This is a genomic window from Pseudomonas sp. WS 5412 (assembly GCF_012985615.1).
In the GTDB taxonomy this organism is placed as follows: domain Bacteria; phylum Pseudomonadota; class Gammaproteobacteria; order Pseudomonadales; family Pseudomonadaceae; genus Aquipseudomonas; species Aquipseudomonas shahriarae.
This window is the reverse complement of the sequence record NZ_JAARMB010000008.1, coordinates 57,440-236,933: the sequence shown is the minus strand read 5'-3', so window position 1 is coordinate 236,933 and position 179,494 is coordinate 57,440. Positions and strand designations below refer to the sequence as shown.

147 protein-coding genes and 2 riboswitches (1 of these 149 only partly in view) are annotated in these 179,494 nt (G+C 61.0%); of the genes, 55 read left to right on the top strand and 92 right to left on the bottom strand.

From position 1 onward, the window contains the following. Positions 1 to 366 precede the first annotated feature (366 nt). From cobM to HBR94_RS13520, 4 genes are all read right to left on the bottom strand, one after another. The gene (cobM, locus tag HBR94_RS13535; protein WP_128593043.1) at positions 367 to 1,113 is read right to left on the bottom strand and encodes a precorrin-4 C(11)-methyltransferase; all 747 of its coding nucleotides are present in this window, start codon (positions 1,111 to 1,113) and stop codon (positions 367 to 369) included. 80 nt (positions 1,114 to 1,193) lie between these two features. Next, on the bottom strand, positions 1,194 to 1,607 hold the full coding sequence (locus HBR94_RS13530) for a cobalamin biosynthesis protein (RefSeq protein ID WP_170044966.1): 414 nt from the start codon (positions 1,605 to 1,607) through the stop codon (positions 1,194 to 1,196). Then, positions 1,604 to 2,305 carry a CbtA family protein gene (locus HBR94_RS13525; RefSeq protein ID WP_170044965.1) on the bottom strand — a complete coding sequence of 234 codons (702 nt, stop codon included), beginning with the start codon at positions 2,303 to 2,305 and terminating at the stop codon, positions 1,604 to 1,606. The genes HBR94_RS13530 and HBR94_RS13525 overlap by 4 nt, the downstream gene beginning before the upstream one ends. Before the next feature lie 11 nt (positions 2,306 to 2,316). Further along, the gene (locus HBR94_RS13520; protein ID WP_057436758.1) at positions 2,317 to 2,505 is read right to left on the bottom strand and encodes a CbtB domain-containing protein; all 189 of its coding nucleotides are present in this window, start codon (positions 2,503 to 2,505) and stop codon (positions 2,317 to 2,319) included. A gap of 95 nt (positions 2,506 to 2,600) precedes the next feature. After that, a riboswitch (cobalamin riboswitch) is annotated at positions 2,601 to 2,808 on the bottom strand. Between the two features lie 88 nt (positions 2,809 to 2,896). Next, positions 2,897 to 3,097, top strand: a riboswitch (cobalamin riboswitch). A 92-nt stretch (positions 3,098 to 3,189) separates the two neighbouring features. On the opposite strand from HBR94_RS13520, the gene cobW reads away from it, so the two are divergent. The 4 genes from cobW to HBR94_RS13500 are packed head-to-tail and all read left to right on the top strand — an operon-like array spanning position 3,190 to position 9,669. Beyond that, positions 3,190 to 4,251, top strand: a complete 1,062-nt coding sequence (cobW, locus tag HBR94_RS13515; protein ID WP_057436756.1) for a cobalamin biosynthesis protein CobW — start codon at positions 3,190 to 3,192, stop codon at positions 4,249 to 4,251. Between the two features lie 2 nt (positions 4,252 to 4,253). Next, complete coding sequence (gene cobN, locus HBR94_RS13510) at positions 4,254 to 8,015, top strand: cobaltochelatase subunit CobN (RefSeq protein ID WP_170044964.1); 3,762 nt, start codon at positions 4,254 to 4,256, stop codon at positions 8,013 to 8,015. Beyond that, positions 8,015 to 9,013 (top strand): AAA family ATPase, encoded by a 999-nt coding sequence (locus HBR94_RS13505; RefSeq protein ID WP_115128301.1) that lies wholly within the window; start codon positions 8,015 to 8,017, stop codon positions 9,011 to 9,013. The genes cobN and HBR94_RS13505 overlap by 1 nt, the downstream gene beginning before the upstream one ends. Positions 9,014 to 9,066: 53 nt before the next feature. Continuing rightward, a complete protein-coding gene (locus HBR94_RS13500; RefSeq protein ID WP_057959416.1) occupies positions 9,067 to 9,669 on the top strand; it encodes a VWA domain-containing protein in 603 nt (200 codons plus the stop codon). A 125-nt stretch (positions 9,670 to 9,794) separates the two neighbouring features. Here the strand turns inward: HBR94_RS13500 and HBR94_RS13495 are convergent, their stop codons facing one another. Continuing rightward, positions 9,795 to 10,742 carry a DUF1853 family protein gene (locus HBR94_RS13495; protein WP_170044963.1) on the bottom strand — a complete coding sequence of 316 codons (948 nt, stop codon included), beginning with the start codon at positions 10,740 to 10,742 and terminating at the stop codon, positions 9,795 to 9,797. Between the two features lie 154 nt (positions 10,743 to 10,896). Here HBR94_RS13495 and HBR94_RS13490 point away from each other — a divergent pair, with 154 nt between their 5' ends. The 8 genes from HBR94_RS13490 (at position 10,897) to HBR94_RS13455 (ending at position 19,157) form a co-directional block, all read left to right on the top strand. Beyond that, entirely contained in the window at positions 10,897 to 11,787 is an 891-nt protein-coding gene (locus HBR94_RS13490) for an NAD(+) kinase (RefSeq protein WP_010210870.1), read from the top strand. Beyond that, complete coding sequence (locus tag HBR94_RS13485) at positions 11,784 to 12,761, top strand: metallophosphoesterase (RefSeq protein ID WP_164844814.1); 978 nt, start codon at positions 11,784 to 11,786, stop codon at positions 12,759 to 12,761. The genes HBR94_RS13490 and HBR94_RS13485 overlap by 4 nt, the downstream gene beginning before the upstream one ends. Continuing rightward, positions 12,754 to 13,623 carry a rhomboid family intramembrane serine protease gene (locus tag HBR94_RS13480; RefSeq protein ID WP_170044962.1) on the top strand — a complete coding sequence of 290 codons (870 nt, stop codon included), beginning with the start codon at positions 12,754 to 12,756 and terminating at the stop codon, positions 13,621 to 13,623. Before HBR94_RS13485 ends, HBR94_RS13480 begins: the two co-directional genes overlap by 8 nt. A 30-nt stretch (positions 13,624 to 13,653) precedes the next feature. After that, positions 13,654 to 13,914, top strand: a complete 261-nt coding sequence (locus HBR94_RS13475; protein WP_170044961.1) for a DUF1315 family protein — start codon at positions 13,654 to 13,656, stop codon at positions 13,912 to 13,914. Continuing rightward, entirely contained in the window at positions 13,911 to 14,741 is an 831-nt protein-coding gene (locus HBR94_RS13470; protein ID WP_057436738.1) for a DUF2797 domain-containing protein, read from the top strand. Before HBR94_RS13475 ends, HBR94_RS13470 begins: the two co-directional genes overlap by 4 nt. A gap of 13 nt (positions 14,742 to 14,754) precedes the next feature. After that, positions 14,755 to 17,412 carry an aminopeptidase N gene (gene pepN / locus HBR94_RS13465; RefSeq protein WP_170044960.1) on the top strand — a complete coding sequence of 886 codons (2,658 nt, stop codon included), beginning with the start codon at positions 14,755 to 14,757 and terminating at the stop codon, positions 17,410 to 17,412. Next, the gene (zapE, locus tag HBR94_RS13460; RefSeq protein ID WP_057959421.1) at positions 17,409 to 18,515 is read left to right on the top strand and encodes a cell division protein ZapE; all 1,107 of its coding nucleotides are present in this window, start codon (positions 17,409 to 17,411) and stop codon (positions 18,513 to 18,515) included. Before pepN ends, zapE begins: the two co-directional genes overlap by 4 nt. A 150-nt stretch (positions 18,516 to 18,665) precedes the next feature. Further along, a complete protein-coding gene (locus HBR94_RS13455; protein WP_057436733.1) occupies positions 18,666 to 19,157 on the top strand; it encodes a GNAT family N-acetyltransferase in 492 nt (163 codons plus the stop codon). A 123-nt stretch (positions 19,158 to 19,280) separates the two neighbouring features. On the opposite strand, the gene HBR94_RS13450 is transcribed toward HBR94_RS13455, so the two are convergent. The 3 genes from HBR94_RS13450 to HBR94_RS13440 all read right to left on the bottom strand — a co-directional run bounded on the left by HBR94_RS13450 (position 19,281) and on the right by HBR94_RS13440 (position 21,656). After that, positions 19,281 to 19,502, bottom strand: a complete 222-nt coding sequence (locus tag HBR94_RS13450; protein WP_057436731.1) for a hypothetical protein — start codon at positions 19,500 to 19,502, stop codon at positions 19,281 to 19,283. A gap of 150 nt (positions 19,503 to 19,652) precedes the next feature. Continuing rightward, on the bottom strand, positions 19,653 to 21,386 hold the full coding sequence (locus HBR94_RS13445; RefSeq protein ID WP_057959423.1) for a phosphoethanolamine transferase CptA: 1,734 nt from the start codon (positions 21,384 to 21,386) through the stop codon (positions 19,653 to 19,655). Positions 21,387 to 21,491: 105 nt separating this feature from the next. Then, positions 21,492 to 21,656 carry a DUF6026 family protein gene (locus tag HBR94_RS13440; protein ID WP_157717204.1) on the bottom strand — a complete coding sequence of 55 codons (165 nt, stop codon included), beginning with the start codon at positions 21,654 to 21,656 and terminating at the stop codon, positions 21,492 to 21,494. Between the two features lie 263 nt (positions 21,657 to 21,919). On the opposite strand from HBR94_RS13440, the gene gnd reads away from it, so the two are divergent. The 3 genes from gnd to HBR94_RS13425 are packed head-to-tail and all read left to right on the top strand — an operon-like array spanning position 21,920 to position 25,241. Next, positions 21,920 to 22,900, top strand: coding sequence for a phosphogluconate dehydrogenase (NAD(+)-dependent, decarboxylating) (gene gnd / locus HBR94_RS13435; RefSeq protein ID WP_057959424.1), 981 nt, complete (start codon positions 21,920 to 21,922; stop codon positions 22,898 to 22,900). Then, the gene (zwf, locus tag HBR94_RS13430; RefSeq protein WP_115128294.1) at positions 22,897 to 24,420 is read left to right on the top strand and encodes a glucose-6-phosphate dehydrogenase; all 1,524 of its coding nucleotides are present in this window, start codon (positions 22,897 to 22,899) and stop codon (positions 24,418 to 24,420) included. Before gnd ends, zwf begins: the two co-directional genes overlap by 4 nt. Next, positions 24,417 to 25,241, top strand: coding sequence for an HAD family hydrolase (locus HBR94_RS13425; protein WP_057436724.1), 825 nt, complete (start codon positions 24,417 to 24,419; stop codon positions 25,239 to 25,241). The genes zwf and HBR94_RS13425 overlap by 4 nt, the downstream gene beginning before the upstream one ends. Here HBR94_RS13425 and nhaB read toward each other — a convergent pair. Together nhaB and HBR94_RS13415 are read right to left on the bottom strand one after the other, a co-directional pair. Further along, positions 25,229 to 26,731 (bottom strand): sodium/proton antiporter NhaB, encoded by a 1,503-nt coding sequence (gene nhaB / locus HBR94_RS13420; protein WP_169960352.1) that lies wholly within the window; start codon positions 26,729 to 26,731, stop codon positions 25,229 to 25,231. The two genes, HBR94_RS13425 and nhaB, sit on opposite strands and share 13 nt — an antisense overlap. A gap of 214 nt (positions 26,732 to 26,945) precedes the next feature. Then, the gene (locus HBR94_RS13415) at positions 26,946 to 27,212 is read right to left on the bottom strand and encodes a hypothetical protein (protein ID WP_032861167.1); all 267 of its coding nucleotides are present in this window, start codon (positions 27,210 to 27,212) and stop codon (positions 26,946 to 26,948) included. Positions 27,213 to 27,552: 340 nt separating this feature from the next. On the opposite strand from HBR94_RS13415, the gene HBR94_RS13410 reads away from it, so the two are divergent. Beyond that, positions 27,553 to 28,878 carry a sigma-54 dependent transcriptional regulator gene (locus HBR94_RS13410; RefSeq protein WP_057436720.1) on the top strand — a complete coding sequence of 442 codons (1,326 nt, stop codon included), beginning with the start codon at positions 27,553 to 27,555 and terminating at the stop codon, positions 28,876 to 28,878. Positions 28,879 to 28,961: 83 nt separating this feature from the next. Here HBR94_RS13410 and HBR94_RS13405 read toward each other — a convergent pair whose 3' ends face one another. From HBR94_RS13405 to HBR94_RS13375, 7 genes are all read right to left on the bottom strand, one after another. Further along, a complete protein-coding gene (locus HBR94_RS13405; RefSeq protein WP_169960351.1) occupies positions 28,962 to 30,248 on the bottom strand; it encodes a hypothetical protein in 1,287 nt (428 codons plus the stop codon). Between the two features lie 49 nt (positions 30,249 to 30,297). Beyond that, on the bottom strand, positions 30,298 to 31,044 hold the full coding sequence (locus HBR94_RS13400) for a hypothetical protein (protein WP_170044959.1): 747 nt from the start codon (positions 31,042 to 31,044) through the stop codon (positions 30,298 to 30,300). Positions 31,045 to 31,081: 37 nt separating this feature from the next. Next, positions 31,082 to 31,762 (bottom strand): C39 family peptidase, encoded by a 681-nt coding sequence (locus HBR94_RS13395; RefSeq protein WP_057436715.1) that lies wholly within the window; start codon positions 31,760 to 31,762, stop codon positions 31,082 to 31,084. 65 nt (positions 31,763 to 31,827) lie between these two features. Continuing rightward, entirely contained in the window at positions 31,828 to 32,583 is a 756-nt protein-coding gene (locus tag HBR94_RS13390; RefSeq protein WP_057436713.1) for a hypothetical protein, read from the bottom strand. A gap of 68 nt (positions 32,584 to 32,651) precedes the next feature. Then, a complete protein-coding gene (locus tag HBR94_RS13385; RefSeq protein ID WP_057436711.1) occupies positions 32,652 to 33,206 on the bottom strand; it encodes a hypothetical protein in 555 nt (184 codons plus the stop codon). Next, entirely contained in the window at positions 33,203 to 33,664 is a 462-nt protein-coding gene (locus HBR94_RS13380) for a hypothetical protein (protein WP_057959431.1), read from the bottom strand. Before HBR94_RS13380 ends, HBR94_RS13385 begins: the two co-directional genes overlap by 4 nt. 344 nt (positions 33,665 to 34,008) lie before the next feature. Further along, positions 34,009 to 35,007 (bottom strand): FecR family protein, encoded by a 999-nt coding sequence (locus HBR94_RS13375; RefSeq protein ID WP_057436707.1) that lies wholly within the window; start codon positions 35,005 to 35,007, stop codon positions 34,009 to 34,011. A 151-nt stretch (positions 35,008 to 35,158) separates the two neighbouring features. Between HBR94_RS13375 and HBR94_RS13370 the strand changes: the two genes are divergently transcribed. Both HBR94_RS13370 and HBR94_RS13365 read left to right on the top strand, forming a co-directional pair. Then, positions 35,159 to 35,428: a PepSY domain-containing protein gene (locus HBR94_RS13370; protein WP_057436705.1), complete on the top strand. Its 270-nt coding sequence runs from the start codon at positions 35,159 to 35,161 to the stop codon at positions 35,426 to 35,428. Between the two features lie 340 nt (positions 35,429 to 35,768). Next, positions 35,769 to 36,800, top strand: coding sequence for an Ldh family oxidoreductase (locus HBR94_RS13365; RefSeq protein ID WP_170044958.1), 1,032 nt, complete (start codon positions 35,769 to 35,771; stop codon positions 36,798 to 36,800). A gap of 39 nt (positions 36,801 to 36,839) precedes the next feature. On the opposite strand, the gene HBR94_RS13360 is transcribed toward HBR94_RS13365, so the two are convergent. Further along, positions 36,840 to 37,160, bottom strand: coding sequence for a DUF883 family protein (locus tag HBR94_RS13360; RefSeq protein ID WP_057436701.1), 321 nt, complete (start codon positions 37,158 to 37,160; stop codon positions 36,840 to 36,842). Positions 37,161 to 37,324: 164 nt separating this feature from the next. Between HBR94_RS13360 and HBR94_RS13355 the strand changes: the two genes are divergently transcribed. Then, positions 37,325 to 37,576, top strand: a complete 252-nt coding sequence (locus HBR94_RS13355) for a hypothetical protein (RefSeq protein ID WP_038441493.1) — start codon at positions 37,325 to 37,327, stop codon at positions 37,574 to 37,576. Between the two features lie 18 nt (positions 37,577 to 37,594). Here HBR94_RS13355 and HBR94_RS13350 read toward each other — a convergent pair whose 3' ends face one another. Genes HBR94_RS13350 through HBR94_RS13340 form a run of 3 tightly spaced genes read right to left on the bottom strand, consistent with a single transcriptional unit; the run spans position 37,595 to position 40,052 of the window. After that, positions 37,595 to 38,143, bottom strand: a complete 549-nt coding sequence (locus HBR94_RS13350; protein WP_115128289.1) for a GNAT family N-acetyltransferase — start codon at positions 38,141 to 38,143, stop codon at positions 37,595 to 37,597. 5 nt (positions 38,144 to 38,148) lie between these two features. Next, positions 38,149 to 38,616 carry an LEA type 2 family protein gene (locus HBR94_RS13345; RefSeq protein WP_115128288.1) on the bottom strand — a complete coding sequence of 156 codons (468 nt, stop codon included), beginning with the start codon at positions 38,614 to 38,616 and terminating at the stop codon, positions 38,149 to 38,151. A gap of 8 nt (positions 38,617 to 38,624) precedes the next feature. Further along, positions 38,625 to 40,052, bottom strand: a complete 1,428-nt coding sequence (locus HBR94_RS13340) for a nucleobase:cation symporter-2 family protein (protein WP_057444103.1) — start codon at positions 40,050 to 40,052, stop codon at positions 38,625 to 38,627. Positions 40,053 to 40,287: 235 nt separating this feature from the next. Here HBR94_RS13340 and HBR94_RS13335 point away from each other — a divergent pair, with 235 nt between their 5' ends. Then, entirely contained in the window at positions 40,288 to 41,913 is a 1,626-nt protein-coding gene (locus tag HBR94_RS13335; RefSeq protein WP_120733202.1) for a methyl-accepting chemotaxis protein, read from the top strand. Positions 41,914 to 42,370: 457 nt separating this feature from the next. On the opposite strand, the gene HBR94_RS13330 is transcribed toward HBR94_RS13335, so the two are convergent. The 5 genes from HBR94_RS13330 to HBR94_RS13310 form a co-directional block, all read right to left on the bottom strand. Next, positions 42,371 to 43,348, bottom strand: a complete 978-nt coding sequence (locus HBR94_RS13330; protein ID WP_170044957.1) for a D-glycerate dehydrogenase — start codon at positions 43,346 to 43,348, stop codon at positions 42,371 to 42,373. Further along, complete coding sequence (locus tag HBR94_RS13325; RefSeq protein ID WP_057959438.1) at positions 43,348 to 44,646, bottom strand: MFS transporter; 1,299 nt, start codon at positions 44,644 to 44,646, stop codon at positions 43,348 to 43,350. The genes HBR94_RS13330 and HBR94_RS13325 overlap by 1 nt, the downstream gene beginning before the upstream one ends. A gap of 57 nt (positions 44,647 to 44,703) precedes the next feature. Then, positions 44,704 to 45,648 (bottom strand): sugar kinase, encoded by a 945-nt coding sequence (locus tag HBR94_RS13320; protein ID WP_170044956.1) that lies wholly within the window; start codon positions 45,646 to 45,648, stop codon positions 44,704 to 44,706. Continuing rightward, positions 45,641 to 46,423, bottom strand: coding sequence for a TIM barrel protein (locus HBR94_RS13315; protein WP_115128283.1), 783 nt, complete (start codon positions 46,421 to 46,423; stop codon positions 45,641 to 45,643). The genes HBR94_RS13320 and HBR94_RS13315 overlap by 8 nt, the downstream gene beginning before the upstream one ends. Before the next feature lie 64 nt (positions 46,424 to 46,487). After that, positions 46,488 to 47,507, bottom strand: coding sequence for a LacI family DNA-binding transcriptional regulator (locus tag HBR94_RS13310; RefSeq protein ID WP_057959440.1), 1,020 nt, complete (start codon positions 47,505 to 47,507; stop codon positions 46,488 to 46,490). A 257-nt stretch (positions 47,508 to 47,764) separates the two neighbouring features. On the opposite strand from HBR94_RS13310, the gene HBR94_RS13305 reads away from it, so the two are divergent. From HBR94_RS13305 to HBR94_RS13295, 3 genes are all read left to right on the top strand, one after another. Beyond that, entirely contained in the window at positions 47,765 to 49,012 is a 1,248-nt protein-coding gene (locus HBR94_RS13305; RefSeq protein ID WP_057959441.1) for a hypothetical protein, read from the top strand. 225 nt (positions 49,013 to 49,237) lie between these two features. Then, positions 49,238 to 51,229: a hypothetical protein gene (locus HBR94_RS13300; protein WP_170044955.1), complete on the top strand. Its 1,992-nt coding sequence runs from the start codon at positions 49,238 to 49,240 to the stop codon at positions 51,227 to 51,229. 288 nt (positions 51,230 to 51,517) lie between these two features. Continuing rightward, entirely contained in the window at positions 51,518 to 53,782 is a 2,265-nt protein-coding gene (locus tag HBR94_RS13295; RefSeq protein WP_170044954.1) for an autotransporter outer membrane beta-barrel domain-containing protein, read from the top strand. 65 nt (positions 53,783 to 53,847) lie between these two features. Here the strand turns inward: HBR94_RS13295 and HBR94_RS13290 are convergent, their stop codons facing one another. From HBR94_RS13290 to HBR94_RS13275, 4 genes are all read right to left on the bottom strand, one after another. Further along, the gene (locus HBR94_RS13290; protein WP_115128278.1) at positions 53,848 to 54,309 is read right to left on the bottom strand and encodes a hypothetical protein; all 462 of its coding nucleotides are present in this window, start codon (positions 54,307 to 54,309) and stop codon (positions 53,848 to 53,850) included. Positions 54,310 to 54,569: 260 nt separating this feature from the next. Next, a complete protein-coding gene (locus HBR94_RS13285) occupies positions 54,570 to 55,211 on the bottom strand; it encodes a DUF1345 domain-containing protein (protein WP_115129403.1) in 642 nt (213 codons plus the stop codon). An 80-nt stretch (positions 55,212 to 55,291) separates the two neighbouring features. After that, positions 55,292 to 58,384, bottom strand: coding sequence for an efflux RND transporter permease subunit (locus HBR94_RS13280; protein ID WP_170044953.1), 3,093 nt, complete (start codon positions 58,382 to 58,384; stop codon positions 55,292 to 55,294). Between the two features lie 18 nt (positions 58,385 to 58,402). Then, positions 58,403 to 59,560, bottom strand: a complete 1,158-nt coding sequence (locus tag HBR94_RS13275) for an efflux RND transporter periplasmic adaptor subunit (protein WP_057959446.1) — start codon at positions 59,558 to 59,560, stop codon at positions 58,403 to 58,405. Positions 59,561 to 59,758: 198 nt separating this feature from the next. Here HBR94_RS13275 and HBR94_RS13270 point away from each other — a divergent pair, with 198 nt between their 5' ends. The 4 genes from HBR94_RS13270 (at position 59,759) to nudC (ending at position 63,551) form a co-directional block, all read left to right on the top strand. Beyond that, positions 59,759 to 60,460 carry a response regulator transcription factor gene (locus HBR94_RS13270; protein WP_057436665.1) on the top strand — a complete coding sequence of 234 codons (702 nt, stop codon included), beginning with the start codon at positions 59,759 to 59,761 and terminating at the stop codon, positions 60,458 to 60,460. 4 nt (positions 60,461 to 60,464) lie between these two features. Continuing rightward, on the top strand, positions 60,465 to 61,760 hold the full coding sequence (locus HBR94_RS13265; protein ID WP_169960346.1) for an ATP-binding protein: 1,296 nt from the start codon (positions 60,465 to 60,467) through the stop codon (positions 61,758 to 61,760). Between the two features lie 138 nt (positions 61,761 to 61,898). Next, positions 61,899 to 62,711 (top strand): crotonase/enoyl-CoA hydratase family protein, encoded by an 813-nt coding sequence (locus HBR94_RS13260; RefSeq protein WP_170044952.1) that lies wholly within the window; start codon positions 61,899 to 61,901, stop codon positions 62,709 to 62,711. Positions 62,712 to 62,717: 6 nt separating this feature from the next. Continuing rightward, entirely contained in the window at positions 62,718 to 63,551 is an 834-nt protein-coding gene (gene nudC, locus HBR94_RS13255; RefSeq protein WP_057959448.1) for an NAD(+) diphosphatase, read from the top strand. On the opposite strand, the gene HBR94_RS13250 is transcribed toward nudC, so the two are convergent. Continuing rightward, on the bottom strand, positions 63,519 to 64,298 hold the full coding sequence (locus HBR94_RS13250; RefSeq protein ID WP_057436653.1) for a TSUP family transporter: 780 nt from the start codon (positions 64,296 to 64,298) through the stop codon (positions 63,519 to 63,521). The genes nudC and HBR94_RS13250 overlap by 33 nt on opposite strands. Positions 64,299 to 64,565: 267 nt before the next feature. Here HBR94_RS13250 and sfnG point away from each other — a divergent pair, with 267 nt between their 5' ends. Next, the gene (gene sfnG, locus HBR94_RS13245; RefSeq protein ID WP_057436652.1) at positions 64,566 to 65,672 is read left to right on the top strand and encodes a dimethylsulfone monooxygenase SfnG; all 1,107 of its coding nucleotides are present in this window, start codon (positions 64,566 to 64,568) and stop codon (positions 65,670 to 65,672) included. Here sfnG and HBR94_RS13240 read toward each other — a convergent pair. After that, a complete protein-coding gene (locus HBR94_RS13240; protein ID WP_170044951.1) occupies positions 65,661 to 66,752 on the bottom strand; it encodes a GNAT family N-acetyltransferase/peptidase C39 family protein in 1,092 nt (363 codons plus the stop codon). The genes sfnG and HBR94_RS13240 overlap by 12 nt on opposite strands. A 92-nt stretch (positions 66,753 to 66,844) precedes the next feature. Between HBR94_RS13240 and HBR94_RS13235 the strand changes: the two genes are divergently transcribed. Together HBR94_RS13235 and HBR94_RS13230 are read left to right on the top strand one after the other, a co-directional pair. Then, positions 66,845 to 68,431 carry a RimK family protein gene (locus tag HBR94_RS13235; protein WP_178112847.1) on the top strand — a complete coding sequence of 529 codons (1,587 nt, stop codon included), beginning with the start codon at positions 66,845 to 66,847 and terminating at the stop codon, positions 68,429 to 68,431. Further along, the gene (locus HBR94_RS13230; protein WP_057959452.1) at positions 68,425 to 69,366 is read left to right on the top strand and encodes a magnesium transporter CorA family protein; all 942 of its coding nucleotides are present in this window, start codon (positions 68,425 to 68,427) and stop codon (positions 69,364 to 69,366) included. The genes HBR94_RS13235 and HBR94_RS13230 overlap by 7 nt, the downstream gene beginning before the upstream one ends. Before the next feature lie 33 nt (positions 69,367 to 69,399). Here HBR94_RS13230 and map read toward each other — a convergent pair whose 3' ends face one another. Next, entirely contained in the window at positions 69,400 to 70,155 is a 756-nt protein-coding gene (gene map / locus HBR94_RS13225) for a type I methionyl aminopeptidase (protein WP_057436952.1), read from the bottom strand. Further along, positions 70,155 to 70,355, bottom strand: a complete 201-nt coding sequence (locus HBR94_RS13220) for a ParD-like family protein (RefSeq protein ID WP_057436650.1) — start codon at positions 70,353 to 70,355, stop codon at positions 70,155 to 70,157. The genes map and HBR94_RS13220 overlap by 1 nt, the downstream gene beginning before the upstream one ends. A 251-nt stretch (positions 70,356 to 70,606) precedes the next feature. On the opposite strand from HBR94_RS13220, the gene ilvA reads away from it, so the two are divergent. Next, positions 70,607 to 71,605: a threonine ammonia-lyase, biosynthetic gene (ilvA, locus tag HBR94_RS13215; protein WP_170044950.1), complete on the top strand. Its 999-nt coding sequence runs from the start codon at positions 70,607 to 70,609 to the stop codon at positions 71,603 to 71,605. A 274-nt stretch (positions 71,606 to 71,879) separates the two neighbouring features. On the opposite strand, the gene eco is transcribed toward ilvA, so the two are convergent. Next, on the bottom strand, positions 71,880 to 72,362 hold the full coding sequence (gene eco, locus HBR94_RS13210) for a serine protease inhibitor ecotin (RefSeq protein WP_115128271.1): 483 nt from the start codon (positions 72,360 to 72,362) through the stop codon (positions 71,880 to 71,882). A 267-nt stretch (positions 72,363 to 72,629) separates the two neighbouring features. Here eco and HBR94_RS13205 point away from each other — a divergent pair, with 267 nt between their 5' ends. After that, complete coding sequence (locus HBR94_RS13205) at positions 72,630 to 72,887, top strand: DUF1652 domain-containing protein (RefSeq protein ID WP_057436646.1); 258 nt, start codon at positions 72,630 to 72,632, stop codon at positions 72,885 to 72,887. Here the strand turns inward: HBR94_RS13205 and HBR94_RS13200 are convergent, their stop codons facing one another. After that, the gene (locus tag HBR94_RS13200) at positions 72,888 to 73,268 is read right to left on the bottom strand and encodes a hypothetical protein (RefSeq protein WP_115128270.1); all 381 of its coding nucleotides are present in this window, start codon (positions 73,266 to 73,268) and stop codon (positions 72,888 to 72,890) included. Positions 73,269 to 73,402: 134 nt separating this feature from the next. Between HBR94_RS13200 and aqpZ the strand changes: the two genes are divergently transcribed. After that, a complete protein-coding gene (gene aqpZ / locus HBR94_RS13195; protein WP_170044949.1) occupies positions 73,403 to 74,089 on the top strand; it encodes an aquaporin Z in 687 nt (228 codons plus the stop codon). 6 nt (positions 74,090 to 74,095) lie between these two features. Here the strand turns inward: aqpZ and HBR94_RS13190 are convergent, their stop codons facing one another. The 10 genes from HBR94_RS13190 to HBR94_RS13140 all read right to left on the bottom strand — a co-directional run bounded on the left by HBR94_RS13190 (position 74,096) and on the right by HBR94_RS13140 (position 89,122). Further along, positions 74,096 to 75,037 carry a carbohydrate kinase gene (locus tag HBR94_RS13190; protein WP_057436644.1) on the bottom strand — a complete coding sequence of 314 codons (942 nt, stop codon included), beginning with the start codon at positions 75,035 to 75,037 and terminating at the stop codon, positions 74,096 to 74,098. 12 nt (positions 75,038 to 75,049) lie between these two features. Then, entirely contained in the window at positions 75,050 to 76,531 is a 1,482-nt protein-coding gene (xylB, locus tag HBR94_RS13185; protein WP_170044948.1) for a xylulokinase, read from the bottom strand. 51 nt (positions 76,532 to 76,582) lie between these two features. Continuing rightward, positions 76,583 to 78,055 (bottom strand): mannitol dehydrogenase family protein, encoded by a 1,473-nt coding sequence (locus HBR94_RS13180; RefSeq protein WP_170044947.1) that lies wholly within the window; start codon positions 78,053 to 78,055, stop codon positions 76,583 to 76,585. Positions 78,056 to 78,072: 17 nt separating this feature from the next. After that, on the bottom strand, positions 78,073 to 79,176 hold the full coding sequence (gene ugpC / locus HBR94_RS13175; RefSeq protein WP_057436638.1) for a sn-glycerol-3-phosphate ABC transporter ATP-binding protein UgpC: 1,104 nt from the start codon (positions 79,174 to 79,176) through the stop codon (positions 78,073 to 78,075). A gap of 27 nt (positions 79,177 to 79,203) precedes the next feature. After that, positions 79,204 to 80,034, bottom strand: coding sequence for a carbohydrate ABC transporter permease (locus HBR94_RS13170; protein WP_057436636.1), 831 nt, complete (start codon positions 80,032 to 80,034; stop codon positions 79,204 to 79,206). A gap of 10 nt (positions 80,035 to 80,044) precedes the next feature. Continuing rightward, positions 80,045 to 80,932, bottom strand: a complete 888-nt coding sequence (locus HBR94_RS13165) for a sugar ABC transporter permease (protein WP_057436634.1) — start codon at positions 80,930 to 80,932, stop codon at positions 80,045 to 80,047. A gap of 100 nt (positions 80,933 to 81,032) precedes the next feature. Further along, positions 81,033 to 82,343, bottom strand: coding sequence for a sugar ABC transporter substrate-binding protein (locus HBR94_RS13160; RefSeq protein WP_170044946.1), 1,311 nt, complete (start codon positions 82,341 to 82,343; stop codon positions 81,033 to 81,035). 631 nt (positions 82,344 to 82,974) lie between these two features. Further along, positions 82,975 to 86,730, bottom strand: coding sequence for a hypothetical protein (locus HBR94_RS13150; protein WP_170044945.1), 3,756 nt, complete (start codon positions 86,728 to 86,730; stop codon positions 82,975 to 82,977). A 121-nt stretch (positions 86,731 to 86,851) separates the two neighbouring features. Continuing rightward, positions 86,852 to 87,757 carry an AraC family transcriptional regulator gene (locus tag HBR94_RS13145; RefSeq protein WP_057436628.1) on the bottom strand — a complete coding sequence of 302 codons (906 nt, stop codon included), beginning with the start codon at positions 87,755 to 87,757 and terminating at the stop codon, positions 86,852 to 86,854. Positions 87,758 to 87,829: 72 nt separating this feature from the next. Continuing rightward, positions 87,830 to 89,122 carry a glycosyltransferase gene (locus HBR94_RS13140; protein ID WP_170044944.1) on the bottom strand — a complete coding sequence of 431 codons (1,293 nt, stop codon included), beginning with the start codon at positions 89,120 to 89,122 and terminating at the stop codon, positions 87,830 to 87,832. Between the two features lie 167 nt (positions 89,123 to 89,289). On the opposite strand from HBR94_RS13140, the gene tpx reads away from it, so the two are divergent. The 7 genes from tpx to HBR94_RS13105 all read left to right on the top strand — a co-directional run bounded on the left by tpx (position 89,290) and on the right by HBR94_RS13105 (position 102,130). Next, positions 89,290 to 89,790, top strand: a complete 501-nt coding sequence (tpx, locus tag HBR94_RS13135) for a thiol peroxidase (protein ID WP_057436626.1) — start codon at positions 89,290 to 89,292, stop codon at positions 89,788 to 89,790. A gap of 233 nt (positions 89,791 to 90,023) precedes the next feature. Beyond that, positions 90,024 to 91,328 (top strand): MdtA/MuxA family multidrug efflux RND transporter periplasmic adaptor subunit, encoded by a 1,305-nt coding sequence (locus HBR94_RS13130; protein ID WP_170044943.1) that lies wholly within the window; start codon positions 90,024 to 90,026, stop codon positions 91,326 to 91,328. Further along, positions 91,325 to 94,423: an MdtB/MuxB family multidrug efflux RND transporter permease subunit gene (locus HBR94_RS13125; protein WP_057436624.1), complete on the top strand. Its 3,099-nt coding sequence runs from the start codon at positions 91,325 to 91,327 to the stop codon at positions 94,421 to 94,423. Before HBR94_RS13130 ends, HBR94_RS13125 begins: the two co-directional genes overlap by 4 nt. Continuing rightward, the gene (locus HBR94_RS13120) at positions 94,420 to 97,527 is read left to right on the top strand and encodes an efflux RND transporter permease subunit (RefSeq protein WP_057959463.1); all 3,108 of its coding nucleotides are present in this window, start codon (positions 94,420 to 94,422) and stop codon (positions 97,525 to 97,527) included. Before HBR94_RS13125 ends, HBR94_RS13120 begins: the two co-directional genes overlap by 4 nt. Continuing rightward, on the top strand, positions 97,524 to 98,975 hold the full coding sequence (locus HBR94_RS13115) for an efflux transporter outer membrane subunit (RefSeq protein ID WP_170044942.1): 1,452 nt from the start codon (positions 97,524 to 97,526) through the stop codon (positions 98,973 to 98,975). Before HBR94_RS13120 ends, HBR94_RS13115 begins: the two co-directional genes overlap by 4 nt. 239 nt (positions 98,976 to 99,214) lie before the next feature. Further along, the gene (locus HBR94_RS13110) at positions 99,215 to 101,296 is read left to right on the top strand and encodes an EAL domain-containing protein (RefSeq protein WP_170044941.1); all 2,082 of its coding nucleotides are present in this window, start codon (positions 99,215 to 99,217) and stop codon (positions 101,294 to 101,296) included. A gap of 87 nt (positions 101,297 to 101,383) precedes the next feature. Further along, positions 101,384 to 102,130 (top strand): SDR family oxidoreductase, encoded by a 747-nt coding sequence (locus tag HBR94_RS13105; protein WP_169960338.1) that lies wholly within the window; start codon positions 101,384 to 101,386, stop codon positions 102,128 to 102,130. An 18-nt stretch (positions 102,131 to 102,148) separates the two neighbouring features. Here HBR94_RS13105 and HBR94_RS13100 read toward each other — a convergent pair whose 3' ends face one another. From HBR94_RS13100 to HBR94_RS13085, 4 genes are all read right to left on the bottom strand, one after another. Further along, positions 102,149 to 102,508 (bottom strand): hypothetical protein, encoded by a 360-nt coding sequence (locus HBR94_RS13100; RefSeq protein ID WP_232544754.1) that lies wholly within the window; start codon positions 102,506 to 102,508, stop codon positions 102,149 to 102,151. A gap of 198 nt (positions 102,509 to 102,706) precedes the next feature. Next, entirely contained in the window at positions 102,707 to 104,116 is a 1,410-nt protein-coding gene (gene mapR, locus HBR94_RS13095; RefSeq protein ID WP_057436622.1) for a GntR family transcriptional regulator MpaR, read from the bottom strand. A gap of 73 nt (positions 104,117 to 104,189) precedes the next feature. Then, the gene (ccoG, locus tag HBR94_RS13090; RefSeq protein WP_057436620.1) at positions 104,190 to 105,605 is read right to left on the bottom strand and encodes a cytochrome c oxidase accessory protein CcoG; all 1,416 of its coding nucleotides are present in this window, start codon (positions 105,603 to 105,605) and stop codon (positions 104,190 to 104,192) included. Positions 105,606 to 105,800: 195 nt separating this feature from the next. Then, positions 105,801 to 106,040, bottom strand: a complete 240-nt coding sequence (locus HBR94_RS13085) for a DUF3203 family protein (protein WP_057436618.1) — start codon at positions 106,038 to 106,040, stop codon at positions 105,801 to 105,803. Positions 106,041 to 106,159: 119 nt separating this feature from the next. Between HBR94_RS13085 and HBR94_RS13080 the strand changes: the two genes are divergently transcribed. Beyond that, positions 106,160 to 106,654, top strand: coding sequence for an MgtC/SapB family protein (locus HBR94_RS13080; protein ID WP_057444089.1), 495 nt, complete (start codon positions 106,160 to 106,162; stop codon positions 106,652 to 106,654). A 10-nt stretch (positions 106,655 to 106,664) separates the two neighbouring features. Here the strand turns inward: HBR94_RS13080 and HBR94_RS13075 are convergent, their stop codons facing one another. Together HBR94_RS13075 and HBR94_RS13070 are read right to left on the bottom strand one after the other, a co-directional pair. Further along, positions 106,665 to 106,823 (bottom strand): hypothetical protein, encoded by a 159-nt coding sequence (locus HBR94_RS13075; protein ID WP_162947732.1) that lies wholly within the window; start codon positions 106,821 to 106,823, stop codon positions 106,665 to 106,667. Between the two features lie 321 nt (positions 106,824 to 107,144). Beyond that, entirely contained in the window at positions 107,145 to 108,281 is a 1,137-nt protein-coding gene (locus tag HBR94_RS13070; RefSeq protein WP_170044940.1) for a M10 family metallopeptidase C-terminal domain-containing protein, read from the bottom strand. Positions 108,282 to 108,782: 501 nt separating this feature from the next. On the opposite strand from HBR94_RS13070, the gene HBR94_RS13065 reads away from it, so the two are divergent. The 4 genes from HBR94_RS13065 (at position 108,783) to HBR94_RS13050 (ending at position 120,945) form a co-directional block, all read left to right on the top strand. Further along, the gene (locus tag HBR94_RS13065) at positions 108,783 to 110,756 is read left to right on the top strand and encodes an alpha-1,4-glucan--maltose-1-phosphate maltosyltransferase (RefSeq protein WP_170044939.1); all 1,974 of its coding nucleotides are present in this window, start codon (positions 108,783 to 108,785) and stop codon (positions 110,754 to 110,756) included. Between the two features lie 153 nt (positions 110,757 to 110,909). Beyond that, positions 110,910 to 114,224 (top strand): maltose alpha-D-glucosyltransferase, encoded by a 3,315-nt coding sequence (treS, locus tag HBR94_RS13060; protein WP_170044938.1) that lies wholly within the window; start codon positions 110,910 to 110,912, stop codon positions 114,222 to 114,224. A gap of 146 nt (positions 114,225 to 114,370) precedes the next feature. Next, positions 114,371 to 116,599 (top strand): 1,4-alpha-glucan branching protein GlgB, encoded by a 2,229-nt coding sequence (gene glgB, locus HBR94_RS13055; RefSeq protein ID WP_169960335.1) that lies wholly within the window; start codon positions 114,371 to 114,373, stop codon positions 116,597 to 116,599. A gap of 608 nt (positions 116,600 to 117,207) precedes the next feature. Beyond that, positions 117,208 to 120,945: a hypothetical protein gene (locus tag HBR94_RS13050; RefSeq protein ID WP_170044937.1), complete on the top strand. Its 3,738-nt coding sequence runs from the start codon at positions 117,208 to 117,210 to the stop codon at positions 120,943 to 120,945. 9 nt (positions 120,946 to 120,954) lie between these two features. Here HBR94_RS13050 and HBR94_RS13045 read toward each other — a convergent pair whose 3' ends face one another. The 16 genes from HBR94_RS13045 to HBR94_RS12970 all read right to left on the bottom strand — a co-directional run bounded on the left by HBR94_RS13045 (position 120,955) and on the right by HBR94_RS12970 (position 141,445). After that, positions 120,955 to 123,531, bottom strand: a complete 2,577-nt coding sequence (locus HBR94_RS13045) for an autotransporter outer membrane beta-barrel domain-containing protein (RefSeq protein WP_170044936.1) — start codon at positions 123,529 to 123,531, stop codon at positions 120,955 to 120,957. 247 nt (positions 123,532 to 123,778) lie between these two features. After that, the gene (locus HBR94_RS13040; protein ID WP_057959509.1) at positions 123,779 to 124,540 is read right to left on the bottom strand and encodes a PIG-L family deacetylase; all 762 of its coding nucleotides are present in this window, start codon (positions 124,538 to 124,540) and stop codon (positions 123,779 to 123,781) included. 183 nt (positions 124,541 to 124,723) lie between these two features. Continuing rightward, positions 124,724 to 125,383: a glycosyltransferase family A protein gene (locus HBR94_RS13035; protein ID WP_057436603.1), complete on the bottom strand. Its 660-nt coding sequence runs from the start codon at positions 125,381 to 125,383 to the stop codon at positions 124,724 to 124,726. After that, positions 125,380 to 125,979 carry an SAM-dependent methyltransferase gene (locus tag HBR94_RS13030; protein ID WP_170044935.1) on the bottom strand — a complete coding sequence of 200 codons (600 nt, stop codon included), beginning with the start codon at positions 125,977 to 125,979 and terminating at the stop codon, positions 125,380 to 125,382. The genes HBR94_RS13035 and HBR94_RS13030 overlap by 4 nt, the downstream gene beginning before the upstream one ends. Then, positions 125,976 to 126,734, bottom strand: coding sequence for a PIG-L family deacetylase (locus tag HBR94_RS13025; protein WP_170044934.1), 759 nt, complete (start codon positions 126,732 to 126,734; stop codon positions 125,976 to 125,978). Before HBR94_RS13025 ends, HBR94_RS13030 begins: the two co-directional genes overlap by 4 nt. Next, positions 126,731 to 127,732: an acyl-CoA dehydrogenase family protein gene (locus tag HBR94_RS13020; RefSeq protein ID WP_170044933.1), complete on the bottom strand. Its 1,002-nt coding sequence runs from the start codon at positions 127,730 to 127,732 to the stop codon at positions 126,731 to 126,733. The genes HBR94_RS13025 and HBR94_RS13020 overlap by 4 nt, the downstream gene beginning before the upstream one ends. A gap of 1 nt (position 127,733) precedes the next feature. Further along, positions 127,734 to 129,875, bottom strand: a complete 2,142-nt coding sequence (gene glgX, locus HBR94_RS13015) for a glycogen debranching protein GlgX (protein ID WP_057436597.1) — start codon at positions 129,873 to 129,875, stop codon at positions 127,734 to 127,736. Between the two features lie 112 nt (positions 129,876 to 129,987). Continuing rightward, positions 129,988 to 130,218 (bottom strand): DUF2934 domain-containing protein, encoded by a 231-nt coding sequence (locus HBR94_RS13010; RefSeq protein WP_057444084.1) that lies wholly within the window; start codon positions 130,216 to 130,218, stop codon positions 129,988 to 129,990. Between the two features lie 23 nt (positions 130,219 to 130,241). After that, positions 130,242 to 132,995, bottom strand: coding sequence for a malto-oligosyltrehalose synthase (locus HBR94_RS13005; protein ID WP_170044932.1), 2,754 nt, complete (start codon positions 132,993 to 132,995; stop codon positions 130,242 to 130,244). After that, positions 132,992 to 135,076, bottom strand: coding sequence for a 4-alpha-glucanotransferase (malQ, locus tag HBR94_RS13000; RefSeq protein WP_169960329.1), 2,085 nt, complete (start codon positions 135,074 to 135,076; stop codon positions 132,992 to 132,994). The genes HBR94_RS13005 and malQ overlap by 4 nt, the downstream gene beginning before the upstream one ends. Further along, positions 135,073 to 136,830, bottom strand: coding sequence for a malto-oligosyltrehalose trehalohydrolase (treZ, locus tag HBR94_RS12995; RefSeq protein WP_170044931.1), 1,758 nt, complete (start codon positions 136,828 to 136,830; stop codon positions 135,073 to 135,075). Before treZ ends, malQ begins: the two co-directional genes overlap by 4 nt. 14 nt (positions 136,831 to 136,844) lie before the next feature. Further along, positions 136,845 to 138,404, bottom strand: coding sequence for a glycogen synthase GlgA (gene glgA / locus HBR94_RS12990; protein WP_057436591.1), 1,560 nt, complete (start codon positions 138,402 to 138,404; stop codon positions 136,845 to 136,847). A gap of 558 nt (positions 138,405 to 138,962) precedes the next feature. Next, the gene (locus HBR94_RS12985) at positions 138,963 to 139,916 is read right to left on the bottom strand and encodes a D-2-hydroxyacid dehydrogenase family protein (RefSeq protein WP_170044930.1); all 954 of its coding nucleotides are present in this window, start codon (positions 139,914 to 139,916) and stop codon (positions 138,963 to 138,965) included. A gap of 34 nt (positions 139,917 to 139,950) precedes the next feature. After that, on the bottom strand, positions 139,951 to 140,379 hold the full coding sequence (locus HBR94_RS12980; protein WP_057436587.1) for a YqaA family protein: 429 nt from the start codon (positions 140,377 to 140,379) through the stop codon (positions 139,951 to 139,953). A 3-nt stretch (positions 140,380 to 140,382) separates the two neighbouring features. Further along, positions 140,383 to 140,829, bottom strand: a complete 447-nt coding sequence (locus tag HBR94_RS12975; RefSeq protein WP_057959482.1) for a DUF411 domain-containing protein — start codon at positions 140,827 to 140,829, stop codon at positions 140,383 to 140,385. A gap of 166 nt (positions 140,830 to 140,995) precedes the next feature. Further along, positions 140,996 to 141,445, bottom strand: coding sequence for an SRPBCC family protein (locus tag HBR94_RS12970; protein WP_057436584.1), 450 nt, complete (start codon positions 141,443 to 141,445; stop codon positions 140,996 to 140,998). A gap of 263 nt (positions 141,446 to 141,708) precedes the next feature. Here HBR94_RS12970 and HBR94_RS12965 point away from each other — a divergent pair, with 263 nt between their 5' ends. Continuing rightward, on the top strand, positions 141,709 to 142,134 hold the full coding sequence (locus HBR94_RS12965; RefSeq protein ID WP_170044929.1) for a hypothetical protein: 426 nt from the start codon (positions 141,709 to 141,711) through the stop codon (positions 142,132 to 142,134). A 51-nt stretch (positions 142,135 to 142,185) separates the two neighbouring features. On the opposite strand, the gene HBR94_RS12960 is transcribed toward HBR94_RS12965, so the two are convergent. The 12 genes from HBR94_RS12960 to arnC form a co-directional block, all read right to left on the bottom strand. Next, a complete protein-coding gene (locus HBR94_RS12960; protein ID WP_057436580.1) occupies positions 142,186 to 143,337 on the bottom strand; it encodes an acyl-CoA dehydrogenase family protein in 1,152 nt (383 codons plus the stop codon). 3 nt (positions 143,338 to 143,340) lie between these two features. Next, positions 143,341 to 144,447, bottom strand: coding sequence for an enoyl-CoA hydratase/isomerase family protein (locus HBR94_RS12955; protein ID WP_057959485.1), 1,107 nt, complete (start codon positions 144,445 to 144,447; stop codon positions 143,341 to 143,343). Positions 144,448 to 144,605: 158 nt separating this feature from the next. After that, the gene (locus HBR94_RS12950; RefSeq protein WP_120733143.1) at positions 144,606 to 145,310 is read right to left on the bottom strand and encodes an HPP family protein; all 705 of its coding nucleotides are present in this window, start codon (positions 145,308 to 145,310) and stop codon (positions 144,606 to 144,608) included. A gap of 188 nt (positions 145,311 to 145,498) precedes the next feature. Then, entirely contained in the window at positions 145,499 to 145,717 is a 219-nt protein-coding gene (locus HBR94_RS12945) for a type VI secretion system contractile sheath small subunit (protein WP_057959487.1), read from the bottom strand. Between the two features lie 190 nt (positions 145,718 to 145,907). Further along, positions 145,908 to 147,515 carry a phospholipid carrier-dependent glycosyltransferase gene (locus tag HBR94_RS12940; protein ID WP_170044928.1) on the bottom strand — a complete coding sequence of 536 codons (1,608 nt, stop codon included), beginning with the start codon at positions 147,513 to 147,515 and terminating at the stop codon, positions 145,908 to 145,910. A 3-nt stretch (positions 147,516 to 147,518) separates the two neighbouring features. Next, positions 147,519 to 148,892 carry a UDP-glucose/GDP-mannose dehydrogenase family protein gene (locus HBR94_RS12935; protein WP_057436571.1) on the bottom strand — a complete coding sequence of 458 codons (1,374 nt, stop codon included), beginning with the start codon at positions 148,890 to 148,892 and terminating at the stop codon, positions 147,519 to 147,521. Next, positions 148,889 to 149,293, bottom strand: a complete 405-nt coding sequence (gene arnF / locus HBR94_RS12930) for a 4-amino-4-deoxy-L-arabinose-phosphoundecaprenol flippase subunit ArnF (protein ID WP_057959489.1) — start codon at positions 149,291 to 149,293, stop codon at positions 148,889 to 148,891. Before arnF ends, HBR94_RS12935 begins: the two co-directional genes overlap by 4 nt. Beyond that, on the bottom strand, positions 149,290 to 149,637 hold the full coding sequence (gene arnE, locus HBR94_RS12925) for a 4-amino-4-deoxy-L-arabinose-phosphoundecaprenol flippase subunit ArnE (protein ID WP_057959490.1): 348 nt from the start codon (positions 149,635 to 149,637) through the stop codon (positions 149,290 to 149,292). Before arnE ends, arnF begins: the two co-directional genes overlap by 4 nt. Continuing rightward, on the bottom strand, positions 149,634 to 151,289 hold the full coding sequence (arnT, locus tag HBR94_RS12920) for a lipid IV(A) 4-amino-4-deoxy-L-arabinosyltransferase (protein WP_170044927.1): 1,656 nt from the start codon (positions 151,287 to 151,289) through the stop codon (positions 149,634 to 149,636). The genes arnE and arnT overlap by 4 nt, the downstream gene beginning before the upstream one ends. After that, the gene (gene arnD / locus HBR94_RS12915) at positions 151,286 to 152,173 is read right to left on the bottom strand and encodes a 4-deoxy-4-formamido-L-arabinose-phosphoundecaprenol deformylase (RefSeq protein WP_170044971.1); all 888 of its coding nucleotides are present in this window, start codon (positions 152,171 to 152,173) and stop codon (positions 151,286 to 151,288) included. The genes arnT and arnD overlap by 4 nt, the downstream gene beginning before the upstream one ends. Continuing rightward, positions 152,170 to 154,173 (bottom strand): bifunctional UDP-4-amino-4-deoxy-L-arabinose formyltransferase/UDP-glucuronic acid oxidase ArnA, encoded by a 2,004-nt coding sequence (gene arnA / locus HBR94_RS12910; protein ID WP_170044926.1) that lies wholly within the window; start codon positions 154,171 to 154,173, stop codon positions 152,170 to 152,172. Before arnA ends, arnD begins: the two co-directional genes overlap by 4 nt. Beyond that, positions 154,170 to 155,204 (bottom strand): undecaprenyl-phosphate 4-deoxy-4-formamido-L-arabinose transferase, encoded by a 1,035-nt coding sequence (arnC, locus tag HBR94_RS12905; RefSeq protein ID WP_057436554.1) that lies wholly within the window; start codon positions 155,202 to 155,204, stop codon positions 154,170 to 154,172. Before arnC ends, arnA begins: the two co-directional genes overlap by 4 nt. A gap of 453 nt (positions 155,205 to 155,657) precedes the next feature. Between arnC and HBR94_RS12900 the strand changes: the two genes are divergently transcribed. Next, the gene (locus tag HBR94_RS12900) at positions 155,658 to 156,443 is read left to right on the top strand and encodes a hypothetical protein (RefSeq protein WP_169960322.1); all 786 of its coding nucleotides are present in this window, start codon (positions 155,658 to 155,660) and stop codon (positions 156,441 to 156,443) included. Positions 156,444 to 156,551: 108 nt separating this feature from the next. Beyond that, complete coding sequence (locus HBR94_RS12895; RefSeq protein WP_057436550.1) at positions 156,552 to 157,466, top strand: tyrosine-type recombinase/integrase; 915 nt, start codon at positions 156,552 to 156,554, stop codon at positions 157,464 to 157,466. Here HBR94_RS12895 and HBR94_RS12890 read toward each other — a convergent pair whose 3' ends face one another. The 9 genes from HBR94_RS12890 to HBR94_RS12850 form a co-directional block, all read right to left on the bottom strand. Further along, positions 157,467 to 159,932, bottom strand: a complete 2,466-nt coding sequence (locus HBR94_RS12890; RefSeq protein WP_262383391.1) for a fimbria/pilus outer membrane usher protein — start codon at positions 159,930 to 159,932, stop codon at positions 157,467 to 157,469. Positions 159,933 to 160,128: 196 nt separating this feature from the next. Then, positions 160,129 to 160,875 carry a molecular chaperone gene (locus tag HBR94_RS12885; RefSeq protein WP_170044924.1) on the bottom strand — a complete coding sequence of 249 codons (747 nt, stop codon included), beginning with the start codon at positions 160,873 to 160,875 and terminating at the stop codon, positions 160,129 to 160,131. A gap of 73 nt (positions 160,876 to 160,948) precedes the next feature. Next, complete coding sequence (locus tag HBR94_RS12880) at positions 160,949 to 161,551, bottom strand: fimbrial protein (RefSeq protein WP_170044923.1); 603 nt, start codon at positions 161,549 to 161,551, stop codon at positions 160,949 to 160,951. Between the two features lie 148 nt (positions 161,552 to 161,699). After that, positions 161,700 to 162,347 (bottom strand): response regulator, encoded by a 648-nt coding sequence (locus HBR94_RS12875; RefSeq protein WP_170044922.1) that lies wholly within the window; start codon positions 162,345 to 162,347, stop codon positions 161,700 to 161,702. A 73-nt stretch (positions 162,348 to 162,420) separates the two neighbouring features. Beyond that, positions 162,421 to 165,609, bottom strand: a complete 3,189-nt coding sequence (locus HBR94_RS12870; RefSeq protein ID WP_170044921.1) for a hybrid sensor histidine kinase/response regulator — start codon at positions 165,607 to 165,609, stop codon at positions 162,421 to 162,423. 82 nt (positions 165,610 to 165,691) lie between these two features. After that, a complete protein-coding gene (locus HBR94_RS12865; RefSeq protein WP_057959499.1) occupies positions 165,692 to 166,885 on the bottom strand; it encodes an EAL domain-containing protein in 1,194 nt (397 codons plus the stop codon). After that, the gene (locus HBR94_RS12860; protein WP_170044920.1) at positions 166,872 to 169,682 is read right to left on the bottom strand and encodes an ATP-binding protein; all 2,811 of its coding nucleotides are present in this window, start codon (positions 169,680 to 169,682) and stop codon (positions 166,872 to 166,874) included. Before HBR94_RS12860 ends, HBR94_RS12865 begins: the two co-directional genes overlap by 14 nt. A gap of 64 nt (positions 169,683 to 169,746) precedes the next feature. After that, on the bottom strand, positions 169,747 to 170,733 hold the full coding sequence (locus tag HBR94_RS12855; RefSeq protein ID WP_057959501.1) for a hypothetical protein: 987 nt from the start codon (positions 170,731 to 170,733) through the stop codon (positions 169,747 to 169,749). Positions 170,734 to 170,756: 23 nt separating this feature from the next. Then, positions 170,757 to 171,482, bottom strand: a complete 726-nt coding sequence (locus HBR94_RS12850; RefSeq protein WP_120733122.1) for a molecular chaperone — start codon at positions 171,480 to 171,482, stop codon at positions 170,757 to 170,759. A gap of 521 nt (positions 171,483 to 172,003) precedes the next feature. Between HBR94_RS12850 and HBR94_RS12845 the strand changes: the two genes are divergently transcribed. After that, positions 172,004 to 172,408 (top strand): DUF2251 domain-containing protein, encoded by a 405-nt coding sequence (locus tag HBR94_RS12845; RefSeq protein WP_170044919.1) that lies wholly within the window; start codon positions 172,004 to 172,006, stop codon positions 172,406 to 172,408. 522 nt (positions 172,409 to 172,930) lie between these two features. Here the strand turns inward: HBR94_RS12845 and HBR94_RS12840 are convergent. Further along, the gene (locus HBR94_RS12840; protein WP_057436468.1) at positions 172,931 to 173,455 is read right to left on the bottom strand and encodes a DUF3833 domain-containing protein; all 525 of its coding nucleotides are present in this window, start codon (positions 173,453 to 173,455) and stop codon (positions 172,931 to 172,933) included. A gap of 357 nt (positions 173,456 to 173,812) precedes the next feature. On the opposite strand from HBR94_RS12840, the gene folE reads away from it, so the two are divergent. The 3 genes from folE (at position 173,813) to HBR94_RS12825 (ending at position 176,251) form a co-directional block, all read left to right on the top strand. Beyond that, positions 173,813 to 174,373: a GTP cyclohydrolase I FolE gene (gene folE, locus HBR94_RS12835; protein ID WP_057436461.1), complete on the top strand. Its 561-nt coding sequence runs from the start codon at positions 173,813 to 173,815 to the stop codon at positions 174,371 to 174,373. Positions 174,374 to 174,575: 202 nt separating this feature from the next. Continuing rightward, positions 174,576 to 176,114 (top strand): cryptochrome/photolyase family protein, encoded by a 1,539-nt coding sequence (locus HBR94_RS12830; protein WP_170044918.1) that lies wholly within the window; start codon positions 174,576 to 174,578, stop codon positions 176,112 to 176,114. Beyond that, positions 176,111 to 176,251 (top strand): DUF2256 domain-containing protein, encoded by a 141-nt coding sequence (locus HBR94_RS12825; RefSeq protein WP_120733116.1) that lies wholly within the window; start codon positions 176,111 to 176,113, stop codon positions 176,249 to 176,251. Before HBR94_RS12830 ends, HBR94_RS12825 begins: the two co-directional genes overlap by 4 nt. A 147-nt stretch (positions 176,252 to 176,398) precedes the next feature. Here the strand turns inward: HBR94_RS12825 and HBR94_RS12820 are convergent, their stop codons facing one another. Further along, positions 176,399 to 177,178: an EAL domain-containing protein gene (locus tag HBR94_RS12820; protein ID WP_170044917.1), complete on the bottom strand. Its 780-nt coding sequence runs from the start codon at positions 177,176 to 177,178 to the stop codon at positions 176,399 to 176,401. Between the two features lie 319 nt (positions 177,179 to 177,497). After that, positions 177,498 to 178,058 (bottom strand): chalcone isomerase family protein, encoded by a 561-nt coding sequence (locus HBR94_RS12815; RefSeq protein ID WP_262383390.1) that lies wholly within the window; start codon positions 178,056 to 178,058, stop codon positions 177,498 to 177,500. Between the two features lie 168 nt (positions 178,059 to 178,226). Between HBR94_RS12815 and HBR94_RS12810 the strand changes: the two genes are divergently transcribed. The 3 genes in view from HBR94_RS12810 to HBR94_RS12800 are tightly spaced (at most 14 nt apart) and all read left to right on the top strand, a layout consistent with a single transcriptional unit that may run on beyond the window. Then, complete coding sequence (locus tag HBR94_RS12810) at positions 178,227 to 178,691, top strand: DUF393 domain-containing protein (protein WP_170044916.1); 465 nt, start codon at positions 178,227 to 178,229, stop codon at positions 178,689 to 178,691. Between the two features lie 10 nt (positions 178,692 to 178,701). Continuing rightward, positions 178,702 to 179,412, top strand: a complete 711-nt coding sequence (locus HBR94_RS12805) for an SDR family NAD(P)-dependent oxidoreductase (protein WP_170044915.1) — start codon at positions 178,702 to 178,704, stop codon at positions 179,410 to 179,412. Between the two features lie 14 nt (positions 179,413 to 179,426). Next, positions 179,427 to 179,494 carry the 5' portion of a DUF6482 family protein gene (locus HBR94_RS12800; protein WP_115128216.1) on the top strand. The gene runs 238 nt beyond the window's last position, so the window shows 68 of its 306 coding nt (coding positions 1-68); it begins with the start codon at positions 179,427 to 179,429; its stop codon lies off the right edge, out of view.

Below are 179,494 nucleotides of genomic sequence, written 5' to 3'. Positions count from 1 at the left end.
AGGCGCCCCGTTAAACCACGCTGGCCGCAGGCAGGTATTGCGCAGTGGGCACCCCGGCATGGATGCCGGGGTAGCCGCGACACGGCCATGGATGGCCGATCGCGGCGGGCCCACGGAGCAATGCCTGACTGCGGGCATGCCGAGCCTAGGCGAGGCACCGAGTGGTGGGGCAAGAGCCCTTTTGGTTACTTTTGGGGCTCTTTTCCAAAAGTGACCCGCCGTAAGGGCGGAACCAATAGCCGCCGTAACCCCAGCAACGGATATGTACACACCCCCAGAAGAGAATTATGCCGCGATAGCGGAGGGTCAGGCGACTTCTCTACAGCCGGTTAAACCGCAATCGCAGGCAATCCAGCCCCCACACTGTCAGGGTCGGTAGAGGTGGGCGTGACCCGCGCGATACAGCGAGGATTCGCTGAAGCTGTCACTGGCCAGTACCCGCCCCACCACAATCAGCGCGGTGCGCCTGAACCCCTTGGCTGCCACTTTGCTGACAATATCCGCCAAGGTGCCAATCGCCCAATCCTGATCCGGCCAGGTCGCCCGGTGTACCACGGCAATCGGGCAATCTGCACCGTAATGCGGCAGCAGCTCGGCGACGATTTTCTCCAGGTGATTGACCCCCAGATGCACGGCCATGGTAGTGCCGTGGCTGGCCAGGCTGTCGAAGGACTCCCCCGCAGGCATCGTGGTTTTATCGGCATAGCGGGTCAGGATCACGCTTTGGGCGATATCCGGTAAGGTCAGCTCCGCCTCCAGCAACGCGGCACAGGCGGCCACGGCGGTGACGCCGGGAATGATCTGGAAGGGAATCCCCAGTGCGCGCAAATGGCGGATTTGCTCGCCAATCGCGCCATACAGGCTCGGATCGCCAGAATGCACCCGCGCCACGTCCTGGCCCTGTTCATGGGCATGCTTGATCAACTCAATGATCTGCTCCAGGTGCAGTTCGGCGCTGTTGACCAGGGTTTCGGCCTGATGGCCTTCAAGCACGGCGGCCGGCACCAGGGAGCCGGCGTAGATAATTACCGGGCAACTGCGGATCAGCCGCTGGCCTTTGACGGTGATCAGTTCCGGGTCGCCGGGGCCTGCGCCGATGAAGTAGACGGTCATGGAGGATTCCTGTGAAAAAGCCGGCGAGGCGGGCTGCAGATGAAGACCGCTCATGATCAAGGAGGCGGATTATCGGGAATTCAGCCCGCGCACGCCAATGCAAAGGTGGCTTGCGGGCTTTTCTGGCGGTTGATCAACAGGCGGGCAGGGCGCTGGGCCAAGTGCTCGGCCAGGGCCAGGGCGGCGCTTTCGGCGATGCCCTGGCAGCCGGTATGGGCAAACGCGACAGCAGAGCGGTGGCTCAATTGCGCTTCGTGGATCGCCAGCTGTTCGGCACTGAAAAACTGCAGTGGCAACCTCAAGTGTTCGGCCAGGGCCAGTAACCCTGGCTCATCCTGTTTACGGTCGATACTCGCCAGTGCGCTGATGTGCCGAGGGTCGATTCCCGCGCCAGCCAAGGCTTCATTGAACAGCGCCAATAGCGCCGCGACGCTGCAGCCACGCTGACAACCCAGGCCGACCACCAGGGTCGGCGCGGTGGTGGCTGCTGTCATGCCGAGTGCTGGTCGTCGCGATTGCGTCGGAACAACCAGGCGCTGATCAGGCCCAGGGCCAGCCAGAACGCAACGTTGGTCAGCTGCGACGCGATCTTGAACTGCGCTTCCAGGGCCTGCGGGGCGAGCATCGAGTGCACTTCGGGCTGTGGCGCGCCAATCACATGGGGCACCGTCAGGATCGCCACGCCGAGGATCTTCAGCAGCCAGTTGCCACCAAACACAATCAACGCGATACCGGCGGCGGTGGAGGCTGCCGTGCCGATCCACCAGATCTGCCGTTGCGCCAGGTCCGCCGCAGCGGTGCCGGGCAGTTCCGGTGGCAGGCCGAGGGTCGGTGCCAGCACAAAGGTGGCGTAACCGGCCAGGCCCCAGAGCAGTCCCTGGGCGGTGCGGGTCGGGGCGCGCAGGGTGTACAGGCCGGCGAGCATCAGCGCAAAACCTACGGCGACCACCAGGTTAGCGCCGGTGGTGGACAGCACGCGCTGCCAGCCGTCTTCCGGTTCCCAGGCCTCGGCGTCGTGGCTGTGGGCCGCAGCGCCAGGCGCATGCTCATGCACTTCGGTCGTGGCCGGGGCGTTTTCGTAGGTTTCCGCCTGCAGAATCAGCGGAGCCACCCAGAAACTTTGCAGCAGGGTCAGCAGCAGGGCGGCCAGCAGGCCGGTGAAACCTGCGGTTTGCGCAATTCGCTTGATCATGGTTGCAGGTCTCAATGGCACGGGAAGGCGGCGCTGTGGCGCGTATCGTGGGCGGCGTTGTGCACGGCCTCGATATGGGAGAACCCGGCGAAATACACCAGGCACGCACCGAGGATCGACGCGCCGATAGCGGCGGTCAGGCGTTGGCTCAAGGTGGCGGAGCGGCTGGCGGTGTGTGAGGTGCTGCTGATGATCGACATGGCACGTCCCTTTCGAGTGACAGGGTGACACGAGCGCATGAAAACCCCGCGAGCCGGGCACGCAGGGTTCTGAACAGCGCCCGCCCACCGCGGGTTTGTTATTTGATTTTTCGGGCCGGTCTCCGGGCTTGCGAGGGGGCTCTTCTGAGTCCTGAAAGCATCGCCTTCCCATGCCAGAAGCACAGTGGCTGTGACGCTTCGCTCGCTTACCGTTGCGGGGGCAGCACCGGATTGGTCATGCATGCATGATTGACCGGTTTCCCGTTTCACCCTGTAAAGGGCACCCGAAACAAGATGTGTAGGAGAGCATGGGCGCGGGATGGCCGTCAATCTGTAGCTGGGCACCGCGGCTCTTCGCATGGTTTTGAATTGACCGTCCCTCAAGCACTGCGTAGCCTTGCACCTTCGAGGTTCTTCGACTGCGGTCGAAGCTAAGAAGGGAACGCGGTCCAAGCCGCGGCTGCCCCCGCAACTGTAAAGGGTTTATCTGACTGCCACGCCACTGCCAATACGGCGGGAAGGCGCAGCCAGCGCCAGCCGCAAGGCCGGCAAGCCCCAAGCCAGGAGACCTGCCTCGCAACCGATTTTCCATTTCAACCGGGCGGGGTGATCCGGTGACGAATCCAGCACCTGCGCGCCGCCGCAGGGCCAGTCGTCCCGTATGCCCGCCCCAAAGGGCATCCGATGAAAACACTGGCCAAACTCCCCGTCACTATCGTCACCGGCTTTCTCGGCTCGGGCAAAACCACCTTGCTGCGGCACATGCTGGACAACGCCCAGGGTCGGCGCATTGCTGTGATCGTCAACGAATTCGGCGAACTGGGTATCGACGGCGAGATCCTCAAGCAGTGCTCCATCGGTTGCACCGAAGAAGAAGCCAGCGGCCGCGTGTATGAACTGGCCAACGGCTGCCTGTGCTGCACCGTGCAGGAAGAGTTCTTCCCGGTGATGCGCGAGCTGGTGGCCCGTCGTGGCGACCTCGACCATATCCTCATCGAAACCTCTGGCCTGGCGCTGCCCAAGCCCCTGGTCCAGGCCTTCCAGTGGCCGGAAATCCGTAGCGCCTGCACGGTTGACGCGGTGATCACCGTGGTCGACAGCCCGGCCGTGGCCGCTGGCACCTTTGCCGCGTTCCCGGACCAGGTCGACGCCCAGCGCAAACTGGACCCGAACCTGGACCACGAATCGCCACTGCACGAGTTGTTCGCCGACCAACTGGCCAGCGCCGACTTGGTGATCCTCAACAAAACCGACCTGATCAGCCCTGAAGACCTGGCCCGTGTACGCCTGGAAGTCGCCGAAGAACTGCCGCCAGCAGTGAAAATCGTCGAAGCCAGCAGCGGCCGCCTGCCTCTGGATGTGCTGATTGGCCTGGGTGCCGGCTCCGAGGAGCATATCGACGGGCGCCATAGCCATCACGATCATCACCACGAAGGTGAAGACGACCACGATCACGATGCGTTTGACTCCATCTCCATCGACCTGCCACAGGCTGATGAAGCGCTGCTGCTTGATGCCCTGACGCAATTGGTGGTGCAGCACGGCATCCTGCGGGTCAAAGGCTTCGCCGCGATCCCCAACAAGCCGATGCGCCTGTTGATCCAAGGTGTGGGCACGCGCTTCGACAAGCATTTCGACCGGGCCTGGGGCGCCGACGAAGCGCGCATAACACGGTTGGTGCTGATCGGTCAGGACCTGGATGCAGCGGGCCTTGAAGCGCAATTGCGCGCCGCGCTCAGCGTTTAACCATGCACCTGCTCAGGACCCAGCCCGGTGGCTTCGTCTCCGATGACAACATCGCCGACCTGGGACAAACCCCCGCCGAGCTGGTGATCCTGTGCAGCGGCGATTCCAGTCTGGCGTTGCTGGCCGAAGCCGCCCAGCAACTGCCCGACGACTACCCGAGCCTGCGCCTGGCCAACCCGATGCAGGTGCAGAACCACGCCTCGGTGGACCTGTATGTGGATGAGGTGCTGCGCCACGCCAAGGTCATCCTGATTTCCCTGCACGGCGGCATCGGCTATTGGCGCTACGGCATCCAACGCCTGGTGGAACTGGCCGAGCAGGGCGTGCAGTTGATCCTGGTGCCGGGGGATGATCGCCCCGATCCCGAACTCAGCGGCCTGAGCACCGTGGGTGTGGTGGAGCGTGACCGCCTGTGGCACTTTCTGCGCCAGGGCGGGCTGGGGAATGCGCTGGATTTCTATCGTTGCCTGGCCAGTAGCTTCCTGGGCCGCGATTACCCGTGGGCCGAGCCGCAAACTCTGCCGCGCACCGCGATCTATCACCCGCGCACCGCCAATGCGTGCCTCAATGACTGGCAGGCGGACTGGAACACCGATTGGCCGGTGGCAGCGGTGCTGTTCTACCGCTCGCACTTGCAGGCGGCCAATACCGGTTTTATTGATGTGTTCTGCCAACGCTTGCAGGCGGCGGGCCTTAACCCGCTGCCGATGGCGGTGGCCAGCCTGAAAGAGCCCGGCTGCCTGACAGTGGTCGAGGATTTGCTGGATGAGGTCGGGGCGGCGGTGATTCTGAACACCACCGGCTTTGCCCAATCCAGCCCCGAAGCGCCCCATCTGCGGCCGTTTCGCCGCAATATCCCGGTGATCCAGGCGATCTGCGCCCAGGACAACCAGCCCGGCTGGGAAGCCAGCGAGCAGGGCCTCGGCCCGCGTGATCTGGCGATGCACATTGCTTTGCCGGAGCTGGACGGGCGCATCATCAGCCGCCCGATCAGCTTCAAGGACCTGGCCTGGCGCAGCGAGCGCAGCCAATCGGACGTGGTGTGCTACCGCGCGGCCCCCGAACGCATGGACTTTGTTGCCGAACTGGCGCGGCGCTGGGTCGAGCTGGCACGGGTGCCGCATGCCGACAAGCGCATTGCGCTGATCCTCGCCAACTACCCGACCCGCGATGGACGCATCGGTAATGGCGTGGGCCTGGACACCCCGGCCGCGGCCTTGAATATCCTGCGGGCCCTGCAGGCCGAGGGTTATCCGCTGCCGGATGCATTGCCGGCCAGCGGCACTGCGCTGATCCATGACTTGCTCGGTGGTGTCACCAACGACCTGGACAGCCTCGACCTGCGCCCCTGCCATCAAAGCCTGGGCCTGGACGAATACCAGGCGATGTTCAATCGCTTGCCCGAGGCCAACCGCCAGGCCGTGCTGGAACGCTGGGGCACGCCTCATAACGATCCGATGTGCCGCGACGGGCGCATGATGATCGCCGGCCTGCGCCTGGGCCTGACCTTTGTCGGCATCCAGCCGGCACGGGGCTACCAGGTGGATGCCAGCGCGGTGTACCACGACCCGGACCTGGTGCCGCCCCACGCTTACCTGGCGTTCTATTTCTGGCTGCGCCACACCTACGGCGCCCATGGCGTGATCCACGTCGGCAAGCACGGCAACCTGGAATGGCTGCCGGGTAAAGGCGTCGGGTTGTCCGAGAACTGCTGGCCAGATGCATTGCTGGGGCCGCTGCCGAACATCTATCCGTTTATCGTCAATGATCCGGGCGAGGGTGCCCAGGCCAAGCGCCGCACCCAGGCGGTGATCATCGACCATTTGATGCCGCCGCTGACCCGTGCCGAAACCTATGGCCCATTGCGCAATCTGGAACTGTTGGCGGATGAGTATTACGAGGCGCAGTTGCTCGACCCGCGCCGCGCCCTGGAGCTGCAAAAGGACATCCTCAAGCTGGTGCGCGAAACCCGCATCGATCAAGAGCTGGAACTGGATAACGAGGCTGACGCTGCCGTCTGGCTGCCGCGCCTGGACACCTACCTGTGCGATCTGAAGGAGTCGCAGATCCGCGATGGCCTGCATATCTTTGGCGAGTCGCCCGAAGGCCGCCTGCGTATCGACACCTTGCTGGCCCTGCTGCGCATTCCGCGTGGCGATGGGCGGGGTCCGCAATCAAGCCTGCTGCGGGTGTTGGCCAAGGCCTTTGAGCTGGGCTTTGACCCGCTGGACTGCGCCCTGGCCGAGCCCTGGACCGGGCGCCGCCCCGAGGTGCTGCAGAAGATCGACGGGCAGTTGTGGCGTACCGCTGGCGATACTCGCGAGCGCCTGGAGCTGTATGCGGCGCGGTTGATCGAACAGGCGCTGGAAGGCCCGCTCGAACAGCTTGAGGAGCCGGGCTGGGAGGAGGTGAAATCGGTGATCGAAAGCCTGCGCATCGTCGTCGCACCGCGCCTGGATGCCTGTGGCCCAGCGGAAATGCATGGCTTGCTGGAGGCGTTGAGCGGTCGTTTCGTGCCGGCGGGCCCCAGTGGTGCGCCGAGTCGTGGGCGCCTGGATGTGCTGCCGACCGGGCGCAATTTCTTCACCGTCGACGTGCGTAACCTGCCTACCACGACTGCCTGGCGTATCGGTTTCCAATCCGCAAACCTGATGCTTGAGCGGCACCTGCAGGACCATGGTGACCATCTGCGTCAGTTGGGGCTTTCCGTGTGGGGCACCGCGACCATGCGCACCGGCGGTGACGATATCGCCCAGGCCATGGCACTGATGGGCGTGCGACCGGTGTGGGCCACGGGCAGCCAGCGTGTCGATGATTTTGAGATATTGCCCATCAGCTTGCTCGACCGCCCGCGAGTTGACGTCACGCTGCGGGTGTCGGGGTTCTTCCGCGATGCGTTCGCCAACCTGATCCGCCTGTTCGATGCTGCGGTGCAGGCGGTCGCGGCGCTGGATGAGCCGGACGACCTGAACCCCCTGGCGGCCAAGGTGCGCAGCGAGCGCGAGGCGCTGCGCAAGTCGGGCCTGGATGAAGATGCTGCGGCCAAGCAGGCCGGCTGGCGCATTTTCGGTGCCAAGCCTGGGGCCTATGGCGCGGGTGTGCAGGGCGCGATTGACGGTCGCCTGTGGCAAAGCCGCGAAGACCTGGCCGAGGTCTACCTGAATTGGGGGGGCTACGCCTATGGGGGGGCGGATGAAGGCACCGCCGCCCGTGAACAGTTCGCCCAGCGCCTGAGCCAGGTGCAGGCCGTGCTGCAGAACCAGGATAACCACGAGCACGACTTGCTCGACTCCAATGACTATTACCAATTCCAGGGCGGTATGCTCGCCGCCGTGGAAACCCTCAGTGGCGCCAAGGCCGCCAGCTACCATGGCGATCATAGCCAGCCGGACTTGCCGAAAATCCGCACGCTGAAGGAAGAGCTGAACCGGGTGATCCGTTCCCGCGCCGCCAACCCCAAGTGGATCGAAGGGGTCAAGCGCCACGGCTATAAAGGCGCGTTCGAGATGGCGGCGACGGTGGACAATCTGTTCGCCTTCGACGCGACCACGGCGCTGATCGACGACCACCAATATGCATTGCTGGCCGATGCCTACCTGCTCGACCCCGACACCCGGGCGTTTGTGCAACAGCACAACCCTGCGGCCTTGCGCGACATGACCGAGCGCATGCTGGAAGCCCAGCAGCGCGGTATGTGGCAGGCACCGGGGGCGTACCGCGAGGCATTGGAAAACCTGTTGCTGGACATAGAAGAAGACAGTTGATGACTGACATCCCCCATTTCCCACTGTCGGCAGTGGTCGGTGCCGACGACCTGAAGCTTGCCCTGTGCCTGACCGCCATCGACCCGAAGATCGGTGGCGTGCTGATCGAAGGCCCGCGCGGCATGGCCAAGTCCACCCTGGCTCGCGGCCTGGCGGACCTGTTGGCCAGCGGGCAATTCGTCACCTTGCCGTTGGGCGCCACCGAAGAGCGTTTGGTTGGCACTCTGGACCTGGATGCGGCGCTGAGCGAAGGCCGTGCGCAGTTTTCCCCTGGGGTGCTGGCCAAGGCCGATGGCGGGGTACTGTATGTGGATGAGGTCAACCTACTGCCTGACCATCTGGTGGACCTGCTATTGGATGTAGCCGCCAGTGGCACCAACCTGATCGAGCGCGACGGTATATCCCACCGGCACTCGGCGCGTTTTGTGCTGATCGGCACGATGAACCCGGAAGAGGGTGAATTGCGTCCGCAGTTGCTGGATCGGTTTGGTTTCAACGTGGCATTGAGCGGGCAGACTTTGCCGACCGAGCGCGGGCAGATCATCCGTCGGCGCCTGGATTTCGATAGTGACCCTGGGGCGTTCTGTGCGCAGTGGGCTGACCAGCAAGCGGCGCTGCGTGCGCGTTGCACCCAGGCCCGTGCACGCCTGGAAAGCATCGCCCTGGATGACCAGGCCCTGGCGCAGATTACCGAGCGCTGCTTTGCCGCTGGTGTGGATGGCCTGCGCGCCGATCTGGTGTGGTTGCGCGGGGCGCGGGCCCATGCGGCGTGGCGTGGGGCTGCGGCCATCGCTGAGGAAGATATAGAGGCCGTTGCCGAATTTGCCCTGCGCCATCGTCGCCAGGAGCATTCATCTGCCGCCCACCCGCCGGAAAATGCGCCGGCGCCCAAACCCACTGACCCCAGCAGCGGCCAGGGACAGTGGGGTGAAATGCCTCCGTCTACACAAGTAACGGGTGCCCGCCGTGAAATACCCACCTGGCCAAAAAAGCCCTAGGCATTCGCCCCCGACCTGACGCGGGGGCGGATGCCCGGCCCAAGGCGGGTCGACTGGATCAAGGCAGGCAAGGGCGGGCGCGCAACGGCGCCGAGGGGATGGTCAATTGGCCGGGCACCTTGTTGGGCGGGCGACCACAATCGCGTAAAGACCTGGTGTACTGCAACCGCAGCCGTGCCTCCCATGAGCTGTGGCTGGTGATTGTCGATGCCTCGGCGTCCACTCGGCGGCATCAGGCGCTGAGCGATGCCAAGGGCTTGCTCGCGCAGGTGTTCGACGACGCCTATCGGCAGCGGGCGCGACTGGCGTTGTTGACCGCCAGCGGGCAAGTGCCGAGCTGGCAGGTACAAGGCTTGAAAGCGGCCAAGGGCCTGGGGCGTTGGCTGGATGGCCTGGGCGCCGGCGGAGGGACGCCGCTCCTGGCGGCGTTGACCGAGGCCGGGCATTGGCTGGCGGCGCGGCGCAAGCGCTATCCGGCTGAACAGCAGCGGTTGCTGGTGATTACCGATGGCCGGCTCAAGGATATTGGTCAATTGCCGGCGTTGGATTGCCTGGGGCTGTTGGTGGATATCGAACGTGGGCCGATCCGGCTGGGGCGGGCGCGGGAGCTGGCCGCCGGGTTGCAGGTGGATTATCGGCATATTGATAGCCTGTAGCGCTGCTGCTATCGCTATCGCGAGCAAGTCCGCTCCCACATGTGGCCGCGTACATCCTTTGGAATGCGCTTGAATGTGGGAGCTGGCTTGCCTGCGATAAGGCCCTCAAACCCACCGCAAAACGATCAGCTAGCCCCCGGCACATTCGGCCAAAGATCCGCCACCAGAAACAGCCGCTCCGCTTCCTCCCAACCCCCGCCGTTCTGCATCATGCGCACCAACAACTGCGCCGGCGCCATCGGGTCCAGGTCGACCAGCCAGCGCTGCATCTGCTCTTCACTCCAGATTTCTTCCGCCGGGTAATGCGCCGGCGCCAGCCAGGCATGGCGCGGCAGGGGCTGCCAGCGGCCCGGCGGGCTGGCCTTGATAAAATCCTGCCAATCGCGCTGATGCAACCAGCGCCCGCGCAAATGCTGGGGGTGGGCGCCGAGGGGCGGGGCGGCCTCGCCGGGCCAGGGGTACAACAGGTAGCCGCCGAGCCACAGATGGGCGGTGAACTCCTGGATATCCAGCGTCGCCAGCACCTCCCGGCTTTGCGCCCTGGCCGAGATGGGCAGTTGGTGGTCTGCCAGATGCGCCAGCTTGCGATCCAGGCGGTCGTGACAACCCGGGCCCAGCCATTGCGCGGTGTCCTGGCCGTTGCCGTCCTGGGGGCCGAGGTAAAGCTTGATCGCCAACTCCAGATGATGCACGCCGTCACGGTCGCGCAGCAGCATGTCCAGCTCACCCAGGGTGTGCCCGGCCTGGCGGATCGGCAGGTTGGCCGCCAGCAACTCCACGCCAGGGGCGTGCTGCACGGCAAATTGCCACAGGCGTTCGTAATACAGGCCCAGGCGCCGGGTGCGTGCCAGGCTCAGCCAGTGCAGCAGGGCGCTACTGTCCTGGTCCAGGCGCCTGAGCCATTGCTCCAGGGCCGCAGGCTGCTGCACCCAGTCACTGCCGGCCAGGGGGTGACGTTGTGGCCAGGGCGTCTGCGCGAGCATCGGCGGGGCGAGGATCACCCACGCCAGGTCCCGCACTGCGGGATGACGCAATTGACGGGGCAGAGGCTGCAGGTCGGGAAACGGATTCATGGTCCGAGCATAGCTGTTTCCTACTCGCCGCGTGACCCCAGGAAGTGTTGAGAACCGTTGTCGTCTGGGGCCTGGGGCGACAAAGGATTTTGTCTAATGCGGCCTTTCGCCCATAATCGTTCTTTTTGCCAGACCCAAACCCTGCAGGAGCCCCATGGAGCAATTTCGCAATATCGGCATCATCGGTCGCCTGGGCAGTACCCAGGTTCTGGACACGGTCCGCCGGCTGAAAAAGTTTCTGCTTGAGCGCCACCTGCATGTGATCCTCGAAGACACCATCGCCGAGATTCTGCCGGGCCACGGCCTGCAGACCTCGTCGCGCAAAATGCTCGGTGAAGTCTGCGACATGGTGATTGTGGTCGGCGGCGACGGCAGCCTGCTGGGCGCCGCCCGGGCCCTGGCGCGGCATAACGTGCCGGTGCTGGGGATCAACCGGGGCAGCCTGGGGTTCCTCACCGATATCCGCCCCGACGACCTGGAAGTTGAAGTGGCCAAGGTGCTGGACGGCCACTACCTGGTGGAAAACCGCTTCCTGCTGCAAGCCGAAGTGCGTCGCCATGGCGAAGCCATCGGCCAGGGCGATGCCCTCAACGATGTGGTGCTGCACCCCGGCAAGTCGACGCGGATGATCGAATTCGAGCTGTATATCGACGGCCAGTTCGTCTGCAGCCAGAAGGCCGACGGCCTGATTGTCGCCACGCCCACCGGTTCCACGGCCTATGCGCTGTCGGCCGGCGGGCCGATCATGCATCCCAAGCTGGATGCCATTGTGATCGTGCCGATGTACCCCCATATGTTGTCTAGCCGACCGATTGTGGTCGATGGCAACAGTGAGTTGAAAATCGTGGTCTCCAAAGACATGCAGATCTACCCGCAAGTTTCCTGTGACGGGCAGAACCACTTCACCTGCGCCCCCGGTGACACCATCACCGTGAGCAAAAAGGCGCAGAAGCTGCGGTTGATCCACCCACTGGATCACAACTACTACGAAGTGTGCCGCACCAAGCTGGGCTGGGGCAGCCGCTTGGGGGGTGGAGGCGACTGATGCTCGATCCCGCGCGTAGCTACGACCTGATTGGTGACGTGCACGGTTGCGCTCATACCCTTGAGCACCTGCTCGACCAGATGGGTTACCACAAGCAGGGCGGCGTCTGGCGCCACCCATCACGCATGGCGGTGTTCCTCGGCGATATCATCGACCGTGGCCCGCGCATCCGTGAGGCGCTGCATATCGTCCACGACATGGTCGAAGCCGGCCAGGCGCTGTGCATTATGGGCAACCACGAGTTCAACGCCCTGGGCTGGAGCACCCTGGCGCCGCCCGGCAGTGGCAAGCAGTACGTGCGCGAACATTCGCCACGCCACGCGCGGCTGATCCACGAGACCCTGACCCAGTTCGAACACCACCCCGGCGACTGGCATGACTTCCTCGGCTGGTTCTACGACATGCCGTTGTTTGTCGATGCCGGGCGTTTCCGCGTGGTGCACGCCTGCTGGGATTCGGGGTTGATCGAACCGCTGCGCCGGCAATTCCCCGACGGCTGCATCGACGAGCATTTCCTGCAGGCGGCGGCGGTGCCGGGCAGTTTTGCCTGCAACGCCTTCGATCGCCTGCTGCGCGGCACCGATATGCGCCTGCCGGACGGCCTGACGCTGACCGGCGGCGATGGCCTGACCCGTTCGTTCTTTCGCACCAAGTTCTGGGAAGACGACCCGAAGACCTACGGCGATATCGTGTTCCAACCGGATGCCTTGCCCGATCCGGTGGCCCGCACGCCGTTGTCTTCGACCGAGAAAAACTCCCTGTTGCGCTATGGCGTCGATGAACCCTTGCTGTTTGTCGGCCATTACTGGCGTAGCGGCAAACCGGCGCCGATCCGCTCGAACCTGGCCTGCCTGGACTACAGCGCAGTGCTCTACGGCAAGCTGGTGGCGTATCGCCTGGATCAGGAAACCTGCCTGGACCCCAACAAGTTCGTGTGGGTCGATGTCGAGCGCCCTGAGGTGATTCATGAGTAACGTGGCCGTTTTACGCTTGCCGCTGACGGTCGACCTGGCTGGCTTCGTCAAGCTGTTGCAGCGCATGCAGGTGCCCCATCGCGTCAGCGAAGAGGCCGGCGAGCAGGTGCTGTGGGTGCCGGACGCGATCAGCGAAGACGTGCGCAGCCTGTATCAGCGTTTCCCGACCGGCGATCCGGACCAGCAGCTGGATATTCCCCAGGAACCGGTAGCCAAGCGTCCCGGCTTCCTCCAGCAACTGCGCCACAGCCCGCTGACCGCGGGTGTGTTGCTGCTGAGCCTGGTCGTCGCAGCGGTCACGATGCTCGGCGACAACCTGCAAACCATGAGCTGGCTGACGTTCCTGAATTTCCACGTGGCCGGTGAGTACCTGTATTTCACGCCCCTGGCCGACAGCCTGGCGGCAGGGCAGTGGTGGCGGTTGATCACGCCGATGCTGATCCACTTCGGCATCCTGCACCTGGCCATGAACGGCATGTGGTACTGGGAGCTGGGGCGGCGCATCGAGGCGCGCCAGGGCAGTATCAACCTGCTGGGCCTGACGATGCTGTTCAGCCTGGCCTCCAACTATGCGCAATACACCTTTGGCGGGCCGGGCCTGTTCGGTGGCCTGTCCGGCGTGTTGTACGGCTTGCTCGGCCATTGCTGGATCTACCAGTTGCTTGCGCCCAACCCGGCGTATCGCCTGCCGCGCGGCGTGCTGGTGATGATGCTGGTGTGGCTGGTGCTGTGCCTGTCGGGCCTGGTCTCGATGATCGGCTTCGGCGAAATCGCCAATGCGGCCCATGTCGGCGGCCTGGTGGCGGGTTGCATCACCGGTTTGCTCGGCGGGTTGTACAGCCGCCATAAACGTAACGCTTGAATCTCTGCCCATTATTGAAGGAAGAGTCTTATGTCCTCTTTTGCTGAAATGATCGAAAACATCACCCCGGATATCTACCAGAGCCTCAAGCTCGCCGTGGAAATCGGTAAATGGGCCGACGGCCGCAAGCTCACTGCCGAACAGCGCGAGCTGTCGTTGCAGGCCATGATCGCCTGGGAGCTGCAAAACCTGCCGGAAGACCAGCGCACCGGCTATATGGGCCCGCAGGAATGCCAATCGAAGTCGACCCCGGTGGAAAGCATCCTGTTCAAGTCGGATGCCATCCATTGATTGAGATTGGCCGTGGTGCAGTCAGCAAGATGTCGGCGCAACTGGGTTCGCCGACCGTTCAATACGCTTTTCGCCTGGGCGACACCGAGGTGCCGGTCAACCCGTTGATTGGCACTCATATACGCCTGGAATACCTCGGTGCGATCCACTGCACCCATTGCGGACGCAAGACCAAGACCAGCTTCAGCCAGGGCTATTGCTACCCGTGCATGACCAAGCTGGCCCAGTGCGACCTGTGCATCATGAGCCCCGAGCGCTGCCATTTCGATGCCGGCACTTGCCGCGATCCGGCCTGGGGCGAGAAATTCTGCATGACCGACCATGTGGTGTACCTGGCGAACTCGTCGGGGATCAAGGTCGGCATCACCCGCGCCACCCAGTTGCCCACGCGCTGGCTGGACCAGGGCGCGAGCCAGGCATTGCCGATCATGCGCGTGGCCACGCGCCAGCAATCGGGCTTTGTCGAAGATGTGCTGCGCAGCCAGGTCGCCGACAAGACCAACTGGCGCGCCTTGCTCAAGGGCGACGCGGCAGCGGTAGACCTTGCGCAGGTACGCGACGAGCTGTTCGTTTCCTGCGCCGACGGCCTGCTGCAATTGCAGGAACGCTTTGGCCTGCAGGCCATCCAACCGGTAACCGATATCGAGCCCCTCGAAATCCGCTACCCGGTGGAGCAATATCCAGCCAAGATCGTCAGTTTCAACCTGGACAAGAACCCGATTGCCGAAGGCACGCTGCTGGGGATCAAGGGCCAATACCTGATCTTCGATACCGGCGTTATCAATATTCGTAAATACACGGCTTACCAGCTCGCCGTGCATCAGTAGAAGGATTTCACGCATGCGCACCGAACAACCGAAGATGATTTACCTGAAGGATTATCAGGCGCCCGAGTACCTGATCGACGAGACTCACCTGACCTTCGAGTTGTTCGAGGACCATAGCCTGGTCCACGCGCAGCTGGTGATGCGCCGCAATCCCGAGCGCGGCACCGGCCTGCCGCCGCTGGTGCTCGATGGCCAGCAGTTGGAACTGCTGAGCGTGGCCCTGGGTGACCAGGAACTGAGCGCCACCGACTACCAATTGAGCGAGAGCCACCTGACGTTGCAGCCGACCAGTGACAGCTTCACGGTCGACACCAGCGTGCGCATCCACCCGCAAACCAACACCGCCCTGGAAGGCTTGTACAAGTCCGGTGGCATGTTCTGTACCCAATGCGAGGCCGAGGGCTTCCGCAAAATTACCTACTACCTTGACCGCCCGGACGTGATGAGCACGTTCACCACCACGGTGATCGCCGAGCAGCACAGCTATCCGGTGCTGCTGTCCAACGGCAACCCGATTGCCAGCGGCCCCGGTGAAGACGGTCGGCACTGGGCGACCTGGGAAGACCCGTTCAAGAAGCCGGCCTACCTGTTCGCCCTGGTGGCTGGCGACCTGTGGTGCGTCGAAGACACCTTCACCACCATGAGCCAGCGCACCGTCGCGTTGCGCATCTATGTCGAGCCGGAAAACATCGACAAGTGCCAGCACGCCATGAACAGCCTGAAGAAGTCCATGCGTTGGGATGAAGAGGTCTATGGTCGCGAATACGACCTGGATATTTTCATGATCGTCGCCGTCAACGACTTCAACATGGGCGCCATGGAAAACAAGGGCCTGAACATTTTCAACTCCAGCGCCGTGCTGGCCCGTGCCGAAACCGCGACCGACGCCGCGCATCAGCGCGTCGAGGCCATCGTCGCCCACGAGTACTTCCACAACTGGTCGGGCAACCGCGTGACCTGCCGCGACTGGTTCCAGTTGTCGCTCAAGGAAGGCTTCACGGTGTTCCGCGATTCGCACTTCTCTGCGGATATGAACTCGGCCACCGTCAAGCGTATCCAGGATGTGGCCTACCTGCGCACCCACCAATTCGCCGAAGATGCAGGGCCGATGGCCCACGCTGTGCGCCCGGACAGCTTTATCGAAATCTCCAACTTCTACACCCTGACCGTGTACGAAAAGGGTTCGGAAGTGGTCGGGATGATCCACACCTTGCTCGGCGCCGAGGGCTTTCGCAAAGGCAGTGACCTGTACTTTGAACGCCACGACGGCCAGGCCGTGACCTGTGATGACTTTATCAAGGCCATGGAAGACGCCAACGGTGCCGACCTGACCCAGTTCAAACGCTGGTACAGCCAGGCCGGCACGCCACGCCTGGTAGTGAGCGAGTCCTACGACGCTACCGCCAAGACCTACAGCCTGACCTTGCGCCAGAGCTGCCCGCAAACCCCGGACAACGTAGAAAAACTGCCATTCGTGATTCCGGTGGCCCTGGGCCTGCTGGACGCCAATGGGGCCGACCTGCCGTTGCGTCTGGCCGGTGAAGCGGCGGCGCAGGGCACCTCGCGAGTGTTGTCGGTGACTGAGGCCGAGCAGACGTTCACCTTCGTCGATATCCCTGAACAACCCTTGCCGTCGCTGCTGCGTGGCTTCTCGGCGCCGGTGAAGCTGAGCTTCCCCTACAGCCGTGACCAGTTGATGTTCCTGATGCAGCACGACAGTGACGGCTTCAACCGTTGGGAGGCGGGCCAGCAACTGGCGGTGCAGGTGTTGCAGGACCTGATCAGCCAACACCAGCAGGGCCAGGCCCTGGTGCTGGATCAACGGCTGGTCAATGCGCTGCGCAGCGTGTTGAGCGACGAAAGCCTGGACCAGGCCATGGTCGCCGAAATGTTGTCGTTGCCGGGTGAAGCCTACCTGACCGAAATCAGCGAAGTGGCTGACGTCGATGCGATCCACGCTGCCCGCGAGTTTGCGCGCAAGCAGTTGGCCGATAACCTGTTCGAAGGCCTGTGGCTGCGCTACCAGGCCAACCGCGACCTGTCGCGCAACACGCCTTACGTGGCGTCGGCCGAGCACTTCGCGCGCCGCGCCCTGCAGAACATCGCGCTGTCGTACCTGATGCTCAGCGGCAAGCCCGAAGTACTGGCGGCGACCCTGGAGCAGTTCGACGCGTGTGACAACATGACCGAACGCCTGACGGCATTGGCGGTGCTGGTCAACTCGCCGTTCGATGCCGAGAAGGCCAACGCCCTGCAAGTGTTTGCCGAGAACTTCAAGGACAACCCCCTGGTCATGGACCAATGGTTCAGCGTCCAGGCCGGGAGCGTGTTGCCGGGCGGGCTTGCACGGGTCAAGGCCCTGATGCAGCACTCGGCGTTCAATATCAAGAACCCGAACAAGGTACGCGCGCTGGTCGGCGCCTTTGCCGGGCAGAACCTGATCAACTTCCATGCAGCCGATGGCTCGGGCTATCGCTTCCTGGCGGACCTGGTGATCGAGCTGAATGCCTTCAACCCGCAGATCGCCTCGCGGCAGTTGGCGCCACTGACCCGCTGGCGCAAATACGACAGCGCCCGTCAGGCGCTGATGAAGGCTGAGCTGGAGCGCATCCGTGGTTCGGGCGAGCTGTCCAGCGATGTGTTCGAGGTGGTCAGCAAAAGCCTCGCATGACGGCCGACTCACCACTGGCCGCCTACCAGCGGGCCCTGGCCGATGGTTTTGTGGCAGACGACGCGCAACGCCGGGCGGTCGAGGCGTTGCAGGCCTGCCATGGGGCATTGCACCAGGGCGCCGACGCACCGGTCACCGGCGTTTATCTGTGGGGGCCGGTGGGGCGGGGCAAGACCTGGCTGATGGATCAGTTCCATCAGAGCCTGCGGGTGCCCGCGCGGCGCCAGCACTTCCATCACTTCATGGGCTGGGTCCATCAACGTCTGTTCCAGTTGACCGGCACCCCGGACCCTTTGCAGGCCCTGGCCCGCGAGTTGGCCGGGGACGTGCGGGTGCTGTGTTTCGACGAGCTGTTCGTCAATGACATTGGTGACGCGATCATCCTCGGGCGCCTGTTCCAGGTGATGTTCGACGAAGGGGTGGTAATGGTCTGCACCTCCAACCAGCCGCCCGGGCAGTTGTACGCCGACGGTTTCAACCGCGAACGCTTCATGCCGGCTATCGAGGCGATTGAGGCCCATATGCAGGTGGTGGCGGTAGACGGCAGTGAGGATCACCGCTTGCATCCGGGCACCGCCGAGCAGCGCTACTGGGTCGATCAACCACAAGCATTGGCCGCGGTTTTCCAGCGTTTGAGCGCTGGACAAGCCTGCAGTGAGGCGCCGGTTATGGTCGGTTCGCGACGCATTGTTACGGTGCAGTCCAGCGAAACGGTGCTGTGGTGCCGCTACGCTGATCTGTGCGAACAACCGCTGGCGGCCATGGATTTCATGCAGCTGTGTGATCGCTATAGCGCCATATTGCTCGGCGAAGTGCCCGGGCTGAGCGCCTCGACACGTCCTGGGCGGATTGCCCGTGGTACCGAGGATGGTGCCCAGCGCGTGGAGGCGGGCGACCGCGAGCTGCCGGCGTTGTCGGTGCACGATGACAGTGTGCGCCGGTTTATCGCCCTGGTGGATGAGTGCTACGACCGCAAGGTCCCGCTGTACATCGAAGCCAGGGTGCCCTTGGCCGAGTTGTACACCGAGGGTTACCTGGAGTTTGCGTTCCGCCGCACCCTCAGTCGTTTGCAAGAAATGCAGTTGCAACGCTTTGGTCAGTAGTGGCCATTGGCCCACTGACACAATCATTCGCCTGATGGCTTTTTCCCGCGCCAAGTTGTAGTTAATCTCCTTCATCTAACCCCTACACCCCGCTTACAATCGAGCTTTTGCGGGGAGCTCATCCCTGCCGGGCAGTTATCGAGGAAGGAAATGGAAGCCGCAGAAATATTGGTGCTGCAAGCCAGCTACAGCAACTCCGTGCACGCCGAGGCCATTGGCCTGTTGCTCAACCACTATGCACAAGACCCCATGGGCGGTGGCCATGCCCTGTCCGCCGACCTGCTGCAACAATTGCCGGCGGAATTGGCCAAGCGTCCCCATGCCTTCAGCGTGCTGGCCTTTGTTGGCGGCGAGCCGGCCGGGCTTGTTAACTGTTTTGAAGGGTTTTCGACCTTTGCCTGCCGGCCGCTGGTCAACGTGCATGATGTGGTGGTCAAGGAACCGTTCCGAGGCCTGGGCCTGAGCCAGAAAATGCTGCAAAAGGTCGAGGAAATCGCCCGCCAGCGCGGTTGCTGCAAGATCACCCTGGAAGTGCTGGAAGGTAATCCAGTAGCGCAGGCGTCGTACCGCAAGTTTGGCTTCGATGACTCGATCTTCGACCCTGCCCATGGCCGCATGCTGTTCTGGAGCAAGGCCCTCTAAATCCTCAGGTCGTTCCCGCGCTCCCCTTGGGAAGGTTCGACCAGGCAAAAAAAAGCGCCCCGTACAGGGCGCCAAATTGACCTTCACCACCAGAGCATAATGGTGCCGGGTATTACTCGTGCATCAGCCTTTGGGCTGCTCAGCATCCCGCGTGTGTTGGGTGGATCCGGATTCAGCACCCTTGGCGTCGGCAGCAGCCGTCTGTTCGGTGTCGCTGTGGATTTGTTTCTGGGTGAAGCTGAAATTATCGAAGTGCTCCTTCACGCGCTCAGCGCCGCCTTCGGCGAAGGCGGCAGCGGAGGTCAGGCCCAGCAGGCCAGCAAGCATCAAGGTTGAAAGTTTCATCGCAGGTATTCCCATTAAAAGTGATCGTGTCTGCACCGTCCCTGGTCAGATTTATGGGAATAGTCTGTAGGAAGCTAATTAAGTGGGGGTTAACGTCAAGCACATCCAGAGTTAACCGCAGGGGTTAACTCTGGACAGGGCGCGGGTCGTTTACTTCTGGACCACACTCCGGGGTGCGGTACTGGCTTTGGGCTTGATCAGGCTGAAGTCGATCAAGGCCTTCTGCGAACGCTGGTAGGGATCGCCGATCAGCAATGGCCGTGGCTTGAAGCTGTCGCTGACCAGGCTGCGGCTGCGGTCCAGTTCGTCGAAACTCAAGCCGGCCAGGTCGGCCCAGGTATGAATCAACTGCGAGCTGCTGTAGGGCCGTTGTATATCGCCCTGCATGTTCCAGTCGTGGGTGGCGCGCCACTTCGGCGAGGCCCAGGTCATGAAGGGGATGGTGTACATCGGGGCTGTCGGCTTGCCCTCGTTGCGGCCCAGGGTGTCATGGCCCGCCGAGTCGAACACATCCTCGCCGTGGTCGGAGAGGTACAGCAGGAAACCATTGGGGTCGGTCTTGGCGTAGTCCTTGATCAGGCTCGATACCACGAAGTCGTTGTAGCGCACTGCGTTGTCATAGCTGTTGTAGGTCGGCAGCTGGTCGTCACTGACCGCGTCCGGGACACCCTGGCGGTCGGTAAAGGTGTCGAAGCTTGGCGGGTAGCGGTACTGATAGCTCATATGGGTACCCAGCAGGTGCACCACGATCAGCTTGCGCTCGGCCTTGTCGGCCAGGGCCTTGGAGAACGGCTCCAGCACGTCGCCATCGTACTGGCGGGCGTTCTGGTTACGGTTGTTGTTGAGGTACACCTGCTCGTCGGCCTGTTCGGAGAACGTGGTGAGCATGGTGTTGCGCTTGGTCATGGTCTGCTGGTTGGTGATCCAGAAGGTCTTGTAGCCAGCCTGTTTCATCATGCTGACGATGGAAGGGGTCTTCAGATACAGATCCGGATTGTCTTCATCGGCAAAGGTCAGTACCTGTTGCAGCGCCTCGATGGTGTAGGGGCGCGGGGTGATGACGTTGTCGAACACATCCAATTGGTCACGCAGCTTGTCCAGCTCCGGCGTGGTCTTGCGCGGGTAGCCGTAGAGGCTCATGCGCTGCCGGTTGGTGGACTCGCCGATCACCAGCACCAGGGTCGACGGTTGGCCGGCCATGCTGTCCTTGAAGTTGCTCAGGGGCGGGATCTTGCTGACGTTGTCGAGCATGCCCTGCATGTTGTTCAACTGCTGGGTGTAGCGGCGATAGGCAACAATCATCTGCCACGGCACGGCAGGTTCGACCCGGGTTTCGAAGCCGTCGATGGCCCGTTCCAGGGTGTCGTTGGTGGCAATCTGCTTGACCAGCGGATAGCCGACAATCGCCAGCACAATGGCCGTCGCCGCGACCATTGCCCGGCCCCGGGGCAGGTAGACCGGGCGCACACGGGTCCAGAGGAAGACGGCCAGGGCGGTGTGGGCAATAAAGGCCAGCACGATCCACCAGGCAAAGTATTGCGTTGCATACTCGCCGGCTTCAGAGATGTTCGACTCGAACATGATGAAGATGACGCTCTGGGAAAATTCCTGCTGGTAAATAAAGAAGTAGCCCAGGCTGGCCATGGAACAGGCCCACAGCACCACACCGATCAGCGCGGCGAGTAGCCGGGCGCGACGCGGGAACAGCAGCATGGGTGCCAACCACAGCGCACTCATGAAGAACGCCTGGCGGAAACCACTGAAGCCGGAGGTGCCGGTCAGTTGGATCAGCAGTTGGGTAATACCGGAGAAATACCAGAAAAACAGGAACATCCAGCCCAGGCCGGCCCAATCAAACCCTTTTGCAGACTTCGTGCTCGCCATGCAGCGCTCCAACCCGATAATTGCCGCCGCCCATGCGCGAGGCGGCGTTCTGGCGCAGGATTATCGGGAAGGGCGGGTGAAAAGTTTGTGAGTTGGACCCGGGGTTCAGCAGGTAATGGCTTGGTTTGCCAACTGAGCCTGCAACTGCGCCCGCAGACGGATCACTTCCTGCTGCAACTGCTCGCGTTCGTCCTTCAGTTGGCGCAGTTCGTCGCGGCGGACGGTGACGTAGAGGGTCTGTGGCGGGCGTGTCATCTGTGCTGTGCGCATTGCTTACCTCGCAAATAGCCGGTGTATCGCGGTGCCAGAGCGCTTGAGTCGAGGCCCTCGGCAGGAGTCAGGGGCGATTCTGATTTCTTTTTGGGCTCAAGGGAACTTTTTTATTTTTCAGGGTCGCTGTGACTTTTCAGCCAGTGATGGTGAAACGATGGCCTCTTTTTGTGATGAAACTAGTGCGATTGGCGCCGGACTAATTCGTCATTGCGCTATAAACTGTGTCACACATTTTTATTTGTAGTTGGGAGCATCAATACATGCAACTGGGGATTATCGGACTAGGCCGCATGGGCGGGAATATTGCGCGCCGCTTGATGCTCAATGGGCATACCACCGTGGTCTACGACCGCAATGAAGCATTCGTCAAAGGCTTGAGTGAAGAGGGCGCGACCGGCGTTGCCGATCTGCCTGCCCTGGTCGCTGGCCTGCAAAAGCCGCGGGCTGTCTGGGTCATGTTACCGGCGGGCGAGCCCACCGAAACCACGATCAACGACCTGAGCGAACTGATGGAACCCGGCGATGTGATCATCGACGGCGGCAACACCTTCTATAAAGATGACGTACGTCGCGGCAAGGCCCTGGCGGAAAAAGGCCTGCACTACATCGACGTCGGCACTTCCGGTGGCGTGTGGGGCCTGGAGCGCGGTTACTGCATGATGATTGGCGGCGACGCCGAGACCGTCAAGCACCTGGACCCGATCTTCGCCACCCTCGCGCCGGGCCTGGGCGATATCCCGCGCACCAAGGACCGTACCGCTACCGACGACCGCGCCGAACGTGGCTATATCCACGCCGGCCCTGCCGGTTCCGGGCACTTTGTGAAGATGATCCACAACGGCATCGAGTACGGCATGATGCAGGCGTTTGCCGAAGGCTTTGACATTCTCAAGACCAAGAACTCGGAAAACCTGCCGCCAGAACAGCGTTTTGACCTGAACGTGGCCGATATCGCCGAAGTCTGGCGTCGCGGCAGCGTTGTGTCCTCCTGGCTGCTCGACCTCACAGCCGATGCCCTGGCGACCGACCCCAAGCTCGACGGTTACTCCGGTTCCGTGGCCGACAGCGGCGAAGGGCGCTGGACCATCGAAGCGGCCATGGAGCAATCGGTACCGGTACCGGTACTGTCCAACTCGTTGTTTGCCCGGTTCCGCTCGCGCCAGCAAAGCACTTACGGTGACAAGCTGCTGTCGGCCATGCGCTTCGGCTTTGGCGGCCATGTGGAGACTTCCAAAAAATGACGGCCACCGGCAAGAAACCCAAGGCCGAACCCGCTCCACCCACTACCTTGTTCCTGTTCGGCGCCCATGGCGACCTGGTCAAGCGCCTGCTGATGCCGGCGCTGTACAACCTCAGTCGCGATGGCTTGCTGGGTGAGGGGCTGCGGATTGTCGGGGTGGATCACAACGCTATCAGCGATGCAGACTTCGCCAAGAAACTCGAAGACTTCATCCGCACCGAAGCGGCGAGCAAGGTCAAGGGGAATGCCGAACATGCACTGGACCCACAGTTGTGGGCCCAGCTGGCCAAGGGCATCAGCTACGTGCAGGGCGATTTTCTCGATGACGGCACCTATGCCGACATCGCCAGCAAAATCGCCGACAGCGGCACGGGCAACGCGGTGTTCTACCTGGCCACCGCGCCGCGCTTCTTCAGTGAAGTGGTGCAGCGCCTGGGCCGGGCCAACCTGCTGGAGGAAAGCCCCGGGGCTTTCCGCCGCGTGGTCATCGAAAAGCCGTTCGGCTCCGACCTGGCCACCGCCGAGGCGCTCAACGCCTGTCTGCTCAAGGTCATGACTGAGAAGCAGATCTATCGCATCGACCATTACCTGGGCAAGGAAACGGTGCAGAACATTCTGATCAGCCGTTTCTCCAACGTGCTGTTCGAGGCGTTCTGGAACAACCACTACATTGACCACGTGCAGATCACCGCTGCCGAAACGGTCGGTGTGGAAACCCGGGGCAGTTTCTTCGAAAACACCGGCACCCTGCGCGATATGGTACCCAACCACCTGTTCCAGTTGCTGGCGATGATTGCCATGGAACCGCCGGCAGCCTTTGGCGCCGATGCGGTGCGTGGCGAGAAGGCCAAGGTGATCGGGGCCGTGCGCCCCTGGTCGCTGGAGGATGCACGGGCCAACTCGGTGCGCGGCCAGTACACCGCCGGCGAGATCGGCGGCAAGGCGCTGCCGGGCTATCGGCAGGAGGCCAATGTGGCCCCGGACAGCAGCACCGAAACCTTCGTTGCGCTCAAGGTGATGATTGATAACTGGCGTTGGGTCGGCGTGCCGTTCTACCTGCGCACCGGCAAGCGCATGAGCGTGCGCGACACCGAAATCGTTATCTGCTTCAAACCAGCGCCCTATGCCCAGTTTCGCGATACCGAAGTCGACGAGGTCAAGCCGACGTACCTGAAAATCCAGATCCAGCCCAATGAAGGCATGTGGTTCGACCTGCTGGCGAAAAAGCCCGGGCCGACCCTGGACATGGCCAACATCCAGCTGGGCTTTGCCTACAAGGACTTCTTCGAGATGCAGCCTTCCACCGGCTACGAGACGCTGATCTATGATTGCCTGACCGGCGATCAGACCCTGTTCCAGCGTGCCGATAACATCGAAAACGGCTGGCGTGCGGTACAACCGTTTCTCGATGCCTGGCAGAAGGACGATGGCATCCAGGCTTACAAGGCCGGGGAAGACGGCCCAGCGGCAGCGGATGCGTTGCTGGCCCGTGATGGCCGCGCCTGGCATAGCCTCGGATGAGTGAGGAGACGATTCACCCCATCCGTTTTTTGTTGAGTGATATGGACGGCACCTTGTTGCTGCCCGATCACAGCCTCAGCCAGCGCACCATCGCTGCCGTGCGGGCGCTGCGCGAAGCCGGGGTGTTTTTCAGCCTGGCCACCGGGCGACCGCCGAGGGCGATGTTGCAGCAGATCGAAGCCCTGGGCGTCGATGTGCCCACGGCGGGGTTCAACGGCGGCACCCTGGTGAACCCGGATGGCAGCATCCTGGTAGCCCACCACTTGCCGGCAGAGGCGGCGTTGATCACCCTGGCACTGTTGTGCGACCAGCCGGAGGTGGAAATCTGGGTGTTTGCCGATGGTGAGTGGCTGCTGCGTGACCCCTCGGGCCCGATGGTGCCTCGAGAGCAGCATGGCCTCGGTTATGCGCCGGTCGTGGTGGAGAGTTTCGAGCCGTTCCTGGGGCGCATCGACAAGATCGTCGCCGCCAGCGCCAATGCACAGTTGCTGGTCGAGCTGGAAGCGCGCTTGCAGCCCAAGGTTGCAGGCTTGGCCCAGGTTTCGCGTTCGCAGCCGGTCTATCTCGATATCACCGCAATGAAGGCCAACAAGGGCGATGCCCTGAAAACCCTGGCTGCGCACCTTGGGGTAGCGCTGGAGCAGACGGCAGCCATCGGCGATGGTGGCAATGATCCTGCGATGTTTGAAGTGGCCGGGTTGTCGATTGCCATGGGGCAGGCAGAAGAGGTGGTCAAACGTCAGGCCAACCTGGTCACCGGCAGCAATGTCGAGGACGGTGCTGCCGAAGCCATTGAACGGTTGATCCTTCACAGCCAGTAACTGACCCCGTACCAGCCCAGCACGCCCATCACCACCGTGTACGGCAGCGCCATCCACACCATGCGCCCGTAGGACAGGCGAATCAGCGGCGCAATCGCCGACGTCAACAAGAACAGGAACGCTGCCTGGCCATTGGGCGTTGCCACGCTGGGCAGGTTGGTCCCGGTATTGATCGCGATGGCCAGGGTCTCGAAATGCTCGCGGCTCATATGCCCGGACACAAACGCCTGCTTGACCTCGGTGATATAGATTGTTGCTACAAACACGTTGTCGCTGATGGCTGACAGCAGGCCGTTGGCAATAAACAGCATGCCCGGCTGCTGGTCGGCGGGCAGGGCCAGCACCCACTGGATCAGTGGGTTGAACAACTGTTGATCATGTATCACCGCGACCACGGCGAAAAACACCACCAGCAGGGCAGTAAAGGGCAGGGCGTCCTTGAAGGCGTTGCCGATGCGATGTTCTTCGGTAATCCCGGTGAAGGCGGTGATCAGTACAATTACCAGCAGGCCGATCAAGCCAACCTCGGCGATATGCAAGGCCAGCCCGGCGATCAGAATCAGTGCAGCCAGGCCTTGGACAATCAGCGCTGCGCGCTGGCGCGGGGTGCGTTCGGCGTTGTCCTCATGGGCGTAGTTGGCCAGCACCTGACGCACGTTGTCCGGCAGCAGGGTGCCATAGCCAAACCAGCGCAGCTTTTCCAGCAGCACGCAGGTCACCAGGCCCGCCGCCAGCACTGGCAACGAGACCGGGGCGATCTGTTGGAAGAACTGGCTGAAGTTCCAGCCCATTTCGTGGCCGATCAACAGATTCTGCGGTTCGCCCACCAAGGTACACACGCCACCCAGAGCAGTGCCGACGGCGCCGTGCATCAACAGGCTGCGCAGGAAGGCGCGGAACTGCTCCAGGTCGGCGTGGTGCAAGGTGGGCAGGTGATGGTCGTCGCTGTACTCGCTGTCCTGGCGTGGATCATTGCCTGAAGCCACCCGGTGATATACCGAATAGAAGCCCACGGCGGCACTGATAATCACCGCAGTAACGGTCAAGGCATCGAGAAAGGCTGACAGGAAGGCCGACAAGAAGCAGAACATCAGCCCCAGCAGCGCTTTGGACCGCACGCCCAGCAGCAGGCGCGAAAACAGGTACAGCAGCAAGTCCTTCATAAAGTAAATGCCGGCCACCATAAACATCAGCAGCAGGATCACCGGGAAGTTATGCAGCAGCTCGTCGTACAGCGCCTGAGGCGTGGTCATGCGCAATAGCAGCGCCTCGACCATCAACAGCCCTCCGGGCATCAACGGGTAGCAGTGCAGCGCCATGGCCAGGGTGAAAATGAACTCTGCCACCAGCAACCAGCCGGCCGCGACCGGACCGAAAGCCCAAAGCACCAGGGGGTTGAGGATCAGGAACGTGAGGATGCTGGCCTTGTACCAACGGGGCGAGTGCCCAAGGAAATTATGGGCGAAGGCCTGGGCCATTGATCCGGACATGGGGTGCTCCTGGGGGCGAGAAGTGCGCAAGGTGCCCGAGGCTCACTGGAAGATCAAGTGATCATGGCATGGCGGCTATATAAAAAGGGCGAGACGAAAGTTTCAGGCACGCAAACCCGTGGCGAGGATCAAACTCACTCGCCACGGGTTTAATAGTCTTAACAAGTTGCAGCCGATATAAGAGGCGACGTTATGTCGCAGTAGCTGCGTTAACTTACTTGGGCATTGCCCAGGACTGTAGCTGATAGCCTTCGCCATTGAGTTCGGCGCGGGCTTGCAGCAGCAGGGTTTCCAATTGTTTTGGATCGGAATAAGTGCTGCAAGGAATCTGTTTGCGCCCGATGCGGTTTTCGGTGCGGTCGATCACGGTCAGGCTCAGCTCGCCAGTACCGTCTTGTGGGGCCCAGGCCACGCAGTGAAAGGGTTGGAAAGCACGGTCTGCGATCAAAAGAGCTTCGTTGATACGGAGCGGGGCGTTCATGGGGTCTTCTCTCTAAGTGCCCAATCAAAAGATGTGCCGTCGGTTGGGCTTACCGTTCGGCTAGTACCTGTACTGATGCACGATGACGGGGTACGGGTCACATGCTAAAACAAGAAAATTCAACTTTTCGTGATTAACGTCATGTAAGCGGCGCTTTTGAAAGGCGTGGAAAGATTCAAATCGCCGCACTAAAGCGGGTTGATAGCCAAATGCCGTATCCCGAGAGCTTTTATCGCGAAACGATACAAGCGTAGTGTCAAGTTCTTGCTAGGGTTATGAGCAGCTCACCCAAACTGTTGTTTCTAAATAACTTTAATGTTTTTGACGCCAAGGAATAGTCATGGTTGTTACACCAGCCCTGCGTCGCTTGCTTGTGGTCGATCCCTGTGACGACTGCCACCAGTTATTGCCTGGTTTGCGGGCGGCTGGATGGGCAGTGGACAGCTGTGCCCTGGATGCCTTGGGCGATCGCACCTGTGACGTCGGATTATTGCGACTCCAGGCCAAACACCTGGAGCGACCCGAGGCGGTCAAGGAGCTGATCAGTCGCAGCGGTACCGAATGGATCGCCGTGCTCAGCCCCGAGATGCTGCGCCTGCAGAACGTCGGCGACTTTGTCTGTGAATGGTTTTTTGACTTCCATACCTTGCCGTTCGATGTGGCGCGCGTCCAGGTCACCCTGGGCCGGGCCTTTGGCATGGCGCGCTTGCGGGGTAAAGGCTGCGCCTATGTGGCCGAGCCCGAACATGAACTGTTGGGTGACAGCCGGCCAATCCGCGAACTGCGCAAACTGCTGGCGAAACTGGCCCCTACCGAGTCGCCGATTCTGATCCGTGGCGACAGCGGCACCGGCAAGGAACTGGTGGCCAAGACCTTGCACCGGCAATCCCAGCGGCACGCCAAGCCATTCGTGGCGATCAATTGCGGGGCTATTCCGGAACACCTGATCCAGTCCGAACTGTTTGGCCATGAAAAAGGCGCATTCACCGGCGCCCACCAACGCAAGATCGGGCGCATCGAAGCGGCCAATGGCGGCACCCTGTTCCTCGACGAAATCGGTGACCTGCCGATGGAGTTGCAAGCCAACCTGTTGCGCTTTCTCCAGGAAAAACATATCGAGCGTGTCGGTGGCAGCCAGCCGATCCCGGTGGATGTCAGGGTGTTGGCCGCGACGCACGTCGATCTGGAAGCGGCCATCGAAAAGGGCACCTTTCGCGAAGACTTGTACTACCGGCTCAATGTCCTGCAAGTGGTCACCGCACCGCTGCGTGAGCGCCATGGCGATGTGGGGATGCTGGCCAATCATTTTTCCCGGTTCTACAGCCAGGAAACCGGGCGCCGTCCGCGCAGTTTCAGCGAGGACGCGCTGCTCGCCATGGGCAAGCATGGTTGGCCGGGCAATGTGCGCGAACTGGCCAACCGGGTGCGGCGCGGCCTGGTCCTGGCCGAAGGGCGGCAAATCGAAGCGGCCGACCTGGGTTTGCAAAGCCAAAAGGCAATCGCGCTGCCCATGGCTACACTGGAAGACTATAAGCACCGCGCCGAACGCCAGGCGCTGTGCGATGTGCTGAACCGCCACAGCGACAACCTGAGTGTTGCCGCCCGGGTGCTGGGGGTTTCCCGGCCTACCTTCTACCGGTTACTGCACAAGCACCAGATCCGCTAGGGCGGGTAAAAAAAGCCCCGTCGCGACCCTTATCGCGGCGGGGCTTTTCCTTATCTCAAACTCACCACTCCCTGTAGGCGCGTTTAGAAGTAGTACGGGAATTTCAGGCTGAAGGTGAAGTCCGGTGCGTCATCTGTCATGCCGATGGCCAGGTTGGGCACGATGGTCAGGTTTTCGCTGGCGGCAATGGTCATGCCGACGTTGAAGTAGCCCGCGTTGGCGTCACTGGACACAACCGACTGCCAATCGCCACCGTCGGGTTTGAGCTTACTCTTGCGCTGGATCAGGTCAGACACCGAGAACGACATACTCATACGCTCGTTCAAGGCAAATGCCACGCCGACACCGAACTGGAAGCTGTCGCCCAGGCGTACCTTGCCGCCGACTTTTTCGTTGACCGTGGAGCTGATGTCGTCAAACGAATCTTCGAAGTTGTGGGTGTAGGAGAGCGAGCCGAACAGCACGGCTGGATCGAAGGTCTTGACCAGGGAAATCCCCGGGGTCACCGACCATACGCCATTGCCGGTTGGCAGGTTCTCCGGCACATAGAGGTTGGTGTTGGACGGCGAGCGTACCAGCTTGATACCGAACGGCTCCTTGCCGGTCGGCGCCTTGACCCGTACCGAGAGTACGGCGTCCGGCAGGGTGGGGGATTCATCGAGGAACTTGTAGGCAACCCCGAAGTTGACGTCGCCGATGGTCGGGTCGCGACTGACCGACTCCTCTGAAGTCGCGGTCCCCGCGCCACCATTGGCGCCCCCGGACTGATAGGTCGATTCGCGGTACACCACGGGGACGTTGACGTCGAACTGCCAACGGTTATCGACGTTGTAGCGGCCCGTCATGTCCAGAGTCCAGTTATCCGCCTTGATGCGATCCAGGTTGATATTGCCGAGGAAGATCGAGTCCAGTGCCAGGAAGCCATTGAGGGTCAATTGCCGGGCATCGTAGCGAGCGTAGGTAATGCCCGTCTCAAAGCTGAACTTGCCATTGCCAAAGAACCCGCTGGCCTCGTTATAGAGGTTGCTGACACTCTGTGCCGGTGCCGAATCATCCTTGAGTGCCTGCCCATAGGAACTGCCGGTTGCACCGCCGGTGCCACTGGCGGCCACCGTACTGCCGCTTTGCTTGAAATCTGCAGGTGACTTGGCCAGGCGCTTGGGCGCGGGTACTGCGGGCTGGTCTTCGACCTGGCGCACCCGTTGCTCCAGGACCGCCAGGGCTTTTTGCTGTACTTCGTAGCGTTGCTTGAGTTCCAGCAGTTCCTGTTTGAGGGTTTCTATATCGGCGTCTGGCGCTGCGTACAACAAGCTCGCGGGCAAGAGCGTACTTAAACAAACAACGGCGCGTAGCGATAACGTTCGATGCATGAAATAAGCCGTCCTTTTCTAATGCGTAAGTGTCGAGGGTCAGCGTAGTTCAATAACCGAGAGTGCGTAGACCCTTGAGTTGGTCCAGGTTGCAGTTCAGTGCCACGTTGTTTAGTCCGTTGTTACCGAGCACGACATTCAGTTGGGTCATGTTATTAACGAAGTTGCTATTGCCTTGCAGAATCGTGCCTTGCAGCACATTGCCGCCGCCGATCTGCTGCACGGCGCTGCCCTGATTATGGTTGGCCTGGATCGCCATCTGCAGGCCGCCGTTATTGGCAGAAACACTCACCTTGCCAGCGGCGCTATTACCAGAGATCGAACCGCCAGCGACCAGGACCTGGCCCGACTGCACCAGATTGGCGGGCGCCAGGCCGTTCTCACTGACATTGATCCCGACGTTGTTATAGGCCGTATTGCCATCGCCCGCGGCGCGTACGGTTTGTGTCACGCCGGCGCCGGTACCCAGCCCGGAGCCGCCGATGACCGTACCGGTACCCGTGGGGCGGTCGCTGCCTTTGCCGGTCTCGCCGGTAGTCTGCACATAGAACTGCGGCGTGATGGTGGAGGAGTCGATCCGCATGTTGGCCTTGACGGTGCTGGTATCGCCTGCGGCGTTGGTCCAGGTGGTGCTCATCACAATACCGAAGCTGACAATCCGCCCCGGCATGACGAAGCGGCCGCGCAGTTGGGCCAGTTCAGCATCATTTATTTCAATCGGCTTGAACGCCGAGGCTGCATAAGCGGGCATTGAGGCTGCCAGGCACAGGACCGTCAGCCAACGGTAAGTGTTCATCATCTGCTCCTGGAGCTTCCTGCTCCTTATGGCGCTTCTAGAAGAAGTCGCTCTGGATGAAACCGAAGTCCATCAGCTCGGCGTCGCCCACGGGCCGGAACTCGTTCATTTTGCCCTTGGCGGTCAACGGTATCGGCGGATCGAGCAGGGCGTTGGCCTTGTCGTAGCCTTCACCCAGCACCGCAAACACGATGCCGTTCCATCCGGCGAGGAAGTCGTCCCGCGAGTAGCGTTTGTTGCCCAGTACCGGGTCGCCGATATAGATCCAGTCTTTCTCTGCCCGCTGCATCACCACAAAGTGCTTGTAGCCACGGATATCCAGGAGCACCACCACCGGAATCTTCACCGTTGTCAGGGTGTCCGCCCCGATCTTGTAGCCCCTGGCCCGCATGCCAATGCTTTCGAGGTAGCGCTTCATGTCCAGCATGGAAAAGCCCTGGGTGCGTACCAGGTCCTGGTCGGCGTTGACCAGCATGCCCTTGATGACGTGTTCTTCATCAACATCCAGCCAGTAGCCCTGGCGCAGGATGGTGGCGAGTGCTGCGGCACCGCAGCTGAAATCGGTTTTCTGTTCCACCAGGTTGGCGAACCGTCGCTCGCGGATGCTCTCGACCTTCTTGAAAATCACCGCACCGCCGGGCATGGCGGAAATCGCCATTTGCCCAGCCCAGGAAGGGCCGGTGAGGGTTAACAGCAGGCACAGGGTCGCGAGGCGCATGATCGAATGACCGGGTGGGCACGGGAATAAAAAAGGGCCTTGTTGCCAAGGCCCTCTGCGTCAGGTCAGAAGCGTACGCCGCTGCCAGCTGCGCACTGGGTGCAACCGCTGCCCAGGGACAGGGAGTTGGATTGCTGGTTGCCAGAACCCGCGGACACGTTGATTCCGATGTTGCCGGAAGCATTGTTGCCCGAGTGGTTGATGGAGGCATCGTTGTTGACGTAGGTCTTGCCCCAGTTGCCGTAGCCTTTGCCAGCCGAAGCAGTGTTGAGGAAGGTGTTGTTCAACGATTCCTGGCTGGTGACGGCCGCAGCGCCAATGTTTTTGCCATCGGAGGTTACGATTGCCAGGTTGTTTTTCTGCTGGTTGCCTTGGCCTGCGGTGACGTTGACACCCACGTTACCCGAGCTGTTGTTCGCCGAGTTGTTCAGCGAAGCATCGTTTTGCGTGCCTTTGTTGGTGAACTTGTTGTCTTTGGATGTTTGCTCGACGTCTACGATCGCGAAAACCGCCAGGGCGTCCTTGGCAGCACTGCTGGTGATGGCAGCGCTGTTGTCTTGTTGGTTACCACTGCCTGCGGCAACGTTGGCGCCCAGGTTACCGTCGCTGCTGTTCAGCGAGCGGTTGGCCGAGGCGTCGTTGTTGGTTTTGGTGTCGTCGAACTTGTTGTCTTTGCTCAGTTGAGTGTCGGTCACGACGGCTGCCACGGTGCCGCTAGGGGCAGGGGTTGGCTTCCACTTATCTTCACTAGCTTGTGCAGCAACAGCCATGAGCGCAGCCAGAGCAAAAACCAGTGGTTTGAGAGCCATTGTAGGTTTCATGGTGTATCTCCTTGCTTCTAATTAGTTGGTTAAGTGTTGGTACGGCCTAACAAACACCTATCAAGCAGTTACTTGATAGTGATACCGAGGGTGTTAGCCATGCGGTTCCCCACCCCTGCACTCTGATTCACCTGTACCACTCCACGGCTGCCGGTGAAGGCCTGGTCGCTGGTAACGACCTGGCGGCTGCCAGTGGTAGAGGAGGATCGGGAGTCTGGTAGCAGCGTCATGTTCTGTTGCGACAGGACGCTGTCATCAATGCTTTGCGGGCCTGGGTTGATGCTGATCCGCACCGCATTGATTGTCTGGTTGTTGGCCCCGGCCGACTGGTTGACGCCCAGTACACCGTTGCCATTGCTGAAAGATGAACCCTGGATCGCCGCGCTGGCATTCAGGGACGGGTCGACCTGGCCATCGAGCCGCTGCACCAGTACGTCAGTGGATTGGCCACCGACCGTAATCGCGCGGCTATTGATCTGCTGTTGCTGGTTGCCGGCGGCCTGGTTGATGGAGGCGACGCCGCTGTACTGCTGGCCGGAGCTGTCGATAAGCGCGTTGTTATTGCTGTCTGCCATCGCGGCGCAGCTACCCAGTACGGCGAGCATCAGCCACGAGCGCTTCATTGCTGGCCTCCCATCAGGCTGCCGATGTTGTTCAGCGGGGCCATGCCACGTTCAATCGTCCCGCTGATCTGTCCGCCCAGGCTGCTGCCACCGCTATGGCCCGCAGCCGCGCCGGCACCCAGCCCGGAGGCGCTGCTGCCATGGGTGGTGCTCAAGCCAGGGAGGGTGCCATTGGGCAGGATGGATCGAGTGATGCTGGAACCACTGCTGACCCCTGCGAAGTCGTTGTCGCTGAGTTCGCCGTTAGTCGTCGAGCGTAGAATCTGCGCGCCAGGATTGGCATTGGCCGTAGTGGGATAAGGATCCGGTCCGAAGGAAGAACGCCCGGCCATATGGCCTTGGACGTTGCGCCCGGTAACGATGACGCCGTTTTCGGCGAGGGCGGGTACGCTCACACTGGCGCTGAGTACACAGCTGATCAGCAGGAGGCTCAGTGAGCCTTGATTGAGAGTTGCCACGGCATCATTCCTTGTTCTGTGACGCTGACCCTAAACAGCGCTGTAAGGAATAGAGCAGGAGCTGTGCCGTTTTTTATATTGACTTGTTTTTCAATGGCTTGGGGCTTCTGGCGGGGCGGGCGTAGGGCGAGGTGTATCAGGCCTGAGACGGGACGCCGGGGAATGACCGGCACCTGGCATAGGCAGACTGGGGGGAAGAGGGTGTTTCAGCAATGCAACACTATTGATGACGAACCGATGAATCCACAGCCAGAGGGGCGTTGCGCGGTGACGGGTGTTTCAAAAGTGGACAGTGCGGCGCGCACAGTTGCCCGGCAATGCACGCCGTGCTGCCTTGGCGAAGGTCAGGTCTTGGGGACTTTGCGCGGTATCGAGTTGAGGACGGTGTTGCCATCCTGGTTCTGGGTCAGGTAGACCGGCAGTACCTTGGGCAGGGACGACACCAGGTGGGTGACTTCATGGATATCGTAGATCCCGCCAATACGGATATTGCCGGTACCGGTATCGGCCAGCATCACCGGTTTGCTCAGGTAACGGTTGATCAGGGGCAGGGCATCCACCAGTGCCAGGTTGTCGAGGATCAACTTGCCGGTGCGCCAGGCCAGCGCCGGATCATGGGGGTTGAATGCCTGTAGCTGTGGTTGCGCATCGCCCCCGTGGTAACTGGCCTGCATTCCGGGAGTGAGGCTCACGCCGCTGTGGCTGGCATCGCTGCTGATCTTCACCGAACCCTCCAGCAACATGACCCGCACCTGGTCGTCGTATTTCCAGACGTTGAACTGGGTGCCTGTCACTCGGATCTGCCCGGTACCGGCGCGCACCACAAACGGGTGTTCGCGGTCATGGCTGACCTTAAAGAACGCTTCACCTTTTTTCAGGGTGGCCCGGCGCTCATCTTTATAGTTGCTGTAGACCAGCTCGGTGCCCAGGTTCAGTTCCACTTCGCTGCCATCGGCCAGGGTCACCTGGCGCAAGCCGTCTTCGGCGAGGTAATGCTCATAGGAACTGGGCAGCCAACCCGCTTCCCAGCCCGTGAAAGCGGCCAGGGGCAGGGCCATCAACGAGATGGCGGCAGCCACTGCATAGGTGCGCCAGCGGCTGGGTGGCGGGACCTGCACCGGGGGCGGGGAGGGCACGTTGCTGCGTGGCAAATGGTCGGCCACATCCCAGATTTCCAGCATGGCCGCATATTCGAAAGCATGCAGGGGATGCGCGTCGTGCCACTCTTCGAACGCCTGGCGTTCGGCCGCCGTGCAATCAAAAGCATGCAGGCGCATACACCAATGCGCGGCAGCATCGGTGACGGCGTCATATTCGGCTTCTGAAAGGGGCTGCTGGGTCATTGGTGCTTCCTGATTTCCTACATTCTAACCTTCCGGGCAGGGTGCCGAGAACAGCCATCATGGCGAATGAGCATCAATGTGGAACTAATTCGTCCTGCAAACACCCTAAAAATCTGGATCTGTAAGTCATTCTCTATAACGGAGTAAGAAAATGCTGAAGAAAACCCTCACTGCCATGCTTGCCACTGCCACTTTGCTCGGTGCAGGCGCCGCCCTGGCCGACAAGCCGGGAGCCGGCTGGATTACCATCGAGAAAGCCATTGAAACCGCCAAGACCAAGGCCGGTTACATTGAGGTCTACCAGGCCGAAGCGGACGACAACGGTTACTGGGAAGTAAAAGGTCGCAAGGCGGACGGTGTTGTCTATGAGGTCCGCATCGACGGTGCTTCGGGCAATGTGTTGCGTGACCAGAAAGACTGACCCCCCACCGGATCAGTTCATCGAATCCCTTCGATTGAAGGCGTCGGGTCCCACTGACGTCCCGGGCGACTGATCATGAGCGCCGCCGAGTCAACATTCGCTTGCCAGGCGGCGAACTCAGCACATAGACGGAACCGTCGAGCACCCGCTTGACGGTTTCCCATCGTGCCTTTACGGCCTTTTTCCCATTGTGTGCTAACGCTCTCCGGCAGTGCCCGGCGTTTGTTAAATAGTGCTGAAGCCGCGTCGGTGGTTGACAGCCCACTTGTCGCGCGTTGTTAATCAACGAGCGAAATCCAGCAGGCTGTTGCCCCCTCCAATAACAATTCCGGAGCTTCAGATGTCAGCCACACCCACCACTGCCGTGACTACTTCAATTGGCTTCACTGAGCTTGTGACGCTGCTCAAGGATATTTTCAGCCGGCATGGCGCCTCGTCTGAGGTTGCCCGCGTATTGGCCGACAACTGCGCCCGCGCCGAGCGGGATGGGGCGCACAGCCACGGGGTGTTTCGCATACCGGGCTATGTCTCGACCCTGGACAGCGGCTGGGTCAACGGCCAGGCGGTGCCAGTGGTCGAGGATGTGGCCTCGGGTTTCGTGCGTGTAGACGCCGCCAATGGTTTTGCCCAACCGGCCCTGGCCGCCGCGCGCCCGTTATTGGTGGCCAAGGCCCGCAGCGCCGGTATCGCGGTACTGGCGATCCGTAACTCCCATCACTTTGCCGCGTTATGGCCGGATGTCGAACCGTTTGCCGAAGAAGGTCTGGTGGCCCTCAGCGTGGTCAATAGCATGACCTGCGTGGTGCCACATGGCGCCGATCGCCCGCTGTTCGGCACCAACCCCATCGCGTTCGCCGCACCACGTGCCGATGGGCCGCCGATTGTGTTTGACCTGGCCACCAGCGCCATCGCCCATGGCGATGTGCAGATTGCCGCCCGTCAGGGTGAGCGTGTGCCGCCGGGCACCGGGGTCGACAGCCTGGGGCAGCCGACCCAGGACCCCAAGGCGATCCTTGAAGGCGGCGCGCTGTTGCCGTTTGGCGGGCACAAGGGGTCGGCGTTGTCGATGATGGTGGAATTGCTGGCGGCGGCCCTGACCGGGGGGAATTTCTCGTTTGAATTCGACTGGTCGAACCACCCGGGCGCCAAGACTCCCTGGACCGGCCAGCTACTGATTGTGATCGACCCCAGTAAAACTGCGGGGCAGGACTTTGCCCAGCGCAGCCAGGAACTGGTGCGACAGATGCATGCGGCAGGGTTGCGGCGCTTGCCCGGCGACCGGCGTCATCGCACACGGGCCAAGGCAGAACGGGAGGGGATTATGCTCGGTGGGGGCGAACTGGCCCGGTTGCGCGAATTAGCGCGGGGCTGAAGGGCGGTGCGGGCTGACCCGCACCGACCCAGGCATCCATCAGTTGCGACGGCCCAGCAGCAAGCCAACCACCAGGCCGAAGCCGGCGGAAATGGCTACGGTCTGCCAAGGGTGGCCACCGATATAGGTTTCGGTGGCATCCACCACCGGCTTGCTGCGCTCACGCACGTTGGACACCGAATCCAGGGCTTGCTTGAGTTTGATCGCGACCTGCTCGCGCAGGGTTTCACCTTCTTCTCCCACCAGCGACGCGCTGCTCTTGAGCAGTTTGTCGGACTCTTCGATCAGGGCCTGGAGTTCGCTGAACGCCTGGTCCTTGATTTGCTCTTCGACAGCTTGGGCGGCGGTTTTACGGGCCATTGAGTAGCTCCTTGCGGGTAAGTGGGCAGTGAACAATGGAGTCTTGCAGCAGGCTAAAAGTTGCAGTTTTTTTTCGCCCGGCATCGGGCCGATGAAAAATCCGAATTCGGACCTTTCGACCTACAGTGTAAGATGTCACCTATTTGTGCAGCAGGTAAATCCACATGAGCTTCAATCTGGCCAACAAGCCCCTCGCCGAGCGCGCCGCGCTTGAAGATGAAAAGTCCCGTCTGTATGACCTGTGGCAAAGCAACCTGGGCAAGGCCAAGGGCGAGGGCGCACGGTTGTTTGGCGAGCGCGCCAAGCGCAAGGGTAAATGGGCCGAATGGGTGCGTTCCGAGCTGGACGGCATGTCACCGCCGGAATTTGCCAACATGGTGCGCAGTGAAGTCAATCGCCTGATGGCCGCCAAGTAAGCACGGGCTGATCGGTGCCTACAGGGGTTGTTTCAACCATTCTTCGCGGGTGATTTCCCAGATGTCCTTGGGGAACGCCCCCTCCACGAACTGCCCTTCTTCCGTGCGGATCAAGCGCATCCCGGTTTTTTCGGAAAGCCTGCGTGAGCCCAGGTTCGGCGCTGCCTTGGGCACCCGCAGCACGGGGCGCCCAAGCACCGTGAACCAATACGCGGTCACTGCCGCGCTGGCTTCGCTCATCAATCCCTGGCCCTGCCATTGCGGCGCGAGCCAGAAGCCCCGGTTGTTGTCCAGCTCATCCATCAGGCTCACATTGCCGATCAACTGCCCGGGGGCCTCGCGCAGGCGGATCGACCAATGCCACTCGCGGCCCTGGGCCATGGCAGGCAAGACCACCTGTTCCAGGTAACTGCGCGCACCATCGGCCGGGTAGGGCCAGGGCACCAGGGCATTGAGGTAGCGCACCACTTCCCAGTGGGGGAACTGCTGCTGTATGCCCTCGGCGTCGTCCAGGGTCAGCGGTTGCAGGATCAGGCGTTCGGTGTACAGGGTGGGCAAGGTGTCCATGCTATTTACCAGGTCACGGTGTTGGGCAGGTCCAGGGTGCCACGATCGACAAAGCGCATCGTGCCAAACAACCCGCCCGCCAGCTTGCCGCGCAATACATAGGGCAGGTTGTTCAAACCCTGGGTCTGGCTCAGGCCCAGGGTCTGACGCAACACCGAAAACGCTGAAACGCTGACCGGGACGGTCAGAACGGTCTCGGAAAAGCGCGGGATGGATCCCTGTTGATCACTCACCCCAGCCGCCAGCGGCCGGCCATTGACCTCCAGGTCCAGCGCCACGCCGTTGTAGTCGATCGCGGTTTCGTTGGGGTTCTGCACCCGCAACTTGACCGCGAAGCGCACTTCCAGATCCTGGCTTTGCAGCGGCTCGATTCCCACCACATTGATATGCAGCGGGTCGCGGTTGGGGAACAAAGCGCAGGCGCTCAGGCTGAGCAATATCAGAGACAGGGTCAGGCCGATCAATCTGCGCATAAGGGTTCCTATTTCGTGGGTTCCGGATCCTGCATGACCTTGAGGGTAGAGGCTTCCGGGTCAAATTCATCTTCTTCCAGCTCTATGAACTCTTCAGGCAGGAAAATGTTCAGCAGGATCGCACAGAAGGCACCGACGGTAATCGGCGACTCGAAGATGTTGTGCAAGGCCTTGGGCAGCTCGCGCAGCACTTCCGGTACTGCCGCCACGCCCAGGCCCATCCCCAGGGAAATCGCCACGATCAGCACATTGCGCCGATGCAGGCCGGCTTCGGCAAGGATCTTGATCCCGGCCACCGCCACCGTGCCGAACATGATCAGGGTCGCGCCACCCAGCACCGGCTTAGGCATCAATTGCAGCACCGCGCCAATCATCGGAAACAGACCCAGCAATACCAGCAGCCCGGCAATGAAATACGCCACATAGCGGCTGGCCACGCCGGTCAACTGGATCACCCCGTTGTTCTGGGCGAAGGTCACCATCGGCAGGCTATTGAAAGTGGCGGCCATTACCGAGTTCAGGCCATCGGCCAGCAGGCCGGACTTGATGCGCTTGATATACAGCGGGCCCTTGACCGGTTGCTGGGAAATCATCGAGTTGGCGGTCAGGTCGCCGGCTGCTTCCAGGGGGGAAATCAGGAAGATCACCGCAACCGGAATAAACGCCACCCAGTCGAACGAGAACCCGTACTTGAATGGCACTGGTACGCTGACCAGCGGCACCTGGGGCAACGCCGCCAGATCGACACGCCCCAGCCACCAGGCCACCACAAAACCCAGGGTCAGGCCGATGACAATCGAGCCCAAACGCAGGAACGGGTTATTGAAGCGGTTAAGTACCACGATAGTCAGCAACACCAGGGCCGCCAGCCCCATATTGCCGGCCGCGCCCAGGTCTGCCGCGCCATAGCCGCCGGCCATGTCGGTCACGGCGACCTTGATCAGCGACAGCCCCATCAAGGTGATGATGGTGCCGGTGACCACTGGCGTGATCAGCTTGCGCAACTTGCCGATGAACTGGCTGAGCACCACTTCGATAAATGCGGCAAAAAAGCAGATGCCAAAGATCGTCGAGAGAATTTCATCGGTACCGCCGCCCCGGGCCTTGACCATGAAGCCGGCACTGAGAATCACGCTGATAAACGAGAAGCTCGTGCCTTGCAGGCACAGCAAGCCCGAACCCACGGGGCCGAAGCGCCGCGCCTGGACAAACGTGCCCAGGCCGGAGACGAACAGCGCCATGCTGACCAGGTAGGGCACTTCGCTTTCCAGGCCCAGCACACCACCGACGATCAGGGTCGGGGTAATGATCCCGACGAAGCTGGCGAGCACGTGCTGCAGGGCGGCAAATACCGCAGCGGTGAAGTGCGGGCGGTCTTCCAGACCGTAGATCAGGTCCGATTTATAACGGGGGCGGGGGGCTTGAGCGTCAGACAAGATACGTGCTCGGGTCAGAAAATGGACGCGCAGGATGCCAGAAAGCGTCCACTGTCAAAAGTGTGAAAAAATATTTCTCCAAGCCCCGCAAAAAAACCTCAAGTCTGCCGATACCTCCTATAGGCCCACACAACCTTTATAACAGTGGCGCCGAACCGTTATCTCCGCGCGTTGACGCTGAGTGACCGTGTCGCGGCAAGGACGCTCGCAGCCATCCCTTCTTGAGAGCTTTCCTATGTCCCTCCGTAATTTGAATATCGCACCTCGGGCGTTTCTCGGTTTTGCGTTTATTGCGTTGCTTGTGATTGTTCTGGGGGTGTTTGCCGTCAACCGTATGACGCTGATTCGCCAGGCCGCGCTGGATATGGGGGCTAACCAACTGCCGAGTGTCGGTTACCTGGCCAATATGACCGAGAACGTGTTGCGCCTGCGCATTCTGTCGTTTCGGGTCCTGGTCAATCGCGAACCGGTCGCCCTGCAGGAGGCCCAGGTGCGCATCGGGGTGCTGGTCGACAAGGCGCGCCAGGCCCAGGCGGGTTATGCCGCGCTGCCGGCCGGCGCTGAAGAAGCCGCGCTGTACAAGACTTTTGCCGCCACGCTGGACAACTACCTCAAGGCCCAGGCTGAAATGCTGACGCTGTCCCAGCAGAACAAAGTCGAGGAGATGCGGGCCCTGATCAATAGCCGGATCAAAGACGGTACGGATCAGATGGGCGAGCAACTCAATAAGCTGATTGCGATCAACGCCGCCAATGCCAAACAGGCCGGGGAAGACGCCGGGCGCAGCTACAGCGATGCCATCAGCGGAATTGTCGCGGTGTCGGTGGTGGCGGCGCTGATGACCGTATTGCTTGCCTGGTTGTTGACCCGCAGCATCGTCACACCGCTGCGCAAGGCGGTGGCCGCCGCCGAAACCATCTCCAGCGGCGACCTGAGCAAGGTCATTGCGGACGACGGCCAGGATGAGCCGGCGCGCCTGATCGGTGCCCTGGCTACCATGCAGAACAACCTGCGCCAGACCATCCAGCATATTGCCGGTTCAGCCACTCAACTGGCGTCGGCGGCCGAAGAGCTGAGCGCGGTGACCGAGGAAGCCTCCAAGGGCTTGCAGCAGCAAAACAATGAAATCGACCAGGCCGCCACTGCCGTCAATGAAATGACCGCCGCAGTGGAAGAAGTCGCGCGCAATGCGGTGTCCACCTCCGAAGCCTCGACCCAGTCGAACCAGGCCGCGCGGGAAGGGCGCGATCGTGTGGTGGAAACCGTGGGCGCGATCCAGACCATGACCCAGGACGTGCAGGATACTTCGGTGCTGATCGAAGGCCTGGCGACCCAGGGCCGGGATATCGGCAAGGTGCTGGACGTGATCCGTGCGATTGCCGAGCAGACCAACTTACTGGCCCTCAATGCCGCCATCGAAGCCGCACGTGCCGGTGAGGCCGGGCGCGGGTTTGCCGTGGTGGCCGACGAAGTGCGTGCCCTGGCCCATCGTACCCAGCAGTCGACCCAGGAGATCGAGAAAATGGTGGCCGGGATCCAGAACGGCACAGGGGAAGCGGTGCAGTCCATGCAGCAGAGCAACCAGCGCACCCAAAGCACCCTGGAAATGGCCCGCGCCGCCGGCGTGGCACTGGAGCAGATCACCCAGTCCATCAGCCTGATCAACGAGCGCAACCTGGTGATTGCCAGCGCGTCCGAAGAGCAGGCCCAAGTGTCCCGCGAAGTGGACCGCAACCTGGTGAATATCCGCGACCTGGCGACGCAGTCGGCGGCCGGGGCCAACCAGACCAGCGCCGCCAGTCATGAACTGTCGCGCCTGGCGGTGGATTTGAATGCGATGGTGGCGCGGTTTGTGATCTAAGCAGGGAGGACTTGGGTGGCTGGCATACCGCTATCGCAGGCAAGCCAGCTCCCACATTTGATTGATGGTGTGGCCCAGACTTGTGCCCCGCCGAACATCCCTGTGGGAGCGGGCTTGCCCGCGATAGCGGTGGTCCAGTCACTGTTTTCGGTGGCTGACAAAAGGGCGTTGGGTCGGGCTGTCAGGCTCCCACATTTGATTGATGGTGTGGCCCAGACTTCTGCCCCGCCGAACATCCCTGTGGGAGTGGGCTTGCCCGCGATAGCGGTGGTCCAGTCACTGTTTTCGGTGGCCGACACACGGACATTGGATCGGGCTGTCAGGCTCCCACATTTGATTGATGGTGTGGCCCAGACTTCTGCCCCGACGAACATCCCTGTGGGAGCGGGCTTGCCCGCGATAGCGGTGGTCCGGTCACTGTTTTCGGTGGCTGACACACGGGCATTGGGTCGGGCTGTCAGGCTTTCCATACGCTGAAATTGACCAGGTTTTTCGGCCGCTCGCCCGCCAACGCCGCCAGCAGATTATCCACCGCACACCGCGCCATCGCTTCACGGGTCTCGTGGGTGGCCGAGCCGATATGCGGTGTCGCCACCACGTTATTCAAACGCAGCAACGGCGAGTCGTGGTTCAACGGCTCACGCTCAAACACATCCAGCCCCGCCGCGCGGATCGTGCGCTGTTCCAGGGCTTTGATCAGTGCCGCCTCATCCACTACCTTGCCCCGGGAGATATTGATGAAAATCGTCTCCGGGCCCATCTGGGCGAATTCCTTGGCGCCAATCAACCCCTGAGTCTGTGCAGTCAACGGCAACGTCAGGCAAACAAAGTCAGCGTGTTGCAGCAACTCCGGCAAGCTGCAGTACCGCGCGCCGAAACGCTGCTCCACCAAAGGTTTGGGCGAATGGCTGTGGTAAATCACCGGCATGCCAAAGCCAAAGTGCCCACGCTGGGCCAGGGCTTCACCAATGCGCCCCATGCCAATGATGCCCAGGGTCTTGCCGTGCACATCGCTGCCAAAGTGCAGGGGGCCGATGTTCTGGTTCCAGTTGCCGGCGCGCACCATATTGGCCAGCTCCACCACGCGTCGGGCGGTGGCGAGGATCAGTGCAAAGCCGGTATCGGCCGTGGTTTCGGTGAGTACATCCGGAGTGTTGCTGAGCAAAATGCCGCGTTGGGTCAGGTAGTCGATGTCGTAGTTATCGACGCCCACCGAAACACTGGCCACGGCTTCCAGGCGCGGCGCCAGGTCCAGCAGTTGCGCATCCAGGCGCAAGCTGGCCCCCAGCAGGCCGTGGGCACTGGGCAGTGCCTCACGCAGTTGCGCCAGGCCCGCGGGGTCGAGGGATTCGATCAAGGTCACCTGGGCCGCTTCATGCAAACGGGCCATCAACGGTGCGGACAGTTTCTTGTACAGCACGACATGCTTTTTCATCAGGTTCTTACCTTCAAATCCAGGGAGTGCAACGGTGCTGCCGGGGACGGCTCCCGGGCACCGGTCTTGAGGAAAATCGTCAGCACCACCGACAGCAGCAACGCGCCGCTCATCAGCAGGTACGACGCACCGGGCGAGCCGGTGCTGCTATTGAGATAACCCACCAGGTAGGAGCCGCCAAACGAACCGAGGGCGCCCATGCTGTTGATCAAGGCCATGGCGCCGCCGGCGACGTTGGCCGGGAGGATTTCCGGGACGATGGCAAAAAACGGCCCGTAGGGCGCATACATGCAGGCGCCGGCGATCACCAGCAGGGTGTAGGACCACCAGAAATGCTCGGCCCCCAACAAGTAGGAACCATAAAACGCCACGGAGGCGATCAGCAGTGGTGGCCATACAAAGCGCTTACGCTTTTGCAGCTTGTCCGAGCCCCAGGACACCACCAGCATGCCGATCACCGCCGCCAGGTAGGGCAGCGCCGACAACCAGCCGGCTTCGACCATGTCCATTTTCAGGCCGGCCTTGAGGATAGACGGCAGCCACAGCACAAAGCCGTAGACGCCGATGCTCCAGCAAAAGAATTGCAGCGCGAGGATGATCACCTTGGGCGAACGGAAGGCTTCGGCATAGTTCTTCACAGCCTTGAGCCCGACCTGTTCGGCGGCCAGGGCGGTTTCCAGGTCGTGTTTCTCGCCAGCGCTCAGCCACTTGGCATCGGCTGGGCGCTCATCGGCCAGGCGCCACCAGATAAAGGCCCAGAACACCGCCGGCAGGCCTTCGATGATAAACATCCAGCGCCAGCTGTAATGCTGTACCAGGTAGCCGGATACCACCGACATCCACAGCATGGTCACCGGGTTGCCGAGGATCAGGAAGGTGTTGGCCCGCGAGCGTTCGGCACGGGTAAACCAGTGGCACAGGTACACCAGCATCGCCGGCATCACGGCGGCCTCCACCACCCCGAGCATAAAGCGGATGGCGATCAACATATAGGCGTTGGACACCACGCCGGTGAGGGTCGCCAGGCCGCCCCAGAGGATCAGGCTGACGAAAATCAGTTTCTTCACGCTACGCCGCTGGGCATAGATCGCCCCCGGTACCTGGAAGAAAAAGTAGCCGAGGAAGAACAGCGCACCGAGCAGCGAGGACATGCCCGGGGTGATCATCAGGTCTTCGGCCATCCCGGAGGCGGCGGCGAAGCCGTAGTTGGCACGGTCCAGGTACGCCAGGCTGTAGGTGATAAACACGATGGGCATGATGTACCACCAACGGCGGGTGGCGAGTTTCAGGTTGTTCATGGGGTTGCTCCTGAGCTTGTTGTAGTTGTGGCAACAGGTAACGGTTGTCGGTCCGGATCAGCCGGCTTTTTGCCAGGCGGGCAGGTCGGCGCGCAGGGGCAGGCCTTCCATATCGCCGCGACTCTGTACTGCGCGGCTGCCGATCCAGTTGGCGCGCTGTACCGCCTGGGCCAGGCTGAGGTTTTCCAGGAGGGCGCTGATCAGGCCCACGGCAAAGCCGTCGCCGGCCCCCACCGTATCCACCACCTTGGCCACCGGCACGGCTGCGACAAAGCCCTGGTCCAGTTGGCTGCAGTAGTAGGCACCGTGGGGGCCGAGCTTGATGGCTACGGCTTCCACGCCCAGGTCGAGGTAGAAGGCGGCAATATCCCCGGGATCTTCGAAACCGGTCAGCAGCCGACCTTCGCTCAGGCCCGGCAATACCCAATGCGCCAGGCCGGCCAGGGCGTTGACTTCGCGGATCATTTTTTGCTCGCTGGGCCATAGCGAAGGGCGCAGGTTCGGGTCAAAGGACACACTGCGGCCGGCCGCGCGCATCTGGCTCATCAACTCGCGCGACAGTTCGGCGGTGGCGTCCGACAGCGCCGGCGGAATCCCGGTGGCGTGCAGATGGCGCGCCGTTAGCAATTCTGGAGTGATTGCGGCGCTGGACAAGTGACTGGCCGCCGAGCCACGCCGGAAATACTCGACCTGGGGATCGTCGCCGCTCTCTTCCCGGGACTTGAGCTGAAAGCCGGTGGGGTGCGCGGGATCCACCGCCACATGCCGGCAATCCAGGCCTTCACGCTCCAGGGCCGCGACCACAAACCGCCCCAATGAGTCATGACCGACCCGGCTCAGCCAGGCGACGTTGAAGCCCAGGCGTGACAACCCGATCGCCACGTTACTGTCGGCCCCGGCGATGCGCTTTTCGAAGTGGCCGACCTGGGCCAGGTCGCCGGTTTGTTCGGCGACAAACATCGCCATGGTTTCGCCGAACGAGAGGATATCGATCTCAGACATGGGCATTCTCCACACGCGGTTGGCCAAGGTGGGCGAGGGCGGCGACCTGCTCGGCGGTGACCGCCACCAAGTCGTCGCCTTGCAGCGGGAATTCCACCGCGCGGCTGATACCTTGGGGCATCAGCTGCAGCAATTGTTCCCATAGATGCAGGTCGGCGCTGCCGGGCGGCAGAGCTACCAACTTGCCGTCGGCGCGGCGGGCCACGGCCTTGCAATGCAGGTAATCCACATGCCGGCCCAGCAAGCGTGCGGCGGTACGTGCGGACTGGTCTTGCCAGTGCCAGTTGCCGATATCGAAGGTCATTTTCACCGGCACCGCCAGGCGCTCGGCTTCATCGAAGAAGCGTTGCATCGGCTCGATGCGCCCGCCGTGCAGGGTCTGGTCGTTCTCCACCAGTAAGCGCACCGGGTGGCGGTTGAGCAGGGCGCTGAGGCTGTGCAGGTCGTTGGTGTCGGTGAAGTAACCCAGCGAAACCTTCAACCAGCGCGCACCGAACGCCTGGGCCCGGTCGAGGGTGGCGGCCAGCTCCGAATTGGCTTGGGCACGCCCGGCGACCCACAGCTCCAGGGGCGACGAAAACACACACTCCAGATCTTGCGCGGCGGCGGCCTGGGCCAGTTCGCCGGGTTGTTCGCTGGTCAGCAGTTCTTCACGCCATTCAATACGCCTGGCCCCGGCAGCGGCCAGCAGCTCGACGAAACTCAACTGGCCGCGCTGGCGAACCAGGTCGGCGCCGTAGCTGGAAAGGCTGATGGAAACGGGATATCTATGCATTTTTATTGATCTCTGAAACCGGTTTCATTTGTAGATAAAAAAATGCCCGTGCAGGCGGTTATGCCTACACGGGTTGGGTTGAGCCTCGCACGATCAGTTGCGGGGCAAAATCCAGGGAACGGGTCGCCGAGGTATCGCCGCGCAACCGCTTGAGCAAGCACTCAAAAGCGCTGGCGCCAATGGCTTCGGTCGGCTGGGCCAGGGCGGTGATGCCGCTGCCTACCAGTGGGTACCACTCCAGGTCATCCAGAGCGATCAAGCCAACGTCCTCGAACAATCGGCAACCCAACTCGCGCAGGGCTTTGCTACAGGCCAGCGCGGCAATGCCGTTGGCACAGAACAAGGCTTTGGGCCCGGCTTGGCCTGCGCCCAGAAACGTCTGCAAACGCTGGGGCAGGTCGAGGTCTATCTCCAGTACAGCGCCGTGCATTTTTTTGCGACGGCTGATCTGGGCCTGGAAACTGTCCATGCGCTCAATCCGCGAGCTGGTGCCATCGGCGGCCTCGCTGATCAGCAAAATATCCCGATAGCCCTGTTGCTCCAGGTGATCCAGGGCCATGCCCACGGCCAGTGGGTTATCCAGGCCCACCAGGTCGCTGTGCAGCGCCTCGACCTTACGGTCCACCAGCACCAGGGGCATTTCCCGTTGCAGCTCGAGTAACTGGTCGCGGTGATGGCCCAGGGTATTCACGATCAGGCCTTCGATGTTATAGGCGCGCAACGCCGCCAGGTGCTGGCGCTCCTGCTCGTCATCGCGGTCGGTGTTGCACACCACCAGGCTGTAGCCGTGCTGTCGGCAGGCGGTTTCCACGCCATGCATCACGGCAATCGAATAGGGGTTGCGGATATCCGCTACCAGCATGCCGATCAGGCGCGTGCGTCCACGTTTCAGACCACGGGCCATCTGGTTGGGGCGGTAGCCCAGGTCATCAATAGCCTGTTCGATACGTTGGGCGATGGCGTCGGACAGCAGGGCGCGGTCGTCGCCGATAAAGCGCGACACGCTGGCCTTGGATACGCCGGCGCGCTGGGCTACATCAAGCATGGTCACGCGGCTGCGCTGGGCGGCGGAGAATGAAGTCACGGCGGGGCCTTTCTTATTAGTGTGAGGTGGCAGTGCGCTGGGCATTGAAACCGGTTTCAGAAAACACCAGTCAGCCAGTCTCGTCAAGAAAATATTTGTTGGGATCGGTATGAAGTCAGGCCGCTCAAACCGACGAGCGGGGAGCGCACCTGTTAGTTCTGACAGTATCCGCAGCACCACAGGAGGTGTTCAATTGCCCCAACAGAGCCGCAAGCGCCGTGATCAGGTGATGCATAGGCGTGTAAAGGGAGGTTTGGATGAGCACCCACAATGCTGGCCAATCGAGCGCGAATGGCCCCCAAGGCCCAGGAGGCAGCCTGGCGATTGACGCGCCCATCGTCGTCGACGCGCTGCCTGATGGGTTGGTGCCGGTGCAATTTTACTTCTCTGATCTACAGCTTTTGATTCCCACTCCCTGGGCGTTTCTACCGGGTCCGGGCAGAGACCAATATGTCGTGTTCGAGTGGAGCGTCCGCGGTGCCCGCCCGGTCGACACGCCACCGGTGTTGCTGCCTAACCCGATGACGGCCGCCGACTTTCCCTACCCGATGCAGATACCCCAGGCATTTTTGCTGAACAGTGCAATTATTGATCTGACGTTTCGCATCCATAACGGCACGCCGAACAGCCCCAGCGTCGATAGCTCTGAGGTTGTGACGATCAGGATCGACCGCGATGCGCCCGGTGGCGGTGCGTTGCTGCCACCGGCCATTTTCCCCATTGATCCGATTACCGAGGCCTACCTGGTCGCCAACCCCCTGGTGCCCATGGAAATCCCGCAGGGATATTTGGGGCGTGAGGTCGGTGATCAGGTGCCGATGTATTTTTCAGACATGAATATCTTGCCAACCGGCGCGCCGACCCTGGTTTCTGCACCGTTGGCCAGCGCCACCGGCCGCATATTCGTGGACGTGCCCAGCGAGGTGTTCCGTCGTTTTCCGGGGGCGCTCTGGATCTTCTGCTTCTATCGCCTGCAAGACCGTGCCGGCAACATCAATCCGATGTTTTCACTGGTGGCGCAAGTCAGGCTGCAAACCGACCTTCCACCCTCCAACTACCCTCGGCCCCGTTTCCCGCAATCGGAGTTGCATCCTAACGGCTACTTGACCTGCAGCACCCAGCCTCCGATCTGGTTCGGTGTCGAGGTGTTCATAGCCCCTCACGCGGACATCCGTTCTGGTGATCTGATTACGCTGCGGTTCCAGGGGTACGGGCTGTACCCGGATGTCAATCCAGACCCCAATATCGTGGAAACCCTCACGCATTACTGGGATGAGGTCAGCGATGCGTCCGGCTATGCCTTCTGGATACTCGATGTCGAGCGCTTGATTCGGCCCCTGAAAAAAAACGCCGGAGGAGAAGCTCATTACACGGTGTCCAGGGGAGGCGTGATCATTGGCCGGTCTGCTTCTAGGTATGTGCCGTTCGATCGGGTAGTGAATACCTCGCCCCCCCCGCCAAACCCCATCTACTGCTGGATTGACGGCAATGGCCCAGAACCCTGATTGCGAGTGCTTTGCGTCATGAGTGTTGGAACACCGCGTACGTTTCACTGAACTTCTGACGGGTAAATCCAAAGTTGGTTTGTTTGGCCGCATGTCATACGGCTGGGAAGAGTGTTGCTGCGATTTCAGTCACCTGGCAGTCACTCAAGCAGCGGGGCGATGGCCGTCCGGCCACTTCATGAGTGTTTGTGCGATGCCTACATTAAGTACTAAGGAGAGACTGATATGAGCAGCAACCCTGACGTCACCATTACATCCGAACCTTTGGTTATTGATGCGCCCACGATTGCAGAGGCACTGGATAATGCAACGGGTCTTATTCCAGCGGCCGTTGCTCGTGCGGGTATCACCGTGGAGTGCCGAACCGGGCGGATCTCGGTACCGACCGACTGGCTGGGTATTCAAATTCGCACAACCACCGATCCGGTGCCCACTTGGCGGCCCTTTCTGGAACCATTCCAGATCAACTTGGACCCCGTGCCTGCAATCATCGATAGATACATTCCGGCGCCGTCTCCCGAGTTTGAGTTCCCGCATGGCTTTTATGAGATCAAAGTCGTGCAATACCGCAATTCCAATGGCACACCAGGTGCTGCGCGGGACGAGTCCAACCCTGCCGCGTTTCGCGTCGATCTGATTGCGCCCTACGCTGTAGCGTCGTCACGTGAACAACCCACCGTTCCGATGCTGGCTAATGCGCCAGCGGGGACCATTATCGACAATGCGTTCCTGATAAATCATGGCGGCGTGGAGATTGTTATCCCCCGCAACACCTTCAGTCCCCAGCCTGGGCGATTCGAAGCGGGGGACATAGCTAACGTTTACTTCAGCCCGGTAATGGACCCACGACCAGAGTATCTGGTGAGCGGCCCAGGTGTGCCTCTGCTACCACCACCCGACAACAGCACCTTCTTCCTGCCCGCCAGCCAGATCATCTTGAGTGGGCTTTATTATTTTTTCTACACCATGGTTGACCGGGCAGGGAATATCAGTCGCCCATCGTTCAATGAGTTTCGCACGGTCTCGTTACTGACCGACCCCGTACTATTGGAGCCATTCCTACCGCTTGCGCCGGCCCCACGTGACGGTAGCACTGATGATGTGCTCAGCATTGCGGACTTTGTGCTGGGCATTAAACTCCATATCGAACAGTATCTTAATTTCGCTACAGGACTGGACAAGTTCGAGACGCAATGGGAAAGCCAGCCCTTTGGCCCGCAAACCACTGAACTCACGGGCTTCCCGGTAGTTTTCAGTAATATGAATGATGCGATCAAGGCCGCCTATACCGCGACGCTAGGTCCTCAGACGGTAAGCGTGCGTTACCGGACTGATCGCAACGGTGTGTTCTTCCTCTCACCCGCTAAAAACGTCCGGCTCGACTTGTCGGTAGAAGGGCCTGTACTGCCGGGCACACTGGAACCAGGCGATATGAACCCTGGGCTGAACCCGGCACAAGTGTTTGGCGAGGACTCACAGGAGTTGAATACCCTGCGCATTGGCGATGCGGACCGACCTGTGACTATTGTGATTCGACTCTGGACCATTGCGGCACTGCCTCATCCAGGCAATCAGTTTTACTTGTATTGGGGCGCCTCCAAAGAGCGTGTCGGGCCTTTCCCTTTAAGCACTACGGTTCCTGGCGAGGACGCGAGGTTTATCATTCCCTGGGCGGTGGTTGCCCGCCACGGGAACAATCTGCAGCCTGTCAGCTATTCTGTCATTGGCCCCGGGACTATCAATGAGAACCCGTCGCCCCTTACCACGGTCAATGTGATCGATGCCGTGACGGTGGAACTGGCGCCGGCAAGGTATGAGAATCTCATCGCTGGCGAATGGACCTGTCAGTCGCTGGTACAACGGATGCCTGGCTCGCCGCCGGTCCTGGCTGCCATGCTTTTCATTCCGGGCGATGTCAGGCTGGTAGTGGGCAATACTGTGGAGGTTACGGTCACTATCACCAACCAGTACCCCCAGCTCCCACCGGGCCCCTTTGTAGAGCCTATTACAACTGCGCCCTTGACCGCTGCCGATGTGGCCAACGGTTTTTATGTCGATATCATTTACCGTCCATTCCTGGCTCAAGCGCCGTTCGGCCCTTGCGAGGTCACCTACACCACGAACGTGGCGGGTGGAGGCATCGGTCGCGGGCGGTTGGCCGAAGTATTCACCATACTCTCCAACCCTGACTCTTTCTGTGATGGCATATCTGCTTAACCTACGAATCAACGCCTCCAAGTCTACAAACTGCTGAAAGCACAAAAGGGAAGCATGGCTTCCCTTTTGTGCATCTGGTAGCAATGGACTACGGCTTGTGGACGGATCAGTTTGCCAGTTGTGCAGTTTTCCATGCCACTGCGGTGCCTATACCTAAGCTTTGCTCGGATTAGTCCTACAGTCATCAGTACGTTCACTACGTAACCTCTGCGCCTTACAGGTGAGGCTTCATTCCGCGGGAACGAGCCAAGCCGTTTTTACAGGCGCTACCCAGAGAGTGAACCCCCGATGTCATTACCTACCAGATTCGAGCTCAAGCCCTTGAGCAAGATGATGCATGTTCCAGCCATTAGCGTGCTTCTGCTTGCAGCGATGCACACCAGCGTCCAAGCGGATCAACTGATCGGTGAGTCAAGGACCATTGGCCCCCATGAGATGAAAAATGATTGGCAGTTGGATCATAAGTCCGAGCTGACCGTCAACGGTGCTCGCGCCGGAAATATCCTGGCCAACGACTCGACGCTGAATGTCAATACCGGCAGCCGGATCGAAGATATCCGTGCGACGCAGGGCTCCACCGTCAACGTTGACGGCGCCACTGTTGAATCCAACCACTCGATATGGGGGGCGGTGCGCCTGGATGACAGTGCGGCCATCATTCGCAACAGTGCCATCATCAGCCACACAACTTTCGGTTTGCAGGCGTACCAGAGTTTCAATTCCGACAAGGGCGGCATTGCCCAGGTGTTCAACAGCATCATCCGGGGGGAAAAGAGCGGGGCAATAGCCACGGGCAATGCTGAGTTGCACTTCAATCAGAACACTGTGGTCGAAGGCACCGGCGCCGATAGTGATGGCGTGTGGCTCGACGGTGCAACCGCGACTGCCAGCCAAAGCAGCATCATCGGCGGCAAGAATGGCGTGTTGTTTACCAACGAAGCTGGCAGCAGCGATGCCGGCAAACTGGTGCTGGATAACTCCAGCGTCGAAGGGCGCAACGGCTCGGCCATTGTCGTGGAAGGTCACCCTGGCGAGGAGATGGAAGTTGAAATCGACGTGCGCAACGGCTCAACCCTGACCGGTGGCAATGGCGTGCTGCTGGAAGTCAACGGCGGTGCCCAGGCGAGCATGAATGTCGATAGCAGCCGGTTGAAAGGCGACGTCATTGTCGAAGATGGCAGCACGGCACATTTGAACCTGGAAAACAGCTCCGGGCTCAAAGGCCAGCTGCAGAATGTCACCAGCTTGAACGTAGGCAATGGGTCGTACTGGGAGTTGACCGCCGACAGCCAGGTGGGTGCCTTGAACCTGGTGGACGGTACGGTGATATTCGGCCACACCGATGCGTTTTATCAGTTGGACCTGGACAGTCTCGACGGCAACGGCACCTTCGTCATGGGTACCGATTTTGCCAACGGCATCACGGACTTCCTGAACATCAGCGGCGAAGCCAACGGCAGTCACAGCCTGTTGCTCGCAGCCAGCGGTACAGAGCCGGTCAACCCCGAAGCGATTCGTATCGTGCATACCGGCGGGGGTGACGCGCAGTTCTCACTGGCGGGCGATGTCGTCGACGTGGGTGCCTATTCCTATGGTCTGAAAAAGGATGGCACCGATTGGTTCCTCGACCCGAACAACCGCGTGATCAGCCCGGCTACTCGCTCGGTCATGGCGTTGTTCAATACCGCCCCCACGGTCTGGTACGGCGAGGCGACTTCCCTGCGTACGCGCATGGGCGAGCTGCGTTTCGAGCCTGGTCAGGCGGGTGTGTGGATGCGTGGTTATGGCAACAAGTACAAGGTGGCCGAGAGCACTGGGGTTGGCTACAACCAGAACCAGCAGGGCTTTACCCTGGGTGCTGACACACCGTTGGCCGACAGCCAGTGGCTGGTGGGTGTGATGGCCGGCCATAGTACTTCGGGCTTGAACCTCAAGCGCGGTACGTCGGGCACAGTGAAGAGCTACTACGTGGGTGCTTACGCAACCTGGCTGGATGAAGAGAGCGGTCTGTATTTCGACGCCGTGGCCAAGCTCAACCGTTTCCATAACGAGTCCAAGGTCGGCTTGAGTGACGGCACCAAGTCCAAGGGCAAGTACGCCAACACCGGCGGTGGCCTGTCGGCAGAGTTCGGTCGCAATATCAAGCTGGACGACGGTTACTTCGTCGAGCCGTATGCCCAGCTGTCCACCGTGGTGATCCAGGGCGCCAACTACAACATGAAAAATGGCCTGCACGCCGATGGCGAGCGCACCCGCTCGATCATGGCCAAGGCCGGTGCGACGGTGGGGCGTGACATCCAGCTCGACAGTGGCAGCGTACTCCAGCCTTACCTGCGGGCGGCGATGGTGCATGAGTTTGCCAACAACAATAAGGTCGCGGTGAACAACCATGAGTTCAACAACGACCTATCGGGTTCACGCGCCGAGTTCGGTGCGGGCGTCGCAGTTAAGTTGTCGCAAAACCTGCAACTGCACGCCGACCTAGAGCACAGCAGCGGTGGCCGGGTCGAGCAGCCATGGGGCGCCAACGTAGGTGTGCGCTACAGTTGGTAAAGACTTGACGCTTATTAACGCCCGTATCGAAAGATACGGGCGTTTTTTTGCTCTTGCATAATCGATCAACTGGTTACGTCGAAACCGACTTCCAGTGTGTGTGGGTTCCCGTTGACATCTTCATCGGTGGTGCCATTCAGCGTGCCGCTGATTTTGATGATGCCGGCTTCCAGGTTGTTAATGATCAACGTTCCTGAGGAGCAGCGCACGACGTAATGAATCGTAGGCGACTTGACGGCATACCAGACATTGACCTTATTGGACTGCCACTTATCCAGCTCTAATACCTGCCCATTGCGAATGGTGTCGGGCAGTTCGATCGTGATTTTTTCCACGGTGACTGCATTATCAGCATGTCGTGCTAGAAGGCGGTAGATGGCCGCGTCATGGTCATGCACCAGGGTCAAAGTCTGAAAGTGGACCGATATCGTATCGATAAATGCGTCGAATGTACCAGTGGCGCTGAGGGCCTTGGGGTACAGTGCTTTTTGTTGCGCAGGGGACAACTGTTGCGCTTGTACGCTCATGATCGCTTCTCCATCGCTGATGATTGTGCGAATAACAGAGGTTTCGAGGGCTCTGTTCGAGTCATGAAATAGCAGTGCGCGTGGGCTGTAAACTGTCAGAACTAACAGTATACGAAGGCAGCGACTCATGAGTGATGCGTGGCCTGACTCGGCACCTGGCCTGAAAGCATTAGACGCCTTTGTACGGGATTTTCTACTGTGAGGAATGACAGTCTAATAACCTGCCATTAATACGCTTTAGTTCTGAGCCCGATGCAACTTCAAGCAAAAAGACCCGCCGCAATATTGATCGAGAACCCCAATATCGCCGTATTGAAAAGAAACCCGATCAGCGACTGCCCCAGTACCACTTTGCGCATGGCGCGGGTAGCCACTCCCACATCCGAGGTCTGCACGGCGACGCCGATGGTGAAGGAGAAATACAGAAAGTCCCAGTAGTTGGGGGTCAGCAGCCCCTCGGCAAAGCGCAACGCCGGCTCCTTGCCCTCCCAGGTGTAATACAGACGAGCATAGTGCACGCTGAAAATCACCCCGATCAGCAGCCACGAACCAATCACCGTCACCCCGGTAAAACCGTAATGCAGCAGGCGTTCGGCAGTGCCCAGGTCCTTGCTGCCAGCCAGGCCAACGGCAATCGTCGCCAGGCTGGCAATCGCCGCAATGCACACCATAAATAACACCAGGCCGGCGTTTTCATCCTCGACCTCGGCGATGCGCTTGACGTCCTCGGCCTTGGCACGGATGGTCAGGCGCAGCATCAGCACCAGGTAGGTCCAGACCCCGACGTTCCAGCCGATCAGGATTTTGCTGAGGATTGAATCGAAGGGCGCCAGGATGCCGATTGCCAGGCCCAGGACGGCGGCAGCGGACAGGCGAGGGTGGGTTCGGGCGAGGAAGGGCATAGTGCTCACAAATGCAGGATGTTTGAGCACCATAGCCTATTCCTGCAGGAGCCGGCTTGCCGGCTCCTGCAGGGGGCTGATCAATCTTTGCGTTTGCGCACCAGTTTCATGACGACCACAAAGAACACCGGCACAAACACCACCGCCAGTGTCGCCGTGATCATGCCGCCAATCACCCCGGTCCCAATCGCCTGCTGGCTCGCCGAACTGGCGCCAGTGGCAATCGCCAACGGCACCACGCCCAGAATGAACGCCAGCGAAGTCATGATGATCGGTCGCAGACGCAAGCGTGCGGCCTTCAATGTCGCGTCAATCAGGTCTTCGCCCTGGTCATACAGGTCCTTGGCGAACTCGATGATCAGGATCGCGTTTTTCGCCGACAGCCCGATGATCGTGATCAAGCCGACCTTGAAGAACACGTCGTTGGGCATGCCGCGCAGCGACACCGCCATGACCGCGCCCAACACGCCCAACGGCACCACCAGCAGCACCGAAGTGGGGATCGACCAGCTCTCATACAGCGCCGCCAGGCACAGGAACACCACCAGCAGCGACAGCATCAACAGCAGCGGCGCCTGGGAGCCTGACAAGCGCTCCTGCAAGGACAACCCGGTCCATTCCTGGCCCAGGCCGGCTGGCAATTGGCTGACCAGACGCTGGATTTCTTCCATCGCCTCGCCGGTGCTATGACCGGGTGAGGCTTCACCCGAAATAGCGATGGCCGGGTAGCCGTTGTAACGGGTCAACTGCGCCGGGCCCTGGACCCAGCGCGCTTCGACAAACGCCGACAGCGGCACCATCTTCCCGGCGTTGTTGCGCACATGGATCTTCATCAGGTCTTCGACCTGGCTGCGCTGGTCGCCTTCGGCCTGTACCACCACGCGCTGCATGCGGCCCTGGTTGGGGAAGTCGTTGATGTAGGCCGAGCCAACGGCCGAGGACAGGATATTGCCCACATCGGCAAACGACACGCCCAGGGCATTGGCCCGCTTGCGGTCCACCTCCAACTGCACTTGCGGCGCCTCGGCCAGGGCACTTTCGCGCACATTGGCCAGGATCGGGCTTTTTTCCGCAGCCGCCAGCAGTTCGGTACGGGCTGCCATCAACGCGGCATGGCCGACGCCGCCCCGGTCCTGCAAGCGGAACTCAAAGCCGCTGGAGGTACCCAGGCCATCCACCGGTGGTGGCAGCACGGCATAGGCCATCGCATCCTTGAGTTCGGTAAAGGCCATGTTGGCGCGATCGGCAATCGAGGCCGCCGAATCATCGCTGCTGCGCTCGGACCAATCCTTGAGCGTGGTAAACGCCAGCGCCGCGTTCTGCCCGGAACCGGAGAAGCTGAACCCCATGATCATCGTCGTATCACCGACGCCCGGCTCGGTGGCGTTATGGGCCTCGATCTGCTCGGCCACCAGCACCGTACGGTTCTTGCTCGCGCCCGGCGGCAACTGGATATCGGTGATGGTGTAGCCCTGGTCTTCCACCGGCAGGAACGAGGCGGGCAGGCGGCTGAACAGGAAGCCCATGCCCACCAGCAGGACCAGGTAGATCAGCAGGTAGCGGCCGCTGCGCTTGAGGGCATAGGCAACCCAGCCTTCGTAGCGGTCGGTCAGTTGTTCAAAGCGCCGGTTGAACCAGCCGAAGAACCCACCCTTGGTATGGTGCTCGCCCTTGGCAATCGGCTTGAGCAACGTGGCGCACAGGGCCGGGGTCAAGGACAGGGCGAGAAACGCCGAGAACAGGATCGAGGTGGCCATCGACAGCGAGAACTGCTGGTAGATCACCCCCACCGAACCCGGCATAAAGGCCATCGGCAGGAACACCGCCACCAGCACCAGGGTAATGCCGATGATCGCCCCGGTAATCTGGCCCATGGCCTTACGTGTGGCTTCCTTGGGCGACAGGCCCTCAGTCACCATGATCCGCTCGACGTTCTCCACCACCACAATCGCATCGTCCACCAGGATGCCGATGGCCAGCACCATGCCGAACATGGTCAGCACGTTGATCGAGAAACCCAGCAACAGCATGGTGGCGAAGGTGCCCATCAGTGCAATCGGCACCACCAGCGTCGGGATCAGGGTGTAGCGGATGTTTTGCAGGAACAGGAACATCACCGCAAACACCAGCGCCATCGCCTCCAGCAGGGTGTAGATCACCTTGGTGATCGAGACCTTGACGAACGGCGAGGTGTCGTAAGGGATCTTGTACTCGACATTGGCCGGGAAGTAGCGCGACAGCTCATCCATCTTTGCCCGCACCAGGGTCGCGGTGCTCAAGGCATTGGCGCCGGGCGACAGTTGCACGCTGACGGCGGTGGAGGGCTTGCCGTTCAGGCGCGTGGAGAACTGGTATTCCTGGCTGCCGATCTCGACCCGCGCCACATCACCAATACGCACGGTGGAACCGTCCGGGTTGGCCTTGAGCACAATGTCGGCAAACTCGGCCGGCGTGGAGAGCTGGCCCTTGACCAGAATCGACGCGGTGATTTCCTGGGTATTGGTGCCCGGCAGATCACCGATGCTGCCGGCCGAGACCTGGGCGTTCTGCGCGGTAATCGCCGCATTGACGTCGGCCGGGGTCAGGTTGAAACCGATGAGCTTCTGCGGGTCGATCCAGATCCGCATCGCGCGCTCGGCGCCGTACAGCTGGGCCTTGCCCACGCCGTCGAGGCGCTTGAGCTCGTTCATCACGTTGCGCGCCAGGTAATCGCTGAGCGCCACGTCGTCGAGCTTGCCGTCGCTGGAGGTCAAAGTCACCAGCAGCAGGAAACCGGCGGACACCTTCTCCACCTGCAAGCCCTGCTGGGTCACAGCTTGCGGCAGGCGCGGCTCCACGGCCTTGAGGCGGTTCTGCACATCGACCTGGGCCATTTCCGGGTCGGTGCCCGGCTGGAAGGTCGCGGTGATGGTGGCCGAGCCGAGGCTGCTCTGGGATTCGAAATACAGCAGGTGGTCGGCGCCGTTGAGCTCCTGCTCGATCAGGCTGACCACGCTTTCATCCAGGGTTTGCGCCGAAGCGCCCGGGTACACCGCGTAGATTTCCACTTTCGGCGGCGCGACGTTGGGGTACTGCGCCACCGGCAACTGCGGGATGGCGAGGGCGCCGGCCAGCAGGATAAACAGGGCGACCACCCAGGCGAAGATCGGGCGGTCAATAAAGAACTGCGGCATTGTCTCTGATCCCTTTGATTACTGGCCGGCTGCCTGGGCGACAGGCGCGACGCTGGCATCCACTTCGACTTTTTCGCCGGGGCGTGCGTGTTGCAAGCCTTCGACGATGATGCGGTCGCCGGCCTTCAGGCCGCTGTTGACCACCCAGCGATCATTGATCGCCGCGCCCAACTCCACCGGCTGCTGGCTGACGTTCTGCTCGGCGTCCACGAGCAACACCATGGGGATGCCGGCGCTGTCACGGGTGATTGCGCGCTGCGGCACGCTCAGGCCTTGCTGGTCGACCGCCTGCTCCAGGCGTACGCGGATAAAGCTGCCGGGCAACAGGTCGAGGTCCGGGTTGGGGAATTCGCTGCGCAGGATGATCTGCCCGGTACCGGGGTCTACGGAAATCTCCGCGAACAGCAACTTGCCCGGCAGCGGGTAGAGGCTGCCGTCATCCTGGATCAGCGTGGCCTTGGCCTGGTCCTGGCCCACTTGCTTCAAATGCCCGGCGCGGAAAGCGCGGCGCAGGTCATTGAGTTCGCGGGTGGATTGCGTCAGGTCGGCGTGGATCGGGTCCAGTTGCTGGATCAGCGCCATGGGCGTGGCTTCGTTCTGCCCCACCAGGGCGCCTTCGGTCACCAGCGCGCGGCCGATACGCCCGGAGATCGGCGCGGTCACGGTGGCATAGCCAAGGTTGAGCTTGGCGCGTTGCACCGCTGCCTGGTTGGCCGCGACATCCGCGGCGGTTTGCCGGGCGGCGGCGCGGGCGTTGTCGTAGTCCTGGGCGCTGATGGCATTGCCTTCGACCAACTGGCTGTAGCGCTGCTCTTGCAGGCGCGCCTGGAAGGCATTGGCCTCGGCCTTGCGCAGGCTGGCCTGGGCGCTGTCGAGGTCGGCCTTGAACGGCGCCGGGTCAATACGGAACAGCACGTCGCCCTGTTTGACGTCATGGCCTTCCTTGAACACCCGTTGAAGCACCACGCCCGCAACCCGGGCGCGCACTTCGGCGATGCGCGGTGCGACGATCCGCCCACTCAGCTCGCTGCTGATGGACAGGGGCTTGGCTTCGAGGGTTTCGATCCGCACCTTGGCCAGGGGCATTTCGGGGGTGTCGCCTGCGGAGTTGCCACACGCACCCAGGGCCAGGGTCAGTGCCAGCAGGCAAAACGGCGCAAACAGATTCTTTGACATGCTCTTATCCCAATATTGACTGGCGCATCCTACGGGCGCCCCCGACTCGGTGCTGTGAAGCTGTGTAGGTGGTCTGTGAAGAAATGTAAGGTACGGCGCACGCCGAGGCGCGTGCGTATATCCTTCACGGCTGTGGATCCTAACAAGCTCTTCTGATCAATGACGATCTAATGTGAAACTGTATTATTTGGAAACACCATGCCCAACATCCTCCTGGTCGAAGACGACGCCGCGCTGTCCGAGCTGATTGCCAGTTACCTTGAGCGCAATGGTTATCACGTCAATGTGCTCAGCCGTGGCGATCATGTGCGCGAACGGGCGAGGCTCAACCCACCAGACCTGGTGATCCTCGACCTGATGCTGCCCGGCCTCGATGGCCTGCAAGTCTGCCGCCTGCTGCGCGCCGATTCGGCCGGCCTGCCGATCCTGATGCTCACCGCCCGCGATGACAGCCATGACCAGGTGCTGGGCCTGGAAATGGGCGCCGACGACTACGTGACCAAACCCTGCGAGCCACGGGTGCTGCTGGCCCGGGTGCGCACCCTGTTGCGCCGCAGCAGCCTCAGCGAGCCACAGGCGGCCAACGACCAGATCCTGATGGGCAACCTGTGCATTGACCTGTCGGAACGCGCCGTGACTTGGCGCGAGCAGACGGTGGAGCTGTCCAGCGGCGAATACAACCTGTTGGTGGTGCTGGCCCGGCATGCCGGCGAAGTACTCAGTCGCGACCAGATCCTGCAGCGCCTGCGGGGCATCGAGTTCAACGGCACCGACCGCTCGGTGGATGTGGCCATCTCCAAGCTGCGCCGCAAGTTCGACGACCATGCCGGCGAGGCGCGCAAGATCAAGACGGTATGGGGCAAAGGCTACCTGTTCAGCCGCTCCGAGTGGGAATGCTGACACCATGTTCCGCGCCCTGATCCGTCTCTACCTGCTGACCATCGTGACCTACAGCGCAGCGATCTACTTGATCCCCATGGGCATCATCGAGGTCTTCCACGACCGCTACATGAACTACAACATCGAACAGTCTCGTGGCTTGCAGAGCCTGATCGTGCGCCAGTACCACAGCCGGCCGGTGGAGCGCTGGTCCGATGTCACCGACCAATTGGCACGGGATTTTGCGCCGCTGAAGGTGCAACTGATGCATCGCCAGGACGCCCGCTACACACCCGACGAGGAGCGACTGCTGGAGCAGGGCAAGCCGGTGATCCGCCTGGGGGAGTGGGGCTTGATGGAGGAGATCAGCTCGCCGCTCAATGGGCAGTTGGCGGTTAAATTGACCATCCCCCCCGACCCGCTGGACATGAACCTGCTGTACTGGACCATGAACGTACTGATCGGCGCGGCGTTGCTGGGCGGCCTGTTGATCTGGCTGCGCCCGCATTGGCGCGACCTGGAGCGCCTCAAGGTCACCGCCGCGCAGTTGGGCCGGGGCCGCCTGGAGGAGCGTACGCATATTCCCCCCAGCTCCAACATCGGCAGCCTGGCGGCGGTATTCGACACCATGGCCAACGACATCGAGCACCTGCTCAACCAGCAGCGGGACTTGCTCAACGCGGTGTCCCACGAACTGCGCACACCGCTGACCCGCCTGGATTTCGGCCTGGCCCTGGCGTTGTCCGAAGACCAGCCGGCCGCCAGCCGCGAGCGCCTGCAAGGCCTGGTGGCGCATATCCGCGAGTTGGATGAGCTGGTGCTGGAGCTGTTGTCCTACAGCCGCCTGCAAAACCCGGCGCATCTGCCCGAGCGGGTGGAAGTGGTGCTCGATGAGTTTATCGACAGCATCCTGGGCAGCATCGACGACGAGCTGGAGAACCCGGAGATCGTGATTGATGTGGTACTGGAGTGCGCCGTGGAGCGTTTTACCCTCGACCCACGCCTCACCGCCCGCGCCCTGCAAAACCTGCTGCGCAATGCCATGCGCTATTGCGAGCGACGGATCCAGATCGGCGTCAAGGTCTGCGCCAAGGGCTGTGAAATCTGGGTGGATGACGATGGCATCGGCATCCCCGAAGAGCAGCGCGCCCGGATCTTCGAGCCGTTCTACCGCCTGGACCGCAGCCGCGACCGCGCCACCGGCGGCTTCGGCCTGGGCCTGGCGATCAGCCGCCGGGCGGTGGAAGCACAAGGCGGCACACTCACGGCCCAGGCCTCGCCACTGGGCGGCGCACGCCTGCGGCTATGGTTGCCCACCTGAAAACACCGGCAACTGTCTGTCTAGAGCGGGTTTGTGTTTTTATGCAGTCCTGCTTTTGGCACATGCACAGCCTTACCGGCCCTGATACACCCTTGCTATAGTTCGGCCCTTATCAGCCGCCAGTCAAGGATCACTGCCATGTCCGAATACCAAGCCTTTGTCGTCGAACTCCACGGCAACGTCGCCCATGTGCAGATTAATCGCCCGGAAAAGATCAACGCCATGAACGCGGCGTTCTGGAGCGAAATCGTCGAGATTTTCCAATGGATCGACGACACCGACGCTGTACGCGCCGTGGTGTTGAGCGGCGCCGGCAAGCATTTTTCCTCGGGCATCGACCTGATGATGCTGGCCTCGGTGGCCAACGAATTTGGCAAGGACGTGGGACGCAATGCGCGCCTGCTGCGGCGCAAGATCCTGCAACTGCAGGCCTCGTTCAATGCCGTGGATAATTGCCGCAAGCCGGTACTGGCGGCGATCCAGGGCTATTGCATCGGCGGCGCCATCGACCTGATCAGCGCCTGCGACATGCGTTACGCCGCTGACGACGCGCAATTCTCGATCAAGGAAATCGACATCGGTATGGCCGCCGACGTCGGCACCCTGCAACGCCTGCCACGCATCATCGGTGACGGCATGCTGCGCGAACTGGCCTATACCGGGCGCACCTTCGGCGCCGAAGAAGCGCGCAGCATCGGCCTGGTCAACCGCACCTTTGCCGACCACTCCAGCCTGCTGGCCGGGGTGATGGACCTTGCCGCGCAAATCGCCGCCAAATCGCCGATTGCCGTGACCGGCACCAAGGCCATGATCAGCTATATGCGTGACCACAGCATCAACGATGGCCTGGAATACGTTGCCACCTGGAACGCTGCTATGTTGCAATCCAACGACCTGCGCGTGGCCATTGCGGCCCATATGAGCAAGCAGAAACCCGAATTCGTGGATTGACTGAATATGACCCCAGGCTGGATCACCACAACGCTGCTGGACAACGACGCCCCCGGCGGCTGGGCTGTGGCCCGTAGTCGCGAAGGTTTTTTACTCGATGACAACGGGCCGCTGTTTCCCCGGGAATGGCTCAAGCGCCAGGACCTGTCGGTGATGGCCGAACATGGCATCGGCCATCTGGACGGCGAGCCGGTGTACCTGCTGGAGCTGAACAGCCCTGGCGATGTGCCGGGTTGCCGCTGGCAGGGCCTGCGGGCGTTTATGTTGCAGGGCGATCACCGTCTGTACAAAGTCCTGGGTTATGCCGCGCAAATCGGTACCTGGGCCCGCGAGCACCGCTTTTGCGGCAGTTGCGGCCAGGCGATGGTGCAGGTGCCCCGCGAGCGCGCAATGTTCTGCCAGGCCTGCGACCTGCGCAGTTACCCGCGCATCTCACCGAGCATGATTGTGCTGATCACCCGTGGCGATGAGATTCTGCTGGCGCGTTCGCCGCGTTTCGTCACTGGGGTCTACAGCACCCTGGCCGGGTTTGCCGAGCCTGGGGAATCTGCCGAAGACTGCCTGATCCGCGAAGTGCACGAGGAAGTGCAGGTGCGGGTGCAGAACATCCAGTACGTGGGCAGCCAGTGCTGGCCGTTCCCGCACTCCATGATGCTGGGCTTTCACGCCGAGTATGCCGGTGGCGAAATCGTGCCCCAGGCCGACGAGATTGAAGATGCGCAGTGGTTCAACATCCACCAGTTGCCACCGTTGCCGGCCTCGCGCTCGATTGCCCGCTACCTTATCGACCTGTATGTGGCGCGCCGTCTAGGCCACGCTGAACCAGTGCTGCCAGGCTAGGCGCACGGTCAGGCCGAGGACCACGGTGATAAACACCGGGCGAATGAATTTGGCGCCGCCGCTGATGGCACTGCGTGCGCCAAAGAACGCGCCCACCATCACCGACAGGCCCATGCTCAGGCCGACAATCCAGTCCACCGAACCGTTGAAGATAAACACCGACAGCGCCGCCGCGTTGCTGACGAAGTTCATGCTGCGCGCCACGCCGCTGGCCTTGACCAGGTCCACGGGGTACATCAGCAGGGTGCTGACGGTCCAGAATGCGCCGGTGCCGGGACCGGCCACGCCATCGTAGAAGCCCAGGGCCAAACCCTGGGTCGACTGCCACTTCTTCTTGATCGGCGCATCGGCGTCCAGCGGCGCCTTGGGCGTACCGCCAAACAACAGGTAGATACCGCAGGCGAAGACGATCACCGGCAGCATCTTGTTCAGCCATTCGGCGGGCAGGTAATGGGCGACGATGGCCCCCAGCAGCGCGCCGACCAGGGTGCCCACGATCGCGTGGACCCACTGACGCGGATGGAACAGCTTGCGCCGGTAGAAGGTAAAACTGGCGGTGGCCGAACCGAAGGTCGAACTCAGTTTATTGGTGCCCAGTACCAAATGGGGCGGCATACCGGCGGTGAGCAGGGCCGGGGTGGTGAGCAAACCACCGCCGCCGGCAATGGCGTCGATAAAACCGGCAATAAAGGCAACCACGGCCAGAATGGCCAGGGTGGTGAGGTCAACGCTGAGTTCAAAAGGCATGGAGGCGACTTATTTTCGGCGAGGCGCAGAAGGGGCTGCGCGAAAGTCCGATAGCTTACCTATAACCGAATGTTACGGCGACTGTTGCACACGCTCCATCCCTCGCCACGGTGTTGCGCTACCAACAGTGATCCGACAAATAGCCCGCCCGGGCAACATGGCCGATAGGTCGGTCGGCACGCAAACGCCCCAGCCCAGGGGCTTTGCCAACCCTGGCACGTTTGCTGCTCTACCCCTGTACATTCCCTGTGTGCGAGGTGCCGAACGATGACTCAGCAAGCCGTGAAATTTGCCTATTGGGTGCCCAATGTCAGTGGTGGCCTGGTGGTCAGCAAGGTTGAACAACGTACCGACTGGGGCATCGACTACAACCGCAAGCTGGCCCAGTTGGCCGAGGCGGCGGGGTTTGAGTATGCCCTGACGCAAATCCGTTTCACCGCCGGCTACGGCGCTGAATACCAACATGAATCCGTGGCCTTCAGCCATGCGTTGCTGGCGGCCACGACCCAACTCAAGGTGATCGCCGCGATCCTGCCGGGGCCCTGGCAACCGGCGCTGGCGGCCAAGCAATTGGCGACCATTGATCAACTGACCCAAGGCCGGGTGGCGGTGAACATCGTAAGCGGCTGGTTCAAGGGCGAGTTCCAGGCCATTGGCGAGCACTGGCTGGAGCATGACGAGCGCTATCGGCGCTCCGAAGAGTTTATCCGCGCGTTGAAAGGCATCTGGACCCAGGACGATTTCACCTTCAAGGGTGACTTCTACCGGTTCAACCATTACAGCCTCAAGCCCAAGCCCCTGACTCAGCCGCACCCGGAAATTTTCCAGGGTGGCAGCTCCCGGGCTGCGCGGGACATGGCGGCGCGGGTGTCGGACTGGTATTTCACCAACGGCAACACGCCCGAGGGGATCAAGGCCCAGGTCGATGATATCCGCGCCAAGGCTGCGGCCAATCACCATTCGGTAAAAGTCGGGGTCAACGCGTTTGTGATCGCCCGCGACACCGAGCAAGAGGCCCAGGCGGTGTTGGCCGAGATCATCGACAAGGCCGACCCGCAGGCCGTCAACGCCTTTGGTGATGCCGCCAGGCAGGCGGGCAAGGCCTCGCCCGAAGGTGAGGGCAACTGGGCCAAGTCCAGCTTCGCCGACCTGGTGCAGTACAACGACGGCTTCAAGACCAACCTGATCGGCACCCCTCGCCAGATTGCCGAGCGCATCGTCGCGCTCAAGGCGGTGGGGGTGGACCTGGTGCTGGCGGGCTTCCTGCACTTCCAGGAGGAGGTGGAATATTTCGGCCAGCGCGTATTGCCCCTGGTGCGCGAACTCGAAGCCAAGGCCGCGGCGACCGGCAGCGCCAGGGCGTTACCGGTATAGCACCACCGCCGCCCGCAGCTGACGGCTGCCAAAACGACACATTCGCTCGAACTCCCCGTGGCTGACCGGCAAATGCTGGCAGTCCATGGGGCGGCGATGCTGGCTATGGTCCACGTCGGGATCATGCAGGTAGACAAACTCTTGATCACAGTCAGTCACGATCACCCAGTGTGGTGACTTGGAGCGCGTCAGCCGGTAGCTGCTGATCAGCACCAGTGGCTGGCCGCCATCACCGAGGACCTGCGCCAGGTCCAACGCACCGCCGAATACCTGCTGCACATCACTGTTGGCCAAATCCTCCTCGAACCCCTCATGCACCAGGCGCATCACCTCTTTTTTATGCGGGTCGCGCACCCCATCGAGAAACAGCGGCCCGCGCAAGTTGACCTGCATGCGCACCTTAAACCCCCGGCGCCAGGCAGCCAGGGCCAGACCTTGGGGGCTGCAGCCGCCGTGGCCGGCGGTCATGAACACGGTGGTTGCTTCGCGCCAGATCTGCAGCTCTTCGCGGCGCAGAGACTCACGCCCAGGTAACAGGGCGCCCATGGCCATCAACAGGCAGGCTGCGCCGCAGGTGAAGTCGGTGGTCTGCTGGTAGTAGGGCACACTCAAGGCCCGCGCGTCAGTGTGCTGGAGGATGCGTTTTTCCAGGCGCAGGGCGTCGGTATGGTCGGCGTAATAGTCGTTGATCAGGGCAAAGCGCCGGTAGCCGCTGTGTTCATACAGGGCAATAGCGCCAGGGTTGTCGGTGCGCACCTCAAGGCGCAGGTACGCACAGTCGTGCGCCACGGCGCAGGCCTCGATGCGCGCCAGCAATTGCTTGCCCAGGCCCATGCCCCGGGCCGGCGCGGCAATGGCCAGGGAGTACAGGCGCGCCAGCGAGGTGCCGCGATGGAACAGCACCAGGGCATAACCCAGCAATTGCCCGGTATTTTCGGCCACCAGCAGCTGCGCATGGGCGCGGCTGATCATCCACTGGAAACTGCGGGCAGACAGCCGGTCTGTGGTGAAACAGTGCTGTTCCAGGGCCACCAGTGCTGGCAGGTCATCCAGGGTTGCAACGCGAAAGAAAAGAGTCATATAACCGCCGTAAAAGTTGCGTAACTAAACGAGACTTCCGTGAAAGATCGTGCTTAATAGAAAAGGTCAAGTTCTCTAGCGGATCAATCAATATGTCAGCGGTACAAAATCATTGGCGAGAAGTATCCGAGCAAACCGTCGCGGCGACAATAACTTCCGGCGGATATTTTTCTACACCGCCCAAGAGTGCAAGCCAAGTTGTGATTATTGTAGAACGCAAGGAAGACTGGGCCTCGTACTTCCCCAGTGAAGATATTGTCACTGCCCAGGAATACCTCGAACACCCCCGGGAGAACGAGGCCGGCAAACGGGTCCAGGTCATCAACCTGTGCCGCAGCTACAAGTACCTGGGGCATGGCTATTACTGCTCGCTGCTGGCCGAGGCGCGGGGGCACAAGGTGATTCCGTCGGTGCGCACCATCAGCGAATTGACGAAAAAATCCTTGTATGGCCTGGCCCTGGATGACCTGGATAAAACCCTCGACAAAGCATTGAGTCATCACCTCTACAGTAATACCGAAGGTTTTACCCTGACCCTTTATTTTGGTCGAACCAATATTGAGCCGTTGCAGGATTTGGCCCGGCAGTTGTTTGAAGCGTTTCCTTGTCCGATCTTGTTAGTTGAGTTTCGCAAGAATAACGGCTGGCATATCGAAGGTATCAAGTCCGGGGTGCTGCATAAGTTGCGCGATGATCAGGAAGATCAATTCGCCCACGCCCTGGACAACTTCAGCCGCAGGATCTGGCGTCAACCGCGCTCCCGGCGCCTGGCCCGTTATGACCTGGCAATCCTGCATGATCCCCAGGAGCAGCTGCCGCCGTCCAATGCCAAGGCCCTGGAAAATTTCGTGCGGGTGGGCAGGGGCTTGGGGATTGATGTCGAGCTGATTGAGCGCAAGGACTACGCGCGACTGGCCGAATACGACGCCTTGTTGATCCGCGAAACCACCAGTGTCGACAACCACACCTATCGCTTCGCCAAAAAGGCCGAGAGTGAAGGGCTGGTGGTGATGGACGACCCGGCGTCGATCCTGCGTTGTACCAATAAGGTCTACCTCACGGACCTGCTCAACAGCCATCAATTGGGCATGCCCGCTACCGAAATTCTGTACAAGGAACGACCGGAAGATTTCGAACGGGTTGGCGAGCGCCTGGGCTTCCCCCTGGTGCTGAAAATCCCCGACGGTTGTTTCTCCCGAGGGGTGATCAAAGTGGAAAGCCAGGAGGCGCTGCTGGCCGCCACGGCAGAGTTGTTCGAACACTCGGTGTTGCTGCTGGCCCAGGAGTTTTTCTATACCGAGTACGACTGGCGCATCGGCGTACTCAACCGCAAGCCGATCTTTGCCTGCCAATACTTTATGTCCAAGGGCCATTGGCAGATCTACAACCACAAGGCCATCGGCCAGGATATCAACGGCGAGTGCCGGACCCTGGCGGTGCACGAGGCGCCCAAGGCCGTGGTGGAACTGGCGGTCAAGACCGCTAACCTGATCGGTGACGGGTTGTACGGCGTGGACCTGAAGCAGTCCGGCGACAAGGTGGTGGTGATCGAGGTCAACGACAACCCGAACATGGACGCCGGGATCGAAGACGCCTACTTGCAGGACGACTTGTACTCCCTGGTGCTGGAGGAGTTCGTGCGCCGCCTGGAGCTCAAACGCCAGGGCCAGGTCTGGTGATCTGCTTTGAGCTCAATGAGGGCGCGCTGCGCCGCACCGAGCGCGAAAGTGCCGAGGTCCTGCTGTTCAGCAACCCCGACAGTGATGAGCGTGAATTGCTGCGCGAGCGCTACAAGGTCGATGAGCACGCGCTGGCGTCGGCACTGGATCCGGACGAGGTGTCGCGTATCGAGTTCCATCCAGACAACCTGTTTCTGATCTGGAAGCGCCCGCAAAACTACTCCGGGGGCAGCAACCTGGTGTTTGAAGTGTCGTCCTGTGGCTTGCTGTTTTCACCGGACCGCCTGCTGGTGATCGCCACCGACGACAGCCAACTGTCCGGCCTGGGCGCGCGCCGGCCGCTGCATACACCGTTGGATGTACTGCTGGACCTGCTGCTGAACAACATTCACCACTATCTGGGCCACCTCAAGGTGATCAAGCTGGTCGCCCGGGAATTGCAGCAGCAGTTCAACGCCTCCATGAGTAACCGCCACCTGATGCAAATGTTCAGCCTCAGCGAGAGCCTGATCTATTACATCAACGCGCTGCACAGCAACGGCGCGGTCTTGACGCGTTTGCGCAACCATGGCGAGAAGGAGCATTTCAGCCCGCAGACCCTGGGCTTGATCGACGACCTGATCATCGAGAACAACCAGTGCTACAAGCAGGCGGAGATTTATTCCAATGTGTTCTCCGGGCTGATCGACGCCCGGGGCAACCTGATGAACAACAGCATGAACAACCTGCTGCGCAAGCTGACACTGATCAACGTGGTGTTCCTGCCGCTGAACCTGATCGCCAGCATTGGTGGCATGTCCGAGTTCAGCATGATGACGGCCGGCACGCCGTGGTGGGTGGCGTACCCGCTGTTTTTGCTGGCGATGGCGTTGGGCGCCGCAGGGATGGTGCTGGGGCTCAGGCGGATTGCCAGGGGCGGCGACAAAGCAGGGTGACTGGGCCCCACTTTGCTGCCGGTGTGGGAGGATTCAGGCACCCGCCTGCAGCGTCAGCACTTCAAAGCCATCCGCAGTGACCGCCACCGTATGTTCCCACTGGGCCGACAGGCTGTTGTCGCGGGTCACCACGGTCCAGCCGTCCTTGAGGCTGCGCACTTTGGCGCTGCCCTGGTTGAGCATCGGTTCGATGGTGAACACCATACCTTCGCGCAGGGTGAGGCCGGTGCCCGGGCGGCCGAAGTGCAGGATTTGTGGCTCTTCATGCATTTCCCGGCCAATCCCGTGGCCGCAATACTCGCGCACCACGCTGTAGCCATTGGCCTGGGCATGGCTTTGAATCGCATGGCCGATATCCCCCAGGCGCGCGCCGGGTTTGACCTGGCGAATACCGGCCCACATCGCCTCGAACGTCTGCTCCACCAGGCGCCGCGCCTTGGGCGCGACAGCGCCGACCATGTACATCTTGCTGGAGTCGGCGATAAACCCGCCTTTTTCCAGGGTGATGTCGATATTGACGATATCGCCGTCCTTCAACACATCCTTGGCATTTGGCATGCCGTGGCATACCACTTCATTGATGGAGGTGTTGATGCAGAAGGGGTAGTCATACTGCCCGAGGCTGGCGGGGCGGGCCTGCAGGTCCTGGCGGATAAACGCCTCGACGGCCGCATCCAGTTCCAGGGTGGTCTGGCCGGCCGCGACCCGGCTGTCGAGCATCGTGAACACCTGGCCCAGCAGGCGCCCGGCTTCGCGCATCACGGCGATCTGTGCAGGGGTCTTGATCATCAGCTGCGCCCCCGGATCAGGTCGGGTTTGTCGAGCAACAGCTTGTTGATCAGATCGTTGTAGGCCAGGTGTGGATTGAGTTCGGCCAACAGGCCGATCTTGATCCAGAACTCCGCCTGGGCGTTGATGGAACGGTCCATGGCGGCGCTGGCCAGACGCAGTTGTTCATGCAGTTGATCGGTGATCTTGACGATGCCCATGAGCTTCACTGTGTAGGATTGATATACAAAGCGTATATGTTTCGTATATCGCCCGTAAAGCCCTGCAGTTGACTTGCCACAAAGCGCCAGTTAGTTTTGCGCCATGACCGTTCAAATCTATCGTTCCCAGCCAAGCATTATTACCGCCATTCCTCATTTGGCGGGATAGCGTTCGGCTGTACCCAAACCCGCCCTAGAGGCGGGTTTTGTTTTTCCGTCTCCAGGGCCCCGTAAAACGCCAGGAGACCCCCATGAGTAGCCCCTTGCTGCTTGAGCAATACGTGAAGAAGATCCTCGCCGCGCCGGTCTACGACCTGGCGGTACGCACCCCCTTGCAGGCGGCACCGGCACTCTCGGCGCTGCTCGGCAATCAGATCCTGCTCAAGCGTGAAGATCTGCAGCCGACGTTCTCCTTCAAGATCCGTGGCGCCTACAACAAACTGGTGCAACTGAGCGATGAGCAAAAAGCCCGCGGCGTGATCACGGCCTCGGCGGGCAACCATGCCCAGGGTGTGGCGCTGGCGGCGCGTGAGTTGGGAATCAAGGCGACGATAGTCATGCCCAGCACCACGCCTGAATTGAAAGTGCTGGGCGTGCGCTCACGAGGCGCTGAGGCGGTGTTGCAGGGCGCGAGCTTCCCGTTTGCCCTGGCCCATGCATTGCAGTTGGCTGAACAGTCGGGGGGCACCTTTGTATCGCCCTTCGATGATCCCGACGTGATCGCCGGGCAGGGTACCGTGGCCATGGAAATCCTGCGCCAGCAGCAAGGTGCGCTGGACGCGATCTTTGTCCCGGTCGGCGGGGGTGGGTTGATAGCCGGCATCGCGGCCTACATCAAGTATTTGCGCCCGCAAGTGCGGGTGATTGGCGTGGAACCTGAAGGCTCCAGCTGCCTGCTGGCGGCCCTGGATGCCGGTGAGCGGGTGATACTGCCCAGCGTGGACAGCTTTGCCGATGGCACCGCGGTGGCGCAGATCGGTGCCCACGGTTTTGAAATCTGCCGTCATTATGTTGATGAGGTCATCACCGTCAGCAACGATGAACTGTGCAGTGCGATCAAGCTGATCTACGACGATACCCGCTCCATCACCGAACCCTCCGGCGCCCTGGCGGTGGCCGGTATCCGCCGCTACGTGACACGTACCGGGGCCCAGGGGCAGACACTGGTGGCGATCAACTCCGGGGCTAATATCAACTTCGACAGTTTGCGCCACGTGGCCGAGCGGGTGGCGGCCGAGAGCACCGATTGAATGTGGAAGTTGCCGAGCTTTAGCAAAGTCGCCCCCTGTGGGAGCGGGCTTGCCCGCGATGGCGGTGGTTCAGTCACTATTCTCGGCGGCTGATAGACCGCCATCGCAGGCAAGCCAGCTCCCACATTTGATTTGTGGTGTGGCCATACTTTTCTGCCCGCTGAGTTCTCCCTGTGGGAGCGGGCTTGCCCGCGATGGCGGTGTTTCAGTCAAAGCAACTGGTGGCTGACGCAGCGCTGTAGCAGGCAAGCCCACACACATTCGGGCTGTGGCGTTACTGCGCGCTTGCCTTCTCGACGGTAGGCGATGCCGACCAGATGCGGTAACGCACTTCGACATCTTTTGGAACATATAAAACGATGGGCAATTTGCTGTTGTAACGCAGCACAAAACCGTCACCGACCACCGGCACAAAAACCTCGTGGGTCTTGCCTTCGGGGCAGGCCATCAGGGTGCTCATGGGGCCGCTGACCTTCTCCAGGCGGTAGAACGGGTAGCCCCAGCCTTCGAGGTTTTTCTCTTCCAGCACACCACCGAGCCGTTGCTGGTTGCAGTCCACCGGCAAGGTTTTACCGGCGAGGATTTCAACCTTGAAGTCCTGTTCCTGGGGCTTTGCCGGCAAGTGGATGACCTGGCGAACCTGACCAGCATCGGCCTTGGGGTAGGGCGCGATATCTTCCAGCTTGGCGGCATTGGCCTGGGCGGCCAGCACGCTCATGGCCAAAACGGAAAACAGAGTGAAGGGCGAAGAAGTCATGGGACGTCCTTATCTTGGGGTCAATAAAACAGTCGCGGCCACGATGCACGCCAACGTCCGGCAATGCAAACCAGCAGCAACGCATATAAGGGTAGCGGGTGCTTATGAGGAAAGGATCCTACGCCGACAGGCACAAGGAGTAGGCTTTGCAGTTGAACGCGCCTGCCAGGGTTGGCAAGGCGTGCAGTCAACCGTCCTGACGCGGCGGTCAGACTATTGAGAGCTATAAAAATTCATTGGCGGTCTCAAAAAAGGAGAGGTTTAGCCATGTTTTCGGAATTGGAGTTACGCGGCCTTATTGAAGGAAGCTTCCTGCCCAGACGTTGTGAATGCATCAAGGCCCAGGATGCGTCGTTGACCATCAAAATCTACGACGACGATGGTACCGACCTGACTGTCACCGGCATCCAGGCCAATAAACTCGACAGCAGTCGTGCCATCTGCAATCTGATCACCGAGTTGCGTGAGGATCTCAAACACGCCCATGCACCCGCCCCGCGCAGGGCGGGCGCCAGGCTCTACTGATCAGCCGACGGTTGGTTTGCGGGCCTGGATAAACCCCAGGCCCAGCACTAACTCCGTGCCCACGGCCAGCAGAATTCCCGGGCCGGCATGGCCATTGAGCCATTCGCCAATCCCTAGCGCGGCCAATCCCAGACAACCGACAATAAACCCCGATACCAGCGCGCTGCGCGTGGGTGACGGGGCGGTATGGCGCAGGCGATAAAACATGATGCCGATTGCGAGGAACAGCATGGCATTGCGTCGCGCCACCAGGCCGCTGGCATCGGTGTATTCCACCCCCCAGAGCCTCAGTAGCAGGTCGGGCCGCACTCCCCAGGCAATCGCAAGGGCCAGGCACAGCACGGCGGTGAAGGTGGAGAGTGCGTGGAAACTGATGCGCATGGCGAGTCCTTTCGGCCGTTTCAGAAGGGCCCAAGCCTACGCTGTGAGGTATGCCTCAGACAAATCCGATACGGCAGCTTCCCCTCTCACTGCTAGTGTTTCGCCACATTTTTCGCCAGTGGCTGAGGTAGTGCGTGCAGCAAAAAATCGCAGCAGAATTTCTCGGCACCTTTTGGTTAACCTTTGGCGGCTGTGGCAGCGCCATCCTGTCGGCCGCGTTTCCAGGCCTGGGTATTGGGTTTAGCGGGGTCGCCCTGGCGTTTGGCCTGAGCGTGTTGAGCATGTCCTATGCAGTGGGCAGCATCAGTGGCGCGCATTTCAACCCGGCGGTGACTGTCGGCCTGTGGGTCGGTGGACGGTTGCCGGGGCTGGATGTGCTGCCCTATATCATTGCCCAGGTCGCCGGGGCGACGGTGGCGGCGGCGATTCTCGCACTGGTCGCCAGTGGCCGGCCGGGCTTTGAAATCGGCGAGTTTGCCGCCAATGGCTATGGCGCGTTAAGCCCGGGGCAGTACAGCCTGCTGGCCGCCGTGGTGGTGGAAAGTGTGGGCACCTTCTTCCTGGTATTTATCGTGATGCGGGTGACTGCCCCCGGTGTGGCGCCGGGGTTTGCGCCGATTGCCATCGGCCTGACGCTGACCCTGATTCACCTGGTGTCGATTCCTGTGACCAATACCTCGGTCAACCCGGCCCGCAGCACCGGGCCGGCATTGTTTGCCGGGCCTGATTACCTGATGCAGCTCTGGCTGTTCTGGCTCGCGCCCCTGGTTGGCGGTGTGATCGGCGCGTGGGTGGCCCGGGCAATACGGGAGCGCCCCTAATCGCGATTACCCGTGCAATTGATGGCGGTAGGGCAGGTCTGGCCCGGTCTTGCCGCAGGTCAGCGCCGCAGCGCTGATGGCAAACCTGAGCATTGTGTCGATCTGTTCCCTGGTCAGGCTGCGCACACCCTCCACGCAATCCAACTGCTGTTCGGTGAGCCAGGCAATCAGGGCGGCCTGGAAGGTATCGCCGGCGCCCACCGTATCAGCCATCACCACCTTGAGCGCCGGCGCCGACCAGTTGCCATGCTGGCGACTGAACACACTCGCGCCATCGCCGCCACGGGTCAGGAAAACCAGCTGGCAACGGTGCTGCAACCAGTCTTGCAGCACGCTTTCGGGGGCCTGGCCTGGGTAGAGCAGGTGCAGGTCTTCATCGCTGACCTTGATCAGGTCGGCATGCTGTACCCACTCGGCCACGCGCTGGCGCCATAGTTCGATATCCGGCTGCGGGTTCAGGCGCACATTCGGATCGAGGCTGATCAAGCGCTTGCCGCTTTCCCGGCGGACCAGGGCCAGCAGGCTGTCGGCGACCGGCTGCACCACCAGGGAAAACGAACCGAAATGCAGGCCGCGTACCCGAGCATCGAGGGCAGGCAGATGCTCGAGCTGCAACTGCCGATCGGCACAGCCTTCACCCCGGAAGCTGTATTGCGGCGAGCCATTGGCCCCCAGGGCGACCATCGCCAGGGTGGTCGGTGCGGCAAACTCCACCAGGTACTCGTCGCTGACCCCTTCATCCCTGAGCACCTGGCGCAGGCGTTGGCCCAGGTAGTCGCTGGACAACCCGGCGAACAGCCCGGCCTCGATCCCCAGGCGGCGCAAACCTACGGCCACATTGAACGGCGAGCCGCCGGCAATCGCCTTGAAATCGACTTTGGAAGCCTGCCCGCCGGCGTCCTCCTGGCTGAAAAAATCAAACAGCGCTTCGCCACACACCAGATACATAGTTACTCGCTCTTAAAGGGTTGCCACATGCTGTTGATAGCGTTCATAGGCCTGCTGGTAAGCCTTGACGCTGGCGGCCACAGGCTGGGTGCGGCTGGCCGGGTCGAGACTGACGCAGCGTGCACACAGTGCCTGCAGGCTTTCGCCGGACTGGCACCACGCGGCCTGGATCGCCGCGCCCAGGGCTGCCGCTTCGCTTTGTTCGGTACAGATCACTTCGGTGTCCATGATATCGGCGACCATCTGCCGCCACACCGGGCTTTTCGAGCCGCCACCGATCAGGCGGATACTGTGGCTTTGCAGGCCGGTCTGGCGCAACAGGTCCAGGCCCTGGCGCAAGCCGAAGGTGGTGCCTTCGACCACCGCGCGGCACAGGTTGGCACGGGTCAGGTTGGTCATGGTCAGGCCGTGCAGGCTGCCGGTTGCGTGGGGCAGGGCGGGCACGCGCTCGCCATTGAGAAACGGCAGCATGCTCACGCCCTCGGCGCCAATCGGCGCCTGGGCCACCAGGGTATTGAATGCCACCAGGTCCAGTTCGAACAGTTCGCGGATGACCCCGGTGGCATTGGTCAGGTTCATGGTGCAGATCAGCGGCAGCCAGCCGCCGCTGGAGGAACAGAATGTCGCCACTGCAGCCTGGGCGCTGACATTCGGTTGGTCGGCAAACGCGTACACGGTGCCCGACGAACCGAGGCTCATGGTAATCACCCCAGGAGCAATATTGCCGGTGCCAATCGCTCCCATCATATTGTCGCCGCCGCCACTGGACACAATGGCACCGGGGTTGATCCCCAGGCGCTCGGCGATCGCCGGCAGCACAGTGCCCAGTGCCTGATTGGCTTCGATCAGGGTTGGCAACGCCGCTTCCAGGCGCCTGCTGGGGTCGATATGCCGCAGCAACGGCAAATCCCATTGCCGGGTGCGTACATTGAAATAACCGGTGCCCGAGGCGTCGCCATACTCGGCGCAGGCACGGCCGGTGAGCCAATAGTTGAGGTAGTCGTGGGGCAACAGGAGATGGGCGATCCGCGCAAACACCTCCGGGTGTTGCTCCAGGGTCCATAACAGCTTGGACACGGTGTAGCCCGGTGCGATCGCTACGCCAAGCCGTTCCAGGGCGCCGCTTTCACCGCCCAGGTGTTGCAGCAGCCGGGCGTTTTCCGCGCTGGTTTCGGTGTCGCACCACAGCTTGGCCGGGCGCAACACCTGGCCCTGATCGTCGAGCAGCACCAGGCCATGTTGCTGGCCGGAAACGCCAATGCCGAGAATGTCCTGGCCGTCCACGCCGGCTTGCTGCAAGGCGCGGTGGGTGGATTCGGTCAAGGCGTCCAGCCATTCCTGGGGGTGTTGCTCGCGACGGCCGTTGGCGCCGCTGATCAGGCTGTGTGCAGCAGCGCCCAGGCCCAGCACCTTGCCGCTGGCGGCATCGAGGACGATGGCTTTGGTGCCTTGGGTGCCGCAGTCGATGCCCAGAAACAGAGATTGGCGAGTCATGGTGGTTACTCAGCAGGCAGTAGGGTGAAAACCCGATCAATGTGGGTTTCTTCAGTGGGTAAGTCGTTTCAGGGTCTCTGTGACACCGTTATCGCGCAAACTGGCAAAACACCGCTCAAACGCTGCCACAAATTCCGCCGAGTTGGGAATCGCCGTGCCAAAAATCTCTTCTACACCCAGCAACCGCTGACTGATCAATGCGTCATCCGCCACCAGCGCCCGGCAGAAATCGGCGCGGGGATCGGGGATTCGGTAGCGCACGCCGTTCTCATCCACGCCCTGCAGGTACAAGGCCCAGGCCGCCACCACCAGTGCCGCCCGCTCGGTGTCGCGGCCCTCGGCAATCAGGCGGTTGATGGTCGGTACGGTGAATTTGGGAAACTTCGACGAACCATCGGAACACACCCGCTCCAACTGATCGGCAATCGCCTGGTTGGAAAAACGCTGCACCAGGGTCTGCTTGTACTCGGTCAGGTCAATGCCCGGTACTGGCGCCAGGTGGGGGGTCACGTCCAGGTCCATGTAGGCACGCATATAGGCGACAAACAGCGGGTCGTTCATGGTCTCGTGGACAAACCGATAGCCCTTGAGAAACCCCAGGTAGGTCAGGGCCAGGTGGCTACCGTTGAGCAGGCCGATCTTCATTTCTTCATAGGGCGTGACGTCATCGGTGAACTGCACGCCCACCTGTTCCCAGGCCGGGCGGCCGTTGACGAACTTGTCTTCCAGCACCCATTGCACAAAGGGTTCGCACACCACCGGCCAGGCATCGTCGACGCCGTGTTCATCATGCAATTGCAGGCGGTGCGCGGTGCTGGTCATCGGTGTGATGCGGTCGACCATGGCGTTGGGAAAGCTCACATTGGCCTGGATCCAGTCATGCAGGTCGGCGTCGCGCAACGCGGCGAAGGCCAGCAGCGCCTTGCGGGTCACGGCGCCGTTGTGCGGCAGGTTATCGCAGGACATCAACGTGAACGCCGGGATGCCTGCAGCACGGCGCTGGGTCAGGGCTGCGCAGATAAAGCCGAACACCGTGGTGGGGGTGTCGGGGTGGGCCAGGTCGTGTTGGATCTGCGGCAGATGGGCCATAAACTCGCCGTTGCTGTCGTCGATGCAGTAGCCGCCCTCGGTGATGGTCAGCGAGACGATGCGAATCTGTGGGCTGGCCAGTTTGTCGATCAGCGCCTGGGCCCCGTCTTGCGCCAGCAGCATGTCGCTGATGGCACCGATTACACGCACTTCGGTGTCGTCGGTATCGCCCAGTTCGTACAGGGTGAACAGATAGTCCTGGCCGGCCAGGTCATCCCGCGCCTTGCGGTCTTCGGCGCGCAAGCCAACGCCGCAGATGCTCCAGTCGAGGCCGACCCCAGTGTTCATCAGGGCGTCGGTGTAGTACGCCTGGTGCGCGCGATGGAAACCGCCGACGCCGATATGGGCGATGCCCTGGCGCGTATCGGCGAGGGTGTAGGCGGGCAGGCGCACTTCGGGCGCCAGTTGCGTGAGGTTTTGCTTATTGAGTTTCATCAACGGTTCTCGCGAAATCAGGCGGCGGCGCGCAGTGGGCGAGCCACGGCAACACCGTCGGTGTCGAACAGATGGCAGTGCGCCGGGTTCAGGTGCAGTTGCAGGGTTTCGCCATACTGGCTGGCCATATCGCCACGGATCCGCAGGGTCAGCGGCTCGCCATTGGCGGTGAGCACATGGCAGAAGGTGTCACTGCCCAGGCGTTCGCCAACGTCGGCGGTGACGGTCAGGGTGGTATCGCCCGGTGCCGCCAGCTCCAGGTGTTCGGGGCGAATGCCCAGGGTCACTGCGCTGCCGACGCTCAAACTGGCGCTGCTCAATGGCAGGCTGATCAGGGTCCCGGCCTCCAGCTGCACGTCGCAGCCCTGGCCGTCGACACGGGTCACCTGGCCCTTGAGAAAGCCCATTTTCGGCGTCCCCAGAAAGCCCGCGACAAACAGGTTGGCCGGCTGGTGATACAGCTCCAGCGGCGAGCCGACCTGTTCGATGCGCCCGCTATTGAGCACCACCACCTTGTCCGCCAGGGTCATGGCTTCGACCTGGTCGTGGGTCACGTAAATCATGGTGGCCTGCAGTTCTTTATGCAGGCGCGCCAGTTCCAGGCGCATTTGCACGCGCAAGGCGGCGTCAAGGTTGGACAGCGGCTCGTCGAACAGGAAGATCTTCGGGTTGCGCACAATCGCCCGACCGATGGCCACGCGCTGGCGCTGGCCGCCGGACAGCTGCTTGGGCTTGCGCTCCAGCAGCGGCCCCAGCTCGAGGATGCGTGCCGCTTCACTGACTTTGCTATCGACGATCTGCTTGTCCACACCGGCCAGGTCCAGGGCAAACGACATGTTCTTGCGCACGCTCATATGCGGGTACAGCGCGTAGGTCTGGAACACCATGGCCAGGTCGCGCTTGGCCGGGGTCACTTCGGTGATATCGCGGCCATCGAGCTCGATGGTGCCTTCAGTCACTTCCTCAAGGCCGGCAATCAGGCGCAGCAGGGTTGACTTGCCACAGCCCGACGGCCCGACGAACACCACGAACTCCTTGTCGTTCACTTGCAGGTCGATGCCCTTGATGATGGAGAAACCTTCGAAGCCTTTTTGCAGATTCTTGATTTTCAGGTTGGCCATGATGGGCCTCCTTTTTATAAGGGGTCGTTATTTCACTGCGCCGAAGGACAGGCCGCGCACCAGTTGCTTCTGGCTGATCCAGCCGAAGATCAGGATCGGCGCGCAAGCCAGGGTCGAGACGGCGGACAATTTGGCCCAGAACAAACCTTCGGGGCTGGAGTAGGAGGCGATCAATGCGGTCAACGGCGCGGCATTCGAGGAGGTCAGGTTCAGCGACCAGAACGCCTCGTTCCAGCACAGGATCAGCGACAGCAACACGGTGGACGCCAGGCCGCCCTTGGCGATGGGCAGCAGCACCCGCACCATTTCCTGCCACAGGGTGGCGCCGTCCAGGCGGGCGGCTTCGAGGATGTCCTTGGGGATGTCCTTGAAGTAGGTGTAAACCATCCACACCACAATCGGCAGGTTGATCAGGGTGTAGATGATGATCAGCGCGATGCGCGTATCCAGAAGGCCCATGCTCTTGGCCAGCAGGTAGATGGGCATCAGCACGCCCACCGGGGGCAGCATCTTGGTCGACAGCATCCACAGCAGCGTGCCCTTGGTGCGCTGGGTTTCGTAGAACGCCATGGAGTAGGCCGCCGGCACCGCAATCAGCAGGCACAAGGCGGTGGCGCTGAAGGAAATCACCACCGAGTTCCAGGCGAAGCTTGCGTAGTTGCTGCGCTCGTTGATGTGCAGGTAGTTCTCAAGGGTGGGCGTGAATATAAATTGCGGCGGCGTGGCAAAGGCGTCGATTTCGGTCTTGAAACTGGTGAGCACCATCCAGAAGATCGGGAAGAAAATCACGATCGCGATGGCCCAGGCCAGGGTGCCGAGCAACAGGCTTTGCAGGCGGCGGGATTGTTGAAGTGTCATGGCGCGGCCCTCAAGGCTTGTCAGTCAGGTTTTTGCCGAGCATCCGCACCAGGATGATCGCCGCGATATTGGCAATGACCACGGCAATCAAGCCGCCGGCCGAGGCCATGCCCACATCGAACTGCACCAGCGCCTGGTTGTAGATCAGGTAGGCGAGGTTGGTCGAGGCGTAGCCAGGGCCGCCGTTGGTGGTGGTGAAGATTTCGGCGAACACCGAGAGCAGGAAGATGGTTTCGATCATCACCACCACGGCGATGGGCCGGGCCAGGTGCGGCAGGGTCAGGTGCCAGAAGATCGCAATCGGGCCGGCACCGTCCAGGCGCGCCGCTTCTTTCTGTTCCTGGTCCAGGGACTGCATGGCAGTCATCAGGATCAGGATGGCGAAGGGCAGCCATTGCCAGGACACGATGATGATGATCGACAGCAGCGGGTAGTGCGCCAGCCAGTCCACCGGCTGCGCGCCAAACAGCTTCCACAGCGCCGCCAGCACGCCGGACACCGGGTGGAAAATCAGGTTCTTCCAGATCAGCGCACCGACGGTGGGCATGATGAAGAACGGTGAGATCAGCAGCACCCGTACCAGCCCGCGGCCGAAAAACTCACTGGCCTCCAGTAAGGCGCTGATCAACACCCCCAGCACCACGCTGATCAGCAGCACGCTGCCCACCAGCAACAAGGTATTGGTGGCGCCGGGCAGAAAGCCCGAGTCGGTGATGAAGTAAGTGAAGTTCTCCAGGCCCACGAATTGGTTTTCGCCGGGGTAGAGCAGGTTATAGCGGATCAGCGAAAAGTACAGGGTCATGCCCAGCGGCACGATCATCCACAGCAGCAACAGGGCCACCGAGGGGCTGACCAGGAACCAGCCGGGGTTGCGCAGGCGGCTTTTAGACGTATTCATGACAATCAGAACCCATTGGAGGCAAACAGAATCGGCCTTGGAATGCGGTCAATGTAGGCGCTGGCTTGCCAGCTCCCACATTGACGGTGGTGAGCCTGGGCTATTTGGGGTAGCCGGCGCGCTTCATTTCCCGCTCGGTGGTGGTTTGCGCCGCCGCCAGGGCCTGGTCCACGCTCTGCTGGCCGGTCAGGGCGCCGGAGAAGAACTTGCCCACCTGGGTACCAATGGCCTGGAACTCGGGAATGGTCACCAACTGGATACCGATGTAGGGCACGGGCTTGACGGTCGGTTTGGTCGGGTCCGCGACTTTCAACGACTCCAGCGTCACCTTGGCAAAGGGGGCGGCCTGCATGTATTGCTCGCTGTAGGTCGAGGCGCGGGTGCCTGGCGGCACATTGGCGATGCCATCGGTCTTGGCCACCAGCGCGCCGTACTCCTTGGATGTCGCCCAGGCACTGAAGACCTTGGCGGCGTCCTTGGCCTTGGAGCTGGCCGGGATCGCCAGGGACCAGGAATACAGCCACGAGGTGCCTTTGTCGGTGACCTGCTGCGGGGCAAAGGTGAAGCCCACGTGGTCGGCGACTTTGCTCTGGGTCTTGTCGGTGACAAACGAGCCGGCGACGCTGGCATCCACCCAGATCGCGCATTTGCCGCTGTTGAACAGCGCCAGGTTTTCATTGAAGCCGTTACTCGAGGCGCCGGGTGGGCCGGACTTCTTCATGTTGTCGACATAGAAGTTCAGCGCGTCCTTCCACTCAGGACCATTGAATTCGGGTTGCCACTTCTCATCGAACCAACGCGCGCCATAGCCATTGGCCAGGGTGGTGATCAGGGCTATGTTCTCACCCCAGCCGGCCTTGCCGCGCAGGCACAGGCCGTATTGCTCCTTGCTCTTGTCGGTGAGCTTTTGCGCAAACTCGCCAATCTGCACCCAGGTCGGATGCGCTGGCATGTTCAGCCCGGCAGCCTTGAACAGGTCAGTGCGGTAGTAGGTGATGGACCTTTCGGCATAGAACGGCAGGGCGTACAGCGAGCCCTTGACCGAAAGGCCGTCGCGCACCGAAGGGAACACGTCGTCGAGGTCGTAGGAGGCCGGCAGATCCTTCATCGGCTCCAGCCAGCCCTTGGCGCCCCAGAGTGCGGCTTCGTACATGCCGATGGTCAGCACATCGAACTGCCCGCCCTGGGTCGCAATGTCAGTCGTCAGGCGTTGGCGCAGCACATTCTCTTCGAGCACCACCCAGTTCAACGTGATGTCCGGATGCTCGGCCTCGAAGGTTTTCGAGAGCTTTTGCATGCGGATCATGTCGCTGTTGTTGACGGTGGCAATGGTCAGGGTTTGCGCGCCAAGGCTGACGGCGCTGAGGGTCATGCAGGTACAGGCAAGCAGAGCTTTTGCTGGGAAATTCATCGCGCACTCCATTTCTGCGCCCAGGGGCTGCAGAAGGACAGTTTTTGTTGTTGTGTCTTCCCAGGCGGCAGGAAGAGTGTGCGTCGATTACAGCCTTCTGCAGGCGCGGTGACAAATCCTTGGGAGCACTTGAAGTGATACTTTTTTGCACTGGTCTGCAAAGCGTTCAATATCTAGCAGGGGAGCGGCGACCTGTTATTTCTGACAGTAGACGGGAAAGAACAGGAGAGGGTTAATAGTTTGGTAAACCTAACCAGGAGATGTTTATGAACTGCTCTCGCGTCAATCCCCAAGGCCACACCCTCTATAAAATCGCATTGGGCTTACTTATGGCGGTTTTTATCGGGGGCTGTAAAACACCACCTCCGGAACCACGCGAACCTCCTTGTACTCAGGCGGGGTATTTTAAAAGTACTGACAGAGTCGGGGGGTTCTACCGATGTGTGTATGACAAAGAGATCCAACGTTGGATTCAGTATCCTTTTACATGTCCCGTCGGGCTGGAGTTTGACGAGCGTGTGACCGCATGTGTGAGGCCCTGATATTTTCGGAAAGCACTGTCTGTTGGGTGAGCCAACGCATAAAAACCAGGGGATAAGTGCTTTGCACCTATCCCCTGGTTTGCGGTAGCTCAACCCGGAAAGTGTCGCTGTTGGATCCAGACGTCATCTATATCGTAGACCCCGCCAGTTGTCGGATTCATAACCGCGATTGAGGCTTGAAAATTACCGCCTTTCCAATAACCCATGTACTCATCGACATAGTTCCATGTATTAAGGTTTGTTACGGTAATGTTGCGCGTCAAATTAGCCAGGTGAATATACATGCTGGTTGGCCCGCCAATGCTTGCAAACTTGTTGACCCTGTATTTGAACCTGACTCGATAATACCCATAGTCGACCGGGGTATATATTTTGTAGATTCTGACACCATCCCCTGTCATGGGTCCGTGCCGCAGGTAATAGTTGCCGTCCGCCTCGCGCTGGATGCTTTTCTGTTCGGGGTACTGGCTGATCCAGCCATTCATGAACCCACCGGTAAAGGGCGTTTTGTCTGAGATCAGCAGGCTCAATATGGAATACGTAACCACGGGAAACTCAAGTGCTTGCCACTCATCAGTACTGTGATTGAGGGCCACTTTGAACTGCATTGTCAGTCGAGTGCCGTTCCCCAGGTCTCTCAGGTAGGTATTGAGTACCGTCAGCAATTGATACCCTTGATTCAACCACCCATCACTCACCCGTGCACCCTGGGTACCATCCAGCAGGGTCAAGTTGTGTGCCGTGCCGTCGGGTTTGTTACCGATCAGGCGCAGCCATACGGGCTGGTTCCTGGCAATGAACGGCCAAGTCCCCAACCTTGCTGTTGCATCACCGATCAACTCGTCCACATTGAGTACGCCGTTAGCTGCTTCATCAATACGGATCACGGTTTTGTTCAGTTCGGCCGCAGGAATAGCCTTCAGCGTAACGGTCAACACTGCAGACGAACGGAGTTCGCCATTGCGCCAGACCGTATATTTCAAGGTGAAGGTGGTGTCATGGTTGCCAATATTGGCTGCAATCAGCGCCGCCGGCAGGTCGAAGGTGACCGTTCCATCCGTTTCTCCGTCTTTTGGTCCGATCAGCCCTGAGCCTGCTCCCGGCGCGCCGACCACCTCCAGGGTGAGTCTGTCGGAGGTATACATCGGGCTATACGTCGCGTTTACCTTGGCCCCGTACTGTGCGACGAGTGGCAACAGGGTCACCGAGCTGCCAGAGCCGGTAGCCCCCACCAATTCGGGTAGCGGAAACTGCGCCGGGACGGCCTGGACGGTATACCTGCGTTCCGGGAACCACAGGGCATTGGACTTGTTGTTGGTTTGGTCGAACGTCGTGCCAAAACGCATGAGAAATTGCGAGCCATCCTTGAGCTGGCGCAGTTCAAGTACCGGTGCCGGTGACTGGATACCGTTCTGTTCGCCGGTATAGGTCACCAGGTCGCCGTCGAACAGCACAGCGTAGAACGGTGTGTCATTGGCATACGTGCCACTGAGTTCAAACCACATCCGTTGATAGCGACTGATAAAGCTCCAGCGTTCGACCATGGCGCGTTCAGTACCGATCAACCGGCTGATGTCCAGCACGCTGGTGGTATGGCCTTCGAGGTAGGGCAGGGGCAGCACAGGCGCCAGCAGGTACAGGCTCAGCACCGGCGAAGGTTTTTGATGGACACCTAACAAGACGAAGTACTGCACCTCGATGTAGCGCCCGTAGCCATTGAGGTTGGCCCCAATCACCTCTGGGGGCACCTCAAAGTGCACGGTCTTGGAGGTATTGCCATCCTTCGTTTCACAATGGGTCCCAATCTCCGGGATACCGGTCCAACACGCGAGCACCCGATGGCTGGACAGCATCTGCGGGTAGGTGACGGCAATGGTCGCCCCGTGCAGCGCGGCCTCGGGCACCAGTTGGTCGGGATAGCGCTGGGCTTGCAACACTTCCGGCCGCAGCAGGTCCAGGGCTTCACCGACGGTGACGGTCAACACTTCCGAGTAGCGCGTGGCACCGCCACTGGCAGGCACCAGCGAATAGCTGAAGCGAATTTCGCCATTCCTGCTGGCAACGATCAGCGCCTCATCCAGGTTGAACAACACGGGTTTGCCCGCCGTTGCGGAGTTGAGGGAAATCTCGTCACTGGCCGAACCGTTGCTGGTAGCCCCCAGCAAGGTCCACTTGAACACATCGCCTGGGATCGTTCGTGTGTACGGCAGGGTCGCCTGGACCAGGCCGCCTTTTATGCGCGCCGGGTCCAGATTGTTGAACTCGTCCACATATTGCATCTGCGGCGCTGGGAGATCGGCATAGCGCAGGCCAAAGGTCACTTCCAGTACCTCGGACTTGCGTATGGCCTGGATGGCGGGGTTCATGACCTGTGTCGTGCCGTTATCGACGAGGTAGAACACCCGGACGGGGCCAAGCCCGACGAAACGTTCGAATTTTTCCTGGAGGACAATCCGATACCGCTCTGGCGGCGGCTCGGCGCCTGCCAATAAGGTCTCTTCATAAAACACCAGGCCGCCTCCTGACCGCACCGCCTCCATACGCAGTGTCACGTTGTAGTTGCGGTCGTAAGGGGTGTAGCGCGGAAAGATGACTTTGATATAGGGATGTTCAGGGTCAATGTTGCCGCCTTCGTTCTGCTCGATGGTCATCGCCGGCATCGTGCTTTTCGTACCATGAACCGTAATGTTCCGGCGCTGGGAGCGGGCGAGGAACACGCCACCGGCTGTTGTCAGGGTGTATTCGAACTGCATGTGCCCATTGAGCACTGCTTCGAGGTCTTTCAGGTCTATCGGGACGGTGGACGACAGCTCGATTCGCGCTGGAAACGGCGCCAGGGTCCTCTCAAAGGACGCGCCCGCAGCATCGGCCCCGCTCAACGTCACGACAATCAAGGCACCGGCCGGTGTCAGCGTGCCATCAGGCAGCCTTCTGGGCACCACCATTTCCAAGAAGAAGCCTGAACTATGGATATCGAGATTGACGTCAATGACGGAGTACCCGCCTACCACGAAGTGCGCTGCCGGGAGCAGTTTACGATCCAGATTGCTCACCACCGTGACGGCCTGCGACCACTGCTGCAGCTCACCGGAATAGTTGAACACCTTGTCATACAGCCGGAAGCGAATAATGACCTCGCCACTACCGCCCAAATAGATGGTTGACTCAGGGATCACCACGGTAATGGGCTTGATGCCGGCGACATGCTCGTCATCAATCCGCAGCTTCGTCGGATGGCCGTTCCAATGCACTTCGGCAGTGTCACCTACCGTGATGTTGGGGTAGGGGTCGATTGTCAGTTCCACGTTCTCCTTGGCGCGTTCGGGGTCAAGATCATTGCCCACCAGGTCGGGCGGCAGGTGTATCACCAGCTCGGTGTGATAGGACAATGCAGGATCTTTACTGACCCCGCCCGGGCGAGTGGTCTTGACATACCAGGTCTCACGAGGGGAAGTACTGGGGATGTCAGTACCTCTGCGAGTGACCTCGACAAAACAGGGATAGATAAAGTTTTCCGGAATAAGCTCCGGAAAGATGACCAACTGCAAAAGATGTTTGTCCAGATCCTCATCCCTGACCTGATCCGAGGCGATGGCAAAGTGATCGCTGCCCATATAGAACTTGTAGGAGTCACCTACCTCGAGTTTGGTCCAGCGCTGTAAATGCAAGGTCATCCAAGGCCGGGTCGAGCTGATGCCGAGCCCACGCGCAGCTCCCGGCAGCGGGATCACCTGGTCGCTGACAAAGGGTGGGGCCAACTCGTCTGCATCAGTCGGTTGCCCAGGTTCGGGGTTATGCGGCAGGCGAGGCAAAGCGGGCGGAATAGGTGGCGCGGGCTTCTTCATCGAGGGTGCTCCTTGTGCAGGAAAACTGGACAAAGACATCACACACCCAAGGTGGTCGTGCAGGTAACTGTCAAAATTGACAGTGGCGACGGGCGGTTGTGAATGAAGCGTTCTCAGCCGCTCAGGCCAGGTTCTGCTCGGTCAGGCGCTGTACCGCCAGGCGTCGGTAATGCGACGGCGTCATGCCTTTGAGCTGCTGGAAGCGCCGGTTGAAATTGGAGATGTTGTTGAAGCCCGACTCGAAGCACACATCGGTCACTGCCTTATCGCCATCGGCCAGCAGTTCGCAGGACTTGCTGATCCGCAGGCGATTGACGAACTCGATGAAGGTGCGGCCGGTGGCTTGCTTGAACACCCGGGAAAAGTAGGTGGGTTTCATCCCCAGGTAGTGTGCGACTTCTTCCAGGGACAATTCCCGCGCGTAATGGGCAAAAATGTAGTCCACCGCACGGTTGGTCCTGTCGATGCTGTGCTCATCGGCCAACTGCGCGGTGGCTCCTCCCGACAGCACTTGGTAGTCCTCGCAGGCACAGAGCGCCTCCAGCAGCACAAAAAAATGCCCCAGCCGCGCCATCCCATGGGTGTCTTCGATGCGCTGCATCAAGGTCAACGCCTGGGCGATGGTCTTTTGGCAGCGGAACTCAATGCCGTACTGTGCCCGCTCCAACAGCGGCGAGAGGCTCTTGAGTTCAGTGAAGACCTGGCTGCCGCCTTCCAGCAACTCATCGGTGAAATTCACCAACATGTCGCGCTTGGGCACAACTTCGTCTTCCTCCACCTGGCTGATCCAGTTGTGGGGCAAGTTGGGGCCGGTAAGGAACAGGCTTTGCGGGTGGAAGTTGCCGATATAGTCGCCGATAAACACCTTGCCGGAGCTGGCGACAATCAGGTGCAACTCGTACTCCTTGTGGAAGTGCCAGCGCACCAGCGGGCAGGGGAAGCCGTGCTGGCGATAGATGATGGACAGGCCGTTGTGATCGTCCATCAACTCGTAGGAAGGGTCGGTGATGCGCGTTGCTCGGCTCATGCTGGCGTCGCTTTTATTGTGGTTGCGCAGCCGATAATGCCCCGTTGCGCGCCACCTCGCCAGCGTCGGTGTTTAAAGAGCGCGGTTTTTTGCCTCGATCCACTGCGCCATGTACTGGGTACTTTTATGCAGGTGGTGGCGCAACATGCTGCCGGTAAAGTTGTTGCGCCGGTGCTGCGCCAGTTCGCCCAGGCAATGTTGCAGGCGTTCAACCAGTGCGGGCCCGTGGACCTGCGGGGCAAAGCGACGGGCCAGCAGCGCACGGCCATTGGCCTGGGCCTCGGTCCAGGCTTGCCGATCTTCGTATAGCGCCACGGCGGCGGCGGCCAGGGCCGTGGCGCTCTGGGCGACCGTCCCGGGCCAGGGCTGCCCGTCGGTCATGCCTTCGGCGCCGATGGGGGTGGTAATGCTCGGGGTGCCGCAGAGCATGCCATCGGCCAGCTTGCCCTTGATCCCGGCACCGAAGCGCAACGGGGCCAGGCAGATGCGCGCAGCCGACATCACTTGCAGGGCGTCCTCGGCCCAGTTCATCACATAAAAACCCTGGGCCGGATTGTGCAGCGCGGTGGCCTTGGGGGGTGTGTAGGCACCATAGATGTGTAGCTGGGCGCCGGGGAGCTGCTGGCGAATCAACGGCCAGAGGCTGTTTTTCATCCAGAGCACCGCATCCCAGTTGGGGGCGTGGCGGAAGTTACCGATGCTCAGGAAATGCGCGCGGTCCTCATAGGGGATAAACCCCTCGCTGGGGGCGTCGATCATCAACGGGCACCAGTGGAGCAGGGCGGCGGGCACCTTGAACTGTTCGGTGAGCAGTTGGATCTCCACATCGGAAATCATCAGGCTGATATCGCAGCGGTAGATCGCCGCGATCTCGCGCTTGGCCAGGTCGGTATCGGCCATCCTCTGGAACTCTTCGTCCAGGGCCGGGGCGAACACGGGGCTGAAGTCATCCGCGTGTGGCTGCTGCTTCAGGTAGTCTTTCAGGCGCTGCTGGCGGGCATCGCGCAGACTTTGCAAGTCCGAGGTTTCCAGGACGCGCAGGGCATCCGGGCAATGCTTCTCCACCCGCCAGCCGAACTGCTCCTCCATCATAAAGCGATCGAACAACACGATATCCGGGGCCAGTTCACGGATAAAGTCGTCGAAACTGCAGTTATTGAGCTCGATGGCGCATTCGCGGATACCCAGTTCCTCCAGATCAGCCTTGTGTTCACCGATAGCGGCCGGGCTGCTGAAGGTGATGGCCCAGCCTTGCGCCAGAAAACTTTCCAGGATCTGCATCATATGCCCGCCGGCGGCCGAGGAGCGGGGCTCCGGCCAGACGTAACCGATAACCAGGACGTGGGTGGCAGGCTGACTTTTCAATGGTGAATTCCTTCAAGGGCAGGCGAACGCGGCGCAATTAAACCACAGCAGCCCGGCGCGGGCGCAGTCATGACATTTTGTGTTCGGCCATAGGTGTCATTCGCACTTTGTGGTTAACTTCCGCCTCTCGAATTCGTTTCATCTAACCCAGCATAAGGATTCCGTTCATGGCTCAAGTCACCCTCAAAGGCAACCCGGTCCAGGTTGAAGGCCAGTTGCCGCAAATCGGTAGCCAGGCCCTCGACTTTTCCCTGACCGCAGGCGATCTGTCGGACGTCACCCTGGCGACTTTCGCCGGCAAGCGCAAAGTACTGAACATCTTCCCAAGCGTTGACACCCCGACCTGCGCCACGTCGGTACGCAAGTTCAATGCCCAGGCCAACGAGCTGAACAACACCGTTGTACTGTGCATCTCCACCGACCTGCCATTTGCCCAGGCGCGTTTCTGCGGCGCCGAAGGCCTGGAAAACGTGAAGAGCCTGTCGGACTTCCGTAGCGCCGATTTTGCCGTTGACTACGGTGTATCCATTGCCGACGGCGCCCTCAAGGGCCTGACCGCCCGCGCCGTGGTGGTACTGGACGAAAACGACAAGGTGCTGCACAGCGAGCTGGTTGGCGAAATCGCCGAAGAGCCAAACTACGAAGCGGCCCTGGCTGTACTGAAGTAATTGCGGCTGCGCGTTACTGTCGCTTTGCAGTAACACGTATGATGCATGCTTGCGGCCTGGCCTAGTCCAGGCCGTTTTTATTTGTGCTTCAGCGGTTTAGGCCAAATAGCTGATGTTGCCCCACGAAAAGTAAATGTTTGTAAGCCTGAAGGTAAATAGCCGGTAAAGGCGCTTTTCTAAACGCGCCCCAGTGCTTATCTTTCAGCCTCCCACAGTAGAAGCCCTCGCCTCCAATGGTTGATCAATCCATGCAATCGTCCCCCCGTAGTTCCCGCCGCTGGCTGTTTGGCTTGCTCGTCCTGTTGGTTGTTGCCTTCCTGTGCTGGAAATTCTGGCCGACTGGCACCGCCCAGAAGGAGGCCCCGGCAGCCAGGACCAGCAAGACCGGGATGATGCGTCCCGGCTTCGGCGGCTCGGGTGCGGCGGTGCCGGTACGCGTCGCACCCGCGGTCGCAGGGGATTTTCCGGTGTACTACAAGGCACTGGGCACGGTGACGGCCTTGAACACCATCAATGTGCGCAGCCGGGTCGGGGGAGAGCTGGTCAAGATCGCCTTTGAAGAGGGGCAGATGGTCAAGGCCGGCGACCTGCTGGCGGAAATCGACCCGCGCAGTTATCAGAATGCCTTGCTCCAGGCCCAGGGCACGCTGATGCAAAACCAGGCGCAGTTGAAAAACGCCCAGGTTGACCTTGAGCGTTATCGCGGCCTCTACGAACAGGACAGCATCGCCAAGCAGACCCTGGACACCGCTGCCGCGCTGGTCCTGCAATACCAGGGCACGGTCAAGACCAACCAGGGGGCGGTGGATGACGCCAAGCTCAACCTTGAGTTCACCAAGATCCGTGCGCCTATTTCCGGGCGCGTTGGCTTGCGCCAGTTGGACGTCGGTAACCTGGTGGCGGTTAATGACACCACCGCCCTGGCGATCATCACCCAGACCCAGCCGATCAGCGTGGCGTTCACCTTGCCGGAAAACACCCTGCAAACCGTACTGGCCCGCTATCGCGGTGGCAACAAGCTGCCGGTGCAGGCCTGGGACCGTGGCGACCTGCAACTGCAAGCCACCGGCGTGCTGCAAAGCCTGGACAACCAGATCGACGTCACCACCGGCACCCTGAAATTCAAGGCGCGCTTCGATAACCACGACCAGGTGCTGTTCCCCAACCAGTTCGTCAACGTGCGGCTGCTGGCCGACACCCTGAAAAACGTGGTGCTGGTACCTTCGGCCGCGATTCAGTTCGGCACCAATGGCACCTTTGTCTACGCCCTGGACGGTGACAAGAAGGTCAAGATTCGCACCCTGGTGATTGGTGAGACCGATGGCCAGAACACCGTGGTCAAGGAAGGCCTGGCCGCCGGCGATCGCGTAGTGCTGGAAGGCACCGATCGCCTGAAAGATGGCACCGATGTGGAAGTGGTCAACGACAGCAACCAGGTGCCCACCGGCCCGACCGAACACTTGCAGGGCAAACCCGCGGCACAAGGCGAAGGCAGCCCGGCGGCTGACGCCGGCAAGGCGCAAAAGGCCGGCGCATGAACCTGTCACGGCTGTTTATCCTCAGGCCCGTTGCCACCACCCTGAGCATGCTGGCCATTGTCCTGGCTGGCCTGATCGCCTATCGCTTGATGCCGGTGTCGGCCTTGCCCCAGGTGGATTACCCGACCATCCGCGTCATGACCCTGTACCCCGGCGCCAGCCCGGACGTGATGACCAGCGCGGTCACCGCGCCCCTGGAACGGCAGTTCGGGCAAATGCCGGGCCTGACGCAGATGGCCTCCACCAGTTCCGGCGGGGCCTCGGTCCTGACCCTGCGCTTCAACCTCGACGTCAATATGGACGTGGCCGAGCAACAGGTGCAGGCGGCGATCAACGCGGCCAGCAACCTGTTGCCCTCGGACCTGCCGGCGCCGCCGGTGTACAACAAGGTTAACCCGGCCGATACCCCGGTACTGACCCTGGCCGTCACCTCCAAGACCATGCTGTTGCCCAAGCTCAATGACCTGGTCGATACGCGCATGGCGCAAAAGATCGCGCAGATCAGCGGCGTGGGCATGGTCAGCATCGCCGGCGGCCAGCGCCAGGCCGTGCGGATCAAGGTCAACCCCGAGGCCCTGGCGGCCAATGGTTTGAACCTGGCCGACGTACGCAGCCTGATCGCCGCCTCCAACGTCAACCAACCCAAGGGCAACTTCGACGGCCCGACACGGGTGTCGATGCTCGATGCCAACGACCAGTTGGTATCGCCCGAGCAGTACGCCGAACTGATCCTGGCCTACAGCAACGGTGCACCGCTGCGCCTCAAAGACGTTGCGCAAATCGTCGATGGCGCAGAAAACGAACGCCTAGCCGCCTGGGCCAATGAAAACCAGGCCGTATTGCTCAATATCCAGCGCCAGCCGGGCGCCAACGTGATCGAGGTGGTGGACCGGATCAAGGCGCTGCTGCCGAGCATCACCGACAACCTGCCGGCCGGCCTCGACGTGACGGTACTCACCGACCGCACCCAGACCATCCGCGCCTCGGTCACCGATGTGCAGCATGAACTGCTGATCGCCATTGCGTTGGTGGTAATGGTGACGTTCCTGTTCCTGCGCCGTTTCAGCGCCACCATCATCCCGTCGATTGCCGTGCCGTTGTCGCTGATCGGCACCTTTGGCGTGATGTACCTGGCTGGCTTCTCCATCAATAACCTGACGTTGATGGCCCTGACCATCGCCACCGGGTTTGTGGTGGACGATGCCATCGTGATGCTGGAGAACATTTCCCGCTATATCGAGGAAGGCGAGACGCCGATGGCGGCCGCGCTCAAGGGCGCCAAGCAGATCGGCTTCACCCTGATTTCCCTGACCCTGTCGCTGATCGCGGTGTTGATCCCGCTACTGTTCATGGCCGATGTGGTCGGGCGGCTGTTCCGCGAATTTGCCATTACCCTGGCGGTGGCGATCCTGATTTCCCTGGTGGTGTCCCTGACCCTGACGCCGATGATGTGTGCGCGCCTGCTCAAACGTGAACCCAAGGAAGCAGAACAAGGGCGTTTCTACAAGGCCAGCGGCGCGTGGATCGACTGGCTGGTTGCCGCCTACGGGCGCAAGCTGCAATGGGTGCTCAAGCATCAGCCGCTGACCCTGTTGGTGGCCATCGCCACCCTGGGCCTGACGGTGGTGTTGTACCTGGTGGTGCCCAAGGGCTTCTTCCCGGTGCAGGACACCGGGGTGATCCAGGGCATTTCCGAGGCACCCCAGTCGATATCCTTTGCGGCCATGAGCCAGCGCCAGCAGGAGCTGGCGAAGATCATCCTCGAAGATCCCGCAGTGGAAAGTCTTTCTTCCTATATTGGCGTCGATGGCGATAACGCCACCCTCAATAGCGGCCGCCTGCTGATCAACCTCAAGCCCCATAAAGAGCGGGACTTGAGCGCCGTCGAGGTGATTGCGCGCCTGCAACCGACACTGGACAAACTGGTGGGCATCCGCCTGTTTATGCAGCCGGTGCAGGACCTGACCATCGAAGACCGTGTCAGCCGCACCCAGTACCAATTCAGCATGTCCTCCCCGGATGCCGACCTGCTGGCCCTGTGGAGCGGCAAGCTGGTACAGGCCCTGAGCCAGTACCCGGAACTCACCGATGTGGCCAGCGACCTGCAGGACAAAGGCTTGCAGGTGTACATGGTGATCGACCGCGATGCGGCCTCGCGCCTGGGCGTGTCGGTGGCCAATATCACCGATGCCCTGTACGACGCCTTCGGCCAGCGGCAGATTTCCACGATCTACACCCAGGCCAGCCAGTACCGCGTGGTGCTACAGGCCCAGTCCGGCGAAAGCCTGGGGCCGGACGCGCTGAACCAGATCCATGTAAAAACCACCGATGGCGGCCAGGTGCGCCTGTCCAGCCTGGCCCGCATCGAGCAGCGCCAGGCGCAGTTGGCGATTACCCATATCGGCCAGTTCCCCGCAGTAATGATGTCATTCAACCTGGCCCCCGGCGTGGCCCTGGGCAAGGGTGTGGAGCTGATCAACCAGGTGCAGAAGGACATTGGCATGCCGGTCGGCGTGCAGACCCAGTTCCAGGGCGCCGCCCAGGCGTTCGAAGCCTCGCTGTCGAGTACGTTGCTGTTGATCCTGGCGGCAGTGGTGACCATGTATATCGTGCTGGGCGTGCTGTACGAGAGCTATATCCACCCGATCACCATCCTCTCGACCTTGCCATCGGCAGCGGTGGGGGCCTTGCTGGCGTTGCTGCTCACGGGCAATGACCTGGGGATGATCGCGATCATCGGCATCATCCTGCTGATCGGCATCGTGAAGAAGAACGCGATCATGATGATTGACTTCGCCCTCGACGCCGAACGCAACCAGGGCCTGGACCCGCAGACCGCGATCTACCAGGCGGCGTTGCTGCGTTTCAGGCCGATCCTGATGACCACCCTGGCGGCGCTGTTCGGTGCGGTGCCCTTGATGCTGGCCACTGGCTCCGGCGCAGAGTTGCGCCAACCCCTGGGCCTGGTGATGGTCGGTGGCTTGCTGTTGAGCCAGATCCTCACGCTGTTTACCACGCCGGTGATCTATCTGTACTTCGACCGCCTTGGCCGTCGCTGGCGCAAGTCTGAAGCGCTGGAGCCGGTTGAGCCATGAACCTGTCCGGACCTTTTATCCGCCGGCCGGTAGCCACCATGCTGCTGAGCCTGGCGATCATGTTGCTGGGTGGTGTCAGTTTCAGCCTGCTGCCAGTGTCGCCGTTGCCGCAGATCGACTTCCCGGTGATTGTGGTCTCTGCCAGCCTGCCTGGCGCGAGCCCGGAAGTGATGGCGTCTACCGTGGCCACGCCGCTGGAACGGTCCTTTGGCGCGATTGCCGGGGTCACCACCCTCAGCAGTTCGTCCAGCCAGGGCTCGACCCGGGTGATTCTGGCGTTTGACTCCGACCGTGATATCAACGGCGCGGCGCGGGAAGTGCAGGCGGCAATCAACGCCTCGCGCAACCTGTTGCCCAGCGGCATGCGCAGCATGCCCACCTACAGGAAGATTAACCCGTCCCAGGCACCGATCATGGTGCTGTCGCTGACCTCGGACGTGTTGCCCAAGGGCCAGCTCTACGACCTGGCGTCCACCATCCTCTCGCAAAGCCTGTCCCAGGTACCGGGCGTGGGCGAAGTGCAGATCGGCGGCAGCTCCCTGCCGGCGGTGCGCATCGAGCTGGAGCCCAAGGCCCTCGACCAGTACGGCGTGTCCCTGGATGAGGTGCGCGACACCATAGCCAATGCCAACGTGCGCCGGCCCAAGGGCTCGGTGGAAGATGGCGAGCGCAACTGGCAGATCCAGGCCAATGACCAGCTGGAAAAGGCCAAGGATTATGAGCCGCTGCTGATCCGCTACCAGGACGGTGCCGCGTTGCGCCTGAGCGATGTGGCGAAGATCAGCGATGGCGTCGAAGACCGCTACAACAGCGGTTTTTTCAACAATGATGCGGCGGTGTTGCTGGTGATCAACCGCCAGTCCGGCGCTAACATCATCGAGACCGTCAAGCAGATCAAGGCTCAGTTGCCGGCGTTGCAGGCGGTATTGCCGTCCAGCGTCAAGCTCAACCTGGCCATGGACCGTTCGCCGGTGATCACCGCCACCCTGCATGAGGCAGAAATGACCCTGCTGATTGCCGTGGCCCTGGTGATCCTGGTGGTGTACCTGTTCCTCGGCAACTTCCGCGCCTCACTGATCCCGACCCTGGCGGTACCGGTGTCGCTGGTGGGCACCTTTGCGATCATGTACCTCTATGGGTTTTCCCTGAACAACCTGTCGCTGATGGCCCTGATCCTCGCCACCGGCCTGGTGGTGGACGATGCCATCGTGGTGCTGGAGAACATTTCCCGGCATATCGACAACGGTATCGCGCCAATGAAGGCAGCGTACCTGGGGGCCAAGGAGGTCGGTTTTACCCTGCTGTCGATGAACGTGTCGCTGGTGGCGGTGTTCCTGTCGATCCTGTTTATGGGCGGGATTGTCACCAGCCTGTTCCGTGAATTTTCCATCACCCTGGCGGCGGCGATCATTGTGTCGCTGGTGGTTTCGCTGACCCTGACCCCGATGCTCTGCGCGCGCTGGCTCAAGCCCCATGTCAAAGGGCAGGAGACCGGTTTGCAGCGTTGGAGCCAGAAGGTCAACGACCATATGGTCGCGGGTTACGCCCGTAGCCTGGACTGGGTGCTGCGGCATAAGCGCCTGACCCTGCTCAGCCTGTTCGTGACCATCGGGGTGAATATCGCGCTGTATGTGGTGGTGCCCAAAACCTTTATGCCGCAACAGGACACCGGGCAATTGATCGGTTTTGTGCGCGGCGATGACGGCCTGTCATTCAGCGTCATGCAGCCGAAGATGGAGATCTTCCGCAAAGCCGTGTTGCAAGACCCGGCAGTGGAAAGCGTGGCGGGTTTTATCGGTGGCAGCAACGGCACCAACAACGCGGTGATGCTGGTGCGCCTCAAGCCGATCAAGGAACGCCAGCTGTCGGCCCAGGCGGTGATCGAGCGCTTGCGCAAGAACGTGCCCCTGGTACCCGGTGGCCGCTTGATGCTGATGGCCGACCAGGACCTGCAATTTGGTGGTGGCCGCGACCAGACGTCTTCGCAATATTCCTACATCCTGCAAAGTGGCGACCTGGCGGCCTTGCGCCTGTGGTACCCGAAAGTGGTCGCCGCGCTGCGCGAGCTGCCGGAACTGACCGCCATCGACGCCCGCGAAGGGCGGGGTGCGCAACAAGTGACGCTGATTGTCGATCGCGATCAGGCCAAGCGCCTGGGCGTGGACATGAACATGGTTACCTCGGTGCTGAACAACGCCTACAGCCAGCGGCAGATTTCCACCATTTATGACAGCCTCAACCAGTACCGGGTGGTGATGGAGGTCAATCCGAAATACGCCCAGGACCCGATCACCCTCAATCAGGTGCAGGTGATTACCGCTGACGGCGCGCGAATTCCGCTGTCGACCATTGCCCACTACGAAAACAGCCTGGCCGACGACCGCGTCAGCCACGAAGGGCAGTTTGCCTCCGAAGACATTGCCTTCGACATGGCTCCCGGGGTCACGGTGGAGCAGGGCACGGCCGCCATCGAGCGGGCGATTGCCAAGGTCGGCTTGCCGGAAGACGTGATCGCCAAGATGGCCGGCACCGCCGATGCCTTCGCCGCCACCCAGAAAAGCCAGCCGTTCATGATCCTCGGCGCATTGGTCGCGGTGTACCTGGTGCTGGGGATTCTCTATGAAAGCTACATTCACCCGCTGACCATCCTCTCGACCCTGCCCTCGGCCGGGGTCGGCGCGCTGTTGTCGATCTACGTGCTGGGCGGCGAGTTCAGCCTGATCTCGCTGTTGGGCCTGTTCCTGCTGATTGGCGTGGTGAAGAAAAACGCGATCCTGATGATCGACCTGGCCCTGCAGCTGGAGCGCAAGGAAGGCATGCAGCCCCTGGAATCCATACGCAGTGCTTGTTTGCTGCGCTTGCGGCCGATCCTGATGACCACCCTGGCGGCGATCCTCGGGGCCTTGCCGTTGCTGCTGAGCACCGCCGAAGGCGCGGAAATGCGCCAACCCCTGGGCCTGACCATTATCGGCGGGCTGGTCTTCAGCCAGATCCTGACCCTTTACACCACCCCGGTGGTTTACCTCTATCTCGACCGCCTGCGCCACCGTTTCAACGGCTGGCGCGGGGTGCGTACCGACGCTGCCCTGGACACTCCGCTATGACCGAATCAATTGTTTTCCGGGCCCCTGCACTGACGGTGATGTTTTGCGCCGTGTTCCTCAGCGCCTGCGCCATCGGCCCCGATTACCAGCGCCCGCAAGTTGCCGAGCCGGCGCAGTACAAAGAAGCCCAGGGCTGGCGCCAGGCCGCCCCTAGCGATGCCCTGGCCCGTGGCGCCTGGTGGGAGCTGTATGGCGACCAGCAACTCAACAGCCTGGTGGACAAGCTCAACAACGCCAACCAGACCGTGGCCCAGGCCGAAGCCCGCTACCGTCAGGCCCAGGCCACGGCACGCAGCTCCCGTGGCGCGTTCTTTCCGACCGTCGACCTGAGCGCCGGGAAAACCCGCGCCAGCCAGGGCACGGGTAGCAGTAATGCGAGCTTGAGCAGCTCCAGCAGTGGTATCCGCGACACCCTCAACACTCAGTTGGGGGTGAGCTGGGAAGCCGATATCTGGGGCAAATTACGCCGAGGCCTGGAAGCCAGCGACGCCAGCGCCCAAGCCAGCGCCGCCGACCTGGCGGCCATGCGCCTGAGCCAGCAGTCGGAACTGGTGCAGAACTACCTGCAATTGCGGGTCATGGACGAACAGACGCGCTTGCTGCAAACCACCGTCGAGACCTATCAGCGCTCGCTGCAAATGACCCAGAACCAGTACCGCGCCGGCGTCTCAGGCAAGGACGCTGTCGCCCAGGCCCAGACCCAGCTCAAGAGTACCCAGGCCAGCCTGATCGACCTGATCTGGCAACGGGCGCAACTGGAAAACGCCATCGCGGTATTGATCGGCGAACCTCCTGCCATGTTCAACCTGGCGGTGAGCAAGGACATACCGGCACTGCCGCAGATTCCTGCCAACCTGCCATCGCAACTGCTGGAGCGCCGCCCGGATATTGCCTCGGCGGAGCGCGCAGTGATTGCCGCCAACGCCAATATCGGCGTGGCGAAAACCGCCTACTACCCCGACCTGACCCTGAGTCTGGCCGGTGGTTACTCCAGCAGCACCTATGCCGACTGGATCAGCCTGCCCAACCGCTTCTGGTCGGTGGGGCCGAAACTGGCGATGACCCTGTTCGACGGCGGGCAGCGCTCGGCAGAAGTTGACCGCGCCGAAGCGTCCTACGACGAAACCGTGGCCAAGTACCGCCAGACCGTACTCGACGGCTTCCGCGAGGTGGAAAACTACATGGTCCAGCTCAAGGTTCTGGAAGATGAGGCGGGCGTGAGCAACGAGGCCCTGGAGTCCGCACGGGAATCCCTGCGCCTGACCCAGAACCAGTACAAGGCCGGCCTGATTGCCTACCTGGATGTGGTCAACGTCCAGGCGACGGCGTTGAGCAACGAACGTACCGTGCTGACCTTGCTGCAAACCCGGCTGGTGGCCAGCGTGCAACTGATTGCGGCGTTGGGCGGTGGTTGGGATGGCCAGTTGGAGCCAAACAAAAAACCCTGACCCTGTCGGCGATGGTCGTCAACGATAACGGATGAACAGCTGATAAACCCTCAGGGGGTATTACTGACGCCATCGCGGGCAAGCCCTCTCCCAAAGGGCGTATTTTGCCCCCCCAGGCCGTACATTTTCAGTAATGGCCTTGTGACAATATTCCACCTGTACGAGAATTACTCTCGCTACAATCCCCCGACTTTTCCCCGGCACGGACGCCGTTCGCATTGTCATCCATGAGACGTCACATGCTTACCGGCAGTTATTCCCCCGCGTTGGTCCTGATCTCCCTGTTTGTGGCCATCCTGGCGTCTTATACCGCCCTGGACCTGACCGGTCGGATTGCCACCGCCAAGGGCCGGGCTGTGTACCTGTGGATGGCCGGCGGCGCCCTGGCCATGGGGATTGGCGTGTGGTCGATGCACTTTATCGGGATGTTGGCGTTTAGCCTGCCCATTGCCCTGGGCTACGACATGGGCATAACGGCGCTGTCGCTGTTGATCGCCGTCCTGTCCAGTGGCTTCGCCCTGTGGCTGGTCAACCAACCGCGTCTGCCGGCCTGGCAACTGGGGTTTGGCGCCTTGATCATGGGGGCGGGGATCAGCACCATGCACTACACCGGCATGGCCGCCATGCGCATGATGCCGGGCATCGACTACGACCCCACCTTGTTCATCGCCTCATTGCTGATTGCCGTGGGGGCCTCGGCCGCCGCCTTATGGATTGCCTTCAAACTGCGGCGCAACACCCCCTATGTGCGCCTGGCACGGAGCGCTGCGGCGGTGGTGATGGGCGTGGCCATCGTCGGCATGCATTACACCGGCATGGCGGCGGCGCGTTTTGCCGATGGCAGTTTTTGCGGGGCGTCGGTGGATGGCCTGAGCGGCACCGGCCTGGACAATCTAGTGTTGGTGACCACCCTGGCAATCCTGGCCTTCGCGCTATTGACCTCCTTGCTCGATGCGCGCCTGGAAGCACGCACCGCTGTGTTGGCCGACTCCTTGAGCCTGGCCAACCAGGAACTCACCCACCTGGCCCTGCACGACACGCTGACCGGCCTGCCAAACCGTACGCTGCTGGCCGATCGCATTCAGCAGGCCACCCAGTTGGTCGCGGAGCAAGGTGGGTGTTTTGCTCTGATGTTTATCGACCTCGACGGTTTTAAACCGGTCAATGACGCCTTTGGCCATCATCTGGGTGACCAATTGCTGCGCGAGGTGGGCCTGCGCCTGCGCGAAGACCTGCGCAGCCAGGACACCCTGGCGCGGATCGGCGGCGATGAGTTCGTATTGCTGGTGCAGTTGAGCCAGCCCGACGATGCGCTGCGTCTGGCCGAACGCCAGGTGGGATTGATCAACCAATCGTTCCGCGTAGCCGAGCATGACTTGAGCATCTCCGCCAGTGTCGGCATTGCCCTGTTCCCCGGTAACGGCGCAACGCCCCAGGAACTGTTGATGAATGCCGATGCGGCGATGTATCACGCCAAGAGCATGGGCAAGAACGGCTACAGCTTTTTTGATGTGTCAATGAACACCAATGCGCGCAAGCAACTGCAACTGTTGCAGGATTTGCGCAAGGCGGTTGAGCAACAGCAGTTGCGCCTGTACTACCAGCCCAAGTTCGACGCCCTCAGCGGTCGCGCCATCGGTGCCGAAGCCCTGTTGCGCTGGGAGCACCCACAACACGGCCTGTTGCTGCCGGACAAGTTTATCGAGTTGGCGGAAAAAACCGGGGTGATCATCGCCATCGGCGATTGGGTGCTCAACGAAGCATGCCGGCAAATGCAGGTGTGGTATGCCCAGGGTTATCGGGACTGGCGTATTGCGGTGAACCTGTCGGCCTTGCAGTTCTGCCATGCCGGGCTGGTCACCAGTGTGGCCAACGCCCTGCAGCGCCACCAGTTGCCGGCCAATAGCCTGACCCTGGAAATCACCGAAACCACGGCCATGAGCGATGCCGATGCGAGCATGCGGGTGTTGCAGGAACTCTCGGAAATGGGCGTGGATTTGTCCATTGACGACTTTGGCACCGGCTACTCGAGCCTGATGTACCTCAAGCGCCTGCCGGCCAATGAACTGAAAATCGACCGTGGCTTTGTGCGCGACCTGGAGCACGACAGCGACGATGCCGCCATCGTCTCGGCAATTGTCGCCCTGGGCCAGGCCCTGGGCCTGCGCATCGTTGCCGAGGGGGTCGAGACCGACATGCAGCAGGATTTCCTCACGCGCCTGGGCTGTAACTCGCTGCAAGGCTTCCTGCTGGGCCAGCCACTGCCGGCGGATACCTTTATGAGCGCCATCGTGGCCAGGGAGCGCTTGACCCCACCGTGAGATCAATTGACCCCGGTCCATGCAAAACCTGGCAGGCGCAGGTATTCTTGGATCCAACAGCTCAGGTTGAATGGGGAGTCACTACGCATGGACAAAGTCGTCATCATCACCGGTGGCAGTCGTGGGATCGGCGCCGCCACAGCCTTGCTGGCGGCCCGACAGGGCTATCGCATCTGCATCAATTTCCAGTCCGATGAAGCCGCCGCGCTGCGGGTACTGGAGCAAGTGCGCGCACTCGGTGCCCAGGCCATTGCAGTGCGCGCCGATGTCAGCATCGAAGACGAAGTGATCAGCCTGTTCAACCGCGTCGACGCCGAACTGGGGCGCGTCACCGCGCTGGTCAACAATGCCGGGACCGTCGGGCATAAATCACGGGTCGATGAGATGTCCGAATTCCGTATCCTGAAAGTCCTCAAGACCAACGTGCTGGGGCCGATCCTGTGTGCCAAGCATGCGCTGCTGCGCATGTCGCCCAAGCATGGCGGGCAGGGTGGCAGCATCGTCAACGTCTCGTCGGTGGCCTCGCGCATTGGCGCGCCCGGTGAGTATGTGGACTATGCGGCGTCCAAGGGCGCGCTGGACAGCTTCACCGTTGGCCTGTCCAAGGAAGTGGCGGGCGAGGGGATTCGTGTCAATGCCGTGCGCCCCGGCTACATCTACACCGAGTTCCATGCCCTGAGCGGCGACCCGGATCGGGTCAGCAAGCTTGAGTCCGGCATTCCCATGGCCCGCGGCGGGCGCCCGGATGAAGTGGCGGAAGCGATTGTCTGGCTGTTGTCGGACAAGGCGTCCTACGCCACCGGGACGTTTATTGACCTGGGGGGCGGCCGCTAGCAGGCCTGCCGTAACGCGTCAAAAGGTGGGCAGCACCGAGTAGCCTTTGCGGGCGAACTGGTCCAGGCGGTCAGCCTCGGAGTTGTGCAGGATGACCACACCCCTTTCGGAAAACCCGTCTATCTTGCCGTTGCGCTCCTCACTACCGTCGAGCTTGCACTCGTCCAGGTTATCAATGAAGCGCAACACCTTATCCAGATCGTAGGCGGCGTTGGCGCGAGCGTCCGGGTCCGGATTGGCTTGTGTCCAGTCGCCCAGATGCCGCTTGAGATCCCGGTCCAATTGCCAGCGATCGTTACCGTCGACGTAGTCCTTCAACACTGCACTCTGTTCGATAATCCTTTCCGCCGAACGGTGATCCCCTGCAGGGCGCCCCATGGGGCCAGTCAGTCGGCGAACTGCGCGCTGTTCTGCGACCCGCATGTAGTTGGGCGGGATGGGCAATGGAAAATGAAAAAATGGTGGTAGGACATTGTTCATGGCACCTCTCTTTTTTGAGTGAAAAGAGGCGAATGCTAAACCGCGCAATCACGCGGTCCAACGGCACCGTTGAGCTGATCTATTTCAAGGCGTTTTTCAAAACGAACGCACAATCCGCCCCAGCGTCTCCATGGCCTTTTCCGCTGTTTCATCCCAGGGGCTGCCGTAATTCAGACGGATACAGTTACGAAAACGCTGGGTCGGCGAAAAGATCGGCCCCGGTGCAATGCTGATGCCCTGGGCCAGGGCCATCTGGAACAGTTTCAGCGAGTCGGTCTGTTCCGGCAGCTCCAGCCACAGGAAATACCCGCCGGCGGGCTGGCTGACCCGGGTCTGCGCCGGAAAGTAACGGGCGATGGCCGCGAGCATGGCACTTTGCTGTTCTTCCAGGGCATAACGCAGTTTGCGCAGGTGGCGGTCGTAGCCGCCGTGTTGCAGATAGTCGGCAATGGCCGCCTGGGCCGGCATCGAGGCGCAGAGCGAGGTCATCAGCTTCAGACGTTCAATCTTTTGCGCGTAGCGGCCTGCCGCAACCCAGCCCACGCGATAGCCCGGGGCCAGGCTCTTGGCGAAGGAGCCGCAGTGCATCACCAGGCCTTCAGTGTCGAAGGCCTTGGCCGGCTTGGGCGCCTGTTGGCCGTAGTACAGTTCGGCGTACACATCGTCTTCAATCAGCGGAACCTGGTGCCCGCGCAACAACTCGACCAGCTCCTGCTTCTTGGCCTCGGGCATGGTCGCACCCATGGGGTTCTGGAAGCTGGTCATACACCAGCAGGCCTTGATCGGGTAGCGCTCCAGGGTCTGGGCCAGCACCTTCAGGTCAATGCCATCACGCGGATGCACCGGAATTTCCACGGCCTTGAGCTTCAAGCGCTCCAACACTTGCAGGCAGGCATAAAACGCAGGGGCTTCGATGGCCACCAGATCGCCAGGCTCAGTCACCGCTTGCAGGCACAGGTTCAGCGCTTCCAGGGCGCCGTTGGTGATCAGCAGCTCTTCCATGGGCAGCATCAAGCCACCGACCATGTAGCGCAGGGCGATTTGCCGGCGCAGTTGCGGGTTGCCCGGCGACATGTCCGTGACCACCATGCGCGGGTCCATTTCGCGGCTGGCGCTGGCCATGGAGCGGGCCAGGCGTTGCAGGGGGAACAGCGTCGGGCTGGGGAAGGCCGAGCCGAAGGGCACGGTCTGCGGATCCTTGATCGAATCCAGTACCGAGAACACCAGCTCACTGACGTCCACCTCGGTAGATTCGTGAACATGGGCGCTGACTGCCGGCTCCGAAAACGGGCTGGGCGCGTGGGTATTGACGAAATACCCGGAGCGCGGCCGCGCCCGGATCAGGCCGCGGCGCTCCAGCAGGTAATAGGCCTGGAACACCGTGGAGGGGCTGACGCCGTAGGTCTGGCTGGCATAGCGCACCGACGGCACCCGCTGGCCCGGCCCGAGGACGCCGGAGCGGATCAGTTCAGCGATGTCGTCGGCAAATTTCTCGTAGCGTTTCATCGTGATCCTAATGTTCTACAGCGGTCAAAATGTGGGAGAGGGCTAGCCTGCTCCCACAGGGGAATTGCGTGGGTCAGCGGTTCAGCGGCGCGACAAAACGGCTGTCGGCGACACTATAAACACTTGGCTCGTCGATATCCGTTACCTTGAAACGGATGGTTTGCGAGCTGCTGGTCGGCTTGTCACGGGTCAGCGCCACAGACACCGGCACATCCGTGATCTCTCCGGGCGCCAGGCTGATCTCGGTCTTGCCCTGTAGCTGGAAGCCTTCGCCATCCACCAGTTGCACGCGGTAATCCTGGCGCTGCTGGGTCTTGTTGATGATCTTCAAACTGTAGATGTTCTCGATCAACCCCTGGCTGTTCTCCCGGAACATGCCACGGTCCTTGGTGACGTCCAGCGAGACCATGGGCCGTTGCACCAGTGCCATCACCAGGGCGGCGATCATCACCAGCAGCACGGCACTGTAGCCGATCAGGCGTGGCCGCAGCAGGTGGGTCTTGCCACCCTGCAACTGATGTTCGGAGGTGTAACTGATCAAGCCCCGGGCATAACCCATTTTATCCATGATCGAATCGCAGGCGTCGATGCAGGCGGCGCAGCCGATGCACTCCATCTGCAGGCCATCGCGGATGTCGATGCCGGTGGGGCAGACCTGCACGCACAAGTGGCAGTCGATGCAGTCGCCCAGGCCCACATCCGCCGGGTTCACATCGCGTTTGCGCGGGCCACGGCTTTCGCCACGGGCGGCGTCGTAGGAAATGGTCAGGGTGTCCTTGTCGAACATCACGCTCTGGAACCGTGCATACGGGCACATATGCATGCACACCGCTTCCCGCAGCCAGCCGGCGTTGATGTAGGTGGCGCCGGTAAAGAACAGCACCCAGAACAGGCTGACACCGCCCATCTGCCAGGTCAGCAGCTCCTCGGCCAGGGGCCGGATCGGGGTGAAATAGCCGACAAAGGTCAAGCCGGTCAGCACACTGATTGCCAGCCACAGGGTGTGTTTGGCGGCGCGGCGCGCCAGTTTATTCACGCTCCAGGGCGCGGCCTGCAGCTTGATCCGCTGGTTTCGCTCACCTTCGGTGACTTTCTCGCACCACATGAACAGCCAGGTAAACGAGCTTTGCGGGCAGGTGTAGCCACACCAGACGCGGCCGGCAAATACCGTAATGGCAAACAGCCCGAAGGCACAGATAATCAGCAACGCCGACAACAGGATGAAATCCTGGGGCCAGAAGGTTGCGCCAAAAATATGGAACTTGCTTTCAGCCAGGTCCCACAACACCGCCTGGCGTGAGTCCCAGTTCAGCCACACGGTGCCAAAAAACGCCAGGAACAGAAAGCCTGCACCGCTTATGCGCAAGGTCCGGAACAGGCCGGTGAAACTGCGGGTGTGAATCAGGTTGTCGCTGGATTTGGCCTTCATCTTCTTTGGATGTGCAGGCTCGAAATTTTCTACTAATCGGACGGGGATTCTATCGCTCATGGTCTTTCGCTCATCAGCCTCCATCAGGCGGATGAACTATGGGCCGCGATCTGTTTGCATAACAGACTCAGGTAAAACCATAAAAAGCGGATCAGATGAGTTTTTAGCGCGCCGCTGCGACAATGTGCAGCACCCCGCAAGCCGCGGGGCCGGTGCCTGGATCAACAGCACGCAAGGCATGCTGATCCAGATCAATCAAATCACCGAATCACCGGTGCTGGCCTTGAGGTGCTTGCGCCCGTCAATGGCACCTGCGACGGTCAAGGCGTCGGCCTCGGCTTCGGTGATGTAGATCCGTTGGCCGTCGATCTCGACCGCCGACATGGATTTGTCGCTGTCGGTAATCACCGTCACCTCCAAAACGCTGCAGCGTTGTTCTTCACCGTTGTCGTCGGTCTTGAAATAGCAGGTCTGGTTTTCGATACGTACGGGCATGGTCTTCTCCTGGTTGTTCGGTGCTGTTCATTAGGTGATGCACGCGGGCCAATGGTTCGGCGCAACTGACTGGCGGTCGTTGCTGTCCATCTTCTATCTCCCATGAAAAGGACAGGACCATGGACGCCTGGTGGCAAGAAGTCTGGCAAACCCTGCAAAGCGAATTCGCCGATATCGGCGATGCGCGGCAACTGACGCAAATCACCCTACGCCTGCTGATCGCCGCGATTCTGGGTGGCATCCTGGGCTTTGAGCGCGAACAGAAAGGCAAGGCCGCCGGTGTGCGCACCCATATGCTGGTGGCGATGGGCGCAGCCTTGTTTGTGCTGGTGCCACAGATGTCCGGCTCCCAGGCAGACGCCATGAGCCGGGTGGTGCAGGGGGTGATCGCCGGTATCGGTTTCCTCGGCGCGGGGACGATTCTCAAGGGCAAGGAGGAGGACACTGGCCAGCACGTCAAGGGCTTGACCACCGCAGCCGGCCTGTGGATGACCGCCGCCATCGGGGTGGCGGCGGGGTTGGGCAAGGAGTCCACTGCGGTACTGAGCACCGTGCTGGCGCTACTGGTGTTCAGCGTGATGCCAAGGATTGTGAAACTACTAGACAAGCCTTAGCTACGGGCTCCTACACGATAACCGGCGGCATAGTCGTAGGCGGTTCTTCCTTTGCCGGTGGCACGCTTTCCGGCGGTTCCTGTTCGGGAATCGGCGCAGGCTCGGTCGGCGGCAAGGTCGGTGTATCAATATTCGGGTCGGGTGTTTCAGCAGGAATCGGGATGTTCATCGCGGTGGCCTCGTTTGTGTTTTGCTCAATCGGTGGACAACCGCCACGGCCGATTGATTCCCGCCCGGTGGCGGCACACCCCTCTGAACGTTCCGCCGGCCATCGGGTTCGGACCTTATGTGGCCGGTTCAAGAAGAGCCCGCCTGCAGCACTGACAATCAAGCACAAGAGCGTCCTACCCGGATTAGCTCATGGTCTTTCGTTCATCCGCCCCCGCAAGCCGCGGGGCCGGTGCCTGGATCAACAGCACGCAAGGCGTGCTGATCCAGGTCAGTCAAATCACCGAGTCACCTGTGCGGCTCTTTAATCACCTCCGCCTGCTCAGGTCACCAGATCGCTGTAGGTCACTTCACCAAACACCTTGACCACGAACGGTGGCTTCCCGGGATCGCCGGCGATCATCACCACGCTTGTGTGGGTACCCGGCAGGTAGTGAATCTGCATTTCACCGCTGGCGCCTGAGAAGTTCTCTACCAGGTTAAGGGGTTTATTACCCAGTTGGGCACGAACTCCCGAGACATCGAGCTTGTCACGGCCGTGGGCAAAGTTCATGACTTCGCTCGGCGCTGCCAGGATCGATTCGCCAATATTGCCGAAGGTGAAGGTTTGGCTGCTGCCTTGGGCAGGTGGATTGTCCCTGGGCTGGGGTGTCTGGGTTGTCTGTATCGGCGGGTTATTCTCCGGTGTTGGCTTTGCCTGGGACGGTGTCTCATCCGTTGGCGTGTCCTGGGGGAGTGCGTTCAATGATTGGCCGAGGCCGGAAAGGGCCTTGGCGGTGCCTGCGCTATCGCGCTTGCGCTGCTTGATATTCACTTCCTCCAGACGCAACTCTTGCTCGACTTCCTGGCTGGCCCTGAAATCCGCCTCGGGGTCGCCGGTGTTCATGCGTGATCTGATTTCATTCTTACTCAACCCAGGGACCTCCACGGCTGCCGCAGTATCTTGCAGGTGCTCGAGGTTTGTTTGGCTCAAGAGTGTCTTGAATTCGTTGAGTTGCCTGATCGTTCCGGCGGCATTGGGGCCATTCTGCATCGTGCGGATATTGGCCGGGCTCAACAACGTGCGCAGTTCGCTGAGCCGGCTCCGGGTCTCCATGGAAAACGGCTCGCGCAACATTTGTATGACACTGTCGCGGTTCAATAACTTGCCAACTTTGTCGGCTATTACAGAGCCTGCGTCAGGCGTTTGTGGGCGAGGCTTGGCCTGTGCAGTGGCCGCCTCGGACTGCCGGGAGGGATAGCCACGCTCGGCAGGCTTTGCGTCAGGCTGGCGCGTGGTTTTGAACTGTGAGGTAGGCGTTGGCTGCTGACGCGGTCTGTCAGGCGCTTTTGTTCGTGGGAGGGCACTTGGGCCGGCCTTGAGCAAGCGCAGAATCTCTTGAGAATGATTAAGTGGCACTTTTTCAGGAAGCGACGTGATAGGTCGGTACGGCTGATGATTAGCGGGTTGAATTGACATGATGAGCCCTCGCATGGGTTTGACGTGATGCATGCGCAAGTCAGCCTATCTTCGGGCGAGGGCGATCGACTTCAGTGCTTTCGGGCTGGTTGGTAGGACGTATCTCTAATGCTTGCCCGATCGCGGGCAAGCAGCGACGCTTCTCAGGCGACGACCGGTGGCGCGGTTTGCGGTGGGTCCTCCATCGGTGGTGGCTGGTTTTCAGGTGACTCCTGCTCGGGAATCGGCACTGGCTCAGTGGGCGGCAGTGGTGGCTTGTCTATATTGGGCTCTGGGGTTCGTGCGGGATCGGGATACTCATCGGTATGGCCTCCTTTGTGCTTTGTTGTATCGGGGACAATCGGCACGACCGATTGATTCCCGCCCGGCGGGCGGCACATCCATCTGAACTTTCCGCGAGCCACCGGGCTCGGACCTTATGTGGCCGGCTCAGGAAGAGCCCGCCTGCAGCACTGACAATCAAGCACAAGAGCGTCCATGGGGCGTAAGGGGAGATGCTCGATGACGGCTGAAATACCCGGATTACCACTGTCCCAGGCACTGTTGCTGCCCAGGATCGCCATTGAAGACACGATGCCGGTGCTTGATGCCGGCGCATTCGCCGTCAAGGCCGTGCAAGGGCAGTCCATCCACGTTACCAGCAAGGTGTTCGCCGACGGCCATGACCAGTTGGCCGTGTTGATTCGCTGGCGGTCGCTGAGTGAAGACAACTGGCATCGCGAGGTCATGGCAGACAAGGGCAACAACACCTGGGAAGGCACTTTCGACGTCACCCTGCAGGGCCCGCACCAATATTGCATCGAGGCGTGGATCGACCATTTCGCCAGTTTCTGCTACGAACTGGGCAAGAAACACACCGCCGGGGTTCCCGTCAGCCTGGAGCTGCAGGAAGGTCGCCAGCAGGTCTTGCAAGCCGCTGAACGCAGTGAAGGTGAGCTGCAGGAGCACTTGCAGCAATTGCATCAACAATTGTCCGGGCTGCTGGAAACCGAGCAGGTCGCGTTGTTTCTGCACGAACACAGTGCACAGCTGATGGCCGAGGCCGATTTGCGCCCCTACCTGAGTATCAGCCCGGTGTATCCACTGGATGTGGAACGGCCCCAGGCGTTGTTTGCCAGTTGGTACGAGCTGTTTCCGCGCTCGATCACCGACGATGCGGCGCGTCATGGCACTTTCAATGACGTGCATGGGCGCCTGGCGATGATCCACGACATGGGCTTTGACGTGCTGTACTTCCCGCCGATCCACCCGATCGGCCGCAGTCACCGCAAGGGCAAGAACAACTCACTGACCGCCGGCCCTGAGGATCCCGGCAGCCCGTATGCCATCGGCAGCGAGGAGGGCGGCCATGACGCCATCCATTCGCAACTGGGCACCCGCGAGGATTTCCGCCGCCTGGTAGCGGCCGCCGCCGAGCACGGCCTGGAGATCGCCCTGGACTTTGCCATCCAGTGTTCCCAGGACCACCCCTGGCTCAAGCAGCATCCCGGCTGGTTCAACTGGCGCCCGGACGGCACGATCAAATATGCGGAAAACCCGCCGAAGAAATACCAGGACATCGTCAACGTCGACTTCTATGCCGCCGATGCGATCCCCAGCCTGTGGCTGGAGTTGCGTGATGTCGTGCTGGGCTGGGTCGAGGAGGGGGTCAAGACCTTCCGCGTCGACAACCCTCACACCAAGCCGCTGCCATTTTGGCAATGGTTGATCAGCGACGTACGGGCCCAGCACCCCGAAGTGATCTTCCTCGCCGAGGCCTTCACCACCCCGGCGATGATGGCGCGGCTGGGCAAGGTCGGTTATTCCCAGAGCTACACCTATTTCACCTGGCGCAACACCAAGGCCGAATTGAGTGAGTACTTCACCCAGTTGAACCAGTCGCCCTGGCGTGAATGCTACCGGCCGAACTTTTTCGTCAACACGCCGGACATCAACCCGGGCTTTCTGCATGAGTCCGGGCGCCCCGGCTTTTTGATCCGTGCCGCGCTGGCCACCATGGGCTCGGGCCTATGGGGCATGTACTCGGGTTTTGAGCTGTGTGAAAGCGCGCCGGTGCCGGGCAAGGAAGAGTACCTGGACTCGGAAAAGTACGAGATCCGCCCCCGGGACTTCAGCGCCCCCGGCAACATCATTGCCGAGATTGCCCAACTCAACCGCATCCGCCGGCAAAACCCGGCGCTGCAGACACACCTGGGCCTGACGCTCTACAACGCGTTCAACGACCACATCTTGTACTTCGGCAAGCGCAGCGAGGATGGCAGCAACTTCATCCTGGTCGCCGTCAACCTCGACCCGTTCAACGCCCAGGAGGCGCATTTCGAGCTGCCGCTGTGGGAGATGGGCCTGCCGGACGACGCCCAGGTGCAGGGCGAAGACCTGATGAACGGCCATCGCTGGACCTGGTACGGCAAGACCCAGTGGATGCGCATCGAGCCCCATATGCCATTTGGCATCTGGCGCGTAACCCAGCCTTGAGTCGGATGCAGATCAGCTGTGGGAGCGGGCTTGCCCGCGATAGCAGTGTGCCAGTCAAGTATCCATCAACTGATCCAGCGCTATGGCGGGCAAGCCCGCATACATTGATCAAGCCCAGTCTGTAAGTTTTCTTGAATTTTCCAGGAGTTTCCAATGGCGAAGAAACCCAAGGCTGCCACCTTTATCAAAGACCCGCTCTGGTACAAGGACGCGGTGATTTACCAGGTTCACGTCAAATCCTATTTCGACTCCAATAACGACGGCATCGGGGATTTCCCCGGGCTGATCGCCAAACTCGACTACATCGCCGACCTGGGCGTGAACACCATCTGGCTGCTGCCGTTCTACCCCTCGCCACGCCGTGACGACGGCTATGACATTGCCGAATACCGTGGTGTGCACAGCGACTACGGGACCATGGCCGACGCCAAGCGTTTTATCGCCGAGGCGCACAAGCGCGGGCTGCGGGTGATTACGGAGCTGGTGATCAACCACACCTCGGACCAGCATCCGTGGTTCCAGCGCGCACGCAAGGCCAAGCCTGGCTCCAGTGCCCGGGACTTCTACGTGTGGTCCGATGACGACCAGAAATACGACGGCACCCGCATCATTTTCCTCGACACCGAAAAGTCCAACTGGACCTGGGACCCGGTCGCCGGCCAGTACTTCTGGCACCGCTTCTATTCCCACCAGCCGGACCTCAACTTCGACAACCCGCAAGTCATGAAGGCCGTGCTGTCGGTGATGCGCTACTGGCTGGACATGGGCATCGACGGCCTGCGCCTGGACGCGATTCCTTACCTGATCGAGCGCGACGGCACCAACAACGAGAACCTTCCCGAAACCCACGATGTGCTCAAGCAGATTCGTGCCGAGATCGACGCCAACTACCCCGACCGCATGCTGCTGGCCGAAGCCAACCAATGGCCGGAAGATACCCAGCTGTACTTTGGTGACCAGAAGGGCGACGACGGCGACGAATGCCATATGGCCTTCCACTTCCCGCTGATGCCGCGCATGTACATGGCCCTGGCCCAGGAAGATCGCTTCCCGATCACCGATATTCTGCGCCAGACCCCGGAAATTCCCGCGAACTGCCAATGGGCGATTTTCCTGCGCAACCATGATGAGCTGACCCTGGAAATGGTCACCGACAAGGAGCGCGATTACCTGTGGAATTACTACGCCGCCGATCGCCGCGCGCGCATCAACCTGGGGATTCGCCGACGCCTGGCGCCCTTGATGGAGCGCGACCGCCGCCGCATCGAGCTGCTCAACAGCCTGTTGCTGTCCATGCCTGGCACACCGACCCTGTATTACGGTGATGAAATTGGCATGGGCGACAATATCTACCTGGGCGACCGCGACGGCGTGCGCACGCCGATGCAATGGTCCATCGACCGTAACGGTGGTTTTTCCCGCGCCGACCCGGCCAGCCTGGTGCTGCCGCCGATCATGGACCCGCTCTACGGCTACCAGTCGGTCAACGTCGAAACCCAGGCCCAGGACCCCCATTCCCTCCTGAACTGGACGCGGCGCATGCTGGCGATCCGCAAGCAGTCCAAGGCGTTCGGGCGCGGCACCCTGAAAATGCTCTCGCCGAGCAACCGCCGGATCCTCGCTTACACCCGCGAGTACACCGGGGTCGACGGCAAACAGGAAATCATCCTGTGTGTGGCCAACGTGTCGCGTACGGCCCAGGCGGCGGAGTTGGACCTGTCGGCCTTTGCTGGCATGGTTCCGGTGGAAATGCTCGGCGGCAATGCCTTCCCGCCCATCGGTCAGCTGAATTTCCTGCTGACCCTGGCGCCGTACGGCTTCTATTGGTTTGTGCTGGCCGCGGAAAACCAGATGCCCAGCTGGCATGTGGAGCCGGCCCAGAGTCTGCCGGACTTCACCACCCTGGTCCTGAAAAAACGCCTCGAAGAATTGCTCGAAGCGCCGTGCCGCACCACTCTGGAGCAGACTTCACTGCCCAGCTGGCTGGCCAATCGGCGTTGGTTCGCCAATAAGGACTCAACCATTGACCGCGTGCATATCGCTTATGGCGTGCGCTTTGGCGATGCCCAACATCCGGTGCTGCTCAGTGAGATTGAAGTGACCAGCGGCGGGCAGACCAGCCGTTATCAGTTGCCCTTTGGCCTGCTGGGCGAAGATCAATTCAGCAGCGCCTTGCCGCAGCAACTGGCCCTGGCACGGGTACGCCGGGTGCGCCAGGTGGGCCTGATCACCGATGCGTTCAGCCTCGACAGCTTCATCCGCGCGGTGATCGAGGGCCTGCGCGCCGAGACCGCGCTTACCAGCAGCGATGGGGAGATCCGTTTCGAGCCGACCTCACAATTGCCCGACTTGCCCCTGGGCGACCAGTTGCAAGTGCGTTACCTGGCGGCCGAGCAGTCCAACAGTTCAGTGGTGGTCGGCGAAAGCCTGGTGCTGAAGTTGATCCGCAAGGTCAGCACCGGGATTCATCCGGAACTGGAAATGGGCGCCTACCTGACCGCCGCCGGCTACGCGCATATCTCGCCGTTGCTGGGGTCGGTGATCCGCCGCGATGCCGAAGGCCAGGACAACCTGCTGATGATTGCCCAGGGCTATCTCAGCAATCAGGGCGATGCCTGGGGTTGGACCCAGAACAACCTGGAGCGGGCGATTCGCGATGAATTGGCCGAAGCGATTTCCGAACAGGAACAGCACTACAACGCCCTCGGCGAACTGGCGGATTTCGCCGGGCTGCTCGGGCAACGGCTGGGGGAAATGCACAACGTGCTGGCGGCGCCAACCACCAACCCGGACTTCCAGCCCGAAGTCACTACCGTCAAGGACAGCCAGGGCTGGGCCAAGCAGGTGGGCGCGCAGATCGAGCGTGCATTGCAACTGCTCAAACAGCATCAAAACCAATTGAACCCCGCCGACCAGGGGTTGGTCACTCAACTGCTGGCACAGAAAAAGGCGATTGCCAGCCATGTGCAGGCCTTGGCAAAAGCCACGGTGGGCGGCTTGCGCATCCGGGTCCATGGGGATTTGCACTTGGGCCAGGTCCTGGTGGTCAAGGGCGATGCCTATCTGATCGACTTCGAGGGCGAGCCCGCGCGGCCGTTGCACGAGCGCCGAGGCAAGCACAGCCCGTACAAGGACGTCAGCGGCGTACTGCGTTCGTTCGACTACGCCGCCGCCATGGCCCTGAATGTGCAAGGGCAAGGGCTGGATCACTCGGCCGATACCGATGCCTCGCGCCAACGCGTGGTAGATCGCTACCTGACTGAAGCGCGCCAGGCATTTATCCAGGCGTATCAACAGGCTACGTCTACACTGGCGCATGACTGGCAGGATGCCAAAGGGGCAGAAGCGGCTCTCGCATTGTTCAGCCTGGAGAAGGCGGCGTATGAAGTGGCCTACGAGGCAGAGAACCGCCCGACCTGGCTGGCAGTGCCATTGCGCGGATTGCACGGGTTGCTGGACGGGCGTTAAAGGCGTACGTCAAAACAAAGCAGATCGAATGTAGGAGTTGTCGAGCTTTCGCCAGGCTACGATGGCGGCGCTAGCTGACACTGCGCCAGCGCTGGCAAGCCAGCTCCCACATTTGATCCTTAGTGTCACAAGCGGTGGGAGAAATCATGAGCTTTACACATAAAGAACCGCTGCAATCGAAATTCGCGGTCATGCCGGCACCCAAGGATATTGAAGCCCTGGTGCGCGCCGAACATCCGGATCCGTTTGCGCTCCTCGGCCCCCACGATGATGAGCAGGGCGGCCAGGTTATCCGCGCATTCCTGCCTGAGGCCTTGAGTGTCGAGGTGCTGGCCCGTGACAGCGGCGACGGGCTTGGCAGCCTGGATGCCACCCCGGTTCCCGGCTTGTTTGTCGGGCATTTCTCTACACGCCAAAGTTACCTGCTGAAGATCCAGTGGGCCGGCGGCGAGCAAATCACCGAAGACCCCTACAGCTTCGGCCAGTTGCTCGGGGAAATGGACCTGTACCTGTTTGCCGAAGGCAATCACCGTGAGTTGAGCAATTGCCTGGGCGCCCAAGTGACGAGCGTCGATGGCATCCAGGGCGTGCGCTTTGCCGTGTGGGCGCCGAATGCCCGGCGGGTCTCGGTGGTGGGCGACTTCAATATCTGGGACGGGCGCCGCCACCCGATGCGCCTGCGGCATCCCGCCGGGGTCTGGGAGATCTTTATCCCGCGCCTGCAACCGGGCGCGGCCTACAAATACGAAATTCTCGGCGCCACCGGGATCCTGCCGCTCAAGGCCGATCCCATGGCCCTGGCCACCCAGTTACCGCCCGACACGGCGTCGAAGGTCGCCGCGCCATTGCAAGTGGCGTGGTCGGACGAAGCCTGGATGCAGGCCCGGGGCGAACGCCAGGCGCCGAGTGCGCCCCTGTCAATCTACGAACTGCACGTCGGTTCCTGGCAATGCGAGCTGGACGAGTTGGGCGAAGTGTCGCGCCAATACGGCTGGCGCGAGCTGGGGGAGCGGCTGATTCCCTATGTGCAGCAACTGGGTTTTACCCATATCGAACTGATGCCGATCATGGAGCACCCGTTCGGTGGTTCCTGGGGGTACCAGCCGTTGTCGCAATTTGCACCCAGCGCACGCTTTGGTTCGCCCGACGAATTTGGCGCGTTCGTCAACGCCTGCCATCAGGCGGACATCGGCATCATTCTCGACTGGGTGCCGGCGCATTTTCCTACCGATACCCACGGCCTGGCCCAGTTCGACGGCACCGCGCTGTACGAATACGGCAACCCGCTGGAAGGCTTTCATCAGGACTGGGACACGCTGATCTACAACCTGGGGCGTACCGAGGTCCATGGTTTTATGCTGGCGTCGGCATTGCACTGGCTCAAGCACTTCCATATTGATGGCCTGCGGGTGGATGCGGTGGCGTCGATGCTGTATCGCGACTACTCACGCAAGGCTGGGGAGTGGGTGCCTAACCGCCACGGTGGGCGCGAAAACCTCGAAGCCATAGAGTTCCTGCGCCACCTCAACGATGTAGTGGCTCTGGAAGCTCCCGGCGCCTTGGTAATCGCCGAGGAATCCACCGCCTGGCCTGGCGTCAGCCAGCCGACCCAGCAGGGCGGCCTGGGGTTCAACTACAAGTGGAACATGGGCTGGATGCACGATTCGCTGCATTACATCCAGCAGGACCCGGTGTACCGCGCCCATCATCACAATGAGCTGAGTTTCGGCCTGGTGTATGCCTGGTCCGAGCGTTTTGTGCTGCCGATCTCCCATGATGAGGTGGTGCATGGCAAACACTCGCTGATCGACAAGATGCCCGGCGACAGGTGGCAAAAATTCGCCAACCTGCGGGCCTACCTGAGCTTTATGTGGATGCATCCGGGCAAGAAGCTGCTGTTTATGGGCTGCGAGTTTGGTCAATGGCGTGAGTGGAACCACGACCAGCAACTGGATTGGTACCTGCTGCAGTACCCGGAACACCGGGGTGTGCAGAAACTGGTGGGCGACCTCAATCGCCTGTACCGCGAAGAGCCGGCCCTGCACGAGCAAGACGACGCACCGCAAGGCTTCCAGTGGTTGATTGGCGACGATGCAATCAACAGCGTGTATGCCTGGCTGCGCTGGAGCAAGGACGGCAAGCCGGTGCTGGTGGTGGCCAACTTCACCCCGGTGCCCCGCGAGGCGTACAAGGTGGGAGTACCGTTTGCCGGCAGTTGGAAGGAGGTGATCAATAGCGATGCCGACACCTATTCCGGTTCCAACTACGGCAACGGCGGTGAAGTGTTCACCCTCGACGAGCCGCACCATGGGCAGCCGGTGTCGCTGGCGTTGAATCTGCCGCCACTGGGGGTCCTGATTCTGCGCCAGGAGTAAAGGCGCGTCGCATGGCCATCGTGGCTTGACCACGGTGGCCTGACCAACGCTGTTACCAAACCGTCTGGAACATTTTCTTACGTGTGCGCCACACAAGGATGTCAGCGATCAGGCGCAGTTTCCCAGTCCCCCTTCGTTTCGTCGCTGTGCCTGTGTATCACTGCCAGAGACGAACCATCATGACGCCTGTCCACCTCAACACACGATTTGCGCCTGCTGCTGCCACCTTGTCACGCTCCGACACGCCACCACCTAGCGAAGGCAGTGCCGGCCTGACGCTGGTGCAACCGCCTGCGCAAGCGACTCCCTCACAGCAGGCGCAAGTGCGGGGAAAGCTCGGTGATCTGGACGAAATACTACGGGTGCTGCACGCGCTGCAAACCCCGAATGCCGTCGTCAATAAAAGCTTGTTTCTCAACAAAGACTCGCCGCTGATACCCGCCAATGGCTCGACCCAACCGGGGACCAATCGGCTGGATAACATGCTCGCGTTTTACGGGATAGTACCCTCCAACCCCAAGACACCCGAGCAGGTGCAAGCGGCGATTGACGCTGCGCAAGATGCGCGTAGCGAAATCAGCCTGGGCCTGGATGATCCGTACAGTGACATGGATGGCTTGCTGGACAAGCGCAATGAGCCCGCTATCCAGGCCTGGGTTGCCGAGCAAGAGGCCAAGTACAAAAAACCGTTGCTCAGCCAGCTGACCGAAGACCTCCCACCCCAGGCCCTGAAAAAAGCCCAGGGCACGCCGGCCGCCGTGCTGGAGCTGCTACTCAAATCGCCCAAGGCCAATGAACGGGTTCAGCAGTTGTTAAAAACCCTGGGCGGGGCCGAGTTCCCCCTGGATGGCGTCATAACGCCCGAAGTCAAGGTCAAGCTGTTGCTCAAGGCCCTGGCCTTGAGTCTGGACCCGCTGCAGACGCGCCAACCCGGGCAGGTTGCCGGCTTTAATCTGGCCTCGAGTGACCAGTGGGGCCAAAGCTACCCGTCGATAAAGTCCGCGTTCAGGAACCACCTGGTCGATTCACGGCAGCTTTCCGGGGATCAGGCCCATCTGGCGGCCTATATTCTGCAACCCCAGTTCCCGCCCGACTTTGCCGTGCGTGATACGCCAGCGGATCTACCTTACCGAGGGTCGGCGGTGTGGGTGAACTTCCAGCAAGGCGTCAGTCTGGCTGAAACGATCGCGCCGGGCTCGTCGCGGCGCATGGGCTTTCAACAACTGGTCGATCTGCCTGGCAAGCTCAGCGAGCAAGCTACAACGGACGGTGAGTGGGCGCTCATAACCTCGACCCGTACCCCGGCGGTTCTGGCGTGGGCGGTGACGCAAGGGGTGCTCCCACAGAAGGAAAGCTATTCGCAGGAAGATATAAATAAGGCAGCCACTGCACTGGACGCCCATATCGATAGCGTGGTCGCGGCAACCCAACAGATGGCGGCCGATGTGCCGATGCGCAAAGACTATTTCGAACGGATGCAGAAGGGCACTTCCCGGACCGAGGTGCTGAGCCTGATCAGTCCTGTTTTTGCCCTGTACAGGCACATGAGTGGTGAGAAAATCACCCCCTCGGACGTCAACTATCAATACCCTGTTTATGATGAAGGCCAGTTCCAGGGGGCGTTTGACAAATACCTGGCCGATACCAAGGTTGCCTACGGAACGCTTGTCCGCAGCCAGTTGACCCAGTTGCCGCTAAAGGACCGCGAGGCGATCGAACGGGGTGACGTAACGCTGTATGCCCTGCGGACAAAACCCGGCAGCCCCAATGAAACCGCCGAGGAGAAAAAGGCCGCTGTCACACGCCCGGCGTTTATTCTCAAAGCCAAATACAAGGGCGAGACAAACTACTACGAAGTGAATCCGGTCAAGGGCATCGCCCGGCGGCGCGACGACTTGAAGCCGATCCTGGCGTCCTACAACCCCACCGATAAACGCTATGGCAAGGATTTCATTTCAATTGACCATTCCGCTGAGGGTGAGCCTTCTGAAGAATTGGTAGTCCGCCACACCCGCCCCGACAGCAGGGCCGAGTTCAAGCAACAGTGGGCGGATTACAAGGCCGGCAAAGGCCCCAAACCCAAGAGCTTTTCCATCGTGGTCCCGCAACAGCTCGCGCACTTTTCAGCGGCGAGCAATCCGTCGACAGGTGCGGTGCCGCACACCCTGGCGTCCGAACGCTCAGTGGAGATCGCCAAGGCCATTACCACGGATCTGTTTTATGTCGATGAAACCACGCTCAAGCAGTGGGCGGAGTCGGACCCGGCCCGGGAAAGCGCGGCCCATAAAAACGACGACGCTTTTTGGGATCGGGTCAAAGGCGTCGGTCAGATGGTTGTTCCGTTCTGGAGTGGCATCGAAAACCTGGTCAAAGGCAATACCAAGGAGGGCATCAAGGATCTGGTGGTCGATGGCCTGCTGACCTTCGCCGGGCCGGCGGGCAAGTTTGCCGCGGGCTCGGTGCGCCTCCTGTCCACGGCCGGCAAGATTGGCGTAAGGGCACTGCTGCCAAAATTTCTGCCCCTGGTGAAGAAGTTCGCGGTTTCCGTGGCGCACAATCTCAACCCGCTTGACCCGGTGATGCCCGCGATCAATGGCCTGGGGGGCAGGCTCATGAAGTCTGGGCGCGCGGGCCTGAGCAATCTCCAGGCCGGTATTGCCAAGGTCAAGCAATCCGGCTTCCTTAAACTGCCCGGCAGAGGCCGCTACGACATTACCCCGAAGATCCCCTTGACCCCCAGGCCCGTCGCGCAGGGCCTGACCTTGCGGGTCCCCGAAGGCCTCTCCAGTGACCAGGTCCGAGTCCTGCATCGGCACACGTACAGCGACCTGGTTATCGGTGATGATGTCTTTCGCTATAACCCAAAAAAGCCCGACAGCCTGATCAAACTGGGCGGCCCGGAGGATACCGAGCCGCTTGAAGGGTTGGTGATGACCTGTGGCGGCGGGGGCCGGCGATCCAAGCGGGACCTGAATGACCTGTGCTACACCAAACAGATCGAGCCAGGAGGCACGCCGGTCTTCCAGGACGCACAAGCACTCGAGCATCGCCGACTGATCCCGCGGGCCGGCCCAGGAAAAGGGCCGCGCACGGTCATCCATGAGCACCGTCGTTACCGCGTCAATGAGGCGGGCAACCAGGAGCTGCTACCGATGGCGAGTGTAGGACCTGTGACCTATAAACCTCGCACGACCGGCAGCGTGGTCAACGAAGCGGATTTTGGCTATGACGATTTTGGTGTGCCCAGGGCGATCAACCAGGAAACGGTGGTGGTCAAGATGGATGCGATCAGCGACCTGAGTAATGACCAGCGCGTCATCAGGGGAGTCAAGGTCAACCATAGTGGCCACCAGTACGTGGTGGTCGAGGCTGATACCGGCGTGCACTATTACGCTGAGCTGACAGGCAACGGGCAGCTGGATTTTCACCGGATGACCCGCAGTGATGCGCTGGATGTCGAATTCATCAAATTCTACGACCAATACAAGGATATCTACGGTTTCGCGGCGCAGGGGCTCCCGGACAATCAGTTGGTGGTACTGCCCAGCCTGGAGACGCTGATCAAGAAAATCGTCGCCGACGAGCCTATGTCACCTGCCGAAATCAACCATCTTGCCAGCGTACTGCAAGGCCTGTCCCCCGAGAAACAACGCGAAGTCCTGATGGCGGTGTACGCATCGGGAAACAACCCCGGACATGTGGTAGTGGCGGCCAAACCGATCCGACTGGCGCCGATCAACAAGCCTGCTGACTTCGCCCAGTTGCCGGCGGAACAACAGAATCGCGTGTATGCAGAAGGTGCGAGAAAAGCGGTTGACGAGCAGTTCCAGGCCACGGGCATTCGCTCAGCCAATCAACAGGTGCCCGGGCTTGCCGGCGAGGCCACGCGCAACGCGACGGCCACAGAAGTGGTGGGTTGGCTGTACACCCGTACGGGGGCGCCCAATTATTCCGAAATGGTCCTGAAGACCGGCGCCGGCAATTGTGACCAGATGGCCAAGGTCGCCGTTGATACGATCAATGCCAGTGGCGGCGATGCCCGTATCGCGCAAGTCAAAGGACATACCTTCGCGGTCGTCGGCGGGCCCCCGGGCCAGCCCCGCAGTAAAGGGTTTGTGGGGCCGGAGTGGGATCAGGCATGGGTCGTCGACCCCTGGGCCGGTATCACCTGCCGGGCGGCAGACTACCCGGCCCAGTTCAAGGCGCGGATGCAGGAGTGGAGCCAGTCTGGCAGGCGCATCCTGATCAGCGATGGAGGAACGCCGCCGCGCTCGGTGTGGAGCGACCCCATGGACCCACGCTGGATAAGCGCCACCGTCGATGGTGAAGCCCAGGTGTTCCAATAATCCGTTGCGCTAGAACTCCATCCTGAGGCCCAGGCTGCCCTTGCGCCCATCCAGTGCATTGCTGTCGAGGTTGCGCGCATAACCCACCTCGCCATACACGCTGACACTGCTGGAAACCTGCAGCGTTGCGCCGGCACTCAGGTCCAGGGTGGTGGATTTCTGCTCGGTATCAATGTCCTGGGCGTCATTGAATCGCACACGATGGGTCCCGGATGCCCCGTGCCAGACGTTGGTGCGGATATAGGGCTGGACCGGCATCGCGGCCAGGGTATAGCTGCCGCGCAATCGGGCCCCGAGCCGGGTGGTGATGGCGGTGTCCGCGGAAAACCCGACCTTGGACACCCCATCATTCTGGCTATCGAGCCTGGTTTTATTGGCGATCAGTTGCACCTGCGGCTCCAACACCCAGTGTTGCCCGACCTGCAGCGGTATGCCGGCTTCCACCGAGCCCAGCACATCGTGACCTTTGGTCTTGAGCTTGAGACCCCGATCGGATTCGCTGCGGCCATTGAGGTGGGTGCCCATCAGCACCACATCGACGTACCAGCCATACGGGTCGATCAACGTCCAATACAGGCCCAGGCTGTCGCCGCGTAATGTGGTGTTGCCAGCATCCAGGTGCTGCCATCCGCGGTTGAACCCATCGACATTACCCCTCAGTCGGCTATGCCCGACGAAGAAGCCCAGCCGCTGGGTCTGGCCATTGCCAGTGGTCCAGGCATGGACATCGCTGCCCACCTGGAAGCCGCTGACCGAACCGTCCAACCGAGGGGCGACGGTACCGGCGTAGGCCTGGCGGCTACTGCTGCCGTAAACCCGGCCCCAGCCTGCCGGGAATGAGCCGGTGGCGGTCTGGCGACTCTGATCGCCCATGCGTTCGTGGTAGGTCCCGAGCATGGCCCGGACGGTCTGCTGCGCCGCCGGAAACAGCGTCGAATACACCGGTACCTCGGGGCGGTAGATCGGGATCGGCGGTTCACCGGGCACCGGCGTTGGCAAGTCAACCGGCGTGCCTTCGCCAGGCACCGGCAACGGCACCGGGGGCTGCTCCGGCTCGGGCAGGGGAGGCGCGACAATGGCTGAGCGCAGGTACCACTGTTGTTCGGAGCCGGCACTGACACCGCCCTTGAACAGGAAGTACTCAAAGACCCCGGCGGACACCGAACCGCCTGCCAGGCTGAAGGCCCGGTCGCTGCCCGTCGCACCGTTGCGCGCTTCGACCACCTGGATGCCGTTGCTCAAGGTCTCGGCGCCGGCCCCGCCCAGATTGCTGACGTTGAGGGTCGTGGTGCCCAGTAGCGAGCCCTGGTTCACCACCAGTTTGTCACTGGCGGCACCATCGCCGGCCAACACACTTTGCAGCGCCATCTGCCCGTTGTTGCCGGTGTAGGTGCCATTTACCGTCAGGCTGTCGGTAGCGCCGGTACTGCCGGTTGTCATGTCGATCAGGCCGCTGTTGTTGAGGCTTGCCAACTGGCCGGCCGTGAATGGGCTGATGGCCCCCTGGCTGACCAGCAGCACACTGCTGCCGTCGATATTCAAGCTGCCGGTACCGCTGCCGCTATCCCCCAGTTTGAAATCCTGCGCCAAGGTAAAGCGCGAGCCGTTGTCCAGGTTGACCGTTTCCCAGTTGACGTAGCGTTCTGCGGTGGCTGCCTGGGTGTTATCGAAGACCAGGGTGTCGGTGCCCACGCCGCCATCGACCAGGGGCGTGGAAGAGAGCAGGGCCTGTGTCAGGTTTTGCAGCAATGCCCTGTCGTTATCCGCGCCCATATTGACCGCTGAATTGACCGTGCCTGCCCCGATCCAGTTGAACTGATCGTTGCCGAAGCTCATCAGCACCTGCCCATTGACCACGCCGCCGGTCAGGGTGAACAGGTCATCGCCACCACTGACACTGACGTTGCCGCCGATATACCCCCCGGAAACAGCGATGGTGTCCAAGCCAAAGCCAGTCACCAGGTTGCCGTTGATCCGTCCGCCGAGCAGGGTGTAGAAGTTGTTGTCGAGCTTCATATCCACCCGGCCGATGGTGCCGGCGGATTGGGTGGCCACGTCGCCATCCTCGAATGCCCCGACGATCTCGCCACCGCTCATATAGAACGTATCGCGGCCATCGCCCTGGGCCACGCTGGCCACGCGCCCGCCGCTTTGCGCATAGTTGTCGATGCCGTTGCCCTGGTTGATCGCGCCCACGGTGCCGCCGCTGATCTGCACCGTGTCGGCACCATCGCCCTGGGTCACTGCACCCACCACCGCATTGAGGTCCGCGCGGAAAATATTCGCGCCATGGCCCATGTTCAAGGCGCCCATGCTGCCTGACTGGGCTTGCACCTGATCATGGCCGTCGCCAAACGTGACAGTGCCGGTGATCGCGCCATTACCACCGCTGGGAAGACTGAGGGCGTTATTGCCATTGAGGTCGGTAAAACCGAGTGCTGTGCCACTGTCGCAGAGGGTGGTGTCGTCACCCGCAGTGATCACCGGGGTACAGGCCGCATAGGTGGCTGGCGGGAAGGTCCCCATCAGGGCCGCGCTGGTTAGCCAGGCGCCCAGGTACCGCCGCACATATCGCCGTGTGCTCATGATCTATCCTCGCTCGATGGAAGATGACGTCCCGCCGCCCCCAAGGGCAGGCACGGTCCGGACCATGACAACGCAAAAAAGCACGATAACGATAAGGGACAACCGGTTTCCTGTTTCGTAAAACATCGCCAATGCAAGGGGTTGGCATGGCTATCTCGACTGCACTTGAACCTGTGCAGTGCTTGTTCCACGTTAGCAACCGCCGGGAGGGGCCGCCACTGTCAGAGTTAACAGGTATAGACCTGTGTCACAGGAACACGATCTCATAGGGCTCACGCATACGCTCCAGCAACACCGGTGGCAGCATGGGCGCCAGGCCGATCAGCGGGTCGCCGAGCAACTGACTGGCGTAGGCGTGGGCGGCATGGCGTTTGCGCGCCACGCTCCAGGTGTCGAGGCGCACCTTGCGCGCGCACTGCCAGGGCATGCGCCCGGCTTCGCGGGCGGGCCAGTGCCAGGCCCAGATCGGCAACTCCAGCAGGCGCGCGCCCGTCAGCGCACAGGCGATGGCGGTGGCACGACCAACCGCATCGTGGTCGTCATTGCCATCATTGCGCCAGGTGGTAAACACCACATCGCCGGGTTGCAGGTAACGCGCAATAAACTGGCTCAAGGGCTGTTCGTGGGCGGCCAAAGCGTTGTCGCAAAAGCCACCACGGATCCATTTCAGGCTGTGCAAGGGTAAGCCCAGACGGCGCAGGGCCTCGACACTTTCCTGGGGCCGGAACACGCTCAGGCGTTGCGCCGACCATTGGTTGGAGCCCGGATGGCTGGCACTGCCGTCGGTGATCGAGATCAACTTCAGAGGGTAATCCAGGGCACTGAACAGTTGCAGCAAACCGCCGCAGGCCAGCACTTCGTCCCCAGGATGCGGAGCAACTACCACCACGCGTGAGCCAGGGGGCACCAGTAGAGAAGGGCTGATGGTCGGGATTTGCGCCAGCTGCGGCGCACTGTTCCAGATTTGCGCCGGCACGCGGCGCCCGTCGTGCAGGGGGGCGGGTTTGATCAATGTCACGTCCTTGTCCGTTTGATGCAGGTCGTATCCCGTTGACGGGTCGACTCTCCTTTTTGTCGCGCAGGCGCCAGGCCTGTACGGCACGCTGGCGTTCCGAATCCTGGATTGCCATATCTGAGTATTGTTCATTGGCGGGGATTCGTCGCGCTCCGGCCGGGTAAAATCGTATTTATTTCAGGAAGGCTGCATCAGCCCCTTCAAATAGTCGCCAAATCCGCCTTGCGCACGGCACTCCAGGCGCGCACTGGTGATGACCTGGGGCGCGTGGCTCCAGGCAATGGTTGCGCCGCAACGCTCCAACTGGCGCACCAGTTGCACATCTTCATGACAGGGCAGGGGCTCGAACCCGCCAGCCCGCACATAGGCGCCGGCGCTGACCCCCAGATTGGCCCCATGGATGTGCCGATGCCCGTCACAGGCCTGGTAGGACTGGTGATAGCGGATCTGCGCCGCCTGGTCGAAACCATCGCTCCAGGCGTCCACCGTGACGGTGCCGCACACCGCATCCACGCCCAGCGCCAGTTGCGCCACCAGCCAATCGGTGGCAACACGACTGTCGGCATCGGTACAGGAGATCCAGCGGGCACCATTGTTGAGCAGGTGCCGAGCGCCCATGCCCCGCACCTGGCCGACATTGCGCGCCTCGACGCTCAGGCTGTGTACGCCGAACGTCTCGGCAATGGCCGCACTGCGGTCGGTACAACTGTCGAGCACCACCAGTATCTGCACTTCTTCACCGAGCAACCCGGGATGGCTGGCGGCGATCAACGCGGCCTTCAGACATTCAGGCAGCAGCGCCTCTTCGTTATGCACCGGGATCAGAATGCCGATCATCGCAAGCCCTCGAGATGGGCGACCGAGGCGCTTTCGCGAGACCACAGGTCGAGTAGGAAATCACTGTCAGCCACCTGCGCCAGGCGCGACATACCCAGGCGTTGGTGCAACACCTGGTGGACCTGTTCCGCAGTTTGCGGGCAACCGTCGATAGCCGGGCGCCAGTGACAGGCCAGGACCTGGCCATCGTCGGTCAGCGCGGCCAGGATCTGCTCGACGAGCAGGCACAGGTCGTCATGGTCGAGGTAATAGCACCACTCGCTCAGCACGATCAGTTCGAACCTGCCGCCTGGCCATTGGGCAGGCAAGCGACGTTGCTCGACCTGGGCATGGGCGAACCCTTGCAGGCGCGTTTGCGCCAGGCTCACTGCGGCAGCGGCGGTGTCGCAGCACAGCAGGCGCGCGCAACGTGGCGCCAGTTCGGCGCTCAACTCGCCATTGGCGCAGCCGGGTTCGAAAATCGAGGCATAGCGGGGCTTGGTCAGCAGTCCCAGGGTCAAGGCGCGCTTGCGCTGCTCGTACCAGCGCTGGCGGAAGGCCCAGGGATCGTCGCTATCCACAAACAATTGGTCGAAGTAAGCCGTGGCCACACTCATACAAACACCACTTCAAAAGGTTGTAACAGCCGCTCCAGCACGTGGGGCGGCAAGACGGGCGGTAAGTCGATCTGGGGGTCGCCTTCCAGCTGGCTGGTGAAGGCGTGCAGGGCATGACGCTTGCGCGCGACGGCGGCGGGCGCCAGGGCAATCTTGCGTGCGCGCTGCCATGGCACCCGTGGGTCTTCGGGGGTTGCCCAATGCCACGTCCACACCGGCAGTTCAATCAAGCGCGCACCGACCGCCAAGGCTGCCTGGGCACTGGCACGGCCCACCGCTTCGTGGTCGCAATGCCCGTCTTCGCGCCAGGTGGTGAACACCACATCGTCCGGTTGCAGGTGCCGCTGGATAAATTCAGTCAGCGCCGATTCCCGGGCCTGCACCTGACTGTCGCTAAAACCGCCGCGCAGCCAGGTCAGGCGTTGCTGATGCCAACCCAGGCGTTGCAAGGCCTCGGCCGACTCCTGCGGGCGCACCTCGCGCAAACGCTGCTGCGGCCAACGGGGCGAGCCGGGGTGGCTGGCACAGCCATCCGTCACCGAGATCAGCAGCAGTTCGCGGCCCAGCGCGGCCAAGCCTTGCAACAGGCCGCCGCAGCCGAGCACTTCATCATCCGGATGGGGCGCGATTATCACGGCGCGGCAACCATCAGGCACCAATTGCTCCACATTGACCTCGGGCAGGCCGGCGACCCGGGCTGAACCTTGCCAGGCCCGCAGCGGGGTGCCTTGGCCGACAATGGGGTTGGCTTTCATAATTGCCACGCCCCTCCGGACTGGATCGCCACCTTCTTGCCAAGGGCCGCCAGGTCACGCTCGGCATGGCTTTGGCGCAAGTACACCGGCAAGTCGGCCATCAACCGGGCGAAGTGTTCATCCTTGCAGTAAGGCCCGGCGCCCAAAGCCCGGCCTGTGTGATGGATGACCTGGTTGGCGGCCGCCTCAATCACCGCCCGCGCGCGGCGTGCCAGCAGTTGGGCATTGGCCTGGGGCTGATCGTCGATTTGCCGGGCAGCCGTGCGCAGCACCGTAGCGGCCGCGTACAAGGCCATGTCCACCGCGCCCAGATGCGCCAGCGCATGGGGCTCTTCGCGTTGATCGCAGTGTTCACGCAGGGCCTCGGCCAAGCGCTGCGCCGCGCCGTACCAACAGGCGGCAATACCAACCCCGCCGTGCCAGAAGCCGGGGCGTTGCAGGTAATCCCCTGGGGCGCCTACGGCCAGCGCCACGGCGTTCTCGAACGTCACATCGACACTCGCGCAAGCGCCCATGCCCACGGCGTTCCAGCCTTCGGCGGTCACAGTTACCCCCGGCTGGTCCATTGGCACCGCGACCAACTGCTGGCGCTCCTGCGCATCCCATGCGGTCAATAACCCGTGGCTGACCACCCCGGCCCCGGAACACCAGGCCTTGCGGCCATGCAGCAGGTACTGCGAGCCCTCACGCCTGACCTGCACCCGTGCCGTCGGCGGTTCGGCGGCCCACATGCCCCAGGTGCTGCCCGCCGGCGGCGCCGCGCTGTTGAGGTCGGCCATGATTGCCAGCGCGTCGGTGTGCCCTTCGAACAGCTTGCACAGGCTCAGGTTGTGCCCGGCCACCTGAGCCAGCAGGCTGAAGCGCAGCAGGGTCTGCCCGCCACCCGGCAATGGCAATTGATCCAGGCCAGCCGCCACCATGGCGCTCAGGGTCTGACCAATGCCCTCGGTATCGGCCAGACCCTGACGATTGCGTTGCAGAAAACCGTGTAAATCCATTTCACACCTCTTCCTCGTGTTGCAGCTCGAACAGCAGCAGCGAGCGCCCGGTCACGGCATATTCATGGTCAAAATCGAAACGTTCCTGGCCGCGCACGGCCGGCTGGTTGGTATCGACCATGCAGGTCCAGAAACCGCCATCCGGCACCTGGGGCAAGCGGAAGTTCACCAGGTCATGGTGCGCATTGACCACCAACAGCAGCGTAGCATCGGCCCCCGGCCGGCGGATCCCGGTTTCCTGGGCGCGCCCATCCATCAACATGCCCAGGCAACGGCCCTGGCTGTCTTCCCATTGCTCGATGGTCATTTCATTGCCATCGGGGGCCAGCCAGGTCACGTCCTTGACCCCGATGTCCTCGTTATAGTCGCCCACCAGGAAGCGCCCGCGACGCAGGATGGGGTAGGCCAGGCGCAACTTGATCAGGCGTTTGACGAACTTGAGCAGGGACTTGCCATCCTCATCCAGCTCCCAGTTGACCCAGCCGATTTCGCTGTCCTGGCAGTAGGCGTTGTTATTGCCGTGTTGGGTGCGGGCGAACTCATCCCCGGCCACCAGCATCGGCGTGCCCTGGGCCAGCAGCAGGGTGGCGAAGAAGTTGCGCATCTGGCGCAGGCGCAGCGCGTTGATCTCCGGGTCTTCGGTCGGGCCTTCGACGCCGTGGTTCCACGACAGGTTGTTATTGCTGCCGTCCTGGTTGTTCTCGTCGTTGGCTTCGTTGTGCTTGTCGTTGTAGGACACCAGGTCATGCAGGGTGAAGCCGTCGTGGGCGGTGATGAAGTTCACCGAGCTATAGGGGCGGCGCCCGCGCTGGTTGAACATCTCGCCGGAGGCGGTCATGCGCCCGGCAAAGTCCGCCAACTGGCCGTCATCGCCTTTCCAGAACGCGCGCACGGTGTCGCGGAAACGGTCATTCCACTCCACCCAGCCCGGCGGGAAGTTGCCCACCTGATAACCGCCGGGGCCCACATCCCAAGGCTCAGCGATCATTTTTACCTGGCGCAGCACCGGGTCCTGGCGGCAGGCCACAAGGAAGCTGTGACGCTCGTCGAAACCGTCGTGATAACGCCCGAGGATGGTCGCCAGGTCAAAGCGGAAGCCATCCACATGCATCTCGGTGGCCCAGTAACGCAGGGAGTCGGTGACCATTTGCAGTACACAAGGGTGGCTCAGGTCCAGGGTGTTGCCGGTGCCCGAGTCATTGATATAGAAGCGCTTGTCGTCAGGCATCAGGCGGTAGTAGGAGGCGTTGTCGATGCCGCGCATCGACAGGGTCGGGCCTTGCTCGTTGCCTTCGGCGGTATGGTTGTAGACCACATCGAGGATCACTTCCAGCTTGGCCTCGTGCAGGTGCGCGACCATTTCCTTGAACTCGGCGATCTTGCCGCTGGCCAGGTAGCGCGGGTCGGGGGCAAAGAAGGCGATGCTGTTGTAACCCCAGTAGTTGGTCATGCCTTTTTGCAGCAAATGCTGGTCATTGACGAAGGCATGCACCGGCAGCAACTCCACCGAGGACACACCCAGTTGGCGGATGTGCTTGAGCACATCGTCCACCATCAACCCGGCGCAGGTACCGCGCACCGCTTCAGGGACCGAAGGATGGCGCATGCTGATGCCGCGCAGATGGGTTTCGTAGATGATCGTGCGGTCCCACGGGGTGCGCACCGGCTGGTCGTTGCCCCAGGTATGGGCCGGGTCGATGACTTTGCATTTGGGCACGAAGGGCGCGCTGTCGCGCTCATCGAAACTCAGGTCGGCGTCCGGGTGGCCGATGGTGTAGCCAAACAACGCTTCGGACCATTTGAGCTCGCCCACCAATTGCTTGGCATAGGGGTCGATCAGCAATTTATGGTGGTTGAAGCGATGGCCGTTGGCGGGGTCGTAAGCCCCGTATACCCGGTAGCCATAGATCAGCCCGGGGTGGGCATCGGGCAAGTAGCCGTGGAAGGTCTCGTCGGTGTATTCCGGCAGCTCGATACGTTCCAGCTCGACTTCGCCGGTATCGTCGAACAGGCACAACTCAACCTTGGTGGCGTTGGCCGAGAACAGCGCGAAATTGACCCCCAGACCATCCCAGGTCGCGCCGAGGGGGAAGGGCAAGCCTTCACGAATGCGCGATGGCTCGGTAGCGGGTGTCTTGCTCATGGTGTTGCTCCTGCAGGGTTTTTCAGGCCGAACGGGGCCGTGCTGACATCAGGTCAGATCAATCGTTGAGTGTGCTGCAGGAGCCGGTGGCCGGCTCCTGTGGGAAGGTGGATCAGCCGGCAGGCTTACGCGCCGCCCGTGGTTTTTTGGCGACCGCCGGTTTTTCCGCAGCCGGCTTTGCCTTGGCCTTGGTGCCGGTCTTGGGCTTACTCGGGGTCAGGGCCTCGGCTTCGGCCAGCTTGCGGGCCATTTCCCAATGACGGGCTTCCTGGCCCTCGGGTTTACCTTCGGACTCCCATATCTGATACGCGAATTCACGAACGCGTTTGTCTTCGGTGCTCATCGCAATGCTCCTCACAGAAAATTTCAGCTTTCTTGATCGTCAGAATGGATAAAGACATTTACCGGGAGTACCCCCAGGGCAGCGCTGATCAGTAGCTCCTTGTTGGGTGTGACTGCGCCTGTTTGCAAAAGTCCCTTCCAATTTTGCTGCGTGGCGTCGAACGGTAATGTGATCCGGGTATCGCCCCAAACCTGCGCATCCACCCGGGGCTGGGCGCTGTTTTCAAGCAGAGCGTGGGTCCAGCGTGGCACCACCACCAACAGCCACTGGCCTTGATATTCGCGGCTGAAGGCGACAATCCGTTGGGCATGCCGACCCAGCACTTGCAGCGGTACATAGCGTCCCCTGGCGAACAACAACGGGTAGGCCTTGCGCAGGTTCAACACCTGGGCAATCAGCGCCTGCTTCAAGTGCCCGTCACGCCAGCGCTCAAGCAAGGCGCCGGGTGCTGCCGCCAATGCCTGTTGCCGGGCATTGAAATCCACCGGCCGCCGGTTGTCCGGATCCACCAGGCTCAAGTCCCAGAATTCGTCGCCCTGGTACAGGTCCGGCACGCCTGGCACGGTGTTGCGCAGCAAGGATTGCGCCAGCCCGTTCAACGCGCCGGCGGGGGCGATGGCCTCGGCCGCCGCGTGGATCGCGGTGCGCAAGGTCAGACCGGCGGGCTCGAGCAACAAGCGCCTGAGGAAGGCTTCGACACCTTGCTCATACACATCGTTGGGGGCGCTCCAGCTGCTGTGCAGTTTGGCTTCGCGCAGGGCTTTTTGCTGCCATTGCCAGAGGCGCTGCTGATAGTCGTCGGTGTTCTCAATGCCCAGGTCCAGGGGCCAACTGCCCAGCAGCACCTGATACAGGATCAGCTCATCACCGGCCGAGGGGATGGCCGGATCATCGCGCAAGGGCGCCGCCAGCCTGCGCCACTGTTGCACCTGCTCGGCATACCAGGGCGTGCACTCGCTGAGTACCGCCAGGCGCGCTCGGCTGTCTTCGCCGCGTTTGTGGTCATGGGTGGCGGTGGCCAGCAGGTTATCGGGGAAGGTCTGCAGGCGCTGCTGGTTGGCGGCATGGAACTCGGCCAGGGGCGCGCTGAACTGTTCGGTACTGAAACCCACGTCATTGCGCGAGAGCAGCACTGCCGAGCGATAGAAAGCGGTGTCTTCCACGGCCTTGGCGGCTGCCGGCGAGGTCAGTTGCTGGAAACGCACGCAGGCATGCTTGAGGATCTTGCGCGGCTGCCCCACCGGGCGTTCGCGCCAGAGTTGGCCGCCGAGCCACTGTTGCAGGTAGTCGAGCACTGGCCAGTCGGCTTCGCTCAAAGTCCCACGGGCACCGGCCAGGGCCTGCTGGAACAGCGCCTCGTCAGCGGCGCTGCGGCCACAGGCGCTGATGTAGGTGCGGTACACCGGGAAGTGCACGATCAGCTCCTGCAAGGCGCGGCGGATCGCGCCCAGGGTCAGGTCACGGCTCATCACATCTGCGCGGGCCACTTGCAGCAGGGCCTGGGCCACGCTCTCAAAATCCCCGGCCAGGGAGCCGTTGAGGATTTGTTGCCGGGCCAGCCAGGCTTCCTCGATAAACGCCGACGGCCGCTCGCTGGCCTCGCTCCACAGCTGGGCCAACGCCTCGAACCCCTGGGGGTCGTGCTGTACCAGCGACACCTGGTTCATGAACTCATAGCCGGTGGTGCCATCTACCCGCCAGTCTTCGCGCAGGGTTTCCCCGGTGCCGAGGATTTTCTCGACAAAGATCGGCAAGTGCCGGCTCGGCGACAATCCATCCACCCGGCGCCGCAACTTGCGGCAGTAGCCACGGGGATCGGCCAGGCCGTCGATATGGTCGATGCGCAGGCCATCCACCAGGCCTTCGCTGATCAGCTGGAAAATCTTGCGGTGGGTGGCCTCGAACACCGTGGCCCGCTCCACCCGCAGGCCGCCCAACTCGTTGACGTCGAAAAAGCGCCGCCAGTTGATGTCATCCGCCGCGGTGCGCCAACTGGCGAGGCGGTAGGCTTGCTGCTCCAGCAGTTGGTGCAACCGGGAAAACCCCTCGGGCTGGCGCGCATCAAACAGCGCCAGGATGTGCTCGATGGCTGTCAGGTTCAGGGGCTCGCGCGCCTGTACGGCCAGTTCCTGTTTCAGGCTGGCGGCCAGGGGCCAGGCATCAGCCTGATAGGCCAGGGCGCTGAAGCGGTCGGCCAGCTCTTTGAGGGGCGGATGCAGGCGCAGGATATCGCCGTAGTCCCTGGGGCAGATCGGGAAGCGGTGCTCGTAGTGCTCGACAAAGAAGCTGCCCTGGGCCGGGTCAAACCGCAGGGGCAGGTTGCCGCTTTGCAAGGCCTCGCCGTAATCGCTGCCGAGGAAGGGCATCAGCAGTTGGCCCTTGAGCAGCGGGTCGGGGGAGTGCCACTGGATATCGAAGAATTCGCAGTAAGGGCTCAGGCGCCCCCATTCCAGCAGATCCAGCCACCAGGGGTTGTCGCTGCCACCGACGGCCATGTGGTTGGACACGATATCCAGAATCAGCCCCATCTCATGGGCGCGCAGGGCCGCCACCAGGCGACGCAAGGCGGGTTCGCCGCCCAGTTCCGGGTTGACGGTGGTCGGGTCGACCACGTCGTAGCCATGCATTGAACCGGCGCGGGCCTTGAGCAGGGGCGACGCATACAGGTGGCTGATGCCCAGGCGGGCAAAATACGGCACCAGCGGCACCGCATCGTCGAGGGTAAAGCCTTTGTGAAATTGCAGGCGCTGGGTGGCTCGTAGCAAGACGCTGTTCATCGGTCACGCTCTAGGGCTTGATTACGGGCGACCGCCAGTAACTCCAGGCGGCGCGCAGCGTTTTCATCGTCGAGCAGGTGCGCGGCGTCCCCCGGCAAGCGCCGTCGCCAGTTGGGATGGGTGTCGGTGGTGCCAGGCAGGTTGGCTTGCTCTTCGACGCCCAGGGCATCTTCCAGGGGCAGCAACACCAGCGGCGCACGGGTGTGGCCGAGGTAGCGCACGCTGGCATCGAGCATGTGGTCGGTTTCGTTGCGCAGTTCATCGAGGAAGTTCTGCGGGTCTTGAACCAGGGCCTGGCGCAGTGCTTCACGCTCGCGCTGGCGGTGCTCGCTCCATTGCTCCACCGTCGGCGCGTCGATCAACCCCAGTTGCACATTCCAGTCGATATCGCGGCTGTGCCACCAGCCATTGAGCGTCGGCAGGTCATGGGTACTGGTGGTGGCCAGGGCGTTATCCGGCCAGTCGAGGATCGGCGTGAAGCGCCCGCCGTGGTCCTGTTCGAACAGCAATACGCGCATGCCCAGCATGGCCCGGGCGCTGAGCTTTTCCCGCAGGCCCTCGGGCACCGTGCCCAGGTCTTCGCCGAGCACAATCGCTTGGTGTCGGCTGGATTCCAGGGCCAGCAGGCGCAGCAGGTCGTCCACCGGGTAATACAGATAAGCGCCTTGTTTGGGCGAAGCGTCCCTGGGGATCACCCACAGCCGTTGCAGGCCCATCACATGGTCGATACGCAAGCCGCCAGCATGGGCGAAGTTGGCCCGCAGCATTTCGATAAAGGCGCGAAAACCGTTGCGTTTCAGGCCTTCGGGGGAGAACGCGGAGATGCCCCAGCCCTGGCCGGCACGGTTGAGGATATCCGGTGGCGCACCCACCGTCAGGTCGGCCAGCAGTTCATCCTGACGGCTCCAGGCCTGGCTGCCGGCGCCATCGGCACCCACGGCCAGGTCGGCAATCAGGCCGATGCCCATGCCACTGCCGCGGGCGGCTTGTTGCGCACGTTCAAGGCAGCGGGCGATCAGCCATTGGTTGAAGGCATAAAAGCCAATGGCCTCGCCTTGCTCGGCGGCGAATTGTGCCAGCGCGGCGCTGCCCGGATCGCGCCACTCCTCGGGCCACTGGCGCCAGTCGAGGCTTTCGCCGGTGGCGGCGCGCTCGGCCTGGATGGCTTCGAAGCGGCAGTGGTTTTCCAGGGCCTCACCGCCGGCTTGGCGAAAGCTCAGGAAGTCCGCCTGCTGCGGGTGCTCGCCCTGGCGGAAGTCCTCATACAGGGCACGCAGCAGGCGTTGCTTGGCCTTGGCGGCGGCAGGCCAGTCGATCAGGCTTTGTTGTTCCAGTTCGTGCAGCTCATCGGCCAACCCGGTGGACTCGATAGCGCTGCGCACTGCGCGCTCGCCGAGGATGCACCCCGGCGAGGCGTACAAGCTATTGAGGAACAGCCGGCTGGACGGCGAGTAGGGGCTGTAGCGCGTGGTATCGGCGCTGAACATCGCGTGCAGCGGGCTGATGGCCAGGGCATCGACGCCCCGTTCCGCGGCGGCGCGGGCCAGTTGTTCCAGGGCCTGGGTGTCGCCAAAACCGCCGTCGCCGCTACGGCGCAACGCATACAACTGGGCGCTCAGGCCCCACGCACGGGCAGGCTGGCTGTCCACCGCCTCGGCCACGCTGAAACAGCGCAGGGGCGCGACAGCCAGGGTGAAGGACTGGCCGCCGATCTGCACCCGCTGGTAGCCCACGGGCAGGGTACCGGGCAGGTTGGCCTCGGCGTCCAGCTCGAGGCTCTGGGTACTGCCATCCTCCAGGTAAACCTGGCACGGCGTGCCGGGAGCAAAGTATGCGGCCAGGTCGAGGCTGCTGCCGACGTCCACCGTCAGCAGTGGCGCCAGATGGCGGTCTTGTTGCACACGCTCCAGGTCTTGCAGGCTGGCAGCGATGGCTTCATCGGTGTCGGCGGGGTGGCCAAGACCATTGAGCACGGCGCGCAAGGCGTCGGCGCTGACATGTTGCGGGCGGCCATTGGCGTCGATCCAATCCACCGCCAGGCCCGCGCGGCTGGCGAGTATTTCCAATTGCGCTTCGCTCAAGGGTGCTCTCCAACAGGTGATGAGGTGTCGCCCGGCGTCAGGCTGACGCGGGCGCAGAAGGGCGTGAGTGACCCAGGGTCGCTGCTGGTGCTGAACAGCTCAGTGATGCCGGCCGGATGATGCAGGGTGGCCGCACTCAGGTTGAGGTCGATCTGCAGGATGCTGCCATTGCCCATCCGCCAGCGGGCCGATACCGCGCCCTGGCCCAGGACCTGCGCGCCGAGGGCCATGCTGCCGGGCAGGTGGGGCACGATATGTTGCCGGCGCAGGCCCAGCAGCTGGCGATACAGCGCCGCAGGCGCCTGGCTAAACTGCGGGATGCAGCGTTCGAAGGTCTGCAGCGCGTTGGGGTCGGGAATCTGCGCGCGGCGCTCGGGGTCGCTGAAGGCGGCGAAGTCAGCAAACTCATTGCGTCGGCCTTCGCGCACGGCCTCGGCCAGTTCGCCGTGATGGTCGGTAAAGAACAGGAAGGGCTGCTCGGCGGCGATCTCATCGCCCATGAACAGCAGCGGGATCATCGGCGACATCAGCAACAAGGTGGTCGCCGCCTGCAACGCCTGGGGCGAACACAGTTGATGCAAGCGCTCGCCAAGGGCGCGGTTGCCGATCTGGTCGTGGTTCTGCAAAAACAGCACAAAGGCACTGGGCGGCAAGTGCTCGCTGGATTCGCCACGCCGGGTACCGTGGCGCGTGGTCTCACCCTGATAGATAAAGCCTTCGCCCAGGCAGCGCGCCAGTTTGGCGGTGGGTTCGTCGGCAAAGTCGGCGTAATAGGCGTCGGTCTCGCCGGTCAACAGCACGTGCAGGGCGTTATGCCCGTCGTCGTTCCATTGCGCATCGAAACCCTGCTGCAACAGGCTGGCCTGGTTGAATTCGTTTTCCAGCACCAGCCACACATGGCGGTCCGGGTCCACCTGCTCACGCACCCGTCGGGCCAGCTCCTTGAGGAACGACGGGTCGTCGATGGCATGCACCGCATCCAGGCGCAGGCCGTCGAAGCGGTATTCGAGGAGCCACATCAGCGCATTGTCGATAAAGAAGTCGCGCACCTCGCGGCGGCGAAAGTCGATCCCGGCGCCCCAGGGGGTGTGGGTGTCTTCGCGGAAAAAGCCTTTGGCGTACTGGCCCAGGTAGTTACCGTCGGGGCCGAAGTGGTTGTAGACCACATCCAGAATCACCGCCAGGCCATGCTCATGGGCCCTGTCGATCAGCTGTTTCAACTGCTCCGGCGTGCCCAGGGACGCTTGCGGCGCGTAGGGCAGCACCCCGTCGTAGCCCCAGTTACGCTCGCCGGGGCACTGCGCCAGCGGCATCAGCTCAATGGCGGTGATGCCCAACTCGGCCAAGCGTGGCAGGTGTTGCTCTACAGCGGTGTAGCCTCCCAGGACCCCCACATGCAGCTCGTAGATCACCGCTTCATGCCAGGGTCGGCCCTGCCAGGCGCTGTGGCGCCAGGGGTAGGCCAAGGGATCGACCACCACGCTGTCGCCATGTACATCCGCGTACTGGAGGCGCGATGCCGGGTCCGGCACATCGCGCTCGCCATCAATATTAAAGTGGTAGCGGGTACCGGCCCCACAGCGCACGACAGCCACAAACCAGCCCGCTGCCTGGGGCAGCATGGGCACCGACTGCCCCCCTTGCAGCTCGACGCTGACATAAAACGCATCAGGCGCCCACAGGGCGAAGCGGGTGTGTTGCGCATCCTGCATGATCGCGCCGTGGGGCCATGTTTCCAGAGTCCGTGACGGCATCTATCCTAACCTCTTTATACTTTTCCTGATTTTCCCAGCGCTTTCGCTACCAGTTGTTCGTAAAGTTCGGCATAGGGCTCCACCGCCTGGCACCAGTTGAATGGCGCGGACATGGCCCGGCAGCGCATGGCGTTGAGCAGGCCGGGGAAGGCAAACACCTTGAAGGCACGGGCGAGGGCGGCTTCGTAACTTTCGACGGTAGATTCGTCGAACAAAAAGCCGGTCACGCCATCTTCGATGGTGTCAGCCAGGCCGCCGGTGTTGCGCGCCACCGGCAGCGAACCGAAGCGCTGGGCGTACATCTGGCTCAGGCCGCAGGGCTCGTAGCGCGAGGGCATCAATAAAAAGTCGCTGCCGGCAAACATGCGGCGGGCGTCGGTTTCGTTAAAGCCGATCCGCACGCCGATGCGGCCGGGGAAACGCAGGGCCAGGGCGCGCATGGCTTGTTCTTCTTCCGGCTCGCCACGGCCGATAATGGCAATTTGCCCGCCGTTTTCGACGATAAAGCCGGCGACGGCTTCGGTCAGGTCCAGACCTTTTTGGTAGACCAGGCGTGACACCACGGCAAACAGCGGGCCGCTGGACGCGTCCAGGCCGAACAGCTTGCGTACGTGGCTGGCGTTGACCGCCTTGCCTTGCCAGTCGCCGATATTGAATGGGTGGTCCAGGTGTGGGTCGGTGGACGACTCCCAGCTTTCATCAATGCCGTTGGGGATGCCACTGAGCAGGCCTTGCTGGGTCTTGCTGGCAAGGAAGCCATCCAGGCCGCAGCCGAACTCGGGGGTGGTGATCTCCCGGGCGTAGGTGGCGCTGACCGTGGTGATATGGCTGGAATAGGCCATGCCGGCCTTGAGGAACGACATCTTGCCGTAGAACTCCATGCCTTCCTGTTGCAAGGCATGTTCGGGAATCCCCAGCTCCGGGCACGAGGCCAGGCTGACCACGCCCTGATAGGCCAGGTTATGGATGGTAAACAGCGTGGGGGTGCGCGAACCCCGCCAGTGCATGTAGGCCGGCGCCAGGCCGGCTGGCCAGTCGTGGGCATGCACCAGGTCCGGGCACCAGTGGATTTGCGCGAGGTTGGCGGCGATATCGGCGGCGGCCAGGCCCAGGCGGGCGAAGCGGATATGGTTGTCGGGCCAGTCGCGGCCGTTGTTGGCGCCATAGGGCGTGCCTTCACGCTCGTACAGTTCGGGGCAGATCAGCACATAGATGACCAGGCCGTCCTTGAGGTCCATGCGCCCGATCTTGCACGGTGGCAGCGCGGCATGCCCGCCCAGTTCGCCGATGATATGGATCGGGTTGTCGCTGTCCAACACCTGGCGGTAGCCCGGAATCAGCACCCGTACATCGTGCAGGTGGGCCATGGCTCGGGGCAGGGCAGCGGACACATCCCCCAGGCCGCCGGTTTTCACCAGATCAGCCAGCTCCGAGGTCACAAACAGTACTTTCTTACGATTGGGATTTTGCGACGACACCGACCGCACTGGGCCGGGAAGGTCAACCAAGGTGGTTGGTCCATCGACCGGCTGACTAAAACGCTGTCCCTGAGTTCCCGAAGCGGCACTTATCATTGTTCTCTCCCATGTGTTGGTCAACTGAGCGCCTGAGGCCCCAGCGAAAATCAACCGCGTCCTGCGGTCACGCGCACTAGCACTGCACAGACTGGCAAGGCTTATGCCAATTGCACCGAACTGATAAATAGATTGGATGGGCGGACGTCCGGCTGGCGCCGGTGGCGTGCGTCCTACCTTAAACCTGACCTACGGCAGAGTTGGAAAGTTTCGATTTATTGCGGGGGCTTTTGTTCTGATCGTGACCCATCGGTCATCAGTCTAGGACACAGCCCAGAGCCTGCAAGGGCTGTGGGAAAAATTTGTAGGACAATATCTTTTTTGCGGCGGTGTGGTGGGTGGGCATCGTATCGACGGCTGGGTGTGTAGAGGCACGAGAGGGGGACTGCTGCGCAGTCCAACGCGGGCAAGCCCGCTCGCCACAGGGGATGGGTGCCTCTTGGCGGGGCGCCGAGGCAGTGCTGCTCGATAGTGGTGCGCGGTCGTGCTTAAAGTGATTTATTAAGAGTTAATATAGTTATATATCAATGAGTTATAGGTGATATCTAATGTTTTGTATCAGTTCAGGCCGCGCCGTATCTCCCCCGCAGCCCATGCCTGGATGTCTTCAATCATCTGCCCATAGAACTGCCGGTAGTTCTGCTCGCTGACGTAGCCGACATGGGGTGTGGCCAATACATTGGGCAGATGGCGGAATTCATGGTCCGCCGGCAATGGCTCCTGCCCGAACACATCCAGCGCTGCGCCGGCCAATCGGCCATGGCGCAGTGCATCGACCAACGCCGCTTCATCAACGATCGGCCCGCGTGCGGTGTTGACCAGACGTGCACTGGGCTTCATCCAGCCCAGGGCCTGGGCATCCACCAGTCCACGGCTGCGCTCGCTGAGCACCAGGTGAATCGACAGCACATCGGCCTGCTCGAACAATTGGCGCTTGCTGACCCAGGTTACCCCCACGGCGGCGGCGCGTTCCGGGGTAAGGTTTTCGCTCCAGGCAATCACGCGCATGCCAAACACCTGGCCAAACTGCGCCACGCGCTGGCCAATACTGCCCAGGCCGAGGATGCCCAGGGTCTTGCCATGCAGATCGCCGCCCAGCCCTTGTTGCCACTGGCCGGCGCGCAGGGCGTTGGCTTCAGCCAGCAGATTGCGCGTGGATGCCATGATCAACGCCCAGGTCAGCTCCGGCGCCGCGTGCTTGTAGCTGTCGGTGCCGCACACCTGGATGCCCAGGGCCTTGGCCGCGGCCAGGTCGATGGCCGCATTGCGCATACCACCGGTGACCAGCAGTTTAAGCGCCGGCAACCCATGCAACAGCGCCTGATCGAAAAGCGTGCGCTCGCGCATCACGCAAATCACCTCAAACCCCTGCAAGCGAGCGATCAGGGTGGCGGTATCGGCCGGATAGTCGTGCAGGAAATGCACCTGGCCGACCGCCTCCAGCACGGACCAATCCACCACGTCCCGCGCGACGTCTTGCCAATCATCTATGACTGCGATCTGTACGGACATACACACCTGCCTTGCGTTAACTGGGGATTGACCGTTACACCCAATGCACAGCCATTGCCACCACCGCGTAACGGGCCGCCTTGGCCAGGCTGACGATCAATATAAAACGCCAGAGCGGCTCCCGCATCACGCCGGCCACCAGGGTCAGTGGGTCGCCGATGATCGGCAGCCAACTGAGCAGCAGTGACCAATGGCCCCAACGACGATAATGGCCGCGGGACTTTTCCAACTGTGCAGCGCTCACAGGAAACCAGCGACGGTCCTTGAACAGCTCGACCGAACGGCCCAGCAACCAATTGACCAACGAGCCCAATACGTTGCCCAGGGTCGCGATGCCGAGCAGTAGCCACAGCGAGTAGCTGCCATTGAGCAGCAGCGCCACCAGCACCGCTTCCGATTGCAGCGGTAGCAGCGTAGCCGCCCCGAAAGCGCTGAGAAACAGCCCGGCATAGCCTGCAAACATAGATCAGTGGGCCGGGTATTCGGCTACCACCACGTCTTTGCCGGCGCGGGTCAGGCCAATGACTTGATAGGCATCGCTCATGCCCTGGGTTTCCATCCCTGGCGAGCCCATGGGCATGCCTGGTGCGGCGATGCCCAACAGATCGTCGCGCTTGCGCAGGGCCAACACTTGATCAGCCGGCACATGGCCTTCGACGAACTTGCCGTCGATCACCGCGGTATGGCAGGACGCCAGGCGCGGAGCCACGCCCAGGCGCTGCTTGACCGAACTCATGTCGGCTTCCACATGATCGTTGACCTTGAACCCGTTGGCTTCGAGGTGGCTGATCCATTTTTTGCAGCAGCCGCAGTTGGCATCGCGATGCACGTCAATCGGGATCAGTTCGGCGGCCTGGGCCAGGCTGGTCATGAACAGGGCGGACAGTAAAGTCAGGCGCAGGGTGGTTTTCATAGACAGGTCCCATCGGTTACGGAGTGCGCAAAGAGCGCGCATTGTCCGCGCTTTTGCGAAGCAGGTGAGGTGGTTATGTTTCGAAATTATACGCGCACGCGACAGTCTCGGAGCTTAGCGTCCGCTGCTGTCAGCAAACTGAGAGAAAGATGACAAGTTTGTCAGCTCAGAACGATTCCAGGCGTTGCTTGAGTTGGTCCATGGCCTGGTTCGACAGCGCCACCATGCGCGCTTGCAAGGTATCGAGCTGCAGCTCGGTCTCATAGCTGAGCACCCGGGTAAACAGGGTGCCGCTGCCGCGCGTCTGGAGAAAGTAGTGAATGCTGCCATCCACGGCGAGGGAAGTGAACACGGTCTTGAACTCCCGGGGCGGCACGGCGATCTGCACCCGGTAGCTCATGGGCACTCGTACCCCCAGCAGGTCGATCATTTCGGTGAAGCGCTGGCCAACGGGCAGTGAACCGCTGGTACCGGTGTCTGCGCTCAACGAGGTGGGGTGCCATTCGTGCCAGCGGTCGGGCTGGGTCACATAGTCGTAGACGGTTTCGATAGGGGCTTGGATGTAGCGCTCCTGGCTGATCCGCTCGGCGCGGATCCGGTGATCGACGACACTCATGACACACCTCCTGTGTGGCGAGAACGGGCACTAGGAGCTAGACAGATTAGTCGGACTTACGGGCATTGCACTGGGTGATCAATCTTATAAGCAGGCTAGCCACGGGGCATCACCCGCAGAGGGACCGTCATGCACTCATTACACGGGGTAAAAAGAAATAAAAGCCAACGTTTTAGACTGTCAGATTTGACAGTTTTTAATATTCACGACTCGTTATCTAATGAGCACACAACTTATTAATCAGTCATTTGGATGGCGAGAAAATGTCTAACAGTACGCGCACAAGAGTTGTAAAAGGCAATGCCCGCTCAACCGGCACCATGCAAGCGACAGTCACCATAGACAATACGCCCGGCACAGACTTTGTTGCGGACTTTGTTTGGTATGGCCGCCTCCAGGATTCAGTTCACCTATACGGTGACCAGGGGACTGCACCCAACCCCACGGCCATCGAAGCGGCTTTGCAGGCTGGCACTCCCTCCGGTAAGTATCAGCTTGGAGACGCGGAGCTGCGCGTCCTGGACTTTTACACGCTGGATTCATCCACGCCATGGATCACAAGAGAGGGCCACGTTGATGTTACGTTTTCTCCAGACGGAAAACGTGCTGAAGGAACGATGTTTATCAAGGCCATACGTGAAAGAAAAACACTGACGGCGTCTGTGAAGTTCGACATGAAAAACCTATGACAGTCTCTTGTTTGCCGATTGCTCCCCTACAAAGGGAGCAATCGTTAGTGATCAGAGCTGATAGTGCTTCAGTTCCCGTGCAATCACCATGCGCTGGATCTCACTGGTACCCTCATAAATCTGCGTAATCCGCGCATCCCGGTAGTAGCGTTCCACAGGGTAGTCTTCCAGGTAGCCATAGCCGCCATGGATCTGCATCGCCGAAGAGCAGACTTTCTCGGCCATTTCCGAAGCAAACAGCTTGGCCTGGGAGGCTTCGGACAGGCACGGCTTGCCCGCACTGCGCAACCGTGCGGCATGCAGGATCAGCAAGCGTGCGGCATTGAGGCGGGTCTGCATGTCGGCCAGCAGGTTGGCCACGCTCTGGTGCTCAATAATGGCCTTGTCGAACTGCACCCGGTCACGGGCGTAGGCCAATGCCGCTTCAAAGGCCGCGCGGGCAATGCCCAGGGCCTGGGCGGCGATACCGATGCGCCCACCCTCCAGGTTGGACAGGGCAATGGCCAGACCCTTGCCGCGTTCGCCCAGCAGGTTGGCTTCCGGCACGCTGCACTGGCTGAGGGTCACGGCGCAGGTGTCCGAGGCGCGGATGCCCATCTTGTGTTCGGTACGGTCCACGGTAAAACCTGGGGTGTCGGTGGGCACCAGGAACGCCGAAATGCCCTTTTTGCCCAACTCCGGGTCGGTCACTGCAAACACAATCGCTAATTTGGCCCGTTTGCCATTGCTGACAAACTGCTTGGCGCCGTTGATCACCCACTGGCCATCACGCAATTCGGCGCGGGTGCGCAGGTTGTGGGCTTCGGAGCCGGCCTGGGGCTCGGTCAGGCAAAAGCAGCCGATGGCCTGGCCGCTGGCCAGTTCAGCCAGCCAGGTTTCTTTCTGTGCCTGTGTGCCGTAGTTGAGGATCGGCCCGCAACCCACTGAATTATGGATACTCATCAGCGCGCCTACCGCGCCGTCACCCGCAGAAATCTCCTCGACGGCCAGGGCGTAGGCCACGTAATCCACATAGGTGCCCCCCCATTCTTCCGGCACTACCATGCCCAGCAGGCCCAGTTCTCCCATCTTGGCGACCAGGCCGTCGTCGATCCAGCCGGCCTTTTCCCAGGCCTGGGCATGGGGCGCGATTTCGCCACGGGCAAAGTCGCGCGCCATGTCGCGAATCATGACTTGTTCTTCTGTAAATTCAATATCTTGCATGAGTTAGTTCCCGTTCTTCGCGAAGTCTTGGAAGAAGCTGTCGACGTGGTGCTGGTCCAATGCCGAGAGCGTTGGCGGGTTCCAGCGCGGGGCTTTGTCCTTGTCGATCAACAACGCGCGCACGCCTTCGATCAGGTCGCCCCGGGCGAACCACTGGCGGTCCAGGTGTAGCTCCAGGGCGAAGCAGTCTTCCAGTGCCAGGTGGCGACCGCGTCGCAGCATCTGCAGGGTGACGGCCATGGCCAAGGGGGAGCGGGTCTGCATCAACTGCGCGGTGCTCAGCGCCCATTCATGGCTATCGGCGACGGTCACTTGTTGCAGTTGTTCGACAATGCTCGGCACATCCGGCTGGGCAAAGAAGTGGTCGATGGCCGGGCGCAGGGCGGCCAGTGGCGCATCCGGCAATTGTTGCACCGCAAGCTTGGCCAGCAAGCCTTGCAGGTCCTTGAGTGGCGAATCGTGCCATTGCAGGTGGTCGAGTTTCTGATCCAGTTCCGCCAGCCTGGCGCTGTCCAGGTACCAGTCGGCGAGCCCGCAGTACAGGGCGTCGGCGGCGCGGATTTGCACCCCGGTCACCCCCAGGTAAATCCCCAGCTCGCCAGGAATGCGCGGCAGGAAGTAGCTGCCGCCCACATCCGGGAAGTAACCGATGGCCACTTCCGGCATGGCCAGGCGGCTGCGTTCGGTGACAACCCGCAGGTCGGCCCCCTGGACCAGGCCCATGCCGCCGCCCAGGACAAAGCCGTCCATCAGGGCGAGGACCGGCTTGCGGTAATGATGAATGGCCAGGTCGAGGGCGTATTCTTCGACGAAGAAGTCTTCATGCAGGGTGTCGCCACCCTTGAAGCTGTCGTATAGCGAGCGGATATCGCCACCGGCGCAGAAGGCTTTCTCGCCGGCGCCGCGCAACACCACGGCATGCACCTGGGCATCCTCGGCCCAGGCGCGCAAATGCGCCGAAAGGCTGCGGACCATGTCCAGGGTGATTGCATTGAGGCCGGCGGGGCGGTTGAGGGTCAGGTGGCCGATATGGTTGCGTACTTCGGCCAGGACGCTGTCCTGGGAGGACTGGGTGCTGCATGTCGCCTGGGACTGAGCCTGAGCAGTCATCTGTAACTCCCTGCTTTTATTGTTCTTTATCAAAATGTTCGCGGGCGAACCATCTCCGGATCGTACCAGTGCAAATTTGCCCAGTACAAGCCGGAATCCTGCAGGTCATCTTTGCATTTATGCAGGGGGTATTCGATAAAAAACCAGGGTGGGTGCGCCTACACCCGGCTGGCCAGCACTTGGCCAATGCTGCGGCGGCGCGCATGGTCTTCGGCGATGTGGATCAGCTCTTCCAGTTCGCTGGGGGTGACGTCGAAAAACTGCTCCATTTGCGCCAACGCCTGCTCCAGGTCCACGGCGGTGATTTTGGCGTCCACCTCCCGAGCGTGCGGTTGCACCATCACCGGCACCTCGGCGGGGCCCTTGGGGTAACGGGTGCGGGTCAGGTTGTTATAGGCCAGTGCCGAGAGCAGCAGGGTGCCAGCCCCCAGCATGACCGGCCCGACCTCCTGCCAACCCAGGGCGATGCTGGCCGGGTCGGCAAGGACCAGGGTCATGGCCAGGCCACCCGAGGGCGGGTGCAGGCAACGCAGCCAGCACATCAGCATCAACGCCATGCCCGCCGCAAGGCAGGCACTGCCCAGGGTCCGGCCCAAGACCCGGGCTACCAGCAAGGCCACCACACTGGCGCATAGATAGCTGCCAATAATCGACCATGGCTGGGCGAGGGCCCCCGATGACACCGCAAACAACAGCACGGCAGAGGCCCCCAGCGGACCCAGCAGGTGCATGGCCACTTCCAGGCCATACACCTGGGCGCAGAGCCATACGCTAAACAGGGTGCCCAGGGCCATGCCGATGGCGGCGCGGCTCCATTCGGCGGGACGGGTATTGATAGCAGCGGGTAACCAACGAGCGAGCATTGCGGGGCAGTCCAATCTTCAAAGGCGAGCAGGAAATAATGCGGGATCAGGCAAAAAGAAGGGCTTTGCGGTTTCCCGCAAAGCCCTCCGAAAGTTCCAACATTTGGGGGAGGAACCGGCGCAGTGTGCCGATCAATCAAAACCCTCGCCAATGCATATTAATGCAGGTTAAGTGCAGTATTTTTGCATCAGCACCGCTCATACCCCAGGCTGACCTTGCCCAGCACCCGCTCGTGGTTCTCGGCATTGATCAACGAATTCTGCACACTTTCCCGCAGCCGTGGGTCATTGGCCAGCGGCCCCTTGAGCGCGACCAGGGCGTCGCGCAACTCCATCAGCCGATCAAGGGTGGGCATGGGGATATAGCCGACATGTACCTGCTCAATAGGCAATTGCTCTTTAGCCATGGCGGCGATCCTCTGAGGCGTCTTTTGAACGTTTGGCGGTAACTATGCAGCACAGATGTAAAACCAGTTTAGCGCCGGGGTTATGGAGCTGATAGGGGCGCTGGTACCGGCATTTACGGATACAAACGTAGGAGCTTTCTTGATAGTGCGTGTGGCGCTTATGACCACCCCACAGGGCTTTAAATGCCTGCTATGGCCCAGCCCGCTCCAGACGCAGCAGCACATAGGTGTTTTTATCGAATGACCCCGTCAGTACCGGCGTCAACCCGCGCCAGCGTGGTTCATCGAGGCGCTGGAAATCAGCCTGGTCCATCACCAGCCACGCCGGCGCCGGCAACGAGGCCAGGTCGGCAGGTGCCTGGGTAAACAGCGGCACCCGGTCACATTCCACATTGACCATGAACTTGATGGCCTTGGCGTCTTTACCCAAGCCATGCAATACCAGTGGCGCCGGGTGCTGCTGGATCAGCGCATGGGCCTCGCGGGCAAAGGTGCGGGTGTCGTAGAGGCGGCGCTCCACCGGTTCGACCACCAGGATGTACAGGCTCCATACCGCCAGCACCGCGCAAAACGCCGGCCCCACCGGACCCCAACGCCACTTGAGGAGCATCCCCACGCTCAGGAGCTGCAAGCCGATCAACAGGCCCAACACGCCCTGGAAATGCTCCAGCTGCGCAGCAAAGCGCTGGCGCGCCACCAGCAGCGCGCCGATCAACAGCCCCGGGGTCAGCGCCCACAGCCCCAGCATCAAGCCCCGCAGCCCCTTGAACAGCCGCCCGTCCACCCTGTGGAACGGGTACGCGGCGATAATCGCCACCATCGGCATCATCGGTAACACATAGCGGGCTTTTTTCGCCTCGGGGATCGACAGGCCAAGCAGCACGATCAAACCCGCAGCCGTGCACCCCAGCAACAACTGCCATGCGCTATCAGCGGTGCGCCGGGCACTGAACAGCACCGCCAGTAGCGCCAGCAGGGCCAACGGGTAGGCCGGGGCGTAGTTGCCCAGGGAGCTGCTGAAGTAATACCAGAAGCTGCTGGAGCCTTCGCGGCCGTCCATGCGCCCGAGGAACTGCATGCGGATCACGTCCTGCATAAAGCTTTCGCCACCACTGACCTTGGCCAGCAACAGCAGCAAGCCGACACACGCCAGCAGCAGCGCCAAGGCCAGCACGCCGAAGCTGAACAACCGGCGCCACTGACGGTTGAGCAGGTAATAGCTGCACAACACCCCGGTGGGGATGACCAGGCCGATGGGCCCGCGAATCGCAAAGCCGAGCAATAACAGGAGCAATAGCCAGGGCAGGCGCCGAGGACTGGCGAAGTGATCGTGGGCGTAGCCCAGGTAAAACAGCGCCAGGGTCACCGCCGCCAGCATCTGATCCAGGGAAACCGCGCGGGTTTCGCTGATAAATGTGCTGCTGAGCAACAACAACGCGATGCTCAGCAGCGCCCAGCGCTGGGAGTAGGGCGCGGTCAGGCGGTAGACCAGGGCGACGATGACCGCTGAGGCAACGGCGGTCGGCAGCCAGGCACTGAAGCTGGTGACCCGCCCCAGGGGCAGCGACAACAGCCAGGTCAGCAGGGTTGAGGTCGACAGGTAATCGGCATACGGCTGGCCATAGGTGGTGGGGAAAAACCCCGGCCCGTGGCGCAACATCTCCTGGGCGAACAGCACAAAGCGTGAGTCAAAACCGATAATTGCCTGGTCCCAGTTGCCGGCGACAAACAGCAGCAGCGCCAGGAGCCCGACGCCCCAGGATTGGCGGTGCAGGGCCGGGCTGGGTAGCGTGTCCACGCCTCAGGCCTCCAGCAGCCGGGGTACCCACTGTTGCTGGGGGATCGGCAAGTCGCAGGACTGCCCACGCCCTATCGGGAAGTAGTGGAAGCCCTTGCGCGCCAGGCGCTCGGCGTCATACAGGTTGCGCCCGTCAAAGATCACCGGCGCCTTGAGGCGTGCGTGCAGCAGGTCGAAATCCGGGGCTTTGAACTGCTGCCACTCAGTGCAGATGATCAAGGCATCGGCGCCGCCCAGGGTCGATTCCGGGGTGCCCATCAGCATCAGGCGCGGGTCATCGCCGTACAGCTTCTGGGTTTCCTGCATGGCCTCAGGGTCGAAGGCCCGCACGTTGGCCCCGGCGGCCCACAGCGATTCCATCAGCACCCGGCTAGGGGCATCGCGCATGTCGTCGGTGTTGGGCTTGAACGCCAGGCCCCACAAGGCGAAGGTCTTGCCGCGCAGTTCGCCTTTGTAGAACGCCCGGATCCGCTCGAACAGTTTGCTTTTCTGCCGCTGGTTGATGGCTTCCACCGCTTCGAGCAGGTCACTGGAGCAGTTGGCTTGGCGAGCGCTGTGGATCAGCGCGCGCATGTCCTTGGGGAAGCACGAGCCGCCGTAGCCGCAGCCCGGGTAGATGAAGTGGTAGCCGATCCGCGAGTCGGCGCCGATGCCCAGGCGCACCGATTCGATATCGGCCCCCAGGTGCTCGGCCAGCTCGGCGATCTGGTTGATAAAGCTGATCTTGGTCGCCAGCATGCAGTTGGCGGCGTACTTGGTCAGCTCGGCGCTGCGCACATCCATAAAGATAATGCGGTCGTGGTTGCGGTTGAACGGCGCGTACAGGTCGCGCATCACCTCACGCACTTCTTCGCGCTCGCAACCGATGATGATCCGGTCGGGGCGTCGGCAGTCGGCCACCGCAGAGCCTTCCTTGAGGAATTCCGGGTTGGAGACAATATCGAACACCAGGCTGCGACCGGCCAGGGCCTTGTCGATATGGGCGCGCAGGGTGTCGCCGGTGCCCACCGGGACCGTGGATTTTTCCACCAGGATTACCGGCTCGACGCGATGACGGGCCACCGCATCGCCCACCGACAGCACATACTTCAAGTCCGCCGAGCCGTCTTCGTCAGAAGGCGTGCCAACCGCAATAAACAACACTTCGCCATGCTCGACCGCGAGTTTTTCCTGGCTGGTAAAGGTCAACCGGCCGTTTTCCAGGTTTTCCCGGACCAGGCTGGCAAGGCCCGGCTCGAAAATGCTCACATGGCCCTGTTGCAGCAGGCGCACCTTGTTTTCGTCAACGTCCATGCAGATCACATCGTGACCGACCTCGGCCAATACGGTGGCCTGTACCAGGCCAACGTAACCACTACCAAATACGCTGATTTTCATGGGGTATTCCTGGGGCTTGTGTTGCCGATACGACGGGAGTTGATGGTCAGCACACCCAGGATGACCAGAGCCACCCCCAAGGTCCGTGACAGGGAAAAGGGTTCGTTGAAGCCCGGCAGGCTGGCCGCCAGCAGGTACACCAGGACGTAGCTGATACTCAGCAACGAATAGGCGCGACCCAGGGGCAGGTGCTGCAGCGCGCCGAGCCAGCACAGCATCGACAGGGCGTAGGCCACGATGGCCAGGGCGACCACGCCCAAGGCCACGGGATCAACCATGGGCGCGGCGAGCCACTCCGCCGGCAATGGCAGGCGCGTCATGCTCCAGCGCATGCCCAACTGGGCAGCGCTGACCAGCGCTACGCTGGATAACGCCAGGGTGAAACCGCGCAACCGGCTCATACCTGGCCTCCCAGCAGCAGCACGCCGGCCATCACCAGGGCCACGCCCACCCAGTGGCGGCGATCCACCGGCTCATGGAACACAAAGCGCGCCACCAGGGTGATCAATACAAAATTCAGGCTGAGCATCGGGTAGGCAATCCCCACTTCCAGGCGTTGCAGCACCAGCAGCCACACCAGCAGGCCCAGGCCCAGGCACAGCAGGGCCGACCAGAGCCAGGGCGAGCGCAGTTTCAAGGCCCAGCCCGCAGGCTGGCCGCGCCAGCCTTCCACGGCATACTTTTGCGCGATCTGGCCCATGCAGGTCAGCAGGCACGCGGCCAGAAGCAGCAGCAGGGTGATCAAGGCGCCACCTGCGGGAACAGCAGAATCACCATATTGCCTTGCTCGTAGCGCTTGCCGTCTGGGGGCAGCAATGCCAGTTCGCGTTGCTCAGATGCGCCCTTCACGCGCATTACCACGCCCACCGAACCCTGTTTGCGCGCGTCGCCCAGCCACTGCTGGACGCTTGCGAGGTCGACCCGGCGGGAGCTGCTGTCGGCATAGGCCAGGCCGTATTTGACTTCACCGATGGTGTTGTACAGCGCCACGTCCGGGCGCTTGAGCCGCCACGCCAGGGCCGAGGCTGCGCCCAGGTCGTTGCTCAGCAGGCGCTGGGTAGCCGCCAGTTCAACGGCGTGGTCGATAATGAACTGGTCCGGTGTCTTGTTATTGACCACCGAGTGCGGCAACGCCGCCGGCACCAGGGCCACCAGTAACCAACTGCCCAGTGCCGGCGCCGCCCACAAACGCAACGGGCGTACCGCCTGCAGCAGGTTGGCGATGATCCAGCCCAGCAGCACGCTGAACACCAGCACCAGGCTCAGCAGTTCCTGCTGCGGGGCATAAATCGGCTTCTTCAACTGGAAGTACACGATTGCCAGCAGGCCCAGCACCCCGATAATCAGGTTGAGCCAGCCATTGACTTGCAGCACCCGGCCACGGGCCTGGGCCAGCTTGTCGGTCAGGGTATGGCCCATCAGCAATGCCAAAGGCAGCAGGCACGGCAGGATATAGGCCGGCAGCTTGCCCTTGCTCAGGCTGAAAAACGCCAGGGGCATCAGCAGCCACAACAACAGGAAACCGATCTTGTGCGTGCGTTTTTCCTGCCACGCCTGCTTCAGGGTGGAGGGCAGCAGGGCCAGCCACGGCAAGCTGAACGCGGCCAGCAACGGCAGGTAGTACCACCAGGCTTCCTCGTGCTGGGCATCTTCACCGGCAAAACGCTGGATGTGTTCGTGCCAGAAGAAGAAGTTCCAGTAGTCGGGCTCCTGGGCATGCACCATCAGCGCCCAGGGCAGGCTGACCGCAATCGCCACCGCCACGGCAACCAGGCCATAGGCCAACAGTTCACGCAAACGCTTTTGCCAGACCATATAGGGCAGGGCGATCAATACCGGCAGCAGCCACGCCAGAAAACCCTTGGTCATGAAGCCCATGGCGCAGGCAAACCCCAGCAAGGCCCAGGCCGCCAGGCGGGCGCGTCGGGTCTGGCTGTCGATACATAGCCACAAGGCCACGCCGCTGAGGTTGACCCAGAAACTGAACTGCGGGTCGAGGTTGGCGTAGCCACCGGACATCGCCACGCTGATAAAACTCATGTACAGCACGCTGCTGACCAGGCTCTTGCGCGGATCGTTCCACAGGCGCCGGGCCATGAAGTACACCAGCAATATGCTCAAGCCCGTGGCGAGCGCAGAGGCTACGCGCACGCCGAACAGGTTCTGCCCGAACAGCGCCTGGCCGAGGGCGATCATCCAGTAGCCGGCCGCCGGTTTTTCGAAATAACGGATGCCCATAAAGTGCGGCGACGCCCATTTGCCGGTCAGCAGCATTTCCTGGCTGATCTGCGCATAGCGGGTTTCGTCCGGGATCCACAGGCCATGGGTGACCATCGGCAACAGATAGCACAGGCCGAAGACCAACAGGAGCAGGGGCAGGGCCCAACGTCGGATCATGCCTGTTGCACTCCCAGCCAGCCTTCGCGGCCGCCGAGTACGCCGGGTGTCAGATGCGCCAGGGGCAGGCTGGCCGGATCGGCCGGCAGCAGGTTGCCCAAGGGTTGGAACTGGATGCCGCGCTGTCCTGCCTGGGCGAGCAGCTGGCGAAATTCATTGGCCATCAGAATCCCTTCTACTTCTGCGTGGATCGTATAGACGTTGAGTGTCGATTCGGTGAACCGATCAAGAATGAAGCGATTGAAGTCCTTGGCCGCGACCTGTGGCCCGACCACCTCGTCGAAGGTCGGCAAGTCCACCGGGACCTGTGGCGTGCCAGCGCTGCCATCGGCGAGGACCGGGCGGAACAGGCTGGTGCCACGACAATCGCTGTTGTAGCGCAAGCCAAAGCCTTGCTTGGCCTGCACCACACGCTCATCGGCCCGCCAGCCGGCGGCGGCAGAACACTGCACCGGGGCGCCGAGGATATCGCCCAGGGTGTCGAGCCCACGGCGTACCTGCTCCACCAACTGCGTATCGCTCCAGCGCCCGGCATTGGCTTGCCAGCCATGGTGATCCCAGGCGTGCAGGCCCACTTCGTGCCCGGCGGCCTTGGCCTGGCGCATCAGGTGCCCGAGGTCGCGGCCAATCGGCTTGCCCGGCCAGGCAGTGCCGGCCAGCAGAATGTCCCAGCCATACAGCCCGGCAGCGTTGGAGCGCAGCATCTTCCACAGGAACTGCGGGCGAATCAGGCGCCACAAGTGGCGGCCCATGTTGTCCGGGCCGACACTGAAGAAGAACGTCGCCTTGATGCCGGCCTCATCCAGCAACTCCAGCAACCGTGGCACGCCATCACGGGTGCCGCGGTAGGTGTCGACGTCGATGCGCAGACCTGCCTTCATTATTTGCCTGCTTCGCTGGACTGGGCGATTTCCAGCATCGCTTCACGCAGGAAGAAGTCCAGGGTGTTGCCGATGGTTTCGCTCATCGCCACGCTCGGCTCCCAGTTCAACAGGCGCTTGGCGTTGGCAATGCTCGGCTTGCGGTGCGCCACATCCTGATAACCGGCGCCGTAGAACGCCTTGCTTTCCACTTCGCGAAAGCCCGCGAATGGCGGGAAGTTACCGCGCAACGGGTGGGCCTCGAACTGACGCAGCAGCTCTTCGCCCAACTGGCGGATGCTGGCTTCGTTGTCCGGGTTGCCGATATTGATGATCTGGCCGTTGCACGCGTCGTTATCGTTGTCGATGATCCGCGCCAGGGCCTCGATGCCGTCGGCAATGTCGGTGAAGCAGCGCTTCTGCTCGCCGCCGTCAAACAGGCGGATCGGCGTGCCTTCCACCAGGTTGAGGATCAACTGGGTAATGGCCCGGGAGCTGCCGATGCGTGCCGAGTCCAGGCGATCCAGGCGCGGGCCCATCCAGTTGAATGGGCGGAACAGGGTGAAATTCAGACCCTTGGCGCCATAGGCCCAGATCACCCGGTCCAGCAACTGCTTGGAGACCGAGTAGATCCAGCGCTGTTTATTGATCGGGCCGACCACCAGGTTGGAGGTGTCTTCGTCGAAGTTCTGGTCCTGGCACATGCCATAGACTTCAGAGGTCGACGGGAAAATCACGCGTTTGTTGTACTTGACGCAGTAGCGCACCAGCTTGAGGTTTTCTTCGAAGTCCAGCTCGAACACGCGCAGCGGGTTGCGGGTGTATTCGATGGGCGTGGCGATGGCCACCAGCGGCAGGACCACGTCGCATTTCTTGATGTGGTACTCGATCCACTCGGAGTGAATGCTGATATCGCCTTCCACATAATGGAAGTTGGGGTGGCTGCGCAGGCGCTCGATGGCGTCGGAGCCGATATCCAGGCCGTAGACTTCGTAGCGATCGTCGCGCAACAGGCGCTCGGACAGGTGGTTGCCGATAAAGCCGTTGACCCCCAGGATCAGCACGCGGGTACGCCGTGGTTTACCGCCCGATTCGGCACCGCGCAGGATCGAGCCATCCACCAGGCCCAGCTCATCGGCCAGGGCCGGGCCGGTCAGGTACAGGCCATGGTCATTGCGCTGGCCGAAGTTGATGACCAGAGAGTCTTCACCGCAGGCAATGCGCAGCGGGTTGACGCTGATCACGCGGCCGGGCGCCTGGCCTTCGTTGCCCTTGAGTACTTCGGCTTGCCACACGATCAGCTTGTGTTCGCCCACGGCACAGAAGGCGCCAGGGTACGGCTGGGTCACGGCCCGCACCAGGTTGAACAGCTCTTCTGCAGGTTTGCTCCAGACGAGCTTGCCGTCCGCCGGGGTACGGCGGCCAAAGCAGGTGGCCTGGCTTTCGTCCTGGGCGGTTTCGCTCAACGTGCCCTTGGCCAGTTGCGGCAGCGCGTCACGCAGCAACTGGGTGGCCGCCTCGCGCAGCTTGGCGTGGAGTGTCAGGCCGGTGTCGCTGCGTTCGATCATGACTTTTTGCTGGGCGAGAATCGCGCCAGCATCCGCACGCTTGACCATGCGGTGCAGGGTCACGCCGGTTTCGGTTTCGCCGTTGACCAGCACCCAGTTGGCCGGCGCACGGCCACGGTACTTGGGCAGCAGCGAACCATGCAGGTTGAACGCGCCCTGGCGCGCAGTGGCCAACAGCGCTTCGCCCAGCAGGTTGCGGTAGTAGAACGAGAAGATGAAGTCCGGGTTCAGCTTGGCCACACGCTCGACCCACAGCGGGTGGTTGGCGTCTTCCGGCGCGTGCACCGGGATGCCGTGGCGGGCGCACAGCTGGGCGACCGAGCCGTAGAAGGTGTTTTCCTTGGGGTCATCGGCATGGGTGAACACGGCAGCAATCTGGTAGCCCGTAGCGAGCAGGGCTTCGATGCCTGCACAGCCAATGTCGTGGTAAGCAAAAACAACAGCTTTAGAACTCATGACGAAACCTGACTGGAAGAGGAAGTGGACGATTGGGAAGAGGGCAGGCCATCGACGATGACCGCTGGCGCTGGGGCTGTCGGCTCGTTGCGCAGCACCTTTTCAATAAAAAAGCGGGGGCGGGCACGCACATCGCTGTACATCCGCCCGAGGTATTCGCCCAACAGGCCCATGCCGATGAACTGCCCGCCAGTAAACACAAACAGCACGGCGAACAGCACGAACAAGCCATCGCCGGCCCAATCGGCACCAAAGGCCAGGCGCAGCACGATCAAGGCAAACGCAAACAGCATGCCCAGGGCCGCCAGGCTGAAGCCGACGATGGACAACAGGCGCAGAGGGGTGGTGGTCATGCAGGTCAACAAGTCGAACATCAGGCTGATCAGGCGCATGGCGCTGTATTTGGACTCGCCGTGTTCGCGCTCGGCGTGGTGCACCAGAATCTCCGTGGTATGGCGCGCAAAGCCGTTGGCCAGGATCGGGATAAAGGTGCTGCGCTCACGGCAGGCGAGCATGGCATCGACGATGGTGCGCCGGTAAGCGCGCAGCATGCAGCCATAGTCGGTCATGGCCACGCCGGTGGAGCGCTGTACGGCCAGGTTGATCAGGCGCGAAGGCCAGCGGCGAAAGGCCGAGTCCTGGCGGTTGTTACGCACGGTGGCGACCACGTCGTAGCCCAGGGCGGCTTGCTCGACCAGGCGTGGAATCTCTTCGGGCGGGTTTTGCAGGTCGGCATCGAGGGTAATCACCACCTCGCCCCGGCATTGTTCGAAACCGGCCATGATTGCCGCGTGCTGGCCGTAGTTACGGTTGAGGATCACGGCCACCACATGGCTGCCGGCCTCGCTTGCCGCGTCTTCGAGCAGTTGGGCGGAACTGTCGCGGCTGCCGTCGTCTACCAGGATGATTTCATACTCATAGGCCAACTGCTCGCACGCCGCACGGGTACGGCGCAGCAGTTCGGGCAGGCTCTGTTCTTCGTTGTAGACCGGGATAACGATCGACACGCAATGAATAGGGTAGGGTTTCAAAGATTCATGACCTCGGATTAGAGCAACTTTGAGCGTAGAGATGACAACAAACATGGGATTAAAGTGCAGGCGACTCAATAAAAAATGGCCGATAGCATACCCATCCTGAGTAAAGCCCATTACGGCCAAAGATAAAGCATTATCAAGGGGTTAGTCAGCAAAGCAGGGCATTCCCTCAAGTATTGCGGCCAAGATTAAGCGCAAATTTGTCCAGCGAATATGAAAGGCGGATGAAAAACTCGTTTATTTGGTGGGCAGACAGCTAGTGTTCAGCTAGACAATAAGGAACGCAGACAAACGATAACTGTTTGCGCTGTAGTCATTATCTGTAAGTGCTTTAGTGCGTATTCACGCTGAATCACCCCGTTTGTTAATCCGTGGCGCCTGAAGAATCTTCTCTGCAACCCTCTGCAAGTCCCGGTAAAGTAAGCGATCTCTTGCCTGGGTAGTCGGATGAACAGCGTGCAGATACGGCCAGTCTTGATGATGTTGTGGATGACGCTAGGCGCGGCCCATGCCGCCCGGGCGGAAGAGGGGCTGAGCCTGACGCCGGTCGCTCAGGTTCCCGCCGGGGTCGAAGTCAGGGGCCGGCAGGTCGCCGCGTATAGCTGGGATGACCGGCAGGGCCACAACCTGTTGGTGTTGGCCGAGCAGGAAGCCGGCGAGCGCGATGACGACGGCACACAATCGGCGGCGATCTATGCTGCGCAGTACCTGCTGGAGGGTGACCGGCCCAAGCGTCTGTGGATGCTGCATGACGATGTGCAGCGTTGCGAATTCGACGCCGGCCTGCATTTCGATAGCGCCGCGACTCACGTCACCGACCTGCTGGGGGATGGCCCCAGCCAAGTGACCGTGGGCTATTCGCGCACCTGCACCAGTGATGTCAGCCCCCGTGAATTCAAGCTGATCATGCATATCGGCAAATCACACAAATACGGACTGCGCGGGGTTGACCGCTATGGCGCCAGTTGGTGGGACGAGGAAGCCGGCGCCCTGCGCGGCATGCCGCTGCCCACCGATTGCAGTGTTGCCGGGCAGCAGGCATTGCTCAGTCAATACCAGGAGCAGGGCACCGACCTGCCATTGCCAGGCTGCTACAACGACGAGCAGGACTTCGCCAAGGCGCCCACCAAGCTGTTGGCTTTCATGCGTCAGCAATGGTTTGCGTTGATGCAAAAACAGAACGCCGACTGGAGCCAGCAGCAAAGCCCGGCACCCGCCGAGGATGAGCCCTAGTTTGGTATGCAGCGCCGACCTGGGTTAGACTCGGCGCTCGCCAAACCACTAAATACTGAGATTAAACAGAGGCTTAGTCTCTATATTTAATCTCAAGGCTGATCTATTTTGACCGAGATTTCCCGCAACCCCCTGACCCTGTATCTCGCGCGCCTGGCGCCTTCCAGCCAACTGACCATGCGCTACGTGCTGCAAGATGCCGCCGACCGCCTGGGGTTCGAAGAGATCAACCTCGAAGATATCGACTGGCACCTGTTGCAACCGGAACACGTAATGGCCCTGGTCGCCGTGTTGCGCGAAGACGGGTATGCACCCAACACCTCATCGCTGTACGTCAACGCCGTACGCGGGGTAATGAACGAAGCCTGGCGCATCAGCCTGATCAGCCAGGAACACCTGCTGAAGATGCGTTCGGTCAAAGCCACCGCCGGCACGCGCTTGAGCCAGGGGCGTAACCTGCGTCGCACCTTGATTCGCGAACTGATGGATGTCTGCGCCGCCGACCCACGGCCACAGGGCCTGCGGGACGCGGCGGTGATCGGGATCCTCTACGGTTCGGGGATGCGCAAGTCAGAGTCGGTCAACCTCGACCTGGCCCAGGTGAACTTTGCCGAACGCAGCCTGCGGGTGACGGGCAAGGGCAACAAGGAGCTGCTCAAGTACGCACCGGCCTGGGCATTTGCCAAATTGCAGGCATGGCTGGAGTTTCGCCGCGAGCAGTTAAAGGAAGGGGAGCAGGACGATAGCTTCCTGTTCAACCGCATCCGCCGCGGCAGCCATATCACCCGCGAACGCATCACCAAACATGCGATTTACTACATTGCCCGCCAGCGTGGTGAACAGGTCGGTGTGAAGATCATGCCCCATGATTTCCGCCGCTCGTTTATTACCCGGGTGATTGAAGAACATGACTTGTCCATTGCGCAGAAACTGGCGCACCACACCAATATCCAGACCACCGCCAGCTACGACGTGCGCGATGACAACGAGCGGCGGCGGGCGATTGATCGGTTTGATCTTTGATCAACGGTCACCAGCGGGTTCGCTGCTACACACCAACGCCTGGCGCTCGTAGTTCAGCGCCTTGTCTTGCGCGGGCAGTGCATACGATGCAGTGCATTGCCGGCCCCCCCACTTGATCGTCAGGCTGCCCTGGTCCTCTTCAACCAGTACCAAGGCGTTACCGCTGGGGTCGGCGATGGCCAACTGCTTGCCGCTGGCGTCTTCCAGTGAGGCGCCAAACGTCAGGCGCTGGTGCTGTGCATCAAACAGCTCAAACAGCACGCGACGCCCGGTTTTGCCGCTGTAGCGGGCCAATACCACCGCCCCACGGCGCGGCACCACTTGCTGTGTGGCCTGGGTGATTTCTACATCACCGCCCAGGTCACGGGTGTCGAGGCTGATCCAGTTCACTCGATAAGGTTGCGCCGAGGGGATGACGGCATAGCCGTTGCGCCCGGTTTCGACGCCGCTGTAGCTGCTGATTTTTGCCCCACTGATGCCCGGTACCTGTACCAGGGCGAAGGTCTCGCTGACGGTCTGCCCCAAGTTGATGCCACCCGCATGCGCCACTACCGAGCCGGAAACGTTGAGGTTTTGTGAGTCATAACCACGCCCCTGGCTGTACCCCAGGCTGATATCGGCCATGGAGGTGCGGCTGTTGATGTTGGCCGATCCCGATTGGCCGCCGGTGCTGCTATGGCCGGCCTGGACTGAATAGAACACATCGCTGGTATCTGCCACATAACCGTTGATACCGGCCTGGGTGCTGGTGTCGCCTTGCTGCGTACTGGTAGTGACAAAAGCGCGGGGTGCCCGAGGCTGGCTGCCCAAGGGAAACGAAACAGACAGGTTGAACTGGGTGCCGGAGTCGGGTGCGCCCCAACTGGCGATCTGCTTGGTGCGTGTCACGCCCAGGTTGTAGCTCAGGTCCCCCCAGTTGTTGTTATAGCCGGCCGAAAAGCTCTGGGAGCCGCCACGGTTCCAATAGCGCTGATCGCTGGCGTTCACATACAGGCTGCCGAACTCACGGTTGCGCCCGAGACTTTGGTTGATCGTCAGGTCGGTACGGGTTTTCGAGTTACCGGTACGTTTGACTGCCTCTTCGCTGGTGTCCTCGACGTGGTCGGTCAGGGTGCGGTAACCCTCGGTCGAATACCGATACGCCGCCAGCGTAAAGTTGGTGTCGGTGCCAGCAAAGGTCTTGGCATACAACGCACGCACACTGTTGCCCTGGGTGGTTTGCCCCTGGGCGGCGCTCGACGAGTGCGTGACGTCCATGGACACGGCACCCAGCGATGTGTTGCGGCCCACCCCCAGGGAGAACGCCTTGTAGTCTTCACTGACTTGCAGGCCGACAATCCCGCTGAGGTTGCTGGTGAGGCCGTAGGCGAGGGTGCTGCTGACAAATTGCGGGCTCGCCAAACCGTCAGCATTGCTGCTGAATTTACCGGCCGAAACGCTGTATTTGACCTGCCCCTCACGCACCATGATCGGCAGGCTGGAGAACGCCTGCGTGGTCACACGCCGACGGCCATCGGCCTCGATGATGGTGATTTCCAGGTCGCCGTTCGAACCGCTGGGGTAGATATCGTTGATCTCGAAAGGCCCGGGTGCGACGTTGGCGGTGTACAGGATGTAGTCGTTCTGGCGGATTTCCACCGTGGCGTTGGTCTGCGCCACGCCACGAATCACTGGCGCATAACCACGCTCGCTGTCGGCGCGCATGCCTTCGTCGGACGCCAGCTTCAGGCCCCGGTAGCGCACGCTGTCGAACAGGTCGGTATCGGAAAAAATCTCGCCGGCACTGAACTGCCCCTTAAGCGCGGTCACGTCATGCTGCACGTAGCTGCGGTTGCTAGTGAAGGTGCTCGGCCGGCCGGTGCCGCTACTCAGGTTCGACTCATTGCGCAGCCGCCAGGCGCCCAGGTTAATGCCGTTGCGCAGCCCCAGGTTGTTGTTGATGCGCGTTTCATAGTCGCCGGCAGTGCGGCTGCTGTTGAGTTGATAGTTGATAAACGCCGCCGGCACACCATCCTCCCACAGCTGGGGATCGACATAGCCACGCATGCCACGTTGCATCGCGACCTGCGGAATGCTCGCCGCCAGGCGCAGGCGACTGGCGTCATAGCGCAAGGTCGCCTGGTCGATCAGTGTCGGCAGGTCGTAGCAGTCCTGGGGCTGGTTGGGGTCGAGCTTGCCCTGGGCCTGCAACAGGCTCATGTCGATGCCCAGTTGCTTGAGCAGGTCCAGGGTCAGGCACGGATCGACCCGGCCGGTCTGTGGGTTGCGCTTGAAGTCGATGTCGCGCCGGCCCACCAGGACCTCGTTGCTGTACAGGTCGACCCGGTAGTTGCCGGGCAGCACGCTGTTGGCCGAGAGCAATTGCTGCAGGTCTACCGACGATTGCGCACCCTGCAAGAAGGTGGTGTTGAAGACGTTCACGGCGGGCTCATCGGCAATCGCCAAAGACGGCGAACCGGCAAGCATGGCCAGTGATAGCGTGCTCAACTTGAGTGATGTGCAAGTTGTCGACACGCGTGAAGTGCGCTCGCTTGATATGTAATGATTGGGCCTGCTGCCTAAAAGAAAAAACATGCAAAGAACCTATATCATTCCTGTTTATCGAACAGGCGAGGCACGCGAGTACGCACTCGAATCGAACCTGAGGGTTTAAGGGAGCTACTTATGGCTTGGCGCGAGTACCCGTAGCCTTGGCCGCCAAGTGCGGTACAAGTTGGGCACTGTATTTATCTTGTGCGCCATAGTCGTTAATACTGGAAAAAGACAGTTGTACTGAATCCTGGCGACTCAGTTGTTTAATGCTGAACTGTTTCTCGGCGCCTGGCGCAATCATTGTCGAGTCGGCAGCCAGTTCCGTTTGTTGCCCGGCCTGTAGTTTTATATCGGCCATGGACACGTGATACAGCGTCGGGTTTTTTACCGTCAGTACTGACCCGGCATCGCGCTTGACCAGTTGCCACTCCAATTGCGCGGGTGCCGACAGGGCATCGCCAGGCAACCCGGAGGGGCGGAAGAAAATCTTGATGCGCTGGCGTACGGCCAGTTGCAACGTGTTGTCAGAGGCGGCGGCTTGCGGAATCTCCTGCACATTGAGCCAGACCACGGACTCACGATCCGTTGGCATTCCGGCACCCTGGTAGAGAACTCGCAGTAACTGCTGCTCCTTGGCAAATATGCGTGCCAGTGGCGGGGTTACGGCGAACGGCGCGGCACTGTCTTGTGCATCGCTGGTATCGACCCAAGACTGAATCAAGACGTCCTGATTACCGTTGCGCACGGTGATATTGGCCTCCTTGTGATCGCCATCGAAGACGATACGGGTGGCACTCAGTGAAATGCTGGCGGCAACCTGGGTCGCCATAAGCAGGGTCAGCAGCCCCAGGCCTGTGGCAATGGAACGAGGTAACATGATGTCTACCGTTTAGTGGTCGGATAAGTGGCGAGGTCCGAAGACCTCGCACGTGACAGGCGCTGCGTGTCGTTTATTCGTATTGCAGGATGAACGGCAGGGTAGCGTCACCGCGACCCGCGGTGGAGGCGCCGGCTGCACCGGTGGTGACGTAGGCTGCGGCAAAGCTCAAGGTTGCGTCGCCGCCAACGGTACCTTGGCCGTGCATGGCGCTTTCGATACGGGCGGTGGCCGGGGAGCTGAGGTCGATCAGCGCGCCAGTGCTGTCGAGCAGTGCGATACCGACGTTGCTTGCGCTGCCGTTACCAGGGGTCAGGGCGAGGACTTTTTTACCGGTAACCAGGCCTGAACCGCCACTTTTGGCGTCAAAGATCATTGCCACTTTAGTGCCCAGGTTGCAGTTCACGCTGAGGTTGAAGTCCTTGGCGGTCACACGGCCCGACGCTGGGTTTTCAGCGGTGCCCATGTCTTTGATGGAGACAGTGCCCATGTCGACGGAGATCACGCGATCGGCGTTGGCACCATCAACCGAGCAAGCGTCGTTGTTGATCAAACCGGTGAAGGTGATTTTGCCGCCGCCGCCCGGGGTACCCGTACCCGGGGTAGTTTCGGCAAACGCGCTGCTGCTGGCGGCGATAACTGACACAGCGATAAGGGCCAGGGAAAACTTCTTCATGATGATGTCCGTTAGTGTTGGTTGTGGTGATGGGTTGAAACTGCCAACGAACAATAGTTAATCTGCGCTTTATAGAGAATAAGACGATTCTTATAAAGCACTTAAAGTGAGGGGTAATCGGTTTTATAGCGGACTGAATAAAAGAAGCTTAGTTAAAAATATTGTATTCCAGGCAGTAGGCCAACAAGTCCTGATCGCTGCTTACTTCAAGTTTTCGCATGGCGGAAATCTTCTGCGCGCTGATGGTTTTTGAACTTCTATTTTGGCAGCGCGCGATATCACTGACACTTTTTCCTGAAATAAATAGGCGCAGTATTTCAAATTCTTTGGGCGACAGCGTAGAGAAGCGTTCATCAATAGCGGTCAACGACTCGATAACCGAGGTCTTGGCCGGCTCCAGGCTCCGGTAATGCGCCTGCTGGGCAATGGACTTGAGGGCGACCTGGATTTCCGTATGCAACTGGCTTTTCTGGATCACGCCCACCACGCCCAATTCCTGCAGGCGGGTAAGAATCAGGTGATTGGAGATCATGGTCAGAATCAGGATCTGCACGTCGGGGAAATGCCGCTTCAGGTACTCCACCAGCTTCAAGCCATCGCCGTAGGGCGAATCACCGGGCATGTTGTAATCGGTGATCACAATGTCGATGGGCTGCTGCTCAAGCAATTTGATGAGGCCCGCCGAACAGATCGCTTCGCCGATGACTTGAAAACGCTCGTCTCTCTCGACGAGTTCACGTACCCCCAGAAGCACGATGGGGTGATCGTCTGCAATTACCACAGTGAATGTCTTCATAGGGGGGAGCCGTAATCCTGGTTCAGTAAGTGAGGTGATCCCATGCGCGTGTACACAAGGGCGTGCGGTGCGCTCATAGCTGCGCCCCGAGCAAGGCCGACAGCCTGCCGATAACCTGCTTTATCCGTAGTTCCAGCCCGGCATTGAGCCGACCGACTGCCAACTGGCTTTCCAGCTCGATGCACGCCTGGGCCAGGTCGAGTGCCTGCACGGCACCCAATGCGCCGGCAACCGAGTGCAGGGTTTCAGCCAGGCACCGGCAATCACGCTGCTCAAGAGCGGCACTGATGCGCTGCAAGTCTTGCTGCACGCTGCTGATAAACAACGGGCGCATTTTGTCCGACAGCTGCACCGTGTCAATCACCAGCAGCTCAGCGCGCAATGTCGGTTTGCACAGTTTGATCAATTGCGCACGCAGGGTTTGCAGGCTCAAGGGTTTTACCAACCAGGCATTCATCCCGACCGCCAGACAACGAATGCCTTCCTCGCGCATGGCATTGGCGGTGACACCGATGATAGGCAATTGAGGATCATGCTCCCTGAGGATGCGGGCCAGTTCATAGCCGTTCATCAACGGCATATTGATGTCCGTCAGCACCAGGTCAAAGGCCTGGGGTTGCCACAGGTGCATGGCTTGCTCGCCATTGTCTGCCAGCGTCACCGTGCAGCCGAGGGCCTCGAGTTGCTCCTTGATGATTTCCTGGTTCACCGGATTGTCTTCGGCGACCAGAATGCGCAGCTCCAACTGCCCCGCGCTCTGTTGCTCGACACGCAGCGCTGACGCCTGTTTACCTTGCTGTGCCAGGGCAACCACCGACGCAATGGCGCGCACATCATGCATATCCACTTCCCAGCCCTGCGCGGTGCACAGAGGCGGGCTATGCGCGCCCGGCACACACAGCACCCGCGGTCCAGCCCATGGCTGCAGGGGGCCGGCAGGCAGCATATCCACCAGCACCGCCTGCGCACTCTGTTGCTCCAGGGGCAGCGCCGACAACGTGGCCTGGATACCCAAGCGGTTGAGCCAGTCGCACAGGGACTCCGCCAACTCGCGCACGGGTGCCTGCACATACACAGGAGAAGTACTCGGTTCAATGGGCGTGAGGCCCGGCAGCTCGCTGGTGCCGAGCGGCAAGCGCATCTTCAGGGTAAAACTGCTGCCCAGGCCGGGTTCGCTGACGACCTTGATCTGGCCGTCCATCATCTCGGCCAGCCAGCGACAAATCGGCAGCCCCAACCCTGCGCCGCCTTGGCCGGCGGTGTCCGGGGCCTGGTAGAACAAATCGAACAGCTTGGCTTGCTGCGCCTGGCTGATGCCCACGCCAGAATCGGTCACCTGCCATTCGAGGTCGACGCGATCGTCGCCGCGGCGCACGGCCCTGGCCCGAATCACCACGCGCCCGATGTCGGTGAACTTGACGGCATTGCTCACCAGATTGTTGAGGATCTGGCGGATACGCATGGGGTCGCCGACTACGCAGTCCGGCAGTTGCGCGTCAATGCAGCCATACAGTTGCAGGCCCTTGCGCTGAGCGAAGGCGGTGTAGGTGTGCAGCGTGTCTTCCAACATGTCCAGGGGGCAGAACTCGATGGATTCGATTGCCATCTGCCCGGATTCTATTTTCGACACATCCAGCACGTCGCTGATCAGTTGGAACAACGTCGCAGATGAGCGCTGGATCGTGTGCAGGTAGGTTTTCTGGCGTGGGTCCAGGGGCGTCAACCCGAGCAATTCCAGGGTGCCCAGCACGCCATACAAAGGCGTGCGAATTTCATGGCTCATGGTCGCCAGGAACAGCGTCTTGGCTTCGTTGGCCGCGTCGGCGGCCCGCCTGGCATCTTCCAGGGCCAAGGCATCCTCGATATGGCGGGTGACGTCGCTGAACGCATACAGGCGCACATCCTGGCCCTGGTAACGGGTCGAGACAAAGCCAACCTGCAAATGCCGGCCCTCGATCTCCAGGTAGGTTTCGCCGCTCTCGGCACTTTCTTGGATGCGGCCGAGGGCAGCCACCAGCCTGGTCGTGCCCGGCCATTGCTGCGCCCGCTGGTTCTCGATCAACACCTGGCCATCTGCGCGGCCCACCACACACAGCCCAGTGGGCGCGGTGTCGATGATCACACGGCTAAAGGCCACGCTCTCTGCGATGCGTTCATGGGCCTGGCGCGCCGGGCGAATGACTTGCTTGCGATACCAGCGGGTGCCGGCCCAGGAGATCGCCAGCACCGCACAGATAAACAGCGCCAGGCTGGTCAGCGGCCAAAAGGCATAGCGAAAAAAATGCTTGTAGCTGATCCCATAGATCGCCGTCCACTGCTGCTCGGTGTCGTGGGTAATTTTGAACTCCAGGCCGGTGGCCCGAAAGTTGAGCCCCTCACTCAGCGAAGAGGCCAGGAGAGAAGGCCCCGCCAGCGTCTGGCCGCTGGGTGAGAGCAGGGTGAAGCGGTCGTAGACGGACGACTCGATCGTGCGCTCCACATCGTTGACTTGCGCCATATCCAGCAGGGTGGCCACCAGCACCTGTTTATTGCCTTCATGCCTGCGCATCACCTGGGGGTTCAGGGTAATGCCGATGTAGGCCAGCAGACGCGGAGGCGCAGGGTCTTCGCCGGACGTGACGTAGGCTTCCCAGTAAAGCTGATTGTCCGCCAGAGGCTGAGGCAGTTGCCCCAGCCTTTGTTGCACAGCGTCGGCCCGCTCGGCGGAGGGGCCGTTGTAGGCGGTCTTCCCGCCGCGCTGGTAGCCGACCGCCGGCACCGTTATGTAGTAGTTGACAAGCCTATTGAAGACAAACGCATGGGGTGAAGGGTAGGGCGACGATGACCAGAATGCGCTGTAGTAACTGGCCAGGTGGGTCCCCAGGGCAAATATCTTCTGCTGCTCGCCAGCGCTGACTCGTTGCTCATCGAATCGGCTGCTGAAGGGCACCGAAAAGGCGAACTCGCGGCCTTCAAAACGCGTGTTGTACGCATCCAGCCTTTGCCCCTTGAGGCTGGCCTGGGTGTTTTTGTCACTGATCAGATCGCGCTGGATAGCGGGCTGCGCCAGGGTTCTCAAGAACGTTTCCTGCTCCTGGATATTTTCCATCAGCCGGGCAAAATGAAAACGCACGGCGGCGTACTGCTCGTCGATCACTCGCTGCAGTGCCCAGTAACTGGTGCCCGCCAACAGCAATGCGAGACCGAGCACCACCATCAGCCCTTTATTCAGGCGCAGTGAGCTGCGGGTGAATGCTTCAAGGATGGCGTCGTTGTGCTTCATTAAGGGGTTTCGCAGGCGGATGAGAAATCGGCACTGAATGGAGCTTACTCCTGATAGAGGTTAGACAAAATCGGGCCGCAGGCTAATGAGATGTCGCGGGGCCATCATTGTTCAACAGTTGCTGAAATTGTTCCGAGGAGACTGCCTGAGAGATCAGGAAACCCTGAACTTGAGTGCAATCAATTTTGCGCAGCAGGGCCAGTTGCTGGGGCGTTTCAACGCCTTCGGCAACCACGGTCAGCCCCAGTTTACGGCCCAGTGCGATGATACTGGCCAGGGCCGACGTCATGCCTTCGTTATCGTGGCAGCCTTGTACCAGCGCCTGGTCGATCTTGAGCTCGGTAAAAGGGGTCGAGACCAGGTTCAGGTATGAGCTGTAGCCTTTGCCGAAATCGTCCTGGGACAAGCCAAACCCCTTGATACGCAGGCGGCAAGCTCCGGCATAGAAGTTACTGATGTCCTGGGGCACCGAGCACTCCATCAGTTCGAAGCAGATCATCCCCGGAATACCCTGGTTATCCAGGACAAAATCCAGCAGGCGGTCTGCCAAGTCATGGCTATTGAGCAGGTGGGTCGGCAGGTTGATCGACACTGGAACATCGTATCCACGCTGACGCCATCGCTCCTGCGCATGAATGGCCTGCTTGAGCACCAGCCACAACAAACGCTCCTCCAGTTCGAAGGTCTTGATTGCCGGCAAAAACGCCGCGGGCAACATTAGCCCTTGCTCGGGGTGCATCCAGCGCACCAGTGCTTCAGCGGCGACGATACGGCCGTTGGCCAAGGATTTCTTGGGTTGGAACCACGCCTGGATTTGCCCGTTACCCATGGCCTGGAGCAGCGTATGCCGGCCAATTTCCGCTGCGGCGGGGAGCGACGGGTCAGGGCTGCGATCCTTGTGATTGAGTTGGCCGACCAGGCTGCGCAGCGCGTCGGCGGCGACGGGTTTTGAAATCAGACCGATGACTTTCACATCAAGGTTTTTCGCCACCAGGCTGGCCGCCATCAACATGCGCCGCGACGCGGCACTCATAATGGCCAGGGCGGGCTTGCAGCGCAGGGTTGCCAGGCTCTGGATAAACTGCACGCCATCCATGCCGGGCATCAGCAGATCAGTCAGCACCAGGTCGAAATCCCGCTGGCGCAAACGCTCCAGTGCCTCGTTCCCATCCTGGGCGGCTTCAAGCATGAAGTCTCCCAATTCATTGAGCAGGTTCTGCAGGTACAAGTGCTGCAGAGGATGGTCCTCGACGATCAAAATACTATAGCGCTTCATGGGGGATCCGTGCGTAAGGCTCCAGGTAATTAAAGAGGGCCCGCAACGCAAAGGGTTTGACCAGGCAATAGTTCATACCTGCGGCCAGGCACAAGTCGGCCTCGCCGCGCATGGCGTTGGCGGTAGCCCCGATGATGGGCAGCGAGCAACCTTGGCTGCGTAACTCCCTGGCTAATTCATAGCCGTTGACTCTGGGCATATTCACATCCGTCAGTACCACATCGAAGTGTGAGGCCTTGCACAGCAGCAGCGCTTCATGACCATCGCAGGCCAACTCCACGGTGCAGCCAAGTTCCTCAAGCTGATCGCGCAAAATCAATTGATTGATAACGTTGTCCTCGGCCACCAGCACATGCAGGTTGAGCTTGCGCAGTTCACGCTTGTGCGCCTGCTCGTCGACCCTGGCCACCCACAACCCTTGCGCCTGGCTGACAGCCTGGTGAATCGCGCTCAACTGATTGAGGTTGGCGTGCCACGCGCCGGTCTCGCTCTGCTGGCCATTGCTGCTGTTGCTGCTCACCAGGATTACCGGCCCCGGCCAGGCGGGCACCAGTGGCTGTTCGAAACTGCCTGGATGCAGTTCCAGCAGTAACTGGCCCTCGGGGTGGGTCGGCTGGCCGATCTGTGCGCGGGCGCCCCAACGGCGCAACCAGCCGCCGATGGATTGAGCGAGTTCGGGGATCGGCGAAACCACATAGATCGTCTCTGCCAACAGGCTGCTCATGGGCGTACAGGGCGCCTCTTCCAGAGGCAGGGTCAGGCTGAAACTGCTGCCCAGGCCCAGTTCGCTGACCATACGGATATGCCCGTTCATCAATTGCGTCAGGCGCTGGCAAATCGGCAAGCCGAGCCCGGTCCCGGCCACCACGTTGGTGTTGCCTTCGGTTTGGTAGAAAGGTTCGAAAATCATCGCCTGGTCTTCCTGGGCAATCCCTTTGCCGGTGTCGGACACTTGCCACAGAACGCTGGAGCGCTCGTCGTCGCGGTCCAGCAACTTGACCCTTAGCACCACGCGCCCATAGTCGGTGAACTTCACGGCGTTGTTCAGCAGGTTATTGAGGATCTGGCGAATGCGCGTGACATCCCCGATCAACCGCTCGGGCAACTTGGGGTCAAAGCAGGCATAGAGCTGCAAGCCCTTGCCCATGGCAGCGGCGGCATAGCCCTGGATGATTTCATTGACCAGGTCCAGCGGCGAGAACTCACTCAGTTCCAGAGCCAGTTGCCCGGCCTCGATCTTCGACACGTCGAGTACGTCGCAGATCAGTTGCAACAAGGTGGCCGAAGAGCCTTCTATTGCATGCAGATAGTCTTTTTGCTGGTTGTCGAGCTGGGTGCGGGCCAACAGCTCCAGGGTGCCCAGTACGCCATACAGCGGCGTGCGTATTTCATGGCTCATGGTCGCCAGAAACAGGGTTTTCGCGGCATTCGCTGCGTCGGCCGACTGCCGGGCCTCTTCCAGGGCGGCTTCAACTTGCTTGCGCGCACTGATATCACTGAAGGCGCAAAACAGCACGTCCTCGCCTCTATAGCGGGTAGGCGCGCTGCTGAGGTAAAGGTGGCGGCCGTCGAGGGTCTCGAAGTAGTCGCAATGCCCGGACGGAGCGCTATCGAACGCCTGGCGGATCCAGCCGGTGCACAGCGCTTCGCGCTCCAGGCCGTTACCCAGCCAATGCTGGGCCAGGGTGTTTTCCAGCACAACCTGGCCGTCGGTGCGACGCAGCACGCACAAGGCGACCGGCGCGGTCTGGATCACATCGCGACTGAAGGCCTCGCTTTCAATCAATGCCTGAATCCCGTTGATCGAGGGGATGATGAAGCGCTGGTTGACCCGGCGCATCACCAGCCAGATCAGCGTCACACTGAACAGGCAAAACACCAGCGAACCGAGCAGTTCGCGCCACAATCCGCGGACCACATCCCGCAGGTTGATCGAGTACATCAGTTGCCAGTCCGACGACTTGAGTTGCTTGCGAATGACCAGATGATCCGGCACCAGGCCACTGCCGACAAAACCGAAAAAGTTCGCACCCTGGGGCTCGAGCAATGACTGGTTCAGCTGGGGTTCGTGGCTATTGGTAAAGACCAGCATGCCCTTGGAATTGAGCATCATGAACTCGCCCGCACTCTGGTCATTGAGGGTCATGGACACTTCGTGGCTTTCCATTTCCAGGCCCAGCCAGCCGGAATTGGGGTCACGCTCATCCAGCAGAATGAATAGATACAAATGTGAATGCCCTTCGCTCTGGTCACTCAGCCAGAGTTCGCCTGGGTCCACTGGGTTGCGTTTCTTCAGCGTCCTGAGGCGATTGAGCATGCATTGGGAGAACGGTAATACCTGCGCCGTCGAATCGTAGAGTCGGGTTAATTGCGGGTTCGGGCCGGCGGTCACGTAAAGCAGGTTGACCTGTTTGACCTTCAGGTAGTTGCGCATGCGTGAGGTCAGCCAGATGCTCCACTGGTTGCCCGGTGTACTGCCCAACTGCAGGCGCTGCTCTTCGCTGGAAGCCGGGTACGCTTGCGCTTTGGCCTGCATGGATTTGCGCACCGCCGACAGGCTCAGGCTTTCGAGCAAGGCTTCGCGGGTAGTGAAAAACGTATGGGCTTCGGCAATCGCGCTGCTCATGTAGCCGCGCCGCTGAGAGATGTCATTGTTGAACGTGGACAGCAGAAACGTGTAGACACCGCTAAAGATGCCAATCAACAACACGATGGCGAAAAGACGAAGCAGCCTTCTGGCTGCTTCGGGTCGGGACAGGACGGGATTGATCTGGAGCAGATAACTTTTAAATCGCATCGGCGGATTTTAATGAGCCATCCGCCGCCTGGGCATAAGACGATCCTTAAAAGCGCCCATGGGCTTACTTGTAGAACATATCGACGACCACCGCTGCATCGAACGCGCCAGGCTGAGGCAGGGCGCGCCACTTCAAATCAGCCCTGAAGTCTTGGCGGAAGGTCTGGTTGGCACCATTCATTTTGGCCAAGGGGAACCATTCATTGAATGGCAGGTTTTGATGGGTGTAGTCCCAGGATAACGCGATGCCCACGGAGCTGTTATTAGCGGGCACCAACAAACCATTGATCACGCTCCCGCCGCCCGGTGTCGTGGCGAAGCGAGCGCTCACCGTGTACGGAGTGTCACAGGCTTTGCGCAGGCTCAGATTGAAGGTAGCGGTGCTCGCCACTTCACCGACCTTTGCCAGGCGCGAGGGTTTGGGAAAGTTGACGACACTGGGGGTAATCGTCAGGTCTGGCGTGCAGGGCACAAAGCGGATGTCGTTCACGCCGGTGACAATGTAGTTGAGGTTGCTGTTGGGCCGGCTGTTGAGCCCCGTAATCCCGTCCAGTTGAAAGACCCGGTATTGCGACAGGGTGCTGGCCTGGCCGTTTTGCGGCGTGCTACCAAACTTCTCGATAAACACGCTGAAGTTGAGGGTGAACCGGGCCTTGTCCCAACCGACGCAATTTGACAGGTTGCAACCGCGGTCGGAGTAGAACCCTGTACCGTACTTGCCACTGCTTTGGGTGATGGGCACTGAGTTATAGCGGATCCCGGCGCGAATGCCCTTGCCGATACTGACGCTTGCCGGGTTCAGGTAAAAAAACACTTCTTCGCGGCCGTGCTCAAAGTCATCCTTGCAAATCACGTTGACCGAGCGTGGGCCCGACTCCCAGATAATCGTGCCATCCGGCGCATCGGCCGCCACCGCCAATGCGGTACCCAGCGGTGCGGTGTCGGCGACCGAGCCGCTACCGTCCACCCGGCAGGCCAGCGCATAGCTGGTAGCGGGGAGGGCAGCGCTGACAAGCAGGGTGGCCACGAGTAGGTATTTAAGAGGTGACATAGGTCGGTATTCCCCGCGTTCCATCACTTGAGAACCGCGCGATGGCGGGCCTGCAAGCCGATATCGGTGATTTCGGTAAAGTTGATTTGGCTCCCGACGCTAATGGGGGCCTGGGTGCTGAAGACTTTGCGCTCACCGGGCTTGAGCAATAGGTAGTCATCCAGCACTTGAACCTGGCCGCCTTTGTCGACTTGCACATCCACCAGGGACAGATGAAACGCACTGGGATTGGTGACGGTCAGGGTTTGCCCATCGGTGCGGCTCCATACCAGTTGCGGCACGGCCTCTGACGAACTGCCTGCCAGCCCGGCCGGGCGATAGAACAGCTTGAGGCGCTGGCGCACGGCAAATTGCACACTGTCGGCGGCTTCCGGCTTCAGCGGGATTTCCATGACGTTAAGCAAGAACATCGACTCCACATCGCTGGGCAAGCCTGCGCCGGCGTACAGAATGCGCAGCAGGTGATGCTGTTGAGCATCCAGGCGAACCAGCGGCTGAACCACGGCAAAGGGCACCGGCGAAGTTGCATCATCGTCCTCGCGGGTGACCCAGCTTTGCACCGCCAGTTCGCTGGAGGACTGATTGACGATATTGATGCTGGCTTCTTTATATTGGCCAAAGTAGATCAGGCGCGTGCCTTCAATCTTGACCGTCGCCTGCGCACAGGGCGCCAGAGCCAGCAACGCTGCAATCAGCGCACTGATCCAGAGCAGGGAGCGGCAGAATGGCAAGTGGTTGAGAGGTGACATGAGGGCCCGTAGCTTTCCTGGGTATGTTGGAGTGGCTTCGGGGTCCATGGTAGGAGGTGGGCGTCAGGGATTCTCTCAGGCGATTCTTAAAAGGGAAAATTGCTGGCTCAGGGCTGGGGGCTTTGTGTTTGTCACCGCCGAAAGTGACGCCCTTGTTAAAGAAATACACCACCACATGCCAGTGCTGGTCATGGGCCAGGTTAAAACCTGATATCAGCTTGAGCTGCCTTGAGTCGAGCGTGCCTGCCAATTGCGCAGCCACTTCATACAGTGCCGGCTGGGGCAGGGGAGTCGGTGGTGGAAGGGGCACCACAGCGCGAGCCGGGACGTTCATAGGCGATCAGCGGCGGCAGGATCGTATCCTACTGTACATTCATATAACTAAACTAAACAGTTATTTAGTTTAGTTATTCATTTTTTGTTTTTTTTGACAGGCATAGGGCAGGTTAACAGTTGTCACCCAGCCGTGGGCTGTTGGTATTCTTGATGTCTGAAACATTCAACTCGTAAAGGAATACCCGATGCCAATATACCTCGCTGCCGAATCAGAACTGCACGTGGGCCAAAACTCGGTCACAGAAGCACCCGCGGAAGAAGGAACTTACGTTGTCGTATTCGAAGACGACGAAGACACCGGCTATTTCTACGTCCTGGATACAGCAGCAGAAAGCAACCCGATTCAAGACGCGCTGCATATCTACAACGTCGCGGACGTTTCAGACAAACATAAACCCTCCAGTTTGAAGATCGGTTGGTCAGTTGATCACAGCAAGGCCGTGTTGCTAATCAACGATTATCCGCATGCCATATTCGATTTCACGGCGAAACAAGGCTATTGCCGTACCGGGTTTCCACCGCACACTGGCAATGGTTGGTCTGAACATGGCCACGACTGGGATGATGCTGCGCTTGAACTGTTCGCATGAGTACGAGCCTGGGTTAGCCAGGCTTTTTCTTCTGCGCAAAGGATCCACCAGGTTTAACGGGTAGGCAGCGCCACAGCGAGTTTCAGCATCGTGTTTTTCCAGCAGGCGAGAAACACGGGGGGCCGCTTGGTGAAAAGCGTCAAGCAGAGCCCAACGAGGATATTCCATCGGTTCGCATAATATATATTATGTTAAATTATGTGTTATTCAACGGGCTATCTACTCCGTGTTCGTGGCGCGTCATTGAATGAGGTCGCTGGCGATGAAACTGGTTCAGTGCCGTTCCTCTACCGCTGCTTGTGCAAGCTGGTGATGCGGCGCTGTTGCCCATACTTGCCCATTCATCTACACCCAACTTAAACCCAGGCACCGTGCTTACAACACGGCTGCGGCACATCTGCGTGCGATCCTCGCTTTCTACTCCTATGCCAGAACCCGAGATCTGGATCAGGCTGGAGTTACTTCCACAGTGGGTTGAACACCGGAAACGTGCAGGATGTACCTGCCGCCGGCCCTGACTACTCAAGGTTGCTTACGGAAGAACAAAGTGATCTGGCCTACCTCCACTCCGAATTTGGTCATGAACGAGCGATTGATCATGGTGTTCTTGTCCATAAGGTACATCCAGTCGTCTAATTCAACCTGATACTCCTTACCATCCACAGGAAGGCTCAGTACGTATTTCCAGCGCAGGGTATTGCCTGCCATCTCACCACGCGCTTCCCCCACCACGTCGTCAGCGGTTCCGCGCCATTGGTTATGGCCAACTGGCGTTAGCGTCCACACCCGTTTTTGTTTAGTGCCATCGCTGTAAGTAAATGACTCATCGAGTATTAACTTATTGCCTTCGGACTGGCCATTGATCTCCACGTGGAAGCGCTTTACCACCTCACCTGATCGCTTTTGAAACATGCCCCAAGCTTCGACCCGCCCCTCGAAAAAATCGCGTAGCTCAAGGGTGGGCATCTCCTGGCGGTAAGTATGCACATCTACCCGGCTGCAACTCGCGAGACCAATGCTTAGCAGAACTATCAATACCTTTAACATGTGCAACTCCTCAACGGTCTCAGGGGTTTAGAACCGCCCAGCAATTGGGATTGCAGCTGCGGGCACGCCAAAAGCTATACAAAACAATTAATTTGTACAGCTGAATCCTCAGGTCCGCGTTACAGCCACACAAACGGACTCCGACGGTCTGTCCAAGGGGGCACGCGCATCGCGTAGAAATGGTGCCTGCGACAGCCACCCATACGCATCACGCCTAGGAATGGCGCACATTGTCAGGTGGTTTTTTTAGGCCTACCCTATACAGAACCTATACAGCGCATCAGATAATGTACAATAAAAACTGACCACTGGCGCTGCAATTTGACGGTAAGAGCAGCATGGCTTCGAGGAATCTTAATGAACACATCAATAGCCGAGCATTACCGTGAAATTCTCGTCGGCGTCGGCGAGAACCCTGAGCGTGAAGGACTGCTGGATACTCCCAAGCGTGCAGCCAAAGCGATGCAGTACCTGTGCAATGGCTACACGATCAGTCTAGAGGATTTGATCAACGGCGCATTGTTCGAATCGCAAAACGATGAAATGGTCATCGTGCGCGACATCGAACTGTATTCTTTGTGTGAGCATCACCTGCTCCCCTTCATCGGCAAGGCTCATGTTGCCTACATCCCCACTGGGCGGGTGCTGGGCCTGTCGAAAGTCGCCCGGGTCGTCGATATGTTCGCCCGCCGCTTACAGATCCAGGAAAACCTTACAAAGCAAATTGCCGACGCTATTGCGCACATCACTGATGCGGCCGGCGTGGCCGTGGTCATTGAGGCAAAGCACATGTGCATGATGATGCGGGGCGTGGAGAAACAAAATTCGGTGATGACCACCTCAGTGATGCTGGGCGCCTTTCGTGAGTCGTCCGCTACGCGGCTGGAGTTCCTGCAACTGATTGGGCAACGCAGTTAACGCTCGGAGCTCGCGCAGGCTTGCAGGAGAGACTCAATGAACAGTTCCTTTGAAATGAACGCCTTGGTGATAGGCGCCAGCGGTGCGCTTGGCGCAGCGTTTGGAATGGCTGAAAGCAGATCCACGACGATATCGAGTCGTTACGCATTCCTTTCTCGCTGGCGGCGCCCTGGTGAGTCACGTTGCGCCGGGGGCCTGGCAAATGAGTAAGATTCGCCGACTGTGCCTGGTGCTGGGCGACCAACTGTCTTGGGACTTGGCTTCATTGCAGGGGCTGGATCCCCAGCGCGATGCGGTGTTGCTGGTCGAGGTGATGGAGGAAGCAAGCCATGTGCCCCATCACCCACAAAAAATCGCGCTGATCTTCAGTGCGATGCGCCATTTTGCCGAGGCGTTGAAGCAGCGCGGTATCCGCGTGCACTACGTCAGCCTGGATGATCCGCACAACAGTGGATCGGTGCCCGGCGAGTTACGGCGCTGGCACTCACTGCTTCAGCCACAGCAACTGCACCTGACTGAGTGCGGTGACTGGCGCCTGGAGCAGTCGCTCAAGGACTGTCGCTTAACGATCCAGTGGCATAGCGATAGCCGTTTTCTCTGCACCCGCGGCGAATTTTCGTCTTGGGCCGAGGGCAAAAAGCAGCTGCGCATGGAATTCTTCTACCGCGAGATGCGGCGCAAAAGTGGCTTGTTGCTTAATGGCGACCGCAGCCCGGTCGGTGGCGCCTGGAACTTTGATGCCGAAAACCGCAAGGCGTTGCCCAAAGGTGTGAGAGCGCCCTCACCCATGCGCTTTTCGGCCGATGCCATCACCCAGGAAGTGCTGGCGCTGGTGGCAAAAAACTTCTCCGGCCACTATGGCGCCCTCGACACCTTCGACTACCCGGTAACCCACGCCGATGCCCAAGCCTTGTGGGATTACTTTCTCGATTGGGGCCTGGCTGCGTTCGGCGACTACCAGGATGCGATGGCCAGTGACGAACCCTTCCTGTTTCATGCGCGGATCAGCGCCGCGCTAAATATCGGCCTGCTGGATCTGCGCCAGTTGTGCAGCGACGTCGAAGCCGCGTACTGGGCGCAGCGGATTCCGCTGAACGCTGCCGAAGGCTTCATTCGTCAACTGATCGGTTGGCGGGAATACGTCCGAGGCATCTACTGGTTGAAGATGCCTGAATATGCCGACGGAAATGAATTCAGCAACACACGGTTGCTTCCAGAGTTCTACTGGACAGGCGAAACGAAGATGAACTGCATGCGCCAAGCCATTAACCAAAGCCTTAAGCATGCCTACGCTCATCACATCCAACGGCTAATGGTTACCGGCAATTTCGCTTTGCTCGCAGGTATCGCGCCGAGTCAAATATGTGAGTGGTACCTGGCAATCTACATGGACGCGTTCGACTGGGTGGAGTTGCCCAACACACTTGGTATGGTCATGCATGCAGACGGCGGCTACATGGGATCTAAGCCTTACTGTGCGAGCGGCCAATACATCAAGCGCATGTCCGATTATTGTCGTGGCTGCGCGTACAAGGTGAGCGAAAGCACCACAGATGATGCCTGCCCTTTTAATGCGCTTTATTGGCACTTCCTGATACGTCACAGCGACCGCCTGCGCAGCAATCACCGTATGGGCATGCCGTATAAAAACCTCGACCGAATGCCTGAATCAAAGCAGCAAGCGCTCTGGCAACGTGGTCAATTGTTGCTCGCAAACTTAGATAACGGTGAATCATTTTGAAAAAGAGTGAACTCCCGGTCAAAACCTGCATGACTTGCGGCCTTCCCTTCCTATGGAGGAAGAAATGGGCGCGCTGCTGGGAGGAAGTTCGTTACTGTTCTGAGCGCTGCCGGCGTAGTAAACCTGCCCAGTGCTGAGCCAAAAAATGGCCATCACAGGCCCTCTTGGACTCAAACCAAAATCACTTGCTTAGCCAGGATGTCGGTGTGATGTTAGGCGTTTTAGAACGTTACACCAAAAATCACAACCTGAGCCTACAACGATGTGCGCTATGAAATTTTCAATTAGGAATAAATTGGAAGCGGTAGTAGAAATGTATCAGGTCGTGCGAAGAGGTACCCTTGCATAAGATCTATGCCTAAGCGGAGTAATGCATCACTCTCATCACGGGTTTCAATACCTTCGGCCACAACCACTATATTTAAACGGTTTGCGACTAAAACAATACCTTCGACTATTGCAGTTCTAACTGGGTCTTTGTCAATGTTTCTTGTGAGAGCCATGTCAATTTTTAGCACATGAGGTTGGAACATCGCCAATAAATTCAACCCCGAGTAACCCGAGCCGAAATCGTCGATAGATGTAGTGAAACCTTGACGCTTGTACTCTTCGAAAATCCCCTTTAGATGCATAGGGTCATCAACACGTTCACCTTCGGTCACTTCGAACATTAGTCTCTCTGGAGGGAACCCAAACAGTCTGGCAGCCTCCAGAGTGGCTCGAATGCAGGTTTCGGGTCGATACACAGCATTTGGCAAAAAATTGATACTGAGCTTGCAGTCTGGAATGCCCAGCAAACCTAGTTCCGTCGCTCTCTCGATAGCCTTGACTCGGCATGCTTGGTCAAAGCGGTATCGGTTGTCGTCATTAACCTGATCCAAGATGCTCGCCGCCGACTCACCGTTCACCCCACGTACAAGGGCTTCATAGGCGAAGGTTGTGCGCGTTCTTACGTTAACGATTGGCTGGAATGCCATTATGAAATCGAACCCCAACCCTTCTAGATTTCGGCACTCTGCGCAGCCGACTGATACGAACGTAGAGAACGCAATATTACGGGGCATGGCTGATCCTCCAGATTTTTAGCAACCCTAACCTATAATTTTCGAGCTTTCAGTATGTATCGGCACTGATCTGGCTTCGTTGAAGGCGCATGTTCATCGCGCGCAACGCGCCAGCCTAATAGTGAGGTGTCGCTCGCCATAATATTGATGAGAAGCAGGCCGAAAACCAGCATGGATAAAGGCAATGCCCGTTTTTCGCCACGCCAATATCTTGTTTTGCGCATTTCCAAGCAGAGCCAGCATCACTGGCACCAGCGCGATGAATGCCGGCGTCAGGACACCGGTTCGACAAACCCGGTTTATCCAATTGTGCAATTCCTCAACGCCCTCTGGGTTTAGATCCACCCAGCAACTGGGCTCGCAGTTCCGGGTTGCGTGTTCGGGGGTCAAGCCAGATCGCAAAAAAGGCTTTGGCGAAAGCTTCATCCCTCACCACGCGCCTTAGGTTGTCGCCGAAGTAAAACCGCACGCCCTCTCCAGGAACATAAACGCCCGTGATGCGGTCGCCTGCGCGCACATTGACGAACGCGTGCTGCATTTCCCGCTCCCAGCGGCCCATCAGATCTGAGTTCAGGCCATAGGGTGACAAGCGACGGATTTCCTTGATGCTGGCCTCGACTAGATCGTCGCGGCTAATAGCGCGGCTGTAGGTGAGTTCAAGCGCAAAAGGTGCATCTGCAACCAGCGGCTCACCGGCGATCAGGCGTGGGCTCCAGAACTGCGCGCTGTAGACCGAGAAACCGAATACTCGCATATCCCCGCTGCCCAACAGATGGGCATTGGGGACCGCCTCACGCCAATCGGCAAATATGTCCGGGCTCTGGAGCATAAGAGCAATACAGATAAGGTGGCGGACCAAGCTATCGTTGCGCGTAGCCATGCAAATACCTCGATAAGACTCTTGGATACCTTTGCGCTTGCCACGCGTCAATTGCGGGCGCGTAGCCGGATGGCATTGGCCCGTGGTTAACACGCATAAGCATTGCGCACATTGTCAGGTGGTTACTTTAGGCCTATCTTAGATAAAACCTATACAAGGTATAGTGCAATGTACAACAAAAATCCTTGGCCACTGACGCTGTACTTTGACGGTAACTGTCCATTGTGCGCGCGGGAAATCAAGATCCTGCGCCGACACGCCACACATGGCCGACTGCTATTTATTGACTTAAACAGCGCTGAATTTGACGCCAAGGCCCTTGGCTTTACGTTCGAGCACATGCAGTCCGTACTTCACGCCCGTTTCGCCGACGGCCGCTGGGTTGAAGGCTTGGACGCCACCCTATGGAGCTGGCGTGCCGCCGGCCTGGGATTCTGGGCCAGCCCCCTGACCTGGCGTGCACTTCGACCGCTGCTGGCGTTCGGTTATCAGCTGTTCTGCCGCTTGCGCCCCCATTTGGCGTGGTTGCCTCACCCGGATGGGCGACGTCGATGTGTCGATAACCGTTGCGCAGTGCCGGAATCACAACACGCACCCGACGCGTCGGACACCTTGAAAACGAGGCAGCCTTAGAGCGCTACTCATGAACAGCCCCTTCGAAATGAACTCCCTTGGCGACGGCTATCGCGCCTTAGTGATAGGCGCCAGTGGAGCCCTTGGCACGGCGTTTTGTCAGTTGCTCAAAGAAGATCCACGCTGCTCGGTTGTTCGCGAACTGACGCGTCATAGTCTTCCGGGGTTGGATCTGGAAGAGCCCGAGAGTATCGCCAAAGCCGCCGCCGAATTAGCTGAAGAAGCCCCGTACCAGTTAATCCTGCATGCTGCGGGCCTGCTCCATCGCAAAGAAATCAAGCCGGAAAAGAGTTACTCCGCCATTGAGGCGGATGCGTTTCAGGCAGTGTTCCAGGTCAACGCCCTGGGACCAGCGCTTGTTTTGCGTCATTTTTTGCCATTGCTCGACCCTCGTGGCGCGATGGCGGTGCTTTCGGCCAAGGTTGGCAGCATCGGCGATAACCGTTTGGGCGGCTGGTATGCATATCGCGCCTCCAAGGCCGCGTTGAACATGTTGATTAAAACCGCGGCGATCGAACTGGCGCGAACCCGCCCGCAAACCCGCTTGCTGAGCCTGCATCCAGGCACCGTTATTTCAGGCCTTTCACAGCCCTTTCGTGGTGCCTCGGCAGCCAGGCCGGCACACATTGCTGCCCGCGAGTTGTTATCGCTGATTGACCGTCTGACTGCTGCCGACAGCGGCAATTTTTTTGCTTATAACGGCGAGCGCCTACCCTGGTAGGCAAGGAGTAAACCTTGAATTTGCAAGCACTGACCGAACGGGCCGCGAAGGGCGAAATACGCGAGCTGGAGTTGCTGTCACT

Bases quoted from the DNA above. Each gene is read 5' to 3' on its own strand.
- cobM (WP_128593043.1), bottom strand. From the start codon at position 1,113: ATGACCGTCTACTTCATCGGCGCAGGCCCCGGCGACCCGGAACTGATC.
- HBR94_RS13530 (WP_170044966.1), bottom strand. From the start codon at position 1,607: ATGACAGCAGCCACCACCGCGCCGACCCTGGTGGTCGGCCTGGGTTGT.
- HBR94_RS13525 (WP_170044965.1), bottom strand. From the start codon at position 2,305: ATGATCAAGCGAATTGCGCAAACCGCAGGTTTCACCGGCCTGCTGGCC.
- HBR94_RS13520 (WP_057436758.1), bottom strand. From the start codon at position 2,505: ATGTCGATCATCAGCAGCACCTCACACACCGCCAGCCGCTCCGCCACC.
- cobW (WP_057436756.1), top strand. From the start codon at position 3,190: ATGAAAACACTGGCCAAACTCCCCGTCACTATCGTCACCGGCTTTCTC.
- cobN (WP_170044964.1), top strand. From the start codon at position 4,254: ATGCACCTGCTCAGGACCCAGCCCGGTGGCTTCGTCTCCGATGACAAC.
- HBR94_RS13505 (WP_115128301.1), top strand. From the start codon at position 8,015: ATGACTGACATCCCCCATTTCCCACTGTCGGCAGTGGTCGGTGCCGAC.
- HBR94_RS13495 (WP_170044963.1), bottom strand. From the start codon at position 10,742: ATGAATCCGTTTCCCGACCTGCAGCCTCTGCCCCGTCAATTGCGTCAT.
- HBR94_RS13490 (WP_010210870.1), top strand. From the start codon at position 10,897: ATGGAGCAATTTCGCAATATCGGCATCATCGGTCGCCTGGGCAGTACC.
- HBR94_RS13480 (WP_170044962.1), top strand. From the start codon at position 12,754: ATGAGTAACGTGGCCGTTTTACGCTTGCCGCTGACGGTCGACCTGGCT.
- HBR94_RS13475 (WP_170044961.1), top strand. From the start codon at position 13,654: ATGTCCTCTTTTGCTGAAATGATCGAAAACATCACCCCGGATATCTAC.
- pepN (WP_170044960.1), top strand. From the start codon at position 14,755: ATGCGCACCGAACAACCGAAGATGATTTACCTGAAGGATTATCAGGCG.
- zapE (WP_057959421.1), top strand. From the start codon at position 17,409: ATGACGGCCGACTCACCACTGGCCGCCTACCAGCGGGCCCTGGCCGAT.
- HBR94_RS13455 (WP_057436733.1), top strand. From the start codon at position 18,666: ATGGAAGCCGCAGAAATATTGGTGCTGCAAGCCAGCTACAGCAACTCC.
- HBR94_RS13450 (WP_057436731.1), bottom strand. From the start codon at position 19,502: ATGAAACTTTCAACCTTGATGCTTGCTGGCCTGCTGGGCCTGACCTCC.
- HBR94_RS13445 (WP_057959423.1), bottom strand. From the start codon at position 21,386: ATGGCGAGCACGAAGTCTGCAAAAGGGTTTGATTGGGCCGGCCTGGGC.
- HBR94_RS13440 (WP_157717204.1), bottom strand. From the start codon at position 21,656: ATGCGCACAGCACAGATGACACGCCCGCCACAGACCCTCTACGTCACC.
- gnd (WP_057959424.1), top strand. From the start codon at position 21,920: ATGCAACTGGGGATTATCGGACTAGGCCGCATGGGCGGGAATATTGCG.
- zwf (WP_115128294.1), top strand. From the start codon at position 22,897: ATGACGGCCACCGGCAAGAAACCCAAGGCCGAACCCGCTCCACCCACT.
- HBR94_RS13425 (WP_057436724.1), top strand. From the start codon at position 24,417: ATGAGTGAGGAGACGATTCACCCCATCCGTTTTTTGTTGAGTGATATG.
- nhaB (WP_169960352.1), bottom strand. From the start codon at position 26,731: ATGTCCGGATCAATGGCCCAGGCCTTCGCCCATAATTTCCTTGGGCAC.
- HBR94_RS13415 (WP_032861167.1), bottom strand. From the start codon at position 27,212: ATGAACGCCCCGCTCCGTATCAACGAAGCTCTTTTGATCGCAGACCGT.
- HBR94_RS13410 (WP_057436720.1), top strand. From the start codon at position 27,553: ATGGTTGTTACACCAGCCCTGCGTCGCTTGCTTGTGGTCGATCCCTGT.
- HBR94_RS13405 (WP_169960351.1), bottom strand. From the start codon at position 30,248: ATGCATCGAACGTTATCGCTACGCGCCGTTGTTTGTTTAAGTACGCTC.
- HBR94_RS13400 (WP_170044959.1), bottom strand. From the start codon at position 31,044: ATGAACACTTACCGTTGGCTGACGGTCCTGTGCCTGGCAGCCTCAATG.
- HBR94_RS13395 (WP_057436715.1), bottom strand. From the start codon at position 31,762: ATGCGCCTCGCGACCCTGTGCCTGCTGTTAACCCTCACCGGCCCTTCC.
- HBR94_RS13390 (WP_057436713.1), bottom strand. From the start codon at position 32,583: ATGAAACCTACAATGGCTCTCAAACCACTGGTTTTTGCTCTGGCTGCG.
- HBR94_RS13385 (WP_057436711.1), bottom strand. From the start codon at position 33,206: ATGAAGCGCTCGTGGCTGATGCTCGCCGTACTGGGTAGCTGCGCCGCG.
- HBR94_RS13375 (WP_057436707.1), bottom strand. From the start codon at position 35,007: ATGACCCAGCAGCCCCTTTCAGAAGCCGAATATGACGCCGTCACCGAT.
- HBR94_RS13370 (WP_057436705.1), top strand. From the start codon at position 35,159: ATGCTGAAGAAAACCCTCACTGCCATGCTTGCCACTGCCACTTTGCTC.
- HBR94_RS13365 (WP_170044958.1), top strand. From the start codon at position 35,769: ATGTCAGCCACACCCACCACTGCCGTGACTACTTCAATTGGCTTCACT.
- HBR94_RS13360 (WP_057436701.1), bottom strand. From the start codon at position 37,160: ATGGCCCGTAAAACCGCCGCCCAAGCTGTCGAAGAGCAAATCAAGGAC.
- HBR94_RS13355 (WP_038441493.1), top strand. From the start codon at position 37,325: ATGAGCTTCAATCTGGCCAACAAGCCCCTCGCCGAGCGCGCCGCGCTT.
- HBR94_RS13350 (WP_115128289.1), bottom strand. From the start codon at position 38,143: ATGGACACCTTGCCCACCCTGTACACCGAACGCCTGATCCTGCAACCG.
- HBR94_RS13345 (WP_115128288.1), bottom strand. From the start codon at position 38,616: ATGCGCAGATTGATCGGCCTGACCCTGTCTCTGATATTGCTCAGCCTG.
- HBR94_RS13335 (WP_120733202.1), top strand. From the start codon at position 40,288: ATGTCCCTCCGTAATTTGAATATCGCACCTCGGGCGTTTCTCGGTTTT.
- HBR94_RS13330 (WP_170044957.1), bottom strand. From the start codon at position 43,348: ATGAAAAAGCATGTCGTGCTGTACAAGAAACTGTCCGCACCGTTGATG.
- HBR94_RS13325 (WP_057959438.1), bottom strand. From the start codon at position 44,646: ATGAACAACCTGAAACTCGCCACCCGCCGTTGGTGGTACATCATGCCC.
- HBR94_RS13320 (WP_170044956.1), bottom strand. From the start codon at position 45,648: ATGTCTGAGATCGATATCCTCTCGTTCGGCGAAACCATGGCGATGTTT.
- HBR94_RS13315 (WP_115128283.1), bottom strand. From the start codon at position 46,423: ATGCATAGATATCCCGTTTCCATCAGCCTTTCCAGCTACGGCGCCGAC.
- HBR94_RS13305 (WP_057959441.1), top strand. From the start codon at position 47,765: ATGAGCACCCACAATGCTGGCCAATCGAGCGCGAATGGCCCCCAAGGC.
- HBR94_RS13300 (WP_170044955.1), top strand. From the start codon at position 49,238: ATGAGCAGCAACCCTGACGTCACCATTACATCCGAACCTTTGGTTATT.
- HBR94_RS13295 (WP_170044954.1), top strand. From the start codon at position 51,518: ATGTCATTACCTACCAGATTCGAGCTCAAGCCCTTGAGCAAGATGATG.
- HBR94_RS13290 (WP_115128278.1), bottom strand. From the start codon at position 54,309: ATGAGCGTACAAGCGCAACAGTTGTCCCCTGCGCAACAAAAAGCACTG.
- HBR94_RS13285 (WP_115129403.1), bottom strand. From the start codon at position 55,211: ATGCCCTTCCTCGCCCGAACCCACCCTCGCCTGTCCGCTGCCGCCGTC.
- HBR94_RS13280 (WP_170044953.1), bottom strand. From the start codon at position 58,384: ATGCCGCAGTTCTTTATTGACCGCCCGATCTTCGCCTGGGTGGTCGCC.
- HBR94_RS13275 (WP_057959446.1), bottom strand. From the start codon at position 59,560: ATGTCAAAGAATCTGTTTGCGCCGTTTTGCCTGCTGGCACTGACCCTG.
- HBR94_RS13270 (WP_057436665.1), top strand. From the start codon at position 59,759: ATGCCCAACATCCTCCTGGTCGAAGACGACGCCGCGCTGTCCGAGCTG.
- HBR94_RS13265 (WP_169960346.1), top strand. From the start codon at position 60,465: ATGTTCCGCGCCCTGATCCGTCTCTACCTGCTGACCATCGTGACCTAC.
- HBR94_RS13260 (WP_170044952.1), top strand. From the start codon at position 61,899: ATGTCCGAATACCAAGCCTTTGTCGTCGAACTCCACGGCAACGTCGCC.
- nudC (WP_057959448.1), top strand. From the start codon at position 62,718: ATGACCCCAGGCTGGATCACCACAACGCTGCTGGACAACGACGCCCCC.
- HBR94_RS13250 (WP_057436653.1), bottom strand. From the start codon at position 64,298: ATGCCTTTTGAACTCAGCGTTGACCTCACCACCCTGGCCATTCTGGCC.
- sfnG (WP_057436652.1), top strand. From the start codon at position 64,566: ATGACTCAGCAAGCCGTGAAATTTGCCTATTGGGTGCCCAATGTCAGT.
- HBR94_RS13240 (WP_170044951.1), bottom strand. From the start codon at position 66,752: ATGACTCTTTTCTTTCGCGTTGCAACCCTGGATGACCTGCCAGCACTG.
- HBR94_RS13235 (WP_178112847.1), top strand. From the start codon at position 66,845: ATGTCAGCGGTACAAAATCATTGGCGAGAAGTATCCGAGCAAACCGTC.
- map (WP_057436952.1), bottom strand. From the start codon at position 70,155: ATGATCAAGACCCCTGCACAGATCGCCGTGATGCGCGAAGCCGGGCGC.
- HBR94_RS13220 (WP_057436650.1), bottom strand. From the start codon at position 70,355: ATGGGCATCGTCAAGATCACCGATCAACTGCATGAACAACTGCGTCTG.
- ilvA (WP_170044950.1), top strand. From the start codon at position 70,607: ATGAGTAGCCCCTTGCTGCTTGAGCAATACGTGAAGAAGATCCTCGCC.
- eco (WP_115128271.1), bottom strand. From the start codon at position 72,362: ATGACTTCTTCGCCCTTCACTCTGTTTTCCGTTTTGGCCATGAGCGTG.
- HBR94_RS13205 (WP_057436646.1), top strand. From the start codon at position 72,630: ATGTTTTCGGAATTGGAGTTACGCGGCCTTATTGAAGGAAGCTTCCTG.
- HBR94_RS13200 (WP_115128270.1), bottom strand. From the start codon at position 73,268: ATGCGCATCAGTTTCCACGCACTCTCCACCTTCACCGCCGTGCTGTGC.
- HBR94_RS13190 (WP_057436644.1), bottom strand. From the start codon at position 75,037: ATGTATCTGGTGTGTGGCGAAGCGCTGTTTGATTTTTTCAGCCAGGAG.
- xylB (WP_170044948.1), bottom strand. From the start codon at position 76,531: ATGACTCGCCAATCTCTGTTTCTGGGCATCGACTGCGGCACCCAAGGC.
- HBR94_RS13180 (WP_170044947.1), bottom strand. From the start codon at position 78,055: ATGAAACTCAATAAGCAAAACCTCACGCAACTGGCGCCCGAAGTGCGC.
- ugpC (WP_057436638.1), bottom strand. From the start codon at position 79,176: ATGGCCAACCTGAAAATCAAGAATCTGCAAAAAGGCTTCGAAGGTTTC.
- HBR94_RS13170 (WP_057436636.1), bottom strand. From the start codon at position 80,034: ATGACACTTCAACAATCCCGCCGCCTGCAAAGCCTGTTGCTCGGCACC.
- HBR94_RS13165 (WP_057436634.1), bottom strand. From the start codon at position 80,932: ATGAATACGTCTAAAAGCCGCCTGCGCAACCCCGGCTGGTTCCTGGTC.
- HBR94_RS13160 (WP_170044946.1), bottom strand. From the start codon at position 82,343: ATGAATTTCCCAGCAAAAGCTCTGCTTGCCTGTACCTGCATGACCCTC.
- HBR94_RS13150 (WP_170044945.1), bottom strand. From the start codon at position 86,730: ATGAAGAAGCCCGCGCCACCTATTCCGCCCGCTTTGCCTCGCCTGCCG.
- HBR94_RS13145 (WP_057436628.1), bottom strand. From the start codon at position 87,757: ATGAGCCGAGCAACGCGCATCACCGACCCTTCCTACGAGTTGATGGAC.
- tpx (WP_057436626.1), top strand. From the start codon at position 89,290: ATGGCTCAAGTCACCCTCAAAGGCAACCCGGTCCAGGTTGAAGGCCAG.
- HBR94_RS13130 (WP_170044943.1), top strand. From the start codon at position 90,024: ATGGTTGATCAATCCATGCAATCGTCCCCCCGTAGTTCCCGCCGCTGG.
- HBR94_RS13125 (WP_057436624.1), top strand. From the start codon at position 91,325: ATGAACCTGTCACGGCTGTTTATCCTCAGGCCCGTTGCCACCACCCTG.
- HBR94_RS13120 (WP_057959463.1), top strand. From the start codon at position 94,420: ATGAACCTGTCCGGACCTTTTATCCGCCGGCCGGTAGCCACCATGCTG.
- HBR94_RS13115 (WP_170044942.1), top strand. From the start codon at position 97,524: ATGACCGAATCAATTGTTTTCCGGGCCCCTGCACTGACGGTGATGTTT.
- HBR94_RS13110 (WP_170044941.1), top strand. From the start codon at position 99,215: ATGCTTACCGGCAGTTATTCCCCCGCGTTGGTCCTGATCTCCCTGTTT.
- HBR94_RS13105 (WP_169960338.1), top strand. From the start codon at position 101,384: ATGGACAAAGTCGTCATCATCACCGGTGGCAGTCGTGGGATCGGCGCC.
- HBR94_RS13100 (WP_232544754.1), bottom strand. From the start codon at position 102,508: ATGGGGCGCCCTGCAGGGGATCACCGTTCGGCGGAAAGGATTATCGAA.
- mapR (WP_057436622.1), bottom strand. From the start codon at position 104,116: ATGAAACGCTACGAGAAATTTGCCGACGACATCGCTGAACTGATCCGC.
- ccoG (WP_057436620.1), bottom strand. From the start codon at position 105,605: ATGAGCGATAGAATCCCCGTCCGATTAGTAGAAAATTTCGAGCCTGCA.
- HBR94_RS13085 (WP_057436618.1), bottom strand. From the start codon at position 106,040: ATGCCCGTACGTATCGAAAACCAGACCTGCTATTTCAAGACCGACGAC.
- HBR94_RS13080 (WP_057444089.1), top strand. From the start codon at position 106,160: ATGGACGCCTGGTGGCAAGAAGTCTGGCAAACCCTGCAAAGCGAATTC.
- HBR94_RS13075 (WP_162947732.1), bottom strand. From the start codon at position 106,823: ATGAACATCCCGATTCCTGCTGAAACACCCGACCCGAATATTGATACA.
- HBR94_RS13070 (WP_170044940.1), bottom strand. From the start codon at position 108,281: ATGTCAATTCAACCCGCTAATCATCAGCCGTACCGACCTATCACGTCG.
- HBR94_RS13065 (WP_170044939.1), top strand. From the start codon at position 108,783: ATGACGGCTGAAATACCCGGATTACCACTGTCCCAGGCACTGTTGCTG.
- treS (WP_170044938.1), top strand. From the start codon at position 110,910: ATGGCGAAGAAACCCAAGGCTGCCACCTTTATCAAAGACCCGCTCTGG.
- glgB (WP_169960335.1), top strand. From the start codon at position 114,371: ATGAGCTTTACACATAAAGAACCGCTGCAATCGAAATTCGCGGTCATG.
- HBR94_RS13050 (WP_170044937.1), top strand. From the start codon at position 117,208: ATGGATGGCTTGCTGGACAAGCGCAATGAGCCCGCTATCCAGGCCTGG.
- HBR94_RS13045 (WP_170044936.1), bottom strand. From the start codon at position 123,531: ATGAGCACACGGCGATATGTGCGGCGGTACCTGGGCGCCTGGCTAACC.
- HBR94_RS13035 (WP_057436603.1), bottom strand. From the start codon at position 125,383: ATGATCGGCATTCTGATCCCGGTGCATAACGAAGAGGCGCTGCTGCCT.
- HBR94_RS13030 (WP_170044935.1), bottom strand. From the start codon at position 125,979: ATGAGTGTGGCCACGGCTTACTTCGACCAATTGTTTGTGGATAGCGAC.
- HBR94_RS13025 (WP_170044934.1), bottom strand. From the start codon at position 126,734: ATGAAAGCCAACCCCATTGTCGGCCAAGGCACCCCGCTGCGGGCCTGG.
- HBR94_RS13020 (WP_170044933.1), bottom strand. From the start codon at position 127,732: ATGGATTTACACGGTTTTCTGCAACGCAATCGTCAGGGTCTGGCCGAT.
- glgX (WP_057436597.1), bottom strand. From the start codon at position 129,875: ATGAGCAAGACACCCGCTACCGAGCCATCGCGCATTCGTGAAGGCTTG.
- HBR94_RS13010 (WP_057444084.1), bottom strand. From the start codon at position 130,218: ATGAGCACCGAAGACAAACGCGTTCGTGAATTCGCGTATCAGATATGG.
- HBR94_RS13005 (WP_170044932.1), bottom strand. From the start codon at position 132,995: ATGAACAGCGTCTTGCTACGAGCCACCCAGCGCCTGCAATTTCACAAA.
- treZ (WP_170044931.1), bottom strand. From the start codon at position 136,830: ATGCCGTCACGGACTCTGGAAACATGGCCCCACGGCGCGATCATGCAG.
- glgA (WP_057436591.1), bottom strand. From the start codon at position 138,404: ATGATAAGTGCCGCTTCGGGAACTCAGGGACAGCGTTTTAGTCAGCCG.
- HBR94_RS12985 (WP_170044930.1), bottom strand. From the start codon at position 139,916: ATGTCCGTACAGATCGCAGTCATAGATGATTGGCAAGACGTCGCGCGG.
- HBR94_RS12980 (WP_057436587.1), bottom strand. From the start codon at position 140,379: ATGTTTGCAGGCTATGCCGGGCTGTTTCTCAGCGCTTTCGGGGCGGCT.
- HBR94_RS12975 (WP_057959482.1), bottom strand. From the start codon at position 140,829: ATGAAAACCACCCTGCGCCTGACTTTACTGTCCGCCCTGTTCATGACC.
- HBR94_RS12970 (WP_057436584.1), bottom strand. From the start codon at position 141,445: ATGAGTGTCGTCGATCACCGGATCCGCGCCGAGCGGATCAGCCAGGAG.
- HBR94_RS12965 (WP_170044929.1), top strand. From the start codon at position 141,709: ATGTCTAACAGTACGCGCACAAGAGTTGTAAAAGGCAATGCCCGCTCA.
- HBR94_RS12960 (WP_057436580.1), bottom strand. From the start codon at position 143,337: ATGCAAGATATTGAATTTACAGAAGAACAAGTCATGATTCGCGACATG.
- HBR94_RS12955 (WP_057959485.1), bottom strand. From the start codon at position 144,447: ATGACTGCTCAGGCTCAGTCCCAGGCGACATGCAGCACCCAGTCCTCC.
- HBR94_RS12950 (WP_120733143.1), bottom strand. From the start codon at position 145,310: ATGCTCGCTCGTTGGTTACCCGCTGCTATCAATACCCGTCCCGCCGAA.
- HBR94_RS12945 (WP_057959487.1), bottom strand. From the start codon at position 145,717: ATGGCTAAAGAGCAATTGCCTATTGAGCAGGTACATGTCGGCTATATC.
- HBR94_RS12935 (WP_057436571.1), bottom strand. From the start codon at position 148,892: ATGAAAATCAGCGTATTTGGTAGTGGTTACGTTGGCCTGGTACAGGCC.
- arnF (WP_057959489.1), bottom strand. From the start codon at position 149,293: ATGAGCCGGTTGCGCGGTTTCACCCTGGCGTTATCCAGCGTAGCGCTG.
- arnT (WP_170044927.1), bottom strand. From the start codon at position 151,289: ATGATCCGACGTTGGGCCCTGCCCCTGCTCCTGTTGGTCTTCGGCCTG.
- arnA (WP_170044926.1), bottom strand. From the start codon at position 154,173: ATGAGTTCTAAAGCTGTTGTTTTTGCTTACCACGACATTGGCTGTGCA.
- HBR94_RS12900 (WP_169960322.1), top strand. From the start codon at position 155,658: ATGAACAGCGTGCAGATACGGCCAGTCTTGATGATGTTGTGGATGACG.
- HBR94_RS12890 (WP_262383391.1), bottom strand. From the start codon at position 159,932: ATGCTTGCCGGTTCGCCGTCTTTGGCGATTGCCGATGAGCCCGCCGTG.
- HBR94_RS12885 (WP_170044924.1), bottom strand. From the start codon at position 160,875: ATGTTACCTCGTTCCATTGCCACAGGCCTGGGGCTGCTGACCCTGCTT.
- HBR94_RS12880 (WP_170044923.1), bottom strand. From the start codon at position 161,551: ATGAAGAAGTTTTCCCTGGCCCTTATCGCTGTGTCAGTTATCGCCGCC.
- HBR94_RS12875 (WP_170044922.1), bottom strand. From the start codon at position 162,347: ATGAAGACATTCACTGTGGTAATTGCAGACGATCACCCCATCGTGCTT.
- HBR94_RS12870 (WP_170044921.1), bottom strand. From the start codon at position 165,609: ATGAAGCACAACGACGCCATCCTTGAAGCATTCACCCGCAGCTCACTG.
- HBR94_RS12865 (WP_057959499.1), bottom strand. From the start codon at position 166,885: ATGAAGCGCTATAGTATTTTGATCGTCGAGGACCATCCTCTGCAGCAC.
- HBR94_RS12860 (WP_170044920.1), bottom strand. From the start codon at position 169,682: ATGCGATTTAAAAGTTATCTGCTCCAGATCAATCCCGTCCTGTCCCGA.
- HBR94_RS12855 (WP_057959501.1), bottom strand. From the start codon at position 170,733: ATGTCACCTCTTAAATACCTACTCGTGGCCACCCTGCTTGTCAGCGCT.
- HBR94_RS12850 (WP_120733122.1), bottom strand. From the start codon at position 171,482: ATGTCACCTCTCAACCACTTGCCATTCTGCCGCTCCCTGCTCTGGATC.
- HBR94_RS12845 (WP_170044919.1), top strand. From the start codon at position 172,004: ATGCCAATATACCTCGCTGCCGAATCAGAACTGCACGTGGGCCAAAAC.
- HBR94_RS12840 (WP_057436468.1), bottom strand. From the start codon at position 173,455: ATGTTAAAGGTATTGATAGTTCTGCTAAGCATTGGTCTCGCGAGTTGC.
- folE (WP_057436461.1), top strand. From the start codon at position 173,813: ATGAACACATCAATAGCCGAGCATTACCGTGAAATTCTCGTCGGCGTC.
- HBR94_RS12830 (WP_170044918.1), top strand. From the start codon at position 174,576: ATGAGTAAGATTCGCCGACTGTGCCTGGTGCTGGGCGACCAACTGTCT.
- HBR94_RS12820 (WP_170044917.1), bottom strand. From the start codon at position 177,178: ATGCCCCGTAATATTGCGTTCTCTACGTTCGTATCAGTCGGCTGCGCA.
- HBR94_RS12815 (WP_262383390.1), bottom strand. From the start codon at position 178,058: ATGGCTACGCGCAACGATAGCTTGGTCCGCCACCTTATCTGTATTGCT.
- HBR94_RS12810 (WP_170044916.1), top strand. From the start codon at position 178,227: ATGTACAACAAAAATCCTTGGCCACTGACGCTGTACTTTGACGGTAAC.
- HBR94_RS12805 (WP_170044915.1), top strand. From the start codon at position 178,702: ATGAACAGCCCCTTCGAAATGAACTCCCTTGGCGACGGCTATCGCGCC.